164 protein-coding genes and 2 riboswitches are annotated in these 186,645 nt (G+C 71.7%); of the genes, 91 read left to right on the top strand and 73 right to left on the bottom strand.

Annotated elements, in window-relative coordinates; genetic code table 11:
• Positions 1–110: 110 nt before the first annotated feature.
• Positions 111–2,942: a tetratricopeptide repeat protein gene (locus BGO45_RS08665; protein WP_292692789.1), complete on the bottom strand. Its 2,832-nt coding sequence runs from the start codon at positions 2,940–2,942 to the stop codon at positions 111–113.
• Positions 2,943–3,187: 245 nt separating this feature from the next.
• On the bottom strand, positions 3,188–4,186 hold the full coding sequence (locus BGO45_RS08660; protein WP_292692786.1) for a LacI family DNA-binding transcriptional regulator: 999 nt from the start codon (positions 4,184–4,186) through the stop codon (positions 3,188–3,190).
• A gap of 198 nt (positions 4,187–4,384) precedes the next feature.
• Here BGO45_RS08660 and BGO45_RS08655 point away from each other — a divergent pair, with 198 nt between their 5' ends.
• Genes BGO45_RS08655 through BGO45_RS08640 form a run of 4 tightly spaced genes read left to right on the top strand, consistent with a single transcriptional unit; the run spans position 4,385 to position 9,988 of the window.
• Positions 4,385–5,644, top strand: coding sequence for an MFS transporter (locus BGO45_RS08655; RefSeq protein WP_292692783.1), 1,260 nt, complete (start codon positions 4,385–4,387; stop codon positions 5,642–5,644).
• A complete protein-coding gene (locus BGO45_RS08650; RefSeq protein WP_292692781.1) occupies positions 5,641–7,269 on the top strand; it encodes an amidohydrolase in 1,629 nt (542 codons plus the stop codon). The genes BGO45_RS08655 and BGO45_RS08650 overlap by 4 nt, the downstream gene beginning before the upstream one ends.
• Positions 7,266–8,300: an agmatine/peptidylarginine deiminase gene (locus tag BGO45_RS08645; RefSeq protein ID WP_292692779.1), complete on the top strand. Its 1,035-nt coding sequence runs from the start codon at positions 7,266–7,268 to the stop codon at positions 8,298–8,300. The genes BGO45_RS08650 and BGO45_RS08645 overlap by 4 nt, the downstream gene beginning before the upstream one ends.
• Positions 8,297–9,988 carry an amidase gene (locus BGO45_RS08640; protein ID WP_292692776.1) on the top strand — a complete coding sequence of 564 codons (1,692 nt, stop codon included), beginning with the start codon at positions 8,297–8,299 and terminating at the stop codon, positions 9,986–9,988. The genes BGO45_RS08645 and BGO45_RS08640 overlap by 4 nt, the downstream gene beginning before the upstream one ends.
• A 175-nt stretch (positions 9,989–10,163) precedes the next feature.
• Here BGO45_RS08640 and BGO45_RS08635 read toward each other — a convergent pair whose 3' ends face one another.
• The 9 genes from BGO45_RS08635 to BGO45_RS08595 form a co-directional block, all read right to left on the bottom strand.
• The gene (locus BGO45_RS08635; protein ID WP_292692773.1) at positions 10,164–10,526 is read right to left on the bottom strand and encodes a hypothetical protein; all 363 of its coding nucleotides are present in this window, start codon (positions 10,524–10,526) and stop codon (positions 10,164–10,166) included.
• Positions 10,516–14,703: a type VII secretion protein EccCa gene (eccCa, locus tag BGO45_RS08630; RefSeq protein WP_292692770.1), complete on the bottom strand. Its 4,188-nt coding sequence runs from the start codon at positions 14,701–14,703 to the stop codon at positions 10,516–10,518. The genes BGO45_RS08635 and eccCa overlap by 11 nt, the downstream gene beginning before the upstream one ends.
• On the bottom strand, positions 14,700–15,509 hold the full coding sequence (locus tag BGO45_RS08625; protein WP_292692767.1) for a hypothetical protein: 810 nt from the start codon (positions 15,507–15,509) through the stop codon (positions 14,700–14,702). Before BGO45_RS08625 ends, eccCa begins: the two co-directional genes overlap by 4 nt.
• Positions 15,506–16,855, bottom strand: coding sequence for an EsaB/YukD family protein (locus BGO45_RS08620; protein ID WP_292692765.1), 1,350 nt, complete (start codon positions 16,853–16,855; stop codon positions 15,506–15,508). Before BGO45_RS08620 ends, BGO45_RS08625 begins: the two co-directional genes overlap by 4 nt.
• Entirely contained in the window at positions 16,852–17,112 is a 261-nt protein-coding gene (locus BGO45_RS08615) for a hypothetical protein (protein ID WP_076493267.1), read from the bottom strand. Before BGO45_RS08615 ends, BGO45_RS08620 begins: the two co-directional genes overlap by 4 nt.
• Positions 17,112–18,185, bottom strand: a complete 1,074-nt coding sequence (locus tag BGO45_RS08610) for a DUF6177 family protein (RefSeq protein ID WP_292692762.1) — start codon at positions 18,183–18,185, stop codon at positions 17,112–17,114. Before BGO45_RS08610 ends, BGO45_RS08615 begins: the two co-directional genes overlap by 1 nt.
• Positions 18,182–18,952 carry an FHA domain-containing protein gene (locus BGO45_RS08605; protein ID WP_292692760.1) on the bottom strand — a complete coding sequence of 257 codons (771 nt, stop codon included), beginning with the start codon at positions 18,950–18,952 and terminating at the stop codon, positions 18,182–18,184. Before BGO45_RS08605 ends, BGO45_RS08610 begins: the two co-directional genes overlap by 4 nt.
• Positions 18,953–19,066: 114 nt before the next feature.
• Complete coding sequence (locus BGO45_RS08600) at positions 19,067–19,420, bottom strand: Imm59 family immunity protein (RefSeq protein WP_292692758.1); 354 nt, start codon at positions 19,418–19,420, stop codon at positions 19,067–19,069.
• Positions 19,417–20,517 carry a hypothetical protein gene (locus BGO45_RS08595; protein ID WP_292692755.1) on the bottom strand — a complete coding sequence of 367 codons (1,101 nt, stop codon included), beginning with the start codon at positions 20,515–20,517 and terminating at the stop codon, positions 19,417–19,419. Before BGO45_RS08595 ends, BGO45_RS08600 begins: the two co-directional genes overlap by 4 nt.
• A gap of 169 nt (positions 20,518–20,686) precedes the next feature.
• Here BGO45_RS08595 and BGO45_RS08590 point away from each other — a divergent pair, with 169 nt between their 5' ends.
• Positions 20,687–21,121 (top strand): hypothetical protein, encoded by a 435-nt coding sequence (locus tag BGO45_RS08590; RefSeq protein ID WP_292692753.1) that lies wholly within the window; start codon positions 20,687–20,689, stop codon positions 21,119–21,121.
• Here BGO45_RS08590 and BGO45_RS08585 read toward each other — a convergent pair.
• The 11 genes from BGO45_RS08585 to BGO45_RS08535 form a co-directional block, all read right to left on the bottom strand.
• On the bottom strand, positions 21,118–21,399 hold the full coding sequence (locus BGO45_RS08585; RefSeq protein ID WP_292692751.1) for a YrhB domain-containing protein: 282 nt from the start codon (positions 21,397–21,399) through the stop codon (positions 21,118–21,120). The two genes, BGO45_RS08590 and BGO45_RS08585, sit on opposite strands and share 4 nt — an antisense overlap.
• Positions 21,400–21,430: 31 nt before the next feature.
• Positions 21,431–22,072: an SseB family protein gene (locus BGO45_RS08580; protein ID WP_292692748.1), complete on the bottom strand. Its 642-nt coding sequence runs from the start codon at positions 22,070–22,072 to the stop codon at positions 21,431–21,433.
• Between the two features lie 66 nt (positions 22,073–22,138).
• Complete coding sequence (locus BGO45_RS08575; RefSeq protein WP_292692745.1) at positions 22,139–22,972, bottom strand: hypothetical protein; 834 nt, start codon at positions 22,970–22,972, stop codon at positions 22,139–22,141.
• Positions 22,969–23,307: a hypothetical protein gene (locus BGO45_RS08570; RefSeq protein WP_292692743.1), complete on the bottom strand. Its 339-nt coding sequence runs from the start codon at positions 23,305–23,307 to the stop codon at positions 22,969–22,971. The genes BGO45_RS08575 and BGO45_RS08570 overlap by 4 nt, the downstream gene beginning before the upstream one ends.
• Positions 23,308–23,402: 95 nt before the next feature.
• Complete coding sequence (locus BGO45_RS08565; RefSeq protein WP_292692740.1) at positions 23,403–26,081, bottom strand: hypothetical protein; 2,679 nt, start codon at positions 26,079–26,081, stop codon at positions 23,403–23,405.
• Positions 26,081–26,425 carry a DUF6507 family protein gene (locus tag BGO45_RS08560; protein WP_292692737.1) on the bottom strand — a complete coding sequence of 115 codons (345 nt, stop codon included), beginning with the start codon at positions 26,423–26,425 and terminating at the stop codon, positions 26,081–26,083. Before BGO45_RS08560 ends, BGO45_RS08565 begins: the two co-directional genes overlap by 1 nt.
• 97 nt (positions 26,426–26,522) lie before the next feature.
• Complete coding sequence (locus BGO45_RS08555; protein WP_076493299.1) at positions 26,523–26,834, bottom strand: pore-forming ESAT-6 family protein; 312 nt, start codon at positions 26,832–26,834, stop codon at positions 26,523–26,525.
• Positions 26,835–26,854: 20 nt separating this feature from the next.
• Positions 26,855–27,187, bottom strand: a complete 333-nt coding sequence (locus tag BGO45_RS08550) for a hypothetical protein (protein WP_076493301.1) — start codon at positions 27,185–27,187, stop codon at positions 26,855–26,857.
• A 122-nt stretch (positions 27,188–27,309) separates the two neighbouring features.
• On the bottom strand, positions 27,310–27,882 hold the full coding sequence (locus BGO45_RS08545; protein WP_292692733.1) for an HhH-GPD-type base excision DNA repair protein: 573 nt from the start codon (positions 27,880–27,882) through the stop codon (positions 27,310–27,312).
• A 19-nt stretch (positions 27,883–27,901) separates the two neighbouring features.
• Entirely contained in the window at positions 27,902–28,183 is a 282-nt protein-coding gene (locus BGO45_RS08540; protein WP_076493305.1) for a hypothetical protein, read from the bottom strand.
• An 83-nt stretch (positions 28,184–28,266) separates the two neighbouring features.
• Complete coding sequence (locus tag BGO45_RS08535) at positions 28,267–29,592, bottom strand: glutamyl-tRNA reductase (protein WP_292692728.1); 1,326 nt, start codon at positions 29,590–29,592, stop codon at positions 28,267–28,269.
• A 100-nt stretch (positions 29,593–29,692) separates the two neighbouring features.
• On the opposite strand from BGO45_RS08535, the gene hemE reads away from it, so the two are divergent.
• From hemE to cofD, 12 genes are all read left to right on the top strand, one after another.
• Positions 29,693–30,730, top strand: coding sequence for a uroporphyrinogen decarboxylase (hemE, locus tag BGO45_RS08530; RefSeq protein WP_292692725.1), 1,038 nt, complete (start codon positions 29,693–29,695; stop codon positions 30,728–30,730).
• The gene (gene hemG, locus BGO45_RS08525; protein WP_292692722.1) at positions 30,727–32,232 is read left to right on the top strand and encodes a protoporphyrinogen oxidase; all 1,506 of its coding nucleotides are present in this window, start codon (positions 30,727–30,729) and stop codon (positions 32,230–32,232) included. Before hemE ends, hemG begins: the two co-directional genes overlap by 4 nt.
• Positions 32,233–32,349: 117 nt before the next feature.
• Complete coding sequence (locus tag BGO45_RS08520; protein WP_076493311.1) at positions 32,350–32,751, top strand: hypothetical protein; 402 nt, start codon at positions 32,350–32,352, stop codon at positions 32,749–32,751.
• Between the two features lie 3 nt (positions 32,752–32,754).
• A complete protein-coding gene (locus tag BGO45_RS08515; RefSeq protein ID WP_076493313.1) occupies positions 32,755–33,165 on the top strand; it encodes a phage holin family protein in 411 nt (136 codons plus the stop codon).
• Complete coding sequence (locus BGO45_RS08510; RefSeq protein WP_076493315.1) at positions 33,155–33,433, top strand: hypothetical protein; 279 nt, start codon at positions 33,155–33,157, stop codon at positions 33,431–33,433. Before BGO45_RS08515 ends, BGO45_RS08510 begins: the two co-directional genes overlap by 11 nt.
• A 133-nt stretch (positions 33,434–33,566) precedes the next feature.
• Positions 33,567–34,235, top strand: coding sequence for a hydrogen peroxide-dependent heme synthase (gene hemQ, locus BGO45_RS08505; protein ID WP_292692717.1), 669 nt, complete (start codon positions 33,567–33,569; stop codon positions 34,233–34,235).
• Positions 34,232–35,230, top strand: a complete 999-nt coding sequence (gene hemC, locus BGO45_RS08500; RefSeq protein WP_292692715.1) for a hydroxymethylbilane synthase — start codon at positions 34,232–34,234, stop codon at positions 35,228–35,230. The genes hemQ and hemC overlap by 4 nt, the downstream gene beginning before the upstream one ends.
• On the top strand, positions 35,227–36,030 hold the full coding sequence (locus BGO45_RS08495) for a uroporphyrinogen-III synthase (protein WP_292692713.1): 804 nt from the start codon (positions 35,227–35,229) through the stop codon (positions 36,028–36,030). Before hemC ends, BGO45_RS08495 begins: the two co-directional genes overlap by 4 nt.
• Positions 36,027–37,010, top strand: a complete 984-nt coding sequence (hemB, locus tag BGO45_RS08490; RefSeq protein ID WP_292692710.1) for a porphobilinogen synthase — start codon at positions 36,027–36,029, stop codon at positions 37,008–37,010. The genes BGO45_RS08495 and hemB overlap by 4 nt, the downstream gene beginning before the upstream one ends.
• A 72-nt stretch (positions 37,011–37,082) precedes the next feature.
• Positions 37,083–38,423, top strand: a complete 1,341-nt coding sequence (hemL, locus tag BGO45_RS08485) for a glutamate-1-semialdehyde 2,1-aminomutase (RefSeq protein ID WP_292692708.1) — start codon at positions 37,083–37,085, stop codon at positions 38,421–38,423.
• A 112-nt stretch (positions 38,424–38,535) separates the two neighbouring features.
• The gene (locus tag BGO45_RS08480) at positions 38,536–39,012 is read left to right on the top strand and encodes a DUF2231 domain-containing protein (RefSeq protein ID WP_292692705.1); all 477 of its coding nucleotides are present in this window, start codon (positions 38,536–38,538) and stop codon (positions 39,010–39,012) included.
• A 38-nt stretch (positions 39,013–39,050) separates the two neighbouring features.
• Positions 39,051–40,016, top strand: a complete 966-nt coding sequence (cofD, locus tag BGO45_RS08475; RefSeq protein WP_292692702.1) for a 2-phospho-L-lactate transferase — start codon at positions 39,051–39,053, stop codon at positions 40,014–40,016.
• A gap of 4 nt (positions 40,017–40,020) precedes the next feature.
• On the opposite strand, the gene cofC is transcribed toward cofD, so the two are convergent.
• From cofC to cofG, 4 genes are all read right to left on the bottom strand, one after another.
• Positions 40,021–40,659, bottom strand: a complete 639-nt coding sequence (gene cofC, locus BGO45_RS08470; protein WP_292692700.1) for a 2-phospho-L-lactate guanylyltransferase — start codon at positions 40,657–40,659, stop codon at positions 40,021–40,023.
• A 126-nt stretch (positions 40,660–40,785) separates the two neighbouring features.
• A complete protein-coding gene (gene fgd, locus BGO45_RS08465; protein WP_292692697.1) occupies positions 40,786–41,796 on the bottom strand; it encodes a glucose-6-phosphate dehydrogenase (coenzyme-F420) in 1,011 nt (336 codons plus the stop codon).
• Between the two features lie 39 nt (positions 41,797–41,835).
• Positions 41,836–43,299, bottom strand: coding sequence for an NAD(P)/FAD-dependent oxidoreductase (locus BGO45_RS08460; RefSeq protein WP_292692694.1), 1,464 nt, complete (start codon positions 43,297–43,299; stop codon positions 41,836–41,838).
• A complete protein-coding gene (gene cofG, locus BGO45_RS08455; protein ID WP_292692692.1) occupies positions 43,296–45,617 on the bottom strand; it encodes a 7,8-didemethyl-8-hydroxy-5-deazariboflavin synthase CofG in 2,322 nt (773 codons plus the stop codon). The genes BGO45_RS08460 and cofG overlap by 4 nt, the downstream gene beginning before the upstream one ends.
• Before the next feature lie 117 nt (positions 45,618–45,734).
• Here cofG and BGO45_RS08450 point away from each other — a divergent pair, with 117 nt between their 5' ends.
• Entirely contained in the window at positions 45,735–46,124 is a 390-nt protein-coding gene (locus BGO45_RS08450; RefSeq protein ID WP_292692689.1) for a hypothetical protein, read from the top strand.
• Between the two features lie 7 nt (positions 46,125–46,131).
• Here the strand turns inward: BGO45_RS08450 and BGO45_RS08445 are convergent, their stop codons facing one another.
• Positions 46,132–46,950: an ABC transporter permease gene (locus tag BGO45_RS08445; protein WP_292692686.1), complete on the bottom strand. Its 819-nt coding sequence runs from the start codon at positions 46,948–46,950 to the stop codon at positions 46,132–46,134.
• On the bottom strand, positions 46,947–48,098 hold the full coding sequence (locus BGO45_RS08440) for an ABC transporter ATP-binding protein (RefSeq protein WP_292692684.1): 1,152 nt from the start codon (positions 48,096–48,098) through the stop codon (positions 46,947–46,949). Before BGO45_RS08440 ends, BGO45_RS08445 begins: the two co-directional genes overlap by 4 nt.
• Before the next feature lie 87 nt (positions 48,099–48,185).
• Here BGO45_RS08440 and BGO45_RS08435 point away from each other — a divergent pair, with 87 nt between their 5' ends.
• The 5 genes from BGO45_RS08435 (at position 48,186) to BGO45_RS08415 (ending at position 51,881) form a co-directional block, all read left to right on the top strand.
• Positions 48,186–49,247: an enoyl-CoA hydratase/isomerase family protein gene (locus BGO45_RS08435; protein ID WP_292692683.1), complete on the top strand. Its 1,062-nt coding sequence runs from the start codon at positions 48,186–48,188 to the stop codon at positions 49,245–49,247.
• Positions 49,248–49,278: 31 nt separating this feature from the next.
• Positions 49,279–50,106 carry an LssY C-terminal domain-containing protein gene (locus BGO45_RS08430; RefSeq protein WP_292692680.1) on the top strand — a complete coding sequence of 276 codons (828 nt, stop codon included), beginning with the start codon at positions 49,279–49,281 and terminating at the stop codon, positions 50,104–50,106.
• Complete coding sequence (locus BGO45_RS08425) at positions 50,103–50,624, top strand: hypothetical protein (RefSeq protein WP_292692677.1); 522 nt, start codon at positions 50,103–50,105, stop codon at positions 50,622–50,624. The genes BGO45_RS08430 and BGO45_RS08425 overlap by 4 nt, the downstream gene beginning before the upstream one ends.
• Before the next feature lie 112 nt (positions 50,625–50,736).
• Complete coding sequence (locus BGO45_RS08420) at positions 50,737–51,660, top strand: DnaJ domain-containing protein (RefSeq protein WP_292692674.1); 924 nt, start codon at positions 50,737–50,739, stop codon at positions 51,658–51,660.
• Between the two features lie 38 nt (positions 51,661–51,698).
• Positions 51,699–51,881: a DUF5302 domain-containing protein gene (locus BGO45_RS08415; protein WP_076493352.1), complete on the top strand. Its 183-nt coding sequence runs from the start codon at positions 51,699–51,701 to the stop codon at positions 51,879–51,881.
• 21 nt (positions 51,882–51,902) lie between these two features.
• On the opposite strand, the gene thiD is transcribed toward BGO45_RS08415, so the two are convergent.
• The 7 genes from thiD to BGO45_RS08380 all read right to left on the bottom strand — a co-directional run bounded on the left by thiD (position 51,903) and on the right by BGO45_RS08380 (position 59,376).
• Positions 51,903–53,336, bottom strand: coding sequence for a bifunctional hydroxymethylpyrimidine kinase/phosphomethylpyrimidine kinase (gene thiD, locus BGO45_RS08410; RefSeq protein WP_292692671.1), 1,434 nt, complete (start codon positions 53,334–53,336; stop codon positions 51,903–51,905).
• Positions 53,333–53,974, bottom strand: a complete 642-nt coding sequence (thiE, locus tag BGO45_RS08405) for a thiamine phosphate synthase (RefSeq protein WP_292692667.1) — start codon at positions 53,972–53,974, stop codon at positions 53,333–53,335. The genes thiD and thiE overlap by 4 nt, the downstream gene beginning before the upstream one ends.
• Positions 53,971–54,753, bottom strand: coding sequence for a hydroxyethylthiazole kinase (thiM, locus tag BGO45_RS08400; protein WP_292692664.1), 783 nt, complete (start codon positions 54,751–54,753; stop codon positions 53,971–53,973). Before thiM ends, thiE begins: the two co-directional genes overlap by 4 nt.
• Positions 54,745–54,836: riboswitch (TPP riboswitch) on the bottom strand. (Overlaps the previous gene by 9 nt.)
• A gap of 68 nt (positions 54,837–54,904) precedes the next feature.
• On the bottom strand, positions 54,905–55,570 hold the full coding sequence (locus BGO45_RS08395) for an SDR family oxidoreductase (RefSeq protein WP_292692661.1): 666 nt from the start codon (positions 55,568–55,570) through the stop codon (positions 54,905–54,907).
• A 188-nt stretch (positions 55,571–55,758) separates the two neighbouring features.
• Positions 55,759–57,132, bottom strand: a complete 1,374-nt coding sequence (locus BGO45_RS08390; RefSeq protein WP_292692659.1) for an HNH endonuclease signature motif containing protein — start codon at positions 57,130–57,132, stop codon at positions 55,759–55,761.
• Between the two features lie 290 nt (positions 57,133–57,422).
• Positions 57,423–58,928 carry a D-alanyl-D-alanine carboxypeptidase gene (locus BGO45_RS08385; protein ID WP_292692656.1) on the bottom strand — a complete coding sequence of 502 codons (1,506 nt, stop codon included), beginning with the start codon at positions 58,926–58,928 and terminating at the stop codon, positions 57,423–57,425.
• 61 nt (positions 58,929–58,989) lie between these two features.
• Complete coding sequence (locus BGO45_RS08380; RefSeq protein WP_292692653.1) at positions 58,990–59,376, bottom strand: VOC family protein; 387 nt, start codon at positions 59,374–59,376, stop codon at positions 58,990–58,992.
• Positions 59,377–59,486: 110 nt separating this feature from the next.
• A riboswitch (TPP riboswitch) is annotated at positions 59,487–59,596 on the top strand.
• Here BGO45_RS08380 and BGO45_RS08375 point away from each other — a divergent pair.
• From BGO45_RS08375 to BGO45_RS08365, 3 genes are all read left to right on the top strand, one after another.
• Entirely contained in the window at positions 59,589–60,218 is a 630-nt protein-coding gene (locus BGO45_RS08375; protein WP_292692650.1) for an ECF transporter S component, read from the top strand. (Overlaps the previous riboswitch by 8 nt.)
• Entirely contained in the window at positions 60,218–61,669 is a 1,452-nt protein-coding gene (locus BGO45_RS08370; protein ID WP_292692647.1) for an ABC transporter ATP-binding protein, read from the top strand. The genes BGO45_RS08375 and BGO45_RS08370 overlap by 1 nt, the downstream gene beginning before the upstream one ends.
• A complete protein-coding gene (locus tag BGO45_RS08365; RefSeq protein ID WP_292692645.1) occupies positions 61,666–62,454 on the top strand; it encodes an energy-coupling factor transporter transmembrane protein EcfT in 789 nt (262 codons plus the stop codon). Before BGO45_RS08370 ends, BGO45_RS08365 begins: the two co-directional genes overlap by 4 nt.
• 10 nt (positions 62,455–62,464) lie before the next feature.
• Here BGO45_RS08365 and BGO45_RS08360 read toward each other — a convergent pair whose 3' ends face one another.
• Positions 62,465–63,199 (bottom strand): aminoglycoside 3'-phosphotransferase, encoded by a 735-nt coding sequence (locus BGO45_RS08360; protein ID WP_292692643.1) that lies wholly within the window; start codon positions 63,197–63,199, stop codon positions 62,465–62,467.
• Positions 63,196–63,681 (bottom strand): GNAT family N-acetyltransferase, encoded by a 486-nt coding sequence (locus BGO45_RS08355; protein WP_292692640.1) that lies wholly within the window; start codon positions 63,679–63,681, stop codon positions 63,196–63,198. The genes BGO45_RS08360 and BGO45_RS08355 overlap by 4 nt, the downstream gene beginning before the upstream one ends.
• Positions 63,682–63,815: 134 nt before the next feature.
• On the opposite strand from BGO45_RS08355, the gene BGO45_RS08350 reads away from it, so the two are divergent.
• From BGO45_RS08350 to BGO45_RS08335, 4 genes are read left to right on the top strand one after another with little or no spacing between them, the layout of a single operon-like run.
• The gene (locus BGO45_RS08350; protein WP_292692637.1) at positions 63,816–64,784 is read left to right on the top strand and encodes a hypothetical protein; all 969 of its coding nucleotides are present in this window, start codon (positions 63,816–63,818) and stop codon (positions 64,782–64,784) included.
• Positions 64,785–64,829: 45 nt separating this feature from the next.
• The gene (locus BGO45_RS08345) at positions 64,830–65,591 is read left to right on the top strand and encodes an SDR family NAD(P)-dependent oxidoreductase (protein WP_292692636.1); all 762 of its coding nucleotides are present in this window, start codon (positions 64,830–64,832) and stop codon (positions 65,589–65,591) included.
• The gene (locus BGO45_RS08340; RefSeq protein ID WP_076493368.1) at positions 65,588–66,364 is read left to right on the top strand and encodes an enoyl-CoA hydratase/isomerase family protein; all 777 of its coding nucleotides are present in this window, start codon (positions 65,588–65,590) and stop codon (positions 66,362–66,364) included. Before BGO45_RS08345 ends, BGO45_RS08340 begins: the two co-directional genes overlap by 4 nt.
• Complete coding sequence (locus BGO45_RS08335; RefSeq protein ID WP_292692634.1) at positions 66,361–67,191, top strand: NAD(P)-dependent oxidoreductase; 831 nt, start codon at positions 66,361–66,363, stop codon at positions 67,189–67,191. The genes BGO45_RS08340 and BGO45_RS08335 overlap by 4 nt, the downstream gene beginning before the upstream one ends.
• A gap of 204 nt (positions 67,192–67,395) precedes the next feature.
• Here the strand turns inward: BGO45_RS08335 and BGO45_RS08330 are convergent, their stop codons facing one another.
• From BGO45_RS08330 to BGO45_RS08315, 4 genes are all read right to left on the bottom strand, one after another.
• Positions 67,396–68,241, bottom strand: coding sequence for an HAD family hydrolase (locus BGO45_RS08330; RefSeq protein ID WP_292692632.1), 846 nt, complete (start codon positions 68,239–68,241; stop codon positions 67,396–67,398).
• A gap of 61 nt (positions 68,242–68,302) precedes the next feature.
• Positions 68,303–69,718, bottom strand: coding sequence for a glycoside hydrolase family 1 protein (locus BGO45_RS08325; RefSeq protein ID WP_292692630.1), 1,416 nt, complete (start codon positions 69,716–69,718; stop codon positions 68,303–68,305).
• Positions 69,719–69,737: 19 nt separating this feature from the next.
• Positions 69,738–71,591 (bottom strand): beta-glucoside-specific PTS transporter subunit IIABC, encoded by a 1,854-nt coding sequence (locus BGO45_RS08320; RefSeq protein WP_292692627.1) that lies wholly within the window; start codon positions 71,589–71,591, stop codon positions 69,738–69,740.
• A 190-nt stretch (positions 71,592–71,781) separates the two neighbouring features.
• Complete coding sequence (locus BGO45_RS08315) at positions 71,782–72,690, bottom strand: PRD domain-containing protein (protein ID WP_292692624.1); 909 nt, start codon at positions 72,688–72,690, stop codon at positions 71,782–71,784.
• A gap of 168 nt (positions 72,691–72,858) precedes the next feature.
• Here BGO45_RS08315 and rlmN point away from each other — a divergent pair, with 168 nt between their 5' ends.
• The 4 genes from rlmN (at position 72,859) to BGO45_RS08295 (ending at position 77,428) form a co-directional block, all read left to right on the top strand.
• Complete coding sequence (gene rlmN / locus BGO45_RS08310; protein ID WP_292692622.1) at positions 72,859–74,157, top strand: 23S rRNA (adenine(2503)-C(2))-methyltransferase RlmN; 1,299 nt, start codon at positions 72,859–72,861, stop codon at positions 74,155–74,157.
• A gap of 77 nt (positions 74,158–74,234) precedes the next feature.
• Entirely contained in the window at positions 74,235–75,248 is a 1,014-nt protein-coding gene (locus BGO45_RS08305) for an aldo/keto reductase family protein (RefSeq protein WP_076493383.1), read from the top strand.
• Positions 75,249–75,326: 78 nt separating this feature from the next.
• Positions 75,327–76,964 (top strand): DUF4407 domain-containing protein, encoded by a 1,638-nt coding sequence (locus BGO45_RS08300; protein ID WP_292692616.1) that lies wholly within the window; start codon positions 75,327–75,329, stop codon positions 76,962–76,964.
• Positions 76,964–77,428, top strand: a complete 465-nt coding sequence (locus BGO45_RS08295; protein ID WP_292692613.1) for an NUDIX domain-containing protein — start codon at positions 76,964–76,966, stop codon at positions 77,426–77,428. The genes BGO45_RS08300 and BGO45_RS08295 overlap by 1 nt, the downstream gene beginning before the upstream one ends.
• Positions 77,429–77,536: 108 nt before the next feature.
• Here BGO45_RS08295 and BGO45_RS08290 read toward each other — a convergent pair whose 3' ends face one another.
• On the bottom strand, positions 77,537–78,511 hold the full coding sequence (locus BGO45_RS08290; protein WP_292692610.1) for a zinc-binding dehydrogenase: 975 nt from the start codon (positions 78,509–78,511) through the stop codon (positions 77,537–77,539).
• A 69-nt stretch (positions 78,512–78,580) separates the two neighbouring features.
• On the opposite strand from BGO45_RS08290, the gene BGO45_RS08285 reads away from it, so the two are divergent.
• Positions 78,581–79,159, top strand: coding sequence for a TetR/AcrR family transcriptional regulator (locus tag BGO45_RS08285; RefSeq protein ID WP_292692607.1), 579 nt, complete (start codon positions 78,581–78,583; stop codon positions 79,157–79,159).
• 132 nt (positions 79,160–79,291) lie between these two features.
• On the opposite strand, the gene BGO45_RS08280 is transcribed toward BGO45_RS08285, so the two are convergent.
• Both BGO45_RS08280 and BGO45_RS08275 read right to left on the bottom strand, forming a co-directional pair.
• Positions 79,292–80,914, bottom strand: a complete 1,623-nt coding sequence (locus BGO45_RS08280) for a polyketide antibiotic transporter (RefSeq protein WP_292692604.1) — start codon at positions 80,912–80,914, stop codon at positions 79,292–79,294.
• Complete coding sequence (locus tag BGO45_RS08275) at positions 80,911–81,804, bottom strand: ABC transporter ATP-binding protein (protein ID WP_292692601.1); 894 nt, start codon at positions 81,802–81,804, stop codon at positions 80,911–80,913. Before BGO45_RS08275 ends, BGO45_RS08280 begins: the two co-directional genes overlap by 4 nt.
• 223 nt (positions 81,805–82,027) lie before the next feature.
• Between BGO45_RS08275 and BGO45_RS08270 the strand changes: the two genes are divergently transcribed.
• A complete protein-coding gene (locus BGO45_RS08270) occupies positions 82,028–83,221 on the top strand; it encodes a thiolase family protein (RefSeq protein ID WP_292692598.1) in 1,194 nt (397 codons plus the stop codon).
• 231 nt (positions 83,222–83,452) lie between these two features.
• Here BGO45_RS08270 and BGO45_RS08265 read toward each other — a convergent pair whose 3' ends face one another.
• Entirely contained in the window at positions 83,453–86,944 is a 3,492-nt protein-coding gene (locus BGO45_RS08265; RefSeq protein WP_292692596.1) for a choice-of-anchor I family protein, read from the bottom strand.
• A gap of 167 nt (positions 86,945–87,111) precedes the next feature.
• Here BGO45_RS08265 and BGO45_RS08260 point away from each other — a divergent pair, with 167 nt between their 5' ends.
• From BGO45_RS08260 to BGO45_RS08250, 3 genes are all read left to right on the top strand, one after another.
• Positions 87,112–87,834: a VIT family protein gene (locus BGO45_RS08260; RefSeq protein ID WP_292692593.1), complete on the top strand. Its 723-nt coding sequence runs from the start codon at positions 87,112–87,114 to the stop codon at positions 87,832–87,834.
• A gap of 82 nt (positions 87,835–87,916) precedes the next feature.
• Entirely contained in the window at positions 87,917–89,080 is a 1,164-nt protein-coding gene (locus BGO45_RS08255; RefSeq protein ID WP_292692590.1) for an acyl-CoA dehydrogenase family protein, read from the top strand.
• 71 nt (positions 89,081–89,151) lie between these two features.
• Entirely contained in the window at positions 89,152–89,940 is a 789-nt protein-coding gene (locus BGO45_RS08250) for an enoyl-CoA hydratase-related protein (protein ID WP_292692588.1), read from the top strand.
• Between the two features lie 12 nt (positions 89,941–89,952).
• On the opposite strand, the gene BGO45_RS08245 is transcribed toward BGO45_RS08250, so the two are convergent.
• Complete coding sequence (locus BGO45_RS08245; RefSeq protein ID WP_292692585.1) at positions 89,953–90,480, bottom strand: MarR family winged helix-turn-helix transcriptional regulator; 528 nt, start codon at positions 90,478–90,480, stop codon at positions 89,953–89,955.
• 135 nt (positions 90,481–90,615) lie between these two features.
• Between BGO45_RS08245 and BGO45_RS08240 the strand changes: the two genes are divergently transcribed.
• The gene (locus BGO45_RS08240) at positions 90,616–91,581 is read left to right on the top strand and encodes a cytochrome b/b6 domain-containing protein (protein WP_292692582.1); all 966 of its coding nucleotides are present in this window, start codon (positions 90,616–90,618) and stop codon (positions 91,579–91,581) included.
• A gap of 208 nt (positions 91,582–91,789) precedes the next feature.
• On the opposite strand, the gene BGO45_RS08235 is transcribed toward BGO45_RS08240, so the two are convergent.
• Positions 91,790–92,368 (bottom strand): TetR family transcriptional regulator, encoded by a 579-nt coding sequence (locus tag BGO45_RS08235; RefSeq protein ID WP_292692579.1) that lies wholly within the window; start codon positions 92,366–92,368, stop codon positions 91,790–91,792.
• Positions 92,369–92,423: 55 nt separating this feature from the next.
• On the opposite strand from BGO45_RS08235, the gene BGO45_RS08230 reads away from it, so the two are divergent.
• Genes BGO45_RS08230 through BGO45_RS08210 form a run of 5 tightly spaced genes read left to right on the top strand, consistent with a single transcriptional unit; the run spans position 92,424 to position 96,507 of the window.
• Complete coding sequence (locus BGO45_RS08230; RefSeq protein ID WP_292692576.1) at positions 92,424–93,023, top strand: biotin transporter BioY; 600 nt, start codon at positions 92,424–92,426, stop codon at positions 93,021–93,023.
• Entirely contained in the window at positions 93,020–94,138 is a 1,119-nt protein-coding gene (locus BGO45_RS08225) for a class I adenylate-forming enzyme family protein (RefSeq protein WP_292692574.1), read from the top strand. The genes BGO45_RS08230 and BGO45_RS08225 overlap by 4 nt, the downstream gene beginning before the upstream one ends.
• Complete coding sequence (locus BGO45_RS08220) at positions 94,131–95,231, top strand: thiolase family protein (RefSeq protein WP_292692571.1); 1,101 nt, start codon at positions 94,131–94,133, stop codon at positions 95,229–95,231. Before BGO45_RS08225 ends, BGO45_RS08220 begins: the two co-directional genes overlap by 8 nt.
• Positions 95,228–95,917, top strand: a complete 690-nt coding sequence (locus tag BGO45_RS08215) for an energy-coupling factor ABC transporter ATP-binding protein (RefSeq protein ID WP_292692569.1) — start codon at positions 95,228–95,230, stop codon at positions 95,915–95,917. The genes BGO45_RS08220 and BGO45_RS08215 overlap by 4 nt, the downstream gene beginning before the upstream one ends.
• The gene (locus BGO45_RS08210) at positions 95,911–96,507 is read left to right on the top strand and encodes an energy-coupling factor transporter transmembrane component T (protein WP_292692568.1); all 597 of its coding nucleotides are present in this window, start codon (positions 95,911–95,913) and stop codon (positions 96,505–96,507) included. Before BGO45_RS08215 ends, BGO45_RS08210 begins: the two co-directional genes overlap by 7 nt.
• Before the next feature lie 153 nt (positions 96,508–96,660).
• Here the strand turns inward: BGO45_RS08210 and cofE are convergent, their stop codons facing one another.
• Together cofE and BGO45_RS08200 are read right to left on the bottom strand one after the other, a co-directional pair.
• The gene (gene cofE / locus BGO45_RS08205) at positions 96,661–97,419 is read right to left on the bottom strand and encodes a coenzyme F420-0:L-glutamate ligase (RefSeq protein ID WP_292692567.1); all 759 of its coding nucleotides are present in this window, start codon (positions 97,417–97,419) and stop codon (positions 96,661–96,663) included.
• Between the two features lies 1 nt (position 97,420).
• Positions 97,421–97,927 carry a GNAT family N-acetyltransferase gene (locus tag BGO45_RS08200; RefSeq protein WP_292692565.1) on the bottom strand — a complete coding sequence of 169 codons (507 nt, stop codon included), beginning with the start codon at positions 97,925–97,927 and terminating at the stop codon, positions 97,421–97,423.
• Positions 97,928–98,083: 156 nt separating this feature from the next.
• On the opposite strand from BGO45_RS08200, the gene BGO45_RS08195 reads away from it, so the two are divergent.
• Both BGO45_RS08195 and BGO45_RS08190 read left to right on the top strand, forming a co-directional pair.
• Positions 98,084–98,263 (top strand): hypothetical protein, encoded by a 180-nt coding sequence (locus tag BGO45_RS08195; RefSeq protein WP_292692563.1) that lies wholly within the window; start codon positions 98,084–98,086, stop codon positions 98,261–98,263.
• A gap of 23 nt (positions 98,264–98,286) precedes the next feature.
• Positions 98,287–98,847 carry a thioesterase family protein gene (locus BGO45_RS08190; RefSeq protein WP_292692561.1) on the top strand — a complete coding sequence of 187 codons (561 nt, stop codon included), beginning with the start codon at positions 98,287–98,289 and terminating at the stop codon, positions 98,845–98,847.
• Between the two features lie 66 nt (positions 98,848–98,913).
• Here BGO45_RS08190 and BGO45_RS08185 read toward each other — a convergent pair whose 3' ends face one another.
• A complete protein-coding gene (locus tag BGO45_RS08185) occupies positions 98,914–99,903 on the bottom strand; it encodes an acetylxylan esterase (protein WP_292692558.1) in 990 nt (329 codons plus the stop codon).
• Between the two features lie 252 nt (positions 99,904–100,155).
• Here BGO45_RS08185 and BGO45_RS08180 point away from each other — a divergent pair, with 252 nt between their 5' ends.
• The 8 genes from BGO45_RS08180 to BGO45_RS08145 all read left to right on the top strand — a co-directional run bounded on the left by BGO45_RS08180 (position 100,156) and on the right by BGO45_RS08145 (position 116,654).
• Positions 100,156–105,660 (top strand): alpha-L-arabinofuranosidase C-terminal domain-containing protein, encoded by a 5,505-nt coding sequence (locus BGO45_RS08180; RefSeq protein ID WP_292692929.1) that lies wholly within the window; start codon positions 100,156–100,158, stop codon positions 105,658–105,660.
• 116 nt (positions 105,661–105,776) lie between these two features.
• Positions 105,777–109,391, top strand: a complete 3,615-nt coding sequence (locus tag BGO45_RS08175; RefSeq protein WP_292692556.1) for a proline dehydrogenase family protein — start codon at positions 105,777–105,779, stop codon at positions 109,389–109,391.
• Between the two features lie 141 nt (positions 109,392–109,532).
• On the top strand, positions 109,533–110,543 hold the full coding sequence (locus BGO45_RS08170) for a LacI family DNA-binding transcriptional regulator (RefSeq protein ID WP_292692554.1): 1,011 nt from the start codon (positions 109,533–109,535) through the stop codon (positions 110,541–110,543).
• Positions 110,544–110,677: 134 nt separating this feature from the next.
• Complete coding sequence (locus BGO45_RS08165) at positions 110,678–111,940, top strand: ABC transporter substrate-binding protein (protein ID WP_292692551.1); 1,263 nt, start codon at positions 110,678–110,680, stop codon at positions 111,938–111,940.
• A gap of 76 nt (positions 111,941–112,016) precedes the next feature.
• Entirely contained in the window at positions 112,017–112,979 is a 963-nt protein-coding gene (locus tag BGO45_RS08160) for a carbohydrate ABC transporter permease (RefSeq protein ID WP_292692548.1), read from the top strand.
• A complete protein-coding gene (locus BGO45_RS08155) occupies positions 112,976–113,869 on the top strand; it encodes a carbohydrate ABC transporter permease (protein WP_292692547.1) in 894 nt (297 codons plus the stop codon). Before BGO45_RS08160 ends, BGO45_RS08155 begins: the two co-directional genes overlap by 4 nt.
• A gap of 11 nt (positions 113,870–113,880) precedes the next feature.
• Positions 113,881–115,137 carry a family 1 glycosylhydrolase gene (locus BGO45_RS08150; protein ID WP_292692545.1) on the top strand — a complete coding sequence of 419 codons (1,257 nt, stop codon included), beginning with the start codon at positions 113,881–113,883 and terminating at the stop codon, positions 115,135–115,137.
• Positions 115,134–116,654, top strand: coding sequence for an alpha-N-arabinofuranosidase (locus tag BGO45_RS08145; protein WP_292692542.1), 1,521 nt, complete (start codon positions 115,134–115,136; stop codon positions 116,652–116,654). The genes BGO45_RS08150 and BGO45_RS08145 overlap by 4 nt, the downstream gene beginning before the upstream one ends.
• A gap of 67 nt (positions 116,655–116,721) precedes the next feature.
• Here BGO45_RS08145 and BGO45_RS08140 read toward each other — a convergent pair whose 3' ends face one another.
• Entirely contained in the window at positions 116,722–117,303 is a 582-nt protein-coding gene (locus tag BGO45_RS08140) for a cupin (RefSeq protein WP_292692540.1), read from the bottom strand.
• A 204-nt stretch (positions 117,304–117,507) separates the two neighbouring features.
• On the opposite strand from BGO45_RS08140, the gene BGO45_RS08135 reads away from it, so the two are divergent.
• Genes BGO45_RS08135 through mtnK form a run of 4 tightly spaced genes read left to right on the top strand, consistent with a single transcriptional unit; the run spans position 117,508 to position 122,394 of the window.
• Positions 117,508–118,602: a substrate-binding domain-containing protein gene (locus tag BGO45_RS08135; RefSeq protein WP_292692537.1), complete on the top strand. Its 1,095-nt coding sequence runs from the start codon at positions 117,508–117,510 to the stop codon at positions 118,600–118,602.
• Positions 118,599–120,158: a sugar ABC transporter ATP-binding protein gene (locus BGO45_RS08130; RefSeq protein ID WP_292692534.1), complete on the top strand. Its 1,560-nt coding sequence runs from the start codon at positions 118,599–118,601 to the stop codon at positions 120,156–120,158. The genes BGO45_RS08135 and BGO45_RS08130 overlap by 4 nt, the downstream gene beginning before the upstream one ends.
• On the top strand, positions 120,155–121,201 hold the full coding sequence (locus tag BGO45_RS08125) for an ABC transporter permease (RefSeq protein WP_077049743.1): 1,047 nt from the start codon (positions 120,155–120,157) through the stop codon (positions 121,199–121,201). The genes BGO45_RS08130 and BGO45_RS08125 overlap by 4 nt, the downstream gene beginning before the upstream one ends.
• Positions 121,198–122,394 carry an S-methyl-5-thioribose kinase gene (mtnK, locus tag BGO45_RS08120; RefSeq protein WP_292692528.1) on the top strand — a complete coding sequence of 399 codons (1,197 nt, stop codon included), beginning with the start codon at positions 121,198–121,200 and terminating at the stop codon, positions 122,392–122,394. The genes BGO45_RS08125 and mtnK overlap by 4 nt, the downstream gene beginning before the upstream one ends.
• 465 nt (positions 122,395–122,859) lie before the next feature.
• On the opposite strand, the gene mtnB is transcribed toward mtnK, so the two are convergent.
• Genes mtnB through BGO45_RS08105 form a run of 3 tightly spaced genes read right to left on the bottom strand, consistent with a single transcriptional unit; the run spans position 122,860 to position 125,362 of the window.
• Entirely contained in the window at positions 122,860–123,492 is a 633-nt protein-coding gene (gene mtnB, locus BGO45_RS08115; RefSeq protein ID WP_292692525.1) for a methylthioribulose 1-phosphate dehydratase, read from the bottom strand.
• Positions 123,489–124,190 carry an acireductone synthase gene (gene mtnC / locus BGO45_RS08110; protein ID WP_292692522.1) on the bottom strand — a complete coding sequence of 234 codons (702 nt, stop codon included), beginning with the start codon at positions 124,188–124,190 and terminating at the stop codon, positions 123,489–123,491. Before mtnC ends, mtnB begins: the two co-directional genes overlap by 4 nt.
• Entirely contained in the window at positions 124,187–125,362 is a 1,176-nt protein-coding gene (locus BGO45_RS08105) for a hypothetical protein (RefSeq protein ID WP_292692519.1), read from the bottom strand. Before BGO45_RS08105 ends, mtnC begins: the two co-directional genes overlap by 4 nt.
• 431 nt (positions 125,363–125,793) lie before the next feature.
• Between BGO45_RS08105 and ddaH the strand changes: the two genes are divergently transcribed.
• Both ddaH and rocD read left to right on the top strand, forming a co-directional pair.
• Positions 125,794–126,678: a dimethylargininase gene (gene ddaH, locus BGO45_RS08100; protein ID WP_292692516.1), complete on the top strand. Its 885-nt coding sequence runs from the start codon at positions 125,794–125,796 to the stop codon at positions 126,676–126,678.
• Positions 126,675–127,889 carry an ornithine--oxo-acid transaminase gene (gene rocD / locus BGO45_RS08095; protein ID WP_292692513.1) on the top strand — a complete coding sequence of 405 codons (1,215 nt, stop codon included), beginning with the start codon at positions 126,675–126,677 and terminating at the stop codon, positions 127,887–127,889. Before ddaH ends, rocD begins: the two co-directional genes overlap by 4 nt.
• Before the next feature lie 48 nt (positions 127,890–127,937).
• Here rocD and BGO45_RS08090 read toward each other — a convergent pair whose 3' ends face one another.
• Positions 127,938–129,470 carry a molybdopterin-dependent oxidoreductase gene (locus BGO45_RS08090; RefSeq protein ID WP_292692510.1) on the bottom strand — a complete coding sequence of 511 codons (1,533 nt, stop codon included), beginning with the start codon at positions 129,468–129,470 and terminating at the stop codon, positions 127,938–127,940.
• A gap of 168 nt (positions 129,471–129,638) precedes the next feature.
• Between BGO45_RS08090 and BGO45_RS08085 the strand changes: the two genes are divergently transcribed.
• Together BGO45_RS08085 and BGO45_RS08080 are read left to right on the top strand one after the other, a co-directional pair.
• Entirely contained in the window at positions 129,639–130,796 is a 1,158-nt protein-coding gene (locus BGO45_RS08085; RefSeq protein ID WP_292692507.1) for an alpha/beta fold hydrolase, read from the top strand.
• Between the two features lie 230 nt (positions 130,797–131,026).
• The gene (locus BGO45_RS08080; protein WP_292692504.1) at positions 131,027–132,208 is read left to right on the top strand and encodes a zinc-dependent alcohol dehydrogenase; all 1,182 of its coding nucleotides are present in this window, start codon (positions 131,027–131,029) and stop codon (positions 132,206–132,208) included.
• Between the two features lie 138 nt (positions 132,209–132,346).
• Here BGO45_RS08080 and BGO45_RS08075 read toward each other — a convergent pair whose 3' ends face one another.
• Complete coding sequence (locus BGO45_RS08075) at positions 132,347–133,570, bottom strand: carbamoyl-phosphate synthase large subunit (protein ID WP_292692501.1); 1,224 nt, start codon at positions 133,568–133,570, stop codon at positions 132,347–132,349.
• Between the two features lie 103 nt (positions 133,571–133,673).
• Here BGO45_RS08075 and BGO45_RS08070 point away from each other — a divergent pair, with 103 nt between their 5' ends.
• From BGO45_RS08070 to BGO45_RS08060, 3 genes are read left to right on the top strand one after another with little or no spacing between them, the layout of a single operon-like run.
• Positions 133,674–135,398, top strand: a complete 1,725-nt coding sequence (locus BGO45_RS08070) for a circularly permuted type 2 ATP-grasp protein (RefSeq protein ID WP_292692499.1) — start codon at positions 133,674–133,676, stop codon at positions 135,396–135,398.
• The gene (locus BGO45_RS08065; protein WP_292692496.1) at positions 135,392–136,324 is read left to right on the top strand and encodes an alpha-E domain-containing protein; all 933 of its coding nucleotides are present in this window, start codon (positions 135,392–135,394) and stop codon (positions 136,322–136,324) included. Before BGO45_RS08070 ends, BGO45_RS08065 begins: the two co-directional genes overlap by 7 nt.
• Positions 136,321–137,166, top strand: a complete 846-nt coding sequence (locus tag BGO45_RS08060; RefSeq protein WP_076493452.1) for a transglutaminase family protein — start codon at positions 136,321–136,323, stop codon at positions 137,164–137,166. Before BGO45_RS08065 ends, BGO45_RS08060 begins: the two co-directional genes overlap by 4 nt.
• A gap of 3 nt (positions 137,167–137,169) precedes the next feature.
• Here BGO45_RS08060 and BGO45_RS08055 read toward each other — a convergent pair whose 3' ends face one another.
• Positions 137,170–137,781, bottom strand: coding sequence for a TetR/AcrR family transcriptional regulator (locus BGO45_RS08055; RefSeq protein ID WP_292692490.1), 612 nt, complete (start codon positions 137,779–137,781; stop codon positions 137,170–137,172).
• Positions 137,782–137,852: 71 nt separating this feature from the next.
• Between BGO45_RS08055 and BGO45_RS08050 the strand changes: the two genes are divergently transcribed.
• The gene (locus BGO45_RS08050; RefSeq protein ID WP_292692487.1) at positions 137,853–139,319 is read left to right on the top strand and encodes an MDR family MFS transporter; all 1,467 of its coding nucleotides are present in this window, start codon (positions 137,853–137,855) and stop codon (positions 139,317–139,319) included.
• Between the two features lie 13 nt (positions 139,320–139,332).
• Here BGO45_RS08050 and BGO45_RS08045 read toward each other — a convergent pair whose 3' ends face one another.
• Positions 139,333–140,331, bottom strand: a complete 999-nt coding sequence (locus BGO45_RS08045) for a LacI family DNA-binding transcriptional regulator (RefSeq protein ID WP_292692484.1) — start codon at positions 140,329–140,331, stop codon at positions 139,333–139,335.
• Positions 140,332–140,433: 102 nt separating this feature from the next.
• Between BGO45_RS08045 and BGO45_RS08040 the strand changes: the two genes are divergently transcribed.
• The 7 genes from BGO45_RS08040 to BGO45_RS08010 all read left to right on the top strand — a co-directional run bounded on the left by BGO45_RS08040 (position 140,434) and on the right by BGO45_RS08010 (position 147,275).
• Positions 140,434–141,963 carry a sugar ABC transporter ATP-binding protein gene (locus BGO45_RS08040; RefSeq protein WP_292692481.1) on the top strand — a complete coding sequence of 510 codons (1,530 nt, stop codon included), beginning with the start codon at positions 140,434–140,436 and terminating at the stop codon, positions 141,961–141,963.
• Positions 141,960–142,946 carry an ABC transporter permease gene (locus tag BGO45_RS08035; protein ID WP_292692478.1) on the top strand — a complete coding sequence of 329 codons (987 nt, stop codon included), beginning with the start codon at positions 141,960–141,962 and terminating at the stop codon, positions 142,944–142,946. The genes BGO45_RS08040 and BGO45_RS08035 overlap by 4 nt, the downstream gene beginning before the upstream one ends.
• Positions 142,943–144,031 (top strand): ABC transporter permease, encoded by a 1,089-nt coding sequence (locus tag BGO45_RS08030; protein ID WP_292692475.1) that lies wholly within the window; start codon positions 142,943–142,945, stop codon positions 144,029–144,031. The genes BGO45_RS08035 and BGO45_RS08030 overlap by 4 nt, the downstream gene beginning before the upstream one ends.
• 11 nt (positions 144,032–144,042) lie before the next feature.
• Complete coding sequence (locus tag BGO45_RS08025; protein WP_292692473.1) at positions 144,043–145,095, top strand: rhamnose ABC transporter substrate-binding protein; 1,053 nt, start codon at positions 144,043–144,045, stop codon at positions 145,093–145,095.
• 70 nt (positions 145,096–145,165) lie between these two features.
• Positions 145,166–146,608, top strand: a complete 1,443-nt coding sequence (locus tag BGO45_RS08020) for an L-fucose/L-arabinose isomerase family protein (protein ID WP_292692471.1) — start codon at positions 145,166–145,168, stop codon at positions 146,606–146,608.
• Positions 146,608–146,937 carry a putative quinol monooxygenase gene (locus BGO45_RS08015; RefSeq protein WP_292692468.1) on the top strand — a complete coding sequence of 110 codons (330 nt, stop codon included), beginning with the start codon at positions 146,608–146,610 and terminating at the stop codon, positions 146,935–146,937. The genes BGO45_RS08020 and BGO45_RS08015 overlap by 1 nt, the downstream gene beginning before the upstream one ends.
• Positions 146,934–147,275, top strand: coding sequence for an L-rhamnose mutarotase (locus tag BGO45_RS08010; RefSeq protein ID WP_292692465.1), 342 nt, complete (start codon positions 146,934–146,936; stop codon positions 147,273–147,275). Before BGO45_RS08015 ends, BGO45_RS08010 begins: the two co-directional genes overlap by 4 nt.
• Before the next feature lie 199 nt (positions 147,276–147,474).
• Here BGO45_RS08010 and BGO45_RS08005 read toward each other — a convergent pair whose 3' ends face one another.
• Positions 147,475–148,470, bottom strand: a complete 996-nt coding sequence (locus BGO45_RS08005) for a LacI family DNA-binding transcriptional regulator (RefSeq protein WP_292692462.1) — start codon at positions 148,468–148,470, stop codon at positions 147,475–147,477.
• A 116-nt stretch (positions 148,471–148,586) separates the two neighbouring features.
• Between BGO45_RS08005 and rhaI the strand changes: the two genes are divergently transcribed.
• The 4 genes from rhaI to BGO45_RS07985 all read left to right on the top strand — a co-directional run bounded on the left by rhaI (position 148,587) and on the right by BGO45_RS07985 (position 154,719).
• Positions 148,587–149,753, top strand: coding sequence for an L-rhamnose isomerase (rhaI, locus tag BGO45_RS08000; RefSeq protein ID WP_292692459.1), 1,167 nt, complete (start codon positions 148,587–148,589; stop codon positions 149,751–149,753).
• Between the two features lie 165 nt (positions 149,754–149,918).
• On the top strand, positions 149,919–151,958 hold the full coding sequence (locus BGO45_RS07995; RefSeq protein ID WP_292692457.1) for a bifunctional aldolase/short-chain dehydrogenase: 2,040 nt from the start codon (positions 149,919–149,921) through the stop codon (positions 151,956–151,958).
• Positions 151,955–153,406, top strand: coding sequence for a rhamnulokinase family protein (locus tag BGO45_RS07990; protein WP_292692454.1), 1,452 nt, complete (start codon positions 151,955–151,957; stop codon positions 153,404–153,406). Before BGO45_RS07995 ends, BGO45_RS07990 begins: the two co-directional genes overlap by 4 nt.
• 56 nt (positions 153,407–153,462) lie before the next feature.
• Positions 153,463–154,719, top strand: coding sequence for an alpha-hydroxy acid oxidase (locus BGO45_RS07985; protein ID WP_292692451.1), 1,257 nt, complete (start codon positions 153,463–153,465; stop codon positions 154,717–154,719).
• A gap of 253 nt (positions 154,720–154,972) precedes the next feature.
• Here BGO45_RS07985 and BGO45_RS07980 read toward each other — a convergent pair whose 3' ends face one another.
• Positions 154,973–156,574 carry a DHA2 family efflux MFS transporter permease subunit gene (locus BGO45_RS07980; RefSeq protein WP_292692448.1) on the bottom strand — a complete coding sequence of 534 codons (1,602 nt, stop codon included), beginning with the start codon at positions 156,572–156,574 and terminating at the stop codon, positions 154,973–154,975.
• A 91-nt stretch (positions 156,575–156,665) separates the two neighbouring features.
• On the opposite strand from BGO45_RS07980, the gene BGO45_RS07975 reads away from it, so the two are divergent.
• A complete protein-coding gene (locus BGO45_RS07975) occupies positions 156,666–158,117 on the top strand; it encodes a LuxR C-terminal-related transcriptional regulator (RefSeq protein ID WP_292692446.1) in 1,452 nt (483 codons plus the stop codon).
• 57 nt (positions 158,118–158,174) lie between these two features.
• Here BGO45_RS07975 and BGO45_RS07970 read toward each other — a convergent pair whose 3' ends face one another.
• Positions 158,175–159,569 (bottom strand): MFS transporter, encoded by a 1,395-nt coding sequence (locus tag BGO45_RS07970; RefSeq protein WP_292692444.1) that lies wholly within the window; start codon positions 159,567–159,569, stop codon positions 158,175–158,177.
• On the bottom strand, positions 159,566–160,027 hold the full coding sequence (locus BGO45_RS07965) for a MarR family transcriptional regulator (RefSeq protein ID WP_292692442.1): 462 nt from the start codon (positions 160,025–160,027) through the stop codon (positions 159,566–159,568). The genes BGO45_RS07970 and BGO45_RS07965 overlap by 4 nt, the downstream gene beginning before the upstream one ends.
• An 86-nt stretch (positions 160,028–160,113) precedes the next feature.
• Between BGO45_RS07965 and BGO45_RS07960 the strand changes: the two genes are divergently transcribed.
• From BGO45_RS07960 to BGO45_RS07940, 5 genes are all read left to right on the top strand, one after another.
• Positions 160,114–160,962: an alpha/beta fold hydrolase gene (locus tag BGO45_RS07960; RefSeq protein WP_292692441.1), complete on the top strand. Its 849-nt coding sequence runs from the start codon at positions 160,114–160,116 to the stop codon at positions 160,960–160,962.
• Between the two features lie 146 nt (positions 160,963–161,108).
• Positions 161,109–162,158, top strand: a complete 1,050-nt coding sequence (locus tag BGO45_RS07955) for a lipoate--protein ligase family protein (RefSeq protein WP_292692439.1) — start codon at positions 161,109–161,111, stop codon at positions 162,156–162,158.
• Positions 162,155–163,123, top strand: a complete 969-nt coding sequence (locus BGO45_RS07950) for a site-specific DNA-methyltransferase (RefSeq protein ID WP_292692437.1) — start codon at positions 162,155–162,157, stop codon at positions 163,121–163,123. Before BGO45_RS07955 ends, BGO45_RS07950 begins: the two co-directional genes overlap by 4 nt.
• A gap of 225 nt (positions 163,124–163,348) precedes the next feature.
• Complete coding sequence (locus BGO45_RS07945) at positions 163,349–163,666, top strand: DUF2470 domain-containing protein (RefSeq protein WP_292692435.1); 318 nt, start codon at positions 163,349–163,351, stop codon at positions 163,664–163,666.
• Positions 163,667–163,702: 36 nt separating this feature from the next.
• Positions 163,703–164,356 (top strand): heme oxygenase (biliverdin-producing), encoded by a 654-nt coding sequence (locus BGO45_RS07940; protein ID WP_292692433.1) that lies wholly within the window; start codon positions 163,703–163,705, stop codon positions 164,354–164,356.
• On the opposite strand, the gene BGO45_RS07935 is transcribed toward BGO45_RS07940, so the two are convergent.
• Both BGO45_RS07935 and BGO45_RS07930 read right to left on the bottom strand, forming a co-directional pair.
• On the bottom strand, positions 164,344–165,309 hold the full coding sequence (locus tag BGO45_RS07935; RefSeq protein WP_292692432.1) for a DUF916 domain-containing protein: 966 nt from the start codon (positions 165,307–165,309) through the stop codon (positions 164,344–164,346). The two genes, BGO45_RS07940 and BGO45_RS07935, sit on opposite strands and share 13 nt — an antisense overlap.
• A gap of 64 nt (positions 165,310–165,373) precedes the next feature.
• Complete coding sequence (locus BGO45_RS07930) at positions 165,374–167,191, bottom strand: hypothetical protein (RefSeq protein WP_292692430.1); 1,818 nt, start codon at positions 167,189–167,191, stop codon at positions 165,374–165,376.
• 151 nt (positions 167,192–167,342) lie between these two features.
• Here BGO45_RS07930 and BGO45_RS07925 point away from each other — a divergent pair, with 151 nt between their 5' ends.
• The 6 genes from BGO45_RS07925 to BGO45_RS07900 all read left to right on the top strand — a co-directional run bounded on the left by BGO45_RS07925 (position 167,343) and on the right by BGO45_RS07900 (position 173,788).
• Positions 167,343–168,437: a hemin ABC transporter substrate-binding protein gene (locus tag BGO45_RS07925; RefSeq protein ID WP_292692428.1), complete on the top strand. Its 1,095-nt coding sequence runs from the start codon at positions 167,343–167,345 to the stop codon at positions 168,435–168,437.
• Entirely contained in the window at positions 168,434–169,549 is a 1,116-nt protein-coding gene (locus tag BGO45_RS07920; RefSeq protein WP_292692426.1) for an iron ABC transporter permease, read from the top strand. The genes BGO45_RS07925 and BGO45_RS07920 overlap by 4 nt, the downstream gene beginning before the upstream one ends.
• Complete coding sequence (locus tag BGO45_RS07915) at positions 169,546–170,349, top strand: heme ABC transporter ATP-binding protein (RefSeq protein WP_292692424.1); 804 nt, start codon at positions 169,546–169,548, stop codon at positions 170,347–170,349. The genes BGO45_RS07920 and BGO45_RS07915 overlap by 4 nt, the downstream gene beginning before the upstream one ends.
• Positions 170,346–171,425: a hypothetical protein gene (locus BGO45_RS07910; RefSeq protein ID WP_292692422.1), complete on the top strand. Its 1,080-nt coding sequence runs from the start codon at positions 170,346–170,348 to the stop codon at positions 171,423–171,425. The genes BGO45_RS07915 and BGO45_RS07910 overlap by 4 nt, the downstream gene beginning before the upstream one ends.
• Positions 171,422–172,633, top strand: coding sequence for a hypothetical protein (locus BGO45_RS07905; RefSeq protein ID WP_292692421.1), 1,212 nt, complete (start codon positions 171,422–171,424; stop codon positions 172,631–172,633). Before BGO45_RS07910 ends, BGO45_RS07905 begins: the two co-directional genes overlap by 4 nt.
• 168 nt (positions 172,634–172,801) lie before the next feature.
• Positions 172,802–173,788: an LLM class F420-dependent oxidoreductase gene (locus BGO45_RS07900; protein WP_292692419.1), complete on the top strand. Its 987-nt coding sequence runs from the start codon at positions 172,802–172,804 to the stop codon at positions 173,786–173,788.
• Positions 173,789–173,919: 131 nt separating this feature from the next.
• Here the strand turns inward: BGO45_RS07900 and BGO45_RS07895 are convergent, their stop codons facing one another.
• The 4 genes from BGO45_RS07895 to galT form a co-directional block, all read right to left on the bottom strand.
• Positions 173,920–175,380, bottom strand: coding sequence for a carboxylesterase family protein (locus BGO45_RS07895; RefSeq protein ID WP_292692417.1), 1,461 nt, complete (start codon positions 175,378–175,380; stop codon positions 173,920–173,922).
• An 18-nt stretch (positions 175,381–175,398) separates the two neighbouring features.
• Positions 175,399–176,352: a squalene cyclase gene (locus BGO45_RS07890; protein WP_292692415.1), complete on the bottom strand. Its 954-nt coding sequence runs from the start codon at positions 176,350–176,352 to the stop codon at positions 175,399–175,401.
• 225 nt (positions 176,353–176,577) lie between these two features.
• A complete protein-coding gene (galK, locus tag BGO45_RS07885) occupies positions 176,578–177,729 on the bottom strand; it encodes a galactokinase (protein WP_292692413.1) in 1,152 nt (383 codons plus the stop codon).
• Complete coding sequence (galT, locus tag BGO45_RS07880) at positions 177,726–178,901, bottom strand: galactose-1-phosphate uridylyltransferase (RefSeq protein WP_292692412.1); 1,176 nt, start codon at positions 178,899–178,901, stop codon at positions 177,726–177,728. The genes galK and galT overlap by 4 nt, the downstream gene beginning before the upstream one ends.
• Positions 178,902–178,951: 50 nt before the next feature.
• Here galT and BGO45_RS07875 point away from each other — a divergent pair, with 50 nt between their 5' ends.
• On the top strand, positions 178,952–179,911 hold the full coding sequence (locus BGO45_RS07875; protein ID WP_139327426.1) for a LacI family DNA-binding transcriptional regulator: 960 nt from the start codon (positions 178,952–178,954) through the stop codon (positions 179,909–179,911).
• 103 nt (positions 179,912–180,014) lie between these two features.
• Here the strand turns inward: BGO45_RS07875 and BGO45_RS07870 are convergent, their stop codons facing one another.
• The 5 genes from BGO45_RS07870 to BGO45_RS07850 form a co-directional block, all read right to left on the bottom strand.
• Positions 180,015–181,736, bottom strand: coding sequence for a glycoside hydrolase family 35 protein (locus BGO45_RS07870; RefSeq protein ID WP_292692926.1), 1,722 nt, complete (start codon positions 181,734–181,736; stop codon positions 180,015–180,017).
• A 14-nt stretch (positions 181,737–181,750) separates the two neighbouring features.
• Positions 181,751–183,268, bottom strand: a complete 1,518-nt coding sequence (locus tag BGO45_RS07865; RefSeq protein ID WP_292692408.1) for an alpha-L-arabinofuranosidase C-terminal domain-containing protein — start codon at positions 183,266–183,268, stop codon at positions 181,751–181,753.
• Positions 183,269–183,342: 74 nt separating this feature from the next.
• Positions 183,343–184,695, bottom strand: a complete 1,353-nt coding sequence (locus tag BGO45_RS07860) for a sugar ABC transporter substrate-binding protein (protein ID WP_292692406.1) — start codon at positions 184,693–184,695, stop codon at positions 183,343–183,345.
• Between the two features lie 82 nt (positions 184,696–184,777).
• On the bottom strand, positions 184,778–185,587 hold the full coding sequence (locus BGO45_RS07855) for a carbohydrate ABC transporter permease (protein ID WP_076493767.1): 810 nt from the start codon (positions 185,585–185,587) through the stop codon (positions 184,778–184,780).
• A gap of 122 nt (positions 185,588–185,709) precedes the next feature.
• Positions 185,710–186,633, bottom strand: a complete 924-nt coding sequence (locus BGO45_RS07850; RefSeq protein ID WP_076493505.1) for a carbohydrate ABC transporter permease — start codon at positions 186,631–186,633, stop codon at positions 185,710–185,712.
• Positions 186,634–186,645: the final 12 nt, after the last annotated feature.

Below are 186,645 nucleotides of genomic sequence, written 5' to 3'. Positions count from 1 at the left end.
CGCAGTCGGGAACAGCGGCCCGATCACAGCCCACGCGTCATCAGAGATCACATCACGCGACACACCCTCAAGACTCACCCACGCAGCACTCAAGGGTTTAGCAACACGCCCTAGTCGAGCAGGGCCGCGAGCACGTCGGCATCCACTTCTCCCCAAGGGATGCCGGGCGCGGACGCCGGGATCTCCCCGGCGTCCGCGCCGAGGCGTTCGTCGACCCAGCGCCGGAAGGGGTCGCGTTCGTCGGCGGCGCCGCGGACGGCTTCGGCCCGGGCCAGCGCTTCCCGCGCGACATCGGGGCGGCCCGCGGCGGCGTTCCACCCGGCGACACCGATGAGCACCGATGCGACGACGGGGTGATCGCGTGATCGCACGGCGAGCGGCAGAGCCTCGCGCAGCGCCGCTCGCGCCTCGTCGTGACGTTCGAGCAGGAGCAGCGCCTCGGCTCGCAGTGTGCTCGCCCACGCCAGGATCTGCTCCGGGAAGCCGGGTTCGAGGGAGATCCGTTCCGCGCTCCGCAACGCGGCCGCACCGTCTCCGACCGCGAGGTCCACCTGCGCCGCGGCCATGCGGGCCTGGGTGAGGGCGCGCACCGACCCGTCCGCGGTGGCGATCTCCTGCATCTCCGCCGAGCGGGCGCGCGCCTCGGGGATGCGGTCGAGGCGGAGCAGGATGCCGACGGCCTGCGCCCTCTGCTGCAGCAGATCGGAGATGGAGGTCAGACCGAGCACGACCTCGAGGGCGCGGTCGGTGACCTCCAGAGCCTCTTCCAGTCGCCCCACGAGCATGAGCCACTCGGCCCACAGCTGGCTCGCGATGCCGGTGCCCCACGGATCGCCGACCTCGGTGAACACCCGCAGCGCGCGTTCGCTCTCGACCCCGAGCACGGCCGTGTCGCCGGCGTTGACCGCGGCACCGGCGCGCAGCATGTGCATCGTCGCCCGCGACCACGGCGGCGCGGCGGCGATCTCGGCGTCGGTGAGATCGACGTGCCACGCGCGCTCGAACCCTCCCTCGGCGGACTCGAGCACCACCTGCGCCAGGCGCAGGAGCGGGCCGACGAGGGCCGAGATCTCGGACGGATGCCGCTGCGCCGCCTCCTGCAGCGTCGCCCGCCGCTCGGCGAACACGGCGGGATCGTAGGTCGGTGTCCCTCCGGGTTCGGGGAACGCGTCCGAGAACAGCGCCATCGACTCGATGACGACGCTCGGCTCGTCGTCGACCGGAGCGTCCGGATCGGCGAAGGCCGCGAGGGCGGGCCGCAGCTCCTCGACGCGTTCGCGCACCGCCCACGCCCAGAGCAGGGCCCGCAGCAGACGCCGGCCGGGCCGCCGGTCCGCGCCGGTCGTGCGCGTACGCAGCGCGGACGACAGGTTCTCCTCGTTGGCGTCGAACCAGGCGAGCCCGGCCCGCAGGCCCGGCCCGCGCATGGTGCCCTCGCGCTCGGTGGCGAGGGCGGTGAGAACGTCGGCCGCTCTCTCACGGAACTCGGCCTCGGCTCCTTCGGCGCGCAGCCGGTCGAGCCCGTACTCGCGGACCGTCTCGAGCAGCCGGAACCGCCCATCGCGTCGCACGAGCAGTGAGCGGTCGACGAGGGCGTCGAACACCGTGGCATCCACCCCGAAAGTCTCGGCGATCGCGTCGGAGTCGCCGCTGCCGATCCCGTCGGGGAACACCGACGAGGCGCGCAGCGCCACCCGCTCGTCGTCGGTGAGGGTGTCCCAGCTCCAATCGATGAGGGCGCGGAGGGTCCGGTGGCGTCCGGGGCTGAGCCGCGGACCGTGGGCGAGCAGCGCGAAGCGATCGCTCAGACCTGCGTCGATCTCGGCGAGCGTGAGGGTGCGCGCCCGGGCGGCGGCGAGCTCGATCGCGAGGGGGAGGCCGTCGAGCCGCTGCACGATCCGTTCGGCGGTCGCGTGCTCCTCGGGCGACGGCGGGGTGCCGCGCGCCGATCGCACGCGCCGGGCGAACAGCTCGTCGGCGTCGAGGGCGGGCAGAGGGCCGAGGTCGACGAACGCCTCGCCGACGACGCCCAGCGGCTCGCGGCTGGTCGCGAGGATCCGCAGGCCGGGCGTCCCGAGCAGCAGTGCCTGCGCGACCTCGGCGGCCTCGCGGATCACGTGTTCGCAGTTGTCGAGCAGCACGACCACGTCGCGGCCGGCGACGGCGTCGAGGACGCGTTCTCGCGGGGTCAGGGGGACGGTGGCGGCGGTCTCGTTCAGGCGGATGCCGTGACCGACCGCGCCCGCGAGAGCGGCCCACACCTCTCCGGGTGCGGCGGGGGCGAGCTCGACGATCAGGGCGTCGGCGGCAGCGCGCACGGTTTCGACGGCGAGGGTGGTCTTGCCGGCGCCGCCCGGTCCGATGACGGTGACGAGCCGGTCGGTGCCGAGGCGGTCGCGGATCGCCGCCAGCTCGGCGGCGCGCCCGACGAGCCCGGCGATCGCGGCGGGCACGACCGTGGTGTGCGGCGTCGGCGTCGGGGCCTGGGTCGCGAGGCGCTCCGCGTGCCCGCGGTCCTGCCACAGGTCGCGCACGAGCCAGTCGAAGCCGTCGTGCGGGACCCACGGATCGCCGGTCCACAGTGCCAGGGCGTCGCGGGCGAGCGCGGGGTCGCCGTCCCGGCGTGCGGCGACGACGAGGTCTTGGAACCGGGTGATGTCGACGGCGTCGCGCGAGAGGTCGAGCCGGTAGCCGCCGGGGACCGACGTCAGCACCCCGTCGGGGAGTGCCCGGCGCAGGCGCGACGCGAGCGACTGCAGCGCCGCGCGTGGGTCTTCCGGCGGGTCGGCCGGCCACACATCGTCGGCGAGCGCGCGGTAGCCGACCGTGGTTCCGGCGTCGACGGCGAGGCGCAGCAGCAGAGCCTGCTGCCCGCGCCCTGGGACCGCTCCCTCGTCCGCGCCCCACGACACGGAGAGGCCGCCGAAGAACCTGACCTGCACGGTGTTCACTCTAGGTCGCGCGGGATCGCGGCTGCGTGTCGGTGGGGCGCGGCGCGGGGGTGGCGCCGGATCCGCGAGACTGCATCCGCGTGACAAACCCACTGCAGCCTGCAGTGGCTTTGTCAGCCGGATGCAGTCTCGGTGGACCGGCGACCGGGGCCGGCAACCCGGCGGACCGGCGACCCGGACCGGCGACGCGGGCCGCGGACCCGGACCGGGGCGGCGAGCCCCGGGCCCGCACCGCGTCAGCGCGCCCGCGAGGTGCTGTCGCGCACGAGGAGCCGTGGCTGGATCGCGCGGACGCGGTCGTGGGGGTCGGCATCCCACACCTCCGCGAGCAGCGCGACGCAGGCGGCGCCGACGTCGCGGGGCTCGAGGTCGAACGACGTGACGCTGGGCGTGAGCAAGCCGTGCAGGGGCTCGTCGACGTACGCGGCCAGGAGCAGGTCCTCCCCGACGCGCCGGCCCGCGCGGTGGGCGGAGTCCAGTGCCGGGGCCGCCGATCCGCTCGGGACGACGACGATCGCGTCGACCTCTGCGATGGTCAGCAGGTCGTCGACGGCCGCCGCGACCTCGGCCGCCGTGGGAATGAATCCGATGCGTCGCGACAGCGGATCGTCGCCGCGCCCCGCGGTCCACGCGGCGTACGCGTCCGCCACGTCCCGGCTCCACGCGGTTCCGTCCGGGGGCAGCACGGCGGCGATCCGGTGCGCGCCGGCCGCGGAGAGATGGTCGAGCAGACGGGTCGTCGCCGTGACGTGGTCGTAGACGACGCTGCCGCTGACCCGTTCGTCGCCGCCGAGCACGTGCTCGCCGCTCACGACCGGTCGCCCCGCGTCGAGGATGCCCCGGATGCCGGCATCCTCGGTCGTGGCATCCACGACGATGTACCCGTCGACGAAGGCGGTCGGCGGGGAGTCGTCGTCGGTGTCGCGATGGGGCAGCAGGATGACGGAGAGTCCGAGGCGGTCGGCGGCATCCACGACGCCGAAGGCGAACTCGGTGTAGTACGGCAGCCGGGTCGATCCGGGCGGCAGGTACAGCCCGATCGCGCCGTACCGGGAGGTGCGGAGGCTGCGCGCGGGGAGGTTGACGGTGTACCCGAGCTCGCGCGCGGCGGCGAGCACCCGCTCCTTGGTCTCGGGCGAGACGCCCGGCTTGTCGCGCAGGGCGAAGGACACCGCCGCGATCGACACGCCCGCGGCGGCGGCCACGTCGTGGAGTGTCGGCTTGCGGGGGGTCACGGGAGCCGACGCTACCCGACCCGGGAAATCCGGTCTTGCGGGATGGTCTACTTAAACGTTTAATGATCTCGAAACACGACGGGCGCGAGAACCGAAACACCCGGTCTCTAGCCTCGGCCTCATCCGGTTGCGATCGACGACGATCCGCCCGGGGCCCCACTCCGATCGCCGGTCTCCCGGCACCCTCGAAAGGTCCTCGTGTCCTCCACCATCCGCGACACCGCGACGACCGTCGCCGTCGGTTCCTCCCGCGTCCCGCTCCGGTTCCCCACGGCCGGCTCGACGTTCATCGTCGGCATCGCCGGCTACCTCGGCGTCAACCTCTCGCCGTACATGATCATCGCCGTGCAGGCGGGCCTCGGCGCCGACGTGCTCACCGCCAGCTGGCTCGTGACCGGCGCCCTCCTCCTCACCGCCCTCACGGGGCTGGCGGTCGCGCCGCTGTGCGCGGGTCGCTCGCGCCGCACCGTGGCGCGCGCGGGACTCGCGCTCGCGGTCGTCGGCTTCGGCCTGGCGGCGCTCGTTCCCGCGCTGCTCCTTCCCGGTCTGCTGGTCGGGGGAGTCGGCGCGGGCGGGGCGGTCGCCGCCTCCGGCGCCGCGATCGCGGCCTTCCGCAACCCCGACCGCGTCGCCGGCTTCTACGGACTCGCCAACCGCGGCATCATCACGGTCGTCCTCGCGGTCGTGCCTCTCATCGGACTCGCCCCGATCGACGTCTTCGGCTCGATGGCGGTGTTCAGCCTCGTCGCACTCGCGCTCGTGACGTGGCTCCCGGGCGCTCCGGCGGCCCCCGTGCACGCGGCAGCCACGGCCGGGGCGGCCGTTCCGCTGGAGGTGCCGGCCACCGGGACGCTCCGCTCGGCGGCGAAGCCCTCCCGCACGGTGACCATCGCCGGCCTCACGCTCCTGGTCGTGTTCGCCCTGTGGGCGGCGAGCGAGGACTCGCTGTGGGCGATGGTCGGCGTCATGGGCGCCGACCAGGCGGGTCTCACGCCCGAGGGGCTGGGCGTCGCACTGTCGGGGGCCACGGCGGGCGGCCTGATCGCCTCGGTCGGGCTGATGATCGTCGGCGATCGTCTGGGTCGCGGCATCCCGCTCGTGGTTCTGCTGGTGCTCGGCGGCATCCTGAAGATCGTGCAGGGATACGTCACCGACCCCACCCTGTTCGTCGTGGTCTTCATCGTCTGGAACACCACGTACGCCCTCGTCTTCGCGTTCTTCGTCTCGACCTCGGCCGCTCTGGATGCGGACGGGCGCTGGTCGGGCCCGCTGCTGGCGACCTATCTGGTGGGGTCGGCGCTCACCCCGGTCATCGGCGCCAACCTCGCGTCCGGGCTCGGATACCAGGGCTTCACGATGACGCTCGCGATCGCCAGCTTCGTGCTCGCCGTGCCGGCCGGCATCATCGGTCTGCTCTCGCGCCGGCTCGAGCGCCAGGCGGCGGAGGTGTCGGCATGACCCGTACGCTCCTCCGGGGCGGCCGGATCTTCACGGCCGATGCCGACCCGTCCCGGCAGTGGACCGACGCCCTCGCGATCGAGGGCGAGACGATCGTCGCGATCGGCGCCGACGCCGCGGTCGGCGCGGACGAGGTCGTCGACCTCGACGGAGCGCTCGTGCTCCCCGGGTTCACCGACGCGCACACGCACCTGCTCATGATGGGCCAGTCGCTCGGCCAGGTCGCCCTGACCGACGCGCGCACCCTCGACGGCATCCAGGATCTCCTGCGCGAGGCCCGCGCCGCCGATCCCGACGCCCTGGTCCTCCGCGGTCGCGGGTGGCTGTTCGATTCGGTGCCGGGCGGTGCGCCGACTGCGGCGATGATCGACGCCGTCGCCTGCGACGTGCCGGTCTACCTGGATGCCAACGACTACCACTCCTGCTGGGTGAACTCCGCCGCACTGGCCGAGCTCGGCATCACGCGCGACACCCCCGATCCGCTCGGCGGCGAGATCGGCCGCGACGCCGACGGCGAACCGAACGGGATGCTGTTCGAGACGGCGGCCGTGCAGTACGCGTGGGCGCAGCGCGACGCCTCGACGACGGATGCCGAGCGCGACGACGCCGTGGAACGGATGCTCGCCGCGTACGCCGCCGCCGGAGTGACGGGCGTGGTCGACATGGCGTTCGACGAGCACGGTCTCGCCGCGATCGAGCGGGCCGTCGAGCGGCACGGCGGGCGCCTGCCGCTGCGGGTCTCGGCGCACTGGCTGCTGGAGAACACCGGCGACGTCGAGCGCAACCTCGCGCAGCTGGACCGCGTCGTCGAGCTCGCCCGGCGCCCCGCCTCGCCGTGGCTGCGGGTCGTGGGCGTGAAGCTCATCCTCGACGGGGTGATCGACGCGTGCACCGCGGCGATGGGCGCGCCGTACGCCGACGGTTCGAACGCCGAGCCGATCTGGCCGCTGCACGATCTCGCGCCGGTCGTGGCCGCCGCCGACGCCGCAGGGCTGCAGATCGCGATGCACGCGATCGGGGACGCCGCGAGCGACGCCGCCCTCACCGCGATCGAGCGCGCGATCGACGCGAACGGCGACCTCCCGCGCCGGCACCGCCTCGAGCACCTCGAGTACGCCGCGCCCGGGACGGCCGAGCGCATGGCGCGGCTCGGGGTGACGGCATCCCTCCAGCCCGTCCACGCCGACCCCGCGATCTTCGCCAACTGGGCGGCGATGCTCGGCGACGAGCGGGTGGAGCGGGCGTTCCCGTGGCCCGAATACGAGCGGGCCGGGGCGCTCGTGGCGTTCTCGACCGACGCCCCCACCGCTCCCTACGACGCGCTGGCGAACATGTACGTCGCGGCGACCCGGGCCTCGGCCCTCGATCCGTCGGTACCGGCCGTGCACCCGCAGTACGCGCTGCCGCTCGCCGACGCGATCGGACACGCGACCCGGGATGCCGCCGCCTCGGTCGGCGACGCCGACTGGCGCGGGCGCCTGGCCCCCGGTTTCGCCGCCGACCTGGTGGTGATCGACGCCGACCCGTTCATCGAGGATGCGGCATGCTTGCTGACCGCCCGACCCGTGATGACGATGGTGGCGGGACGCACGACCTTCGCCGCCGCACGAGAGGACACCCGATGACCTGGCGCATGCCGTCCGAGACGGCCCCGCACACCCGGACGTGGATGGCATTCCCGAGCGAGGGCCCGACCCTCGGCGAGACGGATGCCGAGCGCGCGGCGGGTTACGCCGCCTGGGCCGCGGTCGCCCACGCCGTCGCCGAGTTCGAGCCCGTGACGATACTCGTCGACCCGAGCGAGCTCGCGCGCGCCCGCCGCATGCTGTCGAGCGAGATCGAGATCATCGAGGCCGGGGTCGACGAGTTCTGGCTGCGCGACTCCGGTCCGACGTTCGCGGTCGACCCCGAGCGCCCGGGCGTCCTCGGCGCGGTGGACTTCATCTTCAACGGCTGGGGTGATCATGACTGGTCGGTGTGGTCGAAGGCCGCGCACCACGGCCGGATCGTCGCCGAGGCCGTCGGGGCCGAGCTCGTCTCGTCGCTGCTCGTCAACGAGGGCGGCGGCATCCACGTCGACGGCGAAGGAACCGTCCTGCTGACCGAGACCGTCCAGCTCGACCCGCGCCGCAACCCGTACGCCGACCGCGCCCGCGTCGAGGCCGAGATGCTCCGCACGCTGGGCGCGACGCACGCCGTGTGGGTGCCGCGCGGCCTGACCCGCGACTACGAGGACTTTGGCACGAGCGGCCACGTCGACATCGTCGCCACGATCCCCTCGCCCGGAGTCCTGCTCCTCCACGATCAGCGCAACGCCGCCCACCCCGACCACGCGGTCTCGCGCGAGCTGCGGGAGTTCTTCGCGACACAGACGGATGCCGCGGGCCGTGCGTTCGACATCGTCGACCTGCCCGCGCCGGCCACCATCCGCGACGCGGACGGGGACACCGACTGGAGCTACGTGAACCACCTGGTCGTCAACGGCGGTGTGATCGCGTGCGGTTTCGGCGAGGAGGAAGCGGATGCCACGGCCCGCGGCATCCTCGAAGACGTCTACCCGGGTCGCCGGGTCGTGACCGTCGACGCGCGCGAACTGTTCGCGCGCGGCGGCGGCATCCACTGCATCACCCAGCAGCAGCCGGAGGTTTCCGCATGATCGACGTGGTCGAGGCATCCATCGCCGATCTCGCCGCAGCTCTCGCCGAGGGGCGCACCACCGCCGTAGAGCTGGTCGAGGCGCACCTCGCGCGCATCGATGCGTACGACGGTCCCGACACCGCGACCAAGCTCAACGCCGTGGTGGTGCGCAACCCCGACGCGCTCGCCGAGGCCGCGGCATCCGACGCCCGCCGCGCCGCGGGCGAGGCGCGCGGGCTGCTCGACGGCATCCCGTACACGGCCAAGGACAGCTACATGGTGCGCGGCCTCACCGTGGCGGCCGGCAGCCCGGCGTTCGCCGACCTGGTCGCGGCGGATGACGCGTTCACGATCGCGCGGCTGCGCGAGGCCGGGGCGATCTGCCTGGGGCTCACGAACATGCCCCCGATGGCCAACGGCGGCATGCAGCGCGGGCTGTACGGTCGCGCCGAGAGCCCGTACAACGCCGATTTCCTGACGTCGGCGTTCGCGTCGGGGTCGTCGAACGGCTCGGGCACGGCGACGGCCGCGTCGTTCGGCGTCTTCGGCCTGGGCGAGGAGACGTGGTCGAGCGGCCGTGCCCCCACGGCCTGCAACGGCCTGTGCGCGTACACCCCGTCGCGCGGCATGATCTCGGTGCGCGGCAACTGGCCGCTGGTCCCGACGATGGACGTCGTCGTGCCGCACACCCGCTCGATGGCCGACCTGCTCGCCGTGCTCGACGTGATCGTCGCCGCCGACCCCGAGACGCGCGGGGACTTCTGGCGCGCGCAGCCGTGGGTGCCGCTGCCCTCCGTGGGGGAGGTGCGGCCGTCGTCGTTCGCCGAGCTTGCGGGTCGGCCGTCGTTGCATGGCAAGCGCATCGGCATCCCGCGCCTGTTCCTCGGCGACGACCCGCTCGTCGGCAGCGGCCCCCGTGGGGTCGGGGGACCGACCGGTGAGCCGATCGAGTTGCGGCCGTCGCTGCGCGCGCTGTTTGACGCCGCCCGCGCGGATCTCGAGGCCGCCGGTGCGATCGTGGTCGAGACGGACTTTCCGCTGGTGAGCAATTACGAGGGCGACCGGCCCGGGGCGCCGACGATCCGCACGCGGGGTCTGGTGTCGGAGGAGTTCCTGCACCGCGAGATCGTCGACCTGTCGGCGTGGGCGTGGGACGACTTCCTCCGCGCGACCGGACACCCCGGTCTGGCGTCGGTGGACGGCGCGGCGATCTTCCCGCATCCCGAGGGCGCGCTGCCCGACCGGTACACCGGTTTCGACGACGACATCGCGGAGTACCCCGCGCACGTTCGGGAGCATCCGGTGGCGTCGTTCACCGAGATCCCCGCGCTCGCCGAGGGCCTGCACGGTCTGGAGGAGACCCGGCGCCGCGACCTGGAGGAGTGGATGGATGCCAACGGCTTCGCCGCCGTGGTGTTCCCGACGCTGAGCGATGTGGCGCCGGCCGACGCGGACGTGAACGAGGCGTCGGCCGACATCGCGTGGCGCAACGGCGTGTGGGTCGCGACGGGCAACCTCGCGATCCGGCACTGCGGCGTGCCGACGGTGACGGTCCCGCTCGGGACGATGCCCGACATCGGGATGCCGTCGGGCCTCACGTTCGCGGGTCGCGCGTACGACGACGCGGCCCTGCTGGCGATGGCCGCCGCGTTCGAGGCGCTCCGCCCGCGCCGGACGGTGCCGCCGCGGACGCCGGCGCTGGGGTAGGGCGCGGGGCGCCGGTGCTGCGCGGCGCGCTTCGAGCGGCGCGGTCGCGGTTCGGGGCGTGATTCGTGCATTGGGGCGTGAATCGCGCGCCCCAATGCACAGAATGCGCCCCGAACCGGACGTCGACCGAGTGCGCGATCCCGCCCGCTCGTCCCGCCCGACCCGCTGGTGAAGCTCAGCCGAGGTGCGCGGCCACCCCGCCGCGGGCGGTCGCGGCCGCCTCGAGCAACCGCACCCCGATCACGCCCTCCGGCTCCCACGTCACGAAGCACTCCGTCGACCACCGCGCGTCGGGCGCCACCTCGACGGCGCCGTAGACGCGCGCGAGCTCCGCGGCGGGCGGCGTGAGCCGGGGCCGGAGCGCGGTGAGGACGACGCGCTCGGCCACGAGCACCTGGGCGGCGGCCCCCTCGTCGAGGGGACGGATCTCGACCGCGGTCTCGGCGAGGTCCTCGGGCGTCAGCACCGCCGAGACGGCGGAGGCGAGCGCCTCGATGTCGATCGGTTCGCGCGTGAACGCGACGCTGCTACGGGGCACGGTTGTCTCTCCTCCGTCGGGTCAATGGCGGCTCCTCGCGGCCCGCCGCTGCCGTGGGCGCGGGCACGGCAGCGGGAACCGCCTCGGGTGTTTCGGCGGGCGTCTCCGCAGGGGCAGCCTCGGCGGCCGCGGGAGCGGGCGTCGGCGCGGGCGCAGCCTCGGGCACCGCGGCAGCCGCCGGAGCCACCTCGCGCGTCGTCTCATCCACCGCCTCCGCGGCATCCACCGCCGGCACCGCCTCCGCCGGAGCGCCCCCCGTCGAAGCACCCTCTGCGTCACCCTCGGCGGCGACGAAGTTCGCCACCTGCATGAGGGTCGGACGCTCGCCGCGGCGAGCGAGGCGACCGCGGCCGGCGATCATCGGCTCGGCGTACAGCTTCGGCAGCAGAGCGCCCTCGGAGCGGTCGCCCGACATGATCAGCGTGGTGCCGCCGGTGTCGCGGATGCCCTGCAGCGCCACGTCGAACATCGCCCGCGAGGCCCCCGCGACGGGGCGGCTCACCACCACGTTCAGTCGCAGGTCGCGCGCCGACGCCAGGTACGGCAGCAGCGGGCGGAGCGGCTCGGTGCCGCCGGCGGCGAGGATGTCGAAGTCGTCGGCGACGACGAGGATCCGCGGACCGGCGTCGCGATCGCTCGCGCGCTTCTCGAGCTCGACCGCGATCGACTCGGCCAGGAGCCGCGCCTGCCGACCCGACGACGCGTGGCCGCCGAGGTAGGCATCCGGGACCTCCGAAGCCAGCTCGCCGCGCGCGTCCATCAGGGCGACGACCAGCTCCTCCGCCGAGTGCCGGTCGATCGCGCCCTGCACGATGCCGCGCAGCAGCGTCGTCTTGCCGCAGCGGCTGTCACCGAGCACCAGCAGGTGCGGGTCGCGCGTGACGAGGTCGAGCGCGACCGGCTGCATCGTGTCCTGGCGGAGGCCCAAGGGCACGGCATCCGGTTCGTCGATCGCGTCGGGCAGCTCGGCCGGCGACAGCACCTCGGGCAGCAGCCGGATGGGCGCCGCGCCCTGACCGCCCCACCGGGCCGCGCTCTCGCGGGCGAGCTGTTCGAGCGCCTCGCCGGTGTCGCCGTCGTCGACCTCTTCGAGCAGCGGCAGTGCGATCTGCGCGAACAGCTTCTCGTCGGTGAGCACGCGCCCCGGCTCGTCGGCGCGGAGCGTCTGCGAGAGCTTGCGCGCGATCTGCGAGTCGGCGGGGTCGTTGAGCTTCAGCTCGAGGCGCGTGCCGATGAGGCCCTGCAGGTTCATGCGCAGCTCGTTCCAGCGCGACAGGGCGACGACGACATGGATGCCGAAGCTGCCACCGCGTTCGAGCAGTTGCGCGAGCGGGGTCTCGAGGTCTTCGAAGTCCTGCCGCAGCGCCCCGAGTCCGTCGACGAGCAGCACGACGTCGGCGCTGGGGAGATCGGGCAGGCGTCCGTCGGCGTGCTGACGCCGCATGTCGGCGAGCGAGTCGAGGTTCTCGTCGCGGAACACGCGCTCGCGCACCGCGAGCATGCCCGTGAGCTCTTCGAGCAGACGCGTGAGCCGCTCGCGGCTGCCGCGGGTCGCGACACCACCGACGTGGGGGAACGGCTCGATGCGCGCGAGGCCCCCGCCGGTGAGGTCCATGCCGTAGATGCTCACCTGGCGCGGCGAGTGCGTGAACGACAGCGACGCGGCGAGCGTCCGCAGGAACATCGAGCGCCCCGACTGCGGTGCGCCGGTGATCGAGACGTGTCCGCCCGAGCGTGTGAGATCGAGCATCCACGGCGACTGGGTCTGCTTCGACGGGTCGTCGACGAGGCCCATCGGGGCCCGGAGCGTCCCGGCGCCGTCGGCCTGCGGCAGCACGCCGCCGAGGGTCAGCACGGGCGGGAGCGGCGGCAGCCACACTGGGCGCGTGCGGGCAATCCCGCGTGCGAGGCGTGAGGTCGCCGCCTGCACGAGCGTGCGGCCGGTGGTCGGGGTCTCGGGCTCGGCGCTGTCGAGCTGCTCGGCCTCGGGGGAGTCCTCGGGCAGGTCGTACGCGGGCAGGCGCAGCACCGGCGGGGCGTCGTCGTGCCGCGGCCCCGACTCGACCGGGTCGGGCACGGGGCCCGAGACGTATCCGGCACGGAAGCGCGTGTAGACGGACGTGTCGACCTTGAGGTACCCGAAGCCGGGGATCGCCGGCAGGTGGAACGCGTCGGGGGTGTCGAGCACCACGGCCGACTCCGACTCCGAGAACGTGCGGAGACCGATCCGGTACGACAGGTAGGTGTCGAGGCCACGGAGGCGCCCGCCCTCGATGCGCTGGCTCGACAGCAGCAGGTGCACGCCGATCGAGCGACCGATGCGCCCGATCGTCAGCAGCAGCTCCACGAAGTCGGGCTCCGCCGTGAGCAGCTCGCCGAACTCGTCGATCACCAGGAACAGGTGCGGCAGCGCCGGCAGCTCGGGACGGTCGCGTCGCATCTGCCGGTAGTGACCGATGGATGCCGCGTTCCCGGCATCCTTCAGCAGGCGCTGTCGACGCACGACTTCGCCCTGGATGCTCGCACGGGCGCGCTCGGTCAGCTGCGGGTCGTCCGCGAGGTTGTCGATGATGCCCGCGACGTGCGGGAGGCGGGAGAACGGGGCGAACGCCGCACCACCCTTGTAGTCGACGAGGATCATGCTGAGGTCGTCGGGGGAGTGCGTGAGCGCGAGTCCCAGGATCAGCGTGCGCAGCAGCTCGCTCTTGCCCGAGCCGGTCGCGCCGATGCAGATGCCGTGCGGGCCCATGCCGAGCTGCGCGGACTCCTTCAGGTCGAGCAGGACCGGGCCGCCCTGGTCGTCGACGCCGATCGGCACGCGCAGGAACTCCGCGGCGCTGCGGGTGCGCCACGCGGCCTTCGTGTCGATGGCATCCACGTCGGCGACGCCGAGGAGCTGCGTCACGTCGGGGGCGAGGGCGGTGCCGCTGTCCTGCGCGGACGTGCGCGTGAGGCGCAGCCCCGCGAGCGGACGGGCGACGATGTCGAGCGCGGCGGGGGTCACGGGATCGATCCGGATGCCACCGACCGCCGCGTCGCCGGTGCCCGGCGTCTCCACGGTCGCGGTGCCCGCGTCCACCGTGACGCGGACGGCGACCGTGGTCGGCTCCTTGAGGCGGTCGTCGATCAGGTGCACGACGGTGACGCCGAGCGCGGTCAGATCCAGCGCGGCATCCAGGCGAGGGACGGGCGAGGCGGCGTGATCGGCCTCATCCACGAAGATCACCAGGCGCCCGGGCTTGGTCTTCCGGCCCGCGCGGCGCGAGGCGGCGGCGGTCGCGACCCGGTCGCGCAGCTCGTCGCGCAGGAGCGACAGCAGCTCGGGCAGGCTCGGCGCGACGCGACGGGCGCTGACCGCACCGGTGGGCGGGGTGTCGCCGGAGAGGTGCGGCAGCAGGTCGAGCCCGTGCCAGTCATCGCGCTGCGCGGGAGCGACGGCCGCCGCGATGTGCACGTCGTCGGGGGAGTGGAACGCCGCGATCTGCGCCGCCAGCGCCCGCGCGACGCGGAGCGTGTCGGGCCGCGCGCCCACGATCGACACCTGGCCGCCGCGCTCGAGATCGACGGTCGCGGGCATGCCCTGCGCGATCCCGGCCAGGCGCACCATGCGCTCGGCGGACTCGCGCATCACCGGGTCGAACGGCTGGACGGGGTTCTGCTCGGGCGGCAGGGCGACCTCGACGGCGCGCAGATCGCCGGTGCCGATGCGCACGCGGAGGAAGTCGGCATCCCCCGGTCGACGTTCCCACCGGCGGGCCGGGTCGGCCGCGATCTCCACCAGCGTGCCCGGGGCGGGGTGCAGCGCCAGCGCGGCGGAGCGCTGCGCGTCGGCGGTCTCACGGACGCTCTCGCGCGTCTCCTCCAGATAGTCGAGGTAGCGCTCGCGCTGAACGCGGCGCTGACGGGCCGCGTTGCCGCGCTGCGTGAGCGCCATTCCCAGGCCGCCGACGAGCGCGACCACCAGGATGACGGCACCCACCACGACCATGATCGGGTTGTTGCGCAGCAGCACGATCATCGTGATCGACGACAGGCTGCCCACGATCGGCAGCAGCGACTGCAGCGGGAAGCCGGTCGCGCCCTCGCCGATCGGCGGAGGCGGCGCGAGGATCACGTCGGACGCGGGCTCGACGGCCTCGCTGATGCGCGCGGGGCGGTGGACGATGCGGACGGTCATGCGGTCCTCCCCGGGGCGGCGCTTCCCCCAGCGGCGACGAGCGCCGCGGCCAGCTCGACCACTGCGAGCCGCGTCGCCGATCGACGCGCGTTGCCGCCGGCGGCCAGGCCCGCATCGAACGGCACCGCGACCACCGGGTGGTCGGCGCCGGTCGCCAGGGCGCGGGCGACGCCGTCGCCCTCGCGCGCGTGATCCACCAGCGCCAGGACGACCGACGGCGACTCGGGCAGCCCCGAGATCGCGTCGACCACCGACCGCGCGTGCTCGGCGGGGGAGCGGCGCGCATCGGCGACGAGACACACGACATCGCACAGGGCCGCGCACGCGGCGAGGTCGACCACCGGATGCCGTGCACCGAAGTCCGTGACCGACACGTCGAAGAAGCGCGCGATGGGCGCGGCCTCGCTCAACCAGGCACCGACGGCATCCTCGGCGTCGCGCGGGCGAAGGGCGACGACGCCGTCGCGCAGGTCGAGGCCGCTCAGGGCCTCGGCCGTGGTCCGGGCCGATGCACGGGTGTCGTCCGGCGGCACCGGCTCGGCCCCGAACCGCGCGGCGAGACCGGGTGTTCCGGGAGAGACGTCGACCGCGAGCACCGGCTCGCTGCGGCGCGCGGCGACCGCGCGGACCACCTGGTGCGCCACCGTGCTCGTGCCCGCGCCGGGCGACAGCGACACCACGCCCACACGGCGGGTCGTGGACAGACCGCCGCGGATCGCGGCATCCCACGAGGTCAACTCGGAGCGCGCGTTCGCGCCGCTGCCGAACACCGCGGTCGACAGCGCCCGCAGATCGAGAACGGTCACGACCGACCGCCGAACATGCCGAGCAGCTCGGCGTAGATGCCCAGGGTTCCGACGAGCAGCGGGATGAGCGCCACCACCGACAGCGTCTCGAGGACATTGCCGAGACCCCTCAGCCGAGCGCGCACGTGCGGACGCGGCTGCACGAGCACCATCGTCGCGAGGAGGATCGCCACGACGACGGCGGCCCCCGCTCCGATCCAGCCCAGTCCCCCGACCAGCAGCACCGCGAGTCCGGCCGCGGCGATCGCGCCCGCCGCCGCCCACAGCAACCAGCCCTGCCAGCGCAGCGGGAACGCGCGGGTGCGCAGCGCCGCGATCAGGAAGAACGCCAGGGCGAGCAGCTCGGTCCAGATCGTGCCCGAGAGTGCGAGCACGACACCGGTCACCCCCAGAACGGATGCCACGGCCCCCACGCTCCACGTCAGTGCCGCGTACGCCTCGTCGATCGCGGCGAACGCACGCGGGCGCGCGGGCGGCGACCCCGCCGCCGCGCGCTGGTCGAGGTCGGTCAGCCCCGCCGACGAGAGCGCGATCCAGGGCAGTGGGCCGGTGGCGAACGCGGCGACGACACCGGCGACGGCCGATGCCGACACGGCATCCACACCCCCGAGGAGCAGCCCGAGGAGGATCGACGCGAGCACGGCACCCAGCGCCCCACCCGCCGCGGCACCGCGGCGGCGGTGCGCCACCCCGACGCCGAGCAGAGCGACAGTCGCGGCGGTCGCCAGGGCAGCCGCGATACCGGCGACGATCGCGGCGTCGACCGCGCGGCCGGCCACGGACAGCGCGCCGATCGTGGCGCTGCCGATCGGGAGCGCGAGTCCCGCGGCCGCGGCCGAGACACAGGTCGAGAGGCGCCGGAGACCGCCGAGGCCGAGTCCCGTGCCGATGACCGCGAGGACCACGGCGGTCGTGAGGAGCGCGAACGCCGAGAGCGTCGGCGACGACCACGGCGACAGCCAGCCCGCGAGCGCGAACGCCCCGGCGATGCCCGCCGCCCCGGCGACGGTGCGCGCCCGCTCGTCCCACCGGTCGGGGCGGGCGTCGTGCGCGTCGGCGGCGGCGTCGGTGACGTCGATCACGACGGGCGGCGGGGGTGCGGCATCCAGGCGGACCAGGCGGACCAGGGTGCCGTCGGCGAGCTCGAGCTGCTGCGGGGTGAGCGCGATGTCGATCTGCTCGCCGTCGGGGGCGATGACCGCGAGCGGCCGGGCGACGGTCCCGGCGGTCTCACCGAGGAGGTCGAGCAGGCGCGGGATCGCCGCGCCCACGGGCTCGCCGCTCGGGACGACGACCTCGGCCCGGCGTTCGGATCCCGCGACGGTCAGACGGGTGTAGATGCTCACGGGGTCACGGCTCCGGTGGGGGTCTGGACGGTCGAGGACGCCTGCTGGGCGCGCTCGGTCAGCAACTGCGAGACGAACGAGACGCCGACGCACGCGGCGCACGCGATCGCGGCCACCACGATCGATCCCATCAGGCGCTTCATGTGGTCGTTGACGGTGCGGCGTTCGCCGATGTGGCCGTAGACGAGGGCCGCACCCAGGCGCATGCGCTGGATCTTCGCCTGCTCGATGAGGACGGTGTCCCGCTGGTCGGGCATCAGCGCACTCCTTCCGACACGCGCAGCTGCGCGCGTACGTGCGGGGCGAGGTTCAGCAACTCGCCGAGGCGTTCAGGGTCGAGCGTCGACAGGACCTCGTTCAGACGCCCCCATCCGCCGCCGTCCGTCGATCCGAGCGGGAGCAGAACCCCGGGGAGCCGCGGGCTGCCGACGGTGGTGCCGCCGACCTCGTCGATCCAGCGTTTCGCGTCGATCCCGAGGGCGCGGATGCCGACGGGCCCGATGAGGAGGGCGAGTGGTTCGGGCTGGGGGGATGCCGTCGCCCGACGCGCGAGATCGGGTGCTCCGATCGCGGCGAAGGAGATGCCGATGAGGGGCAGGCCGACGGTGGCGGCACGGGCCAGCAGCTCACGCGCCTCGGCCGTCGCCCGGGCACCGCTCTCCCGCCCGACGCCGGGCACGGCCGCCCAGACACGGGTCGTCTCTTCCAGGCCCTCGCTTGTGCGGCCGACCTGCACGGTCGAGAGCACCGCCCGGTCACCGCCGCCGACGGCGACCCAGTGACTGTCGAGGGGGATGCGCCGCCGCGACCGTTCGGTCAGATCGTCGCGGTCCCACGGGGCGAGCAGCGGCTCCACCGCGCCCCACGCCGTCGGCTCGGCCCCGCTGAACAGGGCGACCGCCGCTTCGGCGACGCCGCCGAGGCGGACCGGCCGCGAGACGCGATGCCGCGTCGACACCGTCGCCACGACCTGCAGAGTGGATGCCACCTGCGCGCGCACGAAGAGCGGATGGACGTTGTCCATGGTCGGTGCCACCGGGTTCAGCGCGTCGGCGGGAGCGTCGATGCGGACGCCCGTCCGGGCGTCGTAGAACCCGTCGGTGCGCGTGCGGACGACCCAGTGCCCCTGGACGGCAGAGAGCACCTGCGCGAGCGGTGGCGTCATGCGCGAGAACTCGCCCGACACGATGATCGGGCGCAGCCCCTGGCTCGCGGTCTTGTGCAGGAAGTCGCTCATGGCCGTCGTCAGGGCGACGATCGGCGCGCGCGTCTCGGTGCCGGCCCACCCGGGCCCGGCCGCATCGAGGAGAGGGTGGGCGACGGTGCTCATGCGGCATCCCGGACGGTCAGGGTGCGGTCACCGATCTCGAGGACGACATCGGTGGGCACGGGCGTGCGCTGGTGGGGGAGGAGAGGGGTCGACGCTCCCGCGCCACGGACGAACGTGCCGTTCGTCGAACCGAGGTCGGTGACCCACATCTGGCGTCCATCCCACTCGAGGCGCACGTGCGACTTCGACAGCGTGCGCGACATGTCGGCCCAGCGGTACACCTCCGCCGGAGCGTCGGCGGGTGCCGAAGGGTCGCGACCGAGGACCAGCGCGGTGTCGAGCGTGAGCCGCTCACCCGAATCGAGCAGCAGCGTCGGCACCGCGCCGCGACGGGCACGGCCCGGCGCCGCGGGGACGGCCTCGGGGAACTGGAACGCCGCGATCGCCGGGGCGAACGGGTCGCGGCCCCGCCGGAGGTCGAACATCGCGAGCTTGCCGGATGCCAAGGCCCACAGGGCCGTGGTCCCTGCGGCAGCGCCGGTCGTGCGGCGCACGATCCGCGCGTCCACAGTGGCTGCACCGAGCGTGCGGCCGGTGCGCCCGAGCAGCCAAACGGCGACGCCGAGGAGCGCCACCGCCGCGAGGACGAAGATCCAGCCGAGGGCGGGTTGGCCGGCGACGACGACGATGATTCCGGCCGTCAGCAGTGCGACAGGCATGACGACATCGAGCGCCACGGTCGCGACGATCTTGCCCCCACGGGCCCGCTCGGCGAACACGAGCGGATCGACATCGGCCAGGCGCAGCGGATCGTGCGTGCTCGTCATCGGGCCCCCTCCCTCGACCTTCCACCCTATGCGGGACGTCTCCGCGGCGCCGAGAAGGGCCGTCCCTTGCGTGGATAACCCGCGGGACGGCAGAATTACCGGCTCACCGGCGCGTCAACGGGACGTATTCGTCCGGAACAGTCGTGCCGGGACGAGTCGCCCGTCGACGCGGCGTTCCTGGACGAAGTAGCGGGGTGCCTCCTCGTGCCGGATCCTCTCGCGCGATGCCACGATGCTGTTCATCGAGCGGAGCCGCGACAGGAAGTTCTCGAGCGCCGGACCTTCCTCCGTGAACTCGCGGCGCCCCTGCGGGGTGGCGCGCTCATCCGTCGCGAAGACGACCCAGCCTTCCGCGATCCGCTGGATCACCACGACGTCGGTCACGTTCGTGGCGTCCTCGAACCACCGGTAGTCGCGGAGGCTCTCGGTGCGGATCGCGGCGAGCGTCTCTTCGCGGATCATTTTCATCGGCCGTCCGCTTCCGCGGTCCACCCCAGTGGGGTCACCGTTTCGCGGTAATCGCTGAGCTCGGAGAACGGGACGAGGAACGAGACGCCGCCATTGCTGCCGCGATCGTCGTGCACCTCCGCTCGGGGGAGGGCGACGAGGGCATCCCAGTCCGGACTGCGGTAGGGGTAGAGCATGGCCGAATAGCCCGCGCCCCGTCGGGGCACCGGGGCGTGTACCCGCGTTCCGTCCTGCTTCCAGGTCGAAACGAGCGGGATCCAATGCCCCTCGTACAGTCCCTCGGAGTCGACGCGCTCCACCTGTAGAACCTCCGCGGCCGGCACGGCCCGATAGCTCAGCCCCTCGCGGTCGTAGAGGGAGAACTCGGCGGGCCGTTCCCCGGGTGCCACCGTCGCTGACGAGGCGAACCACCCGTCGCTCGTCCGAACCCAGGTCCACGTGGCGCGGATCGTTTCGGCATCCACCGTCTGCAGCTTTGCGGGTCGCGCTCGTGTATCCATGAACGGCACGTAGGTCCGGGTTCTCACCATCTCCTGAAACTGCGCGACTTCGTCCGCCGTCACCTCCTCGAGGTCGGAATCGAGCGTGAAGAACAGCGCCTGCTCGATCCGTCCTCGGTCGTCCGGGCGCCAGTGGTCGACATCCTTGAGGACCTCATCGACCGGCCGGCCGTCCACCGTGCAGCGTCGAAAGAGCGAGATCGGGATGGGAGTGGCTCCCTCTCCGCCGTAGCGGACGAAATAGCGCGGCACGTCGATACCCGACTCGACGCCGAGCCACCTCAGATGGAAGAACCACCGCGATGCCAATGCGTCCACGGCATCCGGCGAAAGGTCGGGTCGGGCGGCCCGCAGACGTTGCTTGTAGAGCGCCGCTCCGCCGTCATGGCTCGCGGAGAGATCCGTGACTTCGAGCTGGTCGGAGGCGTCGATCGCCTCGTGCACCCCGCGGAGCAGCGTGGCGGGATCGACGCCGTTCTGCCGCGCGAGATCTGCCACTGCCGCTTGATCGGCGGTGGGCATATGCGCGCGACCCCAGCCGAGGTACGCGACGATCGCGGAGGACACGACGGCGTCCGTGCGCGGGGGAAGAGTCATGGTTGAAATTCCTCGAGGTCTCGAAGGAGCGAAGGCCAAGGAAGCGTTCCTCCGCGGGGATGGTGGCTTCATCGAGCCTCAGACGGGCGTGGTGCCCGTCAATGATCATGGACGTACCTCTGGGTCGACAGCGCGACGTGGCGCGGCCTCGCCGGGGGACGATAGGTCGATGGACGACAACGAGATCCTCGAGATGTGGGCGAATCGGGCCGGGTTCCCCAGCCCGCTTCGCCCCGGTGATGCCACACGCGGGTGGTGGAATGCGGAGACCGCGTTGGCGGTTCGCCGATCTGCCGATACCACCTGGCATGTGGACATCGAGAATCGCGGTGCCCGGACGACGGAGGCATTCTTCGAAACGGAGCAGGACGCGAATCGCTTCCTCTTGCTGTGGTTCGGGGTTCTTTGGCGGCTCGAGCGGGGACTCGAGGAGTGTTTCTCCGGCCGAGCTGATCCCGTCGTCGTCATCAGCGAAGAAGGGTCCGGGTACTCGGTCCGGTGGAACGGGCGGAGTGCCGCGATCGCAGCCAAACGCCAGGCGATTCGATACAGCCATGTCGTCGATGAACCGCTCTCCCGCATCAGCGCACGCCTCATGACCTAGTCGCCTGCGGCCAGGCGAGCCATCTGCGCATCGACGGGTTCCGCGCTCGACAGCGTGAAAACGGCGTCCCCGTCCTTCGGGATCACGTACGGGCCGTTGCCGGTCAGCGCCTGGAAGACATCGCCATGAACGGCGAATGCTTCGGACTGGTAGCCCTGCACCCACCACTCGCCAAAGTCGAGCGTCTCACCCACGAGGACGCAGCGCACTCCGCCGCGGTCCTCCGCGTGTCGAAGGGCTTCGCGCACGATCTCGCGAGCGGACTCTGCGTCGATCATTTTCAACCTCGCTTCGCGACGATGGGGGCGGTCAGCGGCGCTGCAGCGGGACGTAGGTGCGGCGGGCGACCATGTCGAAGACGTCCTGAGCGGCCTCGGGGGAGATCTCCTCGATATTCGCATCGAGGGGGAAGCGGATGGCTTTGTCGACCGTTCCGTGCCGGTCGTCGGTCCACGAGTCGACGTCAAGGAGACGCTCGTCGACCGGCCCCTCCGGGATGGAGCGGCGACGGAAGACCGACACCGGGACGACCTGCCCCTCCACCATCTGCTCGCGGACGAAGTACCGCGTGGACGGTGCCGCGGACGCCTGGCGGAGGGCAGCCAGAGTCGACGGCGGGATCTCCATCGCTCCCGCCGGCCCCGGGTTCAGGACGAGACCGACCTCGGGGGCACCCCCGCTGATGAGGAGGCGGCCCGGCAAGAGCAGCGCGCTGCGGCCCTCGCCGAACTCCGCCGGCACCTGGTCCGTCGCAGTGAAGACGGCGAGGAAGTTCGCGTCGTCGCGGTGAACGATGAAGGGCTCGATCGCCATCGGGTCGGGCGTTCCGTCGACGAGAACGGCCAACTCAGCCTCCAGAAGAGCCAGCGCCAGCCGCTCCGACGGCAGCTCCCCGGACCGTACCAACCTCATGGTGACTTCGAGGTCGTTCTCGGGGCGAGGCTCTGTCATGTGGGGCTCCTTCATCGCCTGGAAGCTCCGCACGTACTCAACTCCGCGAGGTAACGCGATCCGGACTCAACCGACGAACTGATTAGCGAGGAGCTTCGTTTCGGAGAGATCGGTTCCCGGGATGCCCGACACCTCGAAGACTCCGTAGTCGACCATGACGGCCGACAACCGCCCGGCGATCTCAGGGTCGTCGGTCAAGAGCTGCGCGCGGACGACACCGTTGTGCTCCTCGAGCACCCGCAGCGGAACGTCACCGAGGGCGGCTGTGAAATCGAGCTCGTACACCGTGCAAGCTGCGAGCGGAACCGTTTTCGTCCACACGCCCTGACGCGCCAGTGACCAGTCAGCAGACGCAGGCTCGACGTACGACGTGAGATCGACCTGGTCATCGTGGACGTCGGCGGCGTACTCAGTCTCCTTGTGGACGGCCCGCGTGCCCAAGAAGCGACTGGAGGGATGCCACTCCTTGACCGGCGGTTGCCCCTGGAGCGCGGTCCAGCCGTGGGCAGCCCCTCGGTACACCGCGAGGACCTCCTGTTCACCCGAGTCTGAAATCCGCCACAATTCGGCCCCAGGGGAATAGCGGGTCGTGGACATGTTCCAGACCGGGACGATCTCGTCACCGACCGGCCGGAGAAACCCGAGCGGGTACGACGGCCACGGCCGCTCCACCTGCGGCGGCACGGAGAGGTTCGCGCACAGAGGGACCTCGAACCGCACAACATCGACGTGTTCGGAGCCATCGGACGGCCACCCGTACGCCTCCCGCAGCGCACTGGCCGTTCGAAGATTTGTCGCGTCGCCGGCGCGCACGACCGAGCCGCCGACCTGGGAGTACCCGCGTTCGCGGATGAGGTGGGACATGCCAGGATGCAGCAGCTTCTGCAGAACTGTTCTCATGCGTTCACCATCGGGTGTCGGGTCGTCTCCACGGCTATATCCTCAATTTCCCCCGGTGCCACCAATGCCGACCACCCGTCGTTCTGGTTTCCCGTCAATCCCGCGGCGAGGGCTTCATCCGGTTCTCGGCCGTTGTACCGGACGATGATCATTCCGCGATCCAACCCCCTCCTCACTCGCTCGCCCACCGTGACCGGAACACCGTGCCAGGTGCCGGTCACCTTTTGCGAGAAGTACGCAGACGGAGCCGAGAACGGGAGCTTCACCCACGGTTCGCGGGGGTCGTCGTGCAGTTCGAGTGCGTCGGGAAACTGCTCTCGAGTGGGCGTGCCCACGACATTGACTCGAACGAAGCCTTCGCCTCCCGAGTGATACGAATAGCGGCGGCCGCGGTACTCGTATTGTGTTTCGCTTACCGGAATGTCTGACATCACCCCACCGGGATCCACTCTTGGGCGCGAAGGACGGCGAAAAGTCGTTGAGTCCCATCGCTGAGGACCTCCCACATCTCCGCTCCCTCACGCATGTTCACAGCATTGGCGCGGTACTCCGGAATGATCTCGTCGCCCGTCTTGAGAAAACCGTTCCCCGTGAACGGCGGGCTGTAGTGGTCTACCGAACCGTCGCCACCCATGGTGCTGTGCAGCTGCGGGTTGACGGACCCAGATGTGTTGGCTTGCTCTTGGAAGCGTACGACGTAGGCGGCGTTGTCATCGCGCAGGAAGTTGGTGTTGGGGTAGTCGAGTCGTAGCGACCGGAAGAAATCAGCTGGCGTCGTCAGGTGCGCGGTGTCTTGAGCGACCGACACGGACCCCGTGATCACTCCATCGTCACGCAGAACAATGTTCTCTCCTTGTCCGAGCACCAGCTTCCCCGAAGCGTCGAAGTGCGGCTGGTCAAGGACTTTCTGGAAGACCGTGTCCGGAGTCACCTGAGCGGTGAGCTCGTTCCGCACTCCGTTGACGATGGTCTTCTCCGACGGCACCAAGGTGTCGATCGGGCGGTTGATCAAATCTTCGAAGTGCGTTCGCGTCACTCCGTACTTGTCTAGAAGTGGATCCGTCACGCGACTGCCACCGAGGTCCTCGGGCGCGAACGCGGTGGTGTGTTCCGTCCCGTCCATCAACGAGTAGACCCGTCCAGGCGAGGCGGGTGTCGTCGAGCTGCCGGTGGGCGAGTCGCCCCCCGCAGGTCCCGTCACGTCCCCGTCAGGGGCGTGCCCGCCTGTCGGTGCTTCGTCGCCGCGTCCCGCACTGCTCGCGTCGTCGCCGCGGCCCAGGCCACCGCCGTTGCCGGTATCGGAGCCACCGTGGCCGCCGCTTTCGCCGCCGGCGTGGCTGCTGCCGCCGCCGGTCTCGGTCGAGGGTTCGCGCACGACCGTCGACTCACCGGCGCCACCGGTCTCGGTGCGAACGGGGGCATCCTCGACGATCGAGTTCACCGGACCGGGGCTCGTCTCGCCGCGAACGCCGCCGGCCGAGACGAGCTCGGGCTCGCGCACGGGCGCCGCCACACCGGCATCCGCTCCGCCGTCGGTACGCACGGGCACGTCGCCGCCGCCCACGCCGTCGAACGAGCCCGCGGGCATCTCGATGCGGCCCGAGGGGATGGCATCCGTCGGCGGGAACTCGTACACCGCGACACCGTCCTCGACGCGGGCGGTGACGTGGCTGAGGTCGACACCGGCGTCATCCAGCGCACGAAGGCCCGCAGCAGCGTCGTTCGCGACGAAGGGCATGTCGGGAGTGTTGAGGTGGAAGCCGTCGGTGGCATCCGTGCCGAGGCGTCCGATGATCCCGTCGAGTCCGCGGATACCCGCTCCGCCGAGCTTCATCGCGCCGTTCATCGCGAACGCGGCGGGGTCGACGAAGTCGGCCACCTTCGCGATCTTCGAGACGACGGATGCCGCGGTCGACGCGGTCTTCACACCGGCCACGGCCGCGCCACCGACCGGGATCAGCGCCGTGCCGACGTTGAACACCGACTCACCGAGAGCGGTGCCCGGGTCGTCCTGCCACTTGTCCCACGCGATGAGGGCCTTGCCGGTGTTGAGGGCGGCTTCGTCGGCCTTGGCCTTGAAGTCGCGCACCTCTTGCGGCAGGAAGCCGCCCATGCCGGTGGCCTGGGCCAGGCTGTCCGTCCAGAACAGGGGACCGAGCATCGGCGAATTCGCCAGACCGGAGACCGCGATCAGTCCGAGGTTGCCCCAGGCTGCTCCCCACGCGTCGCCCGAGAAGAACTCGCCGGTCTCGGGGTTGTAGCCGAGCACGAGGGTGCCGAGGCCCGTGATCGTGCCCCAGACGCCGCCGACCGCGATGCCCTCCCACAGGAAGTCCTTGAAGATGAACTTCGCGGTCGCCTCGCCGCAGCCCTCGGTGCGCTCGACCTCGGCGCCCCACGGCATCTCGGTGCCTTCGGGGATCTCGGAGATGCCGTAGCCGAGAGCGTCGTCCTCGGAGGTCGCGGCGTGCAGCGGCTGTGCGCCGTAGAGGGCGCGGATGCGGTTGGCGCAGGCGCGCTCGGCCTCCCACAGCTTGATCTGCTGCGCGTTGACCGCCGCGATCAGCTCGTTGTTGCGGTCGACGTGGTCCTGCGACTCGTGCCACTCCTTGGTGACCGTGCGGTATTTGTCCGGCGCCGCAGCGCTCGACGACCCCGTTGTCGACGAGCCCCACGAACCCTGGTAGGTCGGCATGGCGGTCGCTCCGCCGTACGGCGACTGCGCCGCGGTCCAGGCGGGGTTGATCTCGCGGACCTGCACGCCGCCCTGGATCGAGTCGACGAACGTCTGCGCCTGGACGCGCAGCGAGTCGAGTTCGGCCTTGATCGGGCGCACGTCGGCGGCGAAGGCGATGAGGGCTGCCGACACCTCGGCCAGGTTGTCACTGACCTGGGTGGCCTGCGAACTGACCGGGGCCATCAGCCCCAGCAGGGTGGGCGACTCCGGCGCCTCGTAGACGCCGGCCATCCCCTGCCACTTGAAGTGCACGTTCGAGCCGTGCTCGGACACCTGGCCGGAGATCGTCCCGATCGTTCGGGCGTTCTCGTCGATGGCATCCGGGTCGATATCGGCACCCGGGATCGCGTCGACCTTGATCGCGTCAGGCATCACATCACCCCATGGGGAAGAGAGGGCGGGTACACGGCGGAGACGGCCGCGGTCTGCGCGTTCGCCGCCATCTCCATGTCACCCGCGACGTACGCTTCGGTGGCGCTGACGACGCCCTGCGCCGCCGCGCCGATACGGGCACTCATGCCCTGGATGCGAGGACCCTCTTCCTGCTGGAAGTACGCCTGCACCGCCTCCGAGATGGCGCCCGACTGCGTCGCGGTCACCGCACCCTCGAGCGCGGGACTCAGGGAGTTCAGCGCGGCGCCGAGTGCTTCGGCATCCACGTTGACGTCCTGCAGCACGGCCACGACGCCCGATGGCTGAATGCTCCAGCTGGTCATCGCCCGTCCCCCTTCATGTCCTCAGATCCGCGCGGCCCCCGCGCGCGGGCGCCACCGATGCCGGGTGCAGCGCGCACCCGGCATCCGACGGCATCCGTCAGCCGATCGACTCCACCGCCGCGCGAGCCTTGCTCAGCGCGGTCTGGGCGGACTCGTCGTTGCGCTCCAGCGACGAGCGGAGCGTCTGGATGATGCCGCGCACCTCGGCGGCGGCGTTCTTCCAGCGGGTCTCCTTGCCGCGGTAGTCCTCGGACACACCGTCGGCGGAGTAGTCGGCCATGGCGGCCTGCACGTCGCGGTCGCGCTGGTCGATCAGCGACTCGAGCTGCGCGGCGACGCGGTTGAAGTTGTCCTGAGCGTTCTGCGAGGCCGCGATCGAGTAGTCGCGACGGTCTCCCTGGTTCACCATGAGTCAGTCCTCTCCGAATCTCAGCGGCCGCCGAAGCGCGCGGCGTCGAAAGACGATCCGGCTTCGAGGCTCGTGGTCTGGTCGACCATGGACGACTCGCCCTCCTGGAAGGAGCGGTCCATGCCCGAGATGCCGCCCAGCACGCCGTCGAGCGCGAGCTTCAGCTCGGCCGAGATGGCGTCGGTGCGCGACTTGAAGCGGTCGAACGCGGCGCGACCGGCGCCCTGGAACTGCCCCTCGAGCGGCTCGGCCGCCTCGAGCAGCTGGCGGACCAGCAGCGACAGCTCATCACTCGACCCCGAGGTGGCCTTACCCAGCACACCCAGAGTGTCGGAACCCATTGCGAACTTCACGAGAGCCCACCCTTCGATCGCGAATCAACCTGCAACGAACTTTGAAACCCTAACCACCGGGTACCCGTCGCGGAACGAAGATGAGAGAACTCTCCTTTTTCTCCTCCATGGTGTAGGAGGGGTCAGCTACCCGCCTTGGCCGCTGCTTTGGCCGCGCGCTTGTGCTCGCGCACCTTCGCCAAGGAGTCCGGGCTGGTGATGTCGGCGACGGACCGGAACGCGCCCTGCTCGCCGTACGGCGCCGACGCTTCGCGCCAGCCGTCGCCGTCGTAGCCGTACTGCTTGCCCAGCAGCGCGAGGAAGATCTTGGCCTTCTGCTCGCCGAAGCCGGGGAGTGCCTTCAGCCGCTTCAGCACCGTCGCGCCGTCGGGGTCGTCGCGGGTCCACAGCGCCGCCGCGTCCCCGCCCCAGTCCTTCTCGAGCGCCGCGCACAGCGACTGCACGCGCGTGGCCATCGACCCGGGGAAGCGGTGCACGGCCGGTGACTGCGAGAACGCGGCCGCGAACGTCTCGGGATCCTCGTGGGCGAGGGTCGTGGCATCCATCGCTCCGACCCGTTCCTGGATCTTCAGCGGGCCCGCGAACGCCGTCTCCATCGCCACCTGCTGGTCGAGCAGCATGCCGATGAGGAGCGCGAGCGGGTTCGTCGAGAGCAGTTCGTCGGCGGCCGGGTCATCGGTGATGTGCAGACTCATCCGCCCATTCTCGCGCGGGTCACGCGCGCGCGGCGATCCATTTCTCGGCGAAGGGCACGGCATCCAGGGTGTGCAGGTCATCCGTGATCTCGGTGAGCTGCCGTTCGAAGTCGTCGACGCTGCCGGGCTTCAGGCGCGTGACCACGGATCCGTCGACCCGCCGGATCACGACTTCGCTCGTCGACGGCGCATCGGAACCCGCGTCGAGCAGACCCATCACAACCGTGGCCGCCCAGCGCAGGCCGTTGCGGCGACGATCCTCGCCCGCGACGCGGTACACCTCGGATGCGGGAGTGCTCATGCGCACATCCTGCACGACCGTCGGGAGCCGACGCATCGCCCCCTCCGTTCGGTCGCGGCAGGGCGGCCCGAGAACGGAGCGTTTCAGCCGGCGTCGGCGATGCGCGACGCGGGCGTCTCGGCGTCGGCGACCTCGATGCCGAACAGTGCGGACAGCGCGGAGACGTACTCGTCGCCGCGGCCGGACTCCGCGAGCTCGTGCGCGCGGGTCGTCGGGGTGTGCAGCAGCACGCCGACGAGGTGACGCAGCGCCTGCTCGGTCTGGCCGTCCTCGTCGCCGCGGGCGCGCACGCGCTCCACCTCGGCGTCGAGCACGCCGAAGACGTGGGCGCGCAGGGCCACGACCGCGGGGGTGATGTTCTTTCGCTCGCCGACCGAGGCGAAGCGACGGGCGGCGTCGCGGACCAGGTCGCGCGCGGCATCCGTCGCCTGCAGTTCTTCGAGCGGGGCGTGGAGGCGGATGGTCTCGAGGTCGAGCAGGTCGACGCCCGGGACGGTGGCCACGTCGGGGTCGACGTTGCGCGGCAGACCGAGGTCGACGACCAGGCGCCGTCCGGAGTGGTCGACGGGGCAGCCGACCGAGGCGGGGGCAGCGGCTTCGGCGGCCGTGCGGCCGGCGGCGAAGGTCGCGGCGCTGACGACGTGGTGCTCGCTCGTGGTGCACGTGATCACGAGGTCGGCGTGGGCGACGGCGGCGGGGAACGTCTCGGCCGAGACGGCGCGCAGGCCGTGCTTCGCCGCGAACTTCGCGGCACGCCCCGACGGGGAGTGGACCGAGATGTCTTCGGCCCCCTGGTCGCGGAGGGCCGCGACCGTCGCCGCGGCGTAGGCGCCGGTACCGACGAGCAGCACGCGCTGGGTCGACCAGTCGGCGATGCGGCTGTCGGCCAGCTCCAGGCCGAGGCGCACGAGGGAGCGTCCGGCGCGGCCGATCGCGGTGGAGTTCTTCACGCCGCGCTGCGCTTCGGACGCGCGCTGGAACAGACGCTCGAGCTCACCCGAGGTGGTGCCGAGCGTGCGCGACTCGGTGAGCGCACGGCGCACCTGACCGGCGATCTCGCCCTCGCCGACGACGACGGATTCGAGACCGGATGCCACCGAGAACAGGTGCTCGGCGACGTCGCCGCCACCGAGCACGGTGTACGACCCGGCGAGCTCGCTCGCGGGCACGCCCGTGGCCGCCTCGATGGCGCTCAGCGTGGCTTCCACGCCCACCGCGACGGCGGCCGTGACGGGCTCGTCCATGTCGACGTAGGCCTCGAAGCGGTTGCAGGTGGCCACGACGACCGCTCCCTGCACGCACTCGTGGTGCGCGGCGATCAGGGGGGCGACGGGGGTGGTGGGTACGCTGAGCCGCTCGAGGAGATCGAAGGACGCGGTCTTGTGACTCGCGCTCACACAGAGCAGCACGCAGAGATTCTACGCCCGGCATCCTCGGGGTATTCCGGGTGGCCTCTCGACGTCAAGGCATCCCTCCTCCTCTCAGAACGCGAATGGGAGGATGGATGCCATGGCTTCTCCCGACGCTCCCCTTCTTCGCGCCCTCCGAGGCGACCGCCCCGAGCGGCAGCCCGTGTGGTTCATGCGGCAGGCGGGGCGCTCGCTGCCGGAGTACCGCGAACTCCGGGTCGGTACGCGGATGCTCGACGCGTGCCTCACGCCCGATCTGGCGGCGGAGATCACGCTGCAGCCGGTCCGCCGGCACGACGTCGACGCCGCGATCTTCTTCAGCGACATCGTGGTTCCGCTGCGTCTGGCCGGTGTCGCGGTCGAGATCGAGCCCGGACGGGGCCCGGTGTTCGCCGAGCCGGTCCGCACGGCCGCCGACGTCGCGCGTGTGACATCCATCGACCCGGCGGACGTCGCGGCCGCCGCCGAACCGATCCGCGACGCCGTGCGTCTGGTCGTCGCCGAGCTCGGCGATCAGGTGCCGCTCATCGGTTTCGCCGGAGCCCCCTTCACCCTCGCGGCCTATCTCGTCGAGGGCGGCCCCTCGAAGGAGCACCTCCGGGCGCGCGGGATGATGCACGCCGATCCCGAGTCGTGGCACCGTCTCGCCGGGTGGCTGGCCCAGGTCTCGCGCGCCTTCCTCGCGGCGCAGATCGACGGGGGCGCGCAGGCCGTGCAGCTGTTCGACTCGTGGGCCGGGTCGCTTTCGCGCGCCGCGTTCCTCGAGTACGTCGCGCCCCACTCGCGCGTCGCGCTCGAGGGCATCGACGTGCCGCGCATCCACTTCGGCGTCGGCACAGGGCCGTTCCTCGCCGACATGCGCCTCGGCGGCATCGCCGACGCGGTGGGTGTCGATTGGCGGATGCCGCTCGACGAGGCGGCTGCGATCGTCGGCCCCGACACCACGCTGCAGGGCAACATCGACCCGGCGCTCCTCGGTGCGCCGTGGCCGGTGCTCGCGGCCCACGTCGACGACGTCCTGGACCGCGGTCGCGGCGCACGCGCCCACGTGCTGAACCTCGGCCACGGCGTGCCGCCCGACACCGATCCGACGGTGCTCACGCGCATCGTCGCGCGGGCGCACGGGGACGTGGAATGAGCGAGCCGCTCGAACGCCTGGCGGAGCACGCGCACGAGAGTCACGTCGTCGTCGCCGGTGGCGGCGTCTCGGGACTCGTCGCGGCACTGGAGTGCGCCAAGGTCGGCATCCGCGTGACCGTGCTGGAGGCCTCGGACGCCTTCGGAGGCGTCGTGCGCTCCGCGGAGGTCGGCGGGCTGACCCTCGACGTCGGCGCGGAGAGCTTCGCGACGCGCGGGGGCATCGTCCGGGGGCTGCTCTCCGAACTCGGACTCGCCGACCAGGTCGTGGCACCGAACACCGCCGGCGCGTGGGTCGCGGGCGTGCCGGGAGTCGGGGCGGCGCCCCTCCCGAAAGGCGGGGTGCTCGGCATCCCGGACAATCCGTGGGCGCCCGACGTCCGGCGCGTCATCGGCTGGGCGGGGGCGTGGCGCGCCTACGTCGACCGTCTCCGGCCGCCGTTGACGATCGGTCATCAGCACAGCCTCGGGGCCCTCGTCCGCTCCCGGATGGGCGCCCGCGTGCTCGACCGGCTCGTCGCGCCCGTCACGAGCGGCGTGTACTCCGCGCGGCCGGACGACATCGACGTCGACCTCGCCGCCCCGGGCTTGAACGCCGCCCTCACGCGCACGGGTTCTCTGAGCGGCACCGTCGCGGAGCTGCGCGCGGCGCGTGCGACCCCTGCGCCGGCGGACGCTCCGGCGTCCGACGTCCCGGTCGTCACCGGTTCCGTTCCCCGCACGCCGGCCCCCGGCGGCGCGGTCGAGGGGATCGTCGGGGGGATGTCGCGACTCGTCGCCGCGCTCGTCGGTCGCCTCGACGAACTCGGGGCGGAACTGCGCACCGGGGTCTCGGTCGAAGGCCTCTCCCGGGACGGGAGCGGCTGGGTCGTCGGGACCGAAGGCGACAGCCTGCACGCCGACGCCGTCATCGTCGCGCTGCCCGAGAGAGCCGCGCGGGAACTGCTCGCCCCGGTCGTCCCGAACCTCGACCCGGTCGATCCGATCGCGCCGGTGGTCGAGGTCGTGACGCTCGTCGTGGACGCGCCCGCGTTGGACGCCGCGCCGCGCGGCACGGGTGTCCTGACCGTCCCGGGCAGTCACATCGCCAAGGCCCTGACCCATTCGACCGCCAAATGGGACTGGGTCCGGGATGCCACCGGCCCCGGCACCCACGTCGTGCGGGTGTCGTTCGGGGCGCAGGGTGAGGAACCCGCGACCGCCGACCTCGACGACGATGCCGCCGCGGCCCTGGCACTGTCGGAGGCGGCGGCTCTGCTGGGAGTCGCACTCGCCCCCTCCGCGCTGCGTGCGTCGCACCGCGTGCGGTACGTGCAGTCGCAGCCCGGAGCCGCGATCGGACGCGCGGCGCAGACCGACGCCGCGCGCGCCGCGGTCCGCGCGGTCCCGGGACTGGCGGCCACGGGCGCGTGGCTGTCGGGGACGGGCCTCGCCCAGGTGATCCCGGACGCCCGGGCCGAGGCGGACCGGGTGCGCAGCGCCGCCCTGTGGCGCCGCGACTGAGCCGCTCCGACCCGGATCGTCGGCGTCGAGCGCGATCCTGTCAAGGGTGGATGCCGGAACGGGAATACATCGCTATCGTGAGACTCGACCAGCACTGATCGAGCGTGAGGAGACCCCATGCGGGGCAAAGCAGCACTCGTCGTCGGACTCGTGGCGGGCTACGTGCTCGGAGCACGCGCGGGGCGCGAGCGGTACGAGCAGATCAAGGCCCAGGCCGAGAAGGTCTGGGAGCAGCCCGTCGTCCAGGGGCAGGTCGAGAAGGTGAAGGCGTTCGGCGTCTCCGCCCTGAAGTCCGTGCCCGGTGTGGTGTGGAAGGGCGCGAAGTCGGTCACCGGCGCCGCGTCGCAGTCCGGCACGGTCTCCGAGCGCGCCGAGCGCGCCGGCCGTGCCGCCAAGGTCTCCGCGCACGAGGTCGCCGACGCCGTCGAGGATTCCGTCGACGACGCCGAGCGCGCCGAGAAGCGCGCCACCACGCGGGCCAAGGCGAACAAGAGCAGCTCCACTCCGTCGGGGAGCTGACGCATGACCACGCCCCGCGGTTTCCGCGACCGCGCCGATGACAGCCTCTTCACCCTCATCGGTGACATCCCCGAACTCGTCCGCAACCTCGTCGTCGCCGAGATCAACGGCGCGAAGGCGTGGGCGGCGCGAACGGCCAAGGACGCCGGCATCGGCGCGGGCTGGTTCGTCGGCGCACTGATCGTCGTCTTCTGGGCCGTCCCGGTCTTCTTCGCGTTCGTGATCGCCGGACTCTCGTCGTGGTGGCCCGTGTGGCTGTCGGCGCTCGTGGTCTTCGGAGTCATGATCGTGATCACCGCGATCCTCGCCCTCCTGGGCTACCTGCGGTTCAAGAAGCTGTCCAACCGTGAGAACCCGGGTCAGGCCATCGCGCAAGACGTCCGCATCGTGAAGGAGGCCGGCGATGAGTATTGAGCGTCCCGTTCCCGTGCCGAAGACGGCCGTGCCGCTCGGCATCGCCGACCCGGTCGAGCAGGCGCGCGCCGAGCTCAAGGCCGCCCTCGCCGCGATCGAGGTCAAGGCCAACGTTCCGCGCCGACTGAGCGCGGCGGTCGACGTCCGTGTCGCCGAGGTGCGGGAGTCCGCGCGCCGCAACCCGGCGGTCGCCGCGGCGGCCGTCGCCGGTGTCGCGGCGGCGGTCGGCCTCACGGTCTGGGCCCTGGTCCGCGCCTACACGCGCTGATCGTCCCGTCCTCCGCGGCGGCGCCGTCCCGGCATCCTCTCGTCCCGCGATCGGGTCGTCGAAAGCGCGGCCGGTGGTTCGGCGGCGAGTCAACGGGTTTGGAGCGGCGCGCCGCGAGGGCGAGGATTGACGCATGGCCGACGACTCCTCTTCCATCTACACCCTGTGGGCGGTCCTCCGCCGCGACCCCGAGAACCCCGTCACCGAGGCCGACGCCACCGAGCTGGCCGACCTGGTCGACCTGATCGAGGCGGACGGCGTGACCGTCCGCGGGTTCTACGACGTCAGCGGCCTGCGCGCCGACGCCGACCTGATGGTGTGGCTGCACGGTGAAGACCCGCAGGCCCTGCAGCGCGACCTGCGGCGTCTGCGCCGCACCGAACTGCTGAAGAACCTGCTCCCGACGTGGAACGCCATGGGCGTGCACCGCGACGCCGAGTTCAACCGCTCGCACGTCCCCGGCTTCCTCCGCGGCATCGACGCGAAGGACTGGCTGTGCCTGTACCCGTTCGTCCGCAGCTACGAGTGGTACCTGCTGCCCGAGGCCGAGCGCCGCGAGATGCTCATCGAACACGGCAAGAAGGGCTCCGAGTACAAGGGCGTGATCGCCAACACCGTGGCATCCTTCGCCCTGGGCGACTACGAGTGGCTGCTGCCGATGGAGGCGGACGACCTCACCGACCTCGTCGACATGATGCGCGACCTCCGCTACACCGAGGCCCGCCGTCACGTCCGCGAAGAGGTGCCGTTCTACACGGGACGCCGCGTCACCCTCGACGAGATCCCCGAGATCCTCCAGTGAGCGCCGCTCTGCGCCTGGGCACGCGGCGCAGCGCGCTGGCGATGGCGCAGTCGCAGATGGTCGCGGACGCCGTGGCCGCGGCATCCGGTCGTGATGTCGAACTCGTGCCGATCGTGTCGGAGGGCGATGTCAACCGCGCGTCGCTGTCGCAGCTCGGCGGGCGCGGCGTGTTCGCGAACGGGCTGCGCGAGGCGCTCGCCGCCGACCGCTGCGACTTCCTCGTCCACTCGCTGAAGGATCTGCCGACGCTGCAGCCCGAGGGACTCGTGATCGCGGCCACGCCGCCGCGCGAGGACGCCCGCGACGTCGTCGTGACCCGCGACGGGACCGCGCTCTCGGCTCTCCCCGTCGGGGCGCGCGTGGGCACCGGGTCTCCCCGGCGCATCGCGCAGGCCCTGCGCCACAACCCGGGGCTCGACATCCACGACATCCGCGGCAACGTCGATTCGCGTCTCGCGCGCGTCCGGGACGGAGAATTGGATGCCGTCATCCTCGCCGCCGCGGGCATCGCGCGCCTCGGCGGAGACCTGGGCGGTCTGGAAGCCGAGTATCTGGGCCTGGCGGAATGGCCCACCGCGCCCGGACAGGGATCGCTCGCGATCGAGACGCGCACCGACATCGCGCCCGAGATCCTCGCCGCTCTCGCCACGCTCGACGACGTCGACACCCGCGTCGCGATCACGGCGGAGCGCACCGTCCTCTCGGTTCTGGATGCGGGATGCCATGCCCCCGTCGCCACGCACGCCGCCCTCGTCGACGGCGACCTGCGCCTGCGGGCCATCGTCTACGCGCTCGACGGCTCGCATCGGATCGGTATCGATCGGACCGTGCGCGTGGAGCCGGGGTATGGTGGGGAACCTGGCAGTGGCAACGGTGCGAATGCTGCCGACGACGGGGGACCCATCGCGCGTGCGACGCGTGCGGGCCAAGAAGCCGCGCGTCGGTTGCTCGAACGTGGGGCGGCCGACCTGGTACCACGAGAGTCGACCACATGAATGAAGGCCATCGGCACACGCCGACCCCAGACAAGCCGCTCGCCGGCCGGCGCGTCCTCGTGCCCCGCGGCGGCCCGTGGGGTGACGGTGTCGCCGCGAGCCTTCGTCAGCGCGGCGCCGTTCCGGTCATCGCGCCGCTGATCAACTTCGCCCCCACGAACGACCAGGCGACCCTCGAGCAGGCACTCGCCGATCTCGCCGACGGCGCGTTCGACTGGCTCACGCTCACGAGCGCGACCACCGTCGACGTGCTCTACGCGTACCGTGCCGTGATCCCCGCGACGACCAAGGTCGCCGCCGTCGGCGAGACGACCGCCGCGGCGATGCAGGCCGTGGGCTACCACGTCGATCTCGTTCCCGAGCGGGACAACTCCGCGCAGGGCATGGCCGAGCAGATGATCGACCTCGAGTCCGAGCCCCGCAACGTCCTGACGTTGCGCAGCGAGATCGCCAAGCCCGTCCTCACGCGTCTGCTGATCGAGGCGGGGCACCGGGTGCGGAGCGTGGTGGCGTACCGCACGGTCGGCGTCCCGGTGACCGACAAGATCGCCACCGACGTCCACTCGGGTCGCATCAACGCCATCCTCGTCACGAGCGGGTCGGTCGCCGAACAGGTGGTCGAGCAGTTCCCCGAGATCCCGGCATCCACCGTGATCGCCGCGATCGGACCGCGCACCGCCAAGGATGCCAAGCGCGCGGGCCTCACCGTCGACGTCGTCGCCGAGCGGCAGACCGTCGACTCCCTGATCGACGCCGTCGCGCGTTTCACCCTCCCCCCGGAGTCCGAGACCCCCGCATGAGCTTCCCCGAGTACCGCCCGCGGCGCCTGCGCCGCACTCCCGCCATCCGCCGTCTCGCGCGCGAGACGCATCTGGTCCCCTCGCAGCTGGTGCTGCCGCTGTTCGTGCGGGAGGGCATCAGCCAGCAGGCGCCCATCGGCTCGATGCCCGGCGTCGTGCAGCACTCGCTCGACTCGTTGCGCCGCGTGGTCGCCGAAGCCGCGGCCGCCCGCATCGGCGGCGTGATGCTGTTCGGCGTGCCCGAGACCCGCGACGCGGTGGGCTCCGGCGCCGACGACCCGAACGGCATCCTGAACGTCGCGACCGAGACCGTGATCTCCGAGGTCGGCGACGCCCTCGTGGTCCAGACCGACCTGTGTCTCGACGAGTTCACCGACCACGGCCACTGCGGTGTACTGAGCGCGGACGGCACCGTCGACAACGACGCGACCCTCGAGCGGTACACCGCGATGGGTCTCGCCCAGGCCCGGGCGGGGTCGGCGATGCTCGGTCTCTCCGGGATGATGGACGGCCAGGTCGGCGCGGTGCGCCAGGCGCTGGATGCCGAGGGCTTCACCGACACGCTGATCCTGGCGTACTCCGCGAAGTACGCGGGGGCCTTCTACGGTCCGTTCCGCGAGGCCGTGGACTCGCAGCTGAAGGGCGACCGCCGCACGTACCAGCTCGACCCCGGCAACGGCCGCGAGGGCGTGCGCGAGGCGCTGCTCGACGTCGAAGAGGGCGCCGACGTCGTGATGGTCAAGCCGGCGCTCCCGTACCTCGACGTGCTCGCCGACGTGCGCGCCGCCGTCGACGTGCCGGTGTGGGCGTATCAGGTGTCGGGGGAGTACGCGATGGTCGAGGCCGCCGCGGCCCACGGCTGGATCGACCGCCGCGGTGCGGTGCTGGAGAGCCTGCTCGGCATCCGTCGCGCCGGCGCCGACGCGATCCTCACGTACTGGGCGCTCGAGGCCGCGCACTGGCTGCGCGCCGACCTGTAAGCCCGCTCCACGTTCTGCCCGCGTTCCCCCGCGGGTGGGCCGACACGCGCGCACGCCCGGGAGAATGGAACCATGACAGACCTCAACGACCAGTGGTTCGCGCGCGCGAAGGACGTCATCCCCGGCGGTGTGAACTCGCCCGTGCGGGCGTACGGATCCGTCGGCGGGACGCCGCGGTTCGTGCAGTCCGCCGCGGGCGCCCGGATCACGGATGCCACGGGCCGTGAGTACGTCGACCTCGTCGCCTCGTGGGGTCCGGCACTCCTCGGTCACGCGCACCCCGAGGTGGTCGGGGCCGTGCAGTCGGCGGCATCCAAGGGTCTGTCCTTCGGCGCGCCGACGGGGGCCGAGGTCGAGCTCGCGGATCTGATCGCGCGTCGGGTCCAGGTGGGCGACCTGCGCCCCGTCGAGAAGGTGCGTCTGGTGTCCACGGGCACCGAGGCGACGATGACGGCGATCCGTCTCGCGCGCGGGGCGACCGGCCGTGACCTGCTGATCAAGTTCGCGGGGCACTACCACGGTCACTCCGACGGGCTGCTCGCCGCCGCCGGCTCGGGCGTCGCGACGCTCGCGCTCCCCGGCTCGGCGGGGGTTCCCGCGCCGATCGCCGCGCAGACGCTCGTGCTGCCCTACAACGACCTCGACGCGGTGCGCGAGGCGTTCGCGGTGCACGGCGAGAACATCGCCGCGATCATCGTCGAGGCGGCATCCGCGAACATGGGTGTCGTTCCGCCGCTGCCCGGCTTCAACGCCGCGCTCGCCGACATCGCGCACAGCCACGGCGCGCTGCTGATCATGGACGAGGTGCTCACCGGATTCCGCGTGCACCCCGCCGGCTTCTGGGGCCTGCAGGCGTCGCACGGCGAGACGTACCTGCCCGACATCCTCACGTTCGGCAAGGTCGTCGGCGGGGGGATGCCGCTGGCCGCCCTCGGCGGACGCGCCGACGTCATGGACCAGCTCGCGCCCCTCGGTCCCGTGTATCAGGCGGGCACGCTGTCGGGGAACCCGCTGTCGGTCGCCGCGGGCCTCGCGACGCTCCGGCTCGCGACCCCCGAGGTGTACGCCGCGGTCGACGCCTCGGCCGCGCGCGTCGCCGACGCCCTGGATGCCGCGCTGACGGCCGAGGGAGTGGTGCACGCCGTTCCGCGTGCCGGATCCCTGTTCGGCGTCGCGTTCCTGCCGGAGGTGCCGCGCGACTACGCCACGGCGCTGACGCAGCAGTCGTGGCGGTACGCCCCGTTCTTCCACGCGATGCTGGATGCCGGCGTGTCCCTGCCCCCGAGCGTCTTCGAGGCGTGGTTCCTCACCGCCGCGCACGACGACCTCGCGCTGGAGCGCGTGCTCGAGGCCCTGCCCGTCGCCGCGCGGGCCGCGGCCGGCGCGGCGGACCCGACGCTGCTGGCGCAGTAGGCGGGGCTTCGGACGGCGGCGCGTCGGCCGGTGATCCGGCGCATCTTCCCACGGCGGAAGGGCAGCATTACCTGCGTAGACCGGGATGCCGCGGGTGTGCTGTGATCAGCGCATGTGGCAGCTCGCGGGACTCCCGCTTCACCCCCTTCTCGTCCACGCCGTCGTCGTGCTGCTGCCGCTCGCGGCGCTCATGGTCGTCGTCGGCAGCGTCTGGCCGGCGGCGCGTCGGCGCCTCGGCATCCTGACCCCCATCGTCGCGATCGTCGGCGGTGGTTTCGCGCTGCTCGCGAAGCAGGCGGGCGAAGCGCTCGAACGTCAGGTGCCGGAGACGGCCCTCGTCGAGGCGCACACCGAGATGGGCAACGGTCCGGTGATCTGGGCGTTCTTCCTGATCGTCGTAGCGGTCGGGCAGTGGGCCTGGTTCTGGTGGCGCGCGCGGCGCGCGGACCGCCCGATCGGCGGTGTGCGGGTGATCACCGCCGTCATCGCCGTGGTCGCGATCGTCGTAGCGGTCGGCACGACGATCGATCTGGTGCTGGTCGGCGACAGTGGCGCGCGCGCCGTGTGGTCCGCCCTCGGCGGCGCCTGACGCATCGCACCCGCGCGGCGCGGTGGAAGACTGGACGGATGCCGAATCCTCAGCCCCGCATCGTCGTGCTCGCCGGCGGTGTCGGCGGATCGAAGTTCACCCTCGGCGTCCGTGCCGCCCTGCGGCGCCTCGGGGCGCCCGAAGCGACCGTCGTGGTCAACACCGGTGACGACCTGTGGCTCTCGGGCGTGCGGCTGCAGCCCGACGTCGATTCGATCACGTACGCACTCGCCGGGGTCAACGACACCGTCCGCGGCTGGGGCCGTGCGGGTGACACGGAGCGCGTCAACGAGGAGCTGCAGGCGTGGGGCGCCGGGTGGCCCTGGTTCACGCTCGGCGACCTCGACCTGGGCACCCACCTGGCGCGCACCGGCTGGCTGCGCGAAGGCCTCACCCCGACCGAGGTCCTCGGGCGGATGGCGGAGCGGTGGCCGCTCGGCATCCGGCTGCTTCCGATGACCGACAGCGAGGTCGACACGCACGTGCACGTCGAGGACGGTCGGCGTCTGCACTTCCAGGAGTGGTGGACGCGCTACCGCGCCGCCCTGACTCCGGTGCGGTTCGAGAACCCCGGAATCTCGGATGCCACGCCCGCCCCCGGCGTCGTCGAGGCGATCGCGGAGGCCGACGTGGTGCTGCTGGCGCCGTCGAACCCGGTCGTGTCGATCGGTCCGATCCTCGCGGTTCCCGGCATCCGGGAGGCGTTGCGGTCGACGTCGGCGCGGGTGGTCGGTGTCTCGCCGATCATCGGCGGACGCGTCGTGCGGGGGATGGCCGATGTGTGCCTGACGGCGATCGGGGTCGAGACGTCGGCTGCGGCCGTCGCCCGGCACTACGGCGCACGGTCGGCCGACGGGGTGCTCGATGCGTGGCTGCTCGCCGAGGAGGACGCTGCGGCGGCGCCTGAAGTGGATGCCGCGGGAATCCGGGCCGTCGTCGCGCCGCTGTGGATGCGCGACGAGGATGCCTCGGCCGCGATCGCCGAGGCGGCGCTCGGGGTGTAGGCGGTCAGGCCGCCGCAGCCGCCAGTACCGCCGCGGTCCGCGGTCCCACGCCGAGCGCGACGGCCTCGGCGAGCTGAACCGCCGTGTCGACGTCGCGACGCAGCGACGAGCCGCGCGGGACCGCGAGGTCGGTGCATCCCAGCAGCCGGTGCCGGGCCGCGGAGTCGGCGCCGAAGGCCGACACCCACACGGCGCCCGGGCGGGCCGTGACCAAGGTGGAGCCGGTGCCCTCGGCATCCGGGACCAGGCCCCGTTCGACCTCTCCTGCGAGCTTCAGTGCGGCGTCGAGGTCCTGCGGCGTCAGCGCGGGGACGTCGCCCAGCAGCGCCGCGCGGGGCGCGCCCTGTCCTGCGGCGTCCGTACCCAGGGCGATCGCGGCGTCGAGGCCGCGCACGTCTCCCTCGGGGACGACGTCGACCGCGGGCCACTGCGACACCGAGGCGGACACCTCGGCGTCATCGGTCACCACCAGCACGTGCGACACCCGCGGGGTCGCCGCGGCGGCGGCGATCGTGTCGAGGGCGATCGCGCGCGCGAGCGCCTCGCGGTCGGCGGTCACGCTCGTCAGCCGCGTCTTGCCGAGCGCGGCCGGCTTCACGGGCACGACGATCGTCCAGCCGTCGCGGATCTCAGGAATGCTCATCGGCTCCATTGTGTGCCGGACTCCGGACATTTCCGTCCGGGGGTAGCGGTGCGCCCGCGAATCGTGCTGCGGAGGCGGGAAACCTCCGGAGCGCGGCACGCCCGGTGGCGCCCCGCCGCCCCCGCCTCAGCTGAACCGCGCCCGCAGCCGCGGCAGGATCTCGGCGCCGTACGTGCGCAGGAACTCCTCCTGGTCGTGTCCCGGGTCGTGGAACACGAGGTGGCGGAAGCCGAGGTCGACGTAGTGCGCGATGCGCTCGACGTGCTCGTCGGGGTCGGTCGACACGATGAACCGGGATGCCGCCCGCTCGATCGGGAGCTCGTCGGCCAGACGCGCCATCTCGATCGGGTCGTGCACGCTCATCTTCTCTTCGGCCGACAGCGCCAGCGGTGCCCAGAAGCGCGTCTTCTCGAGCGCGGTCTCGCGGTCGGGGTGGTACGAGACCTTGACCTCCATGAGGGTGTCGACGTCGTCGCGCGTGCGTCCGGCCTTCGCGAGCCCGTCGTCGAGCGCGGGCAGCAGCGTGTCCGTGTACAGCGACGGGTCCTTGCCGCTCGTGGTGATGTAGCCCTCGGCGATGCGTCCGGCGAGCCGTGTCGCGGCAGGACCCGAGGCGCCGATGTAGATCGGCACCTTCTGCTCGGGGCGGTCGTAGATCGTGGCATCCTTCACCGAGTAGTAGGTGCCCTCGAAGGTGACCCGATCCTCGGTCCAGAGCTTGTCGATGAGGGTGATGGCCTCTTTCAGGCGCTGGAAGCGCTCGGGCGGCTCGGGCCACTCGAGGCCCAGGGTCACCTCGTTCAGCGCCTCGCCGGTGCCGACTCCGAGCGCGACACGACCGGGGAACATCACGCCGAGCGTCGCGAACACCTGCGCGATGACGCCCGGGTGGTAGCGGAACGTCGGGGTCAGCACCGAGGTGCCGAGCATCACGCGCTGCGTGCGCGCGCCGAGCGCGCCGAGCCACGGCAGGGCGTTGGGGGCGTGCCCGCCCTCGTGCCGCCACGGCTGGAGGTGATCGGAGAGGAAGACCGAGTCGAAGCCCATCTCTTCCGCGAGCACACCGAAGTCGAGCAGCTCGTTCGGCCCGAACTGCTCGCTCGAGGCCTTGTATCCGAATCGCAGCGGAACGACCATGATTCTCCTTCTTCGTGACCCGCTCACGCGGGCGATGCGTCAGCCGCGCACGGGGGTGTGCGCGGGTTCGAACTCCGACCCGTCGGTACCGGTCAGTCTTTCGTGGAACGCCTGCACGGTGCCCGGCCACAGCAGCGTCAGCCGCCCCGATCTCTCATCGACGTACCAGTTGCGGCATCCGCCGGTCATCCAGGGCGTGGATGCCGCGGCGGCGGCGATCTCGTCGGTGTAGGCCGCCTCGGCCTCGGGGCGGACACGCAGCACGCGATCGGGACGACGGTCGCGCTCGGCGAGGGCACGGACGACGTACGCGGCCTGCTCCTCGATCATGAGCACCGCCGAGTTGTGGCCGAGGCTGGCGTTGGGGCCGTTGAGGACGAAGAGGTTCGGGAAGCCGGCGACGACGGTGGACCCGAACGACGTCATGCCCTCGCCCCAGTGCTCGGCGAGCGTCTTGTCTTCGCCCCGTACGAGATCGGCGTACGGCTGCTGCGTCGAGGCGAAGCCGGTGGCGAGCACGAGCACATCGGCCTCGTGCTGCCGCCCGCTCGCGGCGGTGAGCGTCGACCCGTCGACCCGGTCGAGGGCGCTGGGTTCGAGGGTCACCCGATCGGATGCCACGGCCGGGTAGAACGCGTCGGAGAGCAGCACCCGCTTGCAGCCGAAGGCGTAGTCGGGGGTGAGGGCTGCGCGGAGCGCGGGGTCGGCGACCTGCGTGTGCAGGTGTGCGAGGGCTGCAGCACGGGCGGCCGCGGAGGCTGCGGCGTCGCCGGAGCGGGACGCGAAGCGCGCCTCGCCCTCGGCGTACAGCTCGGCGCGGAGCCGCGCGAGGGCGCCGGGGTTCTCGGCGAGGCGAGCGCGCTCCGCGGCGGAGATCTCGCCGCCGCCGCGCGGGACGATCCACGCCGGCGTGCGCTGGAACAGCGTCACGTGGGCGGCACGGCGGGCGAGCTCGGGCACGAGCTGCACCGCGCTCGCGCCGGTGCCGACGACCGCCACGCGCGTGCCGGTGAGGTCGACGTCGTGGTCCCAGCGCGCGGAGTGGAACAGCGGGCCCGCGAACGACTCGAGCCCCTCGATCGCGGGGACGTGCGGTTCGGTGAGGCGTCCGCACGCGAGGACGAGCGAGCGCGCGCGGAGCATCTCGGTGCCGGTGTCGATGTGCCAGACCGAGGTCTCGGCGTCCCACTCCGCCCCCACGAGCGGGGTGTGGAGCCGGATGCGCTCGCCGACGCCCGCGGCGACATCGCGCAGGTACTGCTGGATCTCGTGTCCCTCGGCGAACGTGCGCGACCAGCCCGCGTGCGGGTGCGCCGCGTAGCTGTACAGGTGGGCCGGGACATCGCACGCGACGCCCGGGTACGTGTTGTCGCGCCAGGTTCCGCCGACGTCTCCCGCCCGCTCGATGACGACGATGTCGTCGCGGCCCGCGCGGTGCAGCGCGCCGGCCATGCCGAGCCCGGCGAACCCGGCGCCCACGACGACGACGTCGACCACGCTCACGCGGGGACCACGCCGTAGTCGGTCGTGCGCAGGCGGAACGGTCGCATCAGGCTGCGGGCGAGGCGTTCGGCATCCGGGACCGGCAGCTCGAGCCCCTGCTCGATGCCCGTGTCGGGCAGCACACGGCCGTCGTACAGCGTGCCGCCGAGGTCGTCGCCGCCCGAACGCAGGAGGACGGCCGCGCTCTCGCGCCCCACGCGGGTCCACGGGATCTGCACGTGCGCGATCGCGCCCGACAACAGCAGTCGCGACACCGCGACCATCGCGCGGTGCTCGTCGAGCGGGGAACGCCCCGCGACCAGCGGCACGTCGCCGCCGGGGAGGGGGATCGGCACGAACTCGGCGAAGCCTCGCGTCTCGGCCTGGATGCTGCGCAGCATCCGCAGGTGAGCGATGCGCTCGGCCGCGGTCTCGACGTGTCCGTAGAACAGCACCGACGTCGAGCGGAACCCGGCGCGATGCGCGGCCGTGATGCCCTCGACCCAGCGATCGATCTCGAGGTCGCCCGGCGCGACGAGCCCGCGCACGCGTTCGCTCAGCACCTTCACCCCCGTGCCCGGCACCGTGTCGACGCCGGCCTCGCGCATCGCCGCGAGGGCGCCCTCGAGCCCGAGCCCACCGCGGTCGGCGAGATCGCGCACGTCGAGCGGACGGAACGCATGGACATGGATGCCGGTCGCGCCGCGCTTCACTGCCCGCACGAGGTCGAGGTACCCCGAGGGGTCTTCCTCGGCGGGGAGCGCGCCCTGGATGCAGATCTCGGTGGCGCCGAGGTCGGCGGCATCCGCGGCGATCGCCTCGGCATCCGCGAGGTCGAACTCCCCCGCGCCCGTGCGGCCCGCGCGGCGGAACCCGGTCGAGGTGAGGTTGCGGTTGCGGACGAGGGTCACCGGCTCGCCGACCGTGTAGCGGCGCGCGTCATCGGCTGCGGACGCGAGGGCGTCGAGCTCGGCGCCGGTGGCGTGGAGCAGTCGCGTCCAGTCGGCGTCGTCGAGCGCGAGCGGGTCGGCCGCGGCAGCCTCGGCGAGGCGGCGGACGCTGGGGTCGGCGGTGCGCGCTGCAACACTCGCGGTGGAGCGCGGGATCACGTCGGCCGCGAGGCCCGTGGCATCCGCCAACGCCCGGACGGGAGCATGGAGCTCGGGGGCGATCCACGTCGCCGCGTCCCGGATGTACTCGGGGTGGGCGGTCAGCCGCTCGCGCAGGGTGAAGCCGTGCGCGGCGGTCTGGGTGGCGAGGTCGTCGATGTGCGGCCACGGGCGTTCGGGGTTCACGTGGTCGGCCGTGAGCGGCGACACGCCGCCCCAGTCGTCGATCCCCGCCGCGATCAGCAGACCCAGCTCGCGCGGGTCGGAGAGGTTCGGCGGAACCTGGATGCGCCTGTCGGGACCCAGGGCGAGCCGCGCGACGGCGACGGTCGCGAGGTACTCGTGCATGTCGGCATCCGGGGCTCCCTGCATGGCGGTGCGGGGCTTCGCGCGGAAGTTCTGCACGATGACCTCTTGGACGTGCCCGTGCCGGTCGTCGAGGTCGCGCAGGGCGATGAGCGACTCCGCACGGTCGCGGACGGTCTCGCCGATGCCCACCAGGATGCCGGTCGTGAACGGGATGCCGGCCGCCCCCGCGTCGTCGATGACGCGCAGGCGCAGGTCGGGGTCTTTGTCGGGCGACCCGAAATGCACCTGACCGGGCTCTTCGTAGAGGCGACGCGAGGTCGTCTCGAGCATCATGCCCATCGACGGCGAGACGGGACGCAGCGTCGCCAGCTCGTCGGGGTGCATCACGCCGGGATTGGCGTGGACGAGCATGCCGGTCTCGGCCGTGATGAGGCGCGCGATGTGCGCGACGTAGTCGATCGTCGAGGCGAAACCGTGCGCGTCGAGCCACGCGCGGGCCTCGGGCCACCGCTCTTCGGGGCGATCGCCGAGGGTCAGAAGCGCCTCTTTGCAGCCGAGCGCCTGCCCCTGTCGCACGACCGTGAGCACCTGCTCGGGGCTCATGTAGGCGGGCTTGCGCAGCAGGTTCAGCTGCCCCGGCGTGTCGACGAAGATGCAGTAGTGGCAGCGGTCGCGGCACAGGGTCGTGAGCGGCACGAACACCTTGCGCGAGTACGTGATGACCCCCGGACGCCCGGCGCGCTCGAGGCCCTCGTCGCGCAGGGCTGCGGCGGCGCCGGACAGCACGTCGAGCGGGGCGTGCAGCAGCGCCTCGGTCTCATCGACGTCGGGCCGGTGTCCGCCGCGCACGCGGTCGAGGAGGTCGTCGATCGAGTCGCCCCGGGCCGGTGCGGCCTGCGGCGCAGCGCTGCCCGTACTCATCGCTCCAGGCTATCCCTCCGCTCCGACACGCGGGCCGCGGCCCGCACCCCCGGATCGTTGCGCTCTCGTGAGGCGCCGGGGCCGACGGCATCCATCGTCGCTGGCAGGATGGATGCCATGGTGACCCTGCTGCTCGATCAGGCGCAGCTCGAGGTCGTGCTCTCGCCGACCGAGCGTGCGCTGTCGTTCCGCAAGCGCAACATCGTCGTGCCGCGCGCGACGATCGAGCGCGTGCAACTGACCGACGACGCATGGACGTGGCTCCGCGGTGTGCCGAACCCGGGCACGTACCTCCCGGTCGCCGTCGCCATGGGGACGTGGAAGTCGGCCGGGGGCAACGACTTCGTCGTGATCCGTCGGCGGAAGTCGAGCGTCGTCATCGACCTCCGCGGTCACGATGAGTTCGAACGTCTGGTCCTCACGACCAAGCACGGCGTCGCGCTGCTGAAGGCGCTGCGTCTCGAGGGTGCACCCGAGCCCGAGGACGTTGCCGACCTCGTGTCCTGACCGCGCGTCAGTCGATGTCGCGGCGCCAGGTCGTCGCGAGGCCGATGAGGACCAGCACCACGGCGTAGCCCAGCAGCACGAGGCCGCCGAGCCACCACACCAGCGGGTCGGCGCCGCCGGCGCCGACGGCGCCGAAGATCGTCTTGCCCACCAGGGCGTCGCTCGCCGCGCTCGGCAGCCACCGCGCGACCTGGTCGAGACCGTCGAGCACGCCGGCGATCGTGCGCACGATCGGCTCGATGAACAGCGTCACCGCCAGCACGATGACGATCGCGGCGACCTGATTGCGCACCACCGTGCCCACGCCGATTCCGACGACCGCCCAGAGCGCGAACGCCAGGAGCATGCGGCCCACGAGCACCCACGTGTCGGACGAACCGAGCTCGGTGTCGAGTCCGAACGCCGCGAACACGCCGGCCCCCGCGCCGATGGCCGCGATCGACCCGAGGATGCCGTACAGCAGGCCCACCAGGATGCCGATCGCGAACTTGCCCACGAGCACCACGCCGCGGCGGGGGGTGGCCAGGAACGTCGGGGTCAGGGTCTTGTGCCGGAACTCGGTCGTGACCATGAGCGTCCCCGCCAGCAGCGGGAAGACGTACCCCACGGCGCTCGCCGAGCTGTACACGAGTCCCGCGAGACCGTCCGCGGAAGGCGTGGGGCCCTCGGCTCCGGGCAGCTTTCCGGATGCCACGCCCCCGAACGCCAGCGCGAGCACGCCCGCGGTGAAGCCGACGTAGACGACGAGCACGATGCCGAGCACCCACCAACCGGCGGTGCTGAACTGCTTCGTGTACTCGGAGCGAGTGGATGCCACCAGGCTCATCGCGGCACCTCCGTGTCTTCGGCGCGGGCGTCGTCGACCGGCACGATGTCGATCACTCCCGTCGAGGCCACCGCGTAGGAGCGGCGGGTCTCGGGTTCGGGTGCGGTGGGAGGCGCGAAGCTCCGCGGGGCAGGCGCGACCGGGACGAGGTCGGTCGACGGTGCGGGATCGGGCGCGGGCGCGGGGGCCTCGGCATCCACCGTCTCCGCTTCCGTCGGCGCGGCGGCGACCGGGTTGGCCGCGCTCGCGTGGGTGCGCACGCCGCTGACGAGCTCGAGGAAGATGTCCTCCAGGCTCGCGCCCTTGCTCTGCAGGTGCGACAGGACGATGCCCGCGCCGGCGGCGAGGGTGCCGATCTCGAGCGGCTCGATGTGCCGGATCGTGAAGCCGTTGCGCAGCAGCTGGAACGGGATGCCGCGCTCGTCGAGCAGCCGCGACAGCGCCTCGCGGTCGGGGGAGTCGACGACCGTGGAGTACTCGTCGGGGTCGGCGAGGTCTTCCGTTCCGCCCTGGAACACCAGCTTTCCGCGCGAGATGATCAGCAGCGCGTCGACGGTCTGCTGCACCTCGGCGAGCAGGTGCGAGGAGATGAGCACCGTGCGGCCCTCCTCCGCGAGGTGGCGCAGCAGCGAGCGCATCCAGCGGATGCCTTCGGGGTCGAGCCCGTTCGAGGGCTCGTCGAGCACCAGCACGCCGGGATCGCCGATCAGGGCCGTGGCCAGGCCCAGACGCTGGCGCATGCCGAGCGAGTAGCCGCCGACGCGGCGTCCCGCGACATCGGCCAGGCCCACGAGCCCGAGCACCTCGTCGACGCGCGACAGGGGCAGCCGCGCCGCCCGCGCGTAGGCCTTGAGGTGGTTCGCCGCCGAGCGTCCCGGGTGGAAGCTGGATGCCTCGAGCGCGGCGCCCACGGTCTGCAGCGGCCGGTCGATGTCGGAGTACCGACGACCGCCGATCGTCGCCGACCCGGACGTGGGGCGGACCAGTCCCAACAGCATGCGCAGCGACGTGGTCTTGCCCGCACCGTTGGGACCCAGGAATCCCGTCACCAGGCCCGGCTCCACGCGAGCGGTCAGGCCGTCGACGGCCGACACCGCGCCGAAGCGCTTGGTCAGCCCCGAGAATTCCAGCACCTGTCCTTGGGGCATCGAGTACCTCTCGTTCCGCGGGCGTTCTCCCCATCTTCCCCGATCCGAGGCCGAAAACACATCTCGCGCCCTGTGTAACGTGGCAGCGTGAACGCACAGCGATCCGACGATGCGGTCATCGCGCGAGCCTGGCGGGGCGTGGGGCACCTGACGCTCAACCGACCCCGCGCGATCAACGCGCTCGACCTCGGCATGATCCGACTGCTCTCCGCCGCGCTCGACCGCTGGGAGCACGACACCGATGTCGATCTCGTCCTGCTCGACGGCGCCGGAGACCGCGGCTTCTGCGCGGGCGGCGACGTGCGGGCGCTCCACGGGTTCGTGGTCGACGGACGCGTCGACGAGGTGCACACGTTCTTCCGCGAGGAGTACGCGCTCAACCACCGCATCGCGACCTACCCCAAACCGATCGTCGCGATCGCCGACGGAGTGACGATGGGCGGGGGGATCGGGCTCGCCGGACACGCGCGCATCCGCATCGTCACCGAGCGCTCGCAGCTCGCGATGCCCGAGACCCGCATCGGCTTCACCCCGGACGTGGGCGGGTCGTGGCTGCTCGGGCGCGCGCCCGGACGGCTGGGCGAGTACCTCGGGCTCACGGGAGCGACGATGGATGCCGCGGACGCCCTGTACGCGGGTTTCGCCGACCACCTCGTCCCCGTCGCGCACCTCTCCGCCCTGCACGAGGCGTTGGAGTACCGCGCCGACCCGTCGAGCCCGACCGAGCTGGTGCTGCTGTTCGACGAGAGCCCGGAGCGATCGAATCTCGAGACCTGGCGTCCTTGGATCGACGACGCCTTCTCGGCCGACGATCTCGACGGCATCCTGCACCGGCTCCGTCAGCGCTGGGAGCCCGAGGCGCACGCGACCGCCGACCTCCTCGAGGCATCGGCTCCGACCGCGGTGTCCGTGACGCTCGAGGCCGTGCGTCGGGCTCGGGCGCTGCCCTCGCTCCGGGCCGCCCTCGCGCAGGAGTACGGACTGGTGATGTGGTTCGCGACCACGCAGCCGGACCTGGCCGAGGGCATCCGCGCGCAGCTCGTCGACAAGGACCGATCGCCGTCCTGGTCGCCCGCGCACCGGTTCGATCTGCCCCCGTGGCGCGTCGCCGAGGCGTTCGCCCACGACCCCGAACCGGCTCTCTGGTAGCGGCGCCGTGAGCGGGCGGAGACGATGGTCGTTGGGGCGGCTGCTCGACGGGTTCTTCTTCGTGTTCGCCGGGCTCGCCGCCGTCTGGCTCGCCTACCTCAGCTTCACCCAGACCTTCACTCTCGGCTGGGCCGGGATCATCATGGCGATCGTCTTCTGGGGTCTGCTCGCCTACCTCGTGCTCCCGCGGCTGCATCGCATCCTCACCGCGATCTACGTGCCCGACTACTTCATGGGCCGTACCCGCACCTCGGACGGCCTGCTCGGCGACCCGGTGAACCTCGCCTTCCAGGGCGAGCGTGCGCAGATCGAGGCGGTGATGGCCGCGGCCGGGTGGATCCCCGCCGATCCGGTCGGCCTCGGCTCGTCCTGGCGCATCGTCACGTCGACCCTGCGTCGCCGCAGCTACCCGACCGCACCCGTCAGCCCCCTCTTCCTGTTCGGGCGGATGCAGGACCTCGCCTATCAGCAGGAGGTGGCCGGATCCCCGGCCCAGCGGCACCACGTCCGGCTCTGGCGGTGCCCCGACGGCTGGCTGCTCCCCGGCGGACGGCGCGTCGACTGGCTCGCGGCCGGAACGTTCGACCGCGCCGTCGGGCTGTCGCTGTTCACCCTCCAGGTCACGCACCGGATCGACGCCGACACCGACATCGAGCGCGACCACATCGTCGCGACCGTGCGCGACCTGCCCGGCGTCGAGGTCGACGTCATCCGCGACTTCTCGACCGGCTACCACGCGCGCAACGGGGGCGGCGACAGCATCACCACCGACGGCGACCTGCCCATCCTCGACGTGCGCGGGGTCCGGGCGGCAGCGGATGCCGGGGCCGCCGACGCCGGGACGGAGGGTCGACCGTGAGCGAGAGGCATCCCCGCAAGAGGGCGGCGTTCGAACCGGTCGCCGCGCCGGTCGCCCGGAACCCCGCGATGCGGCGCCCGGCGGCGACGGTCGCCGGCGGCGTGCTCGTGCTGCTGCGCGCCGCGTCCGGGATCCTGTGGGGTCTCACGGTCGTCTTCCCCCTGCCGTCGTGGATGCAGACGGTCGCCGGCGCGGCGGACGGTTCCGGCGCGGATCCGACCTTCACCCTCTCGGACCTCGGGCTCGACGGCGCGGTGTTCTTCGGCATCCTGGGCGTGATCACCCTGGTGCAGGCGGTCTTCGGCATCCTGCTGCTGCGCGGGAGCAACGTCGCCCGGGTGATCGTGATGCTCGTGTCGACCCTCTCGATCATCACGGCGTTCGCGGGCTGGTGGGAGCTCGGGCAGGAGATCACGGTGGGCACGACCCTCGTCACGGTGAGCCTCGACATCCTCGTGCTCCTCGCCCTCTCGAGCCGGGATGCCGCCGCCTACGCCCGCCGCAACGAGAAGGTCTGACGCGGACGGCGTGCAGCCGTCAGCGAAACCGGGGGTGGATCCCGGGGGTTGCACAGACGGCGCCCGTTAGCCTGAAAGGTGCCGCACCCGAGCGGCGGAACGGATGACGGACGTGTTCGACAGCCCCATGTCGGTCTCGGCATACGAGGTTCTCCGCGTCGACGTCGACATCGACGACGAGGGACTCCGGCGTGCGTACCGCGTCCGACTGCGCGAGACGCACCCCGACACCGGCGGCGATGCCGCGCTGTTCGTCCAGGTGCAGCGCGCGTGGGAACTGGTCGGCACGCCCGAGGCCCGTGCCGCCTACGACCGCGGCCGCGGGCACGCGTCGGCCGAATGGGGCGGCGGGGCCACGGCATCCCCTCCTCCCCGTCCCGACACCCGACCCCGTGCGCGCGCCTACGGCCAGCCCGGCGGCTGGCGTCGGGAGCGGTACCTGTCGTTGATCCGCGAGTGGGTCGGCCGCGGCGTCGAGGTCGCCGACCCGTACGATCCCGCGCTCGTGCGGTCGGCGCCGCCGGAGATCCGGCACATCCTCGCCGACGCGCTCGCCGAGGAGGAGACCGCGCGCCTGGTCGCCGACCTGGGCATGGGGTACACCGTCTGGCACGACGTCTTCGCCGACCGCGACGGTCTCGACCCCGAGCAGAAGATCGACCACCTCGTGCTCGGACCCAGCGGGCTGTACGCGATGCTGAGCGAGGACTTCGGCGGTCCGGTCGGCGTGCGCCGGGGCGAGATCACCGGACCGAACGTCATCGGTTCGCCGGTGACGCAGCTCGTCTCCCGGGCGCGCGTCATCGCGCGGGCCGCGGGCGTGCGGTTCAGCGGCGCGATGGTCGTGCTCCCCGACGACGCGATCCTCGACGCGGTCACCGACCTCGGCAAGGTCCGTGGCACCCCGGTCGTGCTGGTGCAGCGCAGCGCCCTCACGACGCTGCTGCGGCGCGGCATCCCGGGGGCCCGTGAGGTCGGCGGCACCGAGCTGTTCGACGTCCGCACCCGGCTGCAGCAGCGCGTCCGCCACGTCTGACGGGGCGCCGGGAAACCCGGCGCGCCTAGGGTGGACCCATGAGTACCGACGAGACCCCGGATGCCACGGCATCCGACGACATGAAGCGCAAGTTCAAGGAAGCCCTGGCGAAGAAGAACGGGCAGCAGCGGTCGGGTCAGGCTCACCTCGACGGCCACTCGGCCGTGCAGGGGACGCACGGGGCCGTGACGAAGCGGGAATTCCGCCGCAAGAGCGGCTGACCTCCGGGTAGGACCGGGCCGTCACCGCCGCAGCGGTGCCTCGAAGAACGCCAGCTCCCGCCGCATCGAGCGGGCGTACGCGTGGCCCATCGCGGCCCGGGTCGCAGGTGAGGCGTCGCGGGCCGCGGCATCCGCGATCCGCGACGCCTCCGCCGAGGAGACGGCGAACGTCTCGTCGCCGTAGGCCGTGAGCCAGTCGGCGTACGCATGGTCCGGGGTGAACGTGCCGCGCCAGCGCGCACCGATGTCGGTGTACAGCACGAAGCACGGCAGAACAGCCGCGACCAGCACCGCGTACGAGCCGTCCGCCGACACAGCGTGCAGGTGGTCGGTGTAGGCGACGGTGGCCGCCGCGGGCACGAGGCCCGTGGCATCCACGTGCGACTCGTGCAGCGACGCCTCTTCCGCCAGGCACGACACCGACGCCGCCGCCCAGAACCGCTGCTCTTCGGTTCGGGGGGCGAGGGCCGCGGCGCGGGCCAGGACGCGGGCGTACTCCCGCAGGTACAGCAGGTCCTGCCCGAGATACCAGGTGAACGCGGCGCGGTCCAGATCACCGGATGCCAGCCCCCGCACGAACGGGCAGTCGTCGACGTCGGCGCGCACCGCTGCCGCCTCGGCCCATCGCGCGGCGCTCCACGACGGGGCGAGGTCGAGGTGCGGCCGCAGCTCGTGCAGGTGGTCGATCGGTCCGTTCCCACGCCCGACGTGCAGCTCGGCGGCGTTCTCGAGGGCGCCGGTGAGCCAGCGTTTCGCCCGCACGAGGGCGTCGGGCCAGGGCAAGCCGTGCGCGGCGAGGGTGGCCATCGCCGACGACAGCGAGCATCCCGTGCCGTGGGTGTGCGGGGTGGCGACGCGACGGCCGGGCACCGGGTGGATGCCGGCCGCGTCGACGACGGCATCCGGACTCTCCTCGCCCGTGAGATGCCCGCCCTTGAGCAGAACGGTCGTGTCGGCGCGGGCCGCGAGCGCCTGTGCCTGCGCGACCGCGGTGTCCCAGTCGGCGGCGACGGGTTCGCCCACGAGCACGGCCAGCTCCGGCAGGTTCGGGGTGACGAGGTCGGCGAGGCGACACAGGTCGCGCACGGCCGCCTCGGCGTCGGCGTCGAGCAGCCGGTCGCCGCTGGTCGCGATCATCACGGGGTCGAGCACGACGACTGGCGGCCGCGTCTCGGTCAACCAGCGCGCGACGACGGCGACGACCTCGGCCGAGCCCAGCATCCCGATCTTCACGGCGTCGATCTCGACGTCGTCGCTCACAGCCCGCAGCTGCGCCGTCAGGAAGTCCGTCGGCGGCACGTGCACCTCGCGCACGCCGAGGGTGTTCTGCGCGACGAGCGCGGTCACCGCCGCCATCCCGTAGCCGCCGAACGCCGAGATGCTCTTCAGATCGGCCTGGACGCCGGCGCCCCCGGTCGGGTCGGTACCGGCGATGCTCAGCACGCGGGGGATCATGCCCACGCCTCGCGGAGCTCGCGGGTGGCGGCGGCGGGGTCGTCGGCTCCGCTCACCGCCGAGACCACCGCGACGCCCGCGGCCCCGGCCCCACGCAGCCCGTGGACATCGCCCACCTCGATGCCGCCGATCGCGACGCAGGGCAGAGGAGCGGATGCCACGAGCGCGGCGAACCCGTCGACCCCCAGCGGCTGCGGGTGATCGGGCTTGGTCGCCGTCGCGCGGATCACGCCGACGCCGAGGTAATCGACGGTCCCGGCCGGAAGCCCCGCGGCCGCGGCGAAGTGCGCCGGGGTGTTCGCCGTCCACCCGATGAGGGCGTCGGGGCCGAGCAGCCAGCGCGCGGCGATCACCGGCAGGTCGCTCTGGCCGAGATGGACGCCGTCGACGCGGGCTCCGGCGGACCGGGCGGCGAGGGCCACGTCCACGCGGTCGTCGACGACGAACGTCGCCCGGCCCGCGATGACGTCGGCCAGGGCCGTCACACGATCGAACAGATCGCGTCCGCACGCGTCCTTGTCGCGGAACTGCACGACGCTCGCCCCCGATCCGGCTGCGGCGTCGACGACCTCGACGACGCGCGCGAACGGCATCCGGTGATCGGTCACGAGGTGCAGCGACAGGTCATGCGCGCTCACACCGTCACCCGCCCGTCGAGGTCGGCGGGCTCCACCGCGGCGAGGGCGTCGAGGAAAGCGACGGCGAACGACCCCGGTCCGGTCGAGGCCGCTTCTGCGCGCTCCGACGCCACGGCCCAGATCGCGCTCGCCGTCGTCGCGGCGGTGAAGCCGTCGGCGACCGCGAGCAGCGCCGCCATCGCCGCGCCGAGGGCGCAACCGCCGCCGGTGACGCGGGTGAGCAGGACGCTGCCGCCGTGCACGCGCGCGGTGCGCCCGGCATCCACGATCAGGTCGACCGGCCCCGAGACGGCCACCGTCCCGCCGGTGCGCGCCGCGAGTGCGCGGGCCGCGTCGACCGCGGCCTCGGGGGAGTCCGTCGAGTCGACGCCGCGACCGCCCGCCCCGGCGCCGGCGAGGGCGAGGATCTCGGACGCGTTGCCCCGCACGATCGCGGGTCGCGCCGCGAGCAGATCGTGGGCCAGGGCCGTGCGTACCGGCAGCGCCCCCACGGCGACCGGGTCGAGCACCCACGGCGTTCCCGCCGCGACGGCTTCGCGGGCCGCGTCGCGCTGCTCGGCGGTCGGGGTGCCGAGGTTCACCAGGACGCCCCCGGCGACGCCGGCGAAGAGCCCCGCCTCACCGGGGATGTCGCACATGGCGGGTGAGGCGCCGAGGGCGAGGAGGGCGTTGGCGGTGAAGTTGGTCACCACCGCGTTGGTGATGCACTGCACGAGCGGCGGGGCGTCCCGCAGGTCGGCGAGAGCGGTGGACGGAGACGACGACGTGCGAACGACCATTCGCGACATCCCTTCGCTAGTACGAACTAGATCAGGTTCGACGGGTGTGTTCTCAGCCCCGTGGGGCACCCCGTGTCACTGCGGGCGACGCTAGCACGCCGGACGCGCTCGCGTCGGACGCGGTCGTGCCGGACGCCGTCGCGCGGGACGCTCAGTAACGCGCGGAGAAGCCGCCGTCGGTGTGGAGGAGCTGTCCGCTGATCCACCGACCCTCGGGTGACAGCAGGAACGCCGTGATCCCGGCGATGTCGCGCGGAACGCCGAGTCGGCCGAGCGGCTGGTGGGCGGTCAGCGCGTCGCGGGTCTCGGCATCCATCCATCCGGTGTCGATCGGACCCGGGTTCACGACGTTGGCCGAGATGCCGCGCGGACCGAGTTCCCGGGCGGCTGAGATCACGATGCGGTCGAGTGCGCCCTTGGAGGCGCCGTAGGGGAGGTTGCCCGTGGTGTGGTCGCTCGTGAACGCGACGATCGCGCCGCCGGTCTCGTCGACCTGGCGGGCGAAGGCCGCGATCAGAAGCAGGGTCGCGCGGGCGTTGACGGCGACGTGGCGGTCGAAGCTCTCGGCGGTGGTGTCGAGGATGCCGGACTCCACGCCGTGCGCGTGGCTCAGGACGAGCGCGTGGATCGGCCCGCGGTCGCGGGAGACGCGTTCGACCAACTCGGTCGGAGCGGTGGGGCTCGCGAGGTCGCAGGGGTAGTCGCCCGAATCGAGGTCGCTGGTCACGACGTCCCAGCCGTCGGCTTCGAGCCGGGGGACGATCCCCGCGGCGATGCTGTTCGCGCGCGCGGCGCCGGTGACGAGGACGTGGGGCATGCGTCGAGGCTACGCGGGCGCGCGCGGGCACTCGGGACGGTGCGCACCGCACGCCGCACGCCGCACGCCGCACGCCGCGCACCGCACGCCGCGCACCGCACGCCGCGCACCGCACGGCGCTGTCGCGCTCTCGCGCCGATGTGCATCCGCGTCGGCGTGCGTGCGCGCGGACGCGCTGGACGACGGCTTCAGAACGGCGCTGATTCTCGGTCGTGGTCGGTGCGCGGCGGTGGCGGTGGGGTGGGGTCGTTTGGGAGGAATCTGACCGCGGGTGAGTAGGGCAGTGGTTCGTCGGTGTAGACGCGTCCGGTGGGGGAGGTCCACTCGAGTACCCCGGCGGGGAGTTGATGGACTTTCCAGCGGGTGAACTGCTTCTGGGTGTGGTGTCGCTGGCAGAGGTGGGCGAGGTTGGTGACGTTGGTGGGGCCGCCGAGGGCGTGGTCTCGGGTGTGGTCGACTTCGCAGCGGACGGCGGGGGTGGTGCAGCCGGGCCAGCGGCAGTGGCGGTCGCGGGCGCGGAGGTGTCGGTCGATCGCGGCGGTGCGGTGGTAAGTGTCGGTTCGGAGTACCTCGCCCGAGACCGGGTGGGTGATGACGCGATCCCACGGGACGGCGGTGGCTTCCGCGAGGTTGCGGGCGGTGTCGGCGTCGATGGGTCCGTGGCCGACGAGGGCGGCGGCGTCGGAGTTCTCGGTGCCGGGGCGGAGCATCGTGAGCGCGGGGACGACGACCTGCACCCGCGCGCGGATCGCCCCGAGTGTGCCGGGGCCGTCGTCGCCGCGGGTGGGGTCGGCGTCGGGCGCGGCGGTGAGGAGCATGTCGGCGAGGATGTCCGCGCGGACCTGATCGGCCGTACGGGCGTCGGGGGCGGGTGCTGTTCCCTCCCGGTCATCTGCCGGCGCCTCGCGGCGTGCGTCGACGATCGCCGCGCTCTGTTGCACGAGCCGGTCGTAGATCCCCACCGCCAGCACCGTCGGCAGCGTCGCGATCAGGTCGGACATCCCGTCCTGCCCGTGAACGACGCGGACGCACCGGGTCTCGCGGCCGCGTCGGTGGCGTTCGGTGAGGGTGGTGGGCTGCAGCGCTTCCGCCAACGCCGCGAGGCGCGTCTTCAACCTCCCGGGACTGAGCCCTTCGGCGGTGGCGACGGCGAGGACATCGAATTCCTCCCGACGCTCGGACGGCAGTGGGGTCCCGGCATCCACGATCACCCGCACGTGCGCGCGGGACAGCGCCCCCGCTTCCCACGCGTCCAGGGTCACGGGGAAATCATCGGTGAGGGTCATCGACCACCCGATCTGCCCCTGCACACTCCGATCGGACACGCACTCGGCGGCCGCGATCTCGGACGCGACCTCCCGCAGCGCCATCTCGGCCGCCCGCGACGACGCCCGCAGCCCCGCGGTCGCGTCGAGGGCGAGGTGCCCCGCCCGGGCCAACGCCCGCACCCGCCGGGCCTCGGCGGAGGCGACCTCGGCATCCATCGCCCGCACCTCACGCAGCACCGCGGACAGGGCGACAGCCCCGTCATCGGGGAGCGGTGAACGCAAATCGAAGGACATGTCTGCATGCTAGCGAGGGGGTCCGACATCACAGCGGCCCCGAGGCGCCACATCGGGACAGATCCGACATCGCGCCTACTGGGGAGGAGGGGTGCGTGGCATCGCCGGCCGCAACAAACACGCGATGATCAGGTGTTTCCTCGCGGCAAGACGGCGCGGGTGAAGTTTCGCCGATCCTGTGGTGGGCGAGTGCGAGGCGACGGAAGCGGAATCGGGACGCCGCGGGCGAGCGCGCCCACACGTCGCCGTCACACGGGTCGGTCGCCGCACGGCCCCGCCGTCGAGAGACGTCAGTCGTTGAGCCCGAAGAGGTCGAGCGGGTGCGTCAGCCGCCACCAGGGGCTCGGCGGCTCGATGTCGCTCTCCAGCTGGACGTCGACGGTGGCGGCATCCAGGGGGCCGGTGGCGATCAACTCGCCGACGGTCGAGCCCGCGTCCCGCGCGTCGCCGAGCGTGAACGACGTGCCGGGAGTCGCGCTCGCGCCGTTCCACAGCACGTTCTGCGCGTCCGTCGCCGTGACGAGCGAGACGTCTTCGCCCCACAGCGTCGAGACCTTGCCGACGACCGTCCCCGCCGGCACCGAGGTGCGCAGCTGCACCTCTTCGGCGAGGCGCGTGTAGAGGTCGCGGCTGGCCTGATCGCGCTCATCGGGGCCGGGTTGGCCGAGTACGGCCGCGTAGGTGCGCACGGTGATCCCGCCGACCGTGAGGGCTTTCGCCGACAGCAGGTTCCAGGCATCCAGGGTTCCGGTCTTGATCCCCACGACGCCGGCGTCGGCCAGAAGCGGGTTGCCGTTCTTGAACGTTCCGGCACCCGGCAGCGACATCTCGGGGGTGCGCACGATCTCGGCGATCACGGGGTTCTGCAACGCCTTCTCGGCGAGGGCGATGAGAGCCGCGGGAGTCGCGGTGTTGCCGGCCTCGATCCCGGTGGGGTTCACGATCGTGATGCCCGAGATTCCGCGCTCAGCCAGGTAGCGAGCGGCGGCCGCGGTGAAATCGGCGTTCGACGGCCAGAGATCGGATGCCAGTCGCTGAGCGTAGTTGTTGGCCGAGGCGATGAGCATGCCCTGGAGCATCTGCAGCTCGGTCAGGGTGCCATCGACGGGGACGTCGAGGGAGGATTCGCCGCGGAAACGGTACTGCCAGTAGTCGTCGCTGTCGGCCTGCGTGAACCCGTACGTCGGGCCCTGTTCGCCCGGAGCCAGCGGAAGTCGTTCGAGCACGAGCAGCGCGGTGACGACCTTGGTGATGCTCGCGATCGACTGGGGGGCTTCCCCTGAGGACAGCACGTCGGGCATGCCCTGGACCGCGACCGCCGCCTCGCCCTGGACCGGCCACGCCGGCGACGCGGCCGGGGCCGCGACGGACTGCACCACGAGCGGCGTGACGCGCGGCGAGACCGCGTTCAGCGGCCAGAGCAGGGTGACCGCGGCGTACACGGCGACCAGCAGCATCAGCAGCAGCGGCGGGATGACCGTGCCGGGACGCAGCGCACGCCGGCGGCGCCCCGCGAGCAGATCGGGCGGGCGGGGTCCTGCCGGGGTGAGCGCGAACTCCGGAGTCGGACGGGGGGAGTCCGCCGACGCCGGGTCGACCCACGTCAATGCGATGGGTCCGCCGATGAGGATGCGTTCCGGAGCGGACGGGAGAGGTGCGGGCGCCGGGTCTCCATCGGGCGGGGGAGCGAGGGATGCCGCCGGAGGATCGACGGAGGCCGCGGGTGCGGGGGCATCGGGCGCGGGATCGACCCGGTCACGCAGCTCGCGCCGTGTGGCCGGTGTCTGGTCGTGCACTCGCCCACGCTACCCCGGGGGAGGCCCTCGCCGTGCAGCGCGCGGTCGCGCGCCGCGGCAGCTACGCGGCCGTGGTCTGGACGAGCTGGATGAGGTTTCCGCAGGTGTCATCGAACACCGCGATGAGGGCGGTCCCCACGTCGGTCGGCGGCAGGGTGAACACGACCCCGCGCTCGATGAGACGCGCGTGCTCGGCCACGAGGTCGTCCACGGCGAACTGGGCGAGCGGGATGCCGTCCCGCACCAGCGCCTCGCGGTACGGCCCGACGGCCGGGTGATCGGCGGGTTCGAGGAGCAGCTCCGCGCCGCCCTCCGGGGAGATGACGGTGAGCCACGCCGCCTCACCGAGCGGGATGTCGTGGTGGAGGACGAAGCCCAGTACCTCGGTGTAGAACGCGAGGGCCTCGCGCTGGTCGTCGACGAAGATGCTCGTCAGGTCGATCCTCATGATGTCCTCCGGGTGATGGGCGACGGCGCCGTGTCGTCCGAGTCGAGCAGATCGGGACCTGCCGATCAAGGGGATTCTCCGGGCGGCGGGCGAGGAGTCCTATACTCGGGAACCACAACCACGGGAGTCCGGTGAGCCGGGCTGAGAGGAAGCGACCCACGCTTCGACCGTCGAACCTGATCCGGATCATGCCGGCGCAGGGAGGAGAAGAAATGCACACGTCCACGTCTGCCCGGACGGCCCCGGCCGTCGCCACGTCCGACCGCTTCCGCTGGCGCGTCGTCGACATCGTCGTCGCCGCGGTCCTCGGCGTCGCGATCGGTCTCGTCTTCTGGGGATGGAACACCGTCGGCGGCCTGTGGTTCGCCGCGATGGACGGGCTCACACCCGGCCTCGGCGGTATCGCCGTGGGCATCTGGCTGCTCGGCGGTGTGGTCGGCGGTCTCGTCATCCGCAAGCCCGGCGCGGCACTTCTCGTCGAGGTCATCGCCGCGGTCGTGTCCGCTCTCATCGGCAACGTGTGGGGAATCAGCACGATCTACTCGGGACTCGCACAGGGCCTGGGTGCCGAGCTGATCTTCCTCGCGTTCCTCTACCTGCGCTTCTCGCTGCCGGTCGCGATGCTCGCCGGTGCGGGAGCCGGTGTCGGCGCGTGGGTGCTCGAGTTCTTCACCGGCAACATCGTCAAGACCGCCGAGTTCAACCTCCTCTACCTCGGCACGCTCATCGTCTCGGGAGCGGTGCTCGGCGGTGTCGTGGGGTGGCTCCTCGTCCGGGCGCTCGCTGCCAGCGGCGCGCTGAGCCGGTTCGCCGCGGGACGCGAACGCCGCCGCGAGGTCTGATGCCGCATCCCGCGCGCGTCGAGGTCGACGGCTGGGGGTGGCGCTACGCCGGTCGCCGGCTGCCCGCCACCCGCGATGTCGACCTCACGATCGAGCCGGGGGAGCGGGTGCTGCTCCTCGGCGCGTCCGGGGCGGGGAAGTCGACGCTCCTCGCGGGGCTCGCCGGACTCCTCGGGGGCAGCGACGAGGGCGAGGCCACGGGTCGGATCCTGGTCGACCGGCAGCCGCCGGAGGGTCAGCGCGGCCGCATCGGCCTCGTCCTGCAGGACCCCGAGTCCGGCGTCGTCCTGTCCAAGGTCGGCGATGACGTCGCCTTCGGCTGCGAGAACCTCGGCCTGCCGGCGGATGCCATTCCCTCGCGCGTCGCGGAGGCACTGGCATCCGTGGGTCTGGACGTGCCGCTCGATCGTCCGACGAAGGCCCTGTCGGGCGGGCAGAAGCAGCGGCTCGCGCTCGCCGGGGTGCTGGCGATGCGTCCGGGGCTGCTGCTGCTCGACGAACCCACCGCCAACCTCGACCCGGACGGCGTACGCGAGGTGCGCGCCGCGGTGGAGCGGGTGGTCGCGCGCGACGAGACGACCCTCGTGCTCATCGAGCACCGCACGGCCGTGTGGGCCGACCTCGTGACGCGCGTGATCGTGCTGGCGCCCGGCGGCGGGCTGCTCGCCGACGGTCCGCCGGCGTGGGTGTTCGCCGAGCACGGTGAGGCGCTCGCCGCGGCGGGTGTGTGGGTGCCGGGACGTCCGGTCGAGCTGCCCCTGCTCGCTCCCGCTTCGCCGTCGACGGATGCCGTGCTCTCGGCGTCCGCGCTCACGATCGGCCGGGACCGCCGGACGCCGGTCCTCGCGGGTCTCGACGTCATGGTTCCGGAGGGCGCGGGTACCGTCGTCACGGGCCCGAACGGCGCGGGCAAGTCGACGCTCGCTCTGACCCTCGCGGGTCTCCTGCCGGAGCTCGCGGGAGAGGTCGTCGCCACGCCCGGGCTCGCCGCCCGGGGCGTCCGCCGTCCGTCGCGGTGGCGATCCACCGAGCTGCTCACCCGCATCGGCACCGTGTTCCAGGAGCCCGAGCACCAGTTCCTCGCGTCGACGCTGCGAGAAGAGCTCGCCGTCGGACCGCGGGCACTCCGGATGCCGACGGCCGAGGTGGACGCGATCGTCGACGAACTGCTCGAGCGCCTCGACCTGGCATCCCTCGCCGAAGCCCACCCGTTCACCCTCTCGGGCGGGCAGAAACGACGGCTGTCGGTCGCGACCGTCCTGGCGTCCGCTCCCGCGGTGATCGTTCTCGACGAACCGACGTTCGGTCAGGACCGCCGCGGCTGGAGCGAACTCGTCGCGCTTCTACAGCGCGAGATCGCGCGCGGGCGGAGCGTCGTCGCCGTGACCCACGACGCCGACGTCATCCGTCACCTCGGCCAGCACCGTATTCGGTTGGAGGGCGCCGCGTGACCGCGACGATCGCCGTGGTCGGGCGCACGGCGGCGTGGCTCGACGGGGTCAACCCGGTCACGAAGATCCTCATCGCGCTGGTGCTGTCCGTACCGCTGTTCGCCACGCTCGACCCGGTGAGCGCATCGGTCGCGATCGTGCTCGAACTCGCGTGCATCCCCCTGACCGGGCTCGCGGTCGCGACTGTGCTGCGGCGACTCGTGCCGGTCGTCGTGTTCGCCCCGGTCGCCGGGGTCAGCATGCTCCTGTACGCGAAGCCGGGGGGAACCGTCTACGGTCAGTTCCTGTTCGCCACGGTGAGTGACGACTCGATCGCGCTGTCGCTCGCGGTCATGCTGCGCGTGCTCGCCCTGGGGCTCCCCACGATCCTGCTGTTCGGCCGCACCGATCCGACCGAGCTCGCCGACGCGCTCGCGCAGGTCGCCGGACTCCCCAGCCGGTTCGTGCTCGGCGTGCTCGCCGGCGCCCGCACCGTCGGGCTGTTCGTCGACGACTGGCGCACGATGACCCTCGCCCGACGCGCCCGCGGCCTCGGCGACCGGGGAGCCCTGCGGCGCTTCCTCGGCATGGCGTTCGTGCTCCTGGTCTTCGCCGTCCGTCGCGGCACGACGCTCGCGACCGCGATGGAGGCCCGCGGCTTCGGAGCCCCGGTCGACCGCACCTGGTCGCGGCCCTCTCGGCTGCACCCGCGCGACGGCATCGCGTTCGCCGGGGCGATCGTGCTGATCGGGGTCGCGCTCACCGCCGCCGTGGCGACGGGCGCGTTCCGCTTCGTCGGGGGCTGAGGAGGACCGGTCAGGTCGCGTTCCACAGGTCGCGGTAGAACGCCTGGCGCACGGGATCCGGGGCGACGCCGTACGCGTCGAGGAACGGGGGCTCCCACCCCGGTCCGTAGTTCCACTCCAGTGACATCGCAGTCACGGCGATGTCCGCCCACCGATCGGCCACCCCGAGCGCGCCGAGGTCGACGTGCGCGGTCCACTCCCCGTCGTCGTCCACGAGGGTGTTCGGGGCGCAGGCGTCGCCGTGACATACGACCGCACGGTCGATCGGGGGCGCGGCTCGCAGCGCCTCCGGCACGCGGATGCCGCGGACGGCGGCGTTCTCGACCCGCTCGGGCACTCCCCACGCGAAGGGGCACCGGTCGACCGGGAGGGTCTCGTGCAGCGCGCGGAGCCCGCGGCCGAGAGCGATCACCGCGCGGCCGGGGTCGACGACCCAGCGGGGATCCACCGCCGAGCGGCCGGGGAGGCCGTCGGTGACGAGCCACTCGTGCGCGGCATCCCGCCCCTCGTCCCGCACCACGGGCACCGGCGTGTACGGAGCGGCCCATCGCAGCCGCTCGGCCTCTGCGCGCATGGACGTCTCGGCGTTCAGCGGCCCCCATTTCACGAAACGGACGCCGTCGGGGCCGGCCGCGCGGAAGGTCACCCCGCCGATCTTGTTCACCCACACCGCTTCGAGGTCGGCGTTCCCGGCGAGGCCCCGGACGACGTCGGGTACCTCGAAACGGGGGTCGGGAATGCTCACAGCACCCGCTCGAAGCACAGGGAGTCGGGCATCGTCGCGACGTAGGGCTCGTACACGGGGATCGGCGTGAAGCCCGTTCCCGCATACAGTGCGAGCGACTCCGGTTGCATCCGCCCGCTCTGCAGGATGACGCGCCGAGCGCCGCCCTCCCGCGCCCGCGCGACGACCGCTCCGGTGAGCGCGCGGCCCACACCCCGTCGGCGCGCGGCCGCGGTGACGATCAGTCGCTTGAGCTCCCACTCCTCGCCGAGACGACGCAGCATCGCGTGGCCGAGCGCGGTGCCGTCGGCATCCACAGCCAGGAAGGTTGCGACCACCTGGTCCTCGTGAACGGCGAGGGCCTCGGCGCGCTCCTCGGCCACTCCGGGGGGATCGTCGGCGTCGGCCTCGCGATACCGCTCGTCCAGATCGAGATCGAGGATGCCGCGCAGGGCGACGGCCCGCGGATCGTCGACGGCGACCCGTTCGAGCGTGAAGTCCATCCGACGAGCCTAGAACGAACAGCCCGGGCCGACCGAGGTCAAGACCGCGGTGAGCGACACGTGGCCGCCCATCGTGCGGGCTACGCTGAGTGCTCGCCTCCGGTCGGGGCGGCGAAACAGGGGGTGAGGGTGCCGTGGCTCTATCGATGGCGCTGCTCGCGATCAGCATCGCCGTCGTGGCGAGCGTCCTGCTCGTCGCCATCCCCCACCTCGGTGGGCCGAGCACGATGCGGCTCTTCCTCCGGTTCACGCTCGCTTTCCTGTTCTGCGCCGTGAGCGCCTGCGTGCTCTACGTGATCTCGCGCGCCGGAGGCGGCATGGTCTTCCAGATCATCGGTGACACGGCGATGGTTCTCGCCCCTTCCCTGCTCTTCGTCGGGCTGTGCGTCCTGACCGAACGTCGCGCCCTCGAGCCCGGCGTACTGGCGTTCGCCCTGACCGTGACCGTCGCGGTCGTGTCCACGACCGTGCCGCAGCCGTCGCCGTTGGCGGTGAAGGGCGTCGCGGTCGCGGTGGCCTGCGCCGCCTGCGCCTGGTCGGCGCTGCGGTCTCCCGCGGAGCCGGCACGGCCCCTTCTCCTCATCGCGATCGTCAGCGCGGGGTACTCGGTCTACTCGCTCGTGCGGATGCTGGTCGGCGTGAGCGCGGGGTGGGACTCGGCCGCCGTCCTGGCGGGACAGTTCTTCGTCCCCGCGATGATCACCGGTGTCGTGGCCGCGTCCGTCGTCACCGCGTGCGCGGCCTGGCTGATCGTCGCCCGCGCGCGCCTGGACGCGACGCGCCGCCGCTCGGCCGGCACGCTCGTGGTCGTCGGCGACTGGCGGTTGGCGAGCGCCGCATACGGTCAGGAGCGGGTCCGCACGCTCGTCGTCCAGCTGCAAGCGGCGGCGCGGGATCTCGATCCGAACGCGGTCGGCGTGCCGCGCGGAGTCGAGGTCGTCCTGCCTTCGCCCGTCGCCACCCTGGGAGCCCATGTCCGCGACACGTACGGATGGAATCCCGACGAGGTCGCGCTCCTGTCGGACGCCGTCCCGACGGGCACGGTGCGACTCCCGATCCTGCGTCCCTCGCGCCCGCCTCGACTCCGTCCACCCCGAACCTGAGTCCCGGGTAGAGTGAAACTGAGTTTCTGCTTCGAAGGAGAACGCATGGACATCGCGGGTGCATCAGCCCTCGTCACCGGAGGGGCCTCGGGGCTCGGCCTCGCCACCGCGCGGCGCCTCGCCGATGCGGGCGCCCACGTGACGATCATCGATCTGCCGTCCTCGGCCGGCGACACCGTCGCCGCCGGGTTCGGGGGCGCGTTCGCGGCCGCCGACGTCACCGACGCCGAACAGGTCGCCGCCGCCGCGGCGCGCGCGGCGTCCGTCGCGCCGTTGAGAGTCGTCGTGAACTGCGCGGGGATCGCGCCGCCGGCGAAGGTGCTCGACCGCGACCTGAAGCCCACGCCGCTGGCGGACTTCGAACGGCTCGTCCGCATCAACCTCGTCGGCACGTACAACGTGATCGCCCAGACGTCGGCGCTGATGGCCGCCTCCGAGCCGACGGAGAGCGGGGATCGCGGCGTCATCGTCAACACCGCCAGCGTCGCGGCCTTCGACGGGCAGATCGGCCAGCCCGCGTATTCGGCGAGCAAGGGCGGCGTGCACGCGATGACGCTCCCCATCGCCCGCGAGCTCGCGCGCCACGGCATCCGAGTCGTCACGATCGCCCCCGGCATCATGGAGACCCCGATGCTGAAGGGCCTCCCGCAGGCGGCGCAGGACTCGCTCGGTCAGCAGGTGCCGTACCCCTCGCGCCTGGGCGCGCCCGATGAGTACGCGCGGCTCGTGCTCGCGATCGTCGACAACGGCTACCTGAACGGCGAGACGATCCGCCTCGATGGCGCGATCCGGATGGCGCCGAAATGACCGACGGCATCCTGCTCTCCATCGACGCGGGGCTGGCCCGTGTCACCTTCGACCGTCCCGCCTCGCTGAACGCGATGGACTTCCCCATGGCCCGCCGCTGGCGCGAGGTCGCCCACGAGGTCACCTCCGACACGACGGTGGGAGCGGTGATCCTGGATGCCACGGGCCCCGCGTTCTGCGCGGGCGGCGACGTCGTGGCGATGGCGACGACCGGAGCGTCCGGTGCCGAGGTGACCGAGACGGCGACGGCGATCCACGACGGCATCCGGACCTTCGCCGAAGCGCCGCTGCCGATGGTCGCCGCCGTGCACGGAGCGGTGGCCGGCGGGGGACTCGGACTGATGCTCACGGCCGACTACGTCGTCGCGAGCGAGAACGCGCGGTTCGTGTCCCGATACGCGAACATCGGGCTCACCCCGGATCTCGGTGTCTCGACGCTGCTCCCGGCGGCGATCGGACAGCGCCGGGCACTGCAGCTGCTGCTGCAGGACCGCATGCTCGACGCCGCCGAAGCCCTCGACTGGGGACTGGTGGCCGAGGTCGTGGCATCCACCGATCTTTCGGCGCGGGTCGAGGAGATCGCGCGCTTCTGGCTCGACGGGGCGACAGCGGCCTTCGGGCAGGCGACGAGGTTGGTGCGTGCGGGCGCCGGTCGCACGTTCGCCGACAACCTCGCCGACGAGGCCGCCACGATCGGCGCCGCATTCGACACCCCCGAGGCGCGGGCGCGGGTCGCCGCGTTCGCCGCCGCCTCCGCGAAGGGACGCTCGTGACGCTGAACGGCAAGACCATCCTGATGTCGGGCGGGAGCCGCGGCATCGGCCTCGCGATCGCGCTGCGGGCCGCGCGCGACGGGGCGAACGTCGCCCTGCTGGCCAAGACCGACACCCCCCACCCGAAGCTCGAGGGCACCATCCACACCGCGGCCGACGCCATCCGCGCCGCGGGCGGTCGGGCGTTGCCCATCGTCGGCGACGTGCGGGACGAGGCATCCATCACCGAAGCCGTCATGCGGACGGTCGGGGAGTTCGGCGGCATCGACATCGTCGTGAACAACGCCAGCGTGATCGACCTGTCGGGCTCGCTCGATCTCGCCACCAAGAAGTACGACCTCATGCAGGACGTCAACGTGCGCGGCACGTTCCTGCTCTCGCGGGCTGCGATCCCGCAGCTGCGCGAGGCGGCGAATCCGCACATCCTGTCGTTGTCGCCGCCGCTGAACGTCACGGCGAAGTGGCTCGGCGCGCACACCGGGTACAGCATGGCGAAGTTCGGCATGACGATGGCGACCCTCGGCCTCGCCTCGGAGTTCGCGAGCGACGGGATCGCCGCCAACACCCTCTGGCCGCGCACGACGATCGCGACCGCGGCGGTGCAGAACGTCATCGGCGGCGACCGGCTCATGGCCGTGTCGCGGACGCCGGAGATCTACGCGGACGCCGCGTACGAGGTGCTGTGCGCTCCCTCACGGGAGCTCACCGGGCAGACGCTGATCGTCGAGGACGTGCTGGAGGCCGCGGGCGTCACCGACTTCTCGGGATACGCGGCCGTTCCCGGCACCCCCGACGCCGCGCTGTACCCCGACATCTTCCTGGACTGAGGGCTGCGCGGGCGCGCGCGGCGTGCGCCTGCGCTGCGCCGAGCTGCGCTGCTTCGCCGAGAAACGGTATCGGCGGCGAGAAACGCGACGACGCCTTGTTTCTCGCCGCCGATGCCGTTTATCGCTGTGGTGCGGGTGCGGGTGCGGGTGCGGGTGCGGCTGCGGGTGCGGGTGCGGGCGCGGGCGCCGGGTGCGGGTGCGGTGTCAGATCAGGCCGAGCTCGGCGAAGGCGTTGTGCACGCCGTCCTCCAGCACCGCGGTGGTCACGCGGCCGGCGAGACGCTGCAGCTCGGGCACCGCGTTGCCCATCGCCACCGGGGTGCCGACGACCTCGAACATCTCGACGTCGTTCCAGCTGTCGCCGATGCCGATGGCATCCGCCGCATCGAGTCCGAGCATCGTGAGCACCTCGAGGATCGCGGAGCCCTTGGTGACCCCGGCGAGACCGATCTCGCCGTTGGAGCCGCCGGGCAGCGGGATCGAGCCCGGGATGACGTGGAAGCGCTCACCCAGCTCGGCGGCGCCGTGCGCGACGGTGTCGGGTGCGGGGCTGATGAACACGGCCTTCGCGACGCGGTCGCGGTCGACCTCGGCCAGCGGCCGGGTGCGCGGGATCGGGCCCCCCGTGGGGGCGGGGTGCCCGAGGGCGGCGAGTTCGGCGGCCCGCTCGGCGAGGCGCTTCTGCACGTACTCGCGCATCACGGGCTCGATGCCGGGAGAGGCGAACACCGCCTCGTGCGTCTGGAGGAAGTAGTGGATGCCATGGGCGGCGAAGTAGTCCTCGATCGCCGCCACGTCGTCCCGGCGCATCGGGTGGGAGACGACCGTCTCTCCGTTGCGCGTGGCGTACGCGCCGCCGTTGCTGATCGCGCCGTCGAAGCCGATGGCGATGACGTCGGGGTGGATGTCGCCCTCGGCGCGCCCCGTGCACAGCCACACGAGGTGGCCGTTCGCGCGGGCCTGGCGGATGGCGGTCACCGTCGAGGGGGCGATCGCCGAGCCGTGCTCGAGGATCGTGCCGTCGACGTCGAGGAAGGCGATGCGGGTCATGCGTTTCTCCGCGGGTCGGCCCCGGACCGCGAGGGTCCGGGGCCGACCCGATCGATGGGGATCAGCGGGTCAGGGACGCGCCGTTGGTCCGGATGACGTCGGCGTACCAGTGGAACGACTTCTTCCGGTACCGATCGAGGGTTCCGGAGCCGTCGTCGTTGCGGTCGACGTAGATGAAACCGTATCGCTTGCTCAGCTGTGCCGTGCTGGCGCTGACGATGTCGATGCAGCCCCACGAGGTGTACCCGAGCACGTCGACGCCGTCTTCGAGCGCCTCGCCCACCTGCACGAGGTGGTCGTTGAGGTACGCGATGCGGTAGTCGTCGACGACCGTCTTCTCTCCGTCGACCTCGACGAGCTGGTCGCGGGCGCCCAGCCCGTTCTCGACGATGAACAGCGGCTTCTGCCAGCGGTCCCAGAACTGGTTGAGCACCAGGCGCAGGCCCACCGGGTCGATCTGCCAGCCCCACTCGCTCGCCGGGAGGGTCGGGTTCGGCACGCCGCCCATGATGTTGCCCTCGCCGGCGGCGCGCAGCGAAGGGTCGGCGGTCTCGGCGATCGACATGTAGTAGCTGAACGAGACGAAGTCGACCGTGTTCTTCAGGTCGGCGCGGTCCTCGTCGGTGATGTCGAGCGCGATGCCCTCCTCGCGCAGGCGGCGCAGGAAGTAGCCGGGGTATTCGCCGCGGGTGTGGACATCGCCGTAGACGAGGTTGCCGTGGTCGGCATCCATCACCGCGACCGCATCGGCCGGGGAGGGCGTCAACGGGTAGATCGGCATCGACAGCACCATGCAGCCCACCTGCGCCCGGGGGGCGACCTCGCGGGCGATGCGGGTGGCCCGGGCGGATGCCACGAGCTCGTGGTGCATCGCCTGGTACAGCTCGCTCTTCGGCACGCCGCCCTCGGGGAGGGGGATGCCGCCGCTCATGAACGGGGCGTGCAGCAGCGAGTTGATCTCGTTGAACGTCAGCCAGTACTTCACGCGGGCGCCGAACCGCTCGAAGAGGGTCCGGGCGTAGCGCTCGTAGAAGCCGATGAGCGCGCGGCTCGTCCAGCCGCCGTACTGCTCGGCCAGGTGCAGCGGCGTCTCGTAGTGCGAGATCGTCACGAGCGGCTCGATGCCGTGCTTCTCGAGTTCGTCGAGCACCCGGTCGTAGAACGCCAGGCCCTCCTCGTTCGGCTCGGTCTCGTCGCCGTTCGGGAAGATCCGGCTCCACGCGATCGAGAAGCGGTAGACCGAGAAGCCCATCTCGGCGAAGAGCGCGATGTCCTCGGCGTAGCGGTGGTAGTGGTCGATGCCGACGAGCTTGAGGTTGTCGGGCGTCGGGCGCTCGGTGCGCGGACCCGAGATGCCGTTGGGCATCACGTCCTGCACCGAGAGACCCTTGCCGCCTTCGTCGTACGCGCCCTCGATCTGGTTGGCGGCGGTGGCGCCGCCCCAGAGGAAGCCGTCGGGGAAGGGGGTGTTGCTCATGCGTGGTTCTCCCAGGGGATCAACGGGTGGCGGAAAGAGAGTCGACCGACACGGCGCGGAAGAGGGTCTCGCCGTGCGAGAGCGGTCCGGATGCCACGTCGGCGACGTCGGGGTAGAGGTCGCCGTTGGTCACGATGACCGGGGTGATCAGGTCGTAGCCGGCGCGCTCGATCGCGTCGCCGTCGAACTCCACCAGGAGGTCGCCGGCTTTCACCTGCTGGCCCGACGAGACCTTCAGCGAGAAGTGCTCGCCGCCGAGCTTGACGGTGTCCAGGCCCACGTGGATCAGCAGTTCGACACCGTCGACGCCGCGCAGACCGACCGCGTGACCGGTCGGGAACGCCGCGACGACGGTCGCGTCGAACGGGGCGTACACGGCGCCGGAGGTCGGGCGGACCGCGACGCCCTTGCCGAGCGAACCGTCCGCGAAGGCGGCATCCGGAACCTCGCTGAGGGCGACGACGGAGCCGTCGACCGGGTTGAGCACCACGGTGTCGGTCGCCGCGGCCGGCGCGGCGGGGGCGGCCTCGTCGACCGGGTCCTTGAAGCCGATGAGCACCGTGAGCAGGAACGGAACGACGACCGCGACCGCGAGGCCGATGGCGAGCATGACCATGTTGCCGTTGCCGAGCAGCGCCGGAAGCGCGAGGCCCGACGGGACGACGAACGCCTTCGAGAAGACCCCGCCCATCGCGATGAGCGCGCCGCCGAGGGCGCCACCGACGACACCGAACGCGAAGGGGCGCTTCAGCGGCAGGTTGATGCCGTAGATCGCGGGCTCGGTGATGCCGGCGAGGAAGCCGGACAGGGTGGCGGGCGCCGCGAGCGAGCGCAGGTTCTTGTTGCGCGAGCGCACCAGCACACCGGCGACGGCGGCGGCCTGGGCCAGCACCGCGGCGAACACCGGGCCGATGAGCAGGATCATGCCGGTGGTCTGGTACTCGAGCTGGAACAGCGGCACCAGGCCCCAGTGCAGACCGAAGATCACGAAGACCTGCCACAGACCGCCCATGATCGCGCCGCCGAGCCACGGCACGGTCTCGAAGACCCAGCCGATGCCCGAGGCGAGGCCGCCGCCGAGGAGCGCGGAGAGCGGTCCGATGACGACGAACACCAGCGGCACGGCCACCAGCACGACGATCATGGGGGTGACGAAGCGGCGCACCGCGCCGGGCAGCACCTTCAGCAGGAAGCGCTCGGCGTGGCTCTGCAGCCACACGATGATGATGACCGGGATGACGCTGGAGACGTAGCTCACCATCGTCACCGGGATGCCGAAGAAGGTGACGTCCGGGGCGCCGGTGAGCGCCGTGATCGACGGGTACACCAGCGCTCCGGCGATCGCGAACGACGTGAACTCCGACGCCTTGAAGTAGCGGGCCGCGGTGATCGCGAGCGCCAGCGGCAGGAAGTTGATCAGCGCGTCGGACAGCGCGTTGAGGATCGTGTAGGTGGTGGTCGTGGCATCCATCCAGCCGAAGGTCACGGCCGCGGCGAGGAACGCCTTCAGGAGCCCGGTGCCGGCCAGGGCCCACAGGATCGGCGTGAAGATCGCCGAGATCATCTTGATGAAGCGGTTGAAGAGGTTGCCCTTCGGGCCCTCCTCGGCCCCGGCGTCGCCGCCGACCTTCGTCTGTGACTGGATCGCCGCGTACACGTCGGGCACGTCGTTGCCGATGACGACCTGGTACTGGCCGCCCGCCTGGGCCGTGGTGATGACGCCGGGCACGGCGCGGATCGCCGCGGCATCCGCCTTGCTCTCGTCCTTCAGGACGAACCGGAGCCTCGTCGCGCAGTGCACGAGGGATTGGACGTTGCTCTCTCCACCGACACCGGCGAGGACCCCCGCCGCCGTCTTCGCGTGATCCGCCATCGGAACCGCCTGCCTTCCACCGCATCGATGCGGCCTGTCGAATGTTCTGTGTCGACGTCTCCGGCCTGTTTCGGGCAATAAAAAAGACCCGAACCCGTTCATCGCTCGTCAGCGATGTGAGTTCAGGTCTTGCCCGCTCGCGCGGTAACAATCCAGATTCGTCGGCGGGCCGTGAGGCCTGCGGCAGCGACTATAGCATCGGCGCGGAGGGGTCGCCACCGTCGTCGCCGCGACCCATGCTCGTCGCGAGCCGCTCGACGTGGACGATCATGTACAGCACCTCCTCGTCGGTGAGGGCCGAGCCCGTCGCCGCGAGGACGTACGCCTTCACCGCCTCGGCGATGTCGTACGAGCGCGGATAGCGGTGCTTGGCGAACTCGAAGAACGACGAGTCGCCGCTGGCGAGCATGGTGCGATCCACCAGGCGCTGCAGCAGGAACCGCACGTGCAGGATGAACCGCGCGTAGTCGGCGCTGTCGGTGTCGAGCGCCGTGCCGAGCCCCGTCTCGACCGTGCGGACGACGTGCTGCACGCGCCGGAAGAGCAGCGCCGCGGTGCCGTTGGGCTCGTCGCGCGTCGCGTTCAGCAGGTGCATCGTCAGGAACACGCCCTCCTCGGGCGGGAGATCCCGCTCGAGGGATGCCGCGATCGACGTGGCCATGTGCTCGGCGACGCGCGACTCGTCGGGGTGGAGGATGCGCAGTTCGGGCATCGAGGTGCCGGGGATGCGGATGCCCTGGTCGAGGCGCTCCACGACGTAGTGCACGTGGTCGATGACGGCGAGGGGGAATCGCCGGCCGAGGTCGCGGCCGAGTTCGCGCTCGGCCTCGTCGACCGCCCGCAGCACGGCCTGCACGAGCGTGTAGGGCGCGTCGGTGAGGAGCTTCCGCGCGTGCGCGGTGTCGGTGGCCTGGTCGAGCACGAACGTCTTCTCGACCTTCGCGGGGTCGATGCGCCCATCGTGCTTGAGCTGGAACCCGATGCCCCGGCCCATCAGCACGCGTTCGCGGCCGTCGGCGTCGATCGACACGACGACGTTGTTGTTCAGAAGCCTCTGGACGCCGCCGGGCGGGAGGGAGACGTCACCGGCACCGGGCATGGGATGCAGTTTAAGGCGGTGGCGTCCCGGGTGAGTTGCCCCGATTCGTCGCCCGGCCGCGCCCGCGGCGACCATCCGGGGCAACGGAAGGTGCCGTTGCGCGCGGGGGCTGAAGCGACCGCGCAGCGCCCAGCCTCGGCGCAGGCGCACCCCGGTACCCTGGAACCCATGACCGATCAGCCCCCCGTGCGCTCCACCACGCCCCGGCAGGCGCGCCCCGCGGGGGCCCCGGCCGACACCGCCGTCCGCGAGACGAAGCCGCGTCAGGTCCGTCCCGCCACGGAGGGCTGGCAGCAGGCCAAGGACGAGACCGGCCGTCCGCTGCTGCAGTTCGCCAGCCCCAAGCGCGGCAAGCCGCCCGTGCACCTCGCCGACCTCACCGCCGAGGAACGCGTGGCGAAGGTGAAGGAGCTCGGGCTCCCCGGGTTCCGGGCGAAGCAGCTCGAGAAGCACTACTTCACCCACTACACGTCCGACGCGGCCGCGATGACCGACCTTCCGGCATCCGGTCGCGACGAGCTGGTCGCGGGGATGCTCCCGCCCCTGCTGACCGAGGTGCGCCGCCTCGAGACCGACCGCGGCGACACGATCAAGTTCCTCTGGAAGCTGCACGACGGCGCGCTCGTCGAGTCGGTGCTCATGCGCTACCCCGGCCGCATCACGCTGTGCGTCTCGAGCCAGGCCGGGTGCGGCATGAACTGCCCCTTCTGCGCCACCGGCCAGGCGGGCCTCACCCGCAACATGTCGGCGGCCGAGATCATCGAGCAGATCGTGCGCGCCAATGCCCTCATCGCCGCGGGAGGCCTCGGCGGGAAGAAGCGTGACGATCACTCCCTCGACCGCGTCTCCAACATCGTCTTCATGGGCATGGGCGAGCCGCTCGCCAACTACGCCCGCGTGATGCAGGCCGTCCGCGTGATGGTCGACAAGGAGCACGGGCTGGGCATGAGCGCCCGCGGGATCACCGTCTCGACCGTGGGGCTCGTCCCGGCGATCAAGAAGCTCGCCGACGAGAACATCCCGGTGACCTTCGCCCTGTCGCTGCACGCGCCCGACGATCACCTGCGCGACGAGCTGATCCCGGTGAACTCCCGCTGGAAGGTCGACGAGGCCCTGGATGCCGCCCGCGCCTACTTCGACAAGACCGGGCGCCGCGTCTCGATCGAATACGCCCTGATCAAGGACATGAACGACCACGCGTGGCGCGCCGACCTGCTGGCCGAGAAGCTCAACGCCCGCGGTCGCGGCTGGGTGCACGTGAACCCCATCCCGCTGAACCCGACCCCGGGCTCGATCTGGACGGCCTCCGAGATCCCCGTGCAGAACGAGTTCGTGCGGCGTCTGAACGACGCGGGCATCCCGACGACCCTCCGCGACACCCGCGGCAAAGAGATCGACGGGGCGTGCGGTCAGCTCGTCGCGACCGAAGAGGACGAAGCCGCCGCCGCGGAGACGCCGGTCGGCTGAGGGATGGTTCTGTCGGGTCCGGCGGCTATCCGGTCAGCGCGGCCCCCGATGTCGGATGCCGCCGATAGCGTTGAGCCATGGTCGGTTATCGCTACCTCGGAAACAGTGGATTCAAGATCTCGGAGATCACCCTCGGCAACTGGGTGACCCACGGTTCGCAGGTCGGTGACGACGCCGCGATCAAGACGGTGCACGCCGCCCTCGACGCGGGCATCACGACGTTCGACACCGCGGACACGTACGCCAACACCGCGGCGGAACTCGTGCTCGGCAAGGCCCTCGAGGGGCAGCGCCGCGAGTCGCTCGAGATCTTCACGAAGGTGTACTTCCCCACCGGTCCCATGGGGCCCAATGACACCGGCCTCAGCCGGAAGCACATCATGGACTCGATCAACGGCTCCCTGAAGCGCCTCGGCACCGATTACGTCGACCTCTACCAGGCGCACCGCTTCGACTACGAGACGCCCCTCGAAGAGACGTTCCAGGCCTTCGCCGACATCGTGCGTCAGGGCAAGGCGCTCTACATCGGCGTCTCCGAGTGGACCGCCGAGCAGCTCCGCGACGGACACGCGCTGGCGAAGCAGCTCGGCATCCAGCTCATCTCGAACCAGCCGCAGTACTCCATGCTCTGGCGTGTGATCGAGGGCAAGGTCGTGCCGACCAGCGAAGAGCTCGGCATCTCGCAGATCGTCTGGTCGCCGATGGCGCAGGGCGTGCTCAGCGGCAAGTACCTGCCGGGTCAGCCGGTGCCCGACGGTTCACGCGCGACCGATGAGAAGAGCGGGGCGAACTTCATCAAGCGGTTCCTCCGCGACGACGTGCTCGAGGCCGTCCAGCGCCTGAAGCCGATCGCCGACGAGGCGGGGCTCAGCATGCCGCAGCTCGCGATCGCGTGGGTGCTGCAGAACCCCAACATCGCGGCCGCGCTCGTCGGCGCGTCGCGTCCGGAGCAGCTCGCCGACACCGTGAAGGCCTCGGGCGTCACGCTCGACGCCGACACGCTCGCGGCGATCGACACGGCCCTCGGCGACGCCGTGTTCGCCGATCCCGAGAACACCTACGAGGTGTCGCCGAAGGCGCGTCTGGTCTGATCTCACCCTGAGCGGGGCCCCGGCAGGGCCACAGGCCCCGCTCAGGAGCGGGCAGGACTCGCGTCGTACCCTGTGCGAATGTCCTTTTCCGCTCACCGGCCCGGACGCTTCGGCTCCGACGGCCGCATCGAGTTCACGACGGACGATGACCGCGAGCCCCAGTACCTCGACGACATCCTCGCCCAGCAGCGTGACGACGCCGACGCGTCGGCCGACACCGTGACCTCCGAAGACCCCACCGAGCCGTGGGGTGCACCGCCCGCCGGTGACGACGACACCGCCCCGTTCGAGTGGCCCGAAGACACCGAGTCCGCGGCGGACCCGCAGCCCGTGGGCGCACCGGTCCCCCTCGATTCCGCCCCGGAATCCGTCGAACCCGTCCCGCCCGCGGCCGAGCCCGAGCCCGTGGTCCCCGAGGCGGCGCCGTTCCCCGCGCCCGTGGCATCCACCCCTCGTCCTCCGCGCCTCCGGCGAGCCGACCCGCGCCGGCCGAGCCTGTCGCTCGTGCGGCGCATGGCCGTGCTCGGCGGCGCCGACAACGACGTGCTCGACGAGGTGCCCGAAGAGGTGCCGCGCTTCGTGCAGATGTTCCTGGTGCTCGCGGGTACGGCGCTCGTCTCGGCGCTGTCGATGATGTTCGCGCTCCTCACGGGTGTGCGGATCAGCATCTTCCTCGCGATCCCGCTCGCCCTCGTGTGGGGCCTCATCATCTTCAACCTCGACCGCTTCCTCACGTCGACCATGCGGTCGACCACGAACGTCTTCCGGCTGCTCGGTCTGGCTTTCCCGCGCATCATCATGGCGGCGCTCATCGGCATCGTCGTGGCGGAGCCGCTCGTCCTCCAGGTGTTCCAGAACGACATCAACCGCGAGGTCAACTCCACCAACGTCACGCAGGCGCTCACCGATCAGGACGCCGTGACGAACGGTCCCGAGAAGCAGGCCCTGGATGCCGCGAGCGCCCAGGTCGCGGCGCTCGAGAACCAGGCGGCGACCGGGATCGTCGCCGGGACCTCGTCGACGTCCGCCGAGGCCGCGGCCGCCCAGCAGACGGTCGATCAGCTGACGCAGCAGCTCGCCGCGCAGCAGGCCGTGATCGACCAGGCGCGCGCGGTGTACCAGTGCGAATTGACCGGCCAGGGCGCCGGGGAAGTCGCGGGGTGCACCGGCGTCGCCGGCGACGGTGCCAGCTCGGAGGCCGCGAAGGCGCAGCTCGCTCAGGCCCAGTCGTCGTACGACGCCCTGTCGGCGCAGCTGCAGCAGGCGCAGACGTCGCTGGCCGCCGCGAACTCGGCCGGTGCCGATGCCGCCGCCGCCTCGGCCGACCAGAACAAGCAGCAGGCCGAGGACCAGTTGCCCGCCGCGCGTGCCCAGTACGAGTCGGCGCTGACGGCCTACAACGACCGCGCGTCCTCGGTGGCGAACGGCAACGCCGGGGCCGTGGGCCTCCTGAGCCAGATCTCGGCTCTCGAGCGCCTCTCCGAACGCGAGCCGACGCTCCGCTGGGCGCATTGGCTCATCGCGGCGCTGTTCTTCATGATCGAGCTGCTGCCGGTGCTCGTGAAGGTGCTCACCGGGTTCGGCGGTCCGTCGCTGTATGAGAAGGCCGAACGCATGCGCGGCCAGATCGCGCTCGACCGGGTCACGGCCCGCACGTTCCGCAAGCGCGCCGACGTGATCGCCGACGAAGCGGCGCGCGTCCCGGCGGGCGTCTGATGGTCGCCTGGAGCGCGGGGCTGCTGCTGTACCGGCGGCATCCCGCGCTCGAGGTGCTGATCGCGCACATGGGCGGCCCGTTCTGGGCGCGCAAGGACGCCGGCGCGTGGTCGATTCCGAAGGGCGAGTTCGAGCCGGGTGCGGAGGAGCCCCGGGATGCCGCGCACCGCGAGTTCCGTGAGGAGCTCGGCCTCGAACCCCCGGCGGGGGAATGGGCCGAGCTTGGGACGTTCGCCGCGACCTCGAGCAAGAAGCTCGTGGTGTTCGCGCTCGACGGCACCGGGTTCGAGGCATCCGGATTCGTCTTCGGCGAGTTCGAGATGGAGTGGCCGCCGCGGTCGGGTCGTACGGCGTCGTTCCCCGAGGTGGACCGCGCGGAGTGGACGGGTCTGGATGCCGCCCGTGATCGCCTCGTGAAGGGGCAGCGTCCCGTGCTCGACGTGCTGGAGCGCCTGCTCGCCTGACGCGGTGCCCTGCCCGCAAACGCCGAGTGTCCAAGACACGCCGATGTCGCGCGGGCGCAACGGCGTGTCTTGGACACTGAACCGTGAAGGGCGGAACCCCCGGGAGGCTTACGGGCGCAGCAGCACCTTGCCCACGCGCGGCGAGAAGCTCGCGGCGGCGGCGTCGCGGACGTCCTCGAGCGCGAACGTCGCCGCGACGGGGAGCGTCACGGTGCCGTCGGCGAGGTAGCGGGACAGTTCGCCGAACAGGGCGCCGCGGGTCTCGGCATCCATCGTCTTGCTGACGACGCTTCCCCAGAAGCCCTTCACGGTCGCCTGGCGGAAGATGATGTCGCCCGCCGACAGCTCGAGCTTGCTCTCGCCCATCGAGCCGAAGATGACGAGCGTGCCGTTCTCGGACAGCAGCGACAGCACGTCGTTCGCCGCCGAACCGCCGACCGAGTCGACGCCGGCGACGACGCGTCCGCCGTCGATGATCGCGAGGGCCGTGTCGCGCCAGTCGGCGGCGTCGGTCGAGACGACGTTCGAGATGCCCTGCTGAGCGAGCTCGTCGACCGCGCTCTGGCGGCGGACCAGACCCAGGACGTGGATGCCGCGGGCCTTCGCGATCTGCGCGACCATGCGCCCCACGGCGCCGTTCGCGGTGTTCTGCACGAGCCAGTCGCCGGCCTTCAGGTCGAGCGAGTGCAGCAGGCTGATGGCGCTGAACGGCATCGACACGAGCTGGGCGGCCATCTCGTCGGGGAGGGCGTCGGCGACCGGGATCAGGCCCGCAGCGGGGGTCACGACGTACTCGGCCCAGACGCCGAAGGTGCCGCCGGTGGCGACGCGCTGGCCGACCTCCAGGCCCTCGACGCCCTCGCCGAGCGCGTCGACGATGCCGACGGCCTCGGTCCCCGCGCGGGCGGGGAGCTCGGGCTTGTAGCCGTAGGTGCCGCGGATCGTCCACAGGTCGTGGTTGTGGATCGGCGACAGGAGGATGCGCAGCCGCACCTGGCCGGGGCCGGGCTCGGGGGTCTCGACCTCTTCGACGTTCAGGACGTCGGTCGGTTCGCCGAACTGGGGGTGCACGATGGCGCGCATGTCTCTCCTTGCGTGGTTATTTTGTAACGACCGGTCTAATATAGACCCGGAACGGGAAGAAGGAAACCCATGGGCAGGATGCCGACATTCGACCGTCGCGCGGTGATCGACGCTGCGCGCGACGTGTTCTGGCAGCGCGGGTACGCCGAGGCCGGCATCACCGAACTCGAAGACGCGACCGGACTCACGCGGTCGAGCATCTACAACGCCTTCGGCAGCAAGCGCGGCCTCTTCGACGCGGTCCTCGCGGCGTATCTCGACGATGTCGTGCGCACGCGCCTGCGTCCTCTCGGCGGGGGAGACCCCGGCGCGCTCGAGGCGTACATCGAGGACATGCGCGCCGCCATCGAAGCCGACTCCCCGCGCGCGCGCCTCGGCTGCCTGCTGCTCAACGCCGGGTCGTCGCCGCTCGCGTCGGACGACGCCGAGGTCCGCACCCTCGTGTCGGGGTACGCCGCCGAGATGCGATCCGCGATCCGCGCGGCCGTGGCCGACCGGCGTCCCGACCTCGCCCCGGATGCCGTGGACTCCCTCTCCGCCGTGTGCGCGTCGCTCGTGGTGGCGGCGCTGACCCTCGCCCGCGCCGACCGCGACGCGGCCGTGGCGACGCTGGCATCCGTTCCGGCGACGCTGGAGTCCTGGGGGTAGCGGCCGGGTCCGCACCCCGCCTTGCCGCGCCGTTGGCCGCGAGACTGCATCCGCCTGACGTCTCCACTGCACGCTGCAGTGGTCTTGTCAGGTGCGTGCAGTCTCGGCATCCCGGGACGACCTCGCGACGCCTCACCGCTCCGGGGCGAGCTCTCGGCGCCGCGCCGCCGCCGCGAGCAGCGCGACCCCGGTGACCACCGCGACGGCGAGCCAGGTGCCGCCGCGGAGATCCAGGGAATCGCCGTCGATACGCGGCGCCGCGGCGAACGGTGAGGCGTGGACGGCGGCATCCGAGAGTCCGAGCAGTGGGCCGAACAGCCCCACCACGGTCGCGATGCCCACCAGCGCCCATCCGACCGGCAGCGACAGCCGGGGAGCGATCACGACGACCAGGGTCGCGACGATCACGAGCGTCAGAGCCGCGATCGCCTGCCCTGCCGCCGCCACGGCGGCATCCCGGATGAGATGCGTCTGCGAGGCGTCGGTCGTCAGCTGACCGACGGCGGCCCCCGCCGTCGCGGCGGCGAGGCACGACACCACCGCCAGGATCGCCACGGACAGGTACGCGCCGGCCCACCGGACCGGGCCGACGCCGGCCGCCCGTACGGGTTCGGCGAGACCTGCCGCCTCGTCCTGCCGTGCGCGGAGGACGGTCTGGATGCCGGCGCACGCGGCGAGCACTCCGGCCAGGGTGAAGAACACCTCGATGGCTCCCTGCGCGAGCGAGCCCTGAGACGCGAGGGACTGCAGCAGCGCCTGCACGGACGGGATCGTGTCGCCGATCTGCGAGATCGCGGATGCGAGGCGCGTCGACAGGACGCCCACGATCGCGCCGCCGACCGCCCACCCCAGGAGGGAGCTGCGGGCCTCGCGCCAGACCATCCCGATCGGACCCGAGAGGGCGACGCTCGCCACCGCACGCCCGCGGCGCGCCGGAAGCAGCGCACCGCCGACATCGCGGGCGCCCGACAGCACGAACGCGAGCGCAAGGGCGACGACGATCAGCCCGGCGAACGGAATGAGCCTGCCCGCCGCGTCGGAGTCGTACGGGCGCGTGTTCTCGGCCCACCCGAACGGCGACACCCACGCCAGCGGGGCGCTCGTCATCCGTTGCAGATCCCCGCTGGGCGTTCCGAGGGCATTGCCAAGTCCGCACGCGAGGTAGGACAGCAGCACGGCCCAGACGCCTATCGCGTTCGCCGTCCGTGCGGATGCCGCGAGCTGCGCTGCGACCAGTCCGACGCCGAGGAAAGCGATGCCCGTCAGCGCGGAGGCCGCCCCCATGAGGATGCTCCCGGACGCCGCGAACCCGATCGCGACGTAGGTCGTGGTCACGAGCGCGCCCAGAACGATGTTGGCCAGGATGCCGTGCACCACGGTCGCGGACAGCGGAACGGTCCGCGCCGCAGGGGTGGCCGCGATGAGCTCGGCGCGTCCGGCATCCTCGTCGCCGCGGGTGTGCCGCACGGCCAGGAACGTGCTCATCAGCGCGGCGAGCAGCGCGACGAACGGGAGGATGAGGAAAGCGGTGAACGCTGCTTCGTCGGTGCCCGACGGCAGGCCGCGGAACAGCAGCACCACGGGGTTCGCGACCGCGGTGGCCAGCAGCGTGGCGCGGTCGGCCTCGTCCGGGAACGTGCCGCGCACCCCGACCACCGCCGATGCGGCGAGCAGCAGGGCGCCGGCGATCCAGATCGTCAGCTGCACGGCATCCCGCCGCCATCGCGCACGCAGGAGCAGCCGGAACCCGGTCACGGCTGCGACCCGTAATGGCGGAGGAACAGCTCCTCGAGCGACGCCGGCTCCACGCGCAACGACTGGATCCCCAGTGCCCCGAGTGCGGGAAGGAGGGATGCCACCTCGGCGGTGTCGACGGTGAGGTGCACGCGCCCGTCCCGGCGCTGCACCTCGTGCGCGCCGGGCAGAGTCGGCAGGTCGCCGCCCGCGTCGGCGAACGAGACCTGCGTGCGGGTGAGGTGCCGGAGGTCGTCGAGCGTGCCGTCGTCGACGATGCGTCCGGCGCGGATGATGCTGACCCGATCGCAGACCTGCTCGACCTCCGAGAGGATGTGGCTGGACAACAGGACGGCCGCGCCACGCTCTCGCGCCCGCCGCACCTCGCGCTGGAAGACGACCTCCATGAGCGGATCGAGACCGCTCGTCGGCTCGTCCAGCACGAGCAGATCTGCCGGGACGGAGAACGCCGCGACCAGGGCCACCTTCTGCCGGTTGCCCTTCGAGTACGAGCGGCCCTTCTTGCGCGGGTCGAGGTCGAAGGCCTCGAGGAGTCGCGCCCGCTCGTCGCGGTAGGCGACGGAACGCCCGTCGCCGCGCAGCCGCGCGAGCAGGTCGATGGCTTCGCCGCCCGACAGCCCCGGCCATAGGTTCACGTCGCCGGGGACGTAGGCGATGCGTCGGTGCAACCGGGCCGCGTCGCGCCACGGGTCGTCGCCGAATACGGTCGCGGTTCCGCCGGTCGCGCGGGCCAGCCCGAGGAGGATCCGGATCGTCGTCGACTTCCCGGCACCGTTCGGGCCCAGGAAGCCGTGGATCTCCCCGGCTGTCACCTCGAGGTCGAGACCGTCGAGGGCGTTCGTGCGACCGTAGGACTTGCGCAGCCCCACCGTGCGGATCACCGCGTCCATGGGGCGGACACTACGCCGCGCGGCGGACCGTCGCCAGCCTTCCGCCGGTGCCGGGGTCGGCATCCGGTCGCGTGCTCGGCGGCGCCGCGCCGCGCCGCGAGACTGCATCCGCCTGACGTCTCCACTGCACGCTGCAGTGGTCTTGTCAGGTGCGTGCAGTCTCGGCGTTCCAGCGCGCTGCCCGTAGGCTGAACCCCTCACGACGCCGTGCACGGAGGCCAGGATGAACGCCGCAACCGGAACCCCGCCCCGCATCGTCCTCGTCGCGGGGGCGCGGACCCCGATCGGCTCCTTCGGCGGCGCGCTGTCCGGTGTCGATGCGCACGAGCTCGGCGCCGTCGCGGTGTCGGCGGCCCTCGAGCGTGCGGGTGTCCCGAAGGACGCCGTCGACGAAGTCGTCATGGGCTGCATCGCGCAGAACGGACCCGACGCCTACAACGCCCGTCGCGTCGCGCTCGCCGCGGGCCTGCCGACCCGGGTGCCCGCGTTCACCGTCAACCGCCTGTGCGGATCGGGTCTGCAGGCGATCTGGTCCGGCGCGCAGGAACTGCGCTGGGGCGGCGTCGACGTCGTCGTCGCGGGCGGCGACGAGAGCATGTCGCGCACGCCGTTCCTCGAGTACGGCGCCCGCGGCAACGCGCGGCTCGGCGACCGGCAACTCCTCGACGGCACGCTCGCGATCCTCACCGACCCGTTCAGCGGCCGGCACATGGGCACGACCGCCGAGACCGTGGCATCCCGGTACTCCGTCTCGCGGGCGGAGCAGGATGCTTTCGCCGTCGAGAGCCAGCGGAGGGCGGCCCTGGATGCCAGCCGGGCGGCGTTCGCCGAGGAGATCGTGCCCGTGTCCACCGGCGGAGAGCGGTCGGTCGAGGTCGCGACGGACGAGCACCCGCGCCCCGGCACGACCCTTGAGGTGCTCGCCGGGCTGCGGCCCGCGTTCGCCGCGGAGGGCTCCGTCACCGCGGGCAACTCCTCCGGGATCAACGACGGCGCGGCCGCGACCGTGCTGATGCGCGAGGACGACGTGCGGGAGCGTGGGCTCACTGGCCTCGCGACCCTGGAAGCCGTGACGACCGCGGGCGTCGACCCCGAGATCATGGGATACGCCCCCGTACTGGCGTTGCAGCGGCTCTGGGAACAGACCGGCCTGACCCCCGCGGACGTCGACGTGATCGAGCTGAACGAGGCGTTCGCGGCGCAGGCGGTGGCGGTGATCCGGGACGCGGGCCTGGATCCCGAGCGGGTCAATCCGTACGGCGGCGCGATCGCGCTCGGGCACCCGGTCGGGGCGACGGGGGCGATCCTGACGGTCCGCGCGGCCCTCGATCTGCAGCGTCGCGACCTCGAGTACGCGGTCGTGACGATGTGCATCGGCGGCGGTCAGGCCCTGGCGGCGCTGCTGCGGCGGTTCTGACCCCCGGGTCTCGGCCCTCACGCCGCGGGTCTCCGACCCCGGCCTCGGGCTTCGGCCGCGAACCGTCGTGCGGAGTCCGTCGGTGGCACGCCGGGTTTCGATGTGGTGCGGCGGCGTGTCGGTGAAGAACTCCGCGAGACGGTTCGGCGGGCGCTGGCGGTGGAGAACCCGCGACGAGTGGATGCCGAACGGCCCCCACCCCGAAGGATGAGGGCCGTTCCGAGGCCGAGGTCAGACGGTGCGGCGCTTGCGCAGGGCGAAGGCGAGACCGCCGGCGACCAGGAAGAACGCGCCGCCGAGGGCCAGGCCCCACGGCACTTCGGTGCCCGTCGTGGCCAGCGCGCCCGGTGACCCGGTGGCCGCGCTCGACGACGGCGCGGGGACCGGCGTGTTCGACGGGGCCGGGGTGGGCGTCGGGGTCGGGGTGGGCGTCGGGGTGGGCGTCGGCGTGGTGCCCTCGTCGATCGGCTGCGCGCCCTTCAGGTACGCGCGGCCGAGCGGCGACGGTGCGACCGTTCCCTTCGCGGCGAAGTACGCCACCGTGGCCTGCAGGTCGATCTGGCCCGAGTCCGCTTTGCCCGTGCCCTGGGCGAACGTGGTGAAGTTGTCGCCACCGGCCGCGAGGAACGAGTTCGTGACCACGCGGTAGGTCGCCGTGGGGTCGATGTCGGTGCCGTTGAGCGTGATCTTCAGGATGCGAGATCCTTCCGCCGCCGTCGGGTCGTACTCGAACGCGAAGCCTCTCGAGACTCCGAGGGCGAGAATCGGACGCGAGGCGCCGGCCGGCTGCCACTGCTGCTCGAGCACGGACTTGATCTGCGCGCCCGTCAGCGAGAGCGTGACCAGCGTGTTGCCGAAGGGCTGCACGTTCGCCACCTCGCGGTACGACATCGACCCGTTGTCGGCGCCGTAGAGCAGGTCGGCGCGCAGCCCGCCGGGGTTCATGAACGAGATCTGCGCGTCCTGGCCGTTGAACGACGGGTTCTCGCTCGTCGCCCACAGGTAGACGTCGGCGACGGTGTTGCCGAGCGTGGAGTAGGCGCCGCGGTCCTCGCCGCCCGAACCGTTCTTCGCCCGCGTGATGTCGGTCGTGATCCTGCCGACCTCGACCTGGCCCTTCACGTCGGCGGTGGCCTTGGCATCCGCCACGATCTGGGCGACCTGGGTCTGCGGGTACGCGATCCACTGCGAGACGGTGGAGTCGTACAGCGACCGGACGCCCGGCGTGATCGAGACGAGCTCCCCGGCGTCGTCGAGGTCGATGTCGAGCGTGCCGAGGTTGGTGCCGTACGACCCGGTCTGGATCACCGAACGGCCCCCGATCGTGCACGCGTACTTCTGGTGCGTGTGCGCCGAGACGATGGCATCCACGTCGGCGGACGCGCTGCGGACGACCTTGCCGAAGTCGCTCGACTCGGTCGCGATGGTCGCGCAGTCGGTGGTCTCCGAGCCGTCGTGCACCAGGAGGATGACGATGTCCGCGCCCGCCGCGCGCGCGTTCTTCGCCTCGCGGTTGGCCGCTTCGACCTCGTCGCCGAACTCGATCGTGTCGATCTTCGACGGGTCGACCATGCCCGCGGTCTGCGGAGTCACGGTGCCGACGAAGGCGACCTTCGTGCCGTCGACCTCCTTGATCGTGTAGGGCTTCAGGGCGGGGGTCTTGGTGCCCTTCTCGTACACGTTCGCGCCGAGTGCGAAGTCGCTGAGGTCGCCGGTGTTGTCGCCGTACGCGGGGATGACCCGGTCGGTGAGGTCGGCGAAGCCGCGGTCGAACTCGTGGTTGCCGACGGCGCTGACGTCGAGGCCGGCGGCCTTGAGTGCCGCGATGGTCGGGGTGTCCTGGTCGATGAACGACTCGAACGCGCTCGCGCCGATGTTGTCGCCGGCCGACACGAACAGCGTGTTCGGGTTCTGCTGGCGGTACTTCTCGACCGCGCCGGCGAGCACGCCCGCGCCCGCCACGCCACCGCTCTCCTGCAGCAGGCGGCCGTGGAAGTCGTTGATCGTGAGGATCTGCAGATCGGGCGTCTTCGGCTGCGTCGGGCGCACCTCGAACACCGTCGTCGACCCCGAGACCTCGTTGCCGGTGATGAGGAGCGGGATGCCGGTGGGCGAACGCAGCGCGGAGACGAAGGCGATCCCCTCGGGCCCGAGGTCGCCCGCGGCGGCGGTCTTGACGTCGGCGGAGGCGTCGCGGTTGTTCACGTACGTGACGTAGGCGGCGTTCTTCGGGTCGGTGACGTCGTAGACCATCACACCGCCCGCCCGCTCGAGGCCGATGAACGCGTAGGTGCGGCCGTCGATCACGCCGACCGTGACGTTCTCGGGCTCGGGGCCCTTGTCGTCGCTGCGGTCGTCGACGGTGTTATTGTCGTTCGAGACGTTGAACAGCTGCGGGGCGACCTCCTTGAGCTTCTGCTCGAACTGGTCGCCCGAGTCGAAGACGAGCGTGCCCGCGGTGTCCCAGATCGAGAACGAGCGGCCGCCGTACGCGTACAGCTCGCTGTAGCACCCGTCCGCGGTCGTTCCGAGGTCGGTGACGACCTTGAGGCGTCCGAGGTCGGCATCCGCCGAGCGCCCCGCGAGCGGCGACGTCGCGCAGATCGGGGCGAGGCCCTTCTTGCCGAGGTCCTTGATGCGCGCCTCGTCGATGAACGTGCCCCACTCGCGGCCGTCGCCCTCGTTCGCGGTGACGAGGTAGGTCGTCGCCTTGCCGCCGACGCTCGCCGAGTACGACGCGATGCCGTCGGGCATGTAGAGGCCCTTCAGCCCCGGGATCGACCGGATGTCGATCCCGCCGTCCTTGTCGCTGGTGTCGAGCGCGCTCGCGCCCCAGTCCTTGTAGCCGAGGGGCAGGATGCCGGTGACCTCGGCCTTGGCGAGGTCGACGGTCGCGACGGCATTCGCCTCCTGCAGCGTGACGTAGGCCACCGAGCCGTCGACGGTGATGTACTCGGGCTCGAGGTTGCGTGAGACGCGGTTCGCCGACAGCGGCGTGGAGCCCTGATCGGGGGCGGCGACGTCGGGGCCGAACACGCGCACTCTCGGGTCGAGCGTCTTCGAGCCGCCCTGCTCGAAAGCGCGGAATCCCGCGGTCTTGACCGCGCTCTGCGCGGGAGCGGTGCGAGTGGATGCCAGCGGCACGACGCTGATCGAGCCTTCGGGGTCGAGGGAGAAGTCGTCGGCCGGCTCGCCCTCGTTGGCGACGACGGCGTACGTCCCGTCCTTCGAGAACGTGACCATGTCGGGCAGAGCCCCGACGGTGACCTCGCCGAGCTCGGCGCTCGCGGCGTCGTCCTGGGTGGCGTCGAAGAACATCAGGTGACCGGGCGCGGTCTTGTCGTCGGCCTCGAAGGCCACGACGCCGAGGCCGTCGTCGCGGACGGCGATCGAGTTGGCGACGCCGTCCGACGCGATGTCGAACAGCTTCGTCGGGTTCTTCGGGTCGCTGTTGTCGAGCACGCTCACGGTGCCCGCCTGCGCGTTCACGACGAACAGCCGGTCGCGGTAGGCCTGCACGATCTCGGCGGCGGACTCCTTGTACACGTTCGTGTCGTAGGAGCCGACCGGGGTCAGCGCGATCGCGGCGCCGGGGGCGCTGTTCGAGATCGGCGACGGGACGATGGCGGCGGAGGCCGCCGTCGCGCTCGTGAGGGCGAGCGCGCACACCGCCGCGGTCGTCGCGGTGAACGCGACGGCGCGGCGAAGGAACGACGAAGGCATGGCTGTGTCCTCGGGTGTCGGGGGAGGGTCCGTGCGGGGGCGCGGATCCCCGCCACTCTGCCGACCGGCGGTGACGGTGGGGTGAACGGGGCGGGAAGGGACAGGGCGACGCGTCGCGATTCTCACCCGGTGATCCGACGCTGCGCGTGCGGGTATAGCCTGTTCGCGTGACCGATACCCCCGCTGGTGCCCACCCCGATGAACCGCACCGTCAAGGACTCGCCCAGCGTCTGAACTGGCTGCGCGCCGGCGTGCTCGGCGCCAACGACGGCATCGTGTCGACCGCCGCGGTCGTGGTCGGTGTCGCGGGGGCCACGAGCGAGGTCGGGCCGGTGCTCATCGCGGGCCTCGCCGCCCTCGTCGGAGGTGCGATCTCGATGGCGCTCGGCGAGTACGTGTCGGTGTCGAGCCAGCGCGACAGCGAGCACGCGCTCATCCAGAAGGAGCGCCGCGAGCTCGCCGAAGACCCCGAGGCGGAGCTGGCCGAGCTCGTGGGCCTGTACGAGGCTCAGGGTCTCAGCCGCGAGACGGCGACGCGCGTGGCGACCGAGCTCACGGCATCCGATGCTCTGAAGGCCCACCTCGCCGTCGAGCTGAACATCGACGCCGACGACGTGGTGAGCCCGTGGGCCGCGGCGATCGCGTCGGCGGTGGCGTTCACGGTCGGCGCGATCCTGCCGATGCTGACGATCCTCCTCGCGCCGGTCGAGGTGCGCGTGCCGCTCACGTTCGTCGCCGTGCTCATCGCCCTGGCCGTCACGGGCTATCTGGCCGCCTGGATCGGCGGTGCGCGCCGTGGCCGTGCGATCCTGCGGACGGTCATCGGCGGGGCGCTCGCCCTCGGGGCGACGTACGCGGTCGGCGCGCTGTTCGGGGTCGCCGCGGGCTGATTCTTCCGTCTCCTAGTAATTACAAGGACGTCCAACTAAAATCGCTCTCGCGACGACGCCGTCGCCGAAGAAGGAGAGCCGCATGGACGCCACCCCTGCCCCCGCGCTCGACGCCCTGACCGCCGACGACCGCGCCGCCATCCTCGACGCCGTCCGCGAGTTCGCCGCGACCGAGCTGACGCCCCACGCCCAGGAGTGGGATGCCGCGAAGCACTTCCCGCGCGACGTGCTGCGCCGCGCCGGCGAACTGGGTCTCGGGGGTGTGTGCGTCCGCGAGGAGTCCGGGGGTGCGGGCTTCCCCCGCCGCTTCGCGGTGGAGATCTTCGAGGAACTGGCCGCGGGCGACCCGACGGTCACCGCCTACCTGACGATCCACAACATGGTCGCGTGGATGATCGACGCCTACGGCGACGACACCCAGCGCGAGCGGTGGCTCCCGGGTCTCGTCGCGATGGACGACCTCGGGGCGTACTGCCTCACTGAACCCGGGGCGGGATCGGATGCCGCCGCGATCACCGCTTCGGCCATCCGGCACGGCGACGCGTACGTGCTCACGGGCGTCAAGCAGTTCATCTCGGGCGCGGGCGAGGCATCCGTCTACGTCGTCATGGCCCGGACCGGCGAGCCGGGCGCGCGCGGGATCAGCGCGTTCCTCGTACCGGCGGATGCGGCGGGACTGTCGTTCGGGCCGAACGAGAAGAAGATGGGCTGGAACGCCCAGCCCACCCGGCAGGTCGTGCTCGACGAGGTGCGTGTTCCCGCCGGGAACCTCCTCGGCGGCGAGGGGCGCGGCTTCGGCATCGCGATGGCGGCGCTCAACGGCGGTCGTCTGAACATCGCCGCGTGCTCGCTCGGCGGGGCGCGCTGGGCCATGGAACGCGCGGTCGCCTACGTGCACGAGCGATTCACGTTCGGCGACCCGCTGGCCGAGAAGCAGTCGGTCGTGTTCGCCGTCGCCGACATGGCCACCGAGCTGGAGGCGGCCCGACTCCTCGTCCACTCGGCGGCGGAGCACCTGGATGCCAAGGAACCCGACGCCGCGACCCGCTGCGCGATGGCCAAGCGCCTCGCGACCGACGTCGGCCTCCGCGTCGCGAACGAGGCCCTGCAACTGCACGGCGGCTACGGCTACCTGCAGGACTACGGCATCGAGAAGGTCGTCCGCGACCTGCGCGTGCACCAGATCCTCGAGGGGACGAACGAGATCATGCGGCTCATCGTCGGGCGGAGCGTACTGGCGGCCTGAGGACCGGAACCCCCTCGGCGATGTCAGGGGAGCGTGCGACGATGCCGGGAGGACACCACGAGGGGAGCGGCATGGCCGATCACACCGCCGAGTACGAGACGATCCGGGTCGAGCAGCGCGGGCGGGTGGGGTGGATCACCCTCGACCGGCCCGAGGCGCTGAACGCGCTGGACACGCGGTCGATGACCGAGGTGGTGGCCGCGGCGACCGCCTTCGATGACGCCCCCGATGTCGGGGCGATCGTGGTCACCGGCTCCGAGAAGGCGTTCGCCGCGGGAGCCGACATCAAAGAGATGGAGGGGAAGTCGGGGCTCGACATGACCCTCAGCGACCACTTCGGGGCGTGGAGCCGCTTCGCCGCGGTGCGGACGCCGGTGATCGCGGCGGTGTCCGGCTACGCCCTCGGCGGCGGGTGCGAGCTGGCGCTCATGTGCGACATCATCCTGGCGTCCGACCGCGCGAAGTTCGGACAGCCTGAGGTGCAGCTCGGGGTCATCCCCGGCATGGGCGGCACGCAGCGGCTCGTGCGCGCGCTCGGGTACTACAAGGCCGCCGAGATGGTGCTGACCGGCCGCATGATCGACGCGGCCGAGGCCGAGCGGGTCGGGCTCGTGTCGCGGGTCGTCCCCGCCGCCGACCTCCTCGACGAAGCGGATGCCGTGGCCCGCACGATCGCCGAGAAGCCGCTGCCCGCGCTGTACGCGGCCAAGGCCGCGCTCGACGTCGCCCTGGAGTCCACTCTCGCCGAGGGGCTGCGGTTCGAACGGCAGGCGTTCTTCGCGCTGTTCGACACCGCCGACCAGAAGGAGGGCATGGCGGCGTTCCGCGAGAAGCGGGCGCCGAACTTCACGCACCGCTGAGCACAGCCCGCGCTAGAGCGGGTCGGGCACGGGCGTCGGGTCGGCGAAATCGCCCGCCGCCTTCCGGAACCGGGCGATGATCCGCACGAGTTCGGTCGCGTCCTCGGGGGCGAGACCGGGGTCGCGGAAGACGGTGTTCAACGCCTCCGTCGCGTCGTCGACGCGCTGCCGGCCGGCATCCGTGAGGACCAGAAGCGCCGCACGCCCGTCGCTCGGGTGGGGCTCGCGCGTCAGCAGGCCGTCGCGGGCGAGACGTTCCACCGTGTTCGTGACGCTGGTGGGGTGCACCTGCAGGCGTGCGATCGCGCTGGCCATCGGCATCCGACCCTCGCGCGTGAACGCGAGCAGCCGCAGCATCTCGAAGCGCGAGAACGACAGGTCCAGCGGTTTGAGGGCGTGCTCGATGGATGCCGTGAGCAGTTGGTGCGCGCGGATCACCGACGTCACCACCGTCATGCCGTCGGCGGCGTCGTCCCAGCCGTGCGCGATCCACTGGCGCTTGGCTTCGGCGATCGGGTCGACCGGTAGGCGTCTCGGCATCCGTCCTCCTTCCGCCTCACCGTACCGGCCTACCATCCCGCGGGGCGGCGACCAAGCGCGTCGTGCGCGCGGTCGAAGGACAGCCGGTTTCGGTATCGTCGGGAGGTCAGTCCTCGCTCCGGCCCGAAGAAGTAGATGGCGTCCACATCCCGCACCCCGCAGCGCGGGCCGTCGCGCGTCTTCGGCGCGCTCACGCCCGCGCAGTGGATCGGATCGGTGCTGCTGCTGGGCGCCGCGGCGCTGGTCGTCGCCGTCTTCGTCGTGCTGATCGCGCGGGTGCTCGTGTCGCTCGGGCCCGTCCGGGCGTTCATCGACGTCTACCCGGGGTCGTACGAGCTCCCCGCGGCGGCGCCCGTCGGCATCCCTGCCTGGCTCGGCTGGCAGCACTTCCTCAACAGCCTGTTCCTGCTGCTCGTCATCCGCTCGGGCCTGCAGTTCCGTCGGCAGAAGCGACCGGATGCCTTCTGGTCGCCGCGGGGGAACAAGCGGCGCCGCATCAGCCTCGCGCTCTGGTTCCATCAGGCGATCGACGTGCTGTGGATCGCCAACGGCGTGGTATACATCGTGCTGCTGTTCGCGACCGGGCAGTGGATGCGGGTCGTGCCCACGTCGTGGGACGTGTTCCCGAACGCGGTGTCCGCGGCGCTGCAGTACGCGGCGCTGGACTGGCCGACCGAGAACGGCTGGGTGAACTACAACGCCCTGCAACAGCTCTCGTACTTCGCGATCACCTTCGTCGCGGCGCCGCTGGCCATCGCCACGGGCGTGCGGCTGTCGGGGGTCTGGCCGAAGGACGCTCCCCGTCTGAACCGGGTCGTGTCGGCGGAGTGGGCGCGTCGCATCCACTTCCCCGTGATGCTGTTCTTCGTCGCGTTCATCGCGGTGCACGTGTTCCTCGTCCTCGCCACGGGAGCCCTCCGCAACCTGAACCACATGTACGCCGCTCGCGGAGCCGTCGACCCCGACGCCTTCGGCGCCGACCCGACCGGGCTGCTGCTGTTCGCGGCATCCCTGCTGGTGATGGCCGCGGCGTGGATCGCCGCGCGCCCCGCGCTGCTGATCCCGCTGGCGCGCCTGTTCGGCGACGTGAAGCAGCGCTGACGGACGTGTGCCGCCGTCGTGCCGGCGGGGCGTGTGTACGGCGGGCGTGTGCCGTGTTGTCTTTGCCGGCGGGGCATGTGCCGTGTGGCGGAGTTCGTGGGCGACGCGCCGGTAGGGGATGCCGTGGGGCGGCGTGTCGCGGAGGGACTCCGCGGGACGGTTCGGCGGCGGGGTGATTCTGCGGTCACACGCCGCGGGGCGGAGGTGCCTATGCCGGCCGGGCCCCGGCCGCGGCGTGCAGGCCGCGGTGGATGAGGTCGACGCCGAAGGCGAAGTCGGCGTCGGGGACGTGGCCCGCACCGGGGGCGACGACGCCGACGCTGTCGTACTGCAGCCGCTGCTGCTCGTGCCAGACGTGGCCGAGCACGAAGTGCAGCAGGGTGGTCGCGGCGCGGGACGCGACATCCGGCGCGAAGCCCTCGGCGGCGACGGCGTCCGTCAGACGGTCGAGCGCGGTGGACGAGCCGAGGCCGAGCGCGAGGGTGCTGGAGACCACCTCGGCACCGTCGCGGTAGGCGAGCAGGGCGTCGCGCAGCGCGCGGGCCTCGGCGACCACGCCCGATCCACGCAGGAGGGATGCCGCCTGCCCGACGATCCGGTCCGACAGCTCCGCGAGCAATGACTGCTTGTTCGGGAAGTGCCAGTACAACGCGCTCGGCTGCACGTCGAGCCGGGTCGCGAGCCGACGCATCGTGAGGTCGGCGAGACCGTCGTCGTCGAGGATGCGCAGGGCCGTGCGCGCGACGTCGTCGGTGGAGTGGCCGCGGCTGCGTCCGGAAGGAGTCACGGATCTGACTATAGTGAACATCGTTCAGGTGAACGCTGTTCAGGTAAGGACCGTCATGACCTCTCGCACCCCGGATGCCACCGACCTCGCGCGCGTGGCCGTCTTCGCCGCGCTCATCGCGGTCCTCGGGCTTCCCGGCAGCCTGTCCCTCACCGGGGGCGTGCCGATCACGCTCCAGACGTTGGGCGTCATGCTCGCGGGCGCGGTCCTCGGACCGTGGCTCGGCGCGCTGTCGGTGACGGTCCTGCTCGCGCTCGTCGCCGTCGGACTGCCGCTGCTGGCCGGCGGGCGCGGCGGCTTCGCGGTGTTCCTCGGTCCGTCCGCGGGCTACGCGCTCGGCTGGATCCTCGGTGCGATCGTCGTCGGGCTCATCGTGCACGCCGGAGGCCGCCGCCCGGTCTGGTGGCGCACCGCGATCGCGATGGTCGCCGGAGGGATCGTGGCGATCTACGCCCTTGGCATCCCGGTCCAGAGCCTCGTGACCCGTCTGCCCCTCGCCGAGACCGCGCTGACGAGCAGCCTGTTCCTGCCCGGCGATCTGATCAAGGCGGCCATCGCGACGGTCGTCGTGACGCTGCTGGTGCGGGCGTATCCGCGCGGCTTCCGCCGTCAGTGGCGCGCGACCACCCCGGAACCGGCCACCGTCGCCGCGTGATCACGGTCGTCGACGGCGACCGGCCCGACCTGCTCGCCCGCCTCGCCGAGCTGCGGACCGCCGGTGCGGTGTCGCTCGTGACCGACCCGCGGTGGTCGGCCGAGCAGTCCGCCGCCGTCGAGCGGGCGGTCGAGCGCGCCGAGGTGCCCGATGACACCGCGTGGGCGGCGCTCACCTCGGGCAGCAGCGGCGCCCCGCGGATCGTGCTGCGCACGGCCGACTCGTGGGTGAGGTCGTTCGCCGCGGTGGCGACGCTGCTCGGCGCCGGCCCCGACGACGTGATCGCTCTCCCCGCCCCTCCCGCCGCGTCCCTCACGCTGTTCTCGCTCGCCCACGCCCTCGCGGGCGGCCCCCGACCCGCGCGCGCGGACCTCTCGGACGCCACGTGCTTCCACGGCACCCCCGAGGCGCTGCGCGCACTGCTCGAGCGCGGAGTCCCCGATTCGCTGCGCGCCGCGCTGGTGGGCGGATCGGCCCTCGACCCCGGCCTGCGTGCTCGCGCCGAGGTCGCCGGCATCCGTGTCGTGTCCTACTACGGAGCGGCCGAGCTCTCGTTCGTCGCGGTCGACCACGGAGACGGACTGCGCGCGTTCCCCGGTGCCGACATCGAGGTGCGCGACGGAGAGGTGTGGGTGCGGTCGGCGTTCCTGGCATCCGGTTACCTGGGTGCCGGCGGACCCCTGCGACGTGACGGTGCGTGGGCGAGCGTCGGCGACCGCGGCGAACTGCGCGACGGACGCCTCGTGCTGGGCGGGCGCGCCGACGACGCGATCCTCACGGCGTCGGCGACGGTGATCCCCGACGAGGTGGAGCGGGCGCTGCGATCGATCCCCGCGGTGCGCGACGCGGTCGTGTTCGGGATGCCACAGCCCCGTGTCGGCGCCCTCGTCGCCGCGTTCGTCGAGCTCGACGGCGTACCCGGTCGGGGCGCGTCCGTGGGCGGTGCCGTTCCCGAGCCCGTGCGCGAAGCCGCCGCGCGCCTGCTCGGCCCCGCGCACCGGCCGCGTCGCTGGGTGGTGGGCACGCTCCCGCGGACGTCGTCGGGCAAGCCCGCCCGCGCCGACGCCGCCCGTCTCGCGACCGAGCTGCTCGAGGGGGCGACCCGCGATGACTGACCCCGTGATCGTCACCGCCCGTCGCACGCCGCTCGCTCTGCGCGGACGCGCGCTCGCCGGCGCCGACGTCGGCGTGCTCGGGGGTGCGGTGGTGGCCGCGGTCGTCGCCGACGCCGGCCTCGCGCACGGCGGAGGCATCGCCGACGTGGTGCTCGGCAACTGCGTCGGACCGGGCGGGAACCCCGGGCGCATCGCCGCGCTCGCCGCCGGGCTCGGTCCCGCGGTTCCGGGCGGCACCGTCGACCGTCAGTGCGGGAGCGGCCTCGCGGCGATCCTGGATGCCGCGGCCGCGGTCCGCGTCGACGGCAGGCCGCGCGTGGCCGGGGGAGTCGAGAGCGCCTCCACGGCACCCGAGCGTCGCCGCGACGGCGTCGCCTACACGCGGGCGCCGTTCGCCCCGCCCGGGTTCGCCGACCCCGACATGCTGCGCGCGGCCGAGGACCTCGCCGCGCACGACGGGATCGACCGCGCACGTCAGGAGGCGCATGCGGCCCGCAGCCACCTCCGCGCTGCGGCCGCGGTCGCGGCGGGACGCTTCGACGCCGAGATCGTGGCGGTCGGTGCCGCGCGACGCGACGACGCGATCTCGCCGCATGCCGGCGTTCGGGAACGGCTGCCCGCGCTGTTCCCCGGCGGCACGGTCACGGCGGGGACGTCCACCCGGATCGGCGACGGTGCGGCCGCGGTCCTCGTGGCCGCGTCCGGACCCGGGCTCGCGATCCGCGCCGGTGCCGTGGTCGGCGTCGACCCGGCCCTGCCGGGCATCGGCGCCGCACCGGCGATCGAGGCCGTGCTCGCCGCGTCGGGGGTGTCGCTGCGCGACGTCGCGGCGATCGAGCTCGTGGAGGCGTTCGCCGCCCAGAGCATCGGCGTGCTGTCGCGACTGCGGCTCGCCGACGACGACCCTCGCGTGTGCGCCGACGGCGGTGCCCTCGCCCTCGGCCACCCGTGGGGAGCCAGCGGCGCCGTCGCCGTCGTGCGCCTGTTCTCGCGCCTGGTGCGTGGCGGGGCGCCGGCCGGCACGATCGGTGTCGCCGCGGCATCCATCGGCGGGGGGATGGGTGTGGCCGCGCTCGTCGAGGTGGTCCGATGACGTCGGTGCTGCGCTGCCGCGACCTGACCGTGCGCCTCGACGGACGCGCGGTGCTGCGCGGCATCGACCTCGATCTCGACGCCCGCACGATCGCGGTCGTCGGAGACAACGGTTCGGGGAAGTCCACGTTCGCGCGCGTCGTCGCCGGGCTCATCCGTCGGGATGCCGGAGACCTCGCCGTGCGGGGACTGGACCCCGACCGGGATGCCGCCGAGCTCGGCCGCCGCGTCGCGCTGGTGCTGAGCAACCCCGATGCGCAGATCGTGATGCCGGTGGTCGCCGACGACGTCGGGTTCTCGTTGCGCGCGGAGCGTCTGCCCAGAGCGGAACGCGCCGAGCGGGTGGCGCGCGCCCTCGCGCGGTTCGGTCTCACCGACCTCGCCGAACGGCCGGCGCACGACCTGTCCGGCGGGCAGAAGCAGCTGCTCGCGCTGTGCGGCGCGTTCGTCCGCGAACCGGACCTCGTCGTCGCGGACGAACCCACCGCGTACCTCGACGCGCGCAACGCCCGCCGCGTCGCGGATCACCTCCTCGCCGACACCGGTCACGCGCTGCTCCTCGTCACCCACGACCTCGCCCTCGCGCGACGCTGCGACGCCGCCGTGCTGTTCGCCGACGGTGTCGTGAGCGCCGCGGGCGTGGCATCCGAGGTCATCGACGTCTACGAGAGGGCCCTGCGGTGCTGAGCCTGTATCGCCCCGGCGACGGGATCCTGCACCGCATGCCGGCGGGCCCCAAGATGCTGCTGCTCGCGGTCGTCGCGGTCGCGTTGGCGGCCCTGCCCACGGCCGCGTGGGTTGCTGCCGTGTGCGCCCTCGCCGTCGTCCTCGCCTACGTCGTGTCGGGAATCGGCGTGCGCGAGCTGGGGCGGCAGGTGTGGGGGCTCCGCTGGATCCTCGCGATCACCGTGGTCGGGCAGCTGATCTTCCTCGGCCCCGAACCCGCCCTGGCGAACACGGCGCGCGTCGCGGCGGCGCTCCTCGTCGCGGCTCTGCTGCCGCTCACCACGCGCGTCGACGACATGCTCGACGCCCTCGAGCGCGGCCTCGGTCCGCTGCGGAGGATCGGGGTGGATGCCGAGCGCGCCGCACTCCTCTTGGCGGTCACCATCACGACGATCCCGGTCCTCGCGCGACTGGCCGCCGAGGTGCGCGAGGCGCAGCGCGCCCGCGGCGCGCGCCCGTCGCTGCGCGCGGGGATCATCCCGTTCGTCGTGCTGTCGCTCCGTCACGCCGACCAGCTCGGCGAGGCTCTCGCCGCCCGCGGCGTCCGCTGACCGCGGGCCCGGGCCCAGGCGCACCTCGATCGCGGCTGCGTCAGGCTCGGGCCGCCCGTTGAGTGTCCAGGACACGCGGATGCCGCGCGACCCGGTCCGCGTGTCTTGGACACTGAATCCGCTGAGCGCCGTCTGCGCGGCGCGGATCGCCGGTCAGTCGGCGGCGGCGCGCCCCGCGGCGAAGCCCGCCGCGTAGGCCTCGTCGGAACCCAGGGCGAACATGTCGCGCTCCGCGGGGCGCACGATCGAGCGGGCGCCGGGGAGGTCGAGGTCGCCGACCAGGTCGCCGCGGCCGCGCACCACGGCGACCGGCAGGCGCGCGGCCTTCCCCTTGACCAGATCGCACGCCGCGGCGAGTTCGTCGGCGACGCACGGCAGCGTCACGACGAGGGGGCGGCCCTCGGCATCCGTCGTCCCTCGGAGGTCCTCGAACACCTGCACCCCCGCGGCGCCGATCGCGTGGTCGGTCTGGCCCTCGCGCCACGCGCGGCCGAGCGTGTCGGTGATGAGCACGCCCACGTGCGCGCCCGTGGCCACCCGCAGCCCTGCGGCGAGTTCGCGGGCCGACGCGTCGGGATCTTCGGGCAGCAGCAGCACGGTGCCCTCGGGGGTGTTGCTGGCGTCGACCCCTGCCGCGGCGGAGACGATCCCGAGACGGTTCTCGACGATGCGCGTCACGTGACCGGCGGGGGAGGTGCGGGATGCCACGAGCCGGACGGTTTCGCGGGTGATCGCGTCCTCGCGGTCGTCGGCGTGCAGGATCCGGCCCTCGGCCTTCGACACGATCTTGCTGGTGACCACGACGATGTCGCCGTCGCGCAGCGAGTCGCGTGCGGCATCCCGGATCACCTCGACCAGGTCGGTGCCCGGCGAGATCTCACCGATACCGGTGAGGGCCCAGATCTGCAGCACGTCAGCGGACGAAGCGCACCTCGGTGAGCTCCTCACCGAGGAAGGGCTCCACGTGCGAGGCGCCGTCGAGCGCGAAACCGTTGCGCGCGTAGAAGCGGTGCGCGCGGGGGTTGTCCTCCGCGACCCACAGGTACAGCTCTTCGCCCTCGTCGACGGCGGCGTCGAAGAGCTGCTGGCCGATGCCGGTCCCGTGGAACTGGTCGAGCAGGTAGATGAAGTACAGCTCGCGCGCGCGCGGGGCGTCGTCCTCGCGGGCCGGGCCCGAGCCGACGAAGCCGACGATCTCGCCGTCGACGAGGGCCGCGCGCATGCGGTAGTCCTCGCCCTGGGCGGCCCAGTGGGTCCACAGCTCGGCCATGCGCTTGGGGGACACCGCCTCGAGAGCGGCGGTGCTGATCAGGTGGTCGTACGTCTCGTGCCAGCACGTGGCGTGCACGCGGCCGAGGGCCTCGGCATCCACATCGCGTACCGGACGGACGACGATGTCGGCTCGGGTTTCCGCAGTCATGGCGTGACTCTACGCGGCCCTTCCGCCACCCGGAAATCGAACGCGGACGGCCCCGAGATGCGCTAGGAGCCCGGGAACCTGCCAGGCTCGCGTGCCACGATCCCCGGCGCGATCGCGCGTCCCGCCCTCACGTCGGGATGCGCTGACCTGCGATTCTTGCGCCACCCGCGCCGGTGGCTCACCGCGATTGTGGCGGTCGCGGTCGACGCGTCGAAGCTGTCGTCGTGGTTCCTGCTGATGGTCGTCTCGGTCGTCCTCGTCACCTGGGTGTGTCCGCCGCGCGAGCCCGACCCCATCGAATTGTCGGCAGTGGACAAAGGAATCGCCGTTCCGTAGGGAGATCGCTACGCTCGCCCGTCGTGAACGTCCTCTGGCGAACCCTGCTCGTCCTCTTCCGTGCCCGGCGCCGGCTGCGTCGTGAGGGCCCTCTGGACCCGAACACGGTCGGACGGATGCGACTGCGCGTGCTGCCCACCGACATTGATCTGCTCCGTCACCTCAACAACGGGCGGTACCTGTCGCTGTTCGACCTGGGGCGCTGGGATCTGCTGACGCGGACCGGACTCGCCGGCGCGATGACCGCGCGCAGCTGGTACGCCGTGGTCGCAGCCGAGACCATCACCTTCCGTCGATCGCTCGAGCTGTGGCAGCGGTTCGAGCTCGAGACGCGTCTGCTCGGACACGACGACCGCGCGGTCTACCTCGAACACCGGGCGGTCGTCGACGGCGAGATCTTCGCGCGGGCGATCATCCGTGCCCGCATCCTCCGACGCTCCGGCGGAACCGTGCCGCACGAGGAGCTGTTCGCCGCGGTCGGGCGCCCCGAGGGTGTTCCCGACGTCGAGCCGTGGGTGCACGAGTGGGCCGCCGCCTCGGCGCTGCCCTCGACGAAGCGACCCGCGCCCAGCGACTGGCGCTGAGCCTTCTGCGCGTGAATTGCCACGATTTGTCGCCTCCGGCGCGGCCGGGCGACGAATCGGGGCAATTCAGGCGCCCGAGGCGACCCCGAAACGCGCGTCGAGCCACGCCACCTGACGGGCCCAGTGCCGTGAGCCGCCGCCCTCGTGGCCGTTGTACGGGTAGACCTCGATCGCGGCATCCTCGGATGCCAGCGCGTGGAACGCCGCGAACACCCCCGACGGCAGGACGATGTCGTCCATCAGCGCGACCGAGAAGAACGCCGGCACGCGGATCCGTCGGGCGAGGATCGCGCCGTCGATGTGCGACAGGGTGTGCAGCGCCGCGGCGGTGTCGTCGCGGTGGATCGACAGCCACCGCGTGATCTCGGTGAACGGCGGCGAGGGGGTGCGGACGATCGCGTTCGGGATGTCGCACAGGAACGGCACGTCCGGCAGGAGCGCGGCCACCGCGTCGCCCGACAGCGCCGCCGCGGCGATCGCCAGCGCGCCGCCCTGGCTGCCCCCGGTGACGGCGATGCGCGTGGCATCCACTCCGGGAAGCTCGCGGACCACGTCGACCAGGCGCGCGGCGTCGGTGTAGAGCCGGCGGTAGTAGTACTCGCGCGGGTCGTGGATGCCGCGGGTCATGACCCCTGGGTAGGCCGCGGTGGATCCGTGGGGGTCGGGGGTATCGCCGATGCTCCAGCCCGAGCCCTGGCCGCGGGTGTCCATGATGACGTGGACGTATCCGGCGGCGGCCCACGCGATCTTGTCGCCGGGGAGGCCGCGGCCGCCGCCGTAGCCGATGAACTCGACGACCGCCGGGAGCGGACCATCGCCGTGCGGCCGCACGACCCAGCCGCGGATCTCGTCGCCGGCATACCCGCTGAAGCGCAGGTCCTGCACCGACAGCGCCCGGACCGGACCGTCGACGAGGGTGAGCGTCGCGGGACGGGCCGCGGCGCGGGCCTCGGCGAGCGTGTCGGCCCAGAACGCGTCCAAGCCGTCGGGCTCGACGAGCTCCGGACGGTACTCGCGGAGGAGCTCGAGGGGCATGTCGGTGAAGGTCTGAGCCATGGGGTCTCCAGGGTCGGGGCGAATCGACAGTAGCGAACGACGACCGGACCGGGGAGCACGGCTCGACATCCCCGTCACGTGGCAAGCAGCGTGTGAAGCCTCACATTCCCGACTTGGGAGCGATACCACGCTGATTCAGTGTTGACAGCAACGCTCATCGACCTCAAAGATGATGCAAAAGTGAGCGCTAACATTTCGAGCGCGCTCGGCCGGCCCCCGCCGGACCACCCATCGTCGAGGAGGACGATCTTGGTGCTGTCACGCCCCCGAACCCCCGAGTCCGCGCGCGGGAGGACCCTCCGTCGCGCCGGTTCCGTCCTGGCCGCCGCCGCCGTCGTCCTGAGCGGGCTCGTTCCGGCGATGGGGGCGGCCGCGGCACCGCTGCCCACGCCTCTGGCGTCGTACGACTTCGGTGCCACGTCAGGGACGGCGGTCCCCGACGCCTCGGGTCACGGTCACGACGCGACGATCCGCGGCGCGGGATTCACCGTCGACGGCGACAAGCTCTCGCTCCCCGGCGGCGCGGCGGGGTCGAACGCCGCTTACGTCGAACTGCCCACCGGGCTCTTCGACGGCCGCAGCACGGTCACCGTCTCCGCCTGGCTGCAGGACCGCACCGGCGCCGGCAACCAGGCCGCGATGTTCTTCGGCACCACCGAGAACCTCCCGCAGCAGTACTGGCTGCTGAACCCCGCGAACCCCGCCGGGCGGGTGAAGTCCGTCCTCACCGACGGCCCGCGCATCTCGCAGCCGTGGACCCTCGAGCGCGGAATCTCGCCGACCGACGGCGCCCGCGGTGTCGCCGGTCCCGCCGCGACCGACGCATGGGCGCTGTACACGACGGTCATCACGCCGACCTCGATCACCGCGTACCTCGACGGCACGAAGCTCGGCACCGTGGCATCCACCCGGACCGTCGCCGATTTCGGGACGGGACTCGTCGCGTACATCGGCAAGTCGTCATACCCCGACCGGATCTGGAAGGGCGGCGTCCGCGACGTCGCGATCTACGACTCCGCCCTCACCGACGACGACGTCAAAGCCCTCGTCGCCGAGGGCACGCCCTCGAACCAGCAGGACGTGGATGCCGCGGCCGCGGCTCTCGCGATCCCCGGTGCCGACGATGTGCGTGGCAACGTGAGCCTGCCCACGGCGGGCGCGAACGGAACCACCGTCGCCTGGGCGTCGTCGGACCCCTCGGTCGTCACGGCGACCGGTGAGGTGACGCGTCCGGCGCACGGCGACCCGGCGAAGACCGTCGAGGTCACCGCGACCGTCGGCAAGGGCTCGAGCTCGACCGCCCGCACCTTCTCCCTCGTCGTGCAGCCGCTCCCGGAGAAGCAGGAACTGGGCGCCTACTTCTTCCCCTTCTTCACCGGTGAGAGCACGACCACCGACGACGAGATCTCGTTCGCGACGTCGCGGGGGAACGACCCCAAGAGCTGGCTGACCCTCAACGACGGCAAGCCCGTCCTCACCTCCGACCAGGGCGAAGAGGGCATCCGCGATCCGTTCGTGCTGCGCTCTCCCGACGGCGACCGCTTCTACATGCTGTCCACCGACCTGAACATGTTCGACCGCTACAACGGCGACTTCGGTCGTGCGCAGGAGGTCGGCAGCCGCAAGCTCAACGTCTGGCAGTCCGACGACCTCGTGACCTGGAGCCCGCTGCGCCAGATCACGGTGTCGAGCGCCCTCGCCGGCAACACCTGGGCGCCCGAGGCCACGTGGGACGCGGACCGCGGCGAGTACGTCGTCTACTGGGCCTCGAACCTGTACCCGAGCGCCTCGACCGACGGCCGCCGCGCCGCCGACAGCTACAACCGCATGATGATGGTCACGACCCGTGACTTCGTCACGTTCAGCGAGCCGCAGCCGTGGGTCGACGTCAAGCGCGGTGCGGGCAAGGGCACGATCGACGCCACCGTCGTGCGCGACGGCGACGTGTACTACCGCTTCCTCAAGGACGAGGCATCCATGACCGTCCGTCAGGAGCGCTCCACCGACCTCACCGCGACCGTGACCGGTTCGCTCCCCACGACGAGCTCCACCCCCGGGTGGCAGCTCGTGAAGGAGCAGATCGGCGTCGGCCAGCCCAACCCCTGGGGCGGCACGTTCACCAACGGCGAGGGCCCGACGGTGTTCGCCGACAACGCCGAGGCCGGCCATTGGTACATGCTCATCGACCAGCCGAGCTACCACGGCGGCCAGGGCTACATGATGTTCGAGACCCGCGACATCGCGTCGGGGAACTGGACCTCGGTCCCGGATGCCGAGCTCCCGAGCCGCCCCCGCCACGGGACGGTCCTGCCGATCAGCGTCGCCGAGCAGCAGCGCCTGAACGCCGCATACCCGACCGACGAGACCGCGGAATACTCGATCACCGCCGACCCGTCGAAGGACGGCGCCGAGATCGCGGACGAGATGTACGGCGTGTTCTTCGAGGACATCAACAACGCCGCGGACGGCGGGCTCTACGCCGAACTCGTGCGCAACCGATCGTTCGAGTTCCTCCCCGTCGACAACCGCGACTTCACCGGCATGACCGCGTGGACGCCCGTCGGCGTCGGCGGCGGAAAGGGCACGGCGAAGCCTGTCAACGACGCATCGCGCATGAACGACCGCAACCGCACGTACCTGCAGCTCGACCTGAACAGCTCCGGGGCCGGCACGTTCGGCGTCGAGAACGCGGGCTTCGACACCGGCATCGCGCTCACCGCGGGCGGGCTGTACGACGTGTCGTTCTGGGGTCGCACGACGGCGCCGGCGGGGACCCCGGTCTCGATCGCGCTGCGTTCGGCCGACGGCACGGCGCTCTCCGATGCCCTCACGGCCACGGTGGCCGGCGACGGGTGGGTGAAGTACACCGGCACCGTCACGGCGACCGCGACGACCGACAGTGCCCGTCTGCTCGTGCAGGCCGGCGGCGCGGCCACCCTGCGCCTCGACGAGGTGTCGCTCTTCCCGCGCGACACGTTCAAGGGGCACGCGAACGGCCTCCGCAAGGACATCGCGCAGAAGATCGCCGACCTGCACCCGAAGTTCGTGCGCTTCCCCGGCGGCTGCATCGTGAACGTCAACAGCCACGAGGACTACTCCGCGGCATCCGGCTACCAGCGTGCCCGGTCGTACCAGTGGAAGGACAGCGTCGGACCCGTCGAGACCCGCGCGACCAACGCCAACTTCTGGGGCTACAACCAGTCGCTGGGCCTGGGGTACTACGAGTACTTCCAGTTCGCGGAGGACATCGGCGCCAAGCCCGTGCCCGACGTGCCGGCGCTCCTCAACGGCTGCGGACAGGGTCTCCAGCAGACCGACCCCGCGCTGCTCCAGCGCCACATCCAGGACACGCTCGACCTCATCGAATTCGCCAACGGCGGCGTCGACACGACGTGGGGCAAGCTCCGCGCCGACATGGGCCACCCCGCTCCCTTCGGTCTCGACCGCATCGAGATCGGCAACGAGGAGAACTACCCCGAGGCGTTCATCGCGAACTTCGTGAAGTTCCGGGATGCCATCAAGACGAAGTACCCCGACATGATCCTGATCAGCAACTCGGGTCCGGATGCCGAGGGCGCGAACTTCGAGAAGCACTGGGCGCAGAACCGGGCAGAGAACGTCGACATGGTCGACGAGCACTACTACCGCGACCCCTCGTGGTTCCTCTCGCACAACCTCCGGTACGACTCCTACGACCGGAACGGCCCGAAGGTGTGGATCGGCGAGTACGCCTCGCGCGACAACCGGTTCTTCAACGCGCTGTCGGAGGCGGCCTACATGACCGGCCTCGAGCGCAACGCCGACGTCGTGAAGATGGCGTCCTACGCGCCGCTCCTCGCGGACCAGAGCAGCACGCAGTGGCGGCCCGACCTGATCTGGTTCGACCGCGACCAGGTGTGGGGCTCGGCGAACTACGAGGTGCAGAAGCTGTTCATGACCAACACGGGCGACCGCGTCGTGCCCACCACGGCCGACGGAGACCTGGCATCCACGGGTCTCGCCGGATCGGTCGGGCTGTCGACCTGGAGCACGTCGGCGCGCTACGACGACGTGAAGGTCACCGACCCGGACGGGAAGACGCTCTTCGCGGACGACTTCTCCGACAAGAACGACGACGGCTGGACGAAGCTCGCGAACGCGGGATCGTGGTCGGCGGCCGACGGCAGCTACGTGCAGTCGTCGACGACGGCGAACAACACCCTCGTCGCGGGACCTGCGATCGACGCGACCGACTACGACGTCTCGCTGAAGGCCACCAAGCTCGCCGGCGCCGAGGGCTTCCTCGTGGGCTTCGGCGTGCAGGGATCGGCCGACTACCTGTGGTGGAACCTCGGCGGCTGGGGCAACACCCGCAGCGTCGTCGAGAAGGCCGTGGGCGGGGCGAAGTCGATCGTCACCGACACCGGGACGCCGCGCGTCGAGACCGGCCGCACCTACGACCTGCGCATCCAGGTGCGCGGCCCCGAGGTGACGCTCTTCGTCGACGGGCAGCAGGCCGGACGCTTCACCAACACCGCGGTCGAGCCCTTCGCCCAGGTGATGACGAAGGACGAGGCGACCGGTGACGTCATCCTCAAGGTCGTCAACGCGCAGGCCAAGGAGGCCGTCACGAAGGTCGACCTCGGCGGTCTGACGGTGCTGCCGGACGCGCAGATGACCGTGCTCGCCGCCGCCCCGGGCGCGGTGAACACCGCGGATGCCACACCGGTGGCGCCGAAGACGTCCGAGGTCACGGTGAGCGGGAGCTTCACGCGCACCTTCGCCCCGTACTCGGTGACGTTCCTGCGGATGCACACCCGGACGCCCGACACGCAGGCGCCGACCGTGACGGTCGCGACCTCGCCCGCCGCGCCCGACGGCGCGAACGGCTGGTTCGTGTCTCCCGTCGCGGTCACCGCGACCGCGATCGACGACGTCGACGCCGCCCCGCGGATCGAGGTCAGCACCGACGGCGGGTCCACGTGGGCCGCGTACAGCGGGGCGGTCACCCCGGCCGACGGCACGGCGAACCTCGTGTTCCGTGCCACGGACGCGACCGGCAACGTGTCGGCATCCGTTCCGGCGACGGTCCGGGTCGACCGTGCCGCCCCGACGGTGACGAGCGTCGTGGATGCCACGGCCCGTACGGTGCGCCTCACCGCCACCGACGCCGCCTCGGGAGTGGACCGCATCGAGTACCGGCTGGGCGACTCGGGGAGCTGGACCGCCGTGTCCGGCGCCGAGGCCGTCGTGACCGCCCCGGCGGGGTCCGTCACCGTCTCGTACCGCGCGGTCGACGTGGCCGGCAACATCGGTGGGATCGGCTCGGCCTCGGTCGGTGCCACCGCGGGCGACCCGACGCTGTCGGTGTCGGGCGACCTGGTCGCCGGTGGTTCGATCACCGTCACGGGCACCGGCTGGCCCACGGACGCCGACGGTCGGCTCGAGCTGCACTCGACCCCGATCGACCTCGGCGCGCTGCGCACCGACGGCGACGGGACGTTCCGCGTCACCGTGACGCTGCCGGCCGACGTCACCGCGGGAACGCACGAGCTGGTCGCGATCATCGGCGACGCGCAGGCGTCGGTGCCGGTCGAGATCCGCGCCGCGGCGACGCCCGGCACCACGCCGCCGACGACGAACGGACAGACGCCGGCCGCGAGCACGCCGCTCGCCGTCACCGGCGGGACGGTCTCGATCGCCGCGCTCGTGCTCGGTCTGCTCGCGCTCGTCGCGGGGGTCGCGATCCGTCGGCGCCGTCGCATCCGTCAGGACTGACGCGTCCGATCGGGAAGGACCTCGTCGCTGTGGCGGCGGGGTCCTTCCCGTGTGGATTCGCGGTCGCGCGGCGGGGCCGCCCGGGGCGCGCGGGGGCGGTGCCTAGGCTGTGGAGCATGAGCGAGAACGACCCGCACGCGCACGGTTCCCTGCTCTCCGCCGACGCGGTCGAGCGCGCCACGGCCCTGGCCGCGACCTTCACCGCCGCCGCCCCGACGCTCCCGTCGCCGCCGGCCTCCGCCGAGGTCGCGGCGTTCCTCGCGCGCGCCGCCGACGACATCCTGCGACCGGAGGGGACGTCGGCTCCCGCGGCCGCCCTGCATCGACTGGCCGGCGATGCCCCCGCGGCGCTGCCGTGGCGGGTGCGCGGTGCCGTCCACCTGGGCGGGGCGATCGCCCCCGTCCTGCCGACCCCGGCGGTGCCGCTCGCGCGCCGTGTCCTCTCCGAAGCCCTCTCGTCGCTGTCCCTCGATGCGCGCACCGATCGCCTCGGCACAGCCCTCGCCTCGCTCGGCTCCGACGCCGTCGCCGATCTGCGGCTCACGGCGCCGGACGTCCGCGGCGAGACGGCCGCACGGCACCGGCTCGACGGCATCCGCGCCCTCGTCGCCCGCGACGACGTCACCCGGGTCTCGGTCGCCGTGCGCGAAGTGGTCACCGGCCTCTCGCGGTGGGCCTTCGCAGCGGATGTCGAACACGCCGCGGAGCGGCTGCTGCCCTTGTTCCGGGATGCCGTCGGTGCGGCGACCCGCGTCACGCTCGTCGCCGAGGGTCGCGACGACCTCGACCTCACCGTCGCTGTCCTCACCCGCGTGCTCGAGGAGCCGAGTCTGCGCGCCGCCGACGCGGGCATCTCCCTGCCGATCGCCGTGCCCGAAACGCTCGGCGTCCTGCGGGAACTCGCCGCGTGGGCGCGCCTGCGGGTCGACGACGGCGGCGCGCCGCTCGCGGTGCGCCTCGACGACGCGATCCCGACCACCGACGACGCGCTCCGCGCGGCGCGTCACGGCTGGCGTGCCCCCGCGGCCACCGCGACCGCCGATCTCGACGCGCTCGCCGTCGTCGCCGTGCGCGAGGCCCTCGGCCGCCGCGCCACCGAAGGGTTGCGCGTCGACTTCGCGACCGGCGACCCGGTCCGCGCGGCGATCGTGCGGACCCTGGCCGACGCCGCCGACGTTCCGATCGACCTCGCCCTGCCCCTCGGCGTCGCGTGGAGCGTGGAGGGGGCGCACATCGTGCTCGCGCCGGTCGTGCACCCCGACGACGCCGATGCCGTGGTGGCGCCCCTCGCCGCCGCGGCGGCGGGGCGACGGGCGCCCGACGGCGAGGACGTCGAGGACCGGGTGGCGGCGGCCCTCGCGACCCCCGAGCCGGCGCCCGCCCCGCCGCGGGAGCCGCAGCGCGGAACCGTCCCGACGCCCCCGATCCTGCGCGAGCCGGCCACCGCCGACGCTGAGGAGCCGGGCCTGACGCAGGCCGTGCTGGGGATCGCCCGCGACGCCGCCCCCGGGGATACGCAGGCGCTCGGACCCGACGTCCAGCAGATGCTGTTCGGCGGACAGGCGTTCGTCGACACCGCCGTGTTCTCGGTCCGCGAGACCGCCGAGCTCTCCGGCGCAGCCCCCGGCTTCCGCAACACCCCGGCCGCCGATCCCGCCGTCGCCGCGGACCGTGCCTGGGTCCACGACGTCCTCGCCGCGGTCGGCGCCTCCACCGCGGGGGACGCCACGGCCGCCGCCGGCCGCATCGACGACGAAGCGGGTCTGGACGCCGTGATCTCACGGGTCCGCGACGCCGCCGCCGGGTGGGGGAGCCGCGCCGCCACCGACCGCGCCGCCGTGATCGACGCGGCGTCCCGCGCGCTCGCCGAACGCCGCGCGGAGCTGGTCGAGGTGCTGGCCTCGGAGGCGGGCGCGCTGTTCGCCGAAGCCGACGCCGAGGTCGACGAAGCCATCGACGCCGCCGCGTACTACGCCCTGACCGCGAAGGAGCTCGACCGTGTCGCCGGCGCGGTGTTCGTCCCCGACCGGGTCACCGTCGTCGCTCCGCGCTGGAATTCCTCGGTCGGCCTGTGCGCCGCCGAGACCCTCGCGGCGCTCGCCGCCGGCTCCGGCGTCGTCCTGACGCCGTCGCCGCGCGCGCGACGAGCCGGAGCCGTGGTCGCCGAGGCGCTGTGGGCGGCGGGGGTCCCGCGCGACGTCTTCGCCTACGTCGACCTGAACGAGGAGGCATCCGGTCGGGCGCTCCTGGTGCACCCAGGGGTGGATCGGGTGCTGCTCGCGGGCGCGCGGACGACCGCCGAGAGGTTCCTCGAGTGGCGGCCGAGCCTGCCCCTGCAGGCGCTGACGGCCGGACGCAACGCGGTGATCGTCGCCCCCTCGGCCGACCTCGACCGTGCCGTGGCCGATATCGTCGCCGGCGCCTTCTGCCGGGCCGGGCAGGCCGCGACCGCGTCGTCGCTGGTCATCCTCGTCGGCGCCGCCGCGCGCTCGACGCGGTTCCTGGAGCAGCTCAAGGACGCCGTGGGGTCGCTGCGCGTGGGCCCCGCCGACGACCCGCTCTCCGACGTCGGCCCGCTCGTCGAGGAACCCCAGGGCGAGGTGCGCCGCGCCCTCACGGTGCTCGCCGACGGAGAGCGCTGGCTCGTCGAGCCGCGCGAGCTCGACCTCGGCCCCGACACGGCGGGACGCTTCTGGACACCCGGTGTGCGCACGGGCGTCCACGCCGGCTCGCACCTGACGCGCACCGCCGTGGCGGCTCCGGTGCTCGGCATCCTGCATGCCCCCACGCTGGGCCGCGCGATCGAACTGCAGAATCTCGTCGGCTCCGGGTTCGTCGCCGGGCTCCACACCCGCGACGCCGCCGACCTCGATCTGTGGCTCGACACCGTCGACGCGGCCGTGCTGCGGGTGAACCGGCCCACCACCGGCGCCGTCGTGCAGCGCGAGCCGCTCGGTGGCTGGGGAGCGGCGGGCGTGGGTGCGGGCGCGATGTCGGGCGGCCCGAACCGTCTCGTCGCTCTCGGATCGTGGCGGCCGTCGGCCGGGGGACCCGCGTCGACCACGCTGCACCTGCGCGGCCTCGACACCCGCATCTCGACGCTCATCGAAGCGGCGCAGCCCACGCTCGACTACGCCGCGTTCGAGTGGCTGCGTCGGGGAGCGCTTTCCGACGCCGTCGCCTGGGACCGCGAGTTCGGGCGGGTGAAGGATGCCGCACGGGTCGGACTGGAGCGCAACCTGCTGCGCTACCGTCCCACCGACGTCGCCGTCCGCGCCACGGCCGACGCCCCGTGGCAGGCGGTGCTCCGCGTCCTGGTCGCGGCCGTGCGGTCGGGCTCGGACTTCAGCCTCAGCACGCCGGTCGGGCTCCCCGCCGCGGTCCGGCATCTGCTCGGGGAGAGCGCCGTGCCCGTCTCGGTCGAGACCGACGCGGAGTGGCTGCAACGCCTGGCGGGTGGCATCCCGGATGCCGATCCCGTCGCGGATGCGGTGGTCCCGGCGCCCGCGCGCCCGTCGCGCGTGCGCCTGATCGGGGCCGCCCCCACAGTGGAGGCGGAGCGCGTCGCGCTCGCCGAGGCGATCGGCGGCGACACCTCGGTGACGGTGTACTCCGGCGAGGTCACCACGGCCGGTCGCGTCGAGCTGCTGCCGTTCCTCCGGGAGCAGGCGATCTCGATCGAGGCGTTCCGCTTCGGCCGCCCCGACCCCTGGAGCGCCGAGGTCATCTGACGCGCGCCGGCGGGTGGCGCGGTGGCCGGTGCGTCGCGGCCGCGGGGCCGGCATCCAGGTCGCATGATCTCGGCGCGCGACCGCGCGGGTCTCTTGTCTGCAACGTTGTAGAGTCGGCGGACAGAGGTGGGGGAGGATGCCATGAGCGCAACGCTGCACGACGTGGCCCGCGCGGCCGGAGTGTCGATCAAGACGGTCTCGAACGTGATCAACAACTATCCGCACGTACGGTCGGCGACGCGTGAGCGGGTCGAGGCGGCGATCGACGAGCTGCAGTACCGACCCAACCAGGCGGCGCGGAGCCTTCGGTCCGGGCGCGCTGACATGATCGGGCTCATCGTCCCGGACCTGCGCAACCCGTACTTCGCGGAGTTGGCGGACGACGTCATGCGCGCGGCTCGCGCGCACGGCTTCTCGGTGCTCATCGAGCAGTTCGACGCCGAGCGCGACAGCGAGCTCGCGGCCTTGCGCGGCGCGCGGCGCCGCGGCCTGGACGGCGTGCTCTACTCGGTGCTCTCGCTCGGCGAGGACGACGCGGCTCTGCTCGACGAGGTCGGGATGCCGATGGTGCTGCTGGGCGAGCGGATCTTCCACTCCGCGCACGACCACGTGACGATGCGCAACACCGAAGCCGCGTACGCCGCGACGGCTCACCTGATCGCGGCGGGCCGGCGTCGCATCCTGGCGTTGGGGTCGCACCCCGGCGAGGTCGTCGGCTCGGCGGGGTTGCGTCTCCGCGGCTACGAGGCTGCTCTCGCCGAAGCGGGGCGCGAGCTCGATCCGCGCCTCGTCGTCCCGGTGGACCGATGGCACCGGGTCGACGGCGCCGAAGCCATGCGCGCCGTGCTGGACGCGGGAGTCGAGTTCGACGGGGTCGTCGGGTTCAACGACTCCCTCGCCCTCGGCGCGATGAGGGTGCTGTTGGAGCGGGGGGTCCGCATCCCCGAGGACGTCGCGATCGTCGGCTTCGACGACCTCGACGAGACGCGGTACTCGCTGCCCGCGTTGACGACGATCGACCCGGGTCGGTCGGAGATCGCCCGCGTGGCCGTGGATCTTCTGGTCGAACGCATCACGGGTGACGCCGAGGTCGCTCCGCGGGAGTTCCTGGCCGATTTCCACCTCGTGGAGCGCGAGTCCACGCGGCCCTGAACCCGGTGCTTGACAAGGCCCGCCCGGACGGGTGATCATCCATTTACAACGTTTACCTACATCGTTGTAAACAGCAGCGGCCCGGGAAACCGAGGCGTACCCGACGACGCAGTCACAGAAAGGCATCGAAGAAGATGATCAAGCGCACCGCAGCCGTCCTCGCGACGGTGGGGGCCACGGCTCTCGTCCTGGCGGGATGCTCCGGCTCCTCCGCCCCCGCCGATGCGGGTCCCGTCCCGATCACGTTCTGGCACGGCTACACCGAAGCCGACGGGAAGGTCCTCGACCAGATCGTCGCCGACTTCAACGCGTCGCAGGACACCTACGTCATCACGACCGAGACGAAGACGTGGGCGGTCATCGACGACACCCTGCTGCCGTCGCTCTCGTCGAAGCAGGGTCCCGACATCGTCGCGATGCCCGCGGAGCGCCTCCCGGTCTACGCCGACAAGGGGGCGTTCGCCGATCTGAGCGACTTCTACGGCTCGAGCGACAGCAACACCGCCGACCTGGTGTCGCAGGCGAAGGACATGGTCACCGTCAACGGCACCCCGTACGGTGTCCCGACCGGCTTCGTCCCCCTGGCGATGTTCTACAACAAGGCGCTCTTCGCCGCGGCGGGCATCACCGCGGCTCCCACCACGTGGGACGAATGGGTCGCGGATGCCAAGAAGCTCACCGTGGACGAGAACGGCGACGGCACCCCCGAGCAGTACGGTGTCGCGATCCCGGATCACGCCACGGTCGCGAACGGCCTGTGGCCCAGCCTGTTCCTCAGCGGCGGCGGCAACATCGTCGACGGCGGCACCACGGCGGTCATCGATTCGCCGGAGAACGCCGCCACGCTGAAGTACTGGACCGACGCGATCACCCAGGACAAGATCTCGCCGACCGGACTCGACGGCATCGCCGCCGACAAGCTCTTCAGCTCCGGCAAGGCGGCCATGCACGTCGGCGGTCCGTGGATGGCATCCATCGCCACGGACAACAACATCGACTACGGCATCGCCGCGATCCCGGCCGGCCCCGCCGAGCAGGCGGCCTCGGCGATCGGGGTCTCGATGGGCGTCACCGCCCAGGCCGACGACGCGAAGAAGGCCGGTGCGGAGGCGTTCTTCTCGTACTTCTTCCAGAAGGACGTCGCGACGAAGTGGTCGCTCGGTTCGGGCTGGCCTCCGCTGCGCACCGACATCCCCCTCAGCGACGTCTCGTCGAACCCCGTCGTCGCCTCGCTGAGCGAGATCGCGTCCACCGGTCGCGCGCTGCTCCCCGGCGTCGTCAACAGCGTCGACGTGCTCACCGACGTCGACGAGCTCACGCAGAAGGCCGTCTCGGGCGGCGACGTGACCGCCCTCCTCACGACCGCGCAGGACAAGATCCAGCAGGCCATCGGGTGACTCACGACACGGGAGGGGCGCCCGCGCCGCCCCTCCCGTGTCCTCTCCCCCAGACGCCCCACGAACAGGAATCGCCATGACCACGCAAGCCCCGGGAGCGCGGACCCGCCGCCCCGGCGCGTACCGGCCGCCCGCTCCCCTCGGCGGCCGCGGATCGCTCCGCCACAGCCCCCGTCACCGACTCACGGTGATCGCCTTCCTCACCCCGGCGATCGTCATCCTCACGGTCTTCGTCGCCTGGCCGATGATCTCGGCCCTCCGGCTGTCGTTCACCGACGCGAGCGGGTTCGGCCGGGAGAAGTTCGTCGGCCTCGACAACTACGTCCGCGTCTTCACCGACGGCGACATCGTTCGAGCCATGGGGAACACCGCCGTCTACGCCGTGCTGTTCACCCCCGTGGCGATCGCCCTCGCGCTGGCCTTCGCTCTGCTGCTGAACAACCCGCTGCTTCCGTTGCGCGGCGTCTTCCGCACCGCCCTGTTCACGCCGTTCATCGTGTCGCTCGCCGTCGCCGCGTTCGCGTGGTCGTACCTGCTCGACCCGCAGGTGGGCCTGCTCAACCACTGGCTGCGGGCCGTCGGCATCCAACTCGGCAACGTCCTGCAGGATCCGAACCTCGCGATGCCCGCCGTGGTGCTCGTGGCCGTATGGAAGAGCTTCGGCTTCTACATGGTGATCTTCCTTGCGGGCCTTCAGGACATCCCGACGAGCCTCTACGAAGCGGCGCGCGTGGACGGGGCGTCGGCACTCCAGCGGTTCTGGAGCATCACCCTGCCGATGCTCTCCAACACCCTCGGATTCGTGGTCATCGTCGCGCTCATCGCCGCGCTGCAGGCCTTCGACCAGATCTACGTCATGACCGGCGGCGGCCCCTACGGCAGCACCCAGACCATCGTCATGGAGATCTACCAGTCGGGATTCCGAAAGCTCGACCTCGGATTCGCGTCCGCCCTGTCGTACGTGCTCCTGCTCATCACGCTGGTGCTGAGCCTCGCCCAGTTCCTCTTCTTCTCACGTCGAGAGAAGGATGCCGCATGACCGCCCTCGCCTCCGCGCCCGCCGCCACGGCATCCCCCCGTCCGCCCCGTCGGCGTTCGCCTCAGGCCCGCCGCCGCACACTCGTGTCGATCGCTCTGCTCGTCATCGTCGGGATCGCGACGCTGGCCCTGATGCTGCCGATCCTCATCATCGTCTTCACCGCCTTCAAGCCGATCGCGGAGGTCAACGCCTACCCGCCGACGCTGCTGCCGGGGCAGTGGACGCTCGACAACTTCACGCGGATCTTCACCGACCTGCCGTTCGCGCGGCTGATCCTCAACAGCTTCATCTTCGCCGGTGGCGTCACAGCCTTCGCGCTGGTGTTCGACTCCCTCGCGGCCTATGCGCTCGCGCGGCTGGACTTCCGGGGCAGTCGCGTGCTGCTGATCGCGATCATCGCGAGCCTCATGATCCCGTTCCAGGCGACGCTCATCCCGATCTACCAGTTGGTCTCCGACCTCGGCTGGGTGAACTCGTACGCCGGGCTGATCGCGCCCCGGGCGGCGGACGCGTTCGGCATCTTCTTCCTCCGCCAGTTCTTCCTGTCCCTGCCGCGCGATCTCGACAACGCGGCGCGCATCGACGGCGCGAGCGAGTTCCGCATCTTCCGCAGCATCGTGCTGCCGAACGCGGTGCCCGCGCTGCTCACACTCGGGATCTTCACGTTCGTGAACAACTGGAACGACCTGCTGTGGCCGCTCGTCTTCACCACCCAGTCGGAGATGGGAACGGTGACGTCGGGCCTCACGCTGCTGACCGGACCGGGCGGGATCATCCCGCAGGGCGTGATGATGGCGGGCTCCCTGATCGCCCTGCTGCCGCTGGCGATCCTCTTCCTGCTGATCCAGAGACGCTTCGTCGAGAGCGTCGGAACGTCGGGCCTGAAATGAACGAGGAACGGATGCCGAACACCCCCTGGTACCGCGACGGTCGCCTGCACTTCGGTGCGGGGATCGAGAACACCTTCGTCCCGCAGGAGCGGCCGGGGGAGCGCGCGATCGACGAGTACGCCCTCACCGAGCACTACGAGCAGTGGAGCGACGACCTCGACCTCGCGGTGTCCGTCGACGCGGAGTTCCTCCGCTGGGGGATCCCGTGGCACGTGGTGTCACCCGAGCCCGGCCTCTGGGACTGGTCCTGGACGGACCGCGTCCTCGAGGGCTTCGCCGAGCGCGGCCTGCGCCCCATCGTCGACCTGCTGCACTACGGCACGCCGACGTGGATCGAGGGGGAGTTCGCCCACCCCGACTACCCGTCGTTCGTCGCGGAGTACGCCGCCCGCGCGGCGGAGCGCTACCGCGGTCTCGCCACGGACTACACCCCGGTCAACGAGCCGATGCTGCACTCGCTGTTCAGCGGCGAGTACGGGTACTGGCCGCCGTACCGCACCGGCGAGGGCGGCCTCGTCGAGATCGCGACGGCGATCGCGCGCGGCTTCGTGGGCACGCAGCGCGCCGTCGCCGACGTCCTCGGTGAGACCGCGACGTTCGTGCACGTGGATGCCTCGATGAGGTACGCCGGCGACGTCGACGCGCCCGAGCATCGGGAGAACGCCCACCGCTACGCGCATCAGGCATTCCTCGTGGAGGACCTCGTGACGGGCCGGGTGGGCGAAGGACACCCGCTCCTCCCGCTGCTGCGCGCACACGGCGTCGGCGACGACGAACTCGCCTGGTTCGCCGAGAGCGCGGTGCAGCCGGACGTCATGGGGGTGAACTACTACCCCCGACACTCCACCGAGCTGTTCGAGTCCGGCATCCATCACGGGGGAGGCTTCGCCGACCCGCGGCCGACGCGCGACGACGGGGTCGACGGGATGGTCGAGATGCTGCGCACGTACGCGAACCGCTACGGTGCGCCGGTCATGCTCGCCGAGACGTGCGTCACCGACGACGTGCCCACGCGGCTGGCGTGGCTCGATGCGTCGGTCGCCGCGGTCGAGGGGCTTCGCGCCGACGGCGTCGACGTCGTCGGGTACACGTGGTGGCCGCTGTTCGACATGTACGAGTGGACCTACCGCCACAGCGATCTGCCCCGCTCCGCACACCTTCTGACCATGGGCCTCCACGACCTCGTGGAGACCCCCACCACCCTGGCGCGCCGGCGCAACCCGGTCGCCGACCGATTCGCCGCACACGCATCCCGAGGAGCACGATGACCACCGCCCGCCTGACCGTCGACCCCCGCTTCCCCATCGGGGCCGTGCGGCGCCGCCTCTTCGGCGGCTTCGTCGAGCACCTCGGACGCCACGTCTACGACGGCATCTACGAACCCGGTCACCCCGAGGCCGACGAGCAGGGGTTCCGTCGCGACGTCCTCGAGCTCGTCCGCGAGCTGGGCGTGTCGATGATCCGCTACCCCGGCGGCAACTTCGTCTCGGGCTTCCGCTGGGAGGACAGCGTCGGGCCGCGCGAGCAGCGCCCGCGTCGCCTCGATCTCGCGTGGCACTCCACCGAGACGAACGAGGTCGGGCTCCACGAGTTCTCCGACTGGCTCGAGAAGGCCGGGAGCGAGCTGATGCTCGCGGTCAACCTCGGCACGCGGGGGACGCTCGAGGCGATCGACCTGCTCGAGTACAGCAACCTCCCCGGCGGCACCGCCCTGTCGCAGCAGCGCATCGACAACGGTCGCGAGGCCCCGTTCGACGTGCGTGTCTGGTGCCTCGGCAACGAGATGGACGGCCCCTGGCAGCTCGGCCACCGCTCCGCCGACGACTACGGCAAGCTCGCCGCGCAGACCGCGAAGGGCATGCGCCAGCTGGACCCGTCCATCGAACTCGTGGTGTGCGGATCGTCGGGTGCGCAGATGCCGACGTTCGGCGAGTGGGAGCGCGTCGTGCTCACGCACACGTACGACGAGGTCGACATGATCTCGTGCCACGCGTACTACCAGGAGCACGACGGCGACATCGACTCTTTCCTCGCCTCGTCGGTCGACACCGGCCGCTTCATCGAGGCCGTCGTCGCGACCGCCGACCACGTCGGGGCGGTGCGCGGCAGCGACAAGAGGATCGACATCTCGTTCGACGAGTGGAACATCTGGTACCAGACGCGGTTCCACGACGTCGATCAGCTCAGCGGCATCGACAACTGGCCCGTTGCTCCGCGCCTGCTCGAGGACGTGTATTCGGCGGTGGATGCCGTGGTCTTCGGCAGCCTCATGATCTCGCTGCTCGCGCACGCCGACCGTGTGGCATCCGCGTCTCTCGCTCAGCTCGTGAACGTGATCGCACCGATCATGACGGAGCCCGGCGGACCCGCCTGGCGCCAGACGACGTTCTACCCGTTCTCGATCACGTCCCGGCTGGCGCGCGGCGAGGCCCTGCGCGTGCAGATCGAGGCGGGCACGATCGACACGGCGAAGCACGGCACGGTCTCGGCGGTGGATGCCGTGGCGACCCACGACGCCGAGACGGGGGAGGCCGCGGTCTTCCTCGTGTACCGCGGGCGACACGAACCCGTCGAGGTCGCGATCGACGTCACGGGCTTCGGCGACGTCGAGCTGGTCGAGACGCACGTGCTGCACGACGACGACCCGTACGCGAGCAACACCCTCGAGCATCCGGACCGCGTGCAGCCCCGCGCACTGGAGGGGGCGAAGGTCGAGGACGGCGTCCTGCGCGTGACCCTGCCGCCGATCGCGTGGGCCGCGTTGGCGCTGCGCCGCGTCGGCTGAAACGCACGAGAACGCCCCTGCCTCGCGGAATCACGCGAGGCAGGGGCGTTGTCGCGAAGAAGCGGCGTCAGGCCAGCTGCGCGCGCCGCGCGTGCAGCTGGTCGAACGTCGCGAACGACTCGGCGATGGGGTTGCCGGTGAAGTGGCCGACCCAGCCGTCGTCGTCGTGGAAGAAGCGGATGCTGACGAACTCGGGGTTCGTGCCCATGTCGAACCAGTGCGTCGTGTTCGCCGGAACCGAGACGAGGTCGCCCGCCTCGCAGTAGAGGGCGTGCACCTTCTCGTTCACGTGCAGGTAGAAGACGCCGGCGCCCTTGGCGAAGAAGCGGTCCTCGTCGTCGTCGTGACGGTGCTCCGACAGGAAGCGCTCGCGCGAGGCGACCTTGACCTCGTCGTAGTTGTCCTGCGCGGGCGAGAGGCCCACGATGTCGACGAGCGTGTAGCCCTCGTCCTGCTTCACCTTCTCGACCTGGTCGGCGTAGAGCGCGAGCACGTCGTCGAGGGCGGCGTCGGAGGCGATCTCGTGCACGTCCCAGCGGGAGAATCGGGCGCCGAGCTCGGCGAGGGCCGCGCGGATCTCGTCCTCGTCGGTCGTCTCGAGGACGGGGCTGGTCGGGTCGGTCTCTTTCCAGACGGTCAGGAGCGTCATGGCTCCTCCTCTCGGACGAATACGGTCGGGACTCTCCGATTCTCGCGCTCGCGCCTCGTGAGCGGGCGCGGTGTGACGGGCGCGGCGTAACAATGCGCAACCTCGAACGGTCCGTGAGGCGCGGCCCTGCTTGACTGCTCGACGGCCGTCGCCCCACAGCACTCGCGCGGCTTCCCGCACCCGACTCCTTTCGAAGGGGACCCCGTGTCCGTTCGCTCCCACCGTTGGGCGACCCTCGTCGCCACCGCCGGTATCGCCGCCCTCGCCCTCACCGGCTGCGCGCAGCAGAACACCGCTGCTCCCGCCGCCTCGTCCGCCCCCGTGCAGAAGGCCGAGAACCTCCCGGCCCCGTTCGACGGCGAGCCGCTCAAGGTCGCCCTCGTGCAGCAGTCCGGCGCCGGCGACTTCTTCACGGCGTGGACCGCCGGAGCCAAGGCGCAGGCCGCCGCGGTCAACATCGACCTCACCGTCTACGACGCCCGCAACGACAACGCCAAGCAGGCCTCCGACCTCGAGCAGGCGATCGCCGCCAAGCCCGACGCGATCATCGTCGACCACGGTCAGACCGACACGATCGAGCCGCGCGTGCGCGAGGCAGTGGATGCCGGCATCCCGGTCATCGTGTACGACCTGGCGCTCGAGGACACCGACGGGATCGTCGTGACCTCGCAGTCGGATGCCTCGATGGCGCAGGGCGTCCTCGACCAGCTCGTGAAGGACAACGGCGAGGACGCGAAGGTGGGCCTCGTCAGCGCCGAGGGCTTCGCTCCCCTGGACCGCCGCAAGAAGGTGTGGGACGAGGTCGTCGCGAAGAACGGTCTCGACCAGCTCTTCTTCACCGGCAAGGTCACCGAGTCGACCGCGACCGACAACATCCCCCTCGTCGACGCGGCCCTCAAGGCGCACCCGGGCGTGCAGGCGATCTTCGCCCCGTACGACGAGATCACCAAGGGTGTCGTCCAGGCGGTGCTGCAGAACAACCTGCAGGACAAGGTCAAGGTCTACGGCATCGACATCTCCAACGCCGACATCGAGGTCATCACCGCCGACGGCAGCCCGTGGGTCGCCACGAGCGCGACGGACCCGTCGGCCGTGGGCGCCGGTGTCGTGCGCGCTCTCGCGCTGAAGCTGGCCGGCCAGCTCACCGAGGACACCGTCCAGTTCCCCGCCGTCACCATCACGCGCGACTTCCTCATCGAGAAGGGCATCACCAACGTCGCCCAACTGCGCGAGGCCGAGCCGTCGCTGCTGCTGAACGACACGGTGGTCGCCGACTGGCTGCCCGCCGTCTCCGGATGACGTTTCCGCTCTCTCACGCCGCCCAGGTGAACGACGCCCCCGTCGTCCGCCTGGGCGGTGTCGGCGTGCGGTTCGGCACCAACCAGGTGCTCCGCGATGTCTCGCTGGATCTGTTCCCCGGCAGCATCACCGCGCTCCTCGGCACCAACGGCGCCGGCAAGTCCACGCTGATCGGGGCGATCTCGGGGGCCAATGCCGGGTACACGGGCGACATCGCTGTCGCGGGCACCGACGTCCGTCTGACCTCGCCTGCCCGTGCCCGTCGCGCCGGGATCGAGACCGTCCACCAGCGGATCGCCGACGGCATCGTGCCCGGCCTGAGCGTCGCCGACAACCTCGCCCTCACCGATCTCGCGACCGGCGGGCACCGTCTCGTGCGCCGGACGGAGGCGGAGCGCGTCGCCCGCGCGGCGCTCGAGCGCCTCGGGCTGTCGTGGTCCGACGAGGTCCTCCGGGCGGATGCCGCACGCCTGGGGACATCCGACGCCCAGCTGCTCGTGCTCGCCCGCGCCCTGCGGTCCACCCCGCGTCTGCTGATCCTCGACGAGCCGACCTCGGCGCTGACGGCCGCGGAGGCGGATCGCCTGTTCGCCGTGCTGCGGGTGCTGCGCGACGAGGGCCTGTCGATCCTGTTCGTCAGCCATCGTTTCGGTGAGATCGAGCGACTCGCCGACCGCATCGTCGTCCTCCGCGACGGAGGCCTCGAGCTCGAGGCCCTCCGTCCGTTCGATTGGCAGGCGGCCCTGGAGGCGATGCTCGGCGTCCCGACCGAACTGCAGCAGCACATCACCGACCCGCTCCCCGCGCACGCCGAGGTGCTCACCGTCGACGACGCGGTCCTCCTGCCCGGGGCGGCACCGCTGGCCCTGTCGGTCGCCGCGGGTCAGGTGACCGGCATCCTGGGTCTGCTCGGAGCGGGCAAGACCGAACTCGCCGAGATCGTCGCCGGGGTGCGCCCCGCGGGCACCGCCCGCCTGCGACTCGACGGCGCGCCCTATCGCCCCGCGTCGCCCGCGGCGGCGAAGGACGCCGGGGTCGTGCTCGTGCCCGAGGACCGTCAGCGGCAGGGCATCCAGCCCGGCTGGTCGATCGGCCGCACCGTCGGACTCCCGGTGCTGCGACAGATCTCGCGCTGGGGCGTCGTCTCGCCGGCGCGCGAGCGCGCGGCCGCCGACGACGTGATCGACGCGTACGGCGTCGTCGCGCCGTCCGCGGACACCCGCGTCGACGATCTGTCGGGCGGCAATCAGCAGAAGGTCGTCGTGGGGCGGTGGCTGCGCACGGGCCCGCGCCTCGCCGTGCTCGACGAACCGTTCCGCGGCGTCGACATCGGGGCACGCCGTCGTATCGGCGACTCCGCCCGCGACCGCGCGGCCGAGGGAGCCGCCGTGCTCGTGCTCTCCAGCGACGTCGACGAGATCCTCGACGTCGCCGACCGCATCGTCGTCCTCGTCTCGGGGCGCATCGTCCTGGACACCCCCGCCGGAGTCCTCGACCGCGCGCGCATCGTCGCCGCCCTGCTCGACGACCCCGGCCACCGGAAGGAAACCGCATGACCACCGCTCTCGCTCCCGCGCGACCGAGTGCCGGATCCCGGATCGTGGATGCCATCGCGAAGTGGGGCTTCGTCGCCGTCACCGTGCTGCTCATCGCGTTCTTCGCCGTGACCCAGCCCGCGTTCGCGACGCCCGAGAACATCGTGGGGATGCTGAAGTACATCGCCCCGATCGGCATCGCCGGTCTCGGCGTGACGCTCGCGATGACCGTCGGCGGCCTCGACCTGTCGGTCGGCGCGAACGCCGGATTCGCGGTGTCGATCGCCGCCTGGACGATGGTCATCGGCAATCAGGTCGGCGGGATCGCGGTCGGCGTCGTGCTGCTCTCGGGTGCGCTCATCGGCGCGGTCAACGCCGCGCTCATCGTGTTCGCGCGCATTCCCGACCTGCTGGCGACGCTCGCGACGATGTTCACCGTCGTGGGACTCAAGCTCATCATCGTCGACGGCAAGTCGATCTCGTCGCAGATGACCCTCGACGACGGCACCACCGCTCCCGGCCGGTTCACGCCCGACTTCCTGTGGTTCGACCGCGGGTTCATCGGCCCCCTCTCGGTGCCGGTCGTGCTCTTCCTCGGACTCACGGTCGTGCTGTGGTTCGTCCTCGACCGCACCCGCTGGGGCCGTGCGCTCGCCGCCGTGGGGTCGAACCCCGAGGCCGCGCGCCTCGCCGGCGTGCGCGTCCGCGCCTACCGCGCCGCGGCGTACATCGGCTGCGGCATCCTGGCATCCATCGCCGGTCTCGTCCTCGCCGCCCGCATCGGGCAGGGCGACGTCTCGGCCGGCAACAGCCTGCTGCTGGATGCCGTGGCCGTCGCGCTCGTGGGCGTGTCGGTGCTGGGCATCGGGCGTCCGAACGCGTGGGGCACGGCCCTCGGTGCGGTGCTCGTGGCCGTGATGGTCACGGGGTTCTCGATGATGGGCCTGCCGTACTACATCCAGGACTTCGGGAAGGGCCTCGTGCTGCTCGTGGCCCTGCTCTTCAGCTTCACGTTCCGCCGTCGCAAGACCACCATCGTCGCCGGGAGCACCACCGCATCATGACCCTCCTCACCGATCAGCTGACCGTCGCCACGGTCCCCGCCTACCTCGTCGCGCGCCCGCACCTGGCGGGGCCGGTGGATCCGGCATCCATCGTGTCGGTCGACGAGGTCGGCGACGGCAACCTGAACCTCGTCTTCATCGTCAAGGACGCCGCGGGCAACGGCGTCGTCGTGAAGCAGTCGCTGCCGCACGTGCGCGTCGACCCGTCGTGGCCGCTCACGCGCGAGCGCGCGGCGCGCGAGGCCGTCGTGCTCGGTGTGCACGAGCGGATCGACCCGGCGCACGTGCCCGCGTTCCACGGCTTCGACGCCGAGAACCTCGCGCTGTCGATCGAGGACCTCAGCGACCACGCCGTGTGGCGCGGCGAGCTCAACGCCGGGCGCCTGCACACGTACGCCGCCGCGGAGCTCGGGCGGTACGTGGGGGCGGTCGGCTTCGCGACCAGCGTGTTCGGAACGCCGGGGCCGGAGCGTCGCCGCGCGATCGCCGCCGCCACGAACCCGGAGCTGAGCGAGATCACCGAGGACCTCGTCTTCACCGAGCCGTACGTCGACCACGAGCACAACGGCTGGCTGCCCGCCAACGACGACGACGTGCGCGCGCTGCGCGACGACCGGCCGTTCGTGCGCGAGATCGGTCTGGCCAAGCAGAGGTTCCAGGAGAGCACGCAGAGCCTGCTGCACGGCGACCTGCACACCGGTTCGGTGTTCGTGCGCGCCGAGGGCGCCTCGGTGCGGGCGTTCGACTCGGAGTTCGGCACGTACGGTCCCACCGGCTTCGACCTCGGGGCCGTGTGGGCGAACCTCGTCATCGCCGCCGCACGGGCGCACGTGCTCGGGCGTTCTTCCGACGCGGAGACGCTGCTGCAGCTGCCCGTCGAGCTCATCGACGCGTTCGAGGCGGAGTTCCGCCGCCGTTGGCCCGACCGCGTCGACCCGCGCGTGTACGGCGACGGGGTGCTCGAGCACACGCTCGCCGTCACGCGATCGGATGCCGCGATCTACGGCGCCGCGAAGGCCGTCCGCCGCATCGTCGGGTTCTCGAAGGTCGCCGACATCCAGACGTTGCCCGAGCCCGAGCGCGCGGTCGCGGCGCGTTTCGTTCTGCGCGCCGCCCGGACCCTCGGCCTCGCGCGGCTCGACGACGCCGACCCGCGCGCCCTCACCACGCGCACGGTGGCGCTGCTCGGCTGACGCGGGCTGCGGCGCGGCGGGGGCGGCGCTTGAGGCGTCGGGTCGGTGGCGCGGCGCGCCGGCGACGGGGTGCGGTGCGGCGGCGACGGGGTGGGGCGCGGCGGCGAGGCGTCCCCTCAATCGCGATAAACGCTGTTCACGGCGAGACACGGTGGGGCGGCTTGTTTCTCGCTGTGGATCGCGTTTCTCGGGGGGTCTGGGGGCGCGGTGAGCGGTGCGGCGCTGGGTCGGTGCGGCGGTGACGTGGCGGCGCGGTTCGGCGGCGACGGGGTGGGGCGCGGGCGGCGAGGCGTCCCCTCAATCGCGATAAACGCTGTTCACGGCGAGACACGGTGGGGCGTCTTGTTTCTCGCCGTGGATGGCGTTTATCGGGCGTAACGGCGGCGCAACGCGGCGCGGGCACGGCACAACGCGGGCCGGCGCGGCGCTACGCCGCGCGGAGGCAGGGCGGTGGATGCCGGGGGCTCAGCGCGTGGCGACGGTGAACCGCAGCAGCCACTCGGCGATCTCGAGGTGGCGGCGGGCGGCGGCGATGTCGACGCCCCACGCGTACATGCCGTGGCTCGCCACGATGAGCGCGGGGACCTCGGGCACCTCGGCCGTCGCCGGCACGTAGACCTCGTCGAAGCGCGCGGCCTCGACGGTCATGTCCTGATCGTTGGCGATCACGGGGATCGTCACGGTCTCGTCGTGCGCCCGATGCCCGATGCCCTTGAGCATCTCCATGTCGCGGATCTCGACGCCCCCGGGCCACCGGTGCCCCGCGACGACCGCGTCGAACGCGTGCACGTGGAACACCGCGCCCGCGCCGGTGCGCGCGGCGATGTGCGCGTGGAGCCCGGCCTCTGCGGACGGCGGCCGCGGGTCGTCGGGGTCGAGGGCCGCGCCGTCGGCGTCGATGAGTACGACGTCGCGGTCGGTGAGCTCCGACTTGTCCAGGCCCGAGGCCGTGACGGCGAGCACGAGCGGATCCCGGTCGATCACGACCGACAGGTTGCCGGAGGTGCCGCGCATCCAGCCGTACCCCGAGAAGCGCGAGGCCTCCGCGGCGAGGGCGGCTCCGGCCTCCTGCACGCGCGCGGTCAGGGGGAGGCTCATCGCGACAGGTCGATCTCGTCGAAGGATGCCACGGACGGCGCCGCGAAATCGGCTCCGTGCCACGGCTCCCCGGCGCGGTCGAGCGCGACGACCTGCCAACCGGCGGTCAGGGCGGCGGCGACCTCGTCGGGGTGGTCGGTGAGGAACAGCGCGCGCTCCGGCGCGACGCCCAGGGCCGCCGCGATCCGGTCGTACGAGCCGGACTCCTTCTTGGGGCCGGCGCTCACGGTGTCGAAGAAGTCCTCGACGAGCGGCGTGAGGTCGCCCTGCGGCGCGTGCCGGAACCACGGTACCTGCGACGCGACCGAGCCCGACGAGTACACCGCCAGGCGGATGCCGTCCTCGTGCCATGCGTGCAGGCGCGGCGGCACGTCGTCGAAGAACTGCGAGTGGATCTCGCCCGCCGCGAAGCCCTCGGCCCACAGGATCCCCTGCAGGGTCTTCAGCGGAGTCGACTTCACGTCGGATGCCATGAGCCGGCGCAGCGCGTCGGCGACCTCGGCGTCGGTGGCGTCGGCATCCAGGCCGGTCTCGGCGATCGCGTCGGCGCGGGCGGCGCGGACGGTGTCGTCGTCGCGGCCCAGCAGCGCGTCCAGGCGCGGACGCGCGTAGTCGTACAGGTCGCCCAGGATGAAGCCGGCGGCACTCGTGGTGCCCTCGATGTCGAGCACGACGACGTCGGCGGAGATGCGGGTCATGAAGGATCCTCGTCGGGGGTGGGGGAAACGGGGCGGAACGCGACGGTGTCGGGTTGCACCGTCGCGGCGGCCGGGGCGGGCTCGGCGGGCGAGCGACGTCGCCGCAGCGAGGGCGCGGCGTCGGCGGCCTCGGCATCCGGATCGGTCGTGAAGTGCTCGCCGACGTTCGCCGGGGCGAACGTGCCGCGGCTCGTCGCGATGCGGGTCACCAGCCGCGGGGGCGTGACGTCGAACGCGGGGTACCAGGCGTCGGTCACGAGCGGGCTCGCCGTGCGCCGGCCGAGCACCTCGAGCACCTCTCGGGGGTCGCGGTCTTCGATGACGACGTCGGCGCCCGTCGGGGCGCTCGGGTCGGGCGCTTCGACCATGGCGTAGTACGGGGTGCCGAACGCCGCCGCCGCGGCGGCGTGCGCGAGCGTGCCCACCTTGTTGACCACCGAGCCGTCGAGCGCCACGCGGTCGGCGGCGGTGACCACGGCGTCGATCGGCCCGGATCCGACGCCCCGCGGTGACGCGAGGGCCGCGGCGGCCATGCCGTCGGTGATGAGCGTGACTTTCTGGTCGAGCTCGCGCAGCGAGTGCGCGGTGAGCCGCGCGCCCTGGAGATAGGGGCGGGTCTCGGTCGCGATCCACTCGATCTCGCGGCCGGCTTCGCGCGCGGCGGCGACCAGGCCGAACAGATAGGCGTCGGCCCAGCAGTGCGTGAGGATGCGCGGGGACTCGGGCAGCAGCGACAGCGTCGCGCGGCCCAGGCGCAGGCTGGCCTCGCGGTAGTCGCGGTCGACGGCCTCGGCCGTCTCGAGCGTCGCCGACACCAGGGCGTCGGTGTCGTCGGCATCCCTTCCCGCCGCGAGGATGCGCGCAACCGCGTCGCGCGGGTGAGCGTTCGTGGGGCGCGCGGTGGCCAGGGCGCGTCCGGCGCGGCCGAGCGCGGTGCGCGCTTCGCCCAGCGGCAGCCCGCGCACCTGCAGGGCGGCGAGGCCCATGCCCGCGGTCGCCGCGTACAACGGACCCGAACTCTGCGTCACCATGTCGCGGATCGCCGCGGCGACCTCGTCGGGGGTGGTGGCATCCACCCATTCGACCCGCGCGGGGAACACGCGACGGTCGAGGATGCGGACGACACCCGCGGCCTCGTCGAGGACGACGGAATTCTCGAGGGTGGCAGACATCGCGACGATTCTCCCACGGGCCGCCGACACGGACGGCGCGGATGACACCGCGCGACGCGCGGCCGCGACGCGCAGCCTCAGCGATCCGCGCAGCCTCAGCCCGATTCGACCGGATGCCGCTGACCCGGCGCGGATCGCCGAGCTTGTGCCGCCGCGGCGGCCGCGCGCCGCGTAGCCTCCGCGATCCGCGCAACCTCAGCCCGATTCGGCCGGATGCCACTGACCCGGCGCGAATCGCTGAGGTTGTGCCGCCGCGGCGGCTTCCGCCGCACCCGCCCGCGCCGCTCGCGCGCCCGCACGCCCGCGTGAGACACTGGTTCATGGCGTGCTCGGACCGACCTTTCCCCGCACGGCGCGACAGGCGCCGCCGGGTCGAAGGGCCACCGGGCCCAGAGGACAGCGTCCGCCGCACCTTCTCCTGAGGAGCAGAGATGTCCGCGAACCCCACCGCCGCCGCCGTCGAAACCGAGACGAACGAGCGCGTCCAGCAGCACCGCCGGTACCTGATGTGCCGGCCCGAGCACTTCACGGTCAGCTACAGCATCAACCCGTGGATGGAGCCCTCGCGCCCCACCGACACGAACCTCGCCGTGCAGCAGTGGCAGTCGCTGTACGACACCTACGTGTCGCTCGGCCACGAGATCGAGCTCATCGACCCCGTCGAGGGTCTGCCCGACATGGTCTACACGGCCAACGGCGGCTTCGTGATCGACGGTGTCGCCTACGGCCCGAAGTTCCGCTTCCGCGAGCGCGCAGAAGAGGCACCCGCGTTCATCGACTGGTTCGCGGCGAACGGCTTCGAGGTCGCCGAGCCGGTCGAGGTCAACGAGGGCGAGGGCGACTTCCTGCTCGTCGGGAACACGATCCTCGCGGGCACCGGCTTCCGCTCCACCGGCGACAGCCACCGCGAGGTCGGCGAGGTGTTCTCGCGCGAGGTCGTGTCGTTGACGCTCACCGACCCGCGGTTCTACCACCTCGACACCGCGATCGCCGTGCTCGACCCGGTCGAGGGGCCGGGCGGCGTCGAGAAGGCGAACATCGCGTACCTGCCGAACGCGTTCGACGAGCGCAGCCAGGCGATCCTGCGCGAGCGCTACCCGGATGCCATCCGCGTGTCGGATGCCGATGGCGCGGTGTTCGGCCTGAACTCCGCGAGCGACGGCAAGAACGTCATCATCTCGCCGCGCGCGAAGGGCTTCGAGGCGCAGCTGCGCGAGCGCGGCTACACGCCGGTGCTCGTGGACCTGTCCGAGCTGCTGCTCGGCGGCGGTGGCATCAAGTGCTGCACCCTCGAGCTGCGCGGGGGCACCCGATGAGCACCACCGTCGACGATCTGGGCGCGCAGCTCATCGCCGCCGAGGGCGCGCACGTCGCCCACAACTACCACCCGCTGCCGGTCGTCGCCGCGCGCGCCGAGGGCGTCTGGGTCACCGACGTCGAGGGCAAGCGCTACCTCGACCTGCTGTCGGCGTACTCCGCGCTGAACTTCGGCCACGGGCACCCGGCGATCCTGGCCGCCGCCCGCGAGCAGCTGGAGCGTCTGACGCTCACGAGTCGCGCGTTCCACAACGACAGGCTCGGGCCGTTCGCCACGGCGCTCGCGCAGCTGTGCGGCAAAGACCTCGTCCTGCCGATGAACACGGGCGCCGAGGCGGTGGAGACCGGCATCAAGGTCGCCCGCGCGTGGGGCTATCGGACGAAGGGCATCGCCCCGGATGCCGCGACCATCGTCGTCGCGAACGGCAACTTCCACGGCCGCACCACGACGATCGTCGGCTTCAGCGACGACCCCACCGCGCACGACGACTTCGGTCCGTACGCGCCGGGCTTCGTGCACGTGCCCTACGGAGACGCGGATGCCATCGCCGCGGCGATCGATGAGAACACCGCCGCGGTGCTCCTCGAGCCGATCCAGGGCGAGGCCGGTGTCGTGATCCCGCCGGACGGGTTCCTGCGGCGCGTGCGCGAGATCTGCACCGAGAACAACGTGCTGTTCATCGCGGACGAGATCCAGTCGGGCCTCGGACGCGTGGGCGAGACGTTCGCGTGCGACCGCGAAGGCGTGGTGCCCGACCTCTACCTCCTCGGCAAGGCACTGGGCGGTGGCATCCTGCCGCTGTCCGCGGTGGTCGCGAACGAGGACGTCCTGGGCGTCATCCGCCCCGGTGAGCACGGCTCGACCTTCGGCGGCAACCCGCTGGCGTGCGCCGTGGGCCTGCGGGTCGTGGAGATGCTGGCATCCGGGGAGTTCCAGACCCGCGCGAAGGCGCTCGGCGAGCACCTCGCGCAGGGGCTCGATGCGCTCGTCGGTCACGGCGTCACCGCGGTGCGCGTGGCCGGGCTGTGGGCCGGCGTCGACATCGACCCGGCCGTGGGCAGCGGCCGCGAGATCGCCGAGAAGCTCCTCGCCCGCGGCGTGCTCGTCAAGGACACGCACGGGCAGACGATCCGCATCGCGCCGCCGCTGACGATCCGCGCGACCGAGATCGACTGGGCGATCGAGCAGCTCCGTCACGTCCTGTCCTGATCGCGCGCTACGCGAGAGCCCCCACCGTGTGCGGGGGCTCTTCGCGTCTCACGCGACGGTGAGCGTCAGTTCGTCCCAGCCGGTCGCGCCGTCGGGGGCGGGGGCGGCGCGCTGCTGCGTCTGGGTCTCGCCGGTGGCGGACGTCGCGCGGCACCGGATCGTGTGCGTTCCCGCCGTGGCATCCCACGGCAGGCTCCACTGCACCCACGTGTCCGACGAGATGGCCGTCGCGAGCGTCGCCGGCTGCCACGCCCCGTCGTCGATCTGCACCTCGACGCCGGAGACGCCGACGTGCGTCTGCCAGGCGACTCCCGCGATCACCGTCGGGCCGGCGGCGACGCGCGCGCCGGCGCGGGGGACGTCGATCCGGGATGCCAGTTTCACCGGGCCGCGCGCCGACCATCCGCGCGAGGTCCAATACCCCTCGGCCACGGCGTACCGCGTCACCTCGAGCTCGGTGACCCACTTGGTGGCGGAGACGTAGCCGTACAGCCCCGGGACGACCATGCGGACGGGGAACCCGTGCGCGATCGGCAGCGGTTCGCCGTTCATCCCGATCGCGAGCAGCGCGTCGCGCTCGTCGGTCAGCGCCTCGAGCGGCGTGGAGGCCGTGAAACCGTCGATCGAGTGCGACAGCACCATGTCGGCATCCGCCGTCGGCTTCGCGCGGGCGAGCAGGTCGCGGATCGGGACGCCCAGCCAGCGGGCCGTGCCGATCAGATCGCCGCCGACCTCGTTCGACACGCACACGAGGGTCGCGACGGTCTCGCGCTGGGGGAGGGCGACGAGGTCGTCCCACGTGAGCACGACCTCCTCTTCGACGAGCCCATGGATGCGAAGACTCCACGTCGCCGGATCGATCTGCGGCACCACGAGCGCGGTGTCGATGCGGTAGAAGTCCGCGGACGGCGTGATCACGGGCGCGAGACCGTCGATGCCCAGCTCGGCCGTGGCGGGGACGGCCGTCGTGATCGCGGGGGCCGGGAGGCGGAGGGCGGAACGGACCGCCGACGCGGCCTGCGCGCCGCCGCGGACGGCCGCGGAACCGAGGGCGGCGAGGGCGCCGACGACGACCGCTGCGCCGGAGAGGACGAGGACGTTGCGTCGCGTCGGTCCGACGGCTTCGGGGGCGGCCTCCGGGCGACGGAGGCGGGCGATCAGCAGCGCGCCGACGATCACCGCGACCGCCGCCGCGACGAACGACGGTGCCGGGGACAGCACGTCGGCGTCGGCCCGCGTCATCGACACGATCACACCGACGACGCCGAGTCCGCCCAGGATCACGCGTCCCCACGGCGGGCGGCGACGTTCCAGCACTCCCGCGGCGGCGGCCACCGCCAGGAGGAGGATCGCGATGCCGGTCAGGAGGGCGGCCTTGTCGTTCGTGCCGAAGAGGCTGATCGCCAGGTCTTTCCCCCACGGGGGCGCGATGTCGATGATGCCGCCGCCGATCACGGCGAACGGGCTCGCTGCGGGCGCGACCACCGCGGCGGTCAGCTCGCCGGCCCCCGCGCCGAGCACGGCGGCCGCGACGCCCGCGCCGGCCGCGAGCAGGTCGGGGGTGCGGGAAGCAGAGGCCACGTTCGGAGCATAGGGAGCCCGCGGGGCGCCGGGGCCGTGGCATCCCGAACTCACAGCCAACCGGAACGCGCGCGGCGCGCGTGAGTCGCCGAGGAATGTCGCCTGGGCCCGCTGGGAGCGGCATATCCTGGCGACTCGTGCGAGGCGACCGGGGGTACCGTCGGGAACATGCGTGAGCGAGTGAGCACCCTCCGGCGCCCGGCCGTGGGCGGCGCACCGCCGTTCGAGCTGAGCTACGTACGCACCGGTCCGCGCACCGCCACCCCGGCGTTGATCATTCCGGGCGGGCCCGGGCTGGCATCCGTTCTGCCGTATCGGGGACTGCGTCGTCGCGCCGCCGCGGGAGGCCTCGACGTGCTCATGGTCGAGCACCGGGGGATCGGCCGGTCGCGGCACGACCTCGCCGGCCGGGTGCTCCCCGCCGACGCGATGCGCATCACCGCGGTGCTCGACGACCTCGCCGCCGTGCTCGACGCCGAGGGCGTCGACCGGGCGTTCGTCGTCGGTTCGTCGTACGGCAGCTATCTCGCGTCGAGCTTCGGAGCCCGGCATCCGGACCGTGTGGCCGGGATGCTCCTCGATTCCGCGCTGCAGTCCACCGAGGACCTGGCGCTCGAGCGCGCCCGCCTGCGGGGCCTGTTCTGGGATGCCGACGACGACCTCTCCCGCGGCGTGCGTCGCCTCGTGGCCGACGGGATCGACGAACGCGTGGTGCTCGACGTCGTGCGCGCGGCGTACGAGCTCGCGGGCCCCGAGCTGGTGCGCCCGCTCGTACGGCACCGCCCGGGTCTCGCGTGGCACGCGCTCGCCGCGTACGCGTCCCGCGACGGCTCGGTCGCGCGGATACCGGGCATCTACGAGTTCGACGTCGTCGGAACGATCGCGTTCCGCGAACTGCACTACGGCGCTCCGCCCGACGGTCTTCCGCTGGACCCGGCCCTCACCTACGCCCCGCTCGCGGAACGGTATCCGGCGTTCGACGGCGAGCCGAACGACCTGACCGCCGCCGTCGCCGGATTCCGCTGGCCGATGGTCCTGCTCTCGGGCGATCGCGACCTGCGCACTCCGCCGGAGATCGCCGAGCGCGTGGCCCGGACGGCTCCGGATGCCACCCTGGTCCGGCTCCGCAACGGCCACAGCGCGCTGGACACCCAACCGATGGCCCTGCTCAACGCCACGCGACGCCTCGTCCGCGGTCAGCACCATCGCCTCCCGGCCGAGGAGCCGGCGCTGGACCGTCTCCGCCGCACCGGCGTCTCGGCCCGGTTCCCCCCGCTGCTGCAGGCCCTGGCGCACGCCGACACCGTCGTCCGCCCGCGCCGCTGAGTCCTGGCATCCGTTCCCGGCCCGTCCCGTGCCGCGCGGGCACGTACCGTCGTGCGGAGTTCGGCGACGACACGCCGTGTTCGGGTGCCCGTGGGCGGCGTGTCGCCGTCGCGATCCGCGGGACGGTCCGGGACACCCCTGTCGATCGGCGCCGCGTTCGTCAACGGGGTCGACCGATCGACGACCTCGGATGACACTGGCCCCTCGTTCCCCCGACGAGAGGCAGCACGATGAAGGCATTGACCTGGCAGGGCAAGCGCGACGTGAGCGTCGAGGAGGTCCCCGACCCGCAGATCCTCGAGCCGACCGACGCGATCGTGAAGATCACGTCGACCGCGATCTGCGGTTCCGACCTGCACCTGTACGAGATCTTCGGACCGTTCATCGACCCGGGCGACGTCCTCGGCCACGAGCCGATGGGCGTGGTCGTCGAGGTCGGTTCGGCGGTCACGAACCTCGCGGTCGGCGACCGCGTCGTCGTCCCGTTCAACATCTCGTGCGGACACTGCTTCCTGTGCCGGCGCGGGTTGCAGTCGCAGTGCGAGACGACGCAGGTCCGCGAGTACGGCAGCGGCGCGGCGCTCTTCGGCTACACGAAGCTCTACGGCCAGGTACCCGGCGGTCAGGCCGAGTACCTGCGCGTCCCGCTCGCGGACTACAACCACATCACGGTCGGCCCGGACCTCCCCGACGACCGCTACCTGTTCCTCAGCGACATCGTGCCGACGGCGTGGCAGGGCGTGCAGTACGCCGACGTCCCGGACGGCGGCACGCTCGCGGTCATGGGTCTCGGCCCCGTCGGCCAGTTCGTCTCACGCATCGGCGTGCACCTCGGCTACCGCGTTCTGGCGGTGGAGCCCGTCGCCGAACGTCGCGCGATGGCCGAGCGCCACGGCGTCGAGACCTTCGACCTCACCGACACCGTGATCGAGGAACTGCGCGACCTCACCGAGGGTCGCGGAGCCGACGGCGTCGTCGACGCGGTCGGCATGGAGGCGCACGGCAACGGCGGCATCAAGTTCGCGCAGGATGCCATCGGCCTGCTGCCGGATGCCCTCGCGCAGAAGCTCATGGACACGGCCGGCCTCGATCGGCTCGCCGCGATGCACGCCTCGATCGACGTCGTCCGGCGTGGGGGAACGGTCTCGCTCAGCGGCGTCTACGCGGGCGAAGCCGACATCCTGCCGATGAAGACGATGTTCGACCAGCAGCTGACTCTGCGGATGGGGCAGTGCAACGTCAAGCGGTGGATCGACGACCTCCTGCCCCTGGTGGAGGACCCCGCCGACCCGCTCGGTGTGATGGACCTGGTCACGCACCACGCCCCGCTCGAGGACGCCCCCGCGCTCTACGAGACCTTCCAGAAGAAGGAGGACGGCTGCATCAAGGTGGTGCTGCGGCCGGGTTCCTGACGCCGTGCGTCGTGCGGGCACGTACCGTCGTGCGGAGTTCGGCGACGACACGCCGGTGAGGAGCCGGGCTCGCCGGCGTGTCGGGCACGGAGTCCGCACGACGGCGCGCACCTCGGCCCGATGACGGGATGCCGAGGGCTAGACGCGACCGGAATGCACGGCCTCCAGGGCCGCGGCGTCCGCCGGGCTCATGCCCTGGATCGGCTCGCCGTTCCAGACGATGTCGTCGCCGAGTGCGGCCAGAACCTCTTTGCGGTCCCCGTGCGAGATCTTTGCCCCGTGCACGATGGTCGCCGGGCTCCACAGCATCGCGGCGTCGTCCCACCACCCGGCCCCCACATCGCGCACGTGCACGAGATCGTGCAGCGTCTTGGGCAGGTGCTGGAGGGGCTCCGTGAACGCCTCGGCGAGGACGGCCAGGGTGATCTGGCGCTGAGTCCCGGGAACGGCGACGATCGTGTGCTCGACCGTCCCCTCGATCGCGCGCGAGACATCCTCGGCCTCGAGCAGGATGACGCCGTTGGTGGGGCGCGGGTTGCACTCGATGATCTTGTAGTCGGGCGTTCCGTCGGTGCCGTGGTCGACGAAGTCGAACGAGATCTGCCCGGTGAACGTCGGATCGAGCGTGTCGACGATCTGCTGCGTGAACCGGAGGGTGTCGGTGCTGTCGACGGCGACGAACGCGATCGCGGTGCTGTGCGCCCACTGCTCGCCCGCCTTGTACGTGGTGTGCGCGGTGACGCGTCCGTCCACGACGACGCTGTAGGTGCAGACCATCGGGCCGTCGACGAACGGCTGGACGAGCCAGGGCTGCTCCGGCGTCGGCACGCAGTCCTCGATCGGCACCTTCCCCGCGAGGGGACCGGTGTTGGTGAGCAGCCCGACGCCGCCGCGCGAGAACGCCGCGCGCGCGAAGTACCGCGGGAACCCGTCGATCGCGGTGCGCAGCTCCTCGGGCGAGGTGACGACCACCGTCTCGGGGATCGGCACTCCGGCATCCTGAGCCAACCGCTGGAAGCTCGCCTTGTCGTGGAGACGCGCGAGATCGGGGAAGCTCCCCGCGTACAGCTCGACGCCCTCGGGGAGGTCCGCAACTCGGGCGGCGAGGTAGAAGACCTCCTCGAACGTGGGGATGATCAGGTCGATGTCGTGCGCGCGGACGTAGGCGCCGACGGTCTCGATGAAGGCATCCGTCTCGAAGCGCGGGGACGGCGTGACCAGGTGCCCGGTGAGGAAGCGCGAGTGGTTGCCGACGGCGCCGTCGTACGTGTCGCTCGCGAACACGGTGTGCCCGACGCTGCCGAGTTTGCGGACGAGGTCGAGAGCGAACGTGTTGCGGGAACTGGTGACGAGCACGCGCATGGAGGCACCCTTGGTCGAGGCGGCAGATGGTGGCGTCAGCCTAGCCACGCCGCTGCGCGCCGGGGAAACACCTGCGCAACACGGGCGTGGGTAGGCTCGGGGCATGGGTGACCTGTTCGACGGTTACGGCTCCACGCTGGCGCCGCGCAAGACCGCATCCGGCATCCCGGCGTACGACGAGATGTTCGGTGTCCCGGCCACCCCCGGCGACACGGCACCCTCGCGCGAGGCGTATCGGGAGCTGTACCAGGCGTTGGCGCAGATGACGCAGGAGGAACTGCGCGGGCGCACCGACTCGCTCGCCAGTTCGTACCTCGCCCAGGGCGTGACGTTCGACTTCGCGGGCGAGGAGCGTCCGTTCCCCCTGGATGCCGTGCCCCGGGTCATCGCCTACGACGAATGGTCGCGCATCGAGGCGGGCGTGAAGCAGCGGGTGCGGGCGCTGGAGGCGTTCCTCGACGACGCCTACGGCAACCAGCACTGCGTGCGCGACGGCGTGCTCCCGGCCGGACTCATCGCGTCGTCGCAGTACTTCTACCGTCAGGCCGCCGGCATCCGCAGCGCCAACGGCGTGCGCATCCAGGTGTCGGGCATCGACCTGATCCGCGACGAGCACGGCGAGATGCGGGTGCTGGAAGACAACGTGCGCGTGCCCTCGGGGGTGTCGTACGTCATCTCGAACCGCCGGGTCATGGCGCAGACCCTGCCCGAGCTGTTCGTGTCGATGCGGGTGCGACCGGTCGGCGACTACCCCAACAAGCTGCTCGCCGCTCTCCGCGCGTCGGCCCCGCCCGGGATCGATGACCCGAACATCGTGGTGCTGACCCCGGGTGTCTACAACTCGGCGTACTATGAGCACACGCTGCTCGCGCGTCTCATGGGCGTCGAGCTGGTCGAGGGGCGCGACCTGCTGTGCGTCGGCGGCAAGGTGTTCATGCGCACGACCCGCGGACCCCAGCGGGTCGACGTCATCTACCGCCGCGTCGACGACGACTTCCTCGACCCGATGCAGTTCCGCGCCGACTCGATGCTCGGGGCCCCCGGTCTCATGCTCGCCGCGCGCCTGGGCAACGTCACGATCGCCAACGCCGTGGGCAACGGCGTCGCCGACGACAAGCTCCTCTACACCTACGTTCCCGACCTGATCCGGTACTACCTCGCCGAGGAGCCGATCCTGAAGAACGTCGACACGTGGCGCCTCGAAGATCCGGGCGCGCTCGAAGAGGTGCTCGATCGTCTGCCCGAACTCGTGGTGAAGCCCGTGGACGGCTCCGGCGGCAAGGGCCTCGTCGTCGGTCCGGATGCCTCGCCCGCCGAGCTCGAGAAGCTGCGCAAGCGACTGCTCGCCGACCCGCGCGGGTGGATCGCGCAGCCGGTCGTGATGCTCTCGACGATCCCCACCCTGGTCGAGGACGGCATGCGCCCCCGCCACGCCGACCTGCGCCCGTTCGCCGTCAACGACGGCGACGACATCTGGGTGCTCCCCGGTGGCCTCACGCGCGTGGCGCTGCCGGAGGGGCAGCTCGTGGTCAACTCCAGCCAGGGCGGCGGATCGAAGGACACGTGGGTCGTCGGCGGATCCGCGCCCTCGCACGTGGAGTACGGCCAGGGCAACGGCGTCTCCGGTCTCGTGGCCGACCAGGCGGCGGTGACCGAGGCGATCCCGATCATCTACGACGGCCAGCCCGCCCCGGCCACGGCGCCGCGCGACCACCGCGCCGACCGTGACCAGCAGGAACAGCAGCAGCAGGCCGATGCGGGCGTGCAGCACGGCCCGCAGGCCGAGCAGCAACAGCAGCAGAGCGACGGGGAGGTGCCCTCGTGCTGAGCCGTATCGCCGAGTCGCTGTTCTGGATCGGTCGCTACATCGAACGGTCGGACGGCACCGCGCGCATCCTCGACGTGCACCTGCAGCTCCTCCTCGAAGATCCGTGGATCGACGAGGACACGGCGTGCCGCTCGCTCCTGAGCGTCATGGGGTCGCCGTTCCCCGAGAACGTCGACACCGTCCGCCGCGACGACGTCCTCGCCCGCCTGGCGGTCGACCGGATGAACCCGTCGAGCATCGCCTACTCGCTCACCGCGGCGCGCGAGAACGCCCGGCGTGCGCGCGAGATCGTCTCCACCGAGCTGTGGGAGATCCTGAACACGACGAACTCGCGGATGCCGCGGCGTCTGCAGACCGAGAAGGTGCACGAGTTCTTCCAGTGGGTGCGCGAGCGCGCGGCGCTGGCGATCGGCATCGTCGACTCGTCGACGAACCGCGACGAGGCCTGGCAGTTCTTCACGCTGGGCCGCAGCATCGAACGCACCGACATGACCGCGCGCCTGCTCGCGACCCGGTCGCTCACGGAGGTGTCGGGTCCGTCCTGGACGACGATCCTCCGCTCGTGCGGGGCGTACGAGGCGTACCTGCGGACCTACCGGGGGATGCCGAGCGCCCGCAACGCGGCGGAGTTCCTGCTGCTGGACCGCCTGTTCCCCCGGTCGATCATCTACTCCATCCAGCGCGCCGAGGACTGCATGAGCGCCATCGACCCCCGCGCCGACCGTGTCGGCCACTCCAACACGGTGCTGCGAGCCCTCGGGCAGATCCGCAACGACCTGGAGTACCGCCCCATCAGCGACATCCTCGCCGAGCTCCCCGAGCACATGCAGCGCGTGCAGACGGTGACGCGCGAGGCCTCCGAGGCCATCCGGTCGCGGTTCTTCCCGACGCAGGCCGAGCCCGCGTGGATCGGAGAGATCTCGTGAAGCGCCTGCGCATCGAGCACCAGACGGGTTTCGCGTACCCGGGCGACGTCGTGGCCTCCTACAACGAAGCGCGGATGCTGCCGGGCTCGACCGACAGCCAGTTCGTGCTGAGCTCGTCGCTCGACATCGAGCCGTCGACCTCGGTCAATCAGTACGTCGACTATTTCGGCACGCGCGTCGCCGCGTTCGACGTGCTCTCGCCGCACTCGGCCCTGACGATCACGGCGCGCTCGCTCGTGGAGGTGCGCCCGAGGCCGATCGAGCACGCCGACATCACGTGGGACGCGCTGCGCGCGGAGGCATCCCGATCGATCACCACGGTCGAGCAGTTGACGCAGACACGACGCACGGCGCCCCACCCCGAGGTGGCCGCGCTCGCCCGCGGGATCGCGGCCGGATACGACCGGCCCGGCCCCGCCGCGCACGCGATCGCCGAGGCCATCGGCGACGCGATCGAGTACATGCAGGGCGTCACGGGCGTGCACTCGACCGCCGTCGATGCGTGGGAGGCGCGCAAGGGCGTGTGCCAGGACATCGCGCACATCACTCTCGGAGCGCTGCGCGAGGTCGGCATCCCCGCCCGGTACGTGTCGGGATACCTGCACCCCAAACCGTCCGCCGAGGTCGGCGAGGCCGTCACCGGGGAATCGCACGCGTGGGTGGAGTGGTTCGCGGGCGACTGGCAGGGCTTCGATCCCACGAACAACATCGAGATCGGCGACCGCCACGTCCTCGTCGGCCGCGGTCGCGACTACAACGACGTGCCGCCGCTGCGCGGCGTGTACGCGGGTCCGGGCAAGAGCCAGCTCAAGGTGAAGGTGACGATCACCCGCGAGACGTGAGTCTCAGGCGCTCGCGGCGCGGGCCAGCATCTCGCGCACGTCGCGGTGCAGGTCGACGAGGCTGCGGGCCTCGCCGCGGTCGTGGCACCGGGCCCATTCGTCGAGGGTCGTGCGCATCTCGAGGGCCGTCAGGCCCGCCGCCGCGCGGACGTCGGCTTCGGGACGTCCGATGCGTTCGGCGATCTCGGCGACGAAGAGGTCGGAGGCCGTGATCTCGCGGCGGATCGCGGCGCCGAGCAGCGAGGGTTCGTGCCCGATGAGCCGGCGCACGCGCAGGTAGCGCTCGCGGGCCTCGGAGTCGGCATCCAGGTTCTCCAGTTCGCGCGCGAAGACCGCGCGGAGTCCGGCGGCGAGGGCGGCGATGTCGTCTCCGGGACGGCCGGCGCCGGTGACGGCGGTGACGAAACGGTCGTCGTCGATGAAGACGGCGTCCTCTTTGCTGCCGGCCAGGCGGAAGAACGTCCGGGGGGAGACCCCGGCCCGTGCGGCGATCTCGTCGACGGTCGTGCCCGCCACCCCCTTCTCCTCGAACAGGTCGAGGGCGGCGGCGCAGATCTCGAGCGCGGTTTCGCGCCGTCGGCGATCGCGCAGACCGGGCGCGGCGGGGGTGCTCATCTCCGATACAGTAGTCGATGTCTTATTGGCAGTAACTGCCAAGTTGTCGCCCTCTGCTCAGATTGGTCGCCATGGTCGCCACCGGAACCGCCCCCACCGTCTCCCCGCCCGCCACGCCGGTCCGCCCCGGTGCCGTCATCGCCCTCCTCGTGGTGGCCGCGTTCGTCGTGATCCTCAACGAGACGATCATGGGTGTCGCGCTCCCCGAACTCATGCGCGAGCTCGACATCACCGCCGCCACGGCGCAGTGGCTGACCACCGCGTTCCTGCTGACGATGGCGGTCGTCATCCCCACCACCGGGTTCCTCATCCAGCGCTTCCCCCTCCGCGCGTTGTTCTTCGCCGCGATGGGACTCTTCACGCTGGGAACCGTCATCGCCGCCCTCGCCCCCGGGTTCGGGGTGCTGCTGGTGGGGCGCATCGTGCAGGCGTCCGGCACGGCGATCATGATCCCGCTGCTGTTCACCACCGTGCTCAACGTCGTTCCCGTCGATCGCCGCGGGCGCATGATGGGTCTCATCTCCATCGTCATCTCGGTGGCGCCCGCGATCGGACCGACCGTGTCGGGCCTCATCCTGTCGGCGTTCCCGTGGCGGGCGATGTTCATCGTGATGGTCCCGATCGCGCTCGTCGCGATCGCCCTCGGTGCACGCTGGGTCCGCAACCTCACCGACACCCGCCCCGTCACGCTCGACGCGGTCTCGGTGGTGCTGTCCGCGCTCGCCTTCGGCGGGCTCATCTTCGGACTCTCGAGCATCGGCGAGGCCGCGGGCGGCCACGCGATCGTGCCCGTCTGGGTGCCGCTGGTCGTCGGCATCCTGGCGCTCGCCGCCTTCATCGTCCGTCAGCTCCGTCTGGGCTCGACCGACCGCGTGCTGCTGAACCTCTCCGTCTTCCGCCATTCGACGTTCACGGTGGCCGTCGTGCTCGTGGTCGTGGCGATGACGACGCTGTTCGGCGTGCTGATCCTGCTGCCGCTGTACCTGCAAAACGTCCTGGGCCTCGGGACCCTGCCGACGGGGCTCATGCTGCTCCCCGGCGGGCTCGTCATGGGACTCATGGCGCCGCTGGTGGGCTCGCTGTTCGACCGTTTCGGCGCGCGCCCGCTGGTGCTGCCCGGGGCGGTCGTCGCGAGCGTCGCCCTGTGGGGCTTCTCGACGCTGTCGGCGTCCACCCCCATCGGCTTCATCATCGCCGTGCACTGCGTCCTCAGCCTCGGGCTGGCGTTCATGTTCACGCCGCTGATGACGGCGGCGCTGGGTTCCCTGCCGCGCGAGCTCTACCCGCACGGATCGGCGATCGTCTCCACCGTGCAGCAGCTGGCGGGTGCGGCGGGTACGGCGGTGTTCGTCACCCTGATGACGGTCGGCGCGGCCGCCGCTGCGGGCGAGGGCAGCGGGATCGTGGATGCCACGGCCAGCGGCATCCACTCCGCCTTCTTCGTCGCGGCGTGCCTGTCGATCGCGGTGGTGGTGCTGGCGGCGTTCGTGCGGACGCCGAAGCAGGTCGACGGCGGAGGTGCGCCGGTCGGGCACTGAGGCGGGTCGCTCGTCACGCCACGCGTGGGGCGGACTCGCGCACCACGAGATGAGGCTCGAAGATCGTCGTGGAATGACGATGCGTGTCGCCCTCTTCGATCTCGCTGAGCACCTTTGCGACGGCCTCCTCACCGAGCGCGGACTTGGGCTGGGCGACGCTGGTGATGCTGGTGTCGCCTTCGACAGCGAGTGCGAGGTCTCCGTATCCGACGACCGCCGCATCGTGCGGTGTGCGCAGTCCCCGATCTCGCAAGCCACGGATGACGCCGAGGGCGAGCTGATCGTTCGTACAGAAGATGCGGCGTGGAGCGCCGCTGTCGGCGATCTCGCGACCGATGCGAATCCCCTCCTCGACGGTCATGTGCTCGCTGGTGAACTCGCGCAGACCGCTCGGGTCCGTGACGGCGTCCAGGAGTCCGAGCCTGCGCTCTCGACACTGAGGTATGGAGAGCGGCCCGTTGACGAGGGATAGTCCCTCGCCTGCTGCGGTGAGGAGATGCCGGGTGGCCAGTGCTCCCCCGGCGATGTCGTCGACGGCGACGGCGCATCCGTCGTGCGCGTCGAAGACGCGGTCGACGAGCACCAGGTGAGTTCCGACCATGCGCAGTTGCCGGAGGCGTGGTTCGGAAGCGCTGTAGGGGACGACGATCGCCCCGGCCGCACGCTGTTCCGCGAGCATCTCGAAGTGCGACAGCTCGACAGCGGCGTCGTCGTGACTCACGCAGAGAGCGAGTGCGTAGCCTCGCCTTCCCGCAGCGACCGCGATCGATTCCGTGATGGCCGCGTAGAACGGATTGATCAGTTCCGGCACCACTACGCCCAGGAGCTTGTTCGACCCGCGTCGCAGCGTGGCGGCTGCGCGATTGGGAACGAAATCGAGACGCTCCATCGCCTGACGCACTCGTTCTCGAGTGGCCTCGGCAACGAGGTGGGGGCGATTGATCGTGTTCGAGACGGTCGCCACGGAGACGCCCGCAGCGTCGGCGATCCGGGAGAGGCCGATGCCCTTCATATCTGCCCTCCCGGCGATCCGTCTGACGACCCGTGTTGACGGGGGTCGGTTCTTGGCTATAGTAAACCCTAATTTAATCGATTAAAACGGAGACTCTGGACGATGAAGCCCGAGCAGACCCCACCACCGCCCGACCGCGACGCCCTGCGTCTGCTCTCGGCCGTGAAGACCTTCGGACCCGTCGTGGCGCTCGCCGACGGGACCATCGAGCTGCGTGCGGGGGAAATCCACGCGCTCGTCGGCGAGAACGGTGCCGGCAAATCGACGCTGGTGAAGATCCTCGCCGGCGTCCACGCACCCGACGCGGGTGAGTTCCTCGTAGCGGGCATGCCGGTCGTTTTCCGCTCGGTGGCCGACAGCAAAGCGGCCGGCATCTCGGTGATCTACCAGGAACCCACCTTGTTCCCCGATTTGTCGGTGGCCGAGAACATCTTCATCGGGCGCCAGCCCCGCGGCCGTCTCGGCCTGATCGATCGGGGCGCGATGCGTGCGGCCGCGGTCGCACTCTTCGCGAGCCTCGGCGTCCCCATCGATCCTGATCGTCCGGCCGAAGGACTCTCCATCGCTGATCAGCAGATCATCGAGATCGCCAAAGCCATCTCGCTGGATGCCCGCGTGTTGGTGATGGACGAGCCGACCGCCGCTTTGAGTGGCGCCGAGGTGGACCGTCTGTTCGTCGTCGCCCGCGCCCTGCGCGACAAAGGGGCCGCCATTCTGTTCATCTCCCATCGCTTCGACGAAGTGTTCGATCTGACTGATCGCATCACCGTCATGCGCGACGGACGCTACATCTCCACGCACGAGACGAAACAGACCGATGTAGCCACGATCGTTCGGGCGATGGTGGGCCGAGATGTCGACACCCTCTTCCCGAAGGAGCCGGCCCCCATCGGGAAGCCCGTGCTCACGGTGCGCGGAATGACGCGAGCCGGTGTGTTCTCCGAAATCGACCTGGAGGTGCGTGCCGGCGAGATCGTGGGACTGGCCGGACTCGTCGGTGCGGGGCGGACGGAAGTGGCGCGTGCGATCTTCGGTATCGATCCTTACGACGAGGGGTCGGTCGTGGTCGACGGTTCGGCGCTGCCCCCGCGGTCCCCCGATGCGGCCATACGGGCCGGAATCGGCTTCGTGCCCGAAGATCGTCGCAAGCAGGGACTCGTGATGGACCTCTCGGTCGCTCGCAATATCACGCTCACTCTCCGGCGTTCGCTCAGCCGGATGGGGATCATCGACGTCGCCGCTGAGCGGCGCACAGCCGCTGATTGGGCGCGTCGGCTGCAGGTGAAGGCGGGCTCCCCGCGCATCGCCGTCTCGACCCTCTCCGGCGGCAACCAGCAGAAGGTCGTCCTCGCCAAATGGCTCGCCAACGACCCCCAGCTGCTCATCGTCGACGAACCGACGCGCGGCATCGACGTGGGCACCAAGTCCGAAGTGCACCGGTTGCTCTCCGACCTCGCCGGGCGGGGTATCGCCATCTTGATGATCTCGTCGGAACTGCCGGAAGTCCTCGGCATGTCCGACCGAGTGCTGGTCATGTGCGAAGGGCGCATCAGCGGCCGATTCGATCGCACGGAGGCCACGAGCGAGAACGTGATGCACGCCGCCATGGCGAACCAAGGAGGCCGCGCATGAAGAGGCTGCAGAACATCGCCCGACTCCGCGAGCTCCCCGTCGCGGGAGCGCTCATTGTTCTCGTCATCGCGACGACACTGATCAACCCGCGCTTCCTGACACCGCAGAGTGTGAAGGATCTGCTGCTGAATGCGACCATCCTGATGATTCTCGCTGCGGGGCAGGCTCTCGTCCTCCTCACCCGCAACGTCGATCTCTCGGTGGGATCGATCCTCGGCATCACGGGCTTCCTCACCGGTACCCTCTTCGCCACGGTCCCGGGCATCCCCATCCCGGTGGTGTTCCTCATCGCAATGCTGGTCGGCGCGGTCCTCGGTGCGATCAACGGCCTGTTGGTGACTTTCGCGGGTGTACCTGCCCTCGTGATCACCCTGGGCACGCTCTACATCTACCGGGGCCTCAACAACGCCTGGGCGGGGGGCAAAGAGTACTTCTCCGGAGACCGCCCCGTCGCGTTCGGCAATCTCTCCGTCGACACCCTGCTCGGGTTCCCGATCATCACGTTGATCGCGATCGGGGTCATCGCTCTCCTGGCCGTGTCGCTGGGCTACACCAGACGCGGTCGCGACCTCTACGCCATCGGGTCGGATCCCGACGCTGCGAAGTTGTTCGGCATCCCCGTGGGGCGTCGTGTCTTCTCCGCCTTCGTTCTCAACGGGCTGCTGGCGGGTCTCGCCGGCGTTCTCTACGCGTCGCGTTTCAGCTCTGTGGGAGCCACGACGGGCACGGGGCTCGAACTCGACGTGGTCGCGGCTGCGGTCGTCGGCGGCGTGGCGATTTTCGGCGGTAGCGGGACGGTGGCGGGCGCGGCGATCGGTGCCGTGTTGCTCACGACCATCACGAGCTCGCTCACCGCACTGCGTGTGGACAAGTTCTGGCAACAGGCGGTGGTTGGCATCCTCATCCTGGCCGCCATCGTCATCGACCGCGTCGCGACCACGCGCGCAGCCCGAAAGCTCCGACTGAGTGAGGCCCGAAAATGACCAGCGCACCGACCGCTACCTTCACCATCACCCAGGAGACCCGCGTGCGGAGCGGCCTCTCCCGAGTCTTCCTCAGCCGGGACGGCATCCTCGTGGCGCTCCTCGTCCTGCTGGTGCTCGTCGCGTGTCTCGCCGTGCCGCGTTTCGCGTCTCCGGTGACGACCGGATACCTGTTGTCCAACGCCGTGCCCGCGCTCTTGATCGCCCTGCCGATGACGCTGATCATCATCACGGGTGAGATCGACCTCTCGGTCGCGAGCATCGTCGCGATGTCGACAGTGACGGTCGGCTCCCTCACCACGGCCGGATGGCCGTTCGGCGCGGCGATGTCTGCGGCGGTGGTCGTCGGCGTCGTCGCGGGAGCTGTGAACGGCGTGCTGATCGCCTTCGTGGGACTCCCTTCGCTCGCCGTCACCATCGGGACGCTCGCACTGTTCCGCGGACTGGCGCTCGTCGTCATCGGTGACCGGTCGGTTTCCGCGAGCTCGTACCCGGATGTCGCGATCGACGTGGTCGGCGCGAAGCTCGGCGCAACAGGCATCCCCGTCCTGGTCATCTTCATCGCCCTGGCTGTCGCGATCTTCGCCGTCATCCTGCACGCGACGCCGTTCGGTCGGGGGTTGTTCGCCGTGGGGTACAGCAAAGAGGCGGCCCGTTTCGTCGGCATCCGCGTTCCGCGCGTGAAGTTCGTGCTTTACGTCCTCAGCGGGTTGATGTGCGGTGTCGTGGGAGTGTTCTGGGCTCTGTCGTACAGCGCCCGTAGCGACAGCGCTTCGGGGCTCGAACTCACGGTGATCGCCGCCGTCCTGCTCGGCGGGGTGTCGATCTTCGGCGGTCGGGGTTCCATCCTCGGAGCGGTGGCGGGGGTGCTCGTCATCGCGGTGATCACCTACGCGATGAGGCTGCAGCGCATCCCGGATGTGACCCTCGTCATCGTCACGGGCGCGCTTCTCATCCTCTCCGTCGTCGGACCGAGCGTCTTCGCCGCTGTCCGCCGCTCCCTGCACGTTCGTCGCGTGCAACGCACACTTCCCCGTCCCGCCCGGGCCGGGGCCGAGAACGCCCCGCACCGGCGTCTCACCTGAAAGGAAAGACAATGACGTTCCTCCGCTTTCACCGTCCGCGCCACCGCGCACTCGCCGCAGCGGGTGCCTTGGCGGCGCTCGCCCTCGCTCTCAGTGCCTGCTCCGGCGCGGGCGCCAGCCCCTCGGGAGAGGAGGGCGGCGACACCACGCTCTCGTTCATCCCGAAGAACCTCAACAACCCGTACATCACCCTGGAACTCTCCGGGGCGAAGGCGGCGGCGGAAGAACTCGGCTTCACGTACGCCGAGGCCGCCCCGCTGGATGCCGGCGCCGACAGCCAGATCCCCTTCATCCAGACGGAGGTGCAGAACGGCACCAACATCATCGCCGTCTCACCGAACGACCCTGACGCGGTGTGCCCCGCTCTCGAGGATGCCCGCAACGGTGGGGCGAAGATCATCACGTTCGACTCGGATTCGGCGAAGGAGTGCCGCGACCTGTTCATCAACCAGGTCGCCGTGAAGGACGTCGCCAAAGGCCAGCTCGAGCAGCTGTACGACCAGATCGGCGGCACCGGCGACATCGCGATCCTCTCGGCCACGGCCGCCGCGCCCAACCAGAACGCCTGGATCGAAGCCATGAAGGCGGAGATCGCGAGCAACCCCGATTACGAATGGAACCTCGTCGCCACGGTCTACGGCGACGACGACGACACGAAGTCGTTCCAGGAGGCGCAGGGCCTGCTGCAGTCCTACCCCGATCTGAAGGGCATCATCTCGCCGACGACGGTGGGCATCGCCGCCACCGCACGGTACCTGTCGACATCCGAATACAAGGGCAAGGTCGCGCTGGTCGGTCTCGGGCTCCCGGGTCAGATGAAGGAGTACCTGACGGACGGCACCGTGAAGGAGTTCGCGCTCTGGGACCCGTCGGAGGTCGGTTACCTCACGGCATACGCGGGCAAGGCGCTGCTGGACGGCACCATCACGGGCGCCGAGGGCGACACCTTCGAGGCGGGCAAGCTCGGCACCTACACCGTCGGCGCCGACGGTCTCGTGCTGGTGGGCGAGCTGCTCAAGTTCAACGCCGAGAACATCGACCAGTACGACTACATCACATTCTGATCGCCCTTCCCGGGTGGCAGCGGGGACGCTGCCACCCGGGGTCTCTTCGCTCGACGAAAGCTGACGCTCCATGACGTTTCCCTCGGCCTCACTGGCCACCCTCCTTCCCCCGCGCCGACGGCGAAAGCCGCGCATCGGTCTGGTCGCGGGCGGTCTCGGCACCTACTGGCCGCAGTTCCCCGCCCTTCTTCCTCAGTTGCAGGAGTCCGCGCGGTACGTCTCCGAGCGGTTCGCGGGGATGGACGCCGACGTAACCGACGTCGGCTTCATCTCCGACGCACAGGAGGGCGCGGCCGCTGCGGAGACTCTTCGCCAGGCGGACTGCGACCTCATCGTGCTCTTCCTCACCACGTATCTGACGAGTTCGATGGTGCTCCCCATCGCGCAACGCGCGGACGCCCCCGTGCTGATCATCGACTTGCAACCCACGGAGCGGATGGATCACGCCACCTTCGACACGGGAGCGTGGTTGGCCTACTGCGGTCAATGTCCTGTACCCGAGGTGGGCAACGTCTTCCGACGCGCAGGGGTGCCCTTCCGATCGGTCTCGGGGTGGCTGCATCAAGACTCGGCCTGGGAGCGCATCGAACGCTGGGTCCACGCCGCGCACGTCCGAGCGGCGCTGCGTCACGCCCGCCACGGTCTCATGGGCCACCTCTATCCGGGCATGCTGGATGTGTCGACCGACCTGACTCTGCTGCCGTCGACGTTCGGATCGCATGTGGAGGTGCTCGAGTTCGACGATCTGCGAGTGCGAGTCGCCGAGGTCACGGACGCTCAGGCGCGTGAACGGATGCAGTTGGCGGCGAAGATCTTCTCCCTCGACGATTCCGTCGTGGACGACGACTTCCTCTGGGGGGCACGGGTGTCTGTCGGCCTCGATCGGCTCGTCGACGACTTCGATCTCGACTCCCTCGCCTATTACCACCGCGGTCTGGGCGGAGAACTGCACGAACAACTGGGTGCCGGGATGATCCTCGGAGCCTCCCTGCTCACCGCGCGGGGGATCCCGACCACCGGCGAGTACGAGTTGCGCACGACCGTGGCGCAGTTGGCGACGCAGGTCATCGGCGCAGGCGGATCGTTCTGCGAGATCCAGGCCTTGAACTTCGACGACGACGTCGTCGAAATGGGGCACGACGGTCCCGCCCATCTCGCGGTTTCTGCGCGCGAACCGCTTCTCCGCGGGCTCGGCGTGTTTCACGGAAAGCGCGGATGGGGGGTGTCGGTCGAGTTCGACGTCGATCCGGGTCCGGTCACGCTTCTCGGTCTCGGTCAGGATCGGGATGGCTCGCTGGTGTTCGTGGCATCCGAGGGTCGGGTGGTTCCCGGTCCGCTGCTGGCGATCGGCAACACGACCAGTCGCGTCGACTTCGGTCGCGATCCGGGGGAGTGGGTCGACGCGTGGTCGGCTACCGGCGTCGGACACCATTGGAGCCTGTCGATCGGGCACCGCGCGGAGACCTATCGCGCGGCCGCTTCGCTCCTCGGCATCGAATACCGGGTGGTCTGATGAGCGTCACGGTGGTCGCGGTCCTGACGGCGAAGGGCGGGCGAGGAGGCGAACTGATCGACGCGTTCGCCGAGGTCTCTCCTCTCGTGCACGCGGAGGCGGGCTGCGAGACGTACGCGGCCCACCGGGAGAGGAACGGAGACGCCGTCGTCATGTTCGAACGGTGGGCGACCCCCGCTGCCTTGGATGCGCACGCGAACGGTGCACCTCTTGCCCGGCTGAACGAACTGATCGAAGACGTCCTGATCCGTCCGTACGACGTGTGGTTCCTGGATGCCGTATCTCTGGGTGACGAGGAGAAGGGACGCGTTCCGGGGGTGGGGCTGTGAACCGATACTGCTTCACCCTGCGCGTTCTCGTCGATCATCTCGACGAGTACCGCCGGCATCACGAGGCGGTCTGGCCGGAGATGCGGCAGGCGCTTCGAGAGACGGGGTGGCACAACTACTCGCTTTTTCTGCGCCCCGACGGTCTCCTCATCGGATACCTCGAATCACCTCTCGATTTCGACGAGTTGCAAGCGGCGATGGCTGCGCGCGATGTCAATGCACGCTGGCAGGCCGAGATGGCGCGCTTCTTCGACTCCTCGGAGGGGACCCCGGACGCCGGACTCCAGCTCGTGCCGATGGTCTTCCATCTCGAAGCTGGGTCTGCCGTGCACGAATGAATCGCTGCCGGTGCGGGGCCGGCTAAAGCCACCGTTCGCACGTTCGGCTCGGGGCCGTCGGCATCCGGCGATGGTCGGCGGGTCGGTCGCGGCCGTTGGGCGCAACTCCGGCGATCTTCCCGGCGACAGCGAGGTGTCGTGTGGTTTCGGACGAAACTTCAGGAGTCGTGCGGATGCCGCGCACCCTCGACGACCGGGGTCAGCCGCCCGTCGAGGCCCGGACCACCAACTCGGGTCGGAATCGCACGCGCCGGGGTGCCGCTGCCGGATCGTCGAACGACTCGAGCAGCACCCCGATCGCGGTGGCGCCGATCTCTCGCGCCGGTTGGCGTACGGACGAGAGCGGAACGACCGTCGACTGGACGAAGTCGATGTCGTCGTAGCCGATGATCGCGAGATCGCTCGGCACCCGGATCGTCCCCAGGATCGCCGACCCCTGCAGAACCCCTGCGGCGAGCAGGTCGTTGGCGCAGAAGGCGGCATCCGGGCGATCCTCGGGGCGGCGGGCGGCGAACTCTTCGCCGACCTGCCGCCCCGCGAGCACGGTGAGTGCCGGTTTCTCGATGATCTCGAGGTGTGCGTCGGGGACCTCGGCGAGTGCCCGTCGCGCGCCGTCGAGTCGGGCCGCGACCTGACGGACGGCGATCGGACCGCCGACGAACGCGAGGCGCCGTCGACCGCGCTCGAGCAGGTGGCGGGTCGCGAGGTATCCGCCCTCGACGTCGTCGACGGCGACGGAGGGCAGGCTGCCGTCGGGTGCTTCGCCGTCGACGAGCACGAGGGGGAGTCCGGTCTGCGTGATTCCGGGGGCTGAGACATCGCTCGGCGTGAGCAGCACGCCGCGGACGCGCTGTTCGCGGAAGAGGTCGAGGTAGGCGTTCTCGCGCGCCCCGTCCTGCCCGCTGTTCCCGAGCAGAACGGAGAGGCCTTCGGCATCCGCTCGCTCCTCCGCTCCCCGGGCGACCTCGGCGAAGAAGGGGTTCGCGGTGTCCAGCACGATCAAACCGACCGAACGGCTCCGCCCCGCGCGCAGCTGGCGGGCGGCGTCGTTGCGCACGAATCCCAGCTCCTCGATCGTCGCGTGCACGCGTTCCACGGTGGCGGGGGAGACCTTCTCGGGGCGGTTGAGCACGTTCGAGACGGTGCCGACCGAGACTCCCGCGGCGGCCGCGACGTCCTTGATGCTCGCTGACACCGGTGCTCCTCCCCTTGACGAACCGAGGCCTCCACACTACAGTCTGAAACGATTCAAGTTGTGAAACGATTCACGCGTTTCCTCCGAACCCCACCGTCGTGGAGAAGGACCGCCCCATGAGCACCCTCACCCCCGAGATCCTCTCGACCCTCGAGAGCCAGGCCATCGAGCTCCCCTCCTGGGCGTTCGGCAACTCCGGCACGCGTTTCCGCGTGTTCCCGACCGCGGGCACGCCCCGCGATCCGTTCGAGAAGATCGCGGACGCCGCGCAGGTGCACCGCCTCACGGCCCTCGCCTCGACCGTCGCGCTGCACATCCCGTGGGACCTCGTCGACGACTTCGGCGCCCTCCGTCGTCACGCCGAAGACCTCGGCGTGAAGCTCGGCACGGTCAACTCCAACACCTTCCAGGACGAGGACTACAAGTTCGGCGCCCTCACCCACCACGACGAGCGCATCCGCCGCAAGGCCATCGACCACCACCTCGCGTGCATCGACGTGATGGATGCCACGGGCTCCCGCGATCTGAAGATCTGGCTCGCCGAGGGGTCGAACTACCCCGGCCAGAACGACATGCGCGGCCGCCAGGACCGCCTGCAGGACTCGCTGCAGCAGATCTACGCGCGCCTCGGCGACGACCAGCGCCTCGTGCTGGAGTACAAGTTCTTCGAGCCGTCGTTCTACCACACCGACGTTCCCGACTGGGGAACCTCCTACGCCCAGGTGGCCGCGCTCGGCGACAAGGCGCTCGTGTGCCTCGACACCGGTCACCACGCGCCCGGCACGAACATCGAGTTCATCGTCATGCAGCTTCTGCGCCTCGGGAAGCTCGGCTCGTTCGACTTCAACTCGCGCTTCTACGCCGACGACGACCTCATCGTGGGCGCGGCCGACCCGTTCCAGCTCTTCCGCATCCTCGTCGAGGTCGTGCGGGGCGGGGGCCTCAACAACCCCGACGTGGCCTTCATGCTCGACCAGTGCCACAACATCGAGGACAAGATCCCCGGGCAGATCCGCTCGGTGCTGAACGTGCAGGAGATGACCGCCCGCGCGTTGCTCCTCGACCGTGACGCGCTCACCGCCGCCCAGCAGGCCGACGACGTCCTCGCCGCGAACGCGGTGCTGATGGACGCCTTCTACACCGACGTGCGTCCCGCTCTCGCCGAGTGGCGCGAGTCGCGCGGCCTCCCCGCCGACCCGATGGCTGCGTTCGCGGCATCCGGATACCTGCCCCGCATCGCCGAAGAGCGTGTCGGCGGCACCCAGGCCGGCTGGGGCGCCTGATCCAGACCCACCGGGGCGGCGTCTGAATCCGCCGTCCCGGTGTCCACCCCGCTGCCGCCCCGCGCAGGGCGGCCCCCACATGGCTTGAGTGTCGAAGACACGCGGACGTGCCCCACCGACATCCGCGTGTTCTGGACACCGAACGGTGAAAGGAACCTCACCCGCATGAACACCAGCTCCACCGCCGCCGACCTCGTCGCGCGCAGCAACCGCCTCGGCTCCGACCCGAAGGTCACCAACTACGCCGGCGGCAACACCTCTGCCAAGGGCACCGACATCGACCCCGTCACCGGTGAGCCGGTCGAGCTGCTCTGGGTCAAGGGATCCGGGGGAGACCTCGGCACCCTCACCGAGAAGGGCCTCGCGGTGCTGCGGCTCGACCGCATGCGCGCCCTCGTCGACGTCTACCCGGGCATCGAGCGCGAGGACGAGATGGTCGCCGCGTTCGATTACTGCCTGCACGGCAAGGGGGGTGCCGCCCCGTCGATCGACACCGCCATGCACGGACTCGTGGATGCCGCGCACGTCGACCACCTGCACCCCGACGCGGGCATCGCGATCGCGACCGCCGCCGACGGCGAGGAGCTCACCGCGAAGATCTTCGGCGACAAGGTCGTGTGGGTGCCGTGGCGTCGTCCCGGCTTCCAGCTGGGCCTGGACATCGCCGCGATCAAGGCGGCGAACCCCCAGGCGATCGGCACGATCCTCGGCGGTCACGGCATCACGGCCTGGGGCGACACCTCCGAGGAGGCCGAGCGCAACAGTCTCTGGATCATCGACACGGCGCAGGCGTACATCGACGCGCACGGTGCGGCCGAGCCCTTCGGCGGCGTGCGCGCCGGCTTCGCGGCACTTCCCGAGGCGGAGCGTCGTGCGAAGGCCGCGGCCCTGGCCGCGACCATCCGCGGGCTCGCGTCCACCGACAAGCCCATGGTCGGTCACTTCACCGACTCCGACGTCGTGCTCGACTTCCTGGCATCCGAGAAGGCTCCTGCCCTCGCCGCGCTCGGCACGAGCTGCCCCGACCACTTCCTGCGCACCAAGGTCAAGCCGCTGATCCTCGACCTGCCGGCCGACACCTCGGTCGAGGATTCGATCGCGCGTCTGAAGGAGCTGCACGCGGAGTACCGCGCCGACTACCAGGCCTACTACGACGCGCACGCCACGGCCGACAGCCCGGCGATCCGCGGCGCCGACCCGCTCATCGTGCTCGTGCCGGGCGTCGGCATGTTCTCGTACGGCGCGAACAAGCAGACCGCGCGTGTGGCGGGGGAGTTCTACGTCAACGCGATCAACGTCATGCGCGGCGCCGAGGCGCTGTCGACGTACGCGCCGATCTCGGATGCCGAGAAGTTCCGCATCGAGTACTGGGCGCTGGAAGAGGCCAAGCTCCAGCGGATGCCGAAGCCGAAGACCCACCAGGGTCGGATCGCGTTCGTCACGGGGGCGGCATCCGGAATCGGCAAGGCCATCGCCACCCGCCTCGCCGCGGAGGGCGCGTGCGTCGTCGTCGCCGACCTCGACCTCGAGAAGGCGCGCGCCGCCGCCGCCGAACTGGGCGGCACCGACGTCGCGATCGGCGTCGCGGCGAACGTGGCGGATGCCGAGGGCGTGCAGGCCGCGATCGACGCGACGCTCCTCGCGTTCGGCGGGATCGACCTCGTCGTGAACAACGCCGGGCTCTCGCTGTCGAAGCCGCTGCTCGAGACCACCGAAAAGGACTGGGACCTGCAGCACGACGTCATGGCCAAGGGGTCGTTCCTCGTCTCGAAGGCGGCGGCGAAGGCCCTCATCGCGCAGGGCATGGGGGGAGACGTCATCTACATCTCGTCGAAGAACTCCGTCTTCGCCGGCCCGAACAACATCGCCTACTCGGCGACGAAGGCCGACCAGGCGCACCAGGTGCGTCTGCTCGCCGTCGAGCTCGGCGAGCACGGCGTGCGCGTGAACGGCATCAACCCCGACGGCGTCGTGCGCGGCTCGGGCATCTTCGCCGCCGGCTGGGGCGCCAACCGCGCCGCGACCTACGGCGTCGACGAGAAGGACCTCGGCCAGTTCTACGCCAACCGCACGATCCTCAAGCGCGAGGTCGTTCCCGAGAACGTCGCCGACGCGGTGTACGTGCTCACCGGCCCCGAACTCTCGCGCACGACCGGCCTGCACATCCCCGTCGACTCGGGCGTCGCCGCGGCGTTCCTGCGATGAGCGTCACGTCGCCGGGCGCGGCCGGAGCCGGGACCGCGCCCGCGACGCCCGACGGCGTCCGCGCCGTCGCGGCGGTCGACCTGGGCGCCACGAGCGGTCGCGTCATGATCGGCCGGGTCGGCGACGGCATCGTCGCGCTCGAGGAGGTCGCGCGCTTCCCGAACGGACCGGTCGAGCGCGCCGACGGATGGCACTGGGACATCGAGGCGCTGTGGGGGCACGTGCGCGCGGGGCTCGCCGAAGCCCTCCGCCGCGAGCCGTCGATCGAGAGCGTCGGCATCGACTCCTGGGCCGTCGACTACGGCCTGCTGCGCGGTGGAGAGCTGCTCGCCGAGCCGTTCCACTACCGCGACGCCCGCACCGCGCGCGGGGTCGACGCGGTCCACGCGACGGTGCCGTTCGAAGAGTTGTACCGCCGCAACGGCCTGCAGTTCCTGCCGTTCACCACGCTGTACCAGTACGCGGCCGATCCGCGCCTGGCGGAGGCGGAGACGAGCGCGCTCATCCCCGACCTCATCGCGTACCGCCTCACCGGGCGCACGGTCGCCGAACGCACCAACGCCTCGACGACCGGCCTGCTCGACGTGCGCACAGGCGAGTGGGACACGGCTCTGGCCGAGGCGCTCGGCATCCCGGTGTCCGTCCTGCCCCCGCTCGTCGACCCGGGCGAGACGATCGGGGCGACCCCCGCCGACCTGGGCGCGGTGCCCGTCGTCGCGGTCGGGTCGCACGACACGGCGTCCGCGATCGTCGCCGTGCCGCTGTCGACGCCGAACGCCTTGTACATCTCCTGCGGCACGTGGGGGCTCGTGGGGCTCGAGCTCCCGGAGCCGATCGTGACGGATGCCGCCCGCGCGGCGAACTTCACGAACGAGGGCGGCGTCGATGGGCGTGTGCGCTTCCTCCACAACGTCACCGGGTTGTGGCTGCTCAGTGAGACGGTGCGCGCGTGGGAGGAGGAGGACGGTTCCGCGATCGACCTCCCGCTGCTCCTCGCCTCGGCCGGCGCGGTGTCGCCGCCGGCGCGCCTGTTCGACGCCAACGCCCCCGAGCTCGCTGCCCCCGGCGACATGCCCGGGCGCATCGCCGCGCTGCTCGGCGCCGACCGTCCGGGCCGGGCCGGGCGCCCGATGTTCGCGCGGATCATCGTCGAGAGCATCGCCGCCGCGTTCGCTCGGGCCGTCCGCAGCGCCGGTGAGCTGGCGGGCCGCGAGGTCGACGTCATCCACCTCGTGGGCGGTGGTGCCCGCAACGCCCTGCTGTGCCAGGCGACCGCGGACCGGACCGGCGTGCCCGTGCTCGCGGGGCCCGTCGAGGCCACCGCGCTCGGCAACGTCCTCGTCCAGGCCCGCGCCCTCGGCTCCTTCGGCGCCGACGCGAGCCTGGAGGACCTGCGTGCCCGCGTCGGGCACGCCTTCCCGCCCCGCCGTTACGACCCCCGTTCCTGAACACCGCGCCCGAATCGGGCGTAGTCTGTGGTCAGACCACACGAAAGCGAGACTCCATGGTTCAGCGCCAGCTGCCCAAGGTCGGCGAGCTCCTCGAGCTCATGCAGTTCAAGAAGCCCGAGCTCGACGCCCGCAAGCGCCGCCTCGACGCCGCGCTCACGATCGATGATCTGCGCACGATCGCGAAGCGCCGCACCCCGAAGGCCGCGTTCGACTACACCGACGGCGCCGCCGAGGGCGAGCTCTCGCTCGACCGTGCCCGCCGCGCGTTCGAGGACGTCGAGTTCCACCCCGACATCCTGCGGCCGGCCGCGAACGTCGACACGTCGTGCGAGATCCTCGGCGGCCCCTCGGCGTTGCCGTTCGGCATCGCGCCCACCGGCTTCACCCGCCTGATGCAGACCGAGGGCGAGACCGCCGGTGCGTCCGCGGCGGCGGCCGCCGGCATCCCGTTCACGCTCTCCACGCTCGGCACGACCTCGATCGAGGGCGTGAAGGCCGCGAACCCGGTCGGGCGCAACTGGTTCCAGCTGTACGTCATGAAGCAGCGCGAGATCTCGTACGGCCTCGTCGAGCGGGCGGCGGCGGCCGGGTTCGACACCCTGCAGTTCACCGTCGACACCCCCATCGCCGGCGCGCGCCTGCGCGACAAGCGCAACGGGTTCTCGATCCCGCCCCAGCTCACGGTCGGCACGATCGTCAACGCCATCCCGCGGCCGTGGTGGTGGTTCGACTTCCTCACCACGCCCAAGCTCGAGTTCGCCTCGCTCAGCACCACCGGCGGCACCGTCGGTGAACTGCTCAACGCCGCGATGGACCCGACCATCAGCTACGACGACCTCGACATCATCCGCGGCATGTGGCCGGGCAAGCTCGTCGTGAAGGGCGTGCAGAACGTTCAGGACGCCGCGCGCCTGGTCGATCTCGGCGTCGACGGCCTCGTCCTGTCGAACCACGGCGGTCGCCAGCTCGACCGGGCGCCGATCCCGTTCCGCCTCCTGCCGCAGGTCGTGCGCGAGGTCGGCAAGGACGCCACGATCATGGTCGACACCGGCATCATGAACGGCGCCGACATCGTGGCATCCATCGCCCTCGGCGCGAAGTTCACGCTCATCGGCCGCGCCTACCTGTACGGCCTCATGGCGGGCGGACGCCAGGGCGTCGACCGCACGATCGCGATCCTCCGCAGCGAGATCGAGCGCACGATGACCCTGCTCGGCGTCGCGTCTCTCGCCGAACTCGAGCCCCGCCACGTCACGCAGCTCACGCGTCTCGTGCCGGTCGCCGACGCGGCGGTCGACGCGCGCGTCTGACCCCGGTTGTGCACAACCTCAGCAATTCGCGCTGACTCAGTCCGGAGTCGGTGGATGCCACCGTCCCGGCGCGGATCGCTGAGGTTGTGTCGTGTCGGTAGAGGCCGGGCATTGCAGGCCTGAATCGCTCACGTGGCTCGCGGCATCCTCCGTCGACATGCGTTGCGTCAGCGATTCGCGCTGACTCAGTCCGAAGTGGGCGGATGCCACTGACCCGGCGCGGATCGCTGAGGTCGTGTCGCGGCGACCGCCGTCACGACGCCTCCTCCTCCCGCGTACGGCGCCCGCTTGCGGCGGCGCCCAGCGTCAGCGTCGACACGAGTCCCAGCGTCAGGAAGCCGGCCGCGGTGAACGCCGCCGCGCGCGTGCCGTCGCTGAACGCGGCCTTCGCGTCCGACGCCAGGTCCTGGGTCTGGGGGGACTGCTCGAGACCGACGATCGCGGCCCCCGCGCTGTCGACCACCTGCGACACGACCTGGTCCCGCTGTGCGGCGGGCAGTCCCCGGTCGTCGAGCGCCGACGTCAGCACGCTCGACGTGGTCGAGAACAGCACGGTCCCGAGGATCGCGACGCCCAGCGCCGCGCCGAGCTGCCGCGAGGTGGACTGCGTGCCGGAGGCCGCGCCGCTCTCCGCGGGCGGCACTTCGGCCAGCACGACCCCGGTGAGCTGCGCGGTGGCGAGGCCGACGCCGACGCCGTAGACGAACAGGAACGGGATCAGGGGTCCCCACGTGGCATCCGGTCCGATGGTGAACGCGACACCGGCGACGCCGATGATCTCGGCCAGCAGGCCCGCACGGACGATCCACACGGGCGCGACCCGGCCGCTCAGGGCGCCCGCGATCCCGCTCGCGACGAACGAGCCGATCGCCAGCGAGAGCAGCAGCAGTCCCGTCTGCAGGGCGTCGAAGCCGACGACGAACTGCAGCCACAGGGGGAGGGCGAGGATGATTCCGAACTCGCCGAGGGAGACCACCGCCGCGGCGATGTTGCCGTTGCGGAACGAGGTGATGCGGAACAGTCCGAGCGCCAGCAGCGTGGAGCGTCCGATGCGCTGGCGGTGGACTCCCCATGCGACGAAGGCCACCAGTGCCACCAGCGCGACCGCGAACGCGATCGGGACGGGCGACAGCGTCCACGGCCACTGCCAGTCGCCGATCTGGAGGGGCTGGTCGACGGTCCACCAGCCGTAGGTGCGGCCCTCGATCAGGCCGAAGACCAGGGGCGCCATGGTGAGCACGGACAGCAGGGCCCCCACGCCGTCGATCCCCTCGCGCCGGTCGCTGCGCGATTCGGCCACCGTGAAGAGCACGCCGATGACGATCAGGATGCCGAGGGGGATGTTGATCCCGAACGCCCAGCGCCACGAGAACGCGGTGGTCAACCAGCCACCGAGCAGCGGTCCGACGGCGGCCATTCCGCCGATGGTCGAGCCCCAGACGGCGAAGGCGATGCCGCGTTCGCGTCCGCGGAATGTCGCATTGATGAGCGACAGCGTCGTGGGGAGGATCATCGAGCCACCGATGCCCTGGACGAGCCGCGCCAGGATGAGCAGTCCGCCGCTGGGGGCGACGGCCGCCGCGATCGAGGCGAGCACGAAGATCGCGACACCGAGCAGCATGAGCCGGCGTCGTCCGAAGCGGTCGGCGAGGCTGCCGAACACCAGCAGAAGCGACGCGAACACGAGGGTGTAGGCCTCCTGCACCCATTGCACCTCCGTGGAGGAGATGCCGAGGTCCTCGACGATCGAGGGCACGGCGACGTTCACGATCGTCGAGTCCACGATGATCAGCGAGACGGCGATGCTGATGAAGACGAGTCCCGCCCATCGGCGGCCGGCCATGCGTTCGTTCATGTCGCTAGCTTATCTAGCAAAATCGTGCACCGGAAGAGATTTATTCGTGACGCGATTCGGCCGGTGCGCGCAGTGCCGTGACTTAGCATCGGTGGATGGGGAGCAGGTCGTGATCGCGTCGTCCTCTCTGATGAACGTGAAGTCCGTGGCGGAGCGGGTGGTCCGGGGCGTCCTCCCCATCGCGGCGGCACCCGACATCGCCGACCTGCGTTTCCTGGCCGACATCGAGGCCGGGCCGGCTCCCCGGATCTGGGTGGATGCCAGCGCGCAGACGCTCGAAGGTCTGCTGATCGCGCGTTCCCGACTCGACCGCATCGATGACGGGCTCCGCCTCGTCGACCGGCACTTCGCGGACGGCCGGATGCGGGCGCCGGGGCGGCTCGAGGCCGCGACCCGCTCGCGCCTCTTCTCCGCCGTCGCCGAGATCTACGCGGCCGCGGGGTGGCCGCGCCGGGCCGGTGAGTACGCCGCCTCGGCGCTCGCGTACGCCGACGACGACGTGAGCGCCTTCCGGGCCCACGCCGTGCGCAGCCTCGCCGCGGCCGTGAACGGCGAGTACATCCTCGCGAGCGAGGGACTGCGCACGTGCGACGAGCTGGCATCCGCGTCCGAGTGGGAGGGCGGCCACCCCGACTACGACCTGCTGCTCGCGCGCCTCCTCGTCGCCTCGGCGGCCCTCGACGCCGAGACCATGGACCGCACGGCCGAGGAGCTGCGCGACGGCGCCCCGAACGACCCGTACTGGCAGTACTCGTCACGGACCGCACGAGCGATGAGCGCCCTGATCCGCCGCGACTACGCCGAGGGCACGGTGCTGGTGGCCGCGTTGGCCGGGGGGACCGAGTCCCACTCGGGCCACAGCATGGTGCGGGGCTTCGCGCAGGGGGTGTACGCCGATCTGCTGCTGGCGCGCGGCGAGCCCCGGCGCGCCCTCGCCGTGCTCGAGGGACGCGTCTCGCCCCCCGGGCACGCGCTGTGCTTCGACATGCAGCGCGCCGCGGCTCTCATCGCGCTCGGTCGCGAGCGGGAGGTGCTGGAGTCCACGGATCCGTGCATCCGCATGGGGACGCAGCACTGCGTCCGGACGCTGACGCCGCTGCTACTGCGCCGCGCCGTCGCGCACGCGCGCCTCGGCAACGAAGCCGCGGCCGATGCGGCCTTCTCCGAGGGCTTCCACCTCTCCGAGACCCTGGGAGCGTCGCTCACCCCCTACCTCACGCTGCCCCAGCCCGACCTGCTCGTCCTGCTGGATCGTCTGGCGGCGCGGCATCCGGGTTCCGAGGCGGCGGTCGCCCGTGTGGCGGGAATGCTCGCCCTCGTCCCGACCCACGACCACCGCCCCCCTCTGCCGAACCTGAGTCCGCGCGAGGAGCGACTGGCGCTCGCGCTGCGCGGGCCGCGCAGCCTGCCGCAGATCGCCGAAGACCTCGAGGTGTCGCTGAACACCGTCAAGTCGCAGCTCCGCTCGATCTACGCGAAGCTGCAGGTGTCGGGACGCGAGGCGGCGGTCGCCGTCCTCGAGGCGCACGGCTTCTACGTCTGACGCGCGCCGTCGGTGCGGTCGGGCGCGCGACCGGCGTGACCCGGGGCGCGAGCGCGCTCAGGCCGAGGGGCGGGCGTGCGGAGCGGGCCCCACCGGACGTGCCGGCGCCGAGGGGCGCGGCGAACGCTCCGCGGGAAGCGGGATCGGCGTCGTTCCGGCGATCTCGTCGCTGAAGTCCTCGGGCTCGGGGGCGATCGTGGTGATCGGGCGCGTCTCGTCGAGTGTCAGACGGAACCGCTTCGTCTCGTGCTTGTGCACCCGGCCCGACGCCAGAGTCCAGGCGACGCCGATGCCGCACGCGAGGAACGCGACGATCGCGGCGAGGGCGATCGCGAAGCGCGGACCGAACGCTTCGGCGACCCACCCCACGATGGGAGCGCCCACCGGGGTCCCGCCGAGCAGGATCGCCATGTACAGCGCGAGCACCCGGCCGCGCAGCGCCGGATCGGTCGTGGTCTGCACGTACCCGTTGGCCGTGGTGAGCATGGTCACGACGCAGAACCCGGTGAGGACGAGGGTCACGGCGTACGTCTCGTAGCTCGGTGCGAGGACGGAGAGCGTGGATGCCACGGCGAAGCCGCCCGCGCCGACGATGACGACGCGCAGGCGGGCGCGCTCGCGACGGGCGGCGAGGAGCGCGCCGGCGAGCGAGCCGATCGCGACGAAAGAGCTGAGGACGCCGAAGCCGTCGGCCCCGCGTCCGAACTCCAGGGCCATGGTCGAGGCGAAGATCGGGAAGTTCATGCCGAAGGCGCCGAGGAGGAACACCATCGCGAAGGTCACCACGAGGTCGGGCCGCTTCGCGACGTAGCGGAACCCGTCGGCGAGCCGTGCCGGGCCGCCGCCGCGGTGGTGGGTGACCAGCTCGTGCGGACGCATGAGCAGCAGGGCCGCGATCATGCCGAGGAACGTCACGGCGTTGGCGAGGAACACCCAGCCCGTTCCGACCGCGACGATCATCAGGCCCGCGACGGCCGGGCCGATCAGTCGGGCGGTGTTGAACGACGCGGCGTTCAGAGCCACCGCGTTCGAGGCGTTCTCGCGGGCGACGAGGTCGGAGACGAAGGCCTGGCGCGCGGGGTTGTCGAACGCGGTGATGAGGCCGAGGGCCAGGGCGAACACGAACATCAGCGGCAGCGTCATGACGCCGGTGAGCAGCAGGATGCCGAGGGTCACGGCCATCAGCAGCATCGCGCTCTGCGTGCACATGATGAGCTTGCGGCGGTCGAAGCGGTCGGCGACCCACCCCGTGACGCCGACCAGCAGCAGGGGAGGCGCGAACTGCAGCGCCATGGTCACGCCCATCGCGGCGGCGTCGTTCGGGGTGAGCTCGGTCAGGACGACCCAGTTCTGGGCGGTCGACTGCATCCACGCGCCGATGTTCGACACCAGCGCCCCGATGAACCAGACGCGATAGTTGTAGACCGACATCGAGCGGAACATCGCACTCATGTGTCTGCCACCTTTCGCATGATCTCGGCCGCGGCCGCCAGGGTTCGTCGTTCCTCCTCGCCGAGAGCGGCCAGGGCCGCCTCGAGCCAGGCGTCGCGTCGTCGCACGGTCTCTGCGACGACGAGGCGGCCGGCATCCGTCAGTGCGATCGTGACCTTGCGGCGGTCGTCGTCGTCGGGGGTGCGGGTGAGGTAGCCCGCCTCTTCGAGGAGGGTCACCGTCCGGTTCATCGAGGGGGCGGTCACGCGCTCGCGGTCGGCGAGCTGGCCGAGCGTGTGCTCGCCGTGGATCGAGAGCGCGGCGAGCACCGCGAACTGGCCGTCGCTCATCGTGTCGACCGCGCGCTCCGCACGGAGGCGGCGGGCGAGCCGGAAGGTCGCCATGCGCAGCTCGGAAGCGGCGGCGCTCAGCGCGTCATGAGAGTCGGAGTGGGGGGATTCGTCGACGCGTTCGTTCATGTGTGCTCGTTATTTAGCATAGCTCATTAGTTTTGCTAAAGGTCCGGTGTCGAGGGAATTCCCGGGGGCGACCCTAGACTCGGCGCATGCCCGAGTTCGTCGACGCGTACGGCGTCCCGATCGTCTACGACGTGTACGAGGCCGAATCCCCGCGGGGCGTCGTGCAGCTGCTCCACGGGGTCGGTGAGCACACCGGACGGTACGGTGCGCTGATCGAGGCCCTCGTCGCCGACGGGTACACCGTCTACGCCGACGACCACCGCGGGCACGGCCGCACCGGCCTCCGGCAGTGGAACGGCGACCACGGCAAGCTCGGACGCCTCGGTCCCGGCGGACTCGGCGCGGCCCGCGAGGCGGTGTGGACCCTCACTCAGATCATCCGCGAGGCCCACCCCGACCTTCCCCTGATCCTCCTCGGCCACTCGTGGGGGTCGTTCCTCGCACAGATGCTGGTGGACCGGCATCCGGATGCCTACGACGCCCTCGTCCTGAGCGGCTCGGCGCTGCGCTGGCCCGGTGCGCTGAACTCCGGCGACCTCAACGCCCCGTGGAAGCACCTGAAGGGCACGGGGATGGAGTGGCTGTCGAGCGTCGAGCAGGTCGGTCGCGACTTCCTCGCCGACCCCCTCACGACCTCCACGCCGCTGCCGCGACTGTTCGGACCGGTCGAGACCGCGAAGCTCATCGGTCGGCCGCGGCGCGACCTCGGGCGCGACATCCCGACGCTCCTCATGGTCGGGCGCGACGACACCGTCGGCGGCCCGCGCAGCGTGCATCTCCTGGCGGACGCCTACCGCAAGCGCTCCGGCTTCACCGACGTGACCACCCTCGTCTACCCGGGCGCGCGGCACGAGATCTTCGCCGAGGCGCAGCAGGCGGACGTGCGCGCCGATCTCGCCGCCTGGCTCGACCGGCGGTTCCCCGCCCGGGGCTGATGCGGGGGCTCTCGGCATCCATTCCCTGAGAACAGGGGATGCCACCGGAACAGGGCGTTTCCACGCAGGCTGCTCCTGTTGCGGGCCGATCTCCTGTTCTCGCGCCGCGCGGATCGACGCGCACGCGCGCGCCGTAGGCTGGAGGCATGCACGGCGAGTACAAGGTCCCCGGGGGAAAACTGGTCGTGGTCGACCTCGAGGAGCGCGACGGTCGCATCGCCGGCTTCCATCTCGCGGGAGACTTCTTCCTCGAACCCGACGACGCGCTGGACGACATCGACGCGGCCGTGAACGGCCTGCCGGTCGAGTCCGACGTCCCCACGATCGCCGCGGCGATCCGTGCGGCGCTCCCCGAGGGCGCGCAGCTGCTCGGCTTCACGCCCGAGTCGGTGGCCACCGCGATCCGCCGCGCACTCGTCACCGCGCCCGGCTGGGGCGACTTCGAGTGGGAGGTCGTCCACGACGCCCCCGTGTCGCCGCGCATGAACCTCGCGCTCGACGAGGTGCTGACCGCACGCGTGGGCGCGGGGCTCCGCAAGCCCACGCTGCGTCTGTGGGAGTGGAACGAGAACGCCGTCGTGATCGGCTCGTTCCAGTCGCTGCGCAACGAGGTCGACCCTGAGGGCGCGGCGAAGCACGGTTTCGACGTCGTGCGCCGCATCTCGGGCGGTGGGGCGATGCTCATGGCCGCGAACTCGATCGTGACCTACTCGCTGTACGTCCCGGCATCGCTCGTCGCCGGCATGACCTTCGCCGACTCCTACGCCTTCCTCGACGACTGGGTGCTGCAGGCGCTGCGTTCGCTCGGCATCGACGCGGTGTACCAGCCGCTCAACGACATCGCCGGCCCCCACGGCAAGATCGGCGGCGCCGCGCAGAAGCGGCTCGCCAACGGCGGCGTGCTCCATCACGCGACCCTCAGCTACGACATGGACGGTCAGGTGCTCACCGAGGTCCTGCGCATCGGTCGAGAGAAGCTCAGCGACAAGGGCACGGTGTCGGCGGCCAAGCGCGTCGACCCGCTGCGCAGCCAGACCGGCCTCGCTCGGGATGCCGTGATCCAGCGCTTCATCGACACGTTCACGACGCTCTACGGCGCCACCACCGGACATATCACCGAAGAGGAATATGCCGAGGCCGAGGCCCTCGTGACGTCGAAGTTCGCCACCGACGCGTGGCTGCAGCGCGTCCCGTGAGCGCCCCGATCCTGGACGGCGTGCTCGATCACGGCAGCGTCGAGATCCACCACGCCGACAATCTCGCCGTGACCCCGCGCCTCGCGGACGGGTCGTTCACGCTCGTCTACCTCGACCCGCCGTTCAACACGGGGCGTACCCGGTCCAAGGCGGTGGAGTCGGCGCTGCGGGCTCCCGCGGCGGAGGCGACCCCGGATGCCGAGGAGCCCCTCGTCCCGGCATCCGAGCCGCCCCGCGATCCGGCGATGCTCGTCTTCCCGGACGAGGAGGAGGAGGAGTCCGCACCCGTGCCGGTGGTCCAGCGCGGGTTCCACGGCCGCGAGTACGCGCGGCTGCGCGGCGATCTCCGGACCTACGACGACCGGTTCGATGACTACTGGGCGTTCCTGGAGCCGCGGCTCGAGGAGGCCTGGCGGCTGCTCGCCGACGACGGCACCCTCTATCTGCACCTGGACTACCGCGAGGTGCACTACGCCAAGGTCATGTGCGATGCGCTGTTCGGCCGCGAGCGGTTCCTCAACGAGCTCATCTGGGCGTACGACTACGGCGCGAAGACCCGGCGCCGCTGGCCGACCAAGCACGAGACGATCCTCGTGTACGTGAAGAACCCGGCCGCGTACTTCTTCGACTCGGATGCGGTCGACCGCGAGCCGTACATGGCGCCCGGCCTCGTGACCCCCGAGAAGGCGGCGCGCGGCAAGCTCCCCACCGACGTCTGGTGGCACACGATCGTGCCGACCACGGGCCGGGAGAAGACGGGATACCCGACGCAGAAGCCCGAGGGTGTGCTGCGGCGCATGGTCCAGGCATCCAGTCGCCCCGGTGACCGGGTGCTCGACATGTTCGCCGGCAGCGGCACCCTCGGCGCCGTCGCCGCCCCGCTCGGCCGTCACTCGGTGCTGATCGACGACAACGCCGACGCGGTGGCCGTGATGCGCCAGCGGCTGGCGGCGTTCGCCGGCTGAGCGGCCGGCCGGCGTCCTCGGGTCTCGTGCCGTGGTGCCGTCGTGCCGTCGTGCCGTCGTGCGGTCGTGCCGTCGTGCCGTCGTGCGGAGTCGAGGGGCGACACGCCGGCGGCGGCGGCGTCTGGACGGGGTGTCGTCGGCAGACTCCGCGGGACGGCACGGCGAGTGGATGCCGGATCGGAACGATCGGCAGGAGGGGGCGGCCCGCGAAGTTAGGCTTGCCTAATGACGTATGCGTTCGACCCCGAGATCCAGCGGGCCGTGCTCGCCCATATGAACGACGATCACCGCGACGACAACGTGCTCATCGCGCGGGCGTTCGGTGACGGGGCGCCGGTCGCGTCCGCGCGGATGACGGGCTTCGACGGCGACGGGGGCGACTGGACGGTCGCCCACGAGGGCGGAGCGACCGTCGGACTGCGGGTGCCGTGGCCCGGCGGGTCCATCGCGGAGCGGCGCGAGGTGCGTCGCGAGATCGTCGCGCTGTACGACGAGGCGTGCCGGCGGCTCGGGATCGAGCCGCGACCGCACGGAGAAATCTAAGGTTAGGAGAGCCTAACCTTCCCGTATGATGGCGCCATGAGTGCTGTCATCCCGTTCTCCACCGCCCTGCGCGAGCGCTCGCGCACCGCCCATTCGTCGAGCGAGGGCGCGGATTTCATGACGGACCTCATGAACGGGTCGGGCACGCGCGAAGACTATGTCGCGCTCGTGGTCCAGCACTGGTTCATCTACGAGGCGCTCGAGGCGGCCACCGAGCGCATGCGGGTCGACCCGGTGGCATCCGTGTTCCTGAGCGACAAGCTCACGCGCCTGCCCGCGCTCGAAGCCGACCTCGCGTTCCTCATCGGCGACGACTGGCGCGAACGCATCTCGCCGCTGCCGACGACGCAGGCGTACGTCGCCCGGATCCGGCGGGTCGCGGCGACCTGGCCGGGCGGATTCGTCGCGCACCACTACACCCGCTACCTCGGCGACCTGTCCGGCGGGCAGTTCATCGGCCGGCTCATGCAGCGCCGTTTCGGTTTCGACACCAACGGCATCGGGTTCTACCTCTTCGGCGACATCGCCGACCCCGAGGCGTTCAAGAACGTCTATCGGGAGCAGTTGGATGCCGCTGCGTGGGACGAGCACGAAAAGGAACGCGTCATCGAGGAGGTGCTCGTGGCCTACCGGTTCAACACCGAGCTCTTCGTCGACCTCGCCCGCGCGAAGGCGGCTCAGTCCGCCTGAGCCGCCGCGGCCGCGCGCCGACGGCGGACGAGCAGCACGGCGGTCAGCACGGCGGCCAGGATCAGCGCGAGCAGTGCATACAGGCTCCACGGGACGGCCACGACCGAGAACCCGTTCTCGGTCGGCGCGAGCGGGGCGGCGCCGAGCCCGACGGCCTCGGGCGTCAGCTCCACGGAACCGGCCACCCATCCCAGGGAGAAGGCCGGGATCTCGCGCGTGATCTCCACGGTCGATCCCGGGAGCACCTCGGTCAGCTGCGTGGGCGCGCCCCGCTCGCCGAAGAGCCCGTCCGTCGCGAGGATCTCGGATCCGGTCAGGCGCGTGTTGCCGGTGTTCTCGAGCGCGTACTGCACCACGACCCGGCCCGACTCGAACGGATTCCAGGATGCCTCGTACCGCGCGGACACGTCGGACACCGCCGCCGCGGGGGTCAACTCGCCCGCGATCCGCAGGTTGATGCGGGTGCCGAGGCGGCGGTCGACGGACAGTGTCGACGTCGGATCGGTGCTCGTGAGCGAGGTGACGATCCCGGCGGCGTGATCGCCCGGGCGGGCGTCGGCGGGGACCGTGATCGTGAAGGGCACCTCCGCCGACGCGCCCGGCGCGAGCGACAGGGGCGAGGCGTCCACCGAGACCCACGTCCCCGCGTCGCGCGACGGGCGACCGTCGACGAGCACGTCGATCTCGCCCGTGGCGGCGGTGAAGGCGTCGGCCGCGTAGACCTCGAGGGGGAGGGGCTCGGTGCCGGTGTTGACGACGGTCATCGCGTCGCTGATCACGGTGCCGGGGTCGACGGTGTCGTACCTGAAGTTGGCGCGGCCGGTGCCGTGGGCGTTGTCGGCGGTCTGGACGGTCCACGCGACACCGCCGTCGACGGCCACCGCCGGTGCGGGGGCGGCGACAGCGAGGAGAAGGGTGCCGATCACGGCGAAGGGGAGGAGGCGTCGGAGCACGGTCGGGCTTTCTGTGGAAAGGGCGACGGGGACCCCGACGCGCGTCGGAGTCCCCGTCGTCAGGTCACTGCAGGGCGGTGATGGTGAGCTTCGCGGTGTAGTCGCCCGCGGGCGTCGTGCCGGGGATCACGAGGGACAGGTCGGCTCCGATGGTGGCGTTCGCGGCCGCGGTCGACGACGCGAGCACGCGCGACGTCCCGAGGCCCGTGCCGCCGAGGCGGGTCGAGGCGACCTCGGCGCCGGCGGCCACGCTCTGTCCGGCCGTCACGATCCTCGGCTTCCATCCGAGCAGGTCGCTCGAGAACGAACCGCCCGCGGTCGAGGCGAAGTCGCCGACCTGACCCGAGATGCTCCACGTGTACGGGGCGGTGCCCCCGGCGCGGGTGTCGGTCACGACGATGTTCGTCAGCGTCCCGGATGCCGTGAAGTTCGCCCCGTCCTGCACGGCGGTGCCGAGGCTGGCCGGCGAGGCGCCCTCGAACGCCCAGCCGAACGAGCCGGTGGGGGCGTCGACCCACGCCGGTACCTCGACGACGACGTCCGACGACGACGCGAATGAGATCGGCGTGAACGTCTCGAACGGTGCGTACACCGTGCCGCTGCCGGCGTAGGTGGCGATGCCGAAGCGGCCGGCGGCGAGGTTCTGCGCCTCGGTGGTGCTGAGGGCGAGGTCGACCGAGAAGCTGCCGTCGGCCGCGAGCTCGATCGCTCCGCTGCCGGCACCGCCGATCGTGGCGGCGCTGGCGGCGGGGACGGCCCACTTCTGGGCGATCACGGAGCGCGCGGAGGACGTCGCACCGGCGGACGGCTGCCAGACGTCGGCGAACTTCCCGAACACCACGTACGTGCCGCTGAAGGTTCCGGCCAGCGGCGGGCGGACGCCGTTCGTGGCGGTGCCCGAGGGCAGGAATCCGCGTCCGGTGACGGTGACGGTCTCGCCCTGCGTGAGACCGGTGCTCTTCGAGACGGTGACGGTGGGGACGGATGCCACCGGCGCGGTGGTGTACGCGACCGTCAGCGCGCTCGCGGGCTTGCGGGCGTCGGCCGCGCCTCCCGAGGAGTACCAGTACGGCCCCTGGCCGGTGGCGATCTGGAAGTCGACGAACGGCTGGGGGAACGCGCCCGCGCTCGCGCCCGTCGTGACCTGCGCGACGGAGCCTGCGGGCAGGGCGACCGTCCGACCGAGGTAGTCGGGGGTGACGGTGAAGCCGGTGGGCGTGACGTCGACGCCGGTCAGCGTGGCGATGACGACGTTCGTCGCGGGGGCGAGGGGCTCGAACTTGTCGGGGTCGTCCATCGAGGTGCCGTAGCCGCCGAGCGTGGCGGTGACGGTGCCGGTGCCGTCGCTCGCGACGGTCAGCTTCGGGTCGGTGATCCACGAACGGGTCATGCCCGAGTAGAACGCCGAGGTGAACGACCCGGTCCACTGGATGGTCGCGGTGCCGGCATCCACGTCGATCGTCCCGATGCCACCGGCGATCTCGGCGACGTGCCCCGAGCTCAGGCCGTTGCCGGAGGTGAGGGTGGTGCCGTTCGCGTCGGTGCGCAGGCCCGCGAAGGTCGCGGCGGCGTAGCTGCCGTCCGCCTGCTTCTTCAGGATCCGCGTGTTGCCGTCGCTCTGCTTCCAGTTCGTCGCGGTGACGCGGTCGGCGGCGGAATCCGCGGTGACGATCCCCGCCGACAGCAGGTTGACGGTTCCGGGGGCGAACGCGGCGGCGTTCGCCTCGGCGTTCAGGCCCCAGCGGAACACGGCGTCGTCGACGGTGGTCCCGGCGGCGTGCGCCGGGGCGGCGATGAGGGCCCCGCCGAGGGCGAGGGCTGCGGCGGCGAGGCTCGCGGTGGTGACGCGGACGAACCGGCGTCTGTGCGTGGAGGATTCCACGGTCGTTCCCTTCTCCGCCCTCCGACGGGTCCCGCTGGCGCGCCGCGGGTGCGCCCGGTAGGGCGCTGGAAGGCAGGTTAGCCTTACCTAACCATGAAGTCCGAACTCAGGCAATGTTAAGGGTAGGCTCACCTTACTTGGAGGTTCGTTCATGACTCGTCGAACGATGCGCGGCCCGTCCGCGCTCGCGCTCGCGCTGACCGCCGTGCTCGGCCTGACCGGCTGCACCACCGCACCCGGACACGGCGGGGCCGTGGCGACCACACCGCCGCTGGCCGAGGTGACCCCGCTCGCCGATCCGCTGTCGTGGGAGGGGCCGTCGACCGCGGTCGCGGCCGCCTCAGCGGTCGTACCCGTCACCGACGGAGCGCAGGTGCTGCCCGCGACCCTCGCCGACGCGCAGGGGACCACCGTCACGGTCACCGACACCACGCGCATCCTGGCGCTCGACGTGTACGGATCGCTCTCGCGCATCGTGTTCGAGCTGGGCCTCGGCGACCGCGTCGTCGCCCGCGACGTCTCGACCGACTTCCCCGAAGCCGCGCACCTGCCCGTGGTCACCCAGAACGGCCATGACCTCAACGCCGAGGCAATCCTCGACGCCGCGCCCACCGTGATCCTCACCGATACGAGCCTCGGCCCGTGGGACACGATCCTGCAGATGCGGGACGCCGGCATCCCGGTCGTCGTCGTCGACTCGCGCCGCTCACTCGAGGGCATCGGGGCCCTGATCGATCAGGTCGGGACGGCGCTGGGCGTCCCCGAACGTGCCGCCGCGCTCGCCGCGCGCACCACGGCGGCCGTCGACGCCAAGATCGCGCAGATCGCCGAGATCGCCCCCGCGGACCCCGCGCGGAAGCTGCGCATGATGTTCCTCTACGTGCGGGGACAGTCGGGCGTCTACTACCTGTTCGGTGAGGAGTCCGGGGCCGACAGCCTGATCGAGGCGCTCGGCGGCGTCGACGTGGCGGGGGAGATCGGCTGGAGCGGGATGCGGCCGATCACCGACGAGGCCCTCGTCGACGCGAACCCCGACCTGCTGCTCATGATGACCAAGGGCCTCGAGTCGGTGGGCGGTGTGGACGGCCTCGTCGAGCACCTGCCGGCGGTCGCCCAGACGGATGCCGGACGCCACCGCCGCGTCGTCGACATGTCCGACACCACCGTGTTGAGCTTCGGCCCCGCCACCGCCGACGTGCTCGACGCCCTCGCCGTGGCGGTCTACGCGCCGGAGGCGGCGGGATGACGGCGGTCGCGGTCGCCCCCCTCGCGACATCGAGATCCCGCGTCGGCGTGCGTGTTCCGGTGGTCTTCGCCTCTCTCGCCGTCGCTCTCGTGATCCTCGCGGTCGTCTCGGCCGGGAGCGGCCAGCTGTCGATCCCGCCCGACCAGGTGCTGGGGGCGGTCGCGCGCGGGTGGAACGACGCGGTGCGCGGCGTGGGACTGGGGGCGTTGGCGGTCGCGCCGGGCGCCGCGATGGAGCACGTCAACGGGGACGCGACGCTGTGGCTCATCCGCGTGCCCCGGATCCTTCTGGCGATCCTCGTCGGAGCCACGCTCGCCACGGCCGGCGTCGTCATGCAGGGGGTCTTCCGCAACCCGCTGGCCGAGCCGGGCGTCATCGGCATCTCGTCGGGCGCGGCGGTGGGCGCGTCGGCATCCATCGTCTTCGGGCTCGCCTTCCTCGGGCCCCTCACCCTTCCGGTCCTGGCCTTCGCGGGCGGGCTCGCCGCCACCGTCGTCGTCTACGCCTCGGCGCGGGCGGACGGGCGCACCGAGGTCGTCACCCTCGTGCTCACCGGCATCGCGGTCAACGCGGTGGGCGGGGCGGCCATCGCGCTGTTCACCTATCTCGGGTCGACGCAGCAGCGCGAGCAGATCGTGTTCTGGCAGCTGGGTTCGCTGAACGGCACGCGGTGGGACGACCTCGCCGTCGTCGCGCCGATCGCCGTCGTCGGCATCGCCGCGTGCCTCTGCTTCGCGGGCAGTCTCGACCTCCTCGCGCTCGGGGAACGGCAGGCCGAGCACCTGGGCGTGCGTGTGGAGCGGCTCCGCGTGATCGCGATCGTCGTGATCGCCCTGCTCACGTGCGCGGCCGTGGCGTTCTGCGGGATCATCGGCTTCGTCGGGCTCGTCGTCCCCCACCTCATGCGCATGGTGCTCGGGCCGGGGCATCGGCTGCTGCTGCCCGCCGGCGCGCTCGGGGGAGCGGTCCTCCTGCTCGCCGCCGATCTGGTCGCGCGCACCGCGGTGCCCGGGTCGGAGCTGCCGATCGGGATGCTCACCGCCCTCATCGGCGGACCATTCTTCTTCTGGCTCCTGCGCCGCACGCGTCGCCGATCGGGGGGCTGGGGATGACCGCCGTGCTGCGCGCCCGCGGGATCTCGGTCGACGTCGCGGGTCGGCGCGTCCTCGACGGCGTCGACCTCGATGTCGCCGCGGGCGAGATGGTCGTGCTCGTCGGTCCGAACGGCGCGGGCAAGTCCACCCTGCTGTCGGTGCTCGCCGGTGACCGCGTGCCCGCGGCGGGCTCGATCGAGCTCGACGGGGCGGTGATGGCCTCCCGGCCCGTCGCCGATCGGGCCCGCCGTCGCTCGGTGCTGACGCAGAGCAACGAGGTGTCGTTCCCGTTCGTCGTCCGCGATGTCGTGCGCATGGGCCGGGCGCCGTGGCGACGGCATCCGGAAGCGACCCGGGACGACGCCGCCGTTGCCGAGGCGCTCGCCGCCGGTGAGGTGCAGGCGTTCGCCGATCGGCCGGTCACGGGGCTCTCGGGCGGAGAGCGCGCGCGTGCCGCGTTCGCCCGCGCGTACGCGCAGGAGTGCGCGATCGCGCTGCTCGACGAACCGACCGCGAGCCTCGACATTCGGCACCAGCACCGTGTGCTCGCCCGCACGCGCGAGCGGGTGGATGCCGGCGGTGCCGCCGTCGTCGTGCTCCACGACCTCGGGCTCGCCGCCGCCTACGCCGACCGGATCGCGCTCCTCGAGGACGGGCGTCTGGTCGCCGCGGGCTCGCCGCGCGAGGTGCTCGACCCGGCGGTTCTCACGCGGGTCTATCGGCATCCGATCGACGTCGTCGACGGACCCCGCGGAACGCTGCTGGTGGTCGCCGACCCCGCCTCTCCTCTCTCCCCCACCCCCGGAGTCCCCGCATGAATGCTCTGTCCCGTCGCCTGGTCGCCACAGCGGCCGCGCTCGCGCTCACGGCCGCCGGCGTCGTCGTCGGTGCGCCCGCGTGGGCCGCCGGAACGGTGACGGTCACCGGTCCGGGGGGCACGGCATCCGCGGATGCCGAGTACGCCACTGACGTGACCGTGTCGGGGTCGGGTTTCCAGGCCGTCCCGAACGGCTTCGGCGGCGTCTACGTGCTCTTCGGCTGGGTCGACGACCCCGCGGGCGGCTCGTGGCGTCCGAGCGCCGGCGGCGTGGTCGGGGAGGACTATCGGTACGTTCCCGACGCGGAGTCGGCCGAGAACAACGGCTATCAACGGTTCCTGGCCTTCCCGGGAAGCCAGACCGAGAGCTCGGCGAACGGTGTCGTCGGCGCCGACGGGGCGTGGTCGGTGACCCTGGTGATCCCGGGCGCGGTGTTCGAGAGCCACGACCGCGACGGGCGGATCTCGGAGGTGGACTGCCGTGCGGTCACCTGCGGCATCATCACGATCGGTGCGCACGGCGTGAAGAACGCGAACAACGAGACGTTCACACCCGTCTCCTTCGCGGCGGCCGCCGCTCCCACCGCCGCCGCCGTGCCGGCGGCCGGCGCCGTGCGGGTCGGGCTGGAGTCGGCGGCGGTCACCGCCGGGACCTCGATCGTGTTCACCGGGCAGGGCTTCACCCCCGGGGAGCAGGTCGTGGCGTCGCTGGACGGCGGGCTGACGGCCGTGGGTCCGCTCACCGCCGGAGCGCAGGGAGAGGTGGCGGCGGCCCTGACGGTGCCGCGCGAGATCCGCGACGGCACCCACCTGCTGACCCTCCGCGGAGCGGGCTCGGGCGCGGTGGCCGAGGCCGAGGTCACGGTCAGCGGCGGGATCGCCGTGGCATCCGTCTCCGACACTCCGACCACGCCGACGTGGGCGCTCGTGCTGCTGCTCGCCTGCATCGCGCTGGCCGCAGCGCTGGTGGTCGCGAGCGTCGTCACCGCGCTCGTGCGCGCGCGGGCGCGCCGCCGGGCGCGGAGGGCGGCGGGAGCGCCCGTCCCCGAGCGGGCGGTGGCGGGGGCCGCGTCGTGAGGTCGGGGCTGCTGCGGCGATCGGGCCTCGCCCTCGCCCTCGCCCTCGGACTCGCCGCCACGCCGGCCGCGGCCGCGGGGCCGGGCGACATCGTCGTGACCGTCCCCGGCCCGGGCGGGGCGGAGGGGACCGACGGGGCGATCACCGACGCACAGCTGCGGTGGGGACTCAACGCCGAGGCGGGAGGCGGGGCGTTCGCGGGCGGATGCAACTTCCTCAGCGCCGGCGCCGCGGGCGATGCCGGCGGCTCCCGCGCGTGGACGGAGGGAGACGGCCTCTACCGCGCGCAGGACGCGAACGTGCGGATCGAGAAGCCGACCGCGGGCGGGTGGGTCACGGCATCCTGGGCGACGAAGTGCCAGGGGCCGGACGGGTCGCCGGTGTCGGTGGCATCCGTCACCAGCGTCTCGGGGAACCAGGTCGTCATCGACGGCGGCACGGGCACGCGACGCGACGGGGCGGTCGAGCTCTCATGGTCGGGATCGTTCACGGTCGTCTTCTACGGCGGGATGACGTACTGGAGCGTCACGGATCCGCGGCTGACGCTCGACGCGTCGGGCACCGGACGGCTCGTGGCCACCGCGAGCGGATACGGCACCTCGATGGACGACACCACGACCTGGAACCGTCTCGCGCCGCAGACCGTCGTGCTCGCCGACATCCGCGGCGCCGATGTCGCCGGCACCGGCGGTTTCACGGTCACGCCGCAGTATCTCGGTGTGGCGACCACGGGCGGGGGGCAGATCGCGCGTACCTCGACGAATCAGGCGCACTGGGGGTCGTTCCCGCAGACGCTCATCGACTTCCACCGGCAGACGGGGCAGCAGGGGTACTGGCTCACGACCGGCGGGGTCCGGGATGCCGCGAAGCCCGCGTCGCCGCTCACCGTGAGCTACTCGGCCGCGGCGCCGGTCGCCGTGCCGGCCGCGACCGGGGGCGGTTCGACCGCCGCCGCGGCGGTGAATCCGCTGCGCCGGGCGCCCGCGGCGATCGACCCCGCGGTGTCGGCGCGCGAGTTCCTCGCCGCGAACGCCCCGATCACGACCCTGCCGCAGGCGGCGGGCCTCGTCCCCGAGGCGAGTCGGGCGCTCTCGCCGCTCGTGCTGCCTCTGCTCGGCTCGGCCGCGGCCCTCGGCATCGCGATCATCGCGGTGCTCAGCCTGATGCAGGCCCTGCCGTGGCAGGGCCGCCGCCGCGCCGCCGGGTGACGCGGGGTGGCGGGGCCGCGGCGGGGCCGCGGTGGCGGGGCCGCGGTGGCGGGGCTCGACCCGCGAGACTGCATCCGGCCGACATCTCCACTGCAGCCTGCAGTGGAGATGTCACGTGCATGCAGTCTCGCGGCCACGGGCCCCGCGTCCGCCCCTAGTCTGAAACGCATGGAATTCGGCATCTTCGTCCCGCAGGGTTGGCGCTTCGATCTGGTGGGCATCGACCCCGCTGAGCAGTGGCGGGCGATGAGCTCGCTCGCGCAGAGCGCGGACGAGGGGCCGTGGTCGTCGATCTGGGTCTACGACCACTTCCACACCACACCGGTGCCGAGCGCCGAGGCCACGCACGAGGCGTGGACGCTGATGGCCGCGTTCGCCGCCGTCACCGACCGCGTGCGCCTCGGACAGATGTGCACGTGCATGGGCTACCGCAACCCGGCGTACCTCGCGAAGGTCGCGGCGACGGTCGACCTCATCTCGGGCGGTCGCGCCGAGATGGGCATCGGCGGCGGCTGGTACGAGCACGAGTGGCGCGCCTACGGCTACGGCTTCCCGCCGATCGCCGAGCGTCTCGGCCGCCTCCGCGAGGGCGTCGAGATCATGCACCAGGCGTGGACCACAGGGGAGGCGACCCTCGCCGGAAAGTACTACGAGGTCGACGGCGCGATCGTCCAGCCGCAGCCGCTGCAGTCCGGTGGCATCCCGCTCTGGATCGCGGGCGGCGGAGAGAAGGTCACGCTCAAGATCGCGGCGAAGTACGCCGCGTACACGAACTTCGGCGGTTCGCTCGAGGAGTTCGACCACAAGTCCGACGTGCTCCGCGGACACTGCGAGACTCTGGGCCGCGACTTCGGCGAGATCACGCGGTCCACGAACTTCAACACGATCATCGCGGCCACCGAGGCCGAGGCCGACGAGCGTCTGGCCGCGGTCGTGGCGCGCCTGCGGCCCCACGTGGGCGACGAGCGGGCGGATGCCATCGAGGCGGACTACCGCGCCTCCGATGCGTTCGGCACCCCCGAGCAGATCGTCGAGCGCCTGCGCGCCCGCGCCGAGCACGGCCTCGGCTACGCCATCCACTACTTCCCCGAGGCCGCCTACGACACCTCGGGCATCACGCTGTTCGAGCGTGAGGTGGTTCCGGCGCTCGCGTAGCGCGCGCAGCGGCGGCCTGACGCCGTACCGCTGGGCGGAGTTCGGCGTCGACACGCCGCTCGCCGCACGGAGATTCCGGCGTGTCGGGCGGCAACTCCGCGGGACGGTACGTGCGGCGTGCGCCGGTGCGGTCAGACGAGCGGGGCGACATCCGAGTACGCGTCGGGCTCGACGGGCGGGGCGGATGCCGGGGCTCCGAACACGCGAGCGCGGCGGGCCGTGGCATCCCAGGTCGGCCATCCCGGATCGCCGTCGCGGGCGAAGCGGACCGCGGCTTCGTGCATCGCGGCGGCGAGGTCGGCGGGCGGAACGTCGCCCGCGATCGTCGTCACGCCCTCGGCATCCAGGTGATCGAACCAGAACGGCACGTCGAGGCAGTGGCACGCGAAGCCGATCGAGGGCGAACGCCACGCGAAGCGGTAGACCCAGGTCGCGGCCCCGCCGCGGGTCCGCGCCGTACGCAGCACGACGGAGCGGATGACACGATCCGAGACGTAGCCGCCGAGCCGGGCCGCGGCACCCCGGCGGCGCGACCGCGCGAGGTAGGCCCGGCGGCGGGAACGCCCGAGCCCCAGCATCGCGAGGGCGAGCGGAACCGGGACCAACCGCAACGGCTTCCGCCAGCGCGCGGTGACCATCGTGAACTCGTCGTCGGTCGCGCCCACCACGACGGGGACGTCGGCCGACGCGCCGTCGGCCAGGGCCTCGAACGGAGAACGGGGCAGCAGGTCGCCGTCGATGACCGGGCCGAGCGGAAGTCCGTCATCGAGCAGCGCGGTGAGACCCGTGAGCCGCGCTCGGCGCTCGGGCTTCTGCGCCAGCCGCTGCAGCGCGAGCAGACGCTCCTCCGGCAGGGTGGCGAAACCTTCGCGGTCGGGGCGCACGCCCGCGAGGTCCGCGAGGCGTCCGGCGAACCGGCGCGCGGCGGCTCCGCTGACGGCTCCCACCGCGGGAGAGAGCGCCATGGCACGGGCGAACAGACCGGATGCCGCGGGCGAAGCCAGCAGCGCGAGCACCGATCCGCCGCCCGCCGACTGCCCCGCCACCGTCACGCGCGCGGGGTCGCCGCCGAAGGCGCCGATCTCGTCCCTGACCCACTCCAGCGCCGCGATCTGGTCGCGCAGCCCGCGGTTGGACGGGGCGCCGTCGATCCACCCGAATCCGTCGAAGCCCAGCCGGTAGGAGAGGACCACCGTCACGACGCCGTCGCGGGCGAACGCGTCGCCGTCATACCACCGGCTCGCGGGCGATCCCGAGACGAAGCCGCCGCCGTGGATCCAGACGAACACCGGGAGGGCGGCATCCGGAGTCGCGTCCACCGGCGCGAACACGTTGACGTTCAGGGTGGCGTCGCCCAGCACGCTCGGCTCGGGGATCAGCGTGATGCCGGTGTCGCCGCGCTGCGCCGTGGCACCGTACGCGGTCGCGTCGAGCTCGCCCTCCCACGGCTCGGGCGGCACCGGGGCGGCGAACCGCAGCGGCCCGACGGGCGCCTGGGCGAACGGGATGCCGAGGAACACCGCCGTTGTGCCGCGGGTGAAGCCGCGCACGCGACCCCGGGTGGTGGCGACGACGGGGTCAGTGGCATCCATCGCCCTATCCTGTCGGACTCACGGGCGCGTGTCCCACCAGCGCAGCACGCGCAGCGCGAAGAACGTGAGCCATCGCGACGCCTCTCCCGCGGACACGTCGACCGGGAACCACTCGCGCCCCTCGAGCGGATACGCCTGATGCCACGTGCCGTCCGCGTCGCGGGTCGCGCGGACCCGCTCGATCGCGTCGGCGAGCCGCGGGTCGGGAGCCATGCCGTCGTGCTCGGCGGCGGCGCGGAAATGGTCGAGTGCGCGCAGCGCGCTGTAGCGATGGCGGAACGGATACCCGAGGTGGTCCGCCCAGCGGTGCTTCTCACCCGTCGACAGCCGGTACAGCAGCCGACGCTCCAGCAGATACTCCTCGGCTCCGCGGCGCGCGTCGTGCAACTCGGGCGTGCCGCCGCTGCGCCGCTCGTCGTCGAGGATCCCGATCACCGAGTTCAGCGTCGAGTGGAACGACGACCGCGTCGATCCCTCCACCCACTCGCAGTTCCAGCCGCCGTCGGGCAGACGGTGGGTGACGAACCAGTCCCGGATGCCACGTACTTCCGCCCCGAGCCACGCGCCGCTCGCGAGGGTGAACGCGTTGATGCAGGCATCCACTTCGCCGTCCCAGAACGGCAGATCCTCGTACTCCCAGCGGGCGTTGCGTTCGAGGAGAACCGCCGTGTCGGGACGGAGGGCGTCGGCATCCACGCCCCATTCGCGCAGCGACATCAGCGACCACGACGTGGCCGTCCAGGGCTGCGGCCCCTCACCGCGGAAGTCGGCGGGGAAGTGCGCGCCGCCGGCCCACATCCCGTCCTCGCCCTGCGCGGCGAGCAGCCGTGCACCGAAACCCTCGCGCGCGACCTTTGCGCGGGTCGCTTGCCAGGTGCCCTCCGGCGCATCGAGCAGGTCGCGCTCGACCTTCCACCGGAGCGCCGGGTCACTGTCGTGCAGCCACGCCAGAACGTCGTCGTCGGATGCCATGTCGGCACGCTACGCGCCCGCGGGCGCCGCGTCACGCCCGCGTGCCTTGATGCCGATAAACGGGATCGGCGGCGAGACACGGCGGGACGTGGCGTTTCTCGCCGCGGATCGCGTTTATCGCCGCACAACACCGCCGCGCCACCGCGCCCCGCACCGCGCAGGCCGCCCCGCGCCGCCGCACAACCCCGCCGCGCCCCGGGCCGCCCGCGCCGCGCAGGCCGCACCTCACATGTCGCGGCGCGCACCTTCCGACGGCGTGACCGTGAACACGTTCGGGGCGCGGAATCCGGATGCCGCGAACGCGGCGTGCACCGCGTCGGTCGCCGCGGGCACGAGCTCGACGGGGATCAGCGCGATCGCCGCTCCGCCGAAGCCGCCGCCGGTCATGCGCGCGCCGAGGGCCCCCGCGGCGAGGGCCGTCTCGACGGCGAGGTCGAGCTCGGGCACCGAGATCTCGAAGTCGTCGCGCATCGACGCGTGCGATGCGGTCAGCAGGTCGCCGATCGCCGTCGGGCCCTCGGCATCGAGCGCGGCGACGGTGTCGAGCACCCGCTGGTTCTCGGTGATGATGTGGCGCACCCGGCGGAAGGTCACGTCGTCGAGGATCTCGGCGGCACGCGGCAGGTCGTCGACGGTGAGGTCGCGCAGCGCCGGCACGCCGAAGGCCGCCGCCCCGCGCTCGCACGCTTCGCGGCGCTCGCGGTAGCCGCCCGAGGAGTGGGCGTGCTCGACGAGTGTGTCGACGACGAGGATCGCCAGGCCCGCCTCCGCGAAACCCAGCGCGACCGGCCGGGTCTCGAGCGTGCGGCAGTCGAGGAACGTGGCCGCGTCGGCGACGCCGAGCATCGAGGCCATCTGATCCATGATCCCGGTCGGCGCTCCGACCGCGTCGTTCTCGGCCGTCCGGCCTACGCGGGCGAGAGCGACCTTGTCGAGGCCGGCGCCCCACACGTCGTTGAGGGCGGATGCCACGGCCCCCTCGATCGCGGCGGACGACGAGAGGCCGGCACCCACGGGCACCTCCGACGCCAGGGCGATGTCGACGCCCCGGGGGGTGGCATCCGGGGCCGCCGCGCGCAGCGCCCACGCCACACCGAGCGGGTATCCCGCCCAGTCGAGGCCGCCGGCGGCGATGCGGGCGTCGAGGTCGGCGAGTGAGACCTCGACGGCGTCGTGGGCGAACGTCGAGCGCACGCGGATCACGTCGTCGTCGCGCAGTGCGACAGCCGCCGCGGTGCGCTGCGCGATCGCGAAGGGCAGGACGAAGCCCTCGTTGTAGTCGGTGTGCTCGCCGATGAGGTTGGCGCGGCCGGGCGCCGACCACGCTCCCACCTCGGGTGCGGCGAGCAGGGCGCGGGCGTCGTCGACGGCGGTCATGCCGTCACCTCCGGAACGGTGTCGAGGGCGGCGCGCAGGCGTTCGGCCTGCGACTCGGGGGTCACGTCGCCGATCCAGGCGCCCATGGCGGCTTCGGATCCGGCGAGGTACTTCAGCTTGTCGGCGGCGCGACGGGGAGAGGTGATCTGCAGGTTCAGCCGCACGCTGTCGCGCGCGCGGGCGACGGGCGCCTGGTGCCACGCGGCGATGTACGGAGTGGGCGTCTCGTACAGCGCGTCGATGCCGCGCAGCAGCCGCAGGTAGAACGGGGCGAGCTCGTCGCGCTCGGCATCCGTGGTCTCGGCGAGGTCGGCGACGTGGCGGTGCGGCAGCACGTGCACCTCGATCGGCCAGCGCGCGGCGAACGGCACGAAGGCCGTCCAGTGCTCGCCGCGGAGCACCACGCGCGGACCGGATGCCTCGAACTCGAGGATGCGCGCGAAGAGGTCGCGCGAGGTGCGCGAGACGGTGTCGAGCAGGCGCTGCGTCCGCGGGGTGACGTAGGGGTAGGCGTAGATCTGCCCGTGCGGGTGGGGGAGGGTGACGCCGATCTCCTGCCCGCGGTTCTCGAACGGGAACACCTGCCGGATGCCGGGGAGCGCCGACAGCGCGGCCGTGCGGTCGGCCCATGCCTCGATGACGGTCCGCGCGCGGGTGCGCGACAGCGTCCCGAACGACCCCTCGTGCTCGGGGCTGAAGCAGACGACCTCGCAGCGCCCGACGGAGGTGCGGGTGCGGCCGAGGCCCAGGTGCTCGAGGTCGTCGTCGCCGCGCGGCGGGTCGATCGCGGCGGGGGCGTCGGCGGTGGCGATGTCGAGCGCGGGGCCGAACGAGGGCGACTTGTTCTCGAAGACCGCCACGTCGTAGCGCGACGGGATCTCGGACGGGTTGGTCGGCGTCTGCGGGGCCAGCGGGTCGAGGTGCGCGGGAGGCAGGAACGCGCGGTTCTGGCGATTGGATGCCACGGTGATCCAGTCGCCCGTCAGCACGTCCTGACGCATGGTCGCGGTGGTGGGGCGCGGGTCGAGGGTGCGGGCGTCGACCGAGCGTTCCGCGCCGAGAGCGGTGTCGGCGTCGTCGAAGTAGATCAGTTCGCGGCCGTCGGCCAGGCGCGTGGGGCGCTTGACGACTCCGGCGCCGAGGGCCACCGCGGTGGGGCTGTCCGTGTTCACGATAACACGCTACAGATCAGGCGTGATATCGTCAACACCGAGGGGGTGGCATGCGCGTATCGATGGCCGATGTGGCCGCAGCGGCCGGTGTGTCGGCGCAAACGGTGTCGCGCGTGGCCAACGGCAGTCCCCGAGTCGACCCCGCGACCCGTGCCCGCGTCGAGAAGGCGATGAGCGACCTCGGCTACCGCATGCACCGCGCAGCACGGGCGCTCCGCACCGGACAGACCTCCACGATCGGACTCGTCGTGTCGACCCTGGCATCCGTCGGCAACTCCCGCATGCTGCAGGCGATCTCCGAGACCGCCGCCGCGCGCGACTACGCGCTCGCCGTCGTGAGCGTGGGGGAGCGCGGCATCCGCGACGCTTTCGCTCGCCTGCGCTCGCAGGGCGTGGACGGCGCGGTCGTGCTGAACGAGGCGACCGAGCTCGTGCGCGACATCGATCCGCCCGGCGACCTGCACCTCGTCGTCGTGGACTCCCCGCCCGACGACCGGTTCTCGATCGTCCAGACCGACCACGCCGGTGGTGCCCGCGCGGCCGTCGAGCACCTCCTCTCCCGCGGACACGACACCGTGCACCTCATCGCCGGGCCCGCGCGCTCGTTCGCCGCGACCGAGCGCGAGCGCGGGTGGCGCGAGGCCCTGGCCGACGCCGGTCGCCGCGTGCCCGACCTCGTGCGCGGCGACTGGACCTCGGCATCCGGTCATGCCGCTGCCCGCGCGCTCGACGGTGCCACCGCGGTGTTCGTCGCGAACGATCAGATGGCGCTCGGCGCTCTGCGCGCGTTCGCCGACGCCGGTCGCCGCGTCCCCGAGGACGTGGCGGTCGTCGGATTCGACGACATCGTGGATGCCGCCGAGTACCGCCCCCCGCTCACGACCGTCCGGCAGGACTTCGACGCCCTCGGCGCGCGTGCCGTCGCGGTGCTGGTCGACGCGATCGAAGGCGGCGCGCACACGGGCGAGACGGTGCCCGCGACGCTGGTCGTCCGCGACAGCGCTCGCTGACACCGACTTCGGACCGTACCGAGAACAGGCGCCGCGACGGAAACAGGCCGATCCGCGCGGGATCGGCCTGTTCTCGGCTCAAGGCCTGTTCTCGTGACGCGGTCTACTCCTCGAGCTGCCCCAGCTCCGGCTGCGCGACGAAGCGCGCGACGAGCTCGGCGGCCTGCTCCAGTTCGAGCACGACGATCTCGTTCGCGCCCGCGCGCAGCACCGGCGCGGGGACGTAGAGCGTCTGCTGCGGCACGTTCCGCCAGTACCGCCCGAGGAAGAAGCCGTTCACGAACGCGAAGCCCTTGCCCCACGCCGTCGTGTCGAGGAACAGGTCGGCGGGCGCGTCGAGCTCGAACGTTCCGCGCAGGAGCGCGCGGCCGAGCGCGCCGGTACCGGTGCCCGCGACCGTCGCGAGATCGATCGGCGTCGCGGTCCAGCCGGCCAGCGGGGCGCCGTCGAGGGTCGCGCCGCCGATCAGGCCCTTCTCCTCGCCGAGGCGGTGGCCGTAGTTGACGCGGCCCTGGTCCTCGACGAGCACCGTCAGCGTCGTCCCCGCGGGGATCGCGAGCGCGCGCTCGTGCAGCGTGCGGGACAGGCGCCCGACGAACACGCCGTCGACGTGCACCCACGCGAGATCGCGGACCTCGCCGAACGCGAGCACGGCGCGGTCCGCAGAGGACGCGGGCAGCGCGACGTCGTACCGCACCAGGGCCCCGAGGTGCCCGAGCTCCTCGAACGTCGCGGGCGCGTCGGAGACGGAACCCGTGGATGCCGGCATCCAGTCGCCCTCGCCCGAGAGCGCCACCTCGAACACCGGCGCGTCCGGCCGCGGCGAGGGCTCGAGATCGGGCACGGCGGCGTACTTCGCGATGACGTCGCGGAACGCGTGGAACTTCGCCGTCGGGTGGCCCGACTCGTCGATGGGCGCGTCGTAGTCGTACGACGTCACGATGGGGTCGAAGCGGCCCTTGTCGTTGGCGCCGTTGGTGGTGCCGAAGTTCGTGCCGCCGTGGACCATGTAGATGTTCACGGACGCGCCCGCCGCGAGCAGCACGTCGAGGTCGTGGGCGGAGGCCGCGGGGTCGGTGGTGTGGTGGATGCTGCCCCACCAGTCGAACCAGCCGTCCCAGAACTCCGAGCACATCAGCGGACCGGTGGGCTGGTGCTCGCGCAGTGTCTCGAGGCGTTCGGCCGAGCGAGAACCGAACGAGCCCGTGAGGTGCAGCTCGGGGAGGCTGCCGTTCTCGAGCATCCACGGCATCGGCTGGTCGACGGTCGTCAGCGGCACCGTGATCCCGGCGTCGCGGGTGACGCGCACGAGCTCGCGCAGGTAGTCCTCGTCGGAGCCGTAGGCGCCGTACTCGTTCTCGATCTGGACCAGGACGACGTTGCCGCCGCGGTCGATCTGGCGCGGCGCGACGATCTCGTACACGCGCTCGAGGTACTCCGTCACCGCGGCGAGATACTGCGGCTCCGAGCGGCGCAGTCCGATGCCCGGGGTGGAGGTCAGCCAGACGGGCAGGCCGCCGTTGTGCCACTCGGCGCAGATGTAGGGCCCCGGCCGGACGATGGCGTGCAGGCCCTCGGCGGCGACGAGGTCGAGGAAGCGTCCGAGGTCGTTCCAGCCCGTGGCATCCCATTCGCCGCGCACCGGTTCGTGCGCGTTCCACGCGACGTACGTCTCGATGGTGTTCAGGCCCATCGCCTTGGCCGTGCGGATGCGGTCGGCCCAGTGCTCGGGGTGGATGCGGAAGTAGTGCAGCGTCCCGGAGATGACCTGGAAGGGCTGCCCGTCCAGCAGGAAGTCGGTCTCGCCGATGGTGAAGGTCGTCACGATGTCTTTCGGGATCACAGGGCCAGCTGCACGCGGACGCGCGCCCAGGCGAGCGGGGGCAGGGTGAAGCGCAGGACGCCGTCGACCACGTCGACCGCGAGCGATGCGGGCGCCACGGGTTCGGCGTCGGCGGAGTTCGTCGTGTGGCGGTCGCCGCCGTCGGGGATCGTGATCACGACGGCGTCGGCGGATGCCACGGGCCCGAGGTCGAGTTCGATCTCCGTCGCCGCGTCGAGTGAGCGGTGGGCGAGGAACACGTGGGCGGTGTCGCCGTCGACCGTGGCGATCGCATCGACGGCGTCGACGTCGCCGTGACGGGCGGTGGAGATCCGCGCGCCCTCGACGTCGACCGGCACGACCCGGCCGGTCGCGGCCTCGGCCGTCAGGCGGAAGGGGTGGAACGTCGTCTGGCGCCACGCCGGCCCGCCGCCGGGCTCGGTGCGGATGGGCGCGATGACGTTCACCAGTTGCGCGAGGTTCGCCATCGACACGCGGTCCGCGCGCCGGAGCAGGGTGATGAGCAGCGACCCGACGACGACGGCGTCGGTGACGGTGTAGTCGTCCTCGATGAGGCGGGGCGCGATCGGCCAGTCGCCCGTGAAGACGCGGGGCTTGTCGACCTCGTTCCAGCGCGTCTGGTTCCACACGTTCCACTCGTCGACGCTGATGCCGATCGGAGTGCCGTGGGGGGTCGTGGCACCGACCTCGTCGATGATGTCGGCGACCTCGCCGATGTAGCGGTCGAGGGCGGCGCCGCTGGCGAGGAAGCTCTGCGGGTCGGCGGGGTCTTCCTCGTAGTAGGCGTGCACCGAGATGTGGTCGACGAGACCCGCGGTGTGACGGAGCACCGTGCGCTCCCACTCGCCGAACGTCGGCATCTCGTGGTTCGAGCTGCCCGCGGCGACGAGCTCGACGGTCGGGTCGATGAAGCGCATCATGCGCGCGGACTCGGCGGCGAGGCGCCCGTACTCGTCGGCGGTCTTGTGGCCGATCTGCCACGGCCCGTCCATCTCGTTGCCCAGGCACCAGAGACGGATGCCGAACGGCTCGTCGCGACCGTTCGCACGCCGGCGCTCGCTCAGCGCGGTGCCCGAGGGGTGGTTCGCGTACTCGAGCAGGTCGGCCGCCTCGGCGACGCCGCGCGTGCCCAGGTTCACCGCCTCCATGACCTCGAGGCCCGCGGCATCCGCCCACTCGGCGAACTCGTGCAGACCCACCTGGTTGGTCTCGGTGCTGTGCCACGCGGCATCCAGGCGCACCGGACGATCCGCGCGCGGACCGACACCGTCCTCCCAGCGGTAGCCCGAGACGAAGTTCCCGCCGGGGTAGCGCACCACCGTCGCGCCGAGCTCGCGCACGAGGGCGAGCACGTCGGCACGGAAGCCGGCCTCATCCGCCGTGATGTGTCCGGGCGAATGGATGCCGTCGTACACGCACCGGCCCATGTGCTCGACGAACGTGCCGAACAGGCGGCGCGGAACCTCGGCTCCGGGTCGGTGGGGGTCCAGCGTGATGCGGGTGGGGGAGGTCATGCGGCTCTCCTGGAGCGGGAAGGGAAGGGGCGGGTCGCTCGCTCGTGCGCTGCGACCCGCCCCCGATCATCGGCTTACTTGTTGACGCTGAAGCCCTGGTCGTTGCCGTACTGGACCAGCTGGTCCTGCCACGTCGACAGACCCGCGTTCAGGTCGCCCTTGGTGGCGTAGGCCTGACCCACGGTGTCGCCGTAGATGCTGTTGGCGTACACCTGGAAGGGCAGGTAGCTCCAGCCCTTCACCACGTCGCTCGACGCCTGCGTGAGGACCTGGTTGATCTGCTGGCCGCCGAAGTAGTCCGACTTCTTGTCGACGAAGGCGGGGTCGCTCAGCTGCGCCGTCGTGGAGGGGAAGCCGCCCGACTCCGCGAAGATCGTGAGGCTCTCGTCGTCGTTGTTGAGCCACTTGAGGAAGCCCGCGGCCAGCGCGGGGTTCTTGCTCTGCTTGGTCACGGCCTGTCCGCCGCCGCCGTTCTCGGCCGTCGCGGCCTTGCCGTCGTACGTCGGGATCGGGGCCACGGCCCACTTGCCCGCGCCGTCCTTCACGGAGGACTCGAGGACACCCGGCATCCAGGCGCCGATGACGAGCGAGGCGATCGAGCCGTCACCGAGGCCCTTGAACCACTCGTCGCTCCAGCTGGGGGTGTCGGAGAGCAGGCCGCCGTCGATGAGACGGTTCCAGTTGTCGGCGAACTTCTTCGAGCCCGCGTCCTGCAGGTCGATCGTGACGTTCGTGCCGTCGGCCTTGAACGGGGTGCCGCCGGCCTGCCAGATCATGCTGGTGGTGAAGCCGGAGTCGCCCGTGTCGGCGGTGATGTACTTCGTCGGGTCGGCGGCGTGCAGCTTCTGCGCGGCCGCGTAGTACTCGTCCCACGTCGTCGGGACGGCGATGCCGTACTGGTCGAAGACGGACTTGTTGTAGAACAGGGCCATGGGGCCCGAGTCCTGCGGCAGACCGTAGATCTTGCCGTCGAAGTCGACCGCACCCCACGGGCCGGTGGCGTAGGCGCTCTCGAGGTCGCCGAAGCCGTAGGGCGCGAGGTCGAGCAGCGAGTCCGACAGGGCGAACTGCGGGAAGGCGTAGTACTCGATCTGCACGACGTCGGGGGCGCCCGAGCCGGCCTTGATCGCGTTCTGGAGCTTGGTGTACTCCTCGGTGTTGGTGCCCGCGTTGACGAGGTTGACCTTCACCTTGGGGTACTTCTTCTGGAAGGCCGCGACCTGCGCCTCGGCCGACGGCGTCCACGACCAGTACGTGATCTCGCCGCCCTCCTGGAGCGCCTTCTCGATGTCGTCGGCGCTTCCGCCGTTGCTGCCGCCGCCCGTGCTGCCGCCGGAGCAGGCGGTCAGCGCGCCCACCGTGAGCGCGGTCGCGGCCAGAGCGAAGACGGTCCGCCGTACGGCGGTGCCCTTGCGCATGAATGTCATCGGGATTCCTTCACTTCGTTGTTGTGGATGGTGTTGCGTGGTTCCGGGGCAGGACGCTCCGGTTTCGGGAGGAGATCGAGGGTCACTGCTTGACGCTTCCGGCGCTGAGACCGGACTGCCAGAAGCGCTGCAGGACGAGGAACGCGGCGACGATCGGGATGATCGAGAGCAGGGCGCCGGTGATCACGAGGTTGTAGATCGGCTGGGCGCCGACGCCGGTGGCCTGCGCGTTCCACTGGTTGAGCCCGACCGTCAGCGGGTACCAGGCCGGGTCGCTGAGCATGATGAGCGGGAGGAAGTAGTTGTTCCAGGTCGCGACGACCGCGAACAGCAGCACCGTGACGATGCCGGGCGTCAGCAGCCGGATCGAGATCGTGAAGAACGTGCGGAACTCGCCCGCGCCGTCCATGCGCGCGGCCTCCAGCAGCTCGGTGGGGATGGCATCCGTCGCGTACACCCAGATGAGGTACAGGCCGAACGGGCTGATGAGCGACGGGATGATGATCGCCCAGGGGGTGTTCGTGAGACCGAGCTGGCTGAAGAGCAGGAAGGTCGGGACGGCGAGCGCCGTGCCGGGCACCGCGATCGCGCCGAGCACCACCGCGAAGACGGCCTTGCGACCCCGGAAGTTGTACTTGGCGAGACCGTAGCCGGCGAGGGTCGCCAGCAGCGTCGCCCCACCGGCGCCGACGACGACGTAGAGCAGGGTGTTGCCGAGCCAGCGCAGGAAGATGCCGTCGCGGTAGGTCAGCGTCTGGGCGATGTTGTCGCCCAGGGCGAAGCTGTCTCCGAACCAGAGGCCGAACGTCGAGAAGAGGTCGGGCTGGGTCTTGGTCGCGTTGATGACGAGCCAGAACAGCGGCACGAGCGTGTACAGGAGGTACAGCGCCATGACGATGCTGAGGACGATCGACTTCTTGCTCTGCGTGGGCGACGTGCGGGCGAAGCCGCGGCGCGAGCGCGAACGGGAGGTGGTCACGGCCACGGTGTCGGTGCGGGGTGCGGTCGCGGTGGTCATCGCGCCTCCTGACGAGAGCCGCGCAGCTGCACGACGTAAGCGATGACGGCGGTGATGACGCCCATGATGATCGCGACCGTGGCCGCGTAGTTGTACTGCTGGCCCGCGAACGACAGGTTGTAGGCGTACATGTTCGGCGTGAAGAACGTGGTGATGGTGTTCGGCGCCAGGGGCTTGAGGATGTTGGGCTCGTTGAACAGCTGGAAGCTGCCGATGATCGAGAAGATCGTGGCGATGACGACCGCGCCGCGCACGGCGGGGATCTTGATCGAGAAGATCGTGCGCCAGGCTCCGGCTCCGTCGATGGATGCCGCTTCGTACAGCTCGCCCGGGATGGTCTTCAGCGACGAGTAGAAGATCAGCATGTTGTAGCCGACGAACTGCCAGGTGACGATGTTGCCGATCGAGACCAGCATCCACTCGGGCACGAAGGGCTGGATGAACGAGCCGCCCAGCAGGTCGTTGAGGTTGCGGGTGAGGCCGAACTGGTCGCCGTAGATGTACCCCCACATGAGCACCGCCACCACGGCCGGAACGGCGTAGGGGAGGAAGATCACGATGCGGTAGAAGCCGGCGGCGTGGAGCCTGGCGCTGTCGATCGCGAGCGCGGCGGCGAGCGCCAGCAGGAGCATGACGGGAACCTGCACCACGAGGAACAGCGAGACGCGGCCGAGGCCGTCCCAGAACTTCCCGTCGCCGAAGACGGCGATGTAGTTGGCGAAGCCGACGAACGCGTTGCCGCCGACCAGCTGATCGCGGAAGACGCTCAGGTAGAGCGAGTACGCCAGGGGTGCGAGGAAGACCAGCGCGAAGACGATGGCGAAGGGGGCGACGAACAGCCAGCCGCGGTCGTCGATACGGGCGCGTCGCTTACGGCGCGGGGGGCGCAGAGCGGGCGGGGGTGCCGCGGTGGTCGTCATCGTCCGGATGCC

The organism is Microbacterium sp. 71-36 (assembly GCF_001898305.1).
Lineage (GTDB): Bacteria > Actinomycetota > Actinomycetes > Actinomycetales > Microbacteriaceae > Microbacterium.
This window is presented reverse-complemented; position numbering and strand designations above follow the sequence as displayed.

Bases quoted from the DNA above. Each gene is read 5' to 3' on its own strand.
- BGO45_RS08650 (WP_292692781.1), top strand. From the start codon at position 5,641: ATGACCCGTACGCTCCTCCGGGGCGGCCGGATCTTCACGGCCGATGCC.
- BGO45_RS08645 (WP_292692779.1), top strand. From the start codon at position 7,266: ATGACCTGGCGCATGCCGTCCGAGACGGCCCCGCACACCCGGACGTGG.
- BGO45_RS08640 (WP_292692776.1), top strand. From the start codon at position 8,297: ATGATCGACGTGGTCGAGGCATCCATCGCCGATCTCGCCGCAGCTCTC.
- eccCa (WP_292692770.1), bottom strand. From the start codon at position 14,703: ATGACCGTCCGCATCGTCCACCGCCCCGCGCGCATCAGCGAGGCCGTC.
- BGO45_RS08615 (WP_076493267.1), bottom strand. From the start codon at position 17,112: ATGCCCGACCAGCGGGACACCGTCCTCATCGAGCAGGCGAAGATCCAG.
- BGO45_RS08610 (WP_292692762.1), bottom strand. From the start codon at position 18,185: ATGAGCACCGTCGCCCACCCTCTCCTCGATGCGGCCGGGCCCGGGTGG.
- BGO45_RS08605 (WP_292692760.1), bottom strand. From the start codon at position 18,952: ATGACGAGCACGCACGATCCGCTGCGCCTGGCCGATGTCGATCCGCTC.
- BGO45_RS08600 (WP_292692758.1), bottom strand. From the start codon at position 19,420: ATGAAAATGATCCGCGAAGAGACGCTCGCCGCGATCCGCACCGAGAGC.
- BGO45_RS08595 (WP_292692755.1), bottom strand. From the start codon at position 20,517: ATGACTCTTCCCCCGCGCACGGACGCCGTCGTGTCCTCCGCGATCGTC.
- BGO45_RS08590 (WP_292692753.1), top strand. From the start codon at position 20,687: ATGGACGACAACGAGATCCTCGAGATGTGGGCGAATCGGGCCGGGTTC.
- BGO45_RS08585 (WP_292692751.1), bottom strand. From the start codon at position 21,399: ATGATCGACGCAGAGTCCGCTCGCGAGATCGTGCGCGAAGCCCTTCGA.
- BGO45_RS08580 (WP_292692748.1), bottom strand. From the start codon at position 22,072: ATGACAGAGCCTCGCCCCGAGAACGACCTCGAAGTCACCATGAGGTTG.
- BGO45_RS08575 (WP_292692745.1), bottom strand. From the start codon at position 22,972: ATGAGAACAGTTCTGCAGAAGCTGCTGCATCCTGGCATGTCCCACCTC.
- BGO45_RS08565 (WP_292692740.1), bottom strand. From the start codon at position 26,081: ATGCCTGACGCGATCAAGGTCGACGCGATCCCGGGTGCCGATATCGAC.
- BGO45_RS08560 (WP_292692737.1), bottom strand. From the start codon at position 26,425: ATGACCAGCTGGAGCATTCAGCCATCGGGCGTCGTGGCCGTGCTGCAG.
- BGO45_RS08555 (WP_076493299.1), bottom strand. From the start codon at position 26,834: ATGGTGAACCAGGGAGACCGTCGCGACTACTCGATCGCGGCCTCGCAG.
- BGO45_RS08545 (WP_292692733.1), bottom strand. From the start codon at position 27,882: ATGAGTCTGCACATCACCGATGACCCGGCCGCCGACGAACTGCTCTCG.
- BGO45_RS08540 (WP_076493305.1), bottom strand. From the start codon at position 28,183: ATGAGCACTCCCGCATCCGAGGTGTACCGCGTCGCGGGCGAGGATCGT.
- hemE (WP_292692725.1), top strand. From the start codon at position 29,693: ATGGCTTCTCCCGACGCTCCCCTTCTTCGCGCCCTCCGAGGCGACCGC.
- hemG (WP_292692722.1), top strand. From the start codon at position 30,727: ATGAGCGAGCCGCTCGAACGCCTGGCGGAGCACGCGCACGAGAGTCAC.
- BGO45_RS08520 (WP_076493311.1), top strand. From the start codon at position 32,350: ATGCGGGGCAAAGCAGCACTCGTCGTCGGACTCGTGGCGGGCTACGTG.
- BGO45_RS08515 (WP_076493313.1), top strand. From the start codon at position 32,755: ATGACCACGCCCCGCGGTTTCCGCGACCGCGCCGATGACAGCCTCTTC.
- BGO45_RS08510 (WP_076493315.1), top strand. From the start codon at position 33,155: ATGAGTATTGAGCGTCCCGTTCCCGTGCCGAAGACGGCCGTGCCGCTC.
- hemQ (WP_292692717.1), top strand. From the start codon at position 33,567: ATGGCCGACGACTCCTCTTCCATCTACACCCTGTGGGCGGTCCTCCGC.
- BGO45_RS08495 (WP_292692713.1), top strand. From the start codon at position 35,227: ATGAATGAAGGCCATCGGCACACGCCGACCCCAGACAAGCCGCTCGCC.
- hemB (WP_292692710.1), top strand. From the start codon at position 36,027: ATGAGCTTCCCCGAGTACCGCCCGCGGCGCCTGCGCCGCACTCCCGCC.
- hemL (WP_292692708.1), top strand. From the start codon at position 37,083: ATGACAGACCTCAACGACCAGTGGTTCGCGCGCGCGAAGGACGTCATC.
- BGO45_RS08480 (WP_292692705.1), top strand. From the start codon at position 38,536: ATGTGGCAGCTCGCGGGACTCCCGCTTCACCCCCTTCTCGTCCACGCC.
- cofD (WP_292692702.1), top strand. From the start codon at position 39,051: ATGCCGAATCCTCAGCCCCGCATCGTCGTGCTCGCCGGCGGTGTCGGC.
- cofC (WP_292692700.1), bottom strand. From the start codon at position 40,659: ATGAGCATTCCTGAGATCCGCGACGGCTGGACGATCGTCGTGCCCGTG.
- fgd (WP_292692697.1), bottom strand. From the start codon at position 41,796: ATGGTCGTTCCGCTGCGATTCGGATACAAGGCCTCGAGCGAGCAGTTC.
- cofG (WP_292692692.1), bottom strand. From the start codon at position 45,617: ATGAGTACGGGCAGCGCTGCGCCGCAGGCCGCACCGGCCCGGGGCGAC.
- BGO45_RS08450 (WP_292692689.1), top strand. From the start codon at position 45,735: ATGGTGACCCTGCTGCTCGATCAGGCGCAGCTCGAGGTCGTGCTCTCG.
- BGO45_RS08445 (WP_292692686.1), bottom strand. From the start codon at position 46,950: ATGAGCCTGGTGGCATCCACTCGCTCCGAGTACACGAAGCAGTTCAGC.
- BGO45_RS08440 (WP_292692684.1), bottom strand. From the start codon at position 48,098: ATGCCCCAAGGACAGGTGCTGGAATTCTCGGGGCTGACCAAGCGCTTC.
- BGO45_RS08415 (WP_076493352.1), top strand. From the start codon at position 51,699: ATGAGTACCGACGAGACCCCGGATGCCACGGCATCCGACGACATGAAG.
- thiD (WP_292692671.1), bottom strand. From the start codon at position 53,336: ATGATCCCCCGCGTGCTGAGCATCGCCGGTACCGACCCGACCGGGGGC.
- thiM (WP_292692664.1), bottom strand. From the start codon at position 54,753: ATGGTCGTTCGCACGTCGTCGTCTCCGTCCACCGCTCTCGCCGACCTG.
- BGO45_RS08395 (WP_292692661.1), bottom strand. From the start codon at position 55,570: ATGCCCCACGTCCTCGTCACCGGCGCCGCGCGCGCGAACAGCATCGCC.
- BGO45_RS08390 (WP_292692659.1), bottom strand. From the start codon at position 57,132: ATGTCCTTCGATTTGCGTTCACCGCTCCCCGATGACGGGGCTGTCGCC.
- BGO45_RS08380 (WP_292692653.1), bottom strand. From the start codon at position 59,376: ATGAGGATCGACCTGACGAGCATCTTCGTCGACGACCAGCGCGAGGCC.
- BGO45_RS08375 (WP_292692650.1), top strand. From the start codon at position 59,589: ATGCACACGTCCACGTCTGCCCGGACGGCCCCGGCCGTCGCCACGTCC.
- BGO45_RS08370 (WP_292692647.1), top strand. From the start codon at position 60,218: ATGCCGCATCCCGCGCGCGTCGAGGTCGACGGCTGGGGGTGGCGCTAC.
- BGO45_RS08355 (WP_292692640.1), bottom strand. From the start codon at position 63,681: ATGGACTTCACGCTCGAACGGGTCGCCGTCGACGATCCGCGGGCCGTC.
- BGO45_RS08345 (WP_292692636.1), top strand. From the start codon at position 64,830: ATGGACATCGCGGGTGCATCAGCCCTCGTCACCGGAGGGGCCTCGGGG.
- BGO45_RS08340 (WP_076493368.1), top strand. From the start codon at position 65,588: ATGACCGACGGCATCCTGCTCTCCATCGACGCGGGGCTGGCCCGTGTC.
- BGO45_RS08330 (WP_292692632.1), bottom strand. From the start codon at position 68,241: ATGACCCGCATCGCCTTCCTCGACGTCGACGGCACGATCCTCGAGCAC.
- BGO45_RS08325 (WP_292692630.1), bottom strand. From the start codon at position 69,718: ATGAGCAACACCCCCTTCCCCGACGGCTTCCTCTGGGGCGGCGCCACC.
- BGO45_RS08320 (WP_292692627.1), bottom strand. From the start codon at position 71,591: ATGGCGGATCACGCGAAGACGGCGGCGGGGGTCCTCGCCGGTGTCGGT.
- BGO45_RS08315 (WP_292692624.1), bottom strand. From the start codon at position 72,690: ATGCCCGGTGCCGGTGACGTCTCCCTCCCGCCCGGCGGCGTCCAGAGG.
- rlmN (WP_292692622.1), top strand. From the start codon at position 72,859: ATGACCGATCAGCCCCCCGTGCGCTCCACCACGCCCCGGCAGGCGCGC.
- BGO45_RS08305 (WP_076493383.1), top strand. From the start codon at position 74,235: ATGGTCGGTTATCGCTACCTCGGAAACAGTGGATTCAAGATCTCGGAG.
- BGO45_RS08300 (WP_292692616.1), top strand. From the start codon at position 75,327: ATGTCCTTTTCCGCTCACCGGCCCGGACGCTTCGGCTCCGACGGCCGC.
- BGO45_RS08295 (WP_292692613.1), top strand. From the start codon at position 76,964: ATGGTCGCCTGGAGCGCGGGGCTGCTGCTGTACCGGCGGCATCCCGCG.
- BGO45_RS08290 (WP_292692610.1), bottom strand. From the start codon at position 78,511: ATGCGCGCCATCGTGCACCCCCAGTTCGGCGAACCGACCGACGTCCTG.
- BGO45_RS08285 (WP_292692607.1), top strand. From the start codon at position 78,581: ATGGGCAGGATGCCGACATTCGACCGTCGCGCGGTGATCGACGCTGCG.
- BGO45_RS08275 (WP_292692601.1), bottom strand. From the start codon at position 81,804: ATGGACGCGGTGATCCGCACGGTGGGGCTGCGCAAGTCCTACGGTCGC.
- BGO45_RS08270 (WP_292692598.1), top strand. From the start codon at position 82,028: ATGAACGCCGCAACCGGAACCCCGCCCCGCATCGTCCTCGTCGCGGGG.
- BGO45_RS08265 (WP_292692596.1), bottom strand. From the start codon at position 86,944: ATGCCTTCGTCGTTCCTTCGCCGCGCCGTCGCGTTCACCGCGACGACC.
- BGO45_RS08255 (WP_292692590.1), top strand. From the start codon at position 87,917: ATGGACGCCACCCCTGCCCCCGCGCTCGACGCCCTGACCGCCGACGAC.
- BGO45_RS08250 (WP_292692588.1), top strand. From the start codon at position 89,152: ATGGCCGATCACACCGCCGAGTACGAGACGATCCGGGTCGAGCAGCGC.
- BGO45_RS08245 (WP_292692585.1), bottom strand. From the start codon at position 90,480: ATGCCGAGACGCCTACCGGTCGACCCGATCGCCGAAGCCAAGCGCCAG.
- BGO45_RS08240 (WP_292692582.1), top strand. From the start codon at position 90,616: ATGGCGTCCACATCCCGCACCCCGCAGCGCGGGCCGTCGCGCGTCTTC.
- BGO45_RS08230 (WP_292692576.1), top strand. From the start codon at position 92,424: ATGACCTCTCGCACCCCGGATGCCACCGACCTCGCGCGCGTGGCCGTC.
- BGO45_RS08220 (WP_292692571.1), top strand. From the start codon at position 94,131: ATGACTGACCCCGTGATCGTCACCGCCCGTCGCACGCCGCTCGCTCTG.
- BGO45_RS08215 (WP_292692569.1), top strand. From the start codon at position 95,228: ATGACGTCGGTGCTGCGCTGCCGCGACCTGACCGTGCGCCTCGACGGA.
- BGO45_RS08200 (WP_292692565.1), bottom strand. From the start codon at position 97,927: ATGACTGCGGAAACCCGAGCCGACATCGTCGTCCGTCCGGTACGCGAT.
- BGO45_RS08185 (WP_292692558.1), bottom strand. From the start codon at position 99,903: ATGGCTCAGACCTTCACCGACATGCCCCTCGAGCTCCTCCGCGAGTAC.
- BGO45_RS08175 (WP_292692556.1), top strand. From the start codon at position 105,777: ATGAGCGAGAACGACCCGCACGCGCACGGTTCCCTGCTCTCCGCCGAC.
- BGO45_RS08170 (WP_292692554.1), top strand. From the start codon at position 109,533: ATGAGCGCAACGCTGCACGACGTGGCCCGCGCGGCCGGAGTGTCGATC.
- BGO45_RS08165 (WP_292692551.1), top strand. From the start codon at position 110,678: ATGATCAAGCGCACCGCAGCCGTCCTCGCGACGGTGGGGGCCACGGCT.
- BGO45_RS08160 (WP_292692548.1), top strand. From the start codon at position 112,017: ATGACCACGCAAGCCCCGGGAGCGCGGACCCGCCGCCCCGGCGCGTAC.
- BGO45_RS08155 (WP_292692547.1), top strand. From the start codon at position 112,976: ATGACCGCCCTCGCCTCCGCGCCCGCCGCCACGGCATCCCCCCGTCCG.
- BGO45_RS08150 (WP_292692545.1), top strand. From the start codon at position 113,881: ATGCCGAACACCCCCTGGTACCGCGACGGTCGCCTGCACTTCGGTGCG.
- BGO45_RS08145 (WP_292692542.1), top strand. From the start codon at position 115,134: ATGACCACCGCCCGCCTGACCGTCGACCCCCGCTTCCCCATCGGGGCC.
- BGO45_RS08140 (WP_292692540.1), bottom strand. From the start codon at position 117,303: ATGACGCTCCTGACCGTCTGGAAAGAGACCGACCCGACCAGCCCCGTC.
- BGO45_RS08130 (WP_292692534.1), top strand. From the start codon at position 118,599: ATGACGTTTCCGCTCTCTCACGCCGCCCAGGTGAACGACGCCCCCGTC.
- BGO45_RS08125 (WP_077049743.1), top strand. From the start codon at position 120,155: ATGACCACCGCTCTCGCTCCCGCGCGACCGAGTGCCGGATCCCGGATC.
- mtnK (WP_292692528.1), top strand. From the start codon at position 121,198: ATGACCCTCCTCACCGATCAGCTGACCGTCGCCACGGTCCCCGCCTAC.
- mtnB (WP_292692525.1), bottom strand. From the start codon at position 123,492: ATGAGCCTCCCCCTGACCGCGCGCGTGCAGGAGGCCGGAGCCGCCCTC.
- mtnC (WP_292692522.1), bottom strand. From the start codon at position 124,190: ATGACCCGCATCTCCGCCGACGTCGTCGTGCTCGACATCGAGGGCACC.
- BGO45_RS08105 (WP_292692519.1), bottom strand. From the start codon at position 125,362: ATGTCTGCCACCCTCGAGAATTCCGTCGTCCTCGACGAGGCCGCGGGT.
- ddaH (WP_292692516.1), top strand. From the start codon at position 125,794: ATGTCCGCGAACCCCACCGCCGCCGCCGTCGAAACCGAGACGAACGAG.
- rocD (WP_292692513.1), top strand. From the start codon at position 126,675: ATGAGCACCACCGTCGACGATCTGGGCGCGCAGCTCATCGCCGCCGAG.
- BGO45_RS08085 (WP_292692507.1), top strand. From the start codon at position 129,639: ATGCGTGAGCGAGTGAGCACCCTCCGGCGCCCGGCCGTGGGCGGCGCA.
- BGO45_RS08080 (WP_292692504.1), top strand. From the start codon at position 131,027: ATGAAGGCATTGACCTGGCAGGGCAAGCGCGACGTGAGCGTCGAGGAG.
- BGO45_RS08075 (WP_292692501.1), bottom strand. From the start codon at position 133,570: ATGCGCGTGCTCGTCACCAGTTCCCGCAACACGTTCGCTCTCGACCTC.
- BGO45_RS08070 (WP_292692499.1), top strand. From the start codon at position 133,674: ATGGGTGACCTGTTCGACGGTTACGGCTCCACGCTGGCGCCGCGCAAG.
- BGO45_RS08055 (WP_292692490.1), bottom strand. From the start codon at position 137,781: ATGAGCACCCCCGCCGCGCCCGGTCTGCGCGATCGCCGACGGCGCGAA.
- BGO45_RS08050 (WP_292692487.1), top strand. From the start codon at position 137,853: ATGGTCGCCACCGGAACCGCCCCCACCGTCTCCCCGCCCGCCACGCCG.
- BGO45_RS08045 (WP_292692484.1), bottom strand. From the start codon at position 140,331: ATGAAGGGCATCGGCCTCTCCCGGATCGCCGACGCTGCGGGCGTCTCC.
- BGO45_RS08040 (WP_292692481.1), top strand. From the start codon at position 140,434: ATGAAGCCCGAGCAGACCCCACCACCGCCCGACCGCGACGCCCTGCGT.
- BGO45_RS08035 (WP_292692478.1), top strand. From the start codon at position 141,960: ATGAAGAGGCTGCAGAACATCGCCCGACTCCGCGAGCTCCCCGTCGCG.
- BGO45_RS08030 (WP_292692475.1), top strand. From the start codon at position 142,943: ATGACCAGCGCACCGACCGCTACCTTCACCATCACCCAGGAGACCCGC.
- BGO45_RS08025 (WP_292692473.1), top strand. From the start codon at position 144,043: ATGACGTTCCTCCGCTTTCACCGTCCGCGCCACCGCGCACTCGCCGCA.
- BGO45_RS08020 (WP_292692471.1), top strand. From the start codon at position 145,166: ATGACGTTTCCCTCGGCCTCACTGGCCACCCTCCTTCCCCCGCGCCGA.
- BGO45_RS08015 (WP_292692468.1), top strand. From the start codon at position 146,608: ATGAGCGTCACGGTGGTCGCGGTCCTGACGGCGAAGGGCGGGCGAGGA.
- rhaI (WP_292692459.1), top strand. From the start codon at position 148,587: ATGAGCACCCTCACCCCCGAGATCCTCTCGACCCTCGAGAGCCAGGCC.
- BGO45_RS07995 (WP_292692457.1), top strand. From the start codon at position 149,919: ATGAACACCAGCTCCACCGCCGCCGACCTCGTCGCGCGCAGCAACCGC.
- BGO45_RS07990 (WP_292692454.1), top strand. From the start codon at position 151,955: ATGAGCGTCACGTCGCCGGGCGCGGCCGGAGCCGGGACCGCGCCCGCG.
- BGO45_RS07985 (WP_292692451.1), top strand. From the start codon at position 153,463: ATGGTTCAGCGCCAGCTGCCCAAGGTCGGCGAGCTCCTCGAGCTCATG.
- BGO45_RS07980 (WP_292692448.1), bottom strand. From the start codon at position 156,574: ATGAACGAACGCATGGCCGGCCGCCGATGGGCGGGACTCGTCTTCATC.
- BGO45_RS07970 (WP_292692444.1), bottom strand. From the start codon at position 159,569: ATGAGTGCGATGTTCCGCTCGATGTCGGTCTACAACTATCGCGTCTGG.
- BGO45_RS07965 (WP_292692442.1), bottom strand. From the start codon at position 160,027: ATGAACGAACGCGTCGACGAATCCCCCCACTCCGACTCTCATGACGCG.
- BGO45_RS07960 (WP_292692441.1), top strand. From the start codon at position 160,114: ATGCCCGAGTTCGTCGACGCGTACGGCGTCCCGATCGTCTACGACGTG.
- BGO45_RS07955 (WP_292692439.1), top strand. From the start codon at position 161,109: ATGCACGGCGAGTACAAGGTCCCCGGGGGAAAACTGGTCGTGGTCGAC.
- BGO45_RS07945 (WP_292692435.1), top strand. From the start codon at position 163,349: ATGACGTATGCGTTCGACCCCGAGATCCAGCGGGCCGTGCTCGCCCAT.
- BGO45_RS07940 (WP_292692433.1), top strand. From the start codon at position 163,703: ATGAGTGCTGTCATCCCGTTCTCCACCGCCCTGCGCGAGCGCTCGCGC.
- BGO45_RS07925 (WP_292692428.1), top strand. From the start codon at position 167,343: ATGACTCGTCGAACGATGCGCGGCCCGTCCGCGCTCGCGCTCGCGCTG.
- BGO45_RS07920 (WP_292692426.1), top strand. From the start codon at position 168,434: ATGACGGCGGTCGCGGTCGCCCCCCTCGCGACATCGAGATCCCGCGTC.
- BGO45_RS07915 (WP_292692424.1), top strand. From the start codon at position 169,546: ATGACCGCCGTGCTGCGCGCCCGCGGGATCTCGGTCGACGTCGCGGGT.
- BGO45_RS07910 (WP_292692422.1), top strand. From the start codon at position 170,346: ATGAATGCTCTGTCCCGTCGCCTGGTCGCCACAGCGGCCGCGCTCGCG.
- BGO45_RS07900 (WP_292692419.1), top strand. From the start codon at position 172,802: ATGGAATTCGGCATCTTCGTCCCGCAGGGTTGGCGCTTCGATCTGGTG.
- BGO45_RS07895 (WP_292692417.1), bottom strand. From the start codon at position 175,380: ATGGATGCCACTGACCCCGTCGTCGCCACCACCCGGGGTCGCGTGCGC.
- BGO45_RS07890 (WP_292692415.1), bottom strand. From the start codon at position 176,352: ATGGCATCCGACGACGACGTTCTGGCGTGGCTGCACGACAGTGACCCG.
- galK (WP_292692413.1), bottom strand. From the start codon at position 177,729: ATGACCGCCGTCGACGACGCCCGCGCCCTGCTCGCCGCACCCGAGGTG.
- BGO45_RS07875 (WP_139327426.1), top strand. From the start codon at position 178,952: ATGCGCGTATCGATGGCCGATGTGGCCGCAGCGGCCGGTGTGTCGGCG.
- BGO45_RS07865 (WP_292692408.1), bottom strand. From the start codon at position 183,268: ATGACCTCCCCCACCCGCATCACGCTGGACCCCCACCGACCCGGAGCC.
- BGO45_RS07860 (WP_292692406.1), bottom strand. From the start codon at position 184,695: ATGACATTCATGCGCAAGGGCACCGCCGTACGGCGGACCGTCTTCGCT.
- BGO45_RS07855 (WP_076493767.1), bottom strand. From the start codon at position 185,587: ATGGCGCTGTACCTCCTGTACACGCTCGTGCCGCTGTTCTGGCTCGTC.
- BGO45_RS07850 (WP_076493505.1), bottom strand. From the start codon at position 186,633: ATGACGACCACCGCGGCACCCCCGCCCGCTCTGCGCCCCCCGCGCCGT.